Raw genomic sequence first — 230,686 nt, forward strand, 5'->3', positions numbered from 1 at the left:
CGCAGCGAAGAGGCCGCGTCAATCCAGTAGCCCTGCCAGCCGCTTTCACGCAGCTTTGGATAGATTTCGTTGGTATAATCGCCGCCCTGGCAGGTCACAATAATATCAAGTGCCTTCAACGCTTCCAGATCGTAAGCATCCTGCAACGTGCCTGTGGTACCACCAAAGGACGGTGCAGCCTGGCCGAGCTGGGAAGTGGAGAAGAAGACCGGGCGGATAGCGTCGAAATCGCGCTCTTCAACCATGCGTTGCATGAGTACAGAGCCGACCATACCGCGCCAGCCGATGAAACCAACGTTTTTCATAGCATTTTTTTCCTGCTGAGGGTGTGTGCTGATTGTGCAAGCCAGTATTGAACTGGGATATGCTTCACATTACAAAATGCTGCCAAAGTCGCAAGCGAAATTAATCGATGATTGCCCGGCAATCAGAAATACAGCTAATTATCATAATAACCATAGAGATGTTCAGGGATAATTTACATGAGTGAAATCATTTCCGCAGCGGTTTTATTGATCCTGATAATGGATCCACTGGGCAACCTGCCTATCTTCATGTCGGTGCTGAAGCACACTGAGCCGAAGCGCCGCCGGGCGATCATGATCCGCGAGTTGCTCATCGCCCTGCTGGTGATGTTTATCTTCCTGTTTGCGGGAGAAAAGATCCTCGCCTTCCTGAACCTGCGCGCAGAAACGGTCTCCATTTCCGGCGGGATTATTCTGTTCCTGATTGCCATTAAGATGATTTTCCCGAGCGCCGAAGGGAGCAGCAGCGGCCTGCCCGCGGGCGAAGAGCCGTTTATCGTACCGCTGGCGATTCCCCTCGTCGCCGGGCCGACCATTCTGGCCACCCTGATGCTGCTGTCACATCAGTATCCGAATCAAATGAGCCACCTGGTGATTGCCCTGCTTATCGCCTGGGGCGGGACATTTATCATCCTGCTGCAATCGTCGCTGTTCTTGCGCCTGCTGGGGGAGAAAGGGGTTAACGCGCTGGAGCGCCTGATGGGGCTGATTCTGGTGATGATGGCGACGCAGATGTTCCTGGACGGGATCCGCGCGTGGATGAAAGGCTAGGTAAAAGCAAAATGGCCACGCAGTGGCCATTTTTAGTGTTTGCCCCCTCTCCCCGTGGGAGAGGGCCGGGGTGAGGGCATCAGACCGCAGCGGCGGACCACCTACCCCTTACGAATCAAATACCGGTACGGCAGCGCTTCTGTCTGCTGCGCCACAAGCTCATGCTCCATAAAGGTACAAAACCCGGGAATATCGCGGGTCGTGGCCGGGTCGTCTGCAATAATCAGCAGCGTTTCACCGGGCTGCATGTTACGCACGGTCTTGCGTACCATCATTACCGGCTCCGGGCAGCGAAGGCCCTGAGCATCAAGGGTATGGTCTGGGCTGGAAAACAGGTCGGTCATGGTCTTCTCGGTCTGGTAAAAACGGCTGTAGTTTACGCCCGGTGGCGGACAATGCAAACCAGGTTAACGATTGCGCAAAAATCAACCATTGCAATGTCCAGCCAAAGCAGTATCATGCTGCGGTTTTTATTGGGTTCCCTCACCCCAACGTATAAAAAGGTCACAATATGACGCAGTTCTCTGAATCACAGCGCGTTAAAGCGTTGTTCTGGCTTTCGCTTTTTCATTTACTGGTGATCACGTCCAGTAACTATCTGGTGCAGCTCCCCATCTCCATCTTTGGTTTTCATACCACCTGGGGCGCGTTCAGTTTTCCGTTTATTTTCCTCGCCACGGATTTGACCGTGCGTATTTTTGGCGCACCGCTGGCCCGCCGCATTATTTTTGCGGTCATGCTTCCGGCGCTGTTCATCTCATACGTGGTGTCGTCCCTGTTTTATATGGGAAGCTGGCAGGGCGTTGAGGCGCTGACGCACTTCAACCTGTTTGTCGCCCGTATCGCCGCGGCAAGCTTTATGGCCTACGCGCTGGGGCAGATCCTTGACGTGCACGTGTTTAACCGTCTGCGCCAGAACCATCGCTGGTGGATGGCGCCTACCGCCTCCACGCTATTCGGTAACGTGAGCGATACGCTGGCCTTCTTCTTCATCGCTTTCTGGCGCAGCCCGGATGCCTTTATGGCCGAGCACTGGATGGAAATTGCGCTGGTGGACTACTGCTTCAAGGTCCTCATCAGCATTGTCTTCTTCCTGCCAATGTACGGCGTGCTGCTGAATATGCTGCTGAAAAGGCTGGCAGATAAATCTGAAATCACGGCATTGCAGGCTGGTTAAGGGTTCGCTTTATCAGTTGTGATAAGATGGACGAATGAGCCGTTATGGCCGTTTATCGAAAGGAAGAAGTCAATGCGCAATCTGGTTAAATATGTCGGGATTGGCCTGCTGGTTGTGGGTCTTGCAGCCTGTGATAACAGCGACACGAAAACGCCTGCTCAGGGCGCATCCGCAGAGAGCAACGCGACCGGCCAGCCGGTGAATCTGATGGATGGCAAACTCAGTTTCTCTCTGCCAGCCGATATGACTGACCAGAGCGGCAAGCTGGGTACCCAGGCGAACAACATGCACGTTTACTCCGACGCAACCGGTCAGAAAGCGGTCATTGTGATTGTGGGCGACGACACCAGCGAAGACCTGGCCGTCCTGTCTAAACGTCTGGAAGATCAGCAGCGCGGCCGCGATCCGCAGCTGCAGGTGGTGACCAATAAATCCATCGAGCTGAAAGGCCACACGCTGCAACAGCTGGACAGCATCATCTCTGCCAAAGGCCAGACCGCTTACTCTTCTGTGGTGCTGGGCAAGGTGGATAACAAACTGCTGACCCTGCAGATCACCCTGCCAGCGGAAGATCAGCAGAAAGCGCAGACGGCGGCTGAAAACATCATTAACACCATCGTGATCCAGTAACCTTCACGATGATGACGTGGCCTCCGGTGCTTGCACCGGGGGCCATTTTTTTAGCCGCCACGTCAGTAACAAGGCAATTATCACCAGACCCGCTGCGGCAAGATAAATCACCGGTACCCCTGCCCAGGCCATCACCAGCCCCGCCAGCGGCCCGGTAATGCCTAACGACATATCCATAAATACCGTATAGGTCGCCAGCGCCGCTCCCTGGTTCTGCTGCGGCACCGCTTTCACCGCCACCACGCCCAGCGCCGGGAAGACCAGCGAGAAACCGGCCCCCGCAAGGAAGACGCCCATTTTCGCCATCCAGGGTGCACTGGCGATGCCGGTCAACAGCAGCCCGACGATCTCGACCGCAAAGCAGATCATCGCCACATTCAGCCCACCCAGACGGTTGATGCCGTTCGGGAAAAGCAGGCGCGCGCCAACAAACGCCACGCTAAAGAGGGTTAACGCAAAGGCCGCGCCCTCCCAGCCTTTGGCGTCATAGAACAGGGTAATGAAGGTCGCAATGACGCCGAAGCCGGTCGTCGCCAGGGCCAGTGCCATACCGTACGGCCATACGCGGCCCAGCACGGCCCGAAACGGCAGTGGCTTGCCCTTGCTGGCCTTTACTTTCGGGCGCGGCAGGGCAAACAGAATCGCCAGAAGCGCGACCACCATAATGGTGATGGCGAGCCCATAGAGCCCGCCAAAGGCATAACAGGCCACGCCGAGCGGTGCACCGAGCGCCATCGCGCCGTAGGTAACAATTCCGTTCCAGGAGATCACCCGGCCAATGTGTGATGCGCCGACAACGCCCACGCCCCACAGCGTGGAGCCGGTTCCCGCCAGACTTTGCCCAATACCGAGGATGACGCGGCCCAGGCAGAGGAGCGTCAGACTGACCAGCGGCCAGGCGCTGGTTGTGGCCGCCAGCAGGTAGCTCAGGCCACTGAGGAAACAGCCGCACAACCCCACCACGACGATGCTTTTTGGTCCGAACATGTCCGCGTAGCGCCCGGCATGCGGCCGGCTTAACAGCGTGGCGAAATACTGCAGGCTAATCACCAGCCCCGCCCAGAATGCGCTAAACCCCATTACGTCATGGACATAGCCCGGCAAGACCGCCAGCGGCAGACCAATGGTCAGATAACTGGCAAAGTTGAAAATGACGACGGAAACAATACGCAGATTGAGGCGCAATCCGCTCAGCGCCGGTTCAGCGGCAGGTTCGGGCATGGAGTTAGACCTGAATTTTTTGCAACAGTGTTTCACTATTACCACGACGCCATCAGAAAATCAGCCCCGACTTTCAGATTATCGGTGCCAGACGAAGCGGAAGCCAGGCACTACACTTAATGCGTCATCTTACTAAGGAACGCGCATGATCTCCCCCCAGCCCGATAAAGCAGGACTCCACATTTTATTAAAACTCGCCTGTCTGGTGGTTATCCTTGCGGGTATTCATGCTGCCGCTGACATTATCGTCCAGCTTCTGCTGGCACTCTTTTTTGCCATTGTTCTCAATCCGCTGGTGACCTGGTTTTTACGCCGGGGCGTTAGCCGCCCGGTGGCCATCACTATTGTGGTGATTGTAATGCTGATTGGCCTGACGGCACTCTTCGGCGTACTGGCCGCATCGCTGAGCGAATTCTCCACCATGCTGCCGCAGTACAATAAAGAGCTGACGCGCAAAATCATCGCCCTGCAGGAGATGATGCCCTTTCTTAATCTGCATATCTCGCCAGAACGGATGCTGCGCAGGATGGATTCAGAGAAAGTTATGACCTACGCCACCACGCTGATGACCGGTCTTTCCGGCGCGATGGCCAGCATTTTGCTGCTGGTCATGACGGTGGTGTTCATGCTGTTCGAAGTCCGTCATGTGCCCTACAAGCTGCGTTTTGCATTAAATAACCCGCAAATCCATATTGCCGGTTTACACCGCGCGCTGAAGGGCGTGTCCAAATATCTGGCGCTGAAAACGCTGTTGAGCGTATGGACCGGGATCATTGTCTGGCTGGGGCTGATGCTGATGGGCGTCCAGTTCGCCCTGATGTGGGGGGTGCTGGCATTTCTGCTGAACTACGTTCCCAACATTGGCGCCGTGCTCTCCGCCGTGCCGCCGATGATTCAGGCGTTTCTGTTTAATGGATTTTATGAATGTATGCTGGTCGGCGCGCTGTTCCTCGTCGTGCATATGGTGCTGGGGAATATTCTCGAGCCGCGCATGATGGGGCACCGGCTGGGCATGTCGACGCTGGTGGTATTTTTATCCTTACTGATTTGGGGATGGCTGCTGGGCCCGGTTGGGATGCTGCTGTCGGTTCCGCTGACCAGCGTATGTAAAATCTGGATGGAGACCACCAAAGGGGGCAGCAAGCTGGCGATCCTGCTGGGGCCGGGACGACCCAAAAGCCGGTTGCCGGGCTAAGCCGCTGGTCGGGTTAGCCATTATCGGGGACAATAGATTATAGTAATGGTTTCGCCGCGCAACTTTGCGACTCTCTGTTTGACTGAAGGCCAGACGTTATATGTACCAGGTTTTTCTGGGAAAAATCTCCTCGCTGAGCACCAACCGCTGGGCTGAAGCGCTCTCCCGACACGCGCCCGAAGGCGCCCATCGCGCGCGCTGGCTCGCTGGACGCGGGTTGCTTTCGCGTCTGTTGGCGCCGAAGCCACTCCCGGAGATTATCCACAACGAACAGGGGAAACCCCTTTTTGCCGGCGACTATCCGCTGTGGTTCAGCCTTAGCCACTCGGGAGATGAGATTGCGTTAATTATCAGTGACGAAGGTAACGTGGGCTGCTCCCTGGAACGTATTCGCCCGCAGGATAACTGGCGCACGCTCGCTAATGCCGTCTTCAGCGGCGCCGAGCATGAAGAGCTGGAAAAGGAAACGCCAGAGCGCCAGCTTACGGCATTCTGGCGTATCTGGACGCGAAAGGAAGCGATCGTTAAACAGTGCGGCGGTCACGCCTGGCAAATGGTTAGCATTGACAGTACCGCCAGCGCGTTTCATTCAGTCAGCCACTGCCGCATAGACTCGCTGAGCCTTGCGGTCTGTACCGCAACGCCCTTCGAACTCAGCGCCGGCCTGATCCATTCTGCTGACGACGTGCTGGCCTAAAAATCGTTAATACACCCAGCATAATAAACCCGACGCCCACCAGCCCGTGCCAGGAGAAGTGTTCCCCCCAGCCGGGCAGGACGATTGCCGCGGCCCACACCAGAATATAACTGAGGCTCAGCAAGGCATATGCTTTGCTGAGCGCCATGCGATGCAGCGCCAGATACCAGCAGCCCATAGAGGCCACATACCCCATCAACCCCAGCAGCAGCGCGCCCGTGCCGGATGAGAAGTGCCACAGCGCGGAAATAAGCGCCAGAACATCGCTGACCGGCGGCAGTGCCTGCATGGCATCGCGCAGCAACAGCTGTGCGGCGCTGACTAACAGCACGCTGCATAACGCCCAGAACGCGCCTTTCACAGGCTTCCTCCCAGCACGATAATCCCAATGATGATAAACCCGACCCCCAGCCAGTGGTGCGCAGCAACGTGTTCGCGCCAGAATACTTTTGCCGCCAGCGTTACCCAGACAAAGTTGAGGCTCAGCATAGGATAGGCGACGCCAACGGGCAGGCGTTGCAGCACCACCAGCCAGACCAGCATTCCGCTACCCAGCGCCAGCCCTGCCAGACCAAGCCACAACATAATGTGCGCGCCGCGCCGCCCGGCTTTCGCCGGACGGGTGGCCTGTTTCTGGCATAACTGCCCCGCGCAGCTGAGCAAGCTTGCCAGTACCAGCCAGGTCCAGGTCATCACTTCGGCAGATACTCCAGCAAGGCAAACCGTCCCTGGATATAGAGATTGTCCGGCTGCGGTAAATTCGCCCGTGAGATATCGTCACGCTTTGACAGCAGAACCACCAGCGACACACGCCCCTGCTGACGATGCGTCGCCAGCCACTGCGCGAAGTCATCTTTGTCGACGTAACGATCTTTCACATCGGGATAATCCAGCCCGTAACGCAGTTCGCCGCTCTGACCAAACAGCGTAATGTCATTACGCTTCAGCTCCCACGCCAGACCCGCGGCCACGCCAACGTTATTGGCCAGCACAAATCGGCTTTCCTGAAGCGGCTCGCGCACGGTATCGACCAGCGACTGCGGCTGTTTGGAATCCACCACCAGGTTAGGAATGGCAAAACCAATCAGCAATGCCAGGCCTGCAGGACACAAGGCTGCCAGCCACCACCGCTGCTGACTCTGTCTGAACGTAAACCAGCCCACCGCGGCCCAGAGGAGGAACGCCACCACTGCACAGAACACTTTGTACAGTTCGACCGGCGTCCAGACCGGATGCTTAGCCAGCCCCCATGGCGAGACCACCAGCGCCGCAATCACGCCGAACACCCCAAACGCCAGGTTAATCCCACCGTTAATGCGCAACGCTCTCGCACCTTTTTCCGCCGCGAGGCAGGCATAGCGCGCCATCAGGATAGCCAGCGGGGCAAAACAGGGCAGGATGTAGGTCGGCAGTTTGCCTTTGGCGATGCTGAAGAACAGCAGCGGCATCACCACCCAGCCCAGCAGATAGAATCCTCCCCCCGCGCTTTGTCTGTCATTCCAGCCGAGACGAAACGCGCCCGGCAGCAGTGCCAGCCACGGCAGACTGCCCGCGAGCAGGAACGGCAGGTAATACCAGAACGGGGCTTTATGCTGGGCGTCGCTCTGGGCAAAACGCTGAATATGTTCAACCCAGAAGAAGTAACGCCAGAAATCAGGCTCCCGATGCGCAATCGCCAGCGCCCACGGCAGGACAATCAGCACGCAGCTCAGGATCGCGAGCCAGCCAAAAATCAGCACCTCTTTCCAGCGCTTCTGGACGATCACCCACGGCAGCACGCCAATCACCGGAACGGCCAGCGCCAGGAAGCCTTTGGTCATCACCCCCATCCCACAGGCCAGCCCAAGCAGCACATAGCCACCCGCTTTTCCGGCCACGGTTTGGGCCTGCGAGGCCAGCCAGAAGCTGCACATCGCCGCCACCAGCCACAGGGTGATAATAGGATCCAGCACCGCATACGTGCCGATACCGTACACCAGGAACAGGGTCAGGAAGATAAGGCCGGAGAAAATGGCTACTCGCTTATCCCGCCAGAGACGCCAGGCCATCCAGATCACCAGCAGCGCCGTTAACCCGGTGGAGAATATCGCCCCGGCGCGTACGGCAAAGTTGGTGTGCCCGAACAGCAACTGCCCGAGACTGTTGATCCAGTAGCCAGCAATCGGTTTTTCAAAGTAACGCAGCCCCAGAAAATGCGGGACGACCCAATCACCCGATGCCAGCATTTCGCGGCTGATTTCCGCATAGCGCGTTTCGTCAGGCTGCCACAGCAGGCGGACATCGACAGGAATGAGGTAGTAAACGATAAACAGTGCGAGAAGCGCTAAGCCATAACGGGCTGTTTTCATGGGACCGGACTCACGGTGTGTTGATGGCCAAGCCAGCCTTCCCGGCCAGCCAGTTCATTACGGACAATTTTTCCCACAGGCAGGGTGCTGAGGTCGTCGGGCAGCAGCTCGCTCAACGGGCAGAATTCAATGCCCTCCTGAGCGGCCAGGGTCAGCAACGCATCGAAATCATGCTGATACGCAATCCCCTCTACTTCTGCATGGATGGTATACACCGGCGTACCCGTATCGCGATGCATACGGTCCAGAATATAACGATTAAATTCTTCCGCCTTCACCTCGCGTCCGACCACTTCATCCCAGGTGGGAAGCGTGACCGGAATTTGCACCGTACCGTAGTGATTTTCGCCTAACAGCGGCAAAAACGGACCGGTTCCGCGGCAATCGCTGTTGTAGCGAAACGCAAAGGCTTCTTTGGCCTTTACGACCCGTTGATCCGCACGCCATCCTGCCACGGCGGAACAGCGCACGGGCTGACCGGTGATGGCCTCCAGCTCCAGCATTCCACGCTCAATTTCACGGGAGAGACGCGGGATATCCCAGACGCCTGCCCACGCCTGCCAGGCGTGGTGATCCCAGGCATGCAGGCCGACCTCATGCTGCTGCGCCGCCTCACGGATAACCGCTTCGTTACCCGCGCCGATGCGTCTACCGGGCCAGGCGGTGCCGGCCAGCAGAATATCCCAGCCGTAGAGAGATGCTGCGCGTGAGCGCAGCATTTTGAACAGAAATGCCGGTTTAATCAGACGCCATAAATGGCGTCCCATGTTGTCAGGCCCCACGCTGAAGAAGATGCTGGCACGCACACCGTGCTTGCTCAGCAGTTCCAGCAGCCTGGGGACGCCGTCACGCGTTCCCCTGAAGGTGTCGACATCAATGCGTAAACCGACTTTTTTCATGAGACCTGTTCCGACAGCTCCACGGTGCGCAGGAAGAAATCGAGCGTCTCGTCAATGGTTTGCTCCATCTTCACCGTCGGTGTCCAGTTCAGGCAGCGCTTCGCATTGCGAATACTCGGCTTACGGTGCTCAACGTCCTGGTAGCCTTTACCGTAGTAGCTGCTGCTTTCCACTTCGCGGAAACCGGCAAACGGTGGGAATTTATCGCGCAGCGGATGGCGCTCAAAGCTGGCCAGCAGCATCTCAGCCAGTTCGCGAATGCTCGCTTCGTTGTCAGGGTTCCCGATGTTGATGATTTGACCGTTGCAGCGGTTATCTTTGTTTTCGATGATGCGGAACAGCGCTTCGATACCGTCGCTGATATCCGTGAAGCAGCGTTTCTGTTTGCCGCCTTCGATAAGCTTAATCGGTGAGCCTTCTACCAGGTTCAGGATCAGCTGGGTGATCGCACGGGAGCTACCGATACGCGCCGCGTTCAGGTTATCCAGACGCGGGCCCATCCAGTTGAACGGACGGAACAGGGTAAAGCGCAGCCCCTCTTTCTCACCGTAGGCCCAAATCACGCGGTCCAGCAGCTGTTTGGAGACAGAGTAGATCCAGCGCTGTTTGTTGATCGGCCCGACCACCAGGTTAGAGGTGTCTTCGTCGAAGTTTTTGTCGGTACACATGCCGTACACTTCAGAGGTGGACGGGAAGATGATGCGCTTGTCGTATTTCACGCAGTCGCGAATGATCTTCAGGTTCTCCTCGAAGTCCAGCTCGAACACGCGCAGCGGGTTACGGGTGTACTCGATAGGCGTGGCGATGGCGACCAGCGGCAGTACCACGTCACATTTTTTAATGTGGTATTCAATCCACTCGGAATGGATGCTGATATCCCCTTCCACGAAGTGGAAGCGTGGGTTGTCGAGGAAACGACTGATCGCATCCGCGCCAATATCCAGGCCATAGATTTCGTAGTTATCGTCTTTGAGCAGGCGTTCAGTCAGGTGGTTACCGATAAAGCCGTTCACGCCGAGGATCAGCACGCGGGTGCGGCGTTTAACGGCAACCACCGGGGCGCTTGTGATCAGCGCCCCGGCGACCAGGCCCAGAGACTGGGCCAGCTGCGTGCCCTGCACGTAAAGACCGCTGTCGGTTTGCCCGGTAATAATCTCCAGCGCCTGCTCGCCGCAGCTCACAATCAGCGGGGAGACGGAGACAACGGTGCCCGGTTTTGCCGCCGGGATGTCGTCGCGCACGCGGGATTTCCAGACGATAAATTTGCTTACGCCCGCAAAGCTGTATGCCCCCGGCCACGGGTCGGTCACGGCACGCACCAGGTTGTGAAGCTGGCGAGCAGGTTGGTTCCAGTCCAGACGACCATCCTCCGGCGTGCGGCGACCGAAGGTACTTGCTTTGCTCTCATCCTGCGCGGTCTCGCTGAAGGTGCCGTTCAGGATAGCTGGCAGCGCGTCGCGCAGCAGGCTTTGTGCCACGGTGCAAAGTTTCTGGTGCAGCTGCAGCGCCGTTTCATCCGCATCGATTGCCACGCGGTGCTGGGCAATGATGGCCCCCGCATCCGCACGGTGGACCATCCGGTGCAGGGTCACGCCCGTTTCCGTTTCGCCGTTCACCAGCACCCAGTTCAGCGGCGCGCGCCCACGGTAGGCTGGCAGCAGTGAGCCGTGAAGGTTAAATGCTCCTTTTGCGGCCAGGCCGAGGATCTCGTCGCAGATCAGGTTGCGATAGTAAAACGAGAAGATGACATCAGGGGCAAGCGCGCGGATGCGCTCCACCCACAGCGGATGGTTCACGTCGTCCGGGGCATAAACCGGAATCCCCCGCTCGGCGGCGATGCGCGCCACTGAGCTGAAAAAGTGATTTTCGCCCGCCGTGTCCGGATGGGTAAAGATTGCCGCAATGTCATAGCCCGCTTCCAGCAGGGCCAGCGTGCCCGTGCAACCCATATCGTGATAGGCAAATACAACAGCTTTCATGGGTGGATTTCCTCTTGAGATGCTTTGTGTTCCTGACGGACAACACGTTGAATAAAGTAGCGCGGACGTGCGCGGACATCGTTATAAATTCGGCCAATGTATTCACCGAGCAGGCCCATGCCGACAAACTGGGCACCGATGAACATAAACAGCACGGCAAAAAGCATGAAGACCCCTTCAGCCGCCCACTGCGGGCCAAAGACCAGCCGCAGCACCACCAGCAGGACGGAGAGCGCGAACCCCGCCAGCGCGATGATGCTGCCGAAAACGCTCAGCAGACGCAGCGGCGTGGTGGTCAGGCAGGTGATAAGGTCGTACATCAGGTTGATGAGACGCATGAAGCTGTACTTCGATTCCCCGTGCTCACGCTCGGCATGCAGGACCGGGATTTCCGTTGCCTTACGGGCGAACGTGTTAGCGAGGATCGGAATAAACGTGCTGCGCTCGTGGCAATGCAGCATGGCGTCGACAATATGACGGCGGTAGGCGCGCAGCATGCAGCCGTAATCGCCCATCGCTTTACCGGTCGTACGTTGGATAAGACGGTTGATAGTGCGTGAGGCCAGCTTGCGGAACAGGCTGTCCTGACGGTTCTGACGCACCGTGCCGACCACGTCATAGCCTTCATCGGCTTTCGCCACCAGGCGTGGGATCTCCTCCGGCGGGTTTTGCAGATCCGCGTCCAGGGTGATGATCAGATCGCCCGTAACGTGGCTAAATCCGGCCATGATCGCCGAGTGCTGGCCGTAGTTACGGTTCAGCAGCACGGCAACAATATGGCTGCCTTCAGCCTGGGCAGCATCGGTCAGCATCATTGCGGAGTCATCGCTACTGCCATCGTCCACCAGCAGAATTTCATACGCTTTGCCCAGCGTCTCGCAGGCGGCCGTCGTGCGGCGAATCAGTTCAGGCAGGCTCTCCTGTTCGTTATAAACAGGAATGACGACGGAAACTTTTTGTACGGGTGGTGCACTGAACATATCAATGTCCTGCAAGCTGATGGAGCGCGGTAATGACGCGGGTTGTGTCGTCATGAGTCATGTCCGGGAAAAGAGGGAGAGAGCAAATACGTGCGCTATTCCATTCCGAATTCGGGAGCGATACATCAGGAAAACGCTCGCGGTAGTATTTTTGAGTGTGCGCCGCACGGAAGTGCAGGCCGGTACCGATGCCCTTCTCCTTCAGCGCCGCCATCAGGTTGTCGCGTGAAATACCGCAGCGGGCTTCATCAACGCGAATAATAAACAGGTGCCAGGCGTGAACGTGCGGCCATGCCGGGATGGTCAGCGGCTGGAACGGCGTATCGGCCAGCTCCCGCAGGTAGCGTTGCGCGATTTCCTCACGGCGTTTGTTGGCCTCTTTTAATTTGCCCAACTGCACCAGCGCCAGCGCGGCGTTAATATCCGCCAGGTTGTATTTATAGCCCGGCGAGATCACTTCAGCCTGCGGTGCACGACCGTGCGTCTGGCGGTCATAGGCATCCCCCCCAGGCCGTGGAATTTCAGACTGCGGATCCGCGCAGCAAGCTGAGCGTTATCCGTGACAACTAAACCGCCTTCTGCACAGGTCATATTTTTAATGGCGTGGAAGGAAAAAATCGCCGTCCCTTTCCAGCCCACATGGCGGTTCTTGTAATAGGTTCCGGCGGCATGGGCAGCATCTTCAATAACGGGAATACCGTGACGTTCGCCAATGGCATGAATCGCGTCGATGTCACACGGTGCGCCAGCATAATGGACGGGGATAATGGCTTTAGTACGCGAGGTTATCGCCGCTTCAACGGCGTCAGGCGTCACCATCAACGTGTCGTTGTCCACATCAATCATCACCGGTGTGGCACCCAGCAACACGATCATATTTAGCGTGGAAACCCAGGTCTGGGAGGGGTGATCACTTCATCGCCGGGGCCAATATTCAGCGCCATCAGCGTGACATGCATGCCCGCGGTGGCAGAACAGACGGCAATCGCATGCTGATTGCCCGTCAGGTGACAAAATGCCTCTTCAAGCTCCTGATTTTTAGGCCCCGTGGTGATCCAGCCCGACATCAAAACGTCCTGAACCGCCGCCATTTCTTCGGCACCCATTGAGGGTCGCGAAAAGGGCAGAAAATCACTCATTATTAATTTCCTTGCAATAAAAATGGCACGTTTTTGATATTAACCAAATGCCGGTCCGTTTATTTCAACGAACCATAAACTCATATCAAAATAGCTTTCATTTCTTAGGGAAAAATTAAGACAACGTTTATAACGTTATAGAACTACTAGCAGACACTTTAAAAACAACAAGTTAAATTAATATTAAATATTTTTTATTGTGATCTTCACAACGTTTTGCCAGGAAATGATTTAAACCAAACATCAACAAACAAAAAAAATCCCGGCCATTTCAAAATAATATGAAATAGCCGGGAACTTTTCTTTTTAGTTAATTGTCGCGCTTATTTTAAGTTTTCTGGAAAGTTTTCAGGTAACTCGCTGGCCGCACAGGCAATCACGCTGTCATCATTTGGACCACAGTCGCGCACAAAGGTGATTGTCGCGAATTCATCAATCACTTCTGTGGGATATGCCGGACCGGCATCGCGATAGCTATTCATCAGCGGAATATGATCGTTCTGGAAACAGACGGTTTTTTCCGGATTGTTCATTACCCAGCGCGGGAAGAAGATGGTGCCGTGGAACAGGTTGTCGCCCAGGTTAACAATCAGGCTCACGTCAGTACCGGTTGGCTCTGTCCAGGAGATTTTATAGATGCTCTCCCCGACGCGAACGATATACGCCTGCTGATCTTTTACCCAACGGTTTCCGACCAGGCCGCTGTGAATACGGTAGTCGAGGGTGTTTTCATTTTTGACGTAAATCTCGTAGTTCCAGCCGTTATCGTAGGTATAAACCAGATGTTTGCCGACGAAGCCGCTTAAGTCATGTTTGTCGAAGTTGCTCATGATGTGTCTCCTTTGTTTTGATGAACGTATCGTACCCCTTCAAAAAATGAATGAATAACGCTATGTTTGAATCAAATTAATTCAAAAATTAGATATGTCATGCATAAAACAACTCTTGAACAGTGGTCACTCCTGGAAAAAGTGGTCGAGGCCGGGAGTTTTGCCAAAGCGGCAGAACAGACACACCGCAGCCAGTCTTCCGTCAGTTACAACCTCTCTTTACTCCAGGAGCGCCTGGGCATTGCGCTGCTGGTGGTGGAAGGGAGACGGGCAGTCCTCACGCCCGCAGGAGAATTATTGCTGAATCAGGTAAAACCGCTGCTGAAAGCGTTCTCTTATGTTGAGACGCGCGCCGCGACGCTGCATAGCGGCATGCGCACCCGAGTCGATCTGATCGTAGACAGTATTTTTCCCCGCCGCAGGCTGTTCGCGATTTTAAGACAATTCCAGCAACGGTATCCGCAAACCCAGGTGCGCCTTACCGAGGTGCTGGAAAATAGCCGCGCGGACACGATAAACGACGAAGCGGACGTAATGGTCCTGACCCGCCGCCAGGACATTACCGGGCTTGGCGAGTGGCTGATGAATATCGACTTTGTCGCCGTGGCGCATTACCAGCATCCGCTCTTTTGTCTTGATGCACCGCTTAATGATGAGATGCTGCGCCCGTGGCCGCTTATCCAGATTGCGGACAGCCAGAACGCCGCGCGGGCTGCCGGCGAGTCGTGGACGTTCTCCACCATTGATGCTGCCATAGAGGCGGTTGTCTCTCAGGTCGGCTACGGCTGGCTGCCAGAGGAACGCATCCAGCCCCTGCTGGAGCAAGGCTTACTGAAAATCCTTCCGCTGAACCACGGTGTCCGCCGGGCCACGCCGCTGCATTTGATCGTGAAACGTACCCTCGCCCCGCTGGATGAGCAGGTTGAAACCCTGCTGCGCCTTTTTAGCCAGGAGCCGTCATCACCACCTGCTACGCTTTAAGGTCCGAACGCTAAAACGATAAGGAGCAGAAGATGAAAATCGACTTTGCGGGGAAAGTGGCGCTGGTGACTGCCTCAACCGGCGGTATCGGGTTCGCCATTGCCAGAGGCCTGGCGGAAAGCGGCGCGGAAGTGATCGTGAATGGCCGCAGCATCGACTCGGTGAACAAGGGTATTCAGCAGTTACAGCAGGTTGTACCCGGCGTACAGGTGCGTGCCGCCATTGCCGATCTCAGTACGGCAGAAGGGGTTGAGTCGCTGCTGAAGGTCGCAAGTGATGTCGATATTCTGGTGAACAACGCCGGAATTTACGGCCCGCAGGACTTCTATAGCACCGACGATGAAACCTGGGAGCGTTACTGGCAGACCAACGTGATGTCCGGCGTGCGTCTTTCCCGCGCCCTGCTGCCAGGCATGGTGAAAAAAGGCTGGGGACGGGTGGTGTTTATCTCTTCCGAATCGGCCTGCAATATTCCGGCGGATATGATCCACTACGGGGTGACTAAAACGGCACAGCTCTCGCTCGCTCGCGGGCTGTCGAAGTTCGTAGCAGGAAGCGGCGTGACGGTGAACAGCGTACTGCCGGGGCCAACACTGTCGGACGGTTTCGCAGAAATGATGAAAGATGAAATCGAGAAAACCGGGAAATCGCTGGAGCAGCTGGCGAAAGAATTTGTCATGGCCAACCGCCCCAGCTCGGTTATCCAGCGTGCGGCCACGGTAGAAGAGGTGGCCAATATGGTGATTTATGTCTGTTCGCCTCAGGCCTCCGCCACCTCGGGCGCAGCGTTGCGCGTCGACGGTGGCGTGGTGGATGACATCATCTGATCCCGTTACGCCGCACTACCCGTCACGCGGCGGGCCGTGATGTAATGTGCTTGCCAGTAGTCATCGGTCAGGGTTGACACCGTCACCCCCTGGCTGCTGGAGGCGTGAATAAACCGGTTGTCACCGATGTAGACACCGACATGCTTGCGGTTTGGCCCCGTCTGGAAGAAGACCAGGTCGCCGGCCTTAAGACGGTACTGCGCCACCTGTACGCCGCGATGGATTTGCTCGCTGGTCGTGCGCGGCAAATTAAGATTCGCCGCATCGCTGAACAGGTGCTGCATCAGTGCAGAGCAATCCACGCCGCGGTGGCTCGTGCCGCCCCACTGATACTGGGTTCCCTTCCACTTCTGGTATTGATCGAGAATGCGCGAGCGCAGCGGGCCCGTTTCCTGATGAAACAGCGCCGATTTCGCGGGTGATTCCGCAAACGCAGAATTCATCGAGATCATCGATGCAGGCAGTTGAAAACTCATTGCAGAAAACGAAGCAAAACTGAGTGTGAGGATTGAAATAAGCGATCTTAACGTCATATCAAAAATCGTGGCTTAGAGTGAATTTTTCCTTACGCGTGGGGGCCAATGTTCCCCCGAAATATCTTTCGATGTGGCGATAATATAGACAGTTCATTTTTTCACCAACGACTATCGAGGCCAAAAATGGACTCACTTTTAGATCGCAAGATCGTGAAAAAAAGGGTGGAGATGTAAGGACTGTTTAGATAAAGCAGGTAAACTGATCCGCAGAATGTGTATTTCAGCTAAGACGTATTTATGACCAATATGATTGCCGACGAGACGGTGGCTAAATCCAGCGTGCTCTCTGTCTTTGATTTTGATGGGACACTAACGCACCACGATAGCTTTATCCCTTTCCTGCGTTTTGCCTTTGGGAAACGCTACTTCGCAGGCCGCCTGGTGCGCATGGCGTTACCTACGCTGCACTGCGTTCGCCGCAAGCTGACCCGGGATGAGCTCAAGGAAGTGCTGATCAAAACATTCCTGACGGGAGTGGATGAGCACTGGCTGCGCCAGCAGGCGGAAGCATTTTGCGAAAAATACTGGAACAAGCTGATGCGCCCCGAAGGGGTTCTGGCCGTGGCGGCGGAGGTGAATTCCGGTGCGGAGGTGACGATCTGTTCTGCCTCTCCGGCGCTGGTGCTTCAGCCCTGGGCGGATAAGCTCGGTATTAAGCTGATTGGCACCCAGCTGGAAGTGAAAGACGGCAAGCTGACAGGACGCATCACCGGCAATAACTGCCGCTGTGCCCAGAAAGTCGCAAGACTGGAAAAAGTGTATGGCGATCTGAAGGCCTATCACCTGCGCGCCTGGGGAGATACCCGCGGCGACCACGAGCTGCTGGCCGCGGCGCAGGATCCTCACTGGCGGCATTTCCACCACCCGCGCAAGCGCCGGAATTCGCCGATTAAGGGTTAGGTGCGGTCTGGTGCCCTCACCCCAGCCCTCTCCCACGGGGAGAGGGAGAAAGGCAAAGCATCAGGCCTCACGTTTCCCAGGGAACATCACGCTCGCAATAATCCCCAGCGCCAGCACGCCTAAGACCACAAACAGGCTCGCCGTCGCGCCAATGCTGTACCCGTGATGCCAGAAGTGATCGGTGGCATTTAACCCCAGCTTGAACGCCACGAAGAACAGCAGCAACACCACGGCTTTCTCAAGGTGGACCAGATACTGCTTCAGCGCTTCCAGCACAAAGTAGAGGGTACGCAGGCCGAGAATGGCGAACATCATGGCGCTATAGATAATCAGCGGCTCGCGGCTCACGGCAATAATGGCCGGTACGGAGTCAAATGCGAACATCACGTCAGAAAGTTCCACCACTGCCACGCAAAGCAGCAGCGGCGTCGCGTAGCGTTTCGCCTTCTTCACGCGCCCGACCATGACGTCCTGGTTTTCCGGCTTTTCAAGCTCCGCATCCACCTCTTTCTGGGTCAGGATAAAGGCATTGCTGCTGATTTTCGGCCAGACGGGATAGAAGCGCTTCACCAGGCGGTACGCGAGATGGCCGGAGTAATCTTCCACTTCGTCACTCTCTTCATTGCGTTTGAGCATCATCACCGCCGTCCAGCCGACAACCAGCGCAAAAATGACCTCCACGTACGGCCCCAGGCTCAGCAGGCTGGTTCCGATCGCCACGAAAATACCGCGGAAAACAATCGCCCCCAGCACACCCCAGTAGAGCACGCGGTGACGGTACTTATCCGGCACGCCGAACCAGGCGAAAATCGCCATCATCACAAACAGGTTATCGACGGAAAGCACCTCTTCCAGCGCATAGCCGGTGAGGAACAGGCTCGCCATCTCTGCACCGTGGTGGACATACAGGAACCCGGCGAACGCCATCGCCATCATGACCCAGAAGATGGACCACATCGCCGCGCTTTTCAGCGAGACAGGTTTATCGTGACGGTGCATAAAGAGGTCGATAAACATCGCCCCAACGGCCATCACTACAAAGACAACAACGGTTTCCGTCGGGAAACCGAGATGAGCAGCTGACATACACAACCCTTTTTTGGATACAAAACACCATGCAGACAATAAAAAGCGCGAGCCCGTTAAGGGCACAGCACGCAAAAAAATAAATATTAACTGTTCTTTTCGGCTGTGTAGAGACATTAAAGTTGTATCCTTTAACCTGAAAAAGACTTTAAAGTTGTAAAGTTTTAAAAAAAACACATACAAAACATGATGCTAAGTGTGTATCACACGCTGTTCCAACATTATGCCTTGATGTTCTTGCAGGAACTGCAATTTACAGGAGGAAAAAGGTGTTTTTGTAGTTATCTGGCGTTACGTGACAGTGTTGGTCAGATACTTCCACCTCTTCAGAGTTAAAGTTTGATATATGGGAAAAAAAACGCTCCCGGACGGGAGCGTAAGCCAGTGACTTCGGCGTCAAATGAGGGTCTAACAAGTGGAGCTGCGGGTTAATTCTGGGTGATCTGACTGCGATGCTTATCAGCCTGCTGCTGGTGAACAACGGAAGACTGACCATTATTCGCCTTCTCATGTACAGCTGCGGCCTTCTCATGCTCGCTCATTTCAGAAAATGACTTTGCTGTTTCGTTGGTAGCTCCGGGTTTAGCTTTCATCATTTTTTTATGCATTTCAGCCATGTCCTGGTGGGCAGCAGAATTGCTGTTTTGCATCATGTCATGGGACATTGCGGCCTGATCGTGACTGCTCATATCCATCATTGTCATGCTGTCTCCCTGAATTGCACTTTTTTCAGCAGATGACTGCATCTGGTGGGCAGGTGCCTGTGCATTATTTACCTGGTCATGCATGTTCATTGTCTCTGCAGCCATGGCAGATGAAGCGGCAGCCATAATGGCAACAAATGATACGAGAATCTTTTTCATGGTTGGGTCTCCGGTGTTTACATACCCAAACAATCAATGGCTTATAACAGAGAAAGCAGTTGATCTCAGGGCGGGTTAATCATCACTCCAGGAACCAGGTGATTGTGTTATCACGCTGCTCCTGATTTATGAATAATTATAAAAAACCGCCTCTGTTTATCGCGTGACTGAATGATGACAATTTTGTCACCTTCCAGGTTTCTCCTGAACAACGGGATTAATCCATTAACAGGCGCACTTTGAACACAATTTCACGCCCCTGCTGTTCTGCTGACAGCTCGCCGCCGTGAGCATGAATGATCGACCTTGTAATTGATAATCCCAGCCCCGCGCCTTCCGTGTTGTAGAACCTTGATGAGTCTGCGCGATAGAACCGGTCAAACAAACGTTCCAGATTAGCGGGAACCTGGCCGGACATCGTATTCGTAATCATCACGTTCACACAGTCACTGTCACGCTCAAGGTGTATCGCTGTACAGGTGTTATCGGGAGAATACTTGATTGCATTGGAAAGCAGGTTACTGAAAGCACGTCGGAGCATATCGCTGTCTCCGGCAACAACGCCCTCTCCTTCAACCGTGATTGTCTTTCCTGTTTCGTCTGCCAGGGGCTCGAACAACTCACGTAATTCATTCAGTTCGGCTGCCAGATCCACATCATGTTTATCCAGCCGCAGCAGACCATGCTCTGAACGTGCCAGAAAAAGCATGTCACTGGTCATTCGTGACAACCTTTTCAGTTCTTCCAGGTTAGCGAATAAAATTTCGCGGTAATGCGAAACATCCCTTTCCTTAGCCAGTGCAAACTGCGTCTGCATCATCAGATTACTGACTGGTGTGCGCAGCTCATGCGCGATGTCAGACGAGAAATCTGACAGTTTCCGGAATGCCCCCTCCAGGCGATCAAACATATTATTGAACTCCTGCATGGTCTCAGAGATTTCCGGCGGAGCCAGATCGGGATTTAGACGCTGATCCAGGCTGTGTACGGTCATGGAGGAAGCCAGACTGGTCATTTCCCGTAGCGGTTTCAGACCAATACGTGTGGTCAGCCAGCCCAGAAAAACAGAAATAAAGACCAGACCGATATTGAACCAGAACAGCCAGGTACTGAGTTTGTCCATAAACAGGGTGTGATACCCAGTATCCGTGGCAACCGTAATGATGACATGTTTGCTTTTACCCTGTTCCGGCGTCACGGCAACCCGCCGCGAGATACTGCGGTACACGGTGTTATTTTCTTCCGTCTGGATCATATAGTCGAGAATATCACCCGACTTATTAAGCAGGACCGCTGGAACAACAGAATTTTTGGCATAGAGTTCAACAATTTTTTCATTTTCCATGTTTTTTATAGAAATGAATAAGCCATTGTGCCCCACCATCGCATCGTTTATTTTTTCTGATAATGACTTAATATCCGTTTTGTTCCTGAACGTCTCTGTTTTAAGAAACTCTTCGGTGAGCTGAAGTTTACCTGTCAGAAAATCGCGGTCCTGATTATCGAAATAGCCATTAAGGGTGCTAATCAGGATAAAACTTGATAACCACCATACCGTAAGCATCACCGCAGAAAAAATCAGGCTCAGGCGTGTGGTCAGGGAAATTTTGAACCTCACTCTTCTCTGATCTCCAGGACATATCCGGCACCGCGAACGGTATGGATCAGTTTTGGCTCAAAGTCATCATCAATTTTACTTCTCAGACGTCTCACGGCGACATCAATCACATTCGTATCACTGTCAAAATTCATGTTCCAGACCAGGGACGAGATAAGACTCCTGGGTAACACTTCTCCGGTGCGTTGCAGCAGCAACTCAAGCAGAACGTATTCTTTACCGGTGAGATGGATCTTCTTCCCCGAACGGATCACGGTCCGGCGCACCATATCAACGGTCATATCGGCGATGGTGCAGACTGTTGCGGCCTGCGAGCGTGCCCGGCGCAGTAGGGTTCTTACACGTGCAACCAGCTCCGTAAAATCAAAGGGCTTAATCAGGTAGTCATCTGCGCCAAGCTCCAGTCCTTTCACTTTGTCCCGCACGTTGTCCTTTGCGGTTAAAAACAGGACCGGTTCTTCGTGCCCGGACTCCCTCAGTGCGCTGATGATTTGCCACCCGTCGAGGAAAGGCAGCATCACGTCCAGTATTATCAAATCATACTGTCCCTTCGACGCGGCCCCGAGACCATCGCGGCCATTATTAAAGAGATCGGCCTGATAGCCTTCCTCAACCAGTCCCTGCTGCAGGTAACGACCTGTTTTTTGTTCGTCTTCAACGATTAAAATACGCTGCATGGTCAACTCGCTGATATGAAAGTAAAAATCTCACGCATGAGCTTTGGCTGTCCCCTAGCTGACCTGAGACGGAGCAAGCATTCCGAGCCACGCTACGGCGCCCAGAATGATAATCGCAACAACGAATTCTGTCAGGATGCTGTTTCGCATCAGGGCAACGCTGCGATCATAATTCCCTTCCCTGACCATAACTTCAAGCCGGGGACCCAGGTGAAACCGGTTTGCTGCAGCCAGAAGAAGCATCAGAACAAACAGAGCCGTCTTGGCAAGCAATATCCTCCCCCAGGAACTGTTGAATAAGGGAGTTAAGTTACCCTCAGCAATATACAGATAGTTGACCAGCGCACTCAGGATCAGGGCTACAACAATCACCGTTCCTGCCGTGGCAAATTTTGCCAGGGAGTCAGATATCACAATGACGCTCTGTGCATTATGCTCGTTTCTGCGCATCAGCAGGATAGCAAATGCAACCAGAGCACCTGTCCAGGCACCTGCAGCGCCGAGATGGGTCAGATCGCTCAGTAAATGGAGATAGTAATGCAGACCGTCATGCATAACGGCGTGTCCTCCCCAGGCAAGTGTAGCCAGCGCCACGCCCCCACTCATCGTCATCAGCAGGCAGGACAATACTCTCTTATTAGTGTAAAGGAACAAAGCACCGAGTGTGGTAAACAGGGCACAGAGCCTGACAATCCAGCTAATACCCACATCAGTTTCTTCTATCACCATCTCGATAACATGGATGGATAATTCTCTGAGGTCAGTTACTCCACTCATGGCATTAGATACCAGGAGCATATTAATGCCAGTAAGAATGATGCCTGTAACAACAGCAAAGGTTATAAACGACCTGAAATTAGTCAGGTTATAGGTTTCATGTCTGACACCGCTTATTCCATATATCTGAAAAAATGGCAATCCAAATATTACCATCAAATCCAGATAAAGAAGAAAACGAATAACAATCATAATCAGGTCGTTCATAATATTACTTCACTGTAAAGGTGTAATTACCGGTAATAGGGTGCGTATCTGAAGAAACCGCGCGCCAGTCAACACGATAAGTGCCAGCGGGTAAAGGCTCTCGCGGAATAATGACCATCGATTTAGGGTCAGCGCCTGGCGCCACTTTTGCCGCGACCGGCATCGGAGAATGTGATGACATGCCTTTCATACCCGTCATCGTTAATTTTGCACCTGAGAATTTCACGGTCAGATTTTCCGAGAAATTAAGCTGAATCTTTTCCGGGGCCGCTACGGCTGAATCAGCCTGTGGCACAGAGCTTTTTAATTCCGGATGGGCCATAGCAGAGAAAGCAACGCCCATAACGAGGCCACCTGTAAGAATGGCTTTATTTAAAATCGACATTTTATTTACCTGTTTAGTTGAGTGTTTTATATCAGTGCGTTAAAACCAGATTCTGGCTCCCGCCAGGAATACTACCTGATGGTCTTTCTCACCTTCTCTTTTCGCCATATCGGATGTTTTCCCGTAAAGTTGATTCCAGGAAACGCCTATATAGGGTGCAAACTCACGGCGTATTTCATAGCGCAGCCGGAGCCCCAGCTCTGTGTCAGTCAGTCCCCTGCCGCGACCCCGCGATTCATCATCCTGACTGTAGAAATTCACCTCATAGGATGGCTGGAGTATGAGCCGGTTAGTCAGTAAAACGTCGTATTCTCCTCCCAGACGAAGGGCTGCTTTTCCGCCATTACTGACAAAACCCGTAATTTCAGACTCAAAATTATAGAGTGCCAGCCCCTGAAAACCGACAGCAGCCCAGGTCCGGGCAGAAGCAGGTCTGAAATCCTGCCTGACACCCGCAACCAAATCCCACCATGGGCCAACCGCATGTCCCCAGAGTAACTGCGCTTCAGCCGCCTCCGTTTCCCCATTGCTTCGTTCACCTTCACTCTTTAGCCAAATCCGATCTGTGTCGCCTCCAATCCAGCTGTTAACACTCCAGCTGAAATTGTTGGTGTTATCCGACCGTTGCCATTCCAGTTGATCCAGCAGAACCAGATAATTAATCGCACTGTCGTGAATCGCATGCCCCTGTAAATTGCCGAATGCAGCCTTCCGGTCGGCATCGGTAACAGGCGGAATTGGCGTTCTGCTCTCAGTTACAATGGGCTCCATTGACGTCATCTCAGTGAAATTCTCATCTGCTGGCATCTGCATGGCAGACATGTCGTGCCCGGCGTGGGGATCTGCAGAGACGGAGCCCGCCGCAATAGAAAGCTGTGAGGTAAACAAACCGGCGACCAGAACAGGTATGGCCTTCAAATTTCTCTTCATTCGCATCATTCCTCCACCCGGACTTCACGAAACATTCCCATTTCCATGTGATAGAGCAAATGGCAGTGATACGCCCAGCGGCCAAGCGCATCTGCTGTCACTCTGTAACTGCGTTTTGTACCAGGGGGAACATCTATTGTGTGTTTACGAACCATGAAATTACCGTTTTCATCTTCCAGATCGCTCCACATACCATGCAGGTGAATGGGGTGAGTCATCATGGTATCGTTGATCAGCGTGATCCTGAGCCGCTCACCGTATTTCAGCAGCACCGGTGCGGCATCTGAAAACTTGATTCCGTTAAATGACCAGGCAAACTTTTCCATGTGGCCGGTTAAATGCAGTTCTATGGTACGGCCAGGTTCACGTCCGTCAGGATCCTCAAAGCGGCTTTTCAAATCCGCGTACGTGAGAACCTTTCTTCCGTTATTTCGAAGACCAATACCCGGATCATTTAATTTCGGAGAGACGCTCATCGCCTGCATATCAACCAGTGGGTTATCCGTTTCTGACGCAGGATGACTTTGCATACCCGGCATTCCGGCCATCCGGGAATGATCCATACCGGCCATGCTGCTGTGATCCATGGGCGCGGAGGATGTCCCGCTATCCGGAAGGTCAGCACCGTCCATAGACATCATCTCTCCGCTGTTATCCATGCCTCCCATCTGGCTGTGGTCCATTCTTGCCATATCATGTCCCATTCCCCCCATACCCATATCTTCCATGGTCAACAGAGGACGGGGATCGAGGGGGGGAACGGCAGCACTTAACCCCTCTCTCGTGGCCAGTGTCCCTCGAGCGTAACCGGTCCTGTCCATGGATTGTGCGAAGATGGTATAGGCCTCACCCTGAGGCTCCACAATGACATCATAGGTTTCGGCAACGGCAATCCTGAATTCGTCAACGGTAACCGGGTTTACATACTGGCCATCTGCAGCCACGACCGTCATTTTCAGCCCGGGGATACGGATATCGAAATAGGTCATTGCCGAGCCGTTGATAAACCGTAAGCGTATCTTTTCACCGGGACGGAACAGTCCGGTCCAGTTTTTCAGCGGGGCCTGCCCGTTCATGAGATAGGTGTAGGTGTAGCCACTGACATCCGCGAGGTCAGTCGGATTCATTTTCATTTCAGCCCACATTTTCCGATCGGCAATGGTGGCTGACAGCCCCCTGGTATTCACGTCGCGGAAAAAAGAGCCAACGGTTGGTTTATTGAAATTGTAGTAATCCGACTGTTTTTTTAATTTTTTCAGCAGGCTGTGAGGATTTTCATCGGTCCAGTCAGACAACATGACCACATGCTCACGATCGTAAGCAAACGGTTCTGGCTCCCTGGCATCGATGATAATGGCACCGTATACCCCCTCCTGTTCCTGCAGACCGGAATGGCTGTGGTACCAGTAAGTCCCGTTCTGCTTAACCTTAAAGGTGTAAACGTAGGTATCATCAGGCTCTATGCCCATAAAACTCAGCCCCGGAACACCATCCATATTGGCCGGAAGAATAATGCCGTGCCAGTGAATGGACGTCTGTTCATTAAGACGGTTTTTGACCTTCAGGGTAATGGTGTCACCTTCTTTCCAGCGAAGAACGGGCCCCGGCAGGCCTCCATTGATTGTTTTGGCCTGACGCTCACTGCCCGTGATATTGACGGCCGTTTCACCAATGGTCAGGTCAAACTGAGTACCCTGCAGGGATGCGGCAACTGGCAGGCTCAGACTGGAACGCGCATTGAAACTCCATACGCCAAGACTTCCGGCTACGCCAGAGAGGGTTAACCCCTTCAGGAAAGTTCGTCGAGACGTTTTCAACAGCATGCGCATTCCCTTATTTAAAGTATGGTTACTGACAGAATTCGAGAACCGATTTAAATTAAATTACTGGTTCATCCACTTACAATGAAATGAATCTAGCACACCTTAAGAAACAAATTCATTACAATCGTGTAATGTACATAGCTGTATTACATTTACGTCATCTTCCCCACAGGTTGATTATTTTTATATATGATCATAAGGACATCTTTTATGTACCTCAGAAGGTAATTACACATGAATATATTAATCACGGCCACTGCGTTTACAGCTTTATTTTGTGGGGCAGCTTTTGCTCAGTCCAGTGATATTGCCCATGAAGCACATCGATTTGTTAATAATGCCTCAGCCGTCAGTCATGTGAACTCCTCGACGCATGAAAACTTACCGGACAGGGTTAATAAAAACAACACGCCCTCATTCTCTGAAATGAATGAACATGAAAGGGCCATTGTTGCTCATTCATTTATGAACAACAGCGCGTCCTATGCGCATCAGAAAATGATTGAGGAACATAAAAAAATGCTGTCCGGCAGTGATGCAAATTCAAAGACCTCGTCTTCTTCTTTTAACGAACTGAATGCCGGAGAAAAAGCCGCTCTCGTGCATGAGCAGGTCAATAATGCCGGTGCGGAAGCACATCAGACGCAGGCAAGAAAGCTTCGCGGGCTGTATTCGACCAGGTAACTGCAGGCGGGTTAGTGCTTAGCGTCAGGTGCGCAGCAGGGCTTTACTGACGGGTTACGTAGCAGGACATGAGCCCCATATTGCTCTGCCGTAACCTGTTTCAGTCCCGTTAATCATCACCGTCGGGCTGGTCATACAGTTCCCAGAGCTTCAGGAGCAAACGGGAAACAAGATATGTTACAAAAATGACGACCATCAACGGTGCTCCCGATTAACTGACAGATGACACGCCTCCTGAAAACCCCTAGCATACGCCGCAGTGTTCATGCTAACGGCGAATTCCAGTAAATGTATTCTACCGATGTCGTAAAAGAAAATGCCTACCTTTCAGCCACCCGCTCGGGGCTGGAATCGAACGAGATCGCTACTCTTCAGCGCTCCTTGCCTTCCCGGTTTAATCTGCGGCATTTGAAAAAAAATGAATCATTAAAACTCGTACTGCAAAAGAAAGCGGGAAAATCACGTGTCGTGGCCTATAAATTTACGTCCGGTTCATTTAATTACACGGCGTATCGTATATCAGATAAAAAGTTCTATAACCTTTCCGATACTTCCGGGAAAGGCAGTCTCGATTATCCGTTACCGGCCACAGCAAGACTCAGTTCGCCTTTCAATCCTGCAAGACTTAACCCGGTATCGGGAAAAGTGAGTCCCCATAATGGCATTGATTATTCCATGCCCATGAACACGAAAATAGTCAGCGTCATCGACGGAAAAATCACCCGGGCCGAATACAACAGCACCATGGGATATTTTGTTGAAGTAACAGGAAAAGCCGGTGTTAAAACTCGCTATCTCCACCTCAATAAAATACTCGTTACTAAAGGGGCCAGGGTTACCCGGGGAGGCGCTATTGCGTTATCCGGTAACAGCGGACGTTCATCCGGTCCTCATCTGCATTACGAGCTGGTCATCAATAACAATCCTGTTAACTCACTGGCGTTCCGGGCAGCGGCACCCGCTGATAACAAACTTGAACAGCATGCCTTTGCGCATGCCAGAGACTACGAACGATACCTGGACTGATAACGGGGCCGCGACGCGGCCCCGTCTGCCGGATTAATTTTTTTTATCGTTTTCACTTCCTTGATGTTGATGATCTCCATGCCCTCCGTGGCCGTGGAAAAGATGCATTAGCGGGCAGACCAGCAATAACAGATATGGCCAGTAACCTGCCACATGTGACCAGTGTTCGCGCAGGAGGGCAAATGCCGCGATCGCGGCGACAGCAATAAGCGCATAGGTGGTACTTTTCATACTGGACTCCTTCTGTTCGTAACAGCCCCTTCACTCAGTGTTATTTCCCGAGCCTGACACTTTTCAGACGCAACGCATTCACAATGACGCTGACGGAGGAAAGAGCCATGGCCGCCGCCGCAATAACTGGCGACAGCAGTATTCCATACACAGGATAAAGCAGGCCTGCAGCCACAGGCACGCCAAGTGCGTTGTAGATAAATGCAAAAAACAGATTCTGTCGGATATTTTTCATGGTGATTTCTGACAGATGACGGGCCCTGTTCAGTATCATCAAGTCGCCTTTGAGAAGGGTGACTCCGGCACTTTCAATTGCCACATCTGTACCCGTTCCCATGGCTATGCCCACGTCAGCCGCTGCCAGCGCCGGGGCATCATTTACACCGTCCCCCGCCATCGCAACCACATGACCAGACGCTTTCAGTCGGGTTATCACTGCTTTTTTGCCGTCAGGCAGAACCCCGGCTTCAACCTCATCTATTCCCAGTTTCCGTGCGACTGCTTCAGCAGTAAGCTGGTTATCCCCGGTGAGCATAACAATGCGGATCCCCGCCTGTCGCAAAGCTTTAAGCGCATCCGGCGTGGTTGCTTTCACGGGATCCGAGATAGCTATCAGGCCTGCAAGGTACCCATCTGTGGCCACATAGATAACGGTAGCGCCTTCCATCCGCAACGTATCCGCAACGGCCTTTTGATTATCAATAACGATACTGTTTTCCTGCATAGCCAGTTCATTACCAATAACAACCCGTTGACCTTCAACATCGCCTGAAACACCTTTCCCCGACGGAGCATTGAAATCACTGACTGCGGGTATCATGATCCCCCTGTGCTGGGCTGCCCGGACTACAGCCATACCCAGCGGATGCTGCGAGCCTTTTTCCACTGCGGCCGCTACACGTAAAAGAGATGCTTCCCCACCCGGATTGAGACTGATAATCCCTGTCACCGTAGGCGAACCTTCCGTGAGCGTGCCTGTTTTGTCGACAACCAGCGTGTCCACTTTTTCAAGACGTTCAAGGGCTTCGGCATTCCTGATTAACACCCCGGCCTGGGCTCCTTTGCCTACCCCCACCATTATCGACATCGGTGTGGCCAGCCCCAGTGCGCAGGGGCAGGCAATAATCAGGACCGACACAGCCGCAATCAGACCGTGCGCCATCCTGGGCTCGGGCCCCCAGACAGACCAGATCACGAAAGCAACAACCGCGATAAGTATCACCAGAGGAACAAACCAGCCTGAAACGCTGTCAGCCATTCTCTGGATGGGGGCACGCGAACGCTGTGCATCAGCGACCATCTGAACAATTCGTGAGAGCATCGTTTCATCACCGACTTTCTCTGCACGGATGATAAGACTACCTGTCTGATTAATCGTCCCCCCAATGACAGGGTCACCCTTCGTTTTGGTAACCGGCATAGACTCCCCGGTCACCATCGATTCATCAACGGTTGTTTTGCCTTCGATCACGATACCGTCGACCGGAATACTCTCTCCAGGTCTGATGCGGAGCTTATCGCCAGGCAGGACATCTTCCGCATTAATATCCGTTTCATGACCGTCATGATCCAGCCGTCTGGCGGTTTTGGGGGCAAGGTTCAGAAGCGCAGTAATGGCGCCTGAGGTTTGTTCCCGTGCCCGCAGCTCAAGAACCTGTCCCAGCAGAACAAGCACCGTAATAACTGCTGCGGCTTCAAAATAAACGGCCACCAGGCCATCCATGTTTCTGAACGATGCAGGAAACCAGGAGGGGAAGACGGTTGCAATGACGCTGTAAACCCAGGCTACGCCGGTCCCCATTGCAACAAGGGTAAACATATTCAGGGAGCGGTTACGTAACGACATTCCGGCCCGGGCGAAGAATGGCCAGCCACACCACAACACGACAGGGGAGGCCAGAAGCAACTGCAGCCATGTGTTGTACTGTGGCGGTACTGTATTCCTCAAGTCGGGAAACAGATGAGATCCCATTTCGAGTACCAGAACCGGAAACGCCAGCAACAACCCCAGCCAGAAGCGTCTTGTCATGTCGTGAAGTTCATCACTCGGCCCCGTGGATGCCGTAGCTACGAGCGGCTCCAGTGCCATTCCACAGACAGGACAGCTTCCGGGACCACTGCGGCGTATCTCCGGGTGCATCGGACATGTCCACACACCTTCAGAATTCTCTTTTTCCGCCTGGTGGTGAGGCTGTTTTATCTGATCAGGGCTGACTTCGTGATGATCGTGGTGATGGTGATGGGAATGTTCACTGGCATCTTCGGTAAGATAACGATCGGGATGGGCTTTAAATTTACTCTCACAGCTGGCGGAGCAGAAATAAAGTTGATGGTCCTGGTATCGAATGCTGCTGTGCGCCCTGTCGGGCAGGATGGCCATCCCGCACACGGGATCTCTCACCTTATGCAATACGTGGCCCTCGTCCGGGGATAATGTCTGCTCAGAAGCAGTCTGGTTGTTGTGTTGCACTGCATTGTCATTTTTCACAGTAACTCTCCTTATGCATACCGAAGCATCTTCTGTCTTCAGGGTATGTCATGGATGCGATTACCACGAATATCGCCGGCACAGGAGTGCCTGCTACCGGCGTCCCGTTATCAGCCGTTCCGCTGACTATTCGATTCGCTGGAAGACTTTTTTACTTCCATCCGGTGAGAATGCGATAACATCGTAAGCCTCTTTTCGGGCTCCCATCTCCATTCCAGGACTTCCTGCTGGCATACCGGGGGTGGCGAGACCGTATATACCCGAACCAGACTGCATTGCCTTATGTATCGTTGTCGCAGGCACATGGCCTTCAATGATCAAATTACCGGCAACCGCGGTATGACAACTTCGTAGTCCTGCAGGAATAGCATGCTTTTCTTTCAGGGCTGACAGCGCCTGATCATTCATGACGTGAGTTCGTACTTCAAACCCGTCTTTTTCCATCGCTTTGCCCCACAGGGAACAACAGCCACAGTTTTCAGATTTGTACATATCAATGACTTTTTCACTCGCCATTGCAGGCAGTGACAGGCCGAGAGCCAGGGCCATTAGAATCACTTTTTTCATACTCACCTCTGTATATTATCGATATAAACCCTGACGTCAGGGTGAATCAGTGCAGAAGGACGCCCACTGGGGGCGCCCTTTCAGGGTTATGACACGCTTTTTTTATGTCTGCGCAGCCAGATTAATTTGTAGGCGGCAGGAATAATGAACAGGGACAGCAGCGGAGCCGTGATCATCCCACCAATCATTGGCGCAGCAATACGGCTCATGACTTCTGAACCTGCGCCGGTTCCCCAGAGTATTGGCAGCAGACCCGCAATGATCACCGCCACGGTCATGGCTTTCGGCCGGACACGCAGTACGGCACCATGATAGAGGGCTTCATCAAGACCTTCCGGTGTGAACGTCTCTTTACGGGACAATTCCGGGTGCGCTTCAATGGCATGACGCAGATACATCAGCATGACCACGCCAAACTCTGCTGCCACCCCGGCCAGGGCGATAAACCCGGTTCCGGTCGCCACTGACATATGGAAGCCCTGCCAGTACAGGAACCATATTCCGCCAACCAGGGCGAACGGCAGGCTCATCAGGATCAGCAGGGCTTCGTCAACCCGGCGGAATGCCAGATACAACAGGATGAAAATGATCATCACCGTCATCGGCACCATCAGCTTCAGTTTCTTGTTGGCATGCTCAAGCAGTTCAAACTGTCCGGAGAATGCCACACTGGTTCCCGGTCTCAGTTTCACTTTCTCGCTGATGGCCGTCTTAATGTCGTTAACCACCGACACCATGTCCCTGCCGCGGGCATCAACATAAATCCAGCTGGCTGGCCGGGCATTTTCGGTTTTCAGCATGGTTGGTCCAGAAACGACGTTAATATCCGCGACATCGCCCAGCGTGATCTGCTGCTTCATCGGGGTCAGGATCGGCATCTGTTTCAGCGCCTGCGGACTGTTCCGGTAATCCTGCGGGTAGCGAATGTTAATAGGGTACCGGGCCACCCCTTCAACCGTCTCACCCACCATAGCACCTCCGATTGCTGAAGAGACGAACAGCTGGACATCACCTACCGTCATCCCGTAGCGGGAGGCTTTCTCCCGGTTGATATCGATATCGATGTAGCGCCCGCCCTCAAGTCGCTCAGCCAGGACAGACACCACGCCAGGCACGGTTTTGGCTACCGCCTCGATACTCTGCGCCGTCGCGTCGATATCGGACAGAACAGTCCCGGACACTTTGATACCTATCGGGCTTTTGATCCCGGTTGAGAGCATATCAATACGGTTACGGATAGGCGGCACCCAGAGGTTTGCCAGACCAGGTAAACGGACTGTCCTGTCGAGTTCATCAATAATCTTGTCAATTGTCATGCCGGGACGCCACTGATCCTCAGGTTTGAGCTGGATCGTGGTTTCCACCATTTCGAGCGGCGCGGAATCCGTTGCGGTCTCTGCTTTACCGGTCTTGCCAAATACAGAAGCCACTTCAGGAACGCTTTTGATTAACTTGTCTGTTGTCTGCAGGAGCGCTGCAGCTTCTGCCGGAGAGACGCCAGGCAAGGTCGACGGCATATACAGCAGATCGCCCTCGTTAATCTTCGGCAGAAATTCACCGCCCACCTGACTCAGTGGCCAGATAACCGTGAAAATGGACAAGGCCGCAACCAGCAGGGTTGTTTTTGGCCAGTGGAGGACCCGCAGCAGCAAAGGATGATACGCTTTGATCAGCACCCGGTTCAGGGGGTTACTTGTCTCGGCAGGAATTTTCCCCCGGATCCAGAATCCCATCAGAATAGGAATGACGATGATGGCCAGTGCGGCCGCTCCCGCCATGGAGTACGTTTTCGTGAATGCCAGCGGGCCAAACAGACGACCTTCCTGCCCTTCCAGGGTAAAGATAGGAATAAAGGACAGGGTGATGATCAGCAGGCTAATGAACAACGCGGGTCCCACTTCCACGGAGGCGTCGGTAATCACCTTCCAGCGGGTGGCGTTGTCAATCTGCTCACCCGGATGCTGATGATCCCACTCCTCAAGCCGTTTGTGCGCATTTTCAATCATCACAATGGCGGCATCCACCATCGCACCGACGGCAATCGCTATCCCTCCCAGCGACATGATATTGGCGTTCAGTCCCTGGAAGTGCATGACGATAAAGGCGATACACAGGCCAAGCGGCAGAGAGATAATCGCCACCAGGGCAGAACGTACGTGCCACAGGAACAGAGCACAGACGATGGCCACCACGATAAACTCTTCCAGAAGTTTGGAGCTGAGGTTATCAATCGCCCGGTCGATTAACTGGCTGCGATCGTAGGTGGTCACGATTTCAACGCCTTCCGGCAGGCTGGCCTTCAGCGTCTCCAGTTTATCCCTCACTGCCGTGATAACGTCGCGCGCATTTTTACCCGACCGCAGGATCACCACGCCGCCGGCGACTTCTCCCTGGCCGTTCAGCTCGGCAATACCACGCCTCATTTCGGGCCCGGTCTGCACGCGGGCAACATCCCGCAGATAAACCGGCACGCCGTTCTCACCTGTTTTCAGGACGATGTTATTAAAATCATCAATGCTCTGAAGATAACCGCTGGCACGGACCATATACTCCGCTTCGGCCATTTCAACGGATGAGCCACCGGCCTCCTGGTTAGACGATTCAAGTGCCTGTTTCACTTCGGGCAGGCTGATACCGTACTGGGACAGTTTTACCGGATTGACCTGAATCTGGTACTGTTTCACCACGCCGCCAACCGAAGCGACCTCAGCCACGTTCGGGATGGTTTTCAGCTCAAATTTCAGGAACCAGTCCTGCAGAGAGCGCAGTTCTGAAAGGTCGTGTTTTCCGTTGCGATCGACAAGGGCATATTCAAATATCCAGCCCACTCCCGTGGCGTCCGGGCCGATTTCAGAGCTCACACCCGCAGGCAGTTTGCCCTGAACCTGATTCAGGTATTCCAGCACGCGCGAACGGGCCCAGTACAGATCGGTGCCGTCTTCAAAAATGACATACACATACGAATCACCGAACTGTGAAAAGCCACGCACGGTTTTTGCGCCAGGTACGGACAGCATGGTGGTGGTAAGCGGATAGGTGACCTGGTTTTCTACAATCTGCGGGGCCTGTCCGGGATAGCTGGTTTTAATAATGACCTGCACATCTGACAGGTCAGGCAGCGCATCGACCGGCGTGTTAATTATCGTCCATGTGCCCCAGATGCTGAGAAACAGTGCGCCCATCATGACCAGGAAACGGTTGGCGACAGAGCGCCGGATAATCCATTCAATCATCGTCGTCTCCTCAGTGCCCTGAATGCATATTTACAGGCTGCTCAGACATTGCTGGCATACTGTTTTCTGTTTTTTCAGGGTGGCGCATACGTTCCAGCGCGCCCGTAATATTGGCTTCGGAGTCAATGAGGAACAGGCCACTGACCACCACGGTATCGCCTTCATTCAGGCCGGAGCCAATGCCGGACTGTTGCTGTGATTCATGCAGAACGTGGATCTGTTTCGGCACAAACTTGCCTTCATCATCAACAGTAATCACGCGCTGTTCTTTGCCGGTATCGATAACGGCCTGGCTTGGTATCAGCAGCATCTCCTGGCTCTTGGTATTCAGTTTCAGATAGGCATTCATGCCCGGCTTGAGAAACTCATCCTTATTAGAAACCTGAAGACGGACCTGAAGCGTACGGGTTGTCTGATCCACGCTGGGAAGAATGTTCCATTTTTCGACATGGAATGTTTTATCCGGATAAGCCGGTACCGAAATTTCAAACTGCGACGTATCTTTCAGCAGATATGCGATAGATTCTGGCACTGCAGCGCTGATCCAGACCGGGTCCATCCCCTGAATCTGAGCCACTACTTTATCTTTCGAAATATTCATTCCGGTGCGCAGGTCAAACGCAGTAATGACACCATCAATAGGTGCTTTAATGGTAAAACGGGTCTGGATTGTGCGGGTTGAACGCAGCCTTTGAATATCCTCTTCCGGCATACCAGCCAGACGAAGTCGCTCCAGAACCCCTTTTATCTGGGTTGACGTACCGCCTGTACCGGATAACAGCAGGAACTCACTTTGTGCCTCAACCCATTCAGGAATGGTGATATCGATAAGCGGAGTGCCTTTCTTCACATGATCGCCAATCGTCAGGGGATACACTTTTTCGACGAAACCGTCAGAGCGCGCCTGCACAATGACAAACTGATACTCGTTGTAACTGACATTAGCCGGGATTGTCTGAGAATAATTCAGCATTCCTCGCGTGACTTTTTGCGTTTTTAATCCCAGATTCTGAACCTGCGTTGGATCGATACGGATCCCGCCACTGCTTTTATCGCCGCTTTCATCAGCATATTTTGGCACCAGGTCCATATCCATAAAGGGAGATTTTCCGGGTTTATCAAATTTGGTATCCGGTTTCATCGGGTCATACCAGAAAAGTACCTTTCGCTCCGGTGCCTTTTGTTCGGTTTGTACTGTTTTTTGTGATGAGTTTACATACTGCCAGGCAGTAACCGATATCAGCCCCCCTGCTATGAGGCTGCTGATAATTATTGCAGCATATTTTATCTTTAAAGAAGCCATACAATTTCTCGCTGAAAAATCAAAACACCTGGCATATGCGCCCGATCATTCATTCACAGTAATCCCTTAATGAATGTTCAGGCGCACTGGATGTATTCGCTCCGGACTGATAATCAGGATTGCGTAACGTTAATGCTTTTGAGTAAGGAGATATTGCCCTGCTGAATAAACGAGAAATCGACATGGTTGCCGGTTTTCAGGGCATTGATAGCGTCGTCTGCATTAACAAAAGTGAAGCGCATGGTCATTGCAGGCCAGCCCACAGCAGGGATTGCTTCGTGCGAAATGGTAATCTTTTTACTATTCATATCAATGTCTTTAACGACACCGGTGCCCTTGATAACCTGCTGTACCGAAGCATCACTGGCAGCATTCATATCGCCATGCTGATGTGTTTCAGCATGAAGACCGGCAGAAAACATGACAGAGAAGGCACCAAATAAAACGGCTTTAAGTGAATTACGCATTTTTAATTTCCTGATTAATTAAATAAATTTACTCTACCCAACCGCCACCGAGCGCGGTAAACAGATTAATTTCGTTAACCTGTCGGGAATAGGTAAGATCGAGAATGGTTTGCTGCGTAGCGAAGAGGGAACGTTCTGCATCCAGCACTTCGATGTAACTGACAGCACCACTTGCATATAATCCTCTGGCACGCTGGAGAGTTATCTGAAGTGAATCAAGATAACGCTGCTGTGACTCAAGTTGCTGGCTAAGGCTGTCGCGCAGCGCAAGCGTGTCGGAAACATCCTTAAAGGCTGACTGAATTTTTTGTTCGTAATTAACCACCGATTGTTGCTGGCGAATTTCAGCCAGCTTCAGATTGGCTTTATTCCTGCCAGCATTAAAAATAGGAATTTCAATTTTAGGGATAAAATTCCACATTCCACTTCCTGACGTAAACAGGCTTGACAGCTCCGTACTGCTTGCGGAAAGACCACTGGTCAGGGTAATGGAGGGGAAAAAGGCCGCTCGCGCTGCGCCAATATTGGCATCAGCCGCTTTCAGCTGATATTCCGCTTCCATAATATCCGGTCGCTGCAGCAAAATTTGTGAAGATAGATTTGGTGGCAATTTTACTGGTGCGATCTCCCCGCCTTTCATCCCTTTTTCTGACGGAAGTGCGCGGTACGTTCCCAGCACCAGTTGCAGGGCATTGTTTGCCTGAGCCAGATCGCCTTCTCGTTTGGCTATTTCGGCGCGGGTACTTTCGATTTGTCCTCTCGCCTGTTCAAGTGCCAGAACGTTCGTACTCCCGGTCACGAGCTGTTGCTCAACGAAAGCATAGGACTGTTCATAATTTTTCAGCGTTTCCCGCGCAATACGGAGTTGTTCGTACGCCAGTTGCTGGCTGAAATAGCTCTGTGAAACGTTGGAGACCAGCAGGATGTGTACGGCCCGACGGGCTTCTTCGCTGGCAAAGTAGTTCTGGCGGTCAGCATCACTCATGTTCTTAAGTTTGCCGAAAAAATCGAGCTCATAGCTGAGCTCCAGTCTCGCGTCGTACTCCTGTGTGGTCGGCTTGTCACCTTTCAGACCACCGCTGTATGTTATCCCGGATGAGGCATTCAGCTGGGGATAACGATCTGCATCCGTGACGTTGAACTGGGCTCGGGCCTCTTCAACCTTCAGGGCAGCCATTCTCAAATCACGGTTATTAGTCAGAGCTTCACCGATCAACCGGGTAACCTGGGGATCGACAAAAAAGTTACGCCAGCCCGTATCCTGATAGCCATTTACCGCTGGCGTCAGGCTGTTATGGGACAGTGAAAACTGCTGGGGTACCGGTGCTGCGGGCCGCTGATATTCAGGCGCAAGCGACACGCAGCCTGCCAGGATGAATATCGTGCTAATGCTGAGTAATTTTAATTTGAACATAACGCTTCTCGTCCAGGCAGACCTGGTAAATGGTTCAAATGAAGTCCAGAGTATTGATAGGGGTACTTTACCTAACGCTCTCTGTTTGCCGGGTGACAGGATAATGACAATGTTGTCATTTTTGCTGTAATCCGTTGATAACGATCGTGGGCGCAATAGAATGACATTAGCAGCCAGCCGGGGAGCAAGATGAAAATATTGATCGTCGAAGACGAAATTAAAACAGGTGAATATCTCAGCAAAGGGCTTACAGAGGCAGGGTTCGTAGTGGATCACGCTGATAATGGTCTTACCGGATATCATCTCGCCATGACAGCCGAGTATGATTTAGTCATTCTGGATATCATGCTACCTGATGTGAACGGCTGGGATATCATCCGCATGCTGCGCACTGCCGGAAAGGGTATGCCGGTCTTACTGCTGACAGCCCTCGGCACGATCGAACATAGGGTCAAAGGACTGGAACTGGGTGCGGACGATTATCTGGTTAAACCCTTTGCGTTTGCCGAACTGCTCGCCCGGGTGAGAACCCTTCTGAGGCGGGGAAACACGATGATCACGGAAAGCCAGTTTAAGGTGGCTGACCTCTCGATTGATCTCGTATCCAGAAAAGTCAGTCGCGCCGGAAACCGCATTGTGCTCACCAGTAAAGAGTTCAGCCTGCTGGAATTCTTCATTCGCCATCAGGGAGAGGTTCTTCCCCGCTCCCTGATTGCCTCTCAGGTCTGGGACATGAATTTTGACAGCGACACTAATGCGATCGATGTCGCAGTAAAGCGACTCCGCGCTAAAATAGACAACGATTACGGGACAAAGCTGATCCAGACAGTCCGGGGCGTGGGCTACATGCTGGAGGTCCCGGATGCATAGCAAACCTTCCAGACGCCCTTTCTCACTCGCTCTGCGGCTGACCTTTTTTATCAGCCTGTCCACGATACTGGCTTTTATCGCCTTCACCTGGTTTATGCTGCATTCTGTTGAAAATCATTTTGCCGAGCAGGATGTCAGCGATCTTCAACAAATCAGCACCACACTGAACCGTATACTGCAGTCCCCGGTGGATCCGGATGATAAAAAAATAAGCAAAATAAAGGAATCAATTGCCAGCTACCGCAACGTTGCCCTTTTGCTCCTCAATCCCAGGGGTGAAGTGCTCTTTAGCTCAGCTCAGGGGGCGGCACTACGCCCGGCAGTGAATTCAGCAGATTTTAGCGAGCACAGCCGCGCACGGGATGTCTTTCTCTGGACGGTGGAGGATCCTGCGGGACCGATGGATACCGGGTCCGAAATGAAGATGGAAACATACAGGATTATCGCCTCCTCTGGCCAGGCGACATTTCAGGGCAAACAGCAGAACTATGTCATGCTGACTGGCCTCTCCATTAATTTCCATCTCCATTACCTCGATGCGCTGAAAAAAAATCTGATTGCGATTGCCGTCGTGATAAGCCTGCTGATTGTTCTGATCATTCGCATTGCTGTCCGTCAGGGGCACCTGCCCCTTCGTAATGTCAGCAATGCCATTAAAAACATCACCTCCGAGAATCTTGATGCGCGGCTGGAACCGACACGCGTTCCCATTGAGCTGGAGCAGCTGGTTATCTCGTTCAATCATATGATTGGAAAGATTGAGGATGTTTTTACCCGCCAGGCCAATTTCTCTGCCGATATCGCGCACGAGATCAGAACACCCATCACCAATCTGGTGACGCAGACTGAAATCGCTCTGAGTCAGGATCGAACGCAGAAGGAACTTGAGGATGTCCTCTATTCCAGCCTTGAAGAGTATAACCGGATGACCAAAATGGTCAGCGACATGCTGTTCCTGGCACAGGCGGACAATAATCAGCTGATACCTGACAGGGTTCGGTTTGACCTCAGAGCAGAAGTCATGAAAGTCTTCGAGTTTTTCGAAGCCTGGGCCGAAGAACGCAATATTATGCTCAAATTTAACGGGATGCCCTGCCTGGTTGAGGGAGATCCACAAATGTTCAGAAGAGCGATCAATAATCTGTTATCCAACGCCCTGCGTTATACCCCAGAGGGACAGGCAATCACCGTCTCAATAAGAGAGCAGGAGAGCTTTTTTGACCTTGTGATTGAAAATCCGGGGAAACCAATCCCTGAAGAGCATTTATCAAGGTTGTTTGACCGTTTTTATCGGGTGGATCCGTCCAGACAACGAAAAGGAGAAGGCAGCGGCATCGGCCTTGCGATTGTGAAGTCAATCGTGGAAGCACATCACGGAAGAGTGCAGGTGGAATCGGACGTACACTCAACGCGTTTTATCTTATCCGTGCCCAGACTGGAGAAAATGATTCCGGACACCCAGTGCTGGGAATAAAGATTTAAATGACAAAGATGTCATTAGCCTGTCATGCAGCAAACAGAAGCCATTCGATATAATTAGTGCAACTTATCAGGAAGGCTGGATTGCTTTATCAATATCCGGCGTCAGTGGACGCCAGGAAATGAATATCCAGTCCCCTCCCGGAGAAATAAACACTTCCGAACCTGTTTCAGTTATGGAACTGAAAACACCGGTTGTACTCCCCCGGACATCACTAATTAAGAAATGGAGAGTTATCATGAAAAATATCGTATTAGCATCCTTGCTGGGCTTTGGCTTAATTTCTTCGGCCTGGGCCACTGAAACCGTGAATATCCATGAGCGGGTCAACAATGCACAGGCACCTGCTCACCAGATGCAGTCTGCTGCGGCTCCTGTCGGGATCCAGGGGACTGCACCTCGTATGGCCGGTATGGACCAGCATGAACAGGCCATTATTGCTCATGAAACCATGACGAACGGGTCGGCGGATGCGCACCAGAAAATGGTGGAAAGTCATCAGAGGATGATGGGAAGTCAGACCGTTTCCCCTACCGGGCCGTCGAAGTCATTAGCGGCAATGAATGAGCATGAAAGAGCTGCAGTTGCCCATGAATTTATGAATAACGGTCAGTCTGGCCCACATCAGGCCATGGCCGAAGCGCATCGTCGCATGCTCAGTGCAGGCTGACGGCGAGGGAAGTATCTGTGCTGTCCTTATTTCCTTGATAGATTTTTCCGTAACCGGATATATGGCAACATCTTTGCCCCCTACAGGGGGCATTTTTATCAGATTCTGCTACAGTTAACGGGCATCAACGCTAAAAGGATATTTTTTATGAAAGCCAGAAACACTTTATTTGCAGTATTAATGTTATCCCTGCCAGCGATTTCAGCAGAACATTCAGAAATGAAAATGACTGATATGTCTACCTCGGCTTCGTCACAGGAATATATGGCTGGCATGAAAGACATGCATGACAAAATGATGGCTGCCGTAAATGAGTCCGATCCCGACAAGGCTTTTGCGAAAGGCATGGTAGCGCACCATGAAGGGGCAATAGCAATGGCTGAGACCGAGCTCAAATACGGAAAAGATCCGAAAATGAGAAAGCTCGCGCAGGACATCATTAAAGCTCAAAAAGGTGAAATTGAGCAGATGAATAAATGGCTTGATAGTCAAAAGTAAACATTGTAGAAATGTCACGACAAGCGTGATTTTACATCGTTCCTGGGCGCGGGAGTCGGTTAATCTTTATATAATTCAAACCCGATTAATTTCGGGTTTTTACTACTCTGTACTCCGGTCCTTTGTTGAGGACCGGAATATATGCACCTGAGATGCTTATTTAATACATTATCTCGTCATGGATACAATGTCGCTCAGGATCTCAACCAGCTCGCTTCTCTCCTGCGTTCCGTCATGATAGGTTGATCTTGAGATGATTCTTTCTGATGTCATCTGAGGCCAGAATTTATCTAGTACATTATCGGGTTTCATTCCCACAGCCCGGCCGATTATTTTTTTAGCGTCACAGGTGTCCGTAAACGTGACGGCTACACCAGTAATTTCCTCGATAAGATCCGGGCACAGATAGTTTTCTATCTCACGTTTGCGCGTAGCGAAAAATACCTTACCGGCCTCCTCTACTTCTTTTTTACGCTTCTGGATGGACAGAACCTGTGCAGGGTCTCCCCCAATATCGGAGTCCAGAAATACGCACCAGGGAAGCCCCAGATCTTTGGCCAGATTCAATGTAACCCAGTGTTTGACGCTACCACACCCTCCTATGAGGACTGGCACTATTTTCACGTCCTCCAGAGAGGCTGGCAGCGCACCTGACTGTTTTAATGAACTGGCCGCATGCCTCAGGAAAGTAACATCCGACTTTCCCTCTACCAGAACAATCCCCTGCGCCCTTTCCATACCGGTCTCTGGCAGCACCCCCAGGCTTTCAGTGGCTTCCTTCAGCACTGCGTCATCCGGCATTTTTACTACGGGTTCACCCGCCTCATTTCGGGTAACATAACGTACGCCTTCGACAGGGATTAATCCGGCCAGCGCCGGGACATGGGTGGTGACGATAATCTGACGGTGCGGCTGGCCTGCCAGTGCCAGTAACGCTTTCATCAGCATCATCTGATAGTTCGGATGCTGTGACGTTTCAGGCTCCTCTATGGCATAAATCACATTTCTGGGCGTCCCCGCGACATTCTTTTCAGCCTCAGCCCGAAAAAAATTCAACAGGATAAGCCTCCTTATCCCGCTGCCGCGCTTATTGATGGGGATGCCATTTTCCCCGTCCAGGGTGAAATTGAAGGTCCACTTGGGTTTCTCCTTAAATCGTGGAGTCAGTTCACTGGCGAGTTCGGGGGCCATTTCACGTAATTTATCCAGCGTTCTCTGTGCGACATCCAGGACGCTGTCCTGAATCTCATTTTCCAGCGCTGTAATTTTGTCCTGCAGCGCAGCCTGAGCGTCTTTTACGGCCTGCTGTAAGGGGTTTTTAGCTTCGGAATCCCCGTCGCTGCTTTCCCTGTCGGCTTTGAAAATCGCATACGTGGGCAGCAAATCGAGGATCTTACCCCATAATGATTTTGTGTCGGTTCCGAACTCTTTATCGACATCCAGCATAATTTCCGAACAGGTATAGGGGGCTGCGGCTTCCCTGATGGCCTGACGCCATAACGATGCAGTGCGTTTATCCGCCACATTTTTTTCAACTTCTTTTCCCACCGCCTTGAGCTCAGAAATTTTCATGCCCAGTAAATTTCTCAGGGGCTCCTCATCCGGGTGGATGCAGCGGATGCAGGTCTGCTCCGGTTTTCCTGAGGTCGTTGCTTTAAACGTTTTGACGATTTCAAAATTGCCGTCCTCATTCAGCAGATGTTCTGAGGCGAGCGTGGTCTGCACCCTGTCGTCGATCATGATAAAATCGGGCAGGTCATCAAATTCACAGGCTATTTCAAAACGGCCGTCCCCTTCTCTTAGGCTGAAACAGTTCATGTCATTCTTGTCAGCCTTCATTCCTTCTGTTTCAAAAAAAATAGCCAGCGCTTCCAGAAGCGTTGATTTCCCAAAGTCATTACGACCGACAATACCCGTCATGCTTTCATCAATAATGATTTCAGTAGAGTTTCTGTAGCCTCTGAAGTTTTTCAGTTTTAATTTTCTGAGCCGCATATGAAGTCCTGTGTGTAAGAAAGCGTTTTGCTGCAACCTGAATACAAAATATATTTTCAAATGCCTGCCAACAAGCAGGGATAACCGTTATTCAGAATATCTTAACGACATTTCGGGATTATGATCTGGTCGCGCTTTCAGAACTTTACTGCCCCTCAAAACACCGGAAACTAACTTGTGGTTGGTTACATGGCAAAGTTAAAACTCCAGAATCACGGTAATGATTTCAATGCTTATTATATTTTTTGGAATTGACTCATGAGCTTTATAATTTAAATGATAATAATAACCATTCTTTTATGCGTAATATTTGCTACTGACACTGATGAATTTAAAAGAAGATAGATTTTCATTTACGGATTATTTCCTAAATTCATCGATAATGTGATCGACATAAAATTTTCACTGAAGAATGAAGAGATAATTTAAGGCCGAGCGAAATAGCTCAAAATGGTGTATTTAACATAACAGAAGAAATGAAAGGCTCTATCGCAACCTGATACTTCAGGCCGCTAAGGGGTTAATCTTGTTGAAGAAAAATTAGACCGGGAAGCGCCAGGCGTCACCATTTCTCCCGCCTGGCTGGAAGTGAAGAATAATTGTGCATAGCTCCGTATTCGGGCTTTGCATCTGACAATGGTTCCCTGGATGAAAGTACGATCTCCACTCCAAGGACGCTGAACACCCTAAACAAACGCTCAAAACCCGCACTTGCAGGGTTGGCCTCTAGTCGGGCATAAGTTTGCTGTGTTATACCCAAACGTTCAGAAACATCTTTTTGCGTCAGTCCATTGGCTTTGCGAAAGCCGATTAAAACAGGACGTAACTGATTCAAAGTCTTCAAAGCGTATTGAGTGTTCATAAGTGACCTTCCGTATCGACGGGTTAACAAGCATAACGCAGGGATTTACAGCATATAGGCTGTAATGCTCATTAACAGACTATAGGCTGTAATACGAATCCTGCCAAGATGCGGCATCTTTCAAATACAAGGCCGTATTGGGTAAGCAGTACACCGTTATATAGCACCCCTTGCCCCTTTGCTGGAGAGGGACCCACGTGATCGCAGGTCTTTTAGACGTTGTTGCTAACCGGCATCATACACAGGTGGTAACCCCCAGGGAAACTCTATGAGTGATAATTTATTCCTGCCCCAGTCAAAATATAAAACCTTATCTAACTAGCTTTCTTAGTATTTTATAAATGAAGTGAAATTAGCGAAGAAGTTTTACATTGTAAAGTGAGCAAAAATATTTACCATTCAACTGGCAAAATTTACAATCTGCAGCCCTTAGCCTGAGAAAATGCACATTAACAGAATAATCATCAAGTCCGATAGAGGCATAACTTACGTCCTCAAAAATATCAGAAATAAATGAGTTGAAATTACAAAAATTAACTTCACTTAACATCTTGAACACCGCAGAAATATATCTATCATGCATTATCTTGACTTCGATAACCTTAGATAAACTTGAATGCGACTTACATTTGAAGAGATCAAAGAGAAAGTAAATCAGCATATTTTTATTGTCCGAAATCCATTTTAAAATTTTATTACGTGCACATGGTAATATATACACTGGATTTTTGAAAGGGTTTGAAACGTCAACCACAAGGGAACAATAACCATGAGGATTTATTCCACTTATAATTAAGTCACTAAGTCCTTTCACTGCATTCAAATAGTTATCAAAACAAACCTCATATAAACTGGTACTATGAACTGCACATTTAGATTCAAACAACCATCTATGACGCAGATAACCAATGCCTTTAGAGTGTATATCTTCAACAATACATTTGTGACAGTAACGAATGTTTGAGATGTTTACCAATGGATATGAATTAGTTATGTGAAAATTTTTCCGACAGGCATCTTCAACAGCGTTAAAATACCCGTAAACACCAGAAGATAACGACACTATATTGGAAGTTAGTATATAACCATTTCTAGTGGCAAGAATGTCATATATATCCTGCAAGCTATGCAATTTGTACATATCAATCAGTTCGAAACGAGGAAAGGCATCGTACCTTAGTGCGCCATGCTTTGATATTATGTTCCTGCAATTGGATAAGTTATACATTATCTGTGAACGCAGAAGAAAACTGTGCCACAATTCATTTTCGTAAACCATATAACTCCCTCTTATTTAATTAGTTCCATTTTTCTGAGAAGTATCATTGTCATTGGTAGTTTATCTCTGTATTTCAAAAGCCAGCCATGCCCTCCCAGTAAAGCATCTAGACTTGTAAGTGACATCGAGTACTGCCCCTGAGATAAAACATCATTTATTAATGATGATGAGATAATATCTCTCTCGCTCCAGTCTACTCTTTTATTTTTATAGCATCGTATTGTTTTAGGAAGACAGGAATTAAGCCAGTCACATTCATGTTTATTTAGCCAATAGAAACTTGCATAACAACTTTCTTTGACTAACTTTCGTGTTATAGAAACGGATTGATTATGTATAAATCTTAATATTTTCTGCTTATGACGCCGTCTTAAAGAATCTTTTTTACATTTTTTACGCCATGAGCATAAACCGTAACAAGATGAAATTACAGAGGATACAGCTCCTTCCGATAATGAGTTTTTCTCAGCTATGGATGCCAGACTAAACCCCCTTACAGCCATAGACTTGATAAGCAATTCAGTGAATATATTAATTTTTGTGTTTCGCTTAAACGCCCTCAGGTATTTTTTATAAATAAGTGTTTTAATGTAACATCTGCTGCGACTAAATTCCTTCCCAAGTTTGCTAACACTAGTATTATTTTCAACTATATGAAAACTGTATTTCTTATGACTTTTAAAGATTTCTTTCTTTTTATTAGTACGACTTCCTGCATACGTTGGCCAGCAAGTATTTAACAAACAATAACAAAGCAAAAGATGCTTTGTGGGATGCTGACAACATTTGTCTTTGAGTATAGGCTCCCAGTAATGATAATCAGTTAGGGATGTTGGTATAAGTCCCGATGAACCCTCCCCAAATAACTGGCACTTAGCATAAACATGTGCGTAGAATACATTTTTCTTTAAATTTCCATCCAATGATAATAAATTCAACTTTTTAAGTACATCCATGTAATTGGGGTGTGTAATATCTTTTCTTCTGATTATATTTAGGGACTCATAACAAAACTTAGCAAAATCGAAGTCTATCTCATTGCTAAGTTGTTCTGTATACGAAACAGGAGGCATCAGTCCAATACGTATGTGCGGTGAAGAAGGGACATGGATGCTTTCAAGCGCTACCGGATGCCGATGGCAGGTTGTAACCCCATGAAGCTGATGCGCCAGATGCCAATAAGTAACACCATAATGAAAAGTATCTTCACGAGCGCAAACCGGGCAAAACTTCAATAGTGTGCGCTGCCCTAGTGAAAAATTACTAAGGCGGCACAATCGATTAAGCCTGGCAGGGGTCGTGTTGAAATCCATAATTTCATTACGACTGATTGGTAGTGCCCAGGCAAAAAGAGGGAGTAAAGTCTGTTCATGCCAGAGCTGATCTGCACTTTCGGATGTATGAAGAGAAATAGCCTTTAATCCTGAATTGAGAATTGGATGGACGTTCATATCAGGTTTGTTGAAAATGATCGTTAACAGAGAAGATGGGGACATACCGTACACGGTAGTTGTCCGACAAAACCGGCTGAACAAGGATTCATCAGGCAAAACAGGCAACATTCTCATTTCCCACACCTCTCTTTGACCGTTACGAACTGTTACCTCATTACAATTTATTAAGTGGATCTATATTTATAAGCCCGCAACGCTGAAGAGCATCGTAGGTATTTTTCTTTTCAGCTGTTCTGTTGATAACAAGATCGTGGTCAAGAGACAGTATTTTCTCGTCGAAATTGCGCAAAACCTCGTCTATTTTTCCTACGAATTCCTTGTGCTGTGGCCTGTCTATATCCCCAGGGATCAAAGACTTTAGGGACTTCTCTGCCATGATTTTAGCCGAAGCATCACCCTCATTAGATGCAGAGAGCCATTTAGCTTCCTCATCTTCAGTCGCGGCCCCCGGGAGTGGAGTATCCTTATATTCCTCCGTATGACTCACGAGTACCGGTACAGAGGCCGACAAGACTGCGCCAGTGATGATTTCATTGCCGCTACCGATAACCTTTAATTGTGCCCCCCGATAAATCATCTGAGCCAATCCAATATTGCCTTTAGATAAAATGAATAATTTTTCGTTTAACTCATCATTTAATGGAGTTTCAACATTTGTCCATTGTAATGGCCATAAATAATGAATAAACGATTGCCAGTCTTGTGAATCGTATCTAACATTCTTAATTTTCATGTAACCACCAGACTCTGCCCGCCTGGCAATTCTCATTTTCTTTGTCAGCGTCTCGTCAAAAGGATGATTTCCACAAAAAACCATAGATACCCCCATGGAATCTACAATTTCATGTAAAAAATCAATCAACTTACTCTCACCCCCGGTTCTTGAAAATTTAAGCCTCTGCATTTCATCAATAACAAGGATACCCAAAAATGATGATTTAATTCTTTGTGCAATCTGGCGAGCCAGAGCACCATTTCTAATCTCAGGTGTAGTTCGTTCAATACCAATTGCATCATCTAATTTTGTAAAATCTCTTCACAAAGGTCTCTCACACTTGAATTGTATGGACAATTAATCTTTACCCATACAATTTGCTTACTGAAGCCGGGAAAAACTCCTTTATAGCTGCTGTGTTCTATAATCTGAGGGAAATGATCCATGACTTGCTCAATCATGGTAGTTTTTCCAGAACCACTCATTCCAACTATCGTAATAGTTTCAGCCTGGGATTTAAAATATCCACTTTCTGGCTCAATATCAGGACGCTCATTTCCATAGTAATGAAGATATTGAATTGTTCCGCTTTTTAAAGGATTACGAGCTGCATAGCTTTCCCTAAGTGCCCGTAAGATCATCTTATAAGCCTGGATAAGATTGGTTTGAGGGCAACGGAATTTCTTTATACGTTCGACATACTGCTCTCTAACATTCGCCGGGGCAGTCCAGCGGATTTTTTCGTCAATTTCGGGGAAATAACTCATTTCCAGAAGTACTTCATCTTCCGTAAGCGCTTCAGGAAGTGCTTCAATTAAGGGATTGCCACGATACTCAGGTAACTCCTGTTCTTTATATATCGCTGAAACGCGCCGTATAAGGTTCATTATTCTGCGTCCTCAGTCTTCTTCTTACCTTTTAACCATCTTTGTTTCTCCTCCCGGCCAGGCAAAAGCAGAACATTACTGGATGAAGGAAGTAGGGGTTCAGATCTTCCATTAGCAACATGAGTTCGCCCTAATGAATCAAGTTCATTTTTCCTGTTCTTTTTAATATCTTTACCATGTACCCGGCGAGATTCGTATATTTCATTTAATCTTTCGTTACCTTTCCTGTTAAATTCATCTTTATTATTGATATTGCTGAGCGAATCCAGAGTAAATAAATTAATTTCTTTTTGAGTATCTACCCAATCAGCCATTACATCTGTATCAAGATGAGCTTTCCCTTTAAATACATCTCTTTTCTTAAGTAGGTAATGTTTTTTGAAAATGCTATTTTTGTCAAATCTTACATATATATAATCTACGCAATTGTCATCTATTCTTGCTTCACAAGTGGTTCTTCCAAATACTCTGACACCTGATGCAATTTCAGGATCACATTCATAAAAAAGATTATTGTACTGAATCCCACCGGCGGTAATGTTAGCGTTCACAGGGATTAACAATCGTGCGATCACTTCGTCGGCCCCAACGGCTCTTGCGCTGAATCTCCCGTGCTTTAAGCTTATCATCCAACTATTTTTTGGTGATATTACGAGATCATTTTCAATCAGTAAGGGATTGATATAAGCCAGTTCCTCATACGTTCTCTGATTATGTGCAAGTATCTCCCGAATCAGTAAAGACGTGACCTCCTGAATCGTTAAACAAGCCCTGGATTGCGGTGTTGGCTCTCCTTTAACAATCTTTCCCCTTCGTGTTGTTCCAATAAGCCTATGAATAACCTCATCATTCAGAATGCCGAAACAGCGTTCAACAATGCTTTTTCTGTCGCCTCTACCGACTGGCGCAAACTCAAGTTTTGTCAGGGGGGTCATCTCTTCCTGAGGTTTAAGACCAATCATCTCCCCGTTGTCACACATCAATGTTAATGGAATGTGAGAACAAGGCCAATCATCATCAGTAATAGAGATTCCAAATAATCTACAATATTCTTTTTTTGGCATAAAGCAATTTGCTAACGCTTGTCGGGCGGCTCGCCATGAAGCATGGTATAAAGAAACATGAAGGCCAACAATCATTCTTGTTGCACGATCCACCACTGTATAAATAGTAGGACGCCCAATGACTTTTCGTCTGTTTAAACTCGAAATAAGATGTACATCAGCGACAGTTGAGTCTATTTCGAAAACATCACCCGGCAAAACAGTTGTATTAGCCACACTACCTAAAAGCGCCCGCATTTTGAGGTCTATTTCTTTTTTCGTGTTCTTCTTATTTATCGAGAAATCTTTAGTGAAGAGTTTTTTATTCCAGTATGAAAATTGTTTTAAAGAAGGAACATATGGAGCTCTATTTTCTAGGTTTGCTGTTTTAATTTCATCCCTAAAATACAAATCAATATGTCTCTCTAATGTTTTCTTTATCGTATCTCCGTTAACTTTATAATGATACGTAATGAGAGATTTTCTAATATTATTTATATCTCTTTCATTAAGAATGAAAACACGTGATCGTTCATTAGGTAATGCTCTGTTTTTTTTGGAATTCCCAAGTTTAATTTCATGTTTGATTCTACTTTTCCCAGCGGCGCCACAGTTCGAGAATGCGGGTAGCAATGCATAAATATCCTGCCCATGTCGCCAATACAACGCCAGAAGCGTTCTGATAGTATATTGTGATATTTTTTTATTTCTTGAGTAATCCATTAAAAGGTGCGACTTTTTATGTAATGCATAGTCGAACAGAAACATTCTGTCATCTACAAGATCTTTAATGATATTGTAATTTTCATCTCGCCTTCCTCTGTCTTTATCTGTTAATTCTTTCTCATCTACTAACATATATGAAGGATATATATAATCTTTACAAGTTATGCTATTTGATTCAATATAATATTTAAACATTGAAAATGAGAAAGGGATTGGCTTACCCGTTCTTTCTGATTTTATTTTAAACAAAATTAACAAATCGACCTTTCTGTCAAAATCCAAAACACGGTAAAGTCCCTCTGCAAGCAAATCAGTGCCTTGAGAGAGCCAGACTGAATTCCTAATAATATCCATTTGAGTTCAGTCCTATATAGTGGTCATTGGAAATTATCTTTATCAGACCGGTTTCGAGTATTGGATATGATAAATCAACATTTATCATTTTTAATCCAATCATTGCCTGCAATAACATCATCGCTTCTTGTGCATCTACCCCAAAGATTGATGAAATCATTGCACGTAGTCCTACTATGGGATAAACATCTGGTTTAAGCTTCCATAGGATTTTATCAAGAGGATATTTATCATAAAATTCAGAACCATCTCTTAATACAGAAGTAGCCCAGCAAATGTTTTTACCGACGACGTTATTGAGTTCCGAGCCAACATAAATTTGAAACTCAACATCAATCAACTGCCAAAACATCCTCTCTATTTCAAGTTTTTGGGCTTCGCGTTCAGGTATGCTCTCGTTATGTTTTACTGCTATAGCTTTGTATCGAAGTCCGCCTTCAGGAGTTCTCAAGGTCAGTAAAAAATCGGTTGTCATAACATTCAGAACTTCGACAGGTACTCCTCTTACTCCCCTCACCATAGGATGTTGAAAATGTAGATGATTTGCTATTTGTTGGGTAAGCCGGAGAGGAAAGAGTGGGAATTGTTCCCGGATATCAATCACCGAGTCATTAAACTCAGCCAGATAGAAAAAGTTACTTTCGACAGAAGAAAGGAGATGATGGTTTCGAAACGTCTTAAGGCCAAAGACTATCGAACGGTTTCCACGGGATTTAACGTCCTGAGCTCTAAGCCAGGGCTGATAACTTTGGCCATAGCCCACTCCTATGCCGTCACCTAGCGCATTTTCATAATCCAAATAGGATTTGAGACGCCTACCCCTAGCCATGATCGTACCCTAAAAACGACATTGATACGTACCTATATGTGCATTTTATAGTCTCCAACCCTATAACCACACATTCAGTAAGTATACAACATTAGCGTCGTTTTTTGAGAATGGTTACAACTTTAGTGCTTTGTGTACAACTTTATTGTCCTCGGACATCGGCCAGCGCCTGCGCACACGCCCAGGCACTTGCCCACGCCCACTGGAAGTTATACCCGCCGAGCCAGCCGGTGACGTCCATCACTTCGCCGATAAAGTAGAGCCCCGGCACGTTGCGGGCTTCCATGGTGCGCGAGGAGAGTTCATTTGTATCAACGCCGCCCAGCGTCACTTCCGCCGTGCGGTACCCCTCGGTGCCGTTTGGCTGAACGCGCCAGTTTGTCAGCGTCTCCACTAGCGTCTCTTGCTCGCGGCTGTTCAATTGCTTAAGCGATACGTCCGGGATCTGCCCCAGCACCTGAAGGCACTCCACCAGACGTTTTGGCAGCTGCATCGCCAGCGTGTTTTTCAGGCTCTGATTCGGGTGCGCCTCGCGCTGCTCGTTGAGGAACGCGTCCAGGTCGCAGTCCGGCACCAGATTCACCGTGACAAATTCACCTGGCTGCCAGTAGCTGGAGATTTGCAGTACCGCCGGGCCAGAGAGCCCCCGATGGGTAAAGAGCAGGTTTTCACGGAATACCGTCCCGTCTTCGGCAGTCATGACGGAAGGAACGGAGACGCCAGAAAGCGTCTGAAGCTGTTCAAGAAGGGGTTTGTGCAGCGTGAAGGGCACCAGACCCGCGCGCGTGGGCAGTACCTTAAGACCAAACTGCTCGGCAATCTTATAGCCGAACGGGGACGCGCCCAGACCCGGCATAGAGAGGCCACCGCTGGCGATGACCAGATTATCAGCACTGACGGTTTCACCGTTCAGCTGCAGCGTGTACCCCTGTTCGTCGCGGGCGACCTCCAGCACTTCCGTGCGTAGACGCATCACCACGCCGCCCTTCTCGCACTCGGCGACCAGCATATCGACAATCTGCTGCGCGGAGTCGTCGCAGAACAGCTGTCCCAGCGTCTTTTCATGCCACGCGATGCCGTGCTTGCCCACCAGGTCGATAAAGTCCCACTGGGTGTAACGCGCCAGTGCAGATTTGCAAAAATGACGGTTTTGGCTCAAATACGCCGCGGGTTCGACATAAAGATTGGTGAAGTTACAACGCCCGCCGCCCGACATCAGGATCTTGCGGCCAGGCTTTTTTCCGTTGTCCAGTAACAGCACACGACGACCCGCCTGTCCGGCCATCGCCGCACAAAACATACCCGCCGCACCGGCGCCAATTACCACGGCATCAAACCTTTCCACGTCAAAATCCTCTTCGTTAACTGCCGCGGATTGTAAAGTTTCCTCTGTGGTCACACCAGCGTAAAAAGTTCTTACAAAGCCATTCCATTGAAATTTAACGATTATCCCTTCAAGCACTTTTCTCAAATCAGGTGGTATGTCAAAAAAAGTCTATATTTCACTTTGCCCGTTGCGCATTTGTCCTGGATAATGCGCCGCGTTCATGTCCTCAAAATGGCGTAACGTCCTATGCTACATTTGTTTGCCGGCCTGGATTTACATACCGGGCTTTTATTATTGCTTGCTCTGGTTTTTGTACTGTTTTACGAAGCGATCAACGGCTTCCACGACACTGCAAACGCAGTAGCAACGGTTATCTACACTCGCGCAATGCGATCGCAACTTGCGGTTGTTATGGCGGCGGTATTTAACTTTTTTGGTGTCCTTCTGGGCGGACTGAGCGTGGCGTATGCGATCGTGCATATGTTGCCAACGGATCTGCTGCTTAACGTGAGTTCCGGTCATGGCCTTGCCATGGTGTTCTCAATGCTGCTTGCTGCCATTATCTGGAACCTCGGTACCTGGTATTTTGGCCTGCCTGCATCCAGCTCTCACACTCTCATCGGCGCGATTATCGGTATCGGGTTAACTAACGCCCTGATGACCGGGACATCCGTCGTTGATGCGCTGAACCTGCCTAAAGTACTGGGCATTTTCGGTTCTCTGATCATCTCTCCAATTGTGGGTCTGGTGGTTGCGGGTGGATTGATTTTCATCCTGCGTCGCTACTGGAGCAACACCAAGAAACGTGCGCGCATCCACCTGACGCCAGCAGAGCGTGAGAAGAAAGACGGTAAGAAAAAACCGCCATTCTGGACGCGTATCGCGCTGATCATTTCCGCTATCGGCGTGGCCTTCTCTCATGGCGCGAACGATGGGCAGAAAGGCATTGGTCTGGTGATGCTGGTACTGATCGGTGTCGCACCGGCAGGTTTCGTGGTTAACATGAACGCCTCTGGTTACGAAATCACCCGTACCCGTGATGCCGTCAACAACGTTGAGACCTATTTCCAGCAGCATCCCGATCTGCTGAAAAAAGCGACCGGCGTTGATCAGCTGATCCCATCTCCGGAAGCCGGTGCAACTACCGCGCCGGGCGAATTCCACTGCCATCCGGCAAACGCGATTAACGCGCTGGAACGCGCCAAAGGCATGCTGGGCGATATCGAAAGCTACGACAAACTGGCCGTTGAACAGCGTGGTCAGCTGCGTCGTATCATGCTCTGCATCTCTGACGTGACCGATAAAGTCGCGAAACTGCCAGAGGTGAATGCCGACGACAAACGTCTTCTGAAGAAACTGAAAAGCGATATGCTCAACACCATTGAGTACGCGCCAATCTGGATCATCATGGCCGTCGCGCTGGCACTGGGTATCGGTACAATGATTGGCTGGCGTCGTGTGGCAACCACCATCGGCGAGAAGATCGGTAAGAAAGGCATGACCTATGCGCAGGGGATGTCCGCGCAGATGACGGCGGCGGTTTCTATCGGCCTGGCGAGCTACACCGGGATGCCGGTATCCACCACCCACGTACTCTCCTCGTCCGTGGCAGGTACCATGATTGTTGACGGTGGCGGTCTGCAGCGCAAAACCGTGACCAACATCCTGATGGCCTGGGTGTTCACCCTTCCGGCGTCCATCCTGCTGTCTGGTGGTCTGTACTGGATTTCGCTGAAGCTGATCTAATCAGCTGAAGGCGACAAAAAGCGGGTCAGGAAACTGACCCGCTTTTTTTATGCTCAGTGCCAAATCATCAATGCAATCATACTGACCACAACCAGCCCGCACAGGGCGCTGGTCAGAATGAACTGCCGACGCAGACGCTCGCAGCGACGGATAAACTCTTCATCGTGATGATCGCGGTAACGCTGGTAGTAGATGTATCCCACCAGTCGCATCTGTTTGCTGGGCTGTCCATGCGAGGTGAAGAACCCCCCACCGTCCACATACTGATAAAGCAACGGATCGCAACCACGAAGTACCACTAACAGCGCACGTAACGATGAGAAGTAGCGCGCCATATTCACTATGCAAACTACGCATAACGCCCAAAACAATGCGACGGTGCTAATCATACATCCTCCCCGGCGTCCGCCCACGGAGCAAGGCTCCTGAGCTCCCGCACCCCAATGCCCTGACAGACAGTTCAGTGAAAGAATGACCAAAAGTCGATCCGGTTCGCGTTTTAATATCCGAACGGCTCATTAAATAGTGTAGGAGATCCGTTAATTTTTTTGCCACAAGGTTAATCGTTATCAACACCAAAGCTTGAAAAATATGTTTAACTGGGCCGTAATGAAAGTATCAGACGACGGCATTCTCATTTAGTCATCGATAACTTAAGGAAGGAGTAACACTATGGCTTACAAACACATTCTCATCGCGGTAGACCTCTCTCCGGAGAGCAAAGTGCTGGTTGATAAAGCGGTATCCATGGCACGCCCCTACAACGCGAAAGTTTCCCTGATTCACGTTGATGTGAATTACTCCGACCTCTATACCGGTCTGATCGACGTGAATCTCGGCGATATGCAGAAGCGCATCTCCGAAGAGACGCATCACGCCCTGAGCGAACTGTCCACCAACGCGGGCTACCCGATTACCGAGACCCTGAGCGGCAGCGGCGACCTGGGTCAGGTATTGGTTGATGCGATTAAGAAATATGACATGGACCTGGTCGTATGCGGTCACCACCAGGACTTCTGGAGCAAGCTGATGTCGTCCGCGCGCCAGCTGATCAACACCGTTCACGTGGATATGCTGATTGTTCCACTGCGTGACGAAGAAGACGAGTAAGTGCGTTAAATTCCCCTCACCCTAACCCTCTCCCAAAGGGAGAAGGAATAGATCGAGGATGTAGGCCGGGTAAGGCGAAGCCGCCACCCGGCTTTTTTTATTCCGGTGTACCTGAATAGATATCAAACCGGTGCCCTTTCGTGGTCACCGCGTTAGTCGTGGCCACGTCCGCCAGGGGCGGCGCGTAGTCAGGGCGCTTCACCACCACCCGCTTCGTCGCGAGCTGTCTGGCAGGCTCCAGCAGACCATCTGCATCTAAATCCGGCCCCACCAGCGACTGAAACACCCGCATCTCTTTCTTCACCAGCGCGCTTTTCTGCTTATGCGGGAACATCGGGTCGAGATAGACCACCTGCGGGCGCGGGGTGATATCGGTGAGCGCCGTCAGGCTGGAGGCGTGGATCAACTGCAACCGCTCCTGCAGCCACGGGCCGATTTCCGGGTCCGCGTAGCCACGCGTCAGCCCGTCGTCGAGCAATGCGGCGACCACCGGGTTACGCTCCAGCATTCGCACACGACAGCCAACAGACGCCAGCACAAACGCATCGCGACCCAGCCCCGCCGTGGCATCGACCACGTCCGGAAGATAGTTCCCTTTAACCCCCACCGCTTTGGCCACCGCCTCGCCGCGACCGCCGCCGAACTTGCGCCGGTGCGCCATCGCACCGCCGACAAAATCGACAAAAATCCCGCCGAGTTTCGGTTCGTCGCGCTTACGTAATTCAAGATGCTCCGGTGTCATCACCAGCGCCATCAGGTTATCTTCATCGTGCTCCAGCCCCCAGCGGGCCGCCAGAACAGATAAGGCGCCGTCTCCGGCGCCTGTTTCATCCACTAAGCAGATTTTCACGAACTATCAGCCTTTGATCCCGTAATGCTCAAGCATCGCATCCAGCTGCGGCTCACGGCCACGGAAGCGTTTGAACAGTACCATTGGCTCCTCAGAACCGCCGCGGGTCAGGATGTTATCGAGGAACGACTGGCCGGTTTCACGGTTGAAGATCCCCTCTTCTTCGAAGCGGGAGAAAGCATCCGCTGCCAGCACGTCGGCCCACAGGTAGCTGTAGTAACCTGCCGCATAGCCGCCTGCGAAGATGTGACTGAACGCATGCGGGAAGCGGCCCCAGGTTGGCCCAGGGATCACAGCAACCTGCTTTTTAATCTCGGCCAGCGTTTCGAGGATTTTCGCCCCTTGTTCCGGGCTAAACTCGGCGTGCAGACGGAAATCAAACAGGCCGAACTCCAGCTGACGCAGGATGAACATCGCTGCCTGGTAGTTCTTGGCCGCCAGCATTTTATCCAGCAGCTCTTTCGGCAACGGTTCGCCGGTCTCATAGTGACCAGAGATAAACGCCAGCGCGTCCGGCTCCCAGCACCAGTTTTCCATAAACTGGCTTGGCAGCTCGACCGCATCCCACGGTACCCCGCTGATGCCAGCCACGCCTGCGGTTTCGATGCGGGTCAGCATGTGATGCAGACCGTGACCGAACTCGTGGAACAGGGTGATCACTTCGTCGTGAGTAAACAGCGCAGGTTTGCCATTCACCGGGCGGTTAAAGTTACAGGTCAGGTAAGCGACCGGCTTTTGCAGGGAACCGTCGGCTTTACGCATCTGGCCGACGCAGTCATCCATCCACGCTCCGCCGCGCTTATTCTCACGCGCGTAGAGATCAAGGTAGAAGCTACCGCGCAGCTCATTCTTGTCGTCATACAATTCGAAGAAGCGCACGTCCGGATGCCAGACGTCGATATCGGTTCGCTCTTTGGCTGTGATGCCGTAGATGCGCTTCACCACTTCGAACAGGCCGTTAACGGCTTTGTTTTCAGGGAAGTACGGGCGCAGCTGCTCATCGCTGATGCTGTAAAGATGCTGCTTCTGTTTTTCGCTGTAGTACGCAATATCCCACGGCTGCAGCTCGTCCACGCCGAACTCCGCTTTCGCAAAAGCACGCAGCTGAGCCAGCTCTTTCTCACCCTGAGGACGGGCGCGTTTTGCCAGATCGGTCAGGAAGTCGAGCACCTGCTGTGGGTTCTCCGCCATTTTGGTGGCGAGGGATTTGTCGGCGTAGTTTTCGAAGCCCAGCAGCTGTGCCAGCTCGTGACGCAGGGCGAGGATTTCCGCCATCACCGGGCTGTTGTCCCACTTACCGGCATTCGGCCCCTGATCGGAGGCGCGCGTGCTGTAGGCGCGGTACATCTCTTCACGCAGTGCCTGGTTGTCGCAGTAGGTCATTACCGGCAGGTAGCTTGGGATATCCAGCGTTAACAGATAGCCTTCCTGCTCTTTCGCTTCGGCCTGCGCTTTCGCTGCTGCCAGCGCGCTTTCCGGCATCCCGGCCAGCTCGGATTCATCGGTAATCAGCTTCGTCCAGCCCATGGTGGCGTCGAGGACGTTGTTGCTGTACTGGTTGCCCAGCTCGGACAGGCGCGCGGCGATTTCACCGTAGCGAACCTGCTTCTCTTTTGGCAGACCAATCCCGGACAGCTCGAAATCACGCAGGGCGTTATCGACCGATTTTTTCTGCGCCGTGTTCAGCTCGGCGTAATGGTCGCCGTCACGCAGATCGCGATACGCTTTGTACAGCCCTTCGTGTTGGCCGACCCAGGTGCTGTACTCCGAGAGCAGCGGCAGGGTCTGTTCATAGGCCTCGCGCAGTTCCGGGCTGTTTTTCACCGAGTTCAGGTGGCTTACCGGGGAGAAGATACGCCCCAGCACATCGTCCACTTCGGCCAGCGGCTGACACAGATTTTCCCAGGTGTACGGTGCGCCCTGCGCCACCACGCTTTCTACCGCCGCGCGGCAGTTGTCCAGCGATTGCGTAACGGCTGGAACCACATGCTCAGGGAGGATTTTAGAAAACGGCGGCAACGAAAAAGGCGTCAGTAATGGATTGGTCATAAGCGCTGTCCTGTTGAAATAGGTGAATGAAGCGCGCATCCGGCGCTGTGCATATCATTAATTAATGGGGTTAAGTGTAGAGGATTTCAATGCCGGACGTCGTGGAAAAGCGCCCGGTGGCGCTGCGCTTACCGGGCCTGCGGGTAATCTGTGCCGTTCTGCTGTAAACTGTGGCAAATCGTCAATTCAGCGGAAAATCATTACCCATGCTCAGTTATCGCCACAGCTTCCACGCTGGCAACCATGCCGACGTCCTCAAACACACCGTTCAGAGCCTGATCATTGAATCGCTCAAAGAGAAAGAGAAGCCGTTTCTCTATCTGGACACCCACGCGGGCGCGGGCCGTTATCAGCTGAGCGGCGAGCATGCCGAGCGTACCGGTGAATATCTGGAAGGGATCGCCCGCATCTGGCAGCAGGACGACCTGCCAGCCGAACTGGAACCGTACATCGGCGTGGTGAACCACTTCAACCGCAACGGCCAGTTGCGCTACTACCCAGGCTCACCGCTGATTGCCCGCCAGCTGCTGCGCGAGCAGGACAGCATTCAGCTGACCGAACTGCATCCCAGCGATTTCCCGCTGTTGCGCTCTGAGTTTCAGAAAGATAACCGCGCCCGCGTGGAGAAAGCCGACGGCTACCAGCAGCTGAAAGCCAAACTGCCGCCCGTTTCCCGCCGCGGCCTGGTGCTGATCGATCCGCCGTACGAAATCAAAACCGACTATCAGGCGGTGGTGACCGGCATCCACGAAGGCTACAAACGTTTTGCCACCGGCACTTACGCCCTGTGGTACCCGGTGGTGCTGCGCGCGCAAATCAAACGCATGATCAAAGATCTGGAAGCGACCGGGATCCGCAAAATCCTCCAGATTGAGCTGGCCGTGCGCCCGGACAGCGACCAGCGCGGCATGACCGCCTCCGGCATGATTGTGATTAACCCGCCGTGGAAGCTCGAAGCGCAGATGCACAACGTACTGCCGTGGCTGCACAAAACGCTGGTGCCAGCGGGTACAGGCCACGCCACCGTCAGTTGGATCGTGCCGGAGTAATCGCAGCCATCGGTGGAAACTATTGATTTCAGGTATACAATCGCGGCAATTCACGATTAAGGATAAAAGCTATGACTAAGCATTATGACTACATCGCAATCGGTGGCGGCAGCGGTGGCATCGCCTCCATCAACCGCGCGGCCATGTATGGCCAGAAATGTGCGCTGATCGAAGCTAAAGCGCTGGGCGGCACCTGCGTGAACGTGGGTTGTGTACCGAAGAAAGTGATGTGGCACGCGGCGCAAATCCGTGAAGCTATCCATATGTACGGCCCGGATTACGGCTTTGACACCACCCTCAATCACTTTGACTGGGACAAGCTGATCTCCAGCCGTACCGCCTACATCGACCGTATTCACACCTCCTACGACAACGTGCTGGGTAAGAATAACGTCGACGTCATCCACGGCTTTGCCCGCTTTGTGGATGCGAAAACGATCGAAGTGAACGGTGAGACGATCACCGCCGATCATATCCTGATCGCCACCGGCGGTCGTCCGAGCCACCCGGACATTCCGGGCGTGGAATACGGCATCGACTCAGACGGTTTCTTTGAACTGCCTGCCCTGCCTAAGCGCGTTGCCGTGGTTGGCGCGGGTTACATTGCGGTAGAGCTGGCGGGCGTGATCAACGGCCTGGGCGCGGAAGCGCATCTGTTTGTGCGTAAACACGCGCCGCTGCGCAGCTTTGACCCGCTGATTGTCGAGACGCTGGTTGAAGTCATGAACGCTGAAGGCCCAACACTCCACACCCACGCGGTGCCGAAAGCGGTGGTGAAAAATGCGGACGGCAGCCTGACGCTGGAGCTGGAAGATGGCCGCAGCCAGACCGTCGACTGCCTGATCTGGGCGATTGGTCGTGAACCGGCGAATGACAACTTTAACCTGGCCGTGACCGGCGTGAAAACCGACGAAAAAGGTTATATCGTCGTCGATAAGTTCCAGAACACCAACGTACCGGGCATTTACGCAGTCGGCGATAACACCGGTGCCGTAGAGCTGACCCCGGTGGCCGTTGCGGCGGGACGTCGTCTCTCCGAACGTCTGTTTAACAACAAGCCTGACGAGCATCTCGATTACACCAACATCCCGACCGTGGTCTTCAGCCATCCGCCCATCGGCACCGTTGGCTTAACCGAGCCGCAGGCGCGCGAGCAGTATGGCGACGACCAGGTGAAAGTGTATAAATCCGCGTTCACCGCGATGTATACCGCCGTCACCTCTCACCGTCAGCCATGCCGCATGAAGCTGGTCTGCGTGGGCCCGGACGAGAAGATTGTGGGTATCCACGGCATTGGCTTCGGCATGGATGAGATCCTGCAGGGCTTCGCCGTGGCGCTGAAAATGGGCGCGACCAAGAAAGACTTCGACAACACCGTGGCAATCCATCCGACCGCCGCGGAAGAGTTTGTTACCATGCGTTAAGGCAGAAGCCCCTCCCCGGAGGGGCTTTTTTTATTCACATTCATAAATCGTTGCAAAACGAATGCTCCGAAAATAGTGATCTACCGCACATTTCCCTCCCCATCTACCGAAGCGAATGTCTACGCTTATAAGACGCCCGGAAAAAAACTGTCTTTAAGTACACACAACCGGAGGTCCCTATCACCATGTTCAACCAGAAACTACAGGCTACCGAGAATATCGAATTCGAGATCGCAGAAGAGCTGCGCTACGAGACCGATCCCTGCGAGTTGAAACTGGATGAAATGATTGAGGCGGAGCCGGAACCCGAAATGATCGAGGGGCTACCCGCCTCCGATGCCCTGACGCCCGCCGATCGCTATCTGGAACTGTTCGAGCATGTTCAGTCAACACGCCTGTTCGCGGACAGCAAAACCTTCCCTGACTGCGCGCCGAAGATGGACCCGCTGGATATCCTGATCCGCTATCGTAAAGTGAAACGTCACCGGGATTTCGACCTGCGCCAGTTTGTAGAGAACCACTTCTGGCTACCGGCCACCTACGGCACGGAATATGTTTCTGACCCCGGTCTGTCGCTAAAAGAGCACATTGACAGCCTGTGGCCGGTGCTGACGCGCGAACCGCAGGACCATATCCCCTGGTCCTCTCTGCTGGTGTTACCGCAGGCCTATATTGTGCCCGGCGGGCGATTCAGTGAGACCTATTACTGGGACTCCTATTTCTCCATGCTGGGGCTGGCGGAGAGCGGACGTAACGACCTGCTGAAGTGTATGGCGGATAACTTCGCGTGGCTGATCGAACGCTACGGGCATATCCCAAACGGTAACCGTACCTATTACCTCAGCCGCTCTCAGCCGCCGGTCTTTGCCCTGATGGTCGAGTTGTTTGAAGAGGACGGGGTACGCGGCGCGAAGCGTTACCTTGAGCACCTCAAGATGGAGCACGCCTTCTGGATGGACGGTGCCGAGTCGTTGCTGCTTAATCAGGCCTATCGCAGCGCGGTACGTATGCCGGATGGATCATTGCTCAACCGCTACTGGGACGACCGCGACACGCCCCGGGACGAATCGTGGATTGAGGACGTAGAAACGGCCCGTCACTCCGGACGTCCGCCAAACGAAGTGTATCGTGACTTGCGCGCGGGTGCAGCCTCAGGCTGGGATTACTCCTCCCGCTGGCTGCGTGAGCCTGGCCGACTGGCCAGCATTCGCACCACGCAGTTTATCCCGATCGATTTGAATGCTTTCCTGTTCAAGCTGGAGAGTACTATCGCCAATATCTCGGCGTCGAAAGGGGATAAAGAGACCGCTGAACTGTTCCATCAGAAGGCCAGCGATCGCCGCGCCGCGATTAACCGCTACCTCTGGGATGAAGAAAGCGGCTGCTATCGCGACTATGACTGGCGCCGCGAAGTGATGGCGCTGTTCTCTGCGGCGAGCATTGTGCCGCTGTACGTCGGTATGGCCACGCATGAACAGGCCGATCGACTGTCGGATGCGGTGAAAACGCGACTGCTGACGCCGGGCGGGATTCTGGCAACCGAGTATGAAACCGGCGAACAGTGGGATAAACCCAACGGCTGGGCCCCGCTGCAGTGGATGGCCATTCAGGGGTTCAAGCAGTATGGCAATGACTCACTGGGCGATGAGATCGCCTGGAGCTGGCTGCAGACGGTGAATCATTTTTATAAGACCCACCACAAGCTGATTGAGAAGTATCATATCGCCAGCAGTACGCCACGCGAGGGTGGCGGGGGTGAGTATCCCCTTCAGGACGGCTTCGGCTGGACCAACGGCGTAGTGCGACGGCTGATAGGGTTGTATGGGGAGCCTTGAGTGGGGTGCGGTCTGGTGCCCTCACCCCGGCCCTCTCCCATAGGGTAAAGGGTTCAGCGAATCACCTCATAAATGGCAGTCTGAATGGACTGCCATTTTTTCGTGGTGGCATCCGGTTGCGACTGCGCACGCCGCGTAGCCATATCCAGATCGTGCTGCTGGCGCTTCACCACGGCGGGCACGGTGCAGAACGCTTTGAGATACGCTTTACGCACTGAGGTCAGGGATTCACCGTTCGACATCGCGTGGCTGAGCGTGTTGATAAAGCGACGGCATGGCTTCTCTTCCGTCATGTTCCGTCGGTAGCGCAGCATGAGTTCCAGCACGTCGTCATGGCCTGCCGACATCGCCTCTTCGGTCCATGACAGCTTCCAGTCCATCCCGCCCTGCAAAAAGAGCTGCGCGACACGGGTATCGTTGCGATTAATCGCTGAACGGAAATTATTGTCGTCCCAGGTCACCCCCATGCGGGTCAGCGTCTCGCGCGCAGAAGGGGTTTCGCGCATATCTTTCGGCGGAGCCGCTTGCGCAGTGTGTTCGGCCGATGACTGCGGTTTGCTGCTGGTCACCAGCCAGAAGCCGCCCACCAGGATGGCGATTACCATCACGCCAACCGCGCCCCATAACGCACCGGAGATAAGCTGCTCACGCTGTTCGGGCGTGCGCGGCGCGCGCTGGGTCGGCTTTTCAATCGTGTCACGAACCTCAAACAGATCGCCACCGGTAACACGATCCATTTTCTGCGCCTTTTCCCAGAAAGTGTGCAGTTCACTGGCGTCCACCGCCATCAATCCGGCCGGGTTGACGCGCGTTCTCCCCTCTTCGAATGCACGTTGAACCGGTCGGGATATCTGCATGTAGTAGTTATCCAGCAGCTGAATTTGCGCCGAACTTAACGTTTTCTGAACCGTGATGTTGTTGCGAATTTGCCGAATATCATCAAGGAAGGTTTGCAGCGTTTTACGCGGTTCTACCAGGAGCGTCAGCATGGCAGGATCGTTAAACAGCGAGGCGTAATACCGGCTGAACTCTTTTTTATCCACCAGCATCTGCGCCAGTTCACTGAACATCATCCCACTCAGGATATCGTTGATCTCCCCGAGCTTCAGCCAGCGTCTTACCCGGTCGGCATTAAATAAGGTCTTGAGATGATTATTGAGCCGCACCTGATCGGGCCAGGCCTGCTGAATAAGTCCTTTAATCATCAGCTCAATGGCGCGAACCTGCTTGTGCGCCTGCTGTTGCTGCAGTTCGCTACCCGTTGCCAGCTCCGTGCTGTAAGTCAGCAACGGCTGCTGCAAACGAAGATGTTCCAGCGTGGTCACAAAGCGCATCGCCGCAATCAGCTGGTTTTCGCTGACATCCTGCCCGCTTTCATACTGTGGAACGCGCTGCTGCAGCAGGCGCAGCTGCAGCGTAAATTCCGACATCTCGGCATCATTCAGATTGAGCGTCTTCGCAACGGCTGCCCATCCCCCGAGCGCTAAACGTGCGCTATCCAGTTGTTCCAGGAGCCAGCGTGGATCTTTTCCCTCAGAAACATGTACATTCAGGAGAAGCAAAATTTCAACCGACGCCTGGCGAATGACCGCCAGACAGTGTTCAAACTGTTCGCGAATATGATGTGATGTGCTGAGAGTCATTGTTTTCCTTAAGCGACAACGAAGACATCAGGAATGGGCACTTATGGCCATTTTTCTTTTATTTATACATGCTTAACCATACCTGACTTTCTGTTGAAATAAAGTGACAACCCTAAAATCATTAAAAATGTTTCAGGAGAATCTTAATGCCGGTTTTAATGACTTCACGCCTGAACTGCTCGCCTCTGCAGGAGCATGACTGGCCCTTTTTTCTGGCGTTGCAGCAACATCCTGACGTGATGCGCTTTGTGGCGGAAAACCGTCCCGTTGCCGCGATTCGTGAGGCGTTTGATTCTCGTCTGCCCCTCTGGACGCCGGGCAGCACGCACTGGCTGTGTCTCGTCGTCCGTGATGCCACCTCTCAGGCACCGCTGGGCGTGACCGGGTATATTCATCGTGAGGACGATTGCGCTGAAGTGGGCTTTCTTTTTGCACCCGAGGCGCAGGGGAAAGGTTACGGTTTCGAATCCCTGCAGGCGCTTTGCGATTACGCCTTTCGTGAGGGCGGACTACGTCGGCTCACCGCCACCGTCACGGCGGGAAATGTCGCCTCCAGACGTCTGCTGGAAAAAGCCCACTTTCGTCTGGAGGGGGAGCTTCGCGAGAGCTATTACCTTTCCGGACGCTGGCAAAATGACTGGTTATTGGGTTTATTGCGGCATGAATATCTGAACCATAACGCCTGATCAACAGCCATTTGGCGGATATTTTTCATTGTTCAATTACTCTACAGTATCGCCATTACGAGGAAATGAATATGAAAGGTCATGCGCTGAATATCTCTTATGCCGCCATTGATTTAATAAAGAAGCAAAAGGGGCTTTCACTGGAGAAATATCGTGATGAAAATGGTTTATGGGTGATCGGCTATGGACATGCGATCCATGAGGAGGACAATTTTCACGGAGGCATTACTCCGCTTCAGGCAGAATGTTTGCTTCAGGAAGATATTCAGTTATGTGAGAGGCTGCTGCGGGAAAATATAACACGCCCATTAACCCAACAGCAGCATGATGCATTGGTAGTATTGATATTCAGTTTCGCCGAGACGCCTTCACGTCTGAACGCGCTGTATCAGGCTATCGCCCGGGTATAGTACATGGCCGCCTGGGTCCGGTTTTTCACCTCCAGCCGCCGAAAAAGTGCTTCCAGATGCGCTTTTACCGTGGCCGCGCTGATGTTGAGATTGCGGCCAATCTCTTTATTTGACTCTCCCGCTGCCAGCAGTTTGAGTACCTCGCGCTGACGCTCGCTTAAACAGAGTAACGGCTGTGCTGATGATTGCTGGCTAACCCACTCCCCGGGAAAGCAGACCATCCCTCTCGACACGGAATCCAGCACGGCGGCAAACCGTTCGGGGTTAGCGTTACGGGGGATAATGGCCATCACGTTTCGCTGCATGAGCTGCTCAACCCATCTGGCCTCTTTTCTTGCCAGAACCATAATCACCCGTATCGCCGGGAAGGAATCCATAAGCTCTTCCAGGAAAGCACTCTCCTCTTCCTGGATCAAATTGCCGTCAATCATCACGATAGCAGACGGTGAAGCAGATATTTGCCCCCATAAATCGTCCGCCTGACAAGCGCCCGTTATATTTATTTCAGGAATTAACTCCTGCAGACCGTGTATCGCTCCATGAATAAATATCGACTGCCTGTCAAACATGATTACTCGCATCGTTTTTCTCCCTCTGAGAATAGCGAAGGGGGATTCTACAGAGGCAGTATTTAAGAAAAAACTCAATGAATGGAGAGGTTACAAATCCGCGAGTGGTTTTTATATTTGCCCGTACTTTGACACATCAGTTTTAAGGATTTCCTTAAGGGGTTCCCTCCCCTTAACAGCAGGCCTCACAGGAACATACCGCCTGACACCTCAATACGTTGCGCATTCATCCAGCCCAGCTTATCGCTGAGCAGTGCCGCGATGGCATCGCCGATATCGTCCGGCAACCCCACCCGCCCCAGCGCCGTCTGTGATGCCAGCATCTGATTAAGCTGCGCGTTGTCGCGAACGCGTCCACCGCCAAAGTCGGTTTCTATCGCGCCCGGCGCGATAATATTGACGGAGATACCACGCGCACCCAGCTCCTTCGCCTGATAGCGGGTCAACACTTCCATCGCCCCTTTCATCGCTGCATAGGTACCGGAGCCTGGCTGGGTAAAACGGGCCAGCCCGCTGGAGACGTTGAGGATCCGGCCTCCGTCATTCAGCAGAGGCAGCAGGCGCTGTGTCAGGAAGAAAGGCCCTTTGAAATGAATATTCATCGCCTCATCAAACTGGGCTTCCGTTGTGTCGGTATAGGGTGCATATAAACCCGTCCCGGCATTGTTCAATAAATAATCAAAGGTGTCGCGTTGCCAGACGGCCTTAAGGATTTCCTGAAGCTGCTGAGCAAACTTATCGAAGCTGGCAATATCACCGACGTTGAGCTGTAATGCTGCAGCATTCACGCCTTTTTCCTGAATTTCGCGAACAACCTCCAGCGCGTCCTGCTGATTGCTGTGGTACGTCAGAACAATTCCCGTTCCGTCTGCTGCCAGCTTCAACGCCGCGTTTTTACCCAAACCACGGCTACCACCCGTCACTAATGCGATACGTTCAGTCATCATAAACCTCGTTTTGGCTGTTATGGAGATTGAGAAAGAGCTTATTAGGTGATAGAAGATCAATAAAGAGGGTTTAAAACGCTTCACTGTTTCAACAGCAACAACAATGAGCTTCATCTATGGATAAAATTCACGCAATGCAGCTGTTTGTTCGCGTCGCGGAACTGGAAAGTTTTTCCCGTGCTGCAGAAACCTTAACGCTGCCGAAAGGCAGCGTTTCGCGGCAAATTCAGGCTCTTGAAAACCGCCTTGGCACCCAACTGTTGCACCGGACCACGCGTCGCGTCAGCCTGACGCAGGACGGCATGGTCTATTACGAACGGGCAAAAGATCTGCTGGCAAACCTTGATGAACTGGACGGACTGTTTCAGCACGATCCCTCCACCATAAGCGGAAGGCTGCGCGTGGATATGCCCGTCGGCGTTGCTCGAAATTTAGTCATCCCCAGACTGCCGACTTTTTTGCAGCAGTACCCGGGTATTGAACTGGAACTCAGCAGCAGCGATCGTCTGGTGGATGTGATTCGCGAAGGGTTTGATTGCGTGGTCCGCGTGGGCTCCCTGAAAGATTCAGGGTTAATTGCCCGGCCGCTGGGGAAACTGACGGTAATTAACTGTGCCAGTCCGGATTATCTGGCGCGTTTTGGCTACCCTGAAACGCTGGATGATTTGGGCTCACACGCGGTGATTCACTACGCCGCCATGCTGGGTACCCGTCCGCAGGGCTTTGAATTTTATAACGGCAGTGCAACGCAGTGGATAAAGACGGGCGGTGTATTAACCGTCAACAGCACGGAAACCTATCAGGCGGCCTGCCTTGCCGGGCTGGGCATCATTCAGGTTCCACGTGTTGGGGTACGTGATTTACTGCGGACGAAAAAACTGATTGAGATCCTCCCGCAATATCGCGCGGAACCGATGCCCGTGTCCCTGATTTATCCCCATCGCCGCAACCTCTCCCGTCGGGTACATCTGTTCATGGAGTGGCTGACCGAACTCACAAAAGCTTACGTGGATTAGTCGCAAGCTATAATTCAGTAACATCCAGCCTAACGAAAAGGAAAAGACGCGTGACGCCGGAAAATAACCCGCAACGACCCACCCAACATTTAGATTATGATCCCATCAAGAAGATGGAAACCGGGCCAGAAAAGGCTAAAACCCCAGGGGCGGCCAGCAAGACGCTGGGCACCGTCACCAGCCTGGCAGAAAGAATTCAGCAGTTTCCCATGGTTGCGCATTTGATACGTGCGACCGAGCGCTTTAATGACCGCATGGGGAACCAGTTTGGTGCTGCCATCACCTATTTCTCCTTCCTGTCGATGATCCCCATTCTGATGGTGTCGTTTGCAGCTGCCGGTTTTGTACTCGCGTCGCACCCGACGCTGCTGCAGGATATTTTCAATAAAATCCTGAATAACGTCAGTGACCCGACCCTCGCCACCACGCTAAAAAGCACGATTAATACCGCTGTTCAGCAACGTACGACCGTTGGGATCGTTGGTTTGCTTATCGCCCTTTACTCCGGGGTAAACTGGATGGGCAACCTCCGCGAGGCCATTCGCGCCCAGTCGCGAGAGGTGTGGGAGCGTAAGCCGCAGGATCAGGAGAAAATATGGGTTAAGTATCTCCGCGACTTTGTTTCGCTGATTGGCCTGCTCATTGCGCTCATCGTTACGCTTTCAATTACCTCCGTGGCGGGCTCCGCACAGCAGATGATTATCTCTGCACTCTATCTGGATTACATCGAATGGCTGAAACCGGCCTGGCGCGGCATTGGGCTGGCGATTTCCATTTTCGCCAACTACCTGCTGTTCTTCTGGATTTTCTGGCGTTTGCCCCGTCATCGTCCGCGCAAGAAGGCCCTGCTCCGCGGAACGCTGATTGCGGCGATAGGCTTTGAAGTGATTAAAATCGTGATGACCTACACCCTGCCGTCGCTGGTGAAATCCCCGTCGGGCGCGGCGTTCGGCTCCGTGCTGGGGTTGATGGCCTTTTTCTACTTCTTCGCCCGCCTGACCCTGTTCTGCGCCGCGTGGATTGCCACCGCCGAGTACAAAGGCGACACACGCATGCCGGGAAAAACACACCGCTAACCCCTCTCTCGGGCTGAAATTTCAGCCCGACTCATCATTTCAGCATATAAATCCAGCCCGTAACTTTTATTTAACCAAAAAACAGTTTTATTCACCAATATTTAAAAACTGTGAAGCATTTCATGGAAGCATTTTCGCTGGCCTGAAAATTATCCGCTTTTTGTTGCTTTTATCACCAGAACGCGACTTTGTTACAGATTGAAATGTCGCTTTTGCTGTGCGTAATATGGCCTTTCGTTCGATAAAAAATAAGAAAATATTATGCAAGCAACAGCCACAACACTCGACTCTGGCGCGGAAAACGTCCCGTTCAACTCGCGCAATAAAGTTGTCGTCGCATCGCTGATTGGCACCGCCATTGAGTTCTTCGACTTTTACATTTACGCCACCGCTGCGGTCATCGTCTTCCCGCATATTTTCTTCCCGCAGGGAGACCCGACGGCGGCGACGCTGCAGTCTCTGGCAACCTTTGCTATCGCGTTTGTTGCACGTCCGATTGGCTCTGCGCTGTTTGGACACTTTGGCGACCGTATTGGTCGTAAGGTCACCCTGGTGGCCTCGCTGCTGACGATGGGGATCTCCACCGTGGCGATCGGCCTGCTGCCGACCTACGAAACCATTGGCATTCTGGCGCCGGTCCTGCTGGCGCTGGCGCGTTTTGGTCAGGGTCTGGGGTTGGGCGGTGAATGGGGTGGCGCGGCGCTGCTGGCGACCGAAAATGCCCCGCCGCGTAAACGCGCGCTGTACGGTTCATTCCCGCAGCTTGGCGCGCCGATTGGCTTCTTCTTTGCCAACGGGACCTTCCTGCTGCTTTCCTGGCTGCTGACGGATGAACAGTTCATGAACTGGGGCTGGCGTATTCCGTTTGTCTTCTCTGCCGTGCTGGTGCTGATTGGCCTGTATGTCCGCGTGTCCCTGCATGAGACGCCAGTGTTCGCGAAAGTGGCCGCGGCGAAAAAACAGGTGAAAGTCCCGCTGGGCACGCTGCTGACCAAACACGTCCGCGTCACCGTGCTGGGCACGTTCATCATGTTGGCAACCTATACGCTGTTCTACATCATGACGGTTTACTCCATGACCTACAGTACTGCCGCCGCGCCGGTTGGGCTGGGTCTGCCGCGTAACGAAGTACTGTGGATGTTGATGATGGCGGTCATCGGGTTTGGTGTGATGGTGCCGATTGCCGGCCTGCTGGCGGATAAATTCGGTCGTCGTGCGAGCATGATTACGATCACCACGCTGATCATTCTGTTTGCCCTGTTCGTCTTCCCGCCGCTGCTGGGTTCGGGTAGCCCGGCACTGGTGATGGCCTACCTGCTGATTGGCCTTAGCCTGATGGGGCTCACCTTCGGCCCAATGGGCGCGCTGCTGCCAGAGCTGTTCCCGACGGAAGTGCGTTATACCGGTGCGTCGTTCTCCTACAACGTCTCTTCCATTCTGGGGGCGTCCGTTGCGCCATACATCGCCACCTGGCTGCAGGCAAATTATGGTCTGTTCTACGTGGGCGTTTACCTGGCGGCCATGGCGGCGCTGACGCTGATTGCGCTGCTGCTGACGCATGAGACTAAGCATCAGGCACTGTAAGCTCATGCCGGGTGGCGGCTACGCCTTACCCGGCCTACGATTCAACATGTAGGCCGGGTAAGCGCAGCGCCACCCGGCAAAAACATCCCGCATCTTACTTCTTCATCTGCGACAAAATTGTCCGACACTGGTTCGCCTCACCTTCTGACGGCGAGATCAATGCCAGCAGCGCGGCGGCTGGGGTGACCAGCGTCGCGAGGGCTGCGGCCACCGCACCACGCGCGATCAGCGGCCCGGGCTTCACGCCTGCCTGCGGATTTTTAAAGGTGCCGCGGACATAAAGCGGCGAGCGCAGGGTAATAATACGGATCCCTTTACTTTCCGGGTCGATCGTCAAATCCAGCTGCTCTGAGGCCATGCTGGCGGTACCGGTCACGTTAATCACCGCGTTTTCCGTGTCGAAGGCAAAAATCTGCGGACGCGCCACGCCGTTAACCAGATCCAGATTGGCCGCGGCGCAGTTCACCCGCACCTCGTCATCCCCGAAAATTTGCCCGATGATAAAGTTGCCCACGTTCAGCCCCAGGATCTCCATCAGGTTGCGGCTGACCAGGCCGTCGTTCATCAGCAGTTTCAGGTTACCATTGCCGCTGCCCAGCAGCGCCGCCACGGAATTCCCTACCCCGCGAATGTCCGCGTCACCGTTCATTTCACCGAGGGTTTTCTGCATCAACTCCACGTTTGGCATCAACTCTTTCAGCTTCAGCCTGCGGGCCTGAATTTCGGCGCGCCCCTGCATCGGCTTTTTATCGCCCTCGAGGTGAATGTTCGAGGAAATCGTTCCGCCCGCCATACCAAACTTCAGCGGCTGCAGGCGCAGATCGGCGTTTTTAAGAATGACATGCGTCGAGAGATCGCTCAGCGGCAACGTGCTGCCATGCTCAATTTTACGCCCTTTGAAGCGTACATCGGCATCCATCACGTCCCATTTGTCAGTTTCGAAGCGATCGTAAGGCAGCACTTTCCCCGCAGGCTGAACGTCCTTTTTGACCTCTTTCGACTTCGTGCCTTTGCCCGAATCCACGCCAATCAACGGGCCCAGATCGGCCAGACGTAGCTGGCGGGACTCCACATCCCCTTCCAGTTTCGGGCGCGGTTTTCCGGTGGTGTAGGTTAGCGAGCCGTGGATATCACTGTCACCGATGCGGCCGTTAAAATCCCGGTAGTCAAAGACAGACGATTTTTCGGTGTCGATTTTGGCAACCAGATGCCCGTCCGTTTCGAACGGCGGCGTATCGGGCAGCAACACACCGGTCAGCTCATACAGTTCACCCAGCGAATCACCGGCAAATTTCAGCCGCAGATCCACGCCCCCCATGTTCATCGGGTCGTTGACCGTGCCCACGAATGCCACGCGCGTATTCCCTGAACGGAAATCTGCCTGCACCGGGAACGGCGTACCTTCGCTCCTGAGCGCCAGCATGCCGCCCATTTTTCCTTTCCCACTCAGCGGCTGGCCGTTGTAGCGCCCTTTGGCCGTCAGTCCGAAAACATAATCTCCCGCCTTGGCGTTATCGCCTTTCGCCTGGTTGCCCGTCACTTCGCTAAACGGTAGCGGTTTACCCAACGGATCGACCAGGAGCTCCACATCCGCCTTGCTGACCTTATCGTCGATGGCGATCCGCCCGCGATCGAAAAGAATATTGTCCAGACGGAATGACCATGAAGAGGGCCGGGCATTAGGATCTTTTTCGCCGTCGCTGGCAAGGTTAAACGTCCAGTTGTTGTTCTTTTCAGAAAGGCGGATCAGACGCGCATCGGGCTGCTGGAGTTTAATCCACGGCAGATAGACGGTTTTGGTCAGGAGCGCTAACGGCGCCAGCGTGGCTTCAACGCGTGGCAGATGGACCATGGTGACGTCCGGAATATCCGGCGGGTTGCCGAGAATAATGTCGTCGGCGTGGACGTGCGGCCAGGGGATCCAACTTCGCCAGCCGGTCTCCTGTTTCTGACGTTCCCATACCACGCCCAAATCGCCGCGGATGGCGAAGGGACGGTTCAGCTCAGCTGAGACTTTCTGGTTGATGGTCGGCTTAAGGCGATTCCAGTCAAACGTCGCAATAATGACGACGATAACCACGATCAACAACAAGAAAATCCCTGTAGTCCAGGAGATAACCCTGGTTGTCTTTGTCATTTTTATCCCCTTTCCTGATGGCCTGTCCTGTAAAACTATAGTCCAGACAAGGGGAAACGGGCGGATCAGAGGTTAGTTATGACGGTATCGAGGGTATCCATAGGAACCGGACGAGAGAGGAAATAACCTTGTGCGGCAGCAGCGGGTGAGTTTTGCACATCGCGCCACTCTTCCAGCGTTTCCACACCTTCGACAATCACCCCTTTGCAATAGCGGTTCATCAGCTGCAATAACAGCGTAAACAGGTTTCGCCCTTCCGGGGTCTGACGCAGCATAATAAACAGATCGCGGGCCACTTTGATGTAGTCATAACGCACTTCGCTCAGCGCAGAGAAGTTCGCCATGCCCGTACCAAAGTCATCCAGCCACAGCGGGCCAAATTCACACATCGAGGCAAACGAGGAGTCCTGCGGCAGCCGGACGTGCTCCACCAGTTCAAAACGCATCCACGGCAGAGTGGCGATCAGTTCCTGCAACTTTGCATTCTGACGCAGCGCCAGCAGTGTCGGGCCATCCACGTTAACCGAGGCGAGGATATTGTGCCGATCGAAAAAGGCCTGTTTGGTCGCCAGCATACGAAGCTGCTCTTCCAGCACGTCAAGGCGCTGGCGAACGGCAACTTCGGCAAAATAGCGATCTGGCGCGATACGCTGTAAAGGGTTTGACGGGTGCGTAACGACGGTCAAAATTTCAATGGCCATCAGTCGACCGTCCGTTCGGTAGATCGGCTGATAGGTATACGCACGCTCACATTGCAGCCAGTAGCGATGCTCCTGCAAGTTCTCAATACTTGCCTCAGGCGTAGTGCTCAGCCGCTGGATAACCTGCTCTGACTTCATTTCAGATGTCCTGTTGTTGGATGGCCTTTCTGGACTCGTCACTGGGTTATCGGCGCGACAATTGAGAACTTTATGTTCAATTCACCGGGAAAATGAAATTAAGATGACAGAAATTTGCCGGAACACGTGCTGGCTCAAATTAAATAATGGAACGTTGTTTTAATATAGTTGACCATCTAATTCACTCAGCGCACACTGCTGATAAATTCTTCTGTTCAGGTTCACGACTATGTCCAAAAAAATTGCCGTGATTGGCGAATGCATGATTGAGCTGTCCCAAAAAGGCGCGGAAGTCAGCCGCGGATTTGGTGGCGACACGTTAAACACTTCCGTCTATATCGCCCGTCAGGTTGCGCCAGAAGCACTCTCCGTGGACTATGTTACCGCCCTCGGCACGGACAGCTTCAGCCAGCAGATGCTGGAAGCCTGGCAGAATGAACATGTGGGCACCGCGCTGATCCAGCGTATGGAAAACCGCCTTCCCGGGCTTTACTACATCGAAACCGACAGCACCGGCGAACGCACGTTTTATTACTGGCGTAACGAAGCCGCGGCGAAGTTCTGGCTGGAGAGCGATGCAGCCCCGGCCATTTGTGAAGCACTGGCAAGCTTTGACTATCTCTATCTGAGTGGGATCAGCCTGGCGATCCTCAGTCCAGTCAGCCGCGAAAAGCTGCTGTCGCTGCTGCATAAATGCCGCGCCAACGGCGGTAAGGTGATTTTTGATAACAATTACCGTCCACGCCTGTGGGCCAGCCGTGAAGAGACGCAGCAGGTTTATCAGCAGATGCTGCAGTGCACGGACATTGCGTTCCTGACGCTCGACGATGAAGACGCCCTGTGGGGTGAGAAGCCCGTAGATGACGTGATTGCACGCACGCAGGCGGCGGGCGTAAGCGAAGTCGTCATTAAGCGCGGGGCGGAATCATGTCTGGTCGCGATGGCGGGTGAAGCGGTGGTTGAAGTCCCGGCGGTGAAGCTGGCCAAAGAGAACGTGATTGATACGACAGCGGCAGGGGACTCCTTCAGCGCGGGTTACCTGGCGGTACGTCTGACCGGGGGAACGCCGGAAGCCGCGGCACAGCGCGGACACCTGACGGCCAGCACCGTGATTCAGTATCGCGGGGCGATTATTCCGCGTGAGGCGATGCCTGTTTAACCAAAGTACGGGCTGATGCCCTCACCCTGGCCCTCTCCCACAGGGAGAGGGCATGTCTACGCATTACTGTCCTTGCGGAATATCCGTCGCGTCCGGGTGTAAATCATCCGCTGCGGTCGCCGGCTGCGGCGCGGTAACCATAATAGAATCCCAGGTCTTCTGAAGTTCCTTCATGTCATATTCCGGCTCGCCTTTCGGCTGCATAAGGATCAATGCCATATCCTGCGACAGCTGCTGACGTAAATCCTGATTTAACATATCCACGGTCAAACCGTTCAGGAAATCCTGACGAAGCTTCTGGTACTGTTCAGGCGCAATGTCGACAACCTGATTCTGCAGGGAGCGGATGCGCTGGCTGATCAGAATATCGGTATCGGCACGCGCGTAGGTCGCAAACAGCTTCTGCAGCTCCAGTTTTTTCTGGGCCACCAGCGCATTGAACTCCTCTTCAGAGAGGCCCTCATTACGCACTTTTGCCAGCTCTTTGGCGACCACAGCCAGATTCGCATTCAGCTTATCGCCCGGCGATTCAACGTTAATGGCACATTGCGCACGCTGGAAAAGCACGCGACAGTCAAAGCCAAGACCAATATTCTTCACGTTATTCTTACTGAGCGTCTGCTGAACGTGCCAGAACAACGCTTCACGCGCCAGGTCGGCACGCCAGTAGCGCAGCAGCGCGGCGGACTCGCGGATAGGCTGCCAGGCGTTATCCCACATCACGGAGAGTCGGTCCTGACGCACGGTGTCCGTCATAATGCTGACAGGCTCGGCGCGCAGCGGAGAGAGTGTCGGAACCGGGGCAGGCGTTTCACGCTTGCCTTTCAAATCGCCAAACGCTTTGTTGATCTGTTCAACCACCGCGCGGCTATCGACATTACCAACCACAATCAGCGTCATGGCGTCCGGGGTGTACCATTTCTGGTAGAACGATTTCACCTGTTCGGCATCGACCGGCTGCTTCAGCGGCTCCGCCGGATCGTGACCCAGCAACGTTGAACCTTTCAGACGGTAGCGCCACCAGCCCTCTTTGGTATCCGCAGGCCAGGTCGCCACCATGTCGCTGTTGCTCAGCGCATAGTTAACGGTATCCGGCGTAATCGCCAGGTTGCCTGAGGCATCAGCGAGATAGGTCAGCGCTTCTTTGAGCAGATCGTTACGGTTATTTGGCAGGCTCAGGTTAAACATGGTGTAGTCATAGGAGACCACAGCCGGAGGCAGCGGGCGTTTTGGATCGATGGCCTGTTGCCACAGCGAACGCACCTGAACCGCTTGCAGGCTGCCGCTCTGAGTGAGCGCCAGACGGGGAATAAAATGGCTAAAACCGGTTTGCTGAGTACTTTCCGTAAGGGAGCCGGTATTAACGGACAGACGGATTTCAACACGATCGCTCGGACGTTGCGGGGTGGATAAAACCTGCCACTGGAAACCGTTCGCTAACGTGCCTTGTTGCCAGGCCGGGTCTGGCTGGAGCGCATCTGCCTGCACATAACTGGCTGCTGCCATCATCAGCAAACCGCCGGTTAAGAGTCGAATTTTTGTGCCCTGCATGTGAACCCCTGATCAACATTCCTGGTTAAAAAGAGTGTCTCGCGACGCGCTGCACTCTAAAAGATGACGATGAAAACACGTCGATTAGACCGCGCGTTCGGCAAAACGTCACGGTCCGAAGTGAAATATACCCAAAAAAAATCTTGTCGAATTATGACAGGTATGAAGGGTTATTATGCGCAGGAGCCCGCATCCCGACAAGGGAATGCGGGCATTTGTAACAAGATTAGGAGGTTAAACCAGGAGTTTTGCTATCAGACACGCGATTATTCAGCGTATCGTCGAGTTTTTTGTGATCCAGCTCTTTCACCCATTTCGCGACAACGACCGTCGCCACACCGTTACCTACCAGGTTGGTTAATGCGCGCGCCTCGGACATAAATCGGTCAATACCGAGAATCAGCGCCAGGCCCGCCACCGGCAGATGCCCCACCGCAGAAATGGTGGCCGCCAGCACGATAAAGCCACTGCCCGTTACGCCTGCCGCGCCTTTCGAGGAGAGCAGGAGCACCACCAGCAGGGTGATCTGATGGAAAATATCCATATGGCTGTTGGTCGCCTGAGCGATGAACACCGCCGCCATCGTCAGGTATATCGACGTACCATCAAGGTTGAAGGAGTAGCCCGTCGGGATCACCAGCCCGACCACCGACTTACGGCACCCAAGCTTTTCCATCTTGTCGAGCATACGCGGCAGCGCCGATTCTGAAGAAGAGGTCCCCAGCACAATCAGCAACTCTTCACGAATGTAACGGATAAATTTGAAGATGTTGAAACCTGTCGCACGGGCAATGGAGCCCAGCACCACCACCACGAAAAGAATACAGGTGATATAGAAGCAGATAATCAGCTGGCCCAGCTGCACCAGCGTACCGACGCCATACTTACCGATGGTGAAGGCCATCGCACCGAAGGCACCGATTGGCGCCAGGCGCATGATCATATTGATGATGCCAAAGATGACCTGTGAGAAGCTCTCAATCACGTTAAAGATAAGCTGGCCTTTGCTGCCCAGACGGTGCAGGGCAAAGCCAAACATGACGGCAAACAGCAGTACCTGCAGAATGTTTCCGCTGGCAAACGCGCCAATGACGCTGCCGGGTATCACGTCCAGCAGGAAGGCTACCACGCCCTGATCCTTCGCCTGCTCGGCATAGACCGCGACCGCTTTGGCATCGAGCGTTGAGGGGTCAACGTTCATGCCCGCACCAGGCTGGACCACGTTAACGATAATCAGACCAATAATCAGCGCAAGGGTACTGACCACTTCGAAATAGAGCAGCGCCACAGCACCGGTACGGCCTACCGCTTTCATGCTTTCCATGCCAGCGATGCCCGTGACAACCGTACAGAAGATTACCGGGGCGATGACCATTTTGATGAGCTTCACGAACGCGTCGCCAAGCGGTTTCATTTGCGCGCCCAGCTCAGGGTAGTAATGCCCCAGCAAAATACCGATGGCGATGGCTGTCAGGACCTGGAAATAGAGACTTTTGAAGAGTGAGGTTTTCATAAGGTGTCCTTGGGAAGAAAAACCACAGGTTTTGTAAGGTTATGGTTAACCTGCGGCTCTAAAATAACACCCGTATAACAGGACAGAAATAAACTCAGTTCAAATTTGAAACACAAATGTTAAGAACTTTGAGCTGGCTCGCACAAGCCAGCAACAAAATTACACTTTTGCGTGATTGTCAGCACCGGGAAGGTAGCGTTGTTCAAAGACATCTGCAGGAACAGCAGCGGCAAAAAGGAAGCCCTGACCGCTCTCTACGCCCGCCTCTGCCAGCCAGATGCGCTGCGCGTCGGTTTCAATCCCCTCGGCAATCAGATGCAGATTGAGACTGCGCGCCATCTGAATAATGGCCTGCACCATGCTGCTGTCCTCTGGCAGCCCTTCGACAAACGCTTTGTCGATTTTCAGCACATCCACCGGCAGGGTTTTCATATGCTGAAGCTGACGCAGCCCGGCGTAGCCCATACCAAAATCGTCCAGAGCGATGCGAATGCCGGCATTGCGCAGCGGCTTCAGAATGGCAACGGCTTCGTTAGGATCGTCAATGCGTCGGCTCTCCGTCACTTCCAGCGTCAGCGTATCAGGCTTGATCCGGTAGCGATTGATCAGCTCCAGCATTTCGGAAACCATCGTCGGATGCATGAGCTGCAACGCAGACAAATTAACCGACAGCGGCAGCGTCACGCCGCGCTCCTGCCAGGCGGCAAGCTGGCGGCAGGACTCCTCCAGCACCCAATAACCGACGGTGACCATCAGGCCACAGGATTCAATGCGTTCAATCAGCCCCTCCGGCAGCTCCCATGAGCCGTCCGGCTGCTGTACACGGAGCAGCGCCTCGGCGCTTTTTACTTCACCCGTCTGTAGATTCACCTGCGGCTGTAGCCAGAGAGCAAACTGACGGTTATCCAGCGCGGTCAGGATGTCGCTCTCTTCCGTCAGGCGCTGCTGCGCCTTTTCCATCTGTTCCGGGTCGAAGAATTGGATCTGATTTTTGCCTTTGCGCCGGGCGGTAAACGCCGCCGAGAACGCGCGGCGATACAGCTGCTCCGCCGTTAAATCACCGTAGTACATGGCGATACCGATACTGGCGCTTGGACGCAGCTGGATCCCCTGAACAGGCAGTCGCTCATTAATGACAGTGAGCACTTGCTGACCTAATGTGATGGCATGCCACGGCTCTTTCACGCCGTTGGCTATCACCACCAGGTCGTAACCGCTGACCTGCGTCAGCACCATGCGCGGGGCCAGGACAGATTTCACCTTTTCCACCAGCGTCAGCAGCAGCATTTCACGCTGGCTCTCCTTGAGCACGCCCGCCGTATCCTGCAGGGTTTCACAGGCGATCACCATCAGCGCCGTGGTTTGCTGGCGCGCAACCGTCTGCTCCAGCATCGCCATCAGAAACGCCTTATTAGGAAGTTCTGACACCGGGAATCGCGTGGCGCTGTTATTTAACTCATCCTGCTGACGCTGGATGCGCTGCTGGTTGAGGTTATAGCTGCGTACCAGCATCCCGATCTCATCGTCATGATGAAGGCGCGGCAGTTCAAGCTGGTGACCCATCTGATCCTGCGGCGCAAGCGCATTCAGCTCGCGGGCGATACGGCGCAACGGATGCACAATCAACCGGTTAATACACCAGGTTAACGCCACGCTGAGAATCAGGGTCATAAGTAAGCAAGTGGTCACTAACGTAACCACCCAACTCATGACGAACTTATACATGCGATACGAGTCTGCCTGCAGGACCAGGTAGGCCAGCGGCTGCGGATTGGCAGGACGTTCCAGCGAATAGAGAGGCAGAGAAATTTGCACCGGCAGTTCAAACAGGCGCATGACCATCATCGGGACGGGGCGTTCCGGGATAAAGCTCATCCGCAGCGCCTGGAACTGGTTGGGCAAGACGACATCCGCGCGGCTCACGATGCCAGCAGGCTGAATGCGTTTTAAAATGGTTTCCGCTTCGGGAATATCCCCTTTCAGGATCGAGGCGGAGAGTGGGCCGCGCACCGAGCGGGCGATACTTTCTAACTGCGAAGCCGTGTTATAGCGATTCTGCTGCACGGAATGAAACAGCAAAATGACGCAGAAAAGCAGGACAAACAGCATCGTGACGGCAGACACCATCGCCATCTGTTTGATCGTTAAGGAACGGCTGACACGCAAAATGACTCTCCACAAAACTCGAAGCGCAGGGCGCGCCAGGGTGTAAACCTGGCGCGCCTGAGTATACCCGATTGCTGTGCTATTAAGAGAGACTTACAAATGGATTAAGGAAAATCCGATTACCAGTCCGCGTAAGGAATGAGCGGCTGCGGCGGTAAGTCCATATCGCCCTGCCAGCCTGCGGCAGAGTAACGCACATAAATCAGCGCATGGCTTGGGGTATAGTCTTTCGCTTCCTGAATATCCACGCCCATGCCTACAAACCAGTTGGACGTGACCCGGCGTTCGATAATCGCCCGTGCGGTATAACCCGTGCCGGAGCTGCTGCTGCCGGTTTCCATCGCCCCCCGGTCAGTATAGCGGCCGGGTTCATCGGTCGGGATCAGACTCTGAATCGGGTAGCGCAGTTCATCTTTGGTTTTGGAGTGTGACCAGGAGACAGAGCCGCCCAGCTCCCAGGACCAGTTTTCCGTGCGTTTACGCCAGGTCACCGGCAGTGCGAAGGAGACATACTCCTGCGGGCTGTAATAGCCGCCCTGACCCAGGGTATATCCGCTCAGGTCTTTGTCGTAATGCCAGAGCATATTGGAGACGCCGACCGTCAGGCGCTCGTTGTTTTTATTAATGAGCTTGTAGTAGTAACCCGTCATCCAGCGGACGCGCCAGTTATCTTCCACATTTTTACCCGTCAGCGTTTCTGCGTTCAGGCTTGACCAGACGCCGTTCGCCTCACCTTTGTCATAGCTGATGCTTACGCCCCCCCCGGTCGCACGTACGCCGCCCCAGGTGGTGCCGGTATTGGTATCTTTCTGCCCGGCGAAGGCCAGCAGTGAACTGGAGATTGGCCGACGATGGGCATTGACGGTATAACCGATGGGACCCAGATCGCTGCTGTAGCTCAGGCCGCCCACCACGTCGACGACGTCAAAGCCCATCGGGGTGGTACCAATATCCATCGACCAGGTTTTATTCTGCCAGCCGACGGCGACGCTGGCGCCACTGTCACTCTGATGGGTGCTGCCGCTACACGGTGTTTCGTAGCAGGTCCCCCATTTAGGGTCGTACGTACCGTTATTGTTATCAAATGAACCGGCGTCCATATTGACCAAATCGCTTCTGAAGAACATGCGGCCATCAGAGAGCGGGGCATCGACCTGGAGCATGGTGGTATGGGCTTTCAGATCGGAATAGCCCCCCGTGCCGCTGGAGCCCCAGTAATCGTGCTGCAGCGTGACGTTAACATCCTGCTGACGGTACAAATCACCGGCGTCACTCCGTACGCCGCGCTTCAGCCAGTCATCTTTTTCATCGTTACGCGTCAGACGGGTGAAACTGTCGTTGTCCACCGGACGGGTCGTCGTGATGCCTGATGACACCATCGCGTCTTTATACGTCTCCAGCGCTTGCTGAGGCTGACCGTTCTGCGCCTGGAAGCGCGCGGCATCACGTAACACCAGCGCATTTTCCATTGAGGCAGGCTGCGATTTGGCCTGCGGAATGATGTTGTTGAAGGTTTGCTCTGCGGCGGCGGAATCGCCCAGCCCCGCCTGCGCCATCGCGATCCGACGCTGCATATTGAGGGATAACGGTTCGCCATTCTGCGCGGCAGGCAGTTTCGCCAGCTCGGCACGCGCAGCGTCCTTGTTACCTTGCGCGCTATAAATCTCGGTCAGACCGAGGATCGCGTCCTCGTTCTGCGGCTCACGCTGCAGGACGGCGTTGTACGTCGTTTTCGCCGATTCCAGATCGCCACGCTGCTGCGCCCAGTCGGCCAGCGTTAAGTCGATACGGGTAGAGGTCGGCTGCTGACGCAGAAGGTTTTCCGCCTCCTGCTCTTTACCGCTGTCGCGCAGGCGGTTGGCGGTTTCCAGCACCTGGTTACTTTGCAGACGGTCGGCCAGTTCCTGAATGTTGCCATTCCACTGGCTACGCGGCAGCGTATCCAGATGCGCCAGCGCGGCCCGGTCCTGATTGTTCCCGGAGAGATAGAGCCCGTTGGCATACACCTGATCCGGGTCAGACGGTTTCTGGCTGGCAAGCTGGCGCATCAGGGTGTCCGCCTGGCTGCGCTGGCCCGCGCTGTAGAGATCGCGCGAGAGACGATACGTTATCCAGACGTCGCCTGGCGAGAGCGCCAGACGGCGGCGCTGTATTTCTGCTGCCTGGGCGTATTTCCCCTGATTCTCCAGCTGTTCGGCCTGGGCAGACAGTTGCTCGTTAGTCAGGCTACGTTCAATATCATCAATGCTCCGGCGCTGGCTGGCAGAAAGCGACTGGATAAACTGCGAGGCTTTCTCCGGTGACTGTGCGCGGTAAATATTGGCCAGACCGCGAACCGCATTGCTGTTACCGCTGTCCATACGCAACGCCTGACGATAATAACGCTCCGCCGCATCGTTATCTTTACGTGCCGCCGCGGCATCACCCAGGCCCAGCACCGCGTAACTGTCGGTATTGTCGATGTTACGTGCCTGCTGATAGTAACGTTCCGCCTGTGACGGGTTATACGCCTTGAGCGCCGCATCGCCCTGCTGGATCAGCAGCCAGTAGCGGTTGACCTTCAGCAAACTGTCCCATTTACCCCGGTTATCGCTCTGCGGGTCGAGGGCTATGGCCTTTTCGAACTGCGCCACCGCGCGGGCACGATCGCCTTTCTGGGAATAAGCCTGTCCCAGGGCACCCACCGCTTCACTGTCAGCATGGTTGGCGCTGACGGCTTTTTGCAGCTCCGCAACCGCCTTACTCCCCTGCCCGGCATCCACTGCCGCCAGACCTTCCGCTTTCGCCCGGAAGGCCGGGTCTGCGAGCTGTTTTTGCTGCGCTTCAAGCTGGGCACGCGCCGCCGCGACGCTATCGCCGTCGCTGAAAACGCTCAGGTATTTTTGCAACGCGCTGACGCTGGCGCTGCTGGCAGGCTGGTCTTTGATCTGCTCATACCACATGTCAGACGCCTGGCTGCGGCCGCCGGTCGATTTAGCCATCTCCCGCAGGACCGCAAAGCCCTCATCACGGCGCCCGCTCTGGAACAGGAGCTGGGAAAGCGTCGTCTGCAGCTGCGTATTACCGGGGCTGCTGCTGTTAATTTTTTTCAGCTGGTTAATGGCCGCATTGCGGCGGGCAGGATCTTTCGCCACCACATTCCAGTATTCCGTCGCCACGTCGCCACCCGGCGGGTTGCCGTCAAAGAGCTTGTCATAGGCGGCAATCGCCTCCTGAGTGTGCCCTGTCGTGGCGAGCAAGCGCGCCTGCTGTAACTGCTGTCGGCCATCCGGGGTGGAAAGCAGCATCGTATTGCGTGAGGACTGATACGCGCTGGAGCCCGGAGCGATCCCTTTCAGGCGATCCAGCTCTTTTTGCGCACCGCCGGTATCGCCCTGGCGCAGCAGGTAACGAAAACGGGCGGCGATAACATCAGGGTTGTTCGGATCAATCAGTTCAAGACGATAGAGCGACTGACGAACCAAATCCTCACGCTGTGTCGACTCGCCCAGCCGAACCTGCTCCAGCAGCTGTTTCTGCTGCGGAGAGTTAACGGCCTGCGCCAGCGGCATCAGTGCCAGCCCAAGCGATAAAGTGAGTAAATTTACTGTGAACTTGCGCATTCCTGGCCCCAATCCGGTATTAAGTCACCTTTAGCGGTGAAGCGAAAACGATGCTGATCCCATCCCTGACCAAAGAGAGTCAGTACATAGCTGTAATAGGCGTTGTTATCGGGAAAATGGTCTGCAACGCGCTGGCGCTGAACCGCCTGAGCATCGCGCTGTTGTAAAAACGGCAGCATGGCGGCAGAGAACCCGACCGGACCATTGCCGGTGCGTTTACCCGTCGCCACGTCCACTTTTTCCGGCGGCACGCCCTGTTTCATTGTTTTTGCCGCCATCGGCTGGAAGCGCGTCAGCAACCGGGCTTTCTGAGGGTCTTTATCACTCATCATGCCCACCCAAAGATAGACACGAATAGCGTCGTAGCCCCCTACCAGCGCTTTATCCTGCTTTAACTGCCAGCCTCTGTTTTTCTGATACTGCACCCAGTCCGGCGAGAACCCCTTTGGCGCGCTTTCCAGCAGCAGTCGCAGATTCGTTTCACGAAGCGTGGTCCACGGGGCACCAAAGCGGGTGAAATAGCTTGCTAACTGCGGAGGAAGATAGCTGGGGTTAAAGCGCCAGGCGTTTTCATCAGCAAAACCGACTTTACCCGGAAGCAGCATGGCGCCGAGCCCTGGTACTTTCACCACTTCCTCACCGGCAATGCGTTTCAACAGCGCCTTACCCGTGCGGGTGTAGTCCGGATGTTTCCATAACCGGCCCGCTTCAAGCAGTGACCAGGCGATCCAGACATCGGCATCTGAGGCGGAGTTGGTATCAATCACCGCCCAGTTTTCTTTGTCTTTCTGCCCCCAGAGCCAGGCAGGGAGATGGTCGTTGAGATTGCCGCCGGCAAGGTTATCGCGCGTCCATGTCAGTATTTGCTCAAACGCGCGGCGATCGTTGGCGGCCAGGGCAAAGAACAACGCATAGCTTTGCCCTTCCGACGTCGTAATTTTGCGCGTGTCACTGGGATCAATGACGCGCCCGCCCTCGCTGATGTAATCCTTTTTGAACTGCTCCCAGGCAGGCCAGGTACAGGCGGCGCGAAGAGGAAGCGCCGCCAGCATCAACGCTGCTACTGCACACCAGCGAAAGGCTTTCATCACATCTTACTCATCCGGGTTGAGGCGACGACGGCTGATGATACGCAGCAGACGCCACAGCACCCATGCCAGCAAGACCACGCTGACCGCGGCCAGGATGGCGAGCAGAACCGGATGGTTAGACAGCGCATACCACAGGCGTTCGAACCACGGCAGATGGCCGACGTAGTACACATCACCCACGCGCAGGCTGTTGACGCCAGACTCACGGATCACCGACACAGAGCCAAACATCGCGGCACGTTTACCACTGTCGTTCATCGCCGTATTCAGCAGTTCATAGCCACGCGGGCTGTCCGCCAGAAGCGCCACCACGCTACGCTGATCGTTATAAGGTGACTGGAAGCCCACTACCGCAGCCATCGCCCCCTGAGAGGTGACGGCCGTCTGCGCGCTGGCCTGGCGATCGTTCGCATCCGGCATGATGCTCGGGAAATCGGTCTGGCGCAGCGGGGTGTTAACCCAGGACTCCGTGGCTTTCACCAGCAGATCGATACGCTTATCATCCTTCAGCTTATCCGGAATCGTACCGATGACCATGATGTCAGCGTCTTTGTTCTGGATCTGGCTGCCATCGTCCGTCAACGTGACGTTAATTGCCGGCAATCCCGTCTGGGCCCCAACGGTTGCTATGGTATCAAGCAGGGTTGTCACCTGACCTTCGTTTGGCGCTTTTGGCATCACAACGATGGACTCAGAGAGATCGGCCATGCGGCTGAACGGGAAGCCTGCATTAGCAAAGGCGCGCAGATCCGGCATCGCCAGGAAGTGATAGTACTTCGAGAAGTCGATGGTCGACTCATCGCCGATGACAACGTGGTTCTGAACCTGCTGGAAGGTGATGCAGTTATCCACCGAACCGCCAGGCATCGGGTTCATGTACTGGAAGTCAAAACGCAGCTGGTTGATTGCCCCAAGCTTCAGTGCCGGAATGGAGACATCCGTTTTACCGTCCAGCAGCCCCTGCAGCACCGGCAGGCGAAGCATCAGTCGGTTAGTGTCCTGGGTACTTTGCAGGCTGAACGATTGCAGGAACTGGTTGTTCAGGCTGATATCCATGCGCGAGCTGTCTTTCGTCGCTGGGGCGGTATAGCGGTAGTTAAGATTGATATCAATGCCGTTGGTACGCAGCAGGTACAGATCCGGCGGCAGGTTCAATGACAGGCTAATAGGCGAGGGTTCAAGCCCGGACGCCTGCAGCTGCTCTTCATAGGTTTTCAGCTCACCAAACGTCACGACACGGTCGGTACGCACCCAGTTTGGCGCATCATAAGGTTTACGCGCCAGCAGCGGCTTGACCTCGTCCACCACGACGCTGTTGCCGCGGAAAAGAACGTTGCCCTGGGCAATCGCTTTTGCCGCCTGGACCAGATCTTTATCGTCACGACCAAAGACCACTAGCAGCTTCACGTACGGGTTATCCGGGTGGCTGACCATCTCAATGGTTGGCGCTTTGACTTCAGGATGATCGCGCAGGAAGGCAGGACGTTTCGCGTTAGTGGCAAATACAATCGCGTTTCTGTCCGGCATTTTGTCATACATCACCGGGAAGTTCTGACCACGCCAGCCGGAACGCGAACCAAACCAGGAAGCCACAATGGTGGCCGCCAGCTGCTCGGTTACGTCCGGGGACGACGCAAACACCATCGGCAGCGTGAGCGGACGGTTATCACGAGGATCGAAGAACGGCACCGGGAAGGCGGAGAGATCGTTCTTCAGCGCCAGGGACTGATAGGTCATCTGCAGCGAGGAGTTACGCCCGATGTCCATCCACAGCGTGTTGCTGGCCGGGTTTTCACAGACATCGCGGTAGTGACCCACAAACTCCAGACGAATGCGGTTAAAGTCGGTAATGAACAGCGGGTTAATCGGCACCTGCGCCTGCGTTTTCTTACCCAGTTGTTCTTTGGTAACCGGCAGTACGTCCATCAGCTCATCGTTCAGGTAAACCTTCAACTGAGACTGGGTCGGCAGCAGGGACGGCGACGGGGTATATTCAAGGTTCAGCACGGCATTCGAGACGACTTCATCGCTGCGCATGCCAAATTCAATGCCGCCATTAGGATTGATGCCGCGCAACACCATGCTGCCCGGCGGCGGCGCGATTTGCGCGAAGGTCAGCTTGACGTCGCGTGACGGGGCATTTTCCGCGACAACGGGCGCATTCGCCCCCCGAACACCCGGCATCACCTGTCCGATAACCGGGTTCTCGGCGGGTAGAGTGTTCCCCTCCGTTGGCTGGTTCGGAATGACATTTTCTGTTTGACCGGGCGCGGCAGTAATAACCGGATCGGTTGCCTGCGCGACCACAGGCACTGTTGGCGCAGGCGTTGCCGCTGCGTTATCAGGCTCTGCGTTAGCCATTGTTGCGGGGAGCGCACTCATCCCCATTGCCACTGCACATAACCAGGAAAGTTTTGTTTTCATCGCGTTATCATCATTGTTGAGCCATAACCGGGTCCGCCTGCTTCGCCTCATCCCGCTCAGGACGACGAGGAATGAACGATACGACCCAGGAAACCAGCGAAGTAAGTGACCGGAAAATTAATTTCACCGACGACGGGGCAAATTCTGCAAGGTGACGATAGCCACGGAACCCCAGCTTCAGAATATCCAGCAGGCTTTCCAGAGGTTTATCTTCCGGGAAGCTGTCCTGCCAGAGAGCCCATGTATCCGCACGGGCAAACGTACACTGCACAAAATCAATGTGTTGCTTTTTGGTCAACGGCATCAGTTGCAGACCGACTTCATTGCCCGCCACACGCGCTACCTGCGTCGGGAAGACATACTCCTGCTGGCCACGCTTAAGCAGCAGGTTAACTTTTTGCCCTTCCAGCACTTTCGCCTGGCCGTTGATTTTGATCCCCAGACCACCGTCAGAGAAGTCGTGCACGGTACAGGAGAAGAGGTGACCATCTTCACGGGCAATCGCCGCGGGCATGCAGATTTCAACGCGATGCGCGCGACGAACCTGTTTACTCTCCACCGACACCGCCACCGCGCCGCCAAGAATAATCAGGTTGTAGAAGACCCAGGCCATACTCACAAAGACGGTCAGGATTTCATTTTCAGGGCCGTAGAAGTAACGCCAGATACCGGCGATGACGCCAACGATGTTCAGCAACACCAGGAAGATATACGGACGGGAGATCACCCAGTCGACGTACTCCTCTTCCACCAGCCCCCCCTTCGCGGTGACGTTGAATTTCCCTTTATGCGGGTTGATCAGCGCCACCATCGTTGGCGGCGCAATGTACCAGGCCAGCACCGTTTCGTAGATTTCACTCCAGAAGGAATGGCGATATTTACCCTGAATCTTCGAGTTCGTCAGGCTCGCGTGGATCATGTGCGGCAGAACAAACAGCGCAATCATCAGCGCCGGGGCGTAGATGATATAGGCGTGAAGGAGCAGAAACGCCAGCGGCGCGGTCAGGAAGATCAGCCGCGGGATGCCGGATAAGAAGTGGAACATCGCGTTGACGTAGCAGAGACGCTGCGCCAGCTTGAGCCCTTTCCCTATCAGTGGATTATCGAGACGGAAAATCTGCACCATGCCGCGCGCCCAGCGAATACGCTGACCAATGTGCGCCGAGAGCGATTCCGTCGCCAGACCGGCGGCCTGAGGAATACGCATATAGGCCGAGGTATAACCCCGACGGTGCAGACGCAACGAGGTGTGCGCATCTTCAGTCACCGTTTCGACGGCAATACCGCCAATTTCATCCAGCGGTTTACGGCGGATAACCGCACAGGAGCCGCAGAAGAACGTGGCGTCCCACATGTCGTTACCATCCTGCACCAGACCATAGAACAGCGTGCCTTCGTTCGGGGTCTTACGGAAACGGCCAAGGTTGCGTTCAAACGGGTCCGGCGAGAAGAAGTGGTGCGGCGTCTGCATCATCGCCAGCTCTTTCTCTTTCAGGAACCAGCCCATGGTCATCTGCAGGAACGATCGCGTAGGTACGTGGTCGCAGTCAAAGATCGAGACAAACTCCCCGGTGGCATACTTCAGCGCGTTATTGATGTTACCGGCTTTAGCATGTTCGTGCGTCGGACGGGCGATGTATTCGACGCCGACCTCTTCCGCGAACTGGCGGAACGCTGGGCGGTTGCCGTCATCCAGGATCCAGACCTTGAGTTTATCTTTCGGCCAGTCGATGCCGAGCGCAGCATAAATGGTGTTTTTCACCACGCTCAGGTCTTCATTGTAGGTTGGGACGAAGAGATCGACAGTCGGCCACGTCGTGGTGTCCTTCGGCAGCGGCACGGGCTGGCGATTGAGCGGCCAGATGACCTGGAAATACCCCAACACCAGCACAATCCAGGCATAGGTTTCGGCAAACAGCAGAATCAGACCGCAGACCAGACTCACCGGGTCGTCCCAGTTCAGCGTTGAGGTATAACGCCACCAGATATAGCGGCAGGAAACGGTCAGCGACAGCACAATCAGCATCAGCGCCGAGAAGCGGCCCGGAATACGACGCACCAGCAACGCCACGCCCCACAGCAGGATCAGGAAGGTGAACTGCGCCAGGGGATTGAAGGGTTGCGTAATACAGACCAGCGCCAGAATCAGTGAGAACACGACAATCACGCCGAGGATAAAACGCCGCAGGCCCGGGTGGAGGTGCCCGAGCTCTTTTTGGTTATCCAGATGGCTGGTTTTGTCGGTCACGCTGTCAGGCAATTTATCCAGCCACTGGTGATAGCGCTCGCGCAGCTGTTGAACGCGGGAGAAACTGCGCCAGTGCGGCGTCTGGCGTTCTCGCTGCGACGAGGTGACGACCAGCCAGACGGCCTGAATGAGATAACGCGCCGGATCCAAAGGCCGCGGCCGGTCAGGGTTAATGTGTGGATATAATTCATTATGGTGCGCACGTATGCGCTGCCAGCGCGGATGTTCAAGCGGAATGAACATCCAGGCCATAATCATCCAGAAACATCCAAGCGCGGCACTGAATGCCGAGGCACCATGCCGGCGAAAATGTCGGTAGCGTTCGCTCAGACGCGCATTAACCGGCGGGATAAGGAACCAACTGGCGAGTCGACTCATACCGAACTCCCTGCCGGCTCCGCCGCGTTGGCGAAGTTCAGCAGACACCAGTTAGCCAGCGTGAGGATCTCTTCTGCCGCCAGGGAATCGCTGCGGTACTCGCCGAGCGGCTGCTTGGAGGCCAGGGATTCTGCCATTCCTTCATCCCGGTGAATCACAATGGGTAGCAGGCGACGCTGACTCTGTAGCCAGACCTGGTAGAGATCGTCCTGGATCTGGCTCCCGATGCGTAAGTCGTTAATCAGGAGGTGCGCATTCTGCGGCAGCCCCTGTTGATGCAGACGAATATGGCAATTTGCATCCACGTTGACGATGGAGAGAACATGATCGCACTGCGCGATAAGCTGCCGGGTTAACGTCCCGGCGCCGTGCGGCAGATCCACCAGGATCCACTGGTAGTGGCCTTTTTCTTTCAGACTTTGCAATGCAAGCGTGAACTGCGAAAACAACCGCTGATAAGCGGCTTCATTCTCACGTTCGGTGGTGGTGAGCTGACCAAAAGGCAGTAAATCAAGCTGAGAGGTATAGCGCAGCCCTGCATCCCGCCAGTCTTTATCATCAAGCAACGCGCGTGCCCAACCCGCTTCACGAGTGAAGTCGACGTTGAACGACATACGCAGCAAATTATCGGCGCAGGCGTCAATCACCAACACCGATTCACCTAAAAGCTGTAATGACCACGCCAGCGCCGCGGTAACGGATGTGGTACCCACACCGCCACGGACACCCTGTAATCCGAGTATGGCCATCAATGGCTCCCTTATTGTTGATGGGCGAATTCAGCTAATAATGGCCAGCGTTTAATAGCCGCGGCCAACTGTTCCCGCTGGGAAATATCGGTGTAATCTATTTCAGGTAAAGAAAAGGCCTGCGTCAGCGCCAGAAAATCGTTTTGGAATGTATAGCCCAGGGTCGAGTCGACTGGGGTTCCGGGTTCGTTATTATCCATTTTTCTGCCATCCCTTTGAGGAAAATCGCACGCTCAGAAGTTGCGGGGCGTCCTGCCCTGACAAATTTCATTTACATGCTAAATCTGATGTTCTTTAATTTCAATGTTAGGTTTATTTCTACGCTTTCGCTAGTAAACTGAGATACAGATAAATTAGACGAAAAGAGGGACACCGTGGACTCCATATTTTCTATTGGCATCCAGTCATTATGGGACGAATTGAGCCACATGCCAGTCGGTGGAGTCTGGTGGATTAATACCGACCGTAATGAAGATGCCATCAGTCTGGTAAACCAGACAATTGCCGCCCAGGATAAGGATTCCCGCGTGGCTGTCATTAGCATGGGCGAAGAGCCGAAGAAAATTATCACGCTGGAAAGTGACGGCGGACCGCAAACCGTGCGCTTATTTTCCATGTCAGCAGAAGTGGATAGTCTATACTTTTTGTCCCGCGACGTTCAGTGCTCCATTGATCCGGATCACTATTTAGTGATTCTTAAATGCGCAAATAACGTCCTGCAAAATATCCCTGCTGAAAAACTGCTGCCGTGGCTGGAAAAAATCAATAAATGGGCAAAATTTCAAAATTGCACGCTATTGGTCGTCAATCCCGGCAGTAATAATGACAAGTTGTTTTCACTTTTAATGGGTGAATATCGCTCCCTGTTCGGTCTGGCCAGTCTGCGTGACCAGGTAGGCAGCTATCTCTACGATATTGCTTTCTGGTGTAATGAAAAAGGCGTGAGCGCCAGGCAACAGCTGACCCTGAAACAGAGTGAGGGGAAATGGCACCTGGCACAGCAGGAAGAAACGGTTGTGCAGCCGCGCAGTGATGAAAAACGCATCCTGAGCCATATTGCGGTTTTAGAGGGCGCGCCCGCGCTGTCGGAAAACTGGTCGCTGTTTGAGTCTAACGAAGCGCTTTTTCATGAAGCTCGTACAACCCAGGCGGCAACCCTTGTTTTCTCGTTGATGCAAAATAACCAGATTGAGACGCTGGCGAGACAAATTCATACCTTACGTCGCCAGCGCGGCAGCGCATTAAAAATTGTGGTGCGGGAAAACAATACCAGCCTGCGCGCCACCGATGAGCGTCTGCTGCTTGGCTGCGGCGCAAATATGGTTGTTCCATGGAATGCGCCGCTGTCACGCTGCCTGACGCTAATCGAAAGCGTTCAGGGCCAGCAGTTCAGCCGCCATGTACCGGAAGACATTTCCACCTTGCTCACCATGACGCAGCCGATGAAGCTGCGCGGATACCAGAAATGGGATAACTTCTGCGACGCCGTCGGCAATATGATGAGCAACACGCTACTTCCTGCGGACGGGAAAGGGGTGATGGTTGCGCTGCGTCCTGTACCGGGTATCCGCGTTGAACAGGCTCTCACCTTATGTCGTCCGAATCGTACAGGGGACATCATGACCATTGGCGACAATCGCCTGGTGCTATTTTTGTCCTTCTGCCGGGTGAACGATCTTGATACCGCGCTTAACCACATCTTTCCCCTACCTACCGGGGATATTTTCTCAAACCGTATGATCTGGTTCGAAGATAATGCTATCAGCGCGGAGCTGGTGCAGATGCGCGCACTTCAGCCTGAACAATGGGTTAAACCGCTGGCGATCACCAGCGATGCAAAACCGATTCTCAATGCCAGACATGACGGTCATGTCTGGCGTCGGGTTCCGGAACCCCATCGCTTATTAACCGAGAATGGGGAGAACGTACCATCATGAATATCAGCGATATTATTCAACTGGTCGTATTCTGTGCGCTGATCTTTTTCCCGCTTGGCTACTATGCGCGCCATTCCATACGTCGTATCCGTGATACGGCCAGAGTGATGTTTATAAAACCTCGCTATGTAAAACCAGCCGGAACACTGACACGGGCATCACACGTCAAGGCAGACCGAAAACATGACTAATTCTACCTATACCGCTTCGTCACCCTCGCCGCTCTGGCAATACTGGCGCGGCCTTTCCGGCTGGAACTTTTACTTTCTGGTGAAGTTTGGTTTGCTCTGGGCAGGCTATCTGAATTTCCATCCCCTGCTTAACCTGGTCTTTATGGCCTTCCTGCTGATGCCGTTGCCGAATATCAGGCTGCATCGTTTACGTCACTGGGTAGCCATCCCCGTCGGCTTTGCGCTGTTCTGGCACGATACCTGGCTACCGGGTCCGGACAGCATAATGAGCCAGGGGTCACAGGTTGCGGGCTTCAGTGCAGACTACATGCTTGATCTGGTTGAGCGCTTTATTAACTGGCAGATGATTGGCGCTATCTTTGTCCTGCTGGTGGCCTGGCTGTTCCTGTCGCAGTGGATCCGCGTCACGGTGTTTGTTGTCGCCATTATGATCTGGCTTAACGTGCTGACGCTGGCAGGACCGAACTTCTCCCTGTGGCCTGCCGGTCAACCAACCACCACGGTGACCACCACGGGTGGAAGCGCAGCGGCTACTGTTACCACGGCAGGCGATACGCCTGTGGTAGGTGATATTCCAACCCAGACCGCACCGCCGACCTCCACCAACCTCAATGCGTGGCTTTCCAGCTTCTATACCGCAGAAGATAAGCGACAGACGAAATTCCCGGATGCACTGCCGGCAGATGCTCAACCGTTTGAGCTGCTGGTGATTAACATCTGTTCCCTCTCCTGGGCCGATGTGGATGCAGCCGGATTAATGTCTCACCCACTGTGGTCTCATTTCGATATCCAGTTTAAAGATTTCAACTCTGCCACCTCATACAGCGGCCCGGCAGCGATTCGCCTGCTGCGTGCAAGCTGCGGTCAGACATCGCATAAAAACCTGTACCAGCCGGCAGGGAATCAGTGTTATCTGTTCGATAACCTCGCGAAGCTGGGCTTTACGCAGCATCTGATGCTGGGACATAACGGCCAGTTCGGTAACTTCCTGAAAGAGGTGCGTGAACAAGGTGGCATGCAGGCGCCGCTGATGGATCAAACCGGGCTTCCCGTTACTCTGCTCGGCTTCGACGGTTCACCTGTTTACGACGATACAGCCGTACTGCAGCGCTGGCTGCAAACCATCGAAAAAGACAGCAACCCGCGCAGTGCGACGTTCTTTAACACCCTGCCGCTTCACGACGGTAACCACTTCCCGGGCGTGAGCAAAACGGCAGATTATAAAGTGCGTGCGCAGAAATTCTTCGACGAGCTGGATGCGTTCTTCACTGAGCTGGAAAAATCAGGCCGTAAAGTGATGGTGGTTGTCGTGCCTGAACACGGTGGCGCGCTGAAAGGCGACAGAATGCAGGTGTCAGGTCTGCGTGATATTCCAAGCCCGTCTATTACCAACGTGCCTGCGGGCATTAAATTCTTTGGTATGAAGGCTCCGCACCAGGGCGCGCCGATTGAGATTACACAGCCAACCAGCTATCTGGCAATTTCAGAACTGGTTGCCCGTGCCGTGGACGGGAAGCTGTTTGTGGAAGATAGCGTGAACTGGAATCAGCTCACCAGCAACCTGCCGCAAACGGCAGAGGTCTCCGAAAACGCGAATGCTGTGGTGATTCAGTACCAGAACAAACCGTACGTTCGTCTGAACGGCGGAGATTGGGTACCGTATCCGCAATAAAGGATTTACCCCTCTCCCCTGTAGGGAGAGGGGATTGTCAGTGCGTTATTATTGCGCTGAAATCCATACCAGCATTTTCAGACTTGCCGAATAGTAGTCGTCTTTAGAGGTGATTTCCGGTTCGCCGGATGGCTGACCCATCGTTAAATCCCTGACCGCCAGCAGACCGCCTTCCATCATATAGGGCGCGTATTCGTTGGTCGTGACGTTAACCCAGGCGGGTGTATGTTCCCGTGGGAACTGACCAAACCAGGCTTTCCAGGGCGTCAGCAGCGGGCTTTGTTTATCAGACCAGGCTATGTACAGCGGAATACGAATCGCATCGTAGCTCATTCGCGGTGGCCAGCCTTTGGCCGGCGTCAGCTTGCCCGCGGATGCCAGCGAAACCCAGTCTGTCGGTAGATTCGCTTTACCCGATCCCATTTTTCCCAGCAGACGTTTCCCGTCCTTTATCAATTCACGCCAGACCGGCAAATGACTGCGTCCGGCAAATGCCTGCCAGGCCGGAAACACAAAATAGGAAGGATTAAGGACCACTTCATCCTCAAGCTTAAATCCCTGTACGCCGGGCAGCATCACGCGGTAACCCGCATAGCGGATTACGGTGTGGTCAATCAATGCTTTCGTAATCGCATCCGATGCGGCGCTGTAGCGTTTGTCATGCCAGCGCGCATCGGCTTTTAACAACGCCCATGCAATCAGGACATCGCCATCTGTGGCGTTGTTTTTATCAGCGACCGGATTGGACTCCGCGGGGTTATAACGCCAGTAAAACAGACCATTTTCGTTGTTCTTTAGCGTCCTGTTGGTCCATTGCCAGAGCTTATCGAACGTTGCCTTATCGTCGTTAGCCACCGCCATTAACATGGCGAAACCTTGACCTTCCGTATGCGAAACGCCGCCGTTGCCGGTATCAACAATGCGGCCTTCCGGTTTGAAAAAGCGCGCCTTGTAACTCTCCCAGGCCTGACCCGCCTGCGAGAGAGGAGAGAACAGCAAGCTCATCATCACAGCCAGGGTCGCGCAGACGGGTTTTCGCATCATTCACCCCATTCGGTTATTCGGCACTTCGCAGTGAAATCTCACCGCCCATCCAGGGCTTGATCACGCCATCCTGTTCCAGGAGCAACGCGCCCTGAGCGTCAATCCCGCGGGAAATGCCGTAGATCTCTTTATCACCAATCAGTAATTTCACCGGGCGATTGATAAAGTTGTCCAGTTTTTCCCAACGAGACAGGAACGTTGCGAGCCCTTCCTGTTCAAAAAGCGTCAGTGAACTGCGCAACTCTTTAATCATACGCACGGCAAGGATGTTACGATCGATGACGATCCCCGCCTCCTGGAGATTCGTCCAGGCCTGGTTGACCACATCGTTTTGTACGTTACGCATCACCATATTGAGGCCCGCGCCAATCACGATTTGCGCCGCATCGCCCGTTTTTCCCGTCAGTTCGACCAGAATACCGGCAAGTTTACGATCGTTCAGGTAAAGATCGTTAGGCCATTTAACACGCACCCGATCGGCGCCCAGATCGTGTAGCACCTCTGCCATGACAATCCCGATGACCAGACTCAGGCCAATCGCTGCGGCAGGGCCCTGATCGAGTCGCCAGTACATGGACAGGTAGAGGTTGGCACCAAAGGGCGAGAACCATTTTCGCCCTCGGCGACCACGCCCGGCCTGCTGATACTCTGCAACGCAGGCATCGCCGGATTTCAGTTCAGGCAGACGATCCAGAAGATACTGGTTCGTTGAGTCAATCACCGGCAGCACCGCAACATTGCCGTGCCCAATCTGGCTACGAATCACGTCTTCATTCAGCAATTGAATGGGTTCCGGCAGGCTGTACCCTTTTCCAGGAACGGTAAAGACATCGACACCCCAGTCGCGGAGGGTCTGGATATGTTTATTAATGCCTGCACGGCTCATGCCCAGCTGCTCACCCAACTGCTCGCCAGAGTGAAACTCCCCATCCGCGAGGATGCTAATCAGGGTTAACGGGATGGTGTTGTCTTTCACGCGATGGTCTCCACGGCATTCACTTCACCTGTGCGGCCAATGAAGCGGACTTCTGGCTCCAGCCAGACGTTAAACTTTTCACCCACACGTTCACGAACATAATGAGCCAGTTTGACCACGTCATCACTGCTCGCATCATGTTGATTGATCAGTACCAGAGCCTGCTGCTGATGAACGGCAGCGCCTCCGACTGAAGTGCCTTTAAGCTGGCATTGATCGATAAGCCATCCCGCAGCCAGCTTCACGCTGCCATCTGCCTGAGGGTAATGTGGTGCTGCGGGCCATCCTTCAAGGAAGACCTTTGCCTTTTCGCTGTCGATCACCGGGTTTTTGAAGAAACTTCCGGCATTTCCATTTACTTTCGGGTCGGGAAGCTTGGTCATGCGCATATGACAAACCGAGTCAAACACATCGCGGGGGGTGGCGGTAGCCGGATCGAGACGCGTTAAATCACCGTAGGTCAGTACGGGCTGCCAGTTCTTCGACAGGCGCAGGCCCACGGCGACAATCACGTAGCGATCCTGATATTCATGTTTGAAGATACTGTCACGGTAGCCAAAACGGCACTGTTCTGCGGTTAAACGCTTAGCCGTTCCAGTCGCCAGTTCGATGCAGTCGACGTATTCACAGACATGTTTCAGCTCGATGCCATAGGCACCGATGTTTTGAATCGGTGATGATCCAGCGCAGCCCGGAATAAGCGCAAGGTTTTCCAGGCCTGGCATCCCTTTTTCAAGGGTAAATTGCACCAGGTGATGCCAGTTTTCTCCGGCCCCCACGTGCAAGTGCCAGCTATCGGCGCGCTCTTCCACATCAATTCCCATGATGCGGTTAACGATCACTGTTCCCGCAAAATCGTCGAGAAACAGGACATTACTTCCTTCGCCCAGAATCAGTACGGGTTCGTTTTTTTCGGTTGCGCTTTGCCATGCATTCAGCAACTGCTGTGCAGTATCGGCACGGACAATGTGATTAGCATTGCGTTGAATACCAAAGGTATTCCAGGGCTTAAGGGAGTGGTTCATAAACGCTATCCTGATGCAAAAACGCAGGTAGTTTACCGTATAAGCAGGGCGTTGGGGGATTAGTTTGTATAGCGCAGAAACGCAAAAAGGCCATCCTTACGGATGGCCTTTTCACTTATTTGATGCCTGGCAGTTCCCTACTCTCACATGGGGAGACCCCACACTACCATCGGCGCTACGGCGTTTCACTTCTGAGTTCGGCATGGGGTCAGGTGGGACCACCGCGCTAAAGCCGCCAGGCAAATTCTGTAATCTGTATCAGCTGAAAATCGTCTCTCACCGCCAAAACAGCTTCGGCGTTGTAAGGTTAAGCCTCACGGTTCATTAGTATCGGTTAGCTCAACGCATCGCTGCGCTTACACACCTGACCTATCAACGTCGTCGTCTTCAACGTTCCTTCAGGAGACTTATAGTCTCAGGGAGAACTCATCTCGGGGCAAGTTTCGTGCTTAGATGCTTTCAGCACTTATCTCTTCCGCATTTAGCTACCGGGCAGTGCCATTGGCATGACAACCCGAACACCAGTGATGCGTCCACTCCGGTCCTCTCGTACTAGGAGCAGCCCCCTCAATTCTCCAGCGCCCACGGCAGATAGGGACCGAACTGTCTCACGACGTTCTAAACCCAGCTCGCGTACCACTTTAAATGGCGAACAGCCATACCCTTGGGACCTACTTCAGCCCCAGGATGTGATGAGCCGACATCGAGGTGCCAAACACCGCCGTCGATATGAACTCTTGGGCGGTATCAGCCTGTTATCCCCGGAGTACCTTTTATCCGTTGAGCGATGGCCCTTCCATTCAGAACCACCGGATCACTATGACCTGCTTTCGCACCTGCTCGAGCCGTCACTCTCGCAGTCAAGCTAGCTTATGCCATTGCACTAACCTCCTGATGTCCGACCAGGATTAGCTAACCTTCGTGCTCCTCCGTTACTCTTTGGGAGGAGACCGCCCCAGTCAAACTACCCACCAGACACTGTCCGCAACCCGGATCACGGGTCTACGTTAGAACACCAGCCATTAAAGGGTGGTATTTCAAGGTTGGCTCCACGCAGACTGGCGTCCACGCTTCAAAGCCTCCCACCTATCCTACACATCAAGGACCAGTGTTCAGTGTCAAGCTATAGTAAAGGTTCACGGGGTCTTTCCGTCTTGCCGCGGGTACACTGCATCTTCACAGCGAGTTCAATTTCACTGAGTCTCGGGTGGAGACAGCCTGGCCATCATTACGCCATTCGTGCAGGTCGGAACTTACCCGACAAGGAATTTCGCTACCTTAGGACCGTTATAGTTACGGCCGCCGTTTACCGGGGCTTCGATCAAGAGCTTCGCGTTACCGCTAACCCCATCAATTAACCTTCCGGCACCGGGCAGGCGTCACACCGTATACGTCCACTTTCGTGTTTGCACAGTGCTGTGTTTTTAATAAACAGTTGCAGCCAGCTGGTATCTTCGACTGATTTCAGCTCCACCCGCAGGGGCTTCACCTACATATCAGCGTGCCTTCTCCCGAAGTTACGGCACCATTTTGCCTAGTTCCTTCACCCGAGTTCTCTCAAGCGCCTTGGTATTCTCTACCTGACCACCTGTGTCGGTTTGGGGTACGATTTCGTGTTACCTGATGCTTAGAGGCTTTTCCTGGAAGCAGGGCATTTGTTACTTCAGCACCGTAGTGCCTCGTCATCACACCTCAGCGTTAAAAAGGTACCGGATTTACCTGGAACCTCCGCCTACATGCTTAAACCGGGACAACCGTCGCCCGGCTAACATAGCCTTCTCCGTCCCCCCTTCGCAGTAACACCAAGTACAGGAATATTAACCTGTTTCCCATCGACTACGCCTTTCGGCCTCGCCTTAGGGGTCGACTCACCCTGCCCCGATTAACGTTGGACAGGAACCCTTGGTCTTCCGGCGAGCGGGCTTTTCACCCGCTTTATCGTTACTTATGTCAGCATTCGCACTTCTGATACCTCCAGCAACCCTCACAGGCCACCTTCAACGGCTTACAGAACGCTCCCCTACCCAACAACGCATAAGCGTCGCTGCCGCAGCTTCGGTGCATGGTTTAGCCCCGTTACATCTTCCGCGCAGGCCGACTCGACCAGTGAGCTATTACGCTTTCTTTAAATGATGGCTGCTTCTAAGCCAACATCCTGGCTGTCTGTGCCTTCCCACATCGTTTCCCACTTAACCATGACTTTGGGACCTTAGCTGGCGGTCTGGGTTGTTTCCCTCTTCACGACGGACGTTAGCACCCGCCGTGTGTCTCCCGTGATAACATTCTTCGGTATTCGTAGTTTGCATCGGGTTGGTAAGCCGGGATGGCCCCCTAGCCGAAACAGTGCTCTACCCCCGAAGATGAATTCACGAGGCGCTACCTAAATAGCTTTCGGGGAGAACCAGCTATCTCCCGGTTTGATTGGCCTTTCACCCCCAGCCACAGGTCATCCGCTAATTTTTCAACATTAGTCGGTTCGGTCCTCCAGTTAGTGTTACCCAACCTTCAACCTGCCCATGGCTAGATCACCGGGTTTCGGGTCTATACCCTGCAACTTAACGCCCAGTTAAGACTCGGTTTCCCTTCGGCTCCCCTATACGGTTAACCTTGCTACAGAATATAAGTCGCTGACCCATTATACAAAAGGTACGCAGTCACCTAACAAGTAGGCTCCCACTGCTTGTACGTACACGGTTTCAGGTTCTTTTTCACTCCCCTCGCCGGGGTTCTTTTCGCCTTTCCCTCACGGTACTGGTTCACTATCGGTCAGTCAGGAGTATTTAGCCTTGGAGGATGGTCCCCCCATATTCAGACAGGATACCACGTGTCCCGCCCTACTCTTCGAGTTCACAACCTGTGCATTTTCGTGTACGGGACTATCACCCTGTACCGTCGGACTTTCCAGACCGTTCCACTAACACACAAGCTGATTCAGACTCCGGGCTGCTCCCCGTTCGCTCGCCGCTACTGGGGGAATCTCGGTTGATTTCTTTTCCTCGGGGTACTTAGATGTTTCAGTTCCCCCGGTTCGCCTCGTTAACCTATGTATTCAGTTAACGATAGTGTGACGAATCACACTGGGTTTCCCCATTCGGACATCGCCGGGTCAAAGGTTCATATCACCTCGCCGGCGCTTTTCGCAGATTAGCACGTCCTTCATCGCCTCTGACTGCCAGGGCATCCACCGTGTACGCTTAGTCGCTTAACCTCACAACCCGAAGATGTTTCTTTCGATTCATCATCGGTTTGCGAAAATTTGAGAGACTCGAACACACATTAACTGTGTGTCGTTTCAATTTTCAGCTTGATCCAGATTTTTAAAGAGCAAAACTTCGCAGTGCACCTTTTCAGGTTCACTCTGAAGTTTTCTTGTGTTCGCAGTAAAAGATGGTGGAGCTATGCGGGATCGAACCGCAGACCTCCTGCGTGCAAAGCAGGCGCTCTCCCAGCTGAGCTATAGCCCCATCGTTTTGCCAACCTCTGTACCGGTAATTTTTGTTGAGGCAAGGCGTGGTGACACGAAGCATACTTAAGTATGTGAGTGTCGCCGCAACGCAGCATCAGCAAAAATTTGGTAGGCCTGAGTGGACTTGAACCACCGACCTCACCCTTATCAGGGGTGCGCTCTAACCACCTGAGCTACAAGCCTGCAGAGATTTTTACTGCTGTTTTTTCATCAGACAATCTGTGTGAGCACTACAAAGGCAGGTTCTTTAAGGTAAGGAGGTGATCCAACCGCAGGTTCCCCTACGGTTACCTTGTTACGACTTCACCCCAGTCATGAATCACAAAGTGGTAAGCGCCCTCCCGAAGGTTAAGCTACCTACTTCTTTTGCAACCCACTCCCATGGTGTGACGGGCGGTGTGTACAAGGCCCGGGAACGTATTCACCGTAGCATTCTGATCTACGATTACTAGCGATTCCGACTTCATGGAGTCGAGTTGCAGACTCCAATCCGGACTACGACGCACTTTATGAGGTCCGCTTGCTCTCGCGAGGTCGCTTCTCTTTGTATGCGCCATTGTAGCACGTGTGTAGCCCTACTCGTAAGGGCCATGATGACTTGACGTCATCCCCACCTTCCTCCAGTTTATCACTGGCAGTCTCCTTTGAGTTCCCGGCCTAACCGCTGGCAACAAAGGATAAGGGTTGCGCTCGTTGCGGGACTTAACCCAACATTTCACAACACGAGCTGACGACAGCCATGCAGCACCTGTCTCAGAGTTCCCGAAGGCACCAATCCATCTCTGGAAAGTTCTCTGGATGTCAAGAGTAGGTAAGGTTCTTCGCGTTGCATCGAATTAAACCACATGCTCCACCGCTTGTGCGGGCCCCCGTCAATTCATTTGAGTTTTAACCTTGCGGCCGTACTCCCCAGGCGGTCGACTTAACGCGTTAGCTCCGGAAGCCACGCCTCAAGGGCACAACCTCCAAGTCGACATCGTTTACGGCGTGGACTACCAGGGTATCTAATCCTGTTTGCTCCCCACGCTTTCGCACCTGAGCGTCAGTCTTTGTCCAGGGGGCCGCCTTCGCCACCGGTATTCCTCCAGATCTCTACGCATTTCACCGCTACACCTGGAATTCTACCCCCCTCTACAAGACTCTAGCCTGCCAGTTTCGAATGCAGTTCCCAGGTTGAGCCCGGGGATTTCACATCCGACTTGACAGACCGCCTGCGTGCGCTTTACGCCCAGTAATTCCGATTAACGCTTGCACCCTCCGTATTACCGCGGCTGCTGGCACGGAGTTAGCCGGTGCTTCTTCTGCGGGTAACGTCAATTGCTGCGGTTATTAACCACAACACCTTCCTCCCCGCTGAAAGTACTTTACAACCCGAAGGCCTTCTTCATACACGCGGCATGGCTGCATCAGGCTTGCGCCCATTGTGCAATATTCCCCACTGCTGCCTCCCGTAGGAGTCTGGACCGTGTCTCAGTTCCAGTGTGGCTGGTCATCCTCTCAGACCAGCTAGGGATCGTCGCCTAGGTGAGCCGTTACCCCACCTACTAGCTAATCCCATCTGGGCACATCTGATGGCAAGAGGCCCGAAGGTCCCCCTCTTTGGTCTTGCGACGTTATGCGGTATTAGCTACCGTTTCCAGTAGTTATCCCCCTCCATCAGGCAGTTTCCCAGACATTACTCACCCGTCCGCCACTCGTCACCCGAGAGCAAGCTCTCTGTGCTACCGTTCGACTTGCATGTGTTAGGCCTGCCGCCAGCGTTCAATCTGAGCCATGATCAAACTCTTCAATTTAAGTTTGATGCTCGTGAATTAAACTTCGTAATGAATTACGTATGTTCACTCAGAGACTTGGTATTCATTTTTCGTCTTGCGACGTTAAGAATCCATGTCACTTTGAGTGCCCACACAGATTGTCTGATAAATTGTTAAAGAGCAGTGCCGCTTCGTTTTCGCTGCGGCGCGGGGTGTGCATATTACGCTCTCCCGCTTCAGAGTCAAGCGTTTATTTTGCTTTTCTCTGCTGACCCGGCGGCGTGTGTGCCGTTGTTCCGTGTCAGTGGAGGCGCATTATAGGGAGTTATTTCACAGTGACAAGCACAAAATACAAAAAACTTTTCGTTCGCTCACTTTTCAAACTTAACGCTTATTTAAGTCGCGAATCGTCCGTTAAATGTGCGATTTCCCGCGCAAAACTGGCCACCTGCGACCAGTCGGTATAAACCACTTCTTTACGGGTATCGGTTTCACCACCGGTCATTTTCATAATCAGGCGGATCATGAAACGGTCATACCAACGGTATCGAGGGTAACGCAGCGCACCAGCAAAAACCGCGCACAGGTCTGGCTGCCACGGTGAGCTGAGTAAAAACTTGCGCGTATAGCTGTTGGTCTGCGGCGTACGCTTCTCGGCTTTACGCGCAACCAGATTGACCGAGTAAAACGCGCCGGGCAATTTGTTGAGCACCGCCGTGTGCTTTTTCACAAAGCGATCCAGCGCTGGATGGAAATGCCCGTAACGAATAGAGGCGCCAATCACCACGCGATCGTACTCCTGCCATGTGATCTGCTCCGCGCGATTCAGGTTCACCACATCCGAGTAAATACCCAGTTCTTTTAATTCCGACGCCAGATACGCGGCAATCTCACGTGTTTGTCCGTCTCGCGTAGAGAAAAGAATCAGTGTTTTCATCAACGGCTCCTTATTCGCGCCAGAATGTTGGGGTGAAGAGCACCAGCAGAGTAAAGACCTCAAGACGACCAAACAGCATATTGGCAATGAGGATCCATTTCGCGACCGGGTTCATACTGGCAAAGTTATCCGCCACGACCCCCAGGCCTGGCCCGAGGTTATTCAATGTTGCGACGACGGACGCAAAGGCGGAGAAATCATCCACCCCCGTCGCGATGATCGCCAGCATACTGACGATAAAGACCAGCGCATACGCCGAGAAAAAGCCCCATACGGCTTCGAGAATACGTTCCGGCAGCGCGCGGTTCCCCAGTTTAATGCTGTAGACCGCGTTCGGGTGGACCAGTCGTTTCAGCTCACGGTTGCCCTGCTTGAACAGCAGCAGAATACGAATCACCTTCAGGCCACCGCCCGTCGACCCGGCGCAGCCGCCAATAAACGCAGAGCACAGCAGGAGTACCGGCAGGAACAGCGGCCAGCGCGCAATACTGTCCGTGGTAAATCCGGCGGTCGTCGCCATTGATACCACCTGGAAGAACGCCTGGTTTAGGGTTGTCAGCGCGGAGTTGTAAACATCATGGAACCACAGCACCAGGGTACAGATGACGACCAGCGTAAGCTGGACACCAATAAACATGCGGAACTCAGGGTCGCGCCAGTACACCTTCAGGCTTCGCCCGCTCAGTAAAGAGAAGTGCAGGCCATAGTTACAGCCAGAAATCAGCAGGAAAATCGCAATGATGGTGTTGATCGTTGGGCTATCGAAGTAGCCTACGCTGGCATCGTGGGTGGAGAACCCGCCGATAGCGATTGTCGCAAAGCTGTGTCCGATGGCATCGAAAGCAGGCATCCCGGCAAACCAGAGCGCCAGCGCACAGGCCACCGTCAGCAGGACATAAATCAGCCACAGGGTTTTCGCCGTCTCGGCAATACGCGGGCGCATCTTGTTATCTTTCAGCGGCCCGGGCATTTCAGCCCTGTACAACTGCATCCCACCGACGCCCAGAATGGGCAGAATAGCTACCGCCAGGACGATGATCCCCATACCGCCGAACCACTGCAGCATCTGGCGATAAAAGAGGATGGCGTGGGGTAATGAATCCAGACCCACCAGCGTCGTCGCCCCGGTGGTCGTTAACCCCGAGAACGATTCAAAAAAGGCATCCGTGATGCTCAGGTTAGGTTGCTCGGAGAAGATAAAGGGCAGCGAACCCACGCTCCCCAGCACCGTCCAGAACAGCACCACGATCAGAAAGCCTTCGCGGGATTTCAGCTCACCTTTCTGACGACGATTCGGCCACCACAGCAGCGAGCCAATCGCCAGTGCGACAAAAAAGGTCTGGGTAAATGCCCGCCCCGCGCCGTCCCGGTAGATAAGCGCCACCAGTCCTGGGAGAATCATCGTCCCGGAAAAAAGTATGACCAGCAGTCCAACGATTCGGGTTATGGCACGAAAATGCATCTCTGCCGCTTCCTTTGGTATTCAAAAAAGTGAGGTGGGGATTATTCTTCAATCGGCAGTAATTGCAACGAACCGCGACTAAAATCTGCCAGTTTTGCTGAAAAAGCAGCCAGCTCCGCCTGAGGAAGCGCCACGCGTAATTGCACCATCGCCTGAAAGTCACTGTGCGCGATAACACCATTAAACTGTTTCAGCAACGCTTCGATGCCGGATAATTGGGCGTAATCGCACAATAGAGTATATTCGGTGAGCGGCGTTTTGCGGGTGGTCGTCAATATATTCAGTGCCTGCTGAACGCCACCGCCATAGGCTTTCACCAGCCCGCCCGTGCCTAACAAGATGCCGCCGTAGTAACGCACCACCACGGCGGTAATTTCACCCACGCCGCTGCCCATCAGCTGCGAGAGCATGGGTTTACCGGCGGTTCCCGCGGGTTCACCGTCATCGGAAAAGCCAAGCTGTTGCGAATCGTCCGGGGGCCCTGCCACCCACGCCACACAGTGGTGACGTGCGTCAGGATGCACAGCCCGGACAGACTCGACAAATGCCTTTGCCGCTTCAACGCCGTCGGTGTGTGCCAGCAGCGTAATAAAGCGGCTTTTCTTGATTTCCTCAACAAAGGTGACCGGTTCAGCCGGTATCAGCCAGCTTTCCATCAGGCCAGCTTCAGGTCTCGCGTCATATTCTCGATACCGTTCTCGTGAATCACCACGTTATCTTCGATACGAATACCGCCAAACGGTTTCAGTGCGTCAATTTTTTCCCAGTTGAAGTGTTTGCTGAACTGACCATCACGCCATGGCGCCAGCAGGGATTCAATAAAGTAGATCCCCGGTTCAATCGTCAACACCATACGCGGCTCAAGAATACGGGTGCAGCGCAGGTAAGGATATTTAGACGGTGCCGCAAGATGCGTACCGGTATCATCCTGCATAAAGCCAGCGACGTCGTGAACCTGCAGGCCCAGCGGGTGACCAATACCGTGCGGCATGAATGGCCCGGTGAGATCGTTCTCGACCATTGCCTCTTCGCTCATGTCTTTCACAATCTGATGCTTACGCAGAAGCTTCGCGATGCGCTGATGGAACTGAACGTGATAATCCACGTAGCTGGTACCGGCTTTCATGGTACCAATAAGCGCCAGTTGCTCATCGTTCACGTCTTTAATCAGCTGCGCGAAATCGGTGTCAGCATTAGCCGCCCAGGTACGGGTCAGGTCAGCCGCATAACCGTTGTACTCAGCGCCGGCATCAAGCAGGAAGCTGCGCATTTCCGACGGAACCTGATGGTCCAGTTTGGTGTAGTGAAGAACAGAAGCATGCTCATTCAGCGCGACAATATTGCTGTATGGCACGTCGGTATCACGGTGGCCGGTCGCGGTCAGGTACGCCTGGTTGATATCGAATTCGCTCATGCCGGACTGGAACGCCTCGTGCGCGGCACGATGGCCATTCACCGCCGTTTTTTGCGCTTCACGCATGCAGTAAAGTTCGTAATCGGTTTTGTACGCGCGGTAGTAATGCAGGAAGTCGAGCACCCCTTTCGGGTTGAGTTTGTCCGCGGGAATATCCAGACCCAATGCACGCTCCGGAACCGGGCCAATATAGGCGATATTGCCGCGTGCAGCAGGTAGCTGGCTGCCAATGCCGTCCGCTTTTGGCAGCGCAATCACATCAATTTCTTCCGTCCAGAAAGAGGTCGGCAGCGGTTCCACGTTGTGCCAGTAATCGACCGGCAGGTAGAACCACAGTTTCGGCTTGTTCACGCCATCCACCAGCAACCAGCAGTTAGGAACCTGAGTAACAGGCACCCAGGCTTTAAACTGCGGGTTAACCTTGAACGGATAGGCATGGTCATCAAGAAATGTGTTTATCAGCTCGCCGGAATGGATAAGCAGGGCATCCAGTTTGAAGCGGGCCAGTACATCGCGGGTACGTTCCTGTAGGGTAACGATATGATTTTTATAAAGCGAAGCCAGTGAGTCCATCATTCTTCCTTTCGTTTTTTTGACCTCAAGTCATCGCATCTTAGCACACCTCACTCCGGCTGCGTGATTTCCACCGACCGTGATCAATGCAGCAATTTCTTAATGAGTAATTTGCATTTTATTAACATAAATCCCACACTCCGTTTCATCTGGTATGACCAGATCCAATTGCTGGATTCAGGAGACTGACATGCTCTACAAAGGCGACACCCTGTACCTCAACTGGCTGGAAGATGGCATTGCCGAACTGGTATTCGATGCTCCCGGCTCAGTGAACAAGCTTGATACCGCGACCGTGGCCAGTCTTGGCCAGGCGTTGGAAGTACTTGAAAAGCAAACTGAATTAAAAGGGCTGCTGCTGCGCTCAAACAAAGCAGCCTTTATTGTCGGTGCCGATATCACCGAATTCCTTTCCCTGTTCCAGGTGCCTGAAGAACAGTTGAGCCAGTGGCTGCACTTTGCTAACAGCGTCTTTAACCGTCTGGAAGACCTGCCTGTTCCGACTATTTCCGCCGTTAATGGTTACGCATTAGGCGGTGGCTGCGAATGCGTGCTGGCAACCGACTACCGTCTGGCCACGCCGGATCTGCGTATCGGCCTGCCGGAAACCAAACTGGGGATCATGCCGGGCTTTGGCGGATCCGTCCGTATGCCGCGCATGCTGGGTGCTGACAGCGCGCTGGAGATCATCGCCGCCGGTAAAGATGTCGGCGCGGAACAGGCGCAGAAAATCGGCCTGGTGGACGGCGTGGTTAAGCCAGAAAAACTGGTTGAAGGCGCTCTGGCTATTCTGCGTCAGGCCATTAATGGCGATCTCGACTGGAAAGCCAAACGCCAGCCGAAGCTTGAGCCGTTAAAACTCAGCAAGATAGAAGCCACCATGAGCTTCACCATCGCCAAAGGCATGGTGATGCAGACGGCGGGTAAACACTACCCGGCGCCGATCACGGCAGTGAAAACCATTGAAGCGGCCGCCCGTCTGGGCCGTGACGAAGCCCTGAAACTGGAAAATCAGAGCTTCGTCCCGCTGGCGCACACCAACGAAGCCCGCGCGCTGGTTGGCATCTTCCTGAACGATCAGTTCGTGAAAGGCAAAGCTAAACAGCTGACCAAAAACGTTGAGACCCCAAAACACGCGGCGGTACTCGGGGCGGGCATTATGGGTGGCGGCATCGCCTACCAGTCAGCCTGGAAAGGCGTGCCGGTAGTGATGAAAGACATTAACGAGAAATCCCTGACGCTGGGCATGACCGAAGCGGCCAAGCTGCTGAATAAACAGCTGGAGCGCGGCAAAATTGACGGGCTGAAGCTCGCTGGCGTGATCTCCACCATTCAGCCTGTGCTGGAATACAGCGGTTTTGATCGTGTGGACGTGGTCGTTGAGGCGGTCGTAGAGAACCCGAAAGTCAAAAAAGCGGTGCTGGCGGAAACGGAAGACAAAGTTCGTCCGGATACCGTACTGGCCTCTAATACCTCGACTATTCCGATTAGCGAACTGGCGAGCGTACTGAAGCGTCCGGAAAACTTCTGCGGAATGCACTTCTTCAACCCGGTACACCGTATGCCGCTGGTCGAAGTGATCCGAGGGGAAAAAACCTCTGACGAAACCATCGCCAAAGTGGTGGCGTGGGCAAGCAAGATGGGCAAAACGCCGATCGTTGTTAACGACTGCCCGGGCTTCTTCGTCAACCGCGTACTGTTCCCTTACTTCGCCGGTTTCAGCCAGCTGCTGCGCGACGGGGCAGACTTCCGCAAAATCGACAAAGTGATGGAAAAACAGTTCGGCTGGCCGATGGGCCCGGCGTATCTGCTGGACGTGGTCGGTATTGATACCGCCCATCACGCCCAGGCGGTGATGGCGGCGGGCTTCCCGCAGCGCATGCAGAAAGATTATCGCGACGCGATTGACGCCCTGTTCGACGCTAACCGCTTCGGTCAGAAAAACGGCCTGGGCTTCTGGCGCTATAAAGAAGACAGCAAAGGCAAACCGAAGAAAGAAGAGGATGCGGCGGTGGATGGCCTGCTGGCCGACGTATGCCAGTCAAAACGTGACTTCACCGACGATGAGATCATCGCCCGCATGATGATCCCGATGATCAACGAAGTGGTGCGTTGTCTGGAAGAAGGCATTATCGCCAGCCCGGCCGAAGCGGATATGGCGCTGGTATACGGCCTGGGCTTCCCTCCGTTCCACGGTGGCGCATTCCGCTGGCTGGACACCATCGGCAGCGCCCGCTATCTCGATATGGCTCAGCAGTATCAGCACCTCGGCCCGCTCTATGAAGTGCCTGAAGGGCTGCGCAACAAAGCGCGCCATAACGAACCCTATTACCCAGCAGTTGAGCCAGCCCGTCCGGTTGGCGAGCTGAAAACGGCTTAAGGAGTCACAATGGAAAAGGTTGTCATTGTTGATGCGATTCGCACCCCGATGGGCCGTTCAAAAGGCGGCGCATTCCGTAACGTGCGCGCGGAAGACCTCTCCGCACACCTGATGCGTAGCCTGCTGGCGCGTAATCCGGCGTTGGACCCCGCCGCGCTCGACGATATCTACTGGGGCTGCGTGCAGCAGACCCTGGAGCAGGGCTTCAATATCGCGCGTAATGCGTCACTGCTGGCGGAGATCCCGCATTCGGTTCCGGCCGTCACCGTTAACCGTCTGTGCGGTTCGTCTATGCAGGCGCTGCACGATGCGGCACGTATGATCATGACCGGCGATGCTCAGGCCTGCCTGGTCGGCGGTGTGGAGCATATGGGGCACGTCCCGATGAGCCACGGCGTCGATTTCCATCCGGGGATGAGCCGTAACGTGGCAAAAGCTGCGGGAATGATGGGTCTCACCGCGGAGATGCTCTCCCGCCTGCACGGCATCAGCCGTGAAATGCAGGATGCGTTTGCCGCACGTTCCCATGCCCGCGCCTGGGCTGCCACGCAGTCCGGCGCATTTAAAAACGAGATCATCCCTACCGGCGGTCACGATGCGGACGGCGTTCTGAAGCAGTTCAGCTACGACGAAGTGATCCGCCCGGAAACAACGGTGGAAGCACTTTCTACGTTGCGTCCGGCATTTGATCCGGTCACCGGTACGGTCACGGCAGGTACCTCGTCGGCGCTGTCCGACGGAGCAGCGGCGATGCTGGTGATGAGCGAAAGCCGCGCCCGTGAGCTGGGGTTAACCCCACGCGCTCGGGTACGTTCGATGGCTGTCGTGGGCTGCGATCCTTCAATCATGGGTTACGGCCCGGTTCCGGCCTCGAAGCTGGCGCTGAAAAAAGCGGGACTAACCGCCAGCGACATCGATCTGTTCGAGATGAACGAAGCCTTCGCCGCGCAGATCCTGCCGTGCATTAAAGATCTGGGGCTGATGGAACAGATCGACGAGAAAATTAACCTCAACGGCGGCGCGATCGCCCTCGGCCACCCACTCGGTTGCTCCGGGGCGCGTATCAGCACGACGCTGATTAATCTGATGGAGCGCAAAGATGCCCAGTTCGGACTGGCAACAATGTGCATCGGGTTGGGTCAGGGTATCGCGACGGTGTTTGAGAGAGTGTAAATCAGGAAAAGTATTTCAAAGCCAATGACGTCAGAACAAGGCGGCAAGCGAGCGAATCCCGATGAGCTTACTCAAGTAAGTGATTCGGGTGAACGAGCGCAGCCAACGCAGTTATGGCGTCATTGGCGAAGAGAGAGAGTTTAGTTGCCGTTCTTCCCGCCTGTCAGGGGCGGGTTTTTTATTTAAATGAAGGCAAACGCATCGCCAAACAGGCGATCTTCACGCGCGTCACGTTCGTTACAGAACAGGTCCCGGGCGATTTTCGCCATCTCGAAACGACCTGCGATATAGATATCGTGTCCTGCCAGCGTGCCGTGATCCTGCAATACCGCCGTCAGCACGGTACCGCTACGCCCACGCCAGCCCTCTTCCGGCTGCTCAACCACCGGCTCAATGCGCAGGTTAGGATGGGTTACGCTCAGCGCTTCCAGCTCAGACAGGTCATATAGATGCTTCTCTTCGCGGCCACCCCAGTAAATGGTGATGTCACGGTCCGGGTTACGTGCCAGAGCGGTCAACAGAATAGAGCGCACATAAGAGAATCCCGTACCGCCAGCGATGAGGATCAGCGGACGATCTTCGTCATCGCGCAGCCACGCTTCGCCGTGAGGGATGTCGACCACAATCTCACGTTCTTTCAGGATGCGGTCCATAACGGCCATCGCGTACAGGTTAAGCTCAGACGCACCAATATGCAGCTCAATAAATTCTTTCTCTGCTGGCGTAGAGGCCATAGAGAAAGGACGCTTATCACGCTCATCCATCACTACCATTAAGTACTGACCAGCGCGGAAAGAGAATGCCGCTTCTGGCACTAAACGGACGCGATATACGGTGTCGGTGATGGCATCTACCGAGGTCACTTTACAGCTTAAGGTTGTCATTCGCTCTCTCTGTCGTGAAGTCTATAGGGCTTAACGGCCTGTTTCAGGTTTACCGTTATTCATTATGGCCAGTTCATCCCAGATCGCGTCAATACGCGCGGTCACGGCAGGATCTTTTTTGATCGGGCGACCCCATTCACGGTCGGTTTCGCCAGGCCATTTATTTGTGGCATCCAGTCCCATTTTTGAGCCAAGACCGGAAACCGGCGAGGCAAAGTCCAGGTAATCTATCGGCGTGTTCTCGACTAACACCGTATCGCGCGCCGGGTCCATTCGCGTGGTAATCGCCCAAATGACGTCATTCCAGTCGCGAGCGTTAACGTCATCATCGCAGACAATAACAAATTTGGTATACATAAACTGGCGCAGGAAAGACCAGACGCCCATCATCACGCGTTTCGCATGACCGGGATACTGCTTCTTCATCGTCACTACCGCCAGGCGATACGAGCACCCTTCAGGGGGCAGGTAAAAATCAACGATTTCCGGGAACTGCTTTTGCAGGATCGGCACAAACACTTCATTCAGCGCCACCCCCAGTACTGCGGGTTCATCCGGTGGACGCCCGGTGTAGGTAGAGTGATAAATCGCATCTTCACGCTGCGTAATGTGCGTAACGGTAAACACCGGGAAGTTATCCACTTCGTTGTAATAACCGGTGTGGTCGCCGTAAGGGCCTTCCGGTGCCAGTTCGCCCTGCTCAAGGTAACCTTCCAGCACAATTTCCGCACTGGCCGGAACTTCGAGATCGTTCGAAATACACTTCACGACTTCGGTTTTTGTCCCGCGCAGCAGGCCGGCAAACGCATATTCAGAGAGCGTATCCGGCACGGGTGTAACGGCTCCCAGAATAGTGGCCGGGTCAGCGCCTAAGGCGACAGAGACCGGGAAACGTTCACCCGGATGCGCAGCGCACCACTCCTGGAAATCCAGCGCGCCGCCGCGATGCGACAGCCAGCGCATGATGAGCTTATTCTTACCAATCAACTGCTGGCGGTAAATACCCAGATTTTGCCGTTCTTTATGCGGACCGCGCGTGACGGTCAAACCCCAGGTGATCAGCGGCGCAGCATCTTCAGGCCAGCACTGCATAATGGGAATTTTGGTCAAATCAACCGCATCGCCTTCCAGCACTTTTTGCTGGCACGGCGCACCGCGCAGGCGTTTGGTTGGCATGTTCAGCACCTGCTTAAACTGCGGCAGCTTGTCGAACAGATCGCGGAAGCCTTTCGGTGGCTCTGGCTCTTTCAGAAATGCCAGCAGCTTACCCACTTCACGCAACGCGGTAACGTCTTCCTGCCCCATCCCCAATGCGACACGACGCGGTGTACCAAACAGGTTGCACAGCACCGGCATGGAGTAACCTTTCGGATTTTCAAAGAGTAACGCGGGGCCACCGGCACGCAGGGTGCGGTCAGCAATTTCTGTCATTTCCAGATAAGGATCAACAGGAAGTGTAATGCGTTTGAGTTCGCCCTGCTTTTCCAGCAGCGTCAGGAAGTCGCGGAGATCGTGGTATTTCATGCAGTTAGTCATGGCCTCTCTGTAAGCGCTTCATTATACGGCGTAAGCCTGCTTGATGCTGTAATTTTGTTAAATTAGCGTGAACTTATGCGTTCTGTTCCAGGTTCACCCATTATAATCAACTTAGCGATCCCTCCAGGGTTTTGATATGCTTGCGCCCCGAACTAAGGGAAAGAGTGATTATGCAGGCCTGGTATTTACTGTATTGCAAACGCGGGCAACTTCAGCGCGCGCAGGAACATCTTGAACGTCAGTCTGTAAATTGTCTGACACCCGTGATCACGCTTGAAAAAATGCAGCGCGGGAAGCGCACAACCGTCAGTGAGCCGTTATTCCCGAACTACCTGTTCGTGGAGTTCGACCCTGAGGTGATCCACACCACCACCATCAGCGCAACGCGCGGCGTCAGCCACTTCGTTCGTTTTGGCGCCCACCCGGCCACCGTTCCGTCGACGGTCATTCATCAGCTTTCGGTGTATCAACAGCCCGAAGGGATCACCGACCCGGAAACCCCTTACGCGGGTGATAACGTCGTCATTACGGAAGGTGCATTCGAAGGCCTGCAGGCGATTTTCGCCGAGCCGGACGGTGAAGCACGCTCCATGTTGTTGCTCAACCTGCTGAACAAGCAGGTGTTGCAGAGCGTCAAAAATACCGACTTCCGTAAAGTTTAAAAACTGATCCTGAAGAGATGGCGCACGTTGTCATCCGTCTGCGCAGAAAGCCAGTGCGGATCGTCTCCACGCCATCGCGCCACGCGCTCAACAATGTGCCCCAGGTATGCAGGCTCATTTCGCCGCGATGACGGTTTGGGCGTCATATCTCTCGGCAGCAGATAAGGCGCATCGGTCTCAATAAGCAAACGGTCGGCCGGAATCAACGGTAACAGCTCGCGTAGCTCAAGCCCGCGGCGCTCATCACAAACCCAGCCGGTAATGCCGAGAAACAGCCCGCGCGCCAGGCACTCCTGCGCCTCCTGCCTTGAACCGGTGAAGCAGTGCAGCACCGCGCCGGGGAGTTTATCCAGCCAGGGATCCAGAAGCGCGAGAAAACGTTCGTGCGCGTCGCGGCAATGCATAAAGACGGGCATTTCAAGCTCTGCCGCCAGAGCAAGCTGGGCAGTGAATGCCTTTTCCTGTTCGTCAGGCGTGGAGAAGTTGCGGTTAAAATCGAGCCCACACTCGCCAATGGCCACCACCTCAGCGGTTTTCGCCAGCCTGTAAAGGATTTGTGCGCTCTCCTCGGTCCACTGGCTACTGTCATGAGGGTGGATGCCTGCGGTTGACCAGCAGTGTTCATAACGTTGCGCCAGAAGCTGCGCCTGCTCGCTCTCATGAAGGTTAGTTCCGGTCAGCAGGAGTCCTTTAACGCCGGCGTCAAAAGCACGCGCAACAACGTCATCGCGATCTTTTGCAAACTGCGAGCTGGTCAGGTTGAGTCCGATATCAAACATGCGAATCCCCATATAACAACCGCCCTGACGGGCGGCTGGTTTTACTCTTCAGTGGTCTTTTCAGACGCATCGTCTACATCGTCCGATCGGCGTCCTTTACCCACGTAGAAACGCGAGAAGAATACGCCAACCTCAAAGAGGCAATACATCGGTATGGCCAGTAACGTCTGCGAGAAAACATCCGGCGGCGTGAGCAGCATGCCGACCACAAATGCACCTACCAGGATATACGGACGCTTTTTACGCAGGTCTTCAGGGGTCGTTACCCCAACCCAGCAAAGCAGCACAATGGCGACCGGCACTTCAAATGCCACGCCAAACGCCATAAACAGCGCCATGACGAAGCTGAGATAGCTGGCGATATCTGTCGACACCTGCACCCCTTCCGGCGCGGTGTGCGTCAGGAAGCCAAAGGCCAGCGGGAAGACAACGAAGTAGGCAAACGCCATACCGATATAGAACAGCAACGAGCTGGAGACCAGCAGCGGGATCACCAGTTTACGTTCATGTTTATACAGCGCTGGTGCCACAAACGCCCATACCTGATAAAGGATGACGGGTGCGGACGCAATCAACGACACCCAAAAGGTGAGCTTAATAGGGGTAAAGAACGGTGAGGCAACATCTGTTGCAATCATCGTTGCCCCCAGCGGCATCTGCTTAATCAGCGGTGCAGAGACCACCTGATAGATATCGTTGGCGAAATAGACCAGGCACAGGAATATCACCAGAACCGCAATAATGCAGTTTAACAGGCGCTTACGCAGCTCAATAAGGTGCGTAATAAGCGGTTGAGTATCATCTACTGCCATGGTTACGCTTTATCACTCGACGAGGGGGATGATTCGGAAACAGGCGCGACGGGTTTCGCTTCCGCCACTTTTATCGTGGGGTCTTCCGGCTGCGCCTGTTTTTTCACTTCGGTTTCCTGCGGCGTCTGTTCTGGCGCGGCGGCCTGGTGCTCAGCACTCGCTGGCGTCACGCCCTCACGTTGCGCTTCGCTGTCCTTCACCACCGGGTTATGAATGGTGTTCGCTTCATCGCTCGCTTTTTCAGGATCGTTAACGCTGTAAGAGCGCTTCATGGATTCCGCCGCTTCGCGCAGTTCATCCATTGAGGCTTTCAGTTCCGGCGTCAGGTTATCCATGCTCGCCTTCTCGACCTTTTTCAGGCTTTCCTGAAACTCCTGGAGCTTAAGTTCCTGTGCCAGTTCATTCTGAACGGTCGATGCCAGCGATCTCAGCGCACGCACCCAGCCCACAACGGTTTTCACCGCCACGGGCAGACGCTGCGGACCCAGCACGATCAGGCCAATCACAAAGACTAGCAGCAGCTCACTAAAACCAATGTCGAACACGACTTACACCTGCTCTTTATCGTGGCTTTTGGCGTCTTCTTTTTTGGCTTCTTCTTGCTTATCGGAGATGGATTTTGCAGTAAAATCAGCATCCTGGCTGGCTTTATCCTGCTTGTTCTCATCATCGCTCATTGCTTTCTTGAAGCCTTTGATAGACGCGCCCAGATCGGAACCGATAGAACCGAGCTTTTTAGTGCCAAACAGCAGCACGACGATGACGGCAATAATGACTAATTGCCAGATACTGATACCACCCATACAAATTCCTCAGGAATAGATGATTAATTGGTCAAGTCGCATTATACGTATGCGACCCGTCGATGGCGACGCAAACTCAGCGCGTTTTTCTCCATCCGGCTAGCCAGACAACAACCCCGCCAGCCATCAGCCAGGCGGGCATCATCTGCCAGTCCGGACGATTGATTAGCAGCAACGTACCGCTCAACAGCAGCGTTGCGCCAATCCCAAAGAGATAGCGTGATTGTCCCTGGCGCACGCGACTGGACTGAAGCTCGCGGGCGATTTTATCCATGCTGTGCTGAAGGTTCTTGCTCTGACGCAAACTGTCGTAAACCAGTTCAGGAATTTCGGGCATTTTTTCAATCCAGAACGGGCCTTTCTCTTTCAATGAGCGCACCAGCGCTGGAAAACCTACCTGATCCTTAATCCAGGATTCCAGGAACGGTTTAGCCGTCTTCCACAAGTCTAACTGAGGATAGAGTTGGCGACCTACACCCTCAACGTAAAGTAATGTTTTCTGAAGTAAAACTAATTGCGGCTGAACTTCCATATTAAAGCGGCGAGCCGTATTAAACAGGTTTAACAGCACGTGCCCGAAGGAGATTTCTGCCAGCGGCTTTTCAAAAATCGGCTCGCAGACGGTACGAATAGCAAACTCAAACTCTTCGACGTTGGTGTCCGGCGGAACCCAGCCGGAGTCAACGTGCAGCTCAGCCACCTTACGGTAGTCACGGTTGAAGAACGCGATAAAGTTCTCGGCCAGATAACGCTTATCTTCTTTATTCAGCGACCCCACAATCCCGCAGTCGATACCGATATACTTCGGATCCTCAGGATGCTCGTAGCTCACAAAAATATTGCCCGGGTGCATATCCGCATGGAAAAAGCTGTCGCGGAACACCTGAGTAAAGAAGACCTGAACGCCACGTTCGGCCAGCAGCTTCATGTTCGTTCCCTGCTTCTCCAGCGCCGCCACATCCGAAACCGGAATACCGTAGATGCGCTCCATGACCATCATGTTCTGACTGCAGTAGTCTGAATAGACCTCAGGCACATAAAGCATCGGGCTGTTTTCAAAGTTACGACGCAGCTGAATGGCGTTTGCTGACTCGCGCAGCAGGTTAAGCTCATCAATCAGCGTTTTTTCGTATTCCCGCACCACTTCCATCGGACGCAGACGACGGCCATCAGGTAACAAACGTGGTACCCAGCGCGCCAGACGATAAATCAGCTTCATGTCAGCTTTGATGACCGGCAGGATATCCGGGCGGATCACCTTGATCACCACCTCTTTGCCGTTCTCTTTCAGACGCGCGGTATGCACCTGAGCAATAGACGCCGACGCCAGCGGGGCTATTTCGAAATCGTCAAACCAGGTTTCAACGGGAAGATTACCCATTGCCTCTTCGATCTGTTTCTTTGCCCTCACTCCGTCAAACGGGGCAACACGGTCCTGCAGCATTGCCAGTTCATCGGCAATATGAGGCGGGAAGAGATCGCGGCGGGTTGAGAGCATCTGTCCGAACTTAATCCATACCGGGCCAAGCTCCTGCAGCGCCAGACGCAGACGTTCACCCAGCGGCTGACCTTTATGACGATTAGGCATCCAGAACAACATCCGCCGCCAGATTCTAAGCGGCAGCGTGATACGCATTTTGGGGATAAGCTCATCGAGCCCGTAACTCAAAAAGGTGTGGACGATAAAATAGAGGCGCCGAATTTCACCAGGCGTCATTTGCCCTCCAGTTTTTCCAGCCGTTTGGTTAATGCATCAACCGCACGTTCAACAGCAGCGGTTTCTTCCGCAAACCATGCCACTTCCAGCGGACCGGGGGCCATGCGCCACTCTTCAGTCAGGACTTCTGCGGCATAGCGCTGCTGCCGTTCCAGATTTTTGCGCAAGAACGCCGTGCCGCCATGAATAGCTTTCCCGATCCCTTCAGCGGCGATGTCACCAATAAAAGGCGCGAGCAGTTCTGCCGGGTCAAACTCCGCCAGATCGCTGAGCGCAACGAAGTTTTGTACGACCTGGATGTCGCCCTCCACTTCCAGCTCACCGCTGCGGATAAGCGCCGTCAATTGCTGGCGATCGCGCAGTTTTGGCAGCACGCTCATATGGGTAATGACCGAGCAATCCGCCTCGCCTTCCCACTCACCCAGAACATCGAGCTGGCGTTCGCTGAAGACCAGCACGAGCGGCGTTGAGAACTCTTTTAATACAATGCGCAGGACCTTCCCGTTAAGTCGCTGACGTGCAGCTTTTAGCGCCGGCGCGCGATACAGGAAGGCATTGAGCACATTCTCGATGCCTGCGGTGACTAAGGGTTTAAAGGGCACGGGACACCTCCACTCAGAATTTGTAACCGCGATGCAGCGCAACGACACCCGCCGTCATGTTGAAGTATTCAACGTTCTCAAATTCCGCATCCTGCATCATGGCTTTTAGGGTGTCCTGATCCGGGTGCATGCGAATGGACTCCGCCAGATAGCGGTAGCTCTCCGCGTCGTTCGCCACCAGTTCACCGATACGCGGCAGCACGTGGAAGGAATAGGCGTCGTAGGCTTTGCTCAGCGGCTCAATGATCGGTTTAGAGAACTCGAGCACCAGCAGACGTCCACCCGGCTTCAGTACACGGTACATGGAGCGCAGCGCTTTTTCTTTGTCGGTGACGTTACGCAGGCCGAAGGAGATCGTGATGCAGTCAAAGGTATTATCCGGGAATGGCAGCGCTTCGGCGTTAGCCTGCACGTATTCCACATTGCCCACCACGCCGATGTTACGCAACTTTTCGCGTCCCATTTTCAGCATGGAGTCATTGATATCGGCCAGAACAACGCGGCCAGTTTCACCCACCAGACGGGAAAACTTCGCCGTCAGATCGCCTGTTCCACCAGCTAAATCCAGCACGGTTTGTCCACGGCGCACACCGCTGCAGTCAATGGTGAAGCGTTTCCACAAGCGATGAATGCCGAACGACATTAAGTCATTCATCACATCGTACTTCGCCGCCACGGAATGAAATACGTGGGCCACCATGTCAGCTTTCTGCGCTTTGGCGACAGTCTGAAAGCCAAAGTGCGTCGTGTCTTGTGAATCGTCAACCATCTCAGAGCCTGCTAATCAGTCAAATGTTCGTGAAGTGTAACAGATTGGGCGCGTTTGCCCTACGATTCAACCGCCTTGATAGAAACGTGTCGGCGGCTCGTCAGACGATAAATCCGTCGTTAACTCGTTGTCTTCGCTGGGTGTCTTTTGTTCATCTGCGCCTTCACGCAGACGGAACTCTTCGTCTTGCGCCGTGGCCTGCTCCACCAGTTCCGGATTAATCTCGCGTTTGACCTCCACCCCCAGGCCGCGGAATGCTTCAGCCTGAGCAAGTAGGTTGCCCCGCCCGGAGGCGAGTTTTTTCATCGCCTGACGGTAGTTATCCTGCGCACGGTCCAGGCTTTGCCCGACCGAGGACATATCGTCCACGAAGAGGCGCATTTTGTCGTACAGCTTGCTGGCACGCTCGGCAATCTTCTGTGCATTGCGGCTCTGGTGCTCATAGCGCCACAGGTTAGCAATGGTACGTAATGCCACCAGCAGGGTGGTGGGGCTCACCAGCATAATATTATTTTTGAGCGCTTCGGTGATCAGTTCGGGCTGTCTGTCGAGGGCCAGCAGGAACGCCGGTTCGACCGGAATAAACATCAGCACATAGTCCAGCGAGCGCAGCCCCGGAAGCTGCTGATAATCTTTTCTGCCCAGCAGTCGGATATGGTTACGCACGGAGGCAATATGCTCCTGCAGCGCCGACTCGCGCGTGTAGTCGTCTTCCGCATTAAAGTAACGCTCATACGCCACCAGCGTCATTTTGGCGTCGATCACCACATCTTTCCCCTGCGGCAGACGCACAATGACGTCTGGCTGCATCCGCGAGCGGGCATCGCTCTCGATACTCACCTGCGTTTCGTATTCATACCCCTCGCGCAGGCCAGAGGCCTCCAGCACGCGGGTGAGCACCACTTCTCCCCAGTTACCCTGGGTTTTGTTATCCCCTTTTAGCGCCCGAGTGAGGTTGACCGCCTCCTGCGCCATTTGCGCATTCAACTGCTGAAGATTACGAATCTCGTGCGCCAGCGTGTGCCGCTCGCGGGCTTCCTGTCCAAAGCTGTCCTGCACCTGACGGCGAAAACCGTCCAGCTGTTCACGCAGCGGCGTCAGCAGACTGTTCAGACTCTGGCGATTCTGTTCGTCAACGCGGCGGTTGCTGTGTTCGAAAATGCGGTTGGCGAGATTCTCAAACTGCTCGCTGAGGCGCTGCTCGCTGTTAATCATCTGACGGATTTTGTCTTCCGCATGCAGCTGCGTGGATTCGAGGCGGGTAGTCACTTCGCGGAGATCGGCCTCCAGCGACGTGTTGATATCACGCAGGTTGCGCAGTTCGTTATTGAGCAGCTCGCACTCGTCGCGCCAGTGGTCACTTAGCGCAAGCTGTTGCTTTACCGCGCTGAGCTCGGCGACGATCTCTTCGCGCTCCGCCAGCTGATCGGCCTTCTGCTGCGCATGCTGGTAGCTGGAAATCAGCCAGCCTATCGCAACGCCCGCCAGCGCAATCACCGCATAAATCAGGATTGAGATATCCACAATGCCCCCTGCATCAACGTATTACCCGCACAAAATAGAATTGTGCTGTATAAACGTCCAGTTTGAAAGGGTTTTCCTGCGAGGTGCTACGCAAAAAATAAAGGCCGAACGCGTCGGCCTTTGATTTGAGAAGAGAGGGCTAGATCAGGCGACGAGCCGCTTCCACCACAATTTTCACCGCATGACTTTCGGTCTGCTTCATGGTTTCGGCGTTCGGGATCTCCTGCTGAGTACGGTTGACGATAACGCCCGCCACCATACCGGCACGCAGACCCTGGCTTGCACACATGGTCAGCAGCGTCGCGGATTCCATTTCGTAGTTCATTACGCCCATGGACTGCCACTCTTCCATTGAGCCTTTGAAACGGCTCACAACGCGGCCAGAGAAGGTGTCGTAGCGCTCCTGGCCCGGGTAGAAGGTGTCGGAAGAGGCGGTTACGCCAACGTGGGTGGTCGCGCCCACGGACTTCGCGGCTTCAACCAGCGCGGTGGTGCATTCGAAGTCAGCCACTGCCGGGAATTCCATAGGCGCAAAGTGCAGGCTTGCCCCGTCCAGACGAACGGATGCCGTCGTCACCAGTACGTCGCCCACGTTGATGTGCGGCTGAATCGCGCCGGTCGTGCCGATACGCAGGAAAGTACGAATGCCCAGCTGCGCCAGCTCTTCAACTGCAATAGAGGTAGACGGACCGCCGATACCGGTGGAGCACACAATCACCGCTTTGCCATCCAGCTCTGCACGCCAGGTGGTGAATTCACGATGGGCAGCCAGTTTGACCGGCTTATCCATCAGCGCGGCGATCTTTTCCACACGCTCAGGGTCGCCAGGGACGATAGCGAGCGTAGCCCCTTGTAAATCATTTTTAGTGAGGCCGAGATGAAAAACATCAGACTTAGACATAGGTGACTCCTCTGTGGGTCGGTTAGTCAGAAGAAGTAAAACGGTACTTTACAGAAGCAGTAAGCATAATTTCGTGATGCATCTCACCATGAATGAAAATGATTGCAGTGAATTTCCATCAAAAAGTGATTTACATCACATTAACAAGTTATATCGTCAGGTGCTGCACAAAAGATAGACCGTTTAAGGCACTGTGAGTTGTTAACCTGGTGTCTATATTTACCTTTGCGCTAACTCATTGGTACGGAGAATGCCATGACTGAAAAAACCGGTTTTGCACCTGCTGCAGCCCCGCTTGCTTCAACCATCGTTTCAACCTCAGAAGAGGCCATTACGGCGGGAGAGACCTCCATTCCCTCTCAGGGGGAGAATATGCCTGCCTGGCACGCACGACCAAAATCGGCAGACGGTCCGCTGCCCATCGTGATTGTGGTTCAGGAGATTTTTGGGGTTCACGAACATATTCGCGACCTCTGCCGTCGCCTGGCACTTGAAGGATATCTGGCCGTTGCGCCAGAACTCTACTTCCGTCAGGGCGATCCAAACGACTATAGCGATATTCCAACGCTGTTCAGCAATCTGGTCAGCAAAGTCCCGGACGCGCAGGTGCTGGCCGATCTCGACCACGTTGCCAGCTGGGCGGCGCGTAACGGCGGCGACCCGCACCGTCTGATGGTCACCGGCTTCTGCTGGGGCGGACGCATTAGCTGGCTGTATGCCGCACACAATCCGCAGCTCAAAGCGGCTGTCGCCTGGTATGGCAAACTGGTGGGCGAGAAAACGCTGAATTCGCCAAAACATCCGGTGGACATCGCCACTGAGCTCAATGCCCCGGTGCTGGGTCTGTATGGCGGCCAGGACACCGGTATTTCGCTTGATTCGGTAGAAACCATGCGCCATGCGCTACGGGCAGCCAATGCCAATGCTGAGATTGTGGTGTATCCGGATGCCGGACATGCGTTTAACGCAGATTACCGTCCGAGTTATCACGCGGAATCGGCGAAAGATGGCTGGCAGAGAATGCTGGCGTGGTTTAGCCAGTACGGCGGGAAGAAATAAACACTTCGCAGCCCCGGCGAAAGCCGGGGCTGCGTCAGGGCTTACTCCAGGCCCAGATGTTTCCACAGCTCGTCCATCGGCAGCGTGGCCAGGGCGATACGCTCATCCGCCGCACCATACCAGATATGCAACGTGTCATTACGCACCAGCGCCCCGCAGGTAAAGACGACGTTACCGAAAAAGCCTTCACGCTCATAGGGCGCGCTCGGCTCCAGCAGCGGTACGGAAGATTTGGCGATGAGGGTGAGCGGATCCTCAAGATCCAGAAGCAGAGCGCCCAGGCAATAACGCTGGCTAGCGTCAACGCCGTGATAAATCTCCAGCCAGCCGCGCGCGGTCTTGATCAGCGGCGCGCCGCCACCCGACTTCAGCGCATCCCATTCGTCTCCCGAGCGTCCCAGCAGATGCCGGTGGTTTCCCCAGTGCAGCATATCGGGCGATTCGCAGATCCAGATTTCCGGGTGGCCGAAATGGCAGGGCGCGGGCCGGGTAAGCGCCCGGAAGGATCCGCCAACCTTCTCCGGGAAGAAACAGACGTCGCGGTTATCAGGGCAGAAAATCAGCCCTTTCTTGTCGACGGAGATAAAATCAACGGTGGTCGCCAGCGCGGTGGAGATACCCAGCGATGACACGGCGGAGTAATTGATGTACCAGACATCGTCAATCAGGGTGATACGCGCATCTTCACAGCCAAATTCCTCATAGCGGCTGTCGGCGGTAATAAACGGCTGTTGATCGATGGTGAAATTTACACCGTCCTGGCTTCGCGCCAGGCGCAGGTGGGACATTGACGTCAGCCAGACCTGAGCCGGGTCGCTTTTCAGCACAATGGTACGCGGGTCGCTAAAATCATAGCGCGGGTCGTTGCGGTCGAACGTTTTTGTTGCCGCCTGCCAGCCGCCGGACTGCTGCACCAGAAGCGGAACGACGATCTTCTGTGGGTCATCATTTATCACGCTCTCGGCAACCCGAAGCAGCAGGATAATCTCCCCATGATACTCCGTTACCCCGGCGTTAAAGACGCACTCCACTTTCCGTCCTGGCAGAGAAGGCACCACGTCGCTCGGGGTGATCAACGGATTCTTACCGTGTCTGTTCATATACACTCCTTTTTATCAGAATTTGATTTTTATCCAGCTGCTGCGCGTTTTGGCCGTACAGGACATCCGCTTCAATGGCCCACAATGGGTTTTGTACCGGCTGGCCAAAATTCACGGCCACCCAGACCTGTTCCTGCGCCGTTGTTCGGGTAAACCAGACGCACGCCTTATGGCGCTTCAGTAGGCTGCACTCCCCATGCTGTAGCGCCCCGATGGCGGCCCGAAGCGCAATGAAGGTCTGGTACTGACGCCACAACGAGCCGGGCGTCGATATCTGATGTTCGGCATTGAGCAAGGGATAGTCCTGGCTGACGGGCATCCACGGCGTGGATGTGGAAAAGCCCGCAAACGGTGCGTCGCACCAGAGGAAGGGGGCGCGGGACCCATCCCGTGAATGTTCAATGGCCTGCGCCAGCGCGTCGGCGGCACTGCACCCCTGCCGCATGGCCGTGTCGTAGAAGGTTTTTCCCTGAATATCAAAAATCTGCCCGACCGTCTGAGGCACATAGTCGGGCATCCCCAACTCGTCACCCTGAAAAATAAACGGTACGCCGCGCACGGTCAGCTGTAGCGCCAGAACGGCCAACGCCCGGGCGGCGTCATGCGGGCCTTCACCAAAGCGGCTAATCATGCGCGGCATATCGTGGCTGGAAAAGAATAGCGTCGGCAGGCCAGACTGCAGCGCCAGCGTGGCGTTAATCTCGTCGCACAGGCGTGCCGCATCGAAGGTTTTCTGGCTGCCAATATTGAAGTTAAAGACCACGTCCATCAGCGACGGGGCCTGATAACGGGCCAGGGTCTCCCTCTCCTCGCTGCCGATTTCGCCGATCAGGAAAACATCCCCTTGCTGCCTGGCATGTTGGCATACGCGCTGCAGCGTGCCGATGAGTCCCGGCTGATTCACGTCATGCTCATGCTGCTGTACTCCCGCTTTCTCCGGATTGTCAGGCCCGATGCCGCGCGTACTGAGGAAATTAATCACGTCGAAGCGGAAGCCATCCACGCCCTGTGCCTGCCAGAAATCAATGACCTGAAGCATTTCCTGCTCAACCGCGGGGTTCGCCCAGTTAAGATCGACCTGCTCAGGCGCGAATTTATGGTAGTAAAACTCGCCGGTGTCCGGCTCCGGGCTCCAGGCGCTGCCGGAAAAAAATGACTCCCAGTTGTTAGGGTGCGCGCTGAAAAGAAAATAGTCCCGATAGCGGCTTGCGGGATTATTCCAGGCATCCTGAAACCACGGATGCTGCGAAGAGACATGATTAAGCACCAGATCGATAATGACCCGGATCCCCTTTTCATGGCAGCGATGAACGACGTCGCGAAAATCGGTCAGCGTGCCGAATCGTGGGTCGACGGCGCAGTAATCACTAATGTCATACCCGTTATCCACCAGAGGAGAGGGGTAAAACGGCGTGATCCAGATGGCACCGATGCCTAACGCGCTCAGGTAATCCACTTTTGAGAGCAGGCCTGGGAAATCACCCAGCCCGTCACCGTTACCATCGCAAAACGACGGCAGATAAATTTGGTAACAGGTACAGGCCTGCCACCAGGGTTGTTTGTTCACCGTACATTCCTTATTTCAGTGATAACGACATGCCCTGCAGGAAATATTTCCGGAACAGGATAAACAACACGATGACCGGCAGCATTTGCACCACGGCTCCCGCCATCACTGGCCCCAGATAAACGCCGTAGGATTTACTGAAGGTGGCCAGCAGCACCGAAAACGGCATTTTGTCGGCATCGCGCATGACAATCAGCGGCCAGAGGAAGTTGTCCCACGAGCTTGAGAAGGTAAATAGCGCCACGATCGCCAGAATGGACTTGTTCAGCGGCATCATGACGTGCCGCAGAATGGCCCACAGGCTGGCATGATCCAGACGCGCGGCGTACAGGTAATCGTTGGGCGTACCCTTGAAGCTCTGAGACACCATAAAGATCCCCCAGGCACTCATTGCATAAGGCAGGATCATGGCGCTGTAACGGTTGATCAGACCGAGCTCACGCATCAGCACAAACTGTGGAATGATGAACATGAAAACCGGGAAAACCATCTGCACAATCAAGAGATTACGGAAAGCGTTTTTGCCCCAGAATTCCGTTTTTGCCAGCGCATAGCCCACCAGCATGGAGGTGACGGTCACGCTCGCGGTCACGGTGACAGAGACGAAAAGCGAGTTAAGCAGCGTGCGCAGAAACGGCTTATCGGCCCGGTTGCTGTTATCGAAAAGGAAAGTGTAATTTTCGAGCGTCAGCGTGCCCGAAAAGAGATCCGTGGTATAAATCTGTGCCGTAGGCTTCAGGGATGACACGACCATCCAGACAAACGGATAGAGCCAGCTTAACGCCAGAATAAACATCAGCGCATGAATTAGCAGGCTCAGGGGCGTGAGTTTTTTCATTCATACAATCTCAATGTGTTTTTCGAATAACCGACGAAATAGCCAGATCATCAGGAAACTGCAGGCAGCGACGATAATCGACATGGCAGCAGCCCAGGTAGGTTTCATATTTTGAAACGCGGCTTCGTACATGACCACCATGGGACTGGTGGTACTGTTTAGTGGCCCACCACCGGTAATTAAATAGGGCTCTGTAAAAATACTGAACGCCACCGTAATAGCCAGCACCATCACCATCACAATTTGCGGATTCATCATCGGCAGCGTTATTGCCCAGCCTTTCTGAAAACGCCCGGTTTTATCGAGAATAGCCGCACTATAAATATCCGATGGAATAGCCTGCATGCCGGAATAGAGAATTAATCCGTAATAACCGACAAATTTCCAGGTCACGATAAGCGCAATGGATAGCATGGCGCAGTCAGGGTTGGTAAACCACGGCACGGAAATCCCAAACCACGCAGACAATAAGCGGTTAACCGGGCCGTACTCATTAAAGAGACGGGAAAAGACAATTGAGTACGCCACCCCTGACGAGATATTTGCCAGTAAAAAACTCAGGGCGATAACCCCCCGGCCGTAGTTAATTCTGCGTAATCCGGCAGCAAAAAGCAGCGCGGTAATAAACACGATCGGGACATACCACATTAAAAAGCGGCAAATGTTCCACATGGATGTCCAGAATAACGCATCGTGCAGTACGCCAATAATGTTCTGCAAACCGGTAAATTGCGGTGCGCCGATAAACTGCCAGCGGGTCACGCTCAGCACCACCAGCCAGGCAAGCGGGTAGAACCAAAATAGCAGCGAATAGCCAATCCAGGTGGAGGCCAGCAGGCCTCCGGTTCGGGATTCATATCCAGCCATCATGCCCCCTACTGGCCCGTGAGGGCGCTGATTTCCTGCTGAGATTGTTTCAGCGCGTCGGCAGGCGTACTGGTTTTGAATATCACGCGCTCAAGCATCTGCGTCATGCTGCGCTGTACTTCTGTCGTCTGGTTTGTTGCTGCAGGAGGAAGCGCGACGTCCACCCACGAGGCGATTTGTTTCTCTAGCGGATTTTGTTTGAAGTAACTGACAAAGATCGGATTACTCATTAAATCCGCGCGGGCGGGCGGCATCCCTGTCAACTCAAGCCACAGCCGGTCATGTTCAGGGTTACTGAAGACCCACTGCATAAACTGCCAGGCCTGCGCCTTTCGCTTACTGGAACTGAAGATCACCAGACCTTTGCTGTCGCCGAACGTATAGGGGTGTTCAATGCCCGTCTCGGTCAGCATCGGACCGATCTGAATCGTTTTTAATATGTCCGGATACTGCTTGCGATAGCGGGCTAAATCCCACGGTCCGCGCGCTGAGGCGATAACCTGCCCCGTTGCGAGCGGATCCTCGGCAGAGGTGAAGTCGTAGCTGCTCCACTTATTATTAAAAACGTTGCCCATGAAGGTCAGCACGGCCTCGCCAGCAGGCGTGGTCAGCGCAGGTTTTTTGTCGACCAGATACGGCTTGCCGTGGCTCTGGGCGTAGAACAGCGGAATGAAGTCGAACCAGCGTTCCCACCAGTTTTTACCCGCCGTAAGCTGTATCACATAGCCGTGATTATCCGCCGCCCGACGCTTCGCCAGCGCGTAAAGTTCATCGTAGCTAACCGGTACCCGATCAAAACCGTATTGCTTCAGTAAATCGCCACGCCACCACCAGACAATCGGGTTGATATATACCGGCAGTACCGTTTGTTTGCCGTTTAATTCCCAGGCTGACAGCAGAGAAGCCATTTGCCGTTTCTGAATCGTTTCCTGAAAACCCGGCATTCTGGAGAGATCTTCTATCTGCCCGACATCAACAAGCTGGCTGGCAAAACCAATAAATATATTGGTTGAAATATCCGGTTCAGTCCCTGATGCCAGCGCATTCATTATCGCTTCTTCTGAACTGTTTGCGGCAGGAATAGCGGTAAATTCGACGGGCATATGGGCAGGGTCTTTATTCCATTCCGCCACTATTTTACTCCAGAAGGCTTCTTCATTGACGGTGGGTGTGACCCACATTTTGATTGTTTCACGCGCCCCGGATTGTGTCTCTTTTTTATCATCAGGCCCGCAACCGGTAAGAAAAAAGAGGAATATTACCGATGCTATTAATTTTGCTGCTTCTGCAACTCTCACGTTATATCTCCCTGATGTCGATAAGTGTTAATCGCTCACTGCTGCACTCTGTGAATGGTGCGTAAGCTAACACCCCTTTTTTATGTTTAACGTTAAACAAATCACAAAACTATTTATATTTAACGATAAACTCAGCCGCTATTATTTATTTAATTACGCCTCATAAATAATTTACGCGAATATAAAATGCCTAATTCATTTAGCAAAAGAAAGAATAAAAACGTGACGATTAAATCGCTGGCAGCGGAGATGGGTATTTCACATACCACGGTATCTAACGCGTGGAATAATCCCGAAAAGCTGTCTGCTGAATTACGTGAAAAGATACTTGGGTACGCCCGTCAGGTTGGATTTCAGGGGCCGGATAAACTCGCCCGGGCTTTACGCACCGGAAAATCCGGGGCCATAGGCGTCATTTTTAACGATGCCATGAGCTATGTTTTTATCGATCCGCATGACGTCAGCCTGATGCGCGGCGTCGCGACCCGCTGCGAAGACCGTAATATTAATCTGGTGCTGATACCGCTTCAAAAAGGGCCTTCATCGCTCACTACCCTGGTGGACGGGTATATTCTCAACGCCACGCATAACAGCGCCGCCATTATTCAACAAACCCTGGCCCGCAATCTGCCTGTGGTGACGCTCGATTTTCAGCTTCCGCAGTTCAGCAGCGTGTCGGTGGATAACACACGCGCCATGCGTGATATCACCCACTACCTGATACAAAAGGGTCATCGCCATTTCGGCATTATTGCCTTCCCGTCTCACCCGAACGCGCGCGGGATGCGGCCTCTGACGCACCGCGTGACGGGGGATAACCAACTCATGCTGACCCGCGTGAATGCCTGCCGCGACGCGTTTCAAGAGCACGGTATTAGGCTCAGTGACTGCTGGCTGTGTGAAACCCATCACGATGAGCCACACGGCGAACGGGCAGCGGAAGCATTGCTGACGGCACACCCTGAGATCACGGCGCTGATCTGCTTATCCGATCGTTTTGCCATCGGCGCGGTGAATTATTGCCAGCGACAGCGTCTTGCTATACCTGGCCGGGTCGCCATTACCGGATTCGACAATACCGCCCGGCAGTATAACGGGCCTGGACTTACCACCATCGCGCAGGATGCCGAACGTAAAGGTGAAATCGCGGTTGATCTGCTTCTGAACAATGGCCCCGTCACCCACGTTGCGCTGGAACACCGGCTTATCGAGCGTGATACGGCATGAGATTACCCTGCTTAAGATAAGAGTGAACTATGGATGAACTAACGTGCTTTAAAACCTATGACATTCGTGGCGAAGTTGACGTCAATCTCACCCCTGACATTGCGCGTCGCATCGGAAGGGCGTACGCCGTCTGGCTGCATCCCCGGCGCGTGGTAGTAGGCGCTGATGTCCGCCTCAGCTCGGAGGCGCTAAAAACGGCCCTGATCGACGGGCTTACCGCAGGCGGCGTCGATGTTATCGACCTGGGCATGACCGGTACGGAAGAGGTCTATTTCGCCACCCGGGAATTGCGGGCAGACGGAGGGATCCAGGTGACGGCGAGCCACAATCCCGCCCATTACAACGGCTTTAAGCTTGTTGGCCTTGAGGCGCGCCCGATCAGTAATGACAACGGTCTGCTGGAGATCAAAGCGCTGGCAGAACAGAACCGCTTTCCACCCTGCGTGCGTCGTGGGGGCATTTTTCCCTTCGACAATCGCCCGGCCTGGGTGAACGCTCTGCTGCGATTTATCACTACGTCCCCAACGCGAATGTTACGCCTGGTGGTCAACGCCGGGCACGGCACCGCAGGTCCGGCGCTAGATGCGCTTGATGAGGGCTTAAAGCGTGCCGGTGTACCGGTCGAGTTTATCCGTATTCATCACCAGCCAGATGGCCGCTTTCCCGCTGGCGTACCTAACCCGATGCTGCCTGAAAACCGGCAAAGCACCCGACTGGCCGTCATCGAACATCACGCCGATGCTGGCATCGCCTGGGATGGCGATTTCGATCGTTGCTTTTTCTTCGACGAGCGCGGGGATTACGTTGAGAACTATTATCTCGTGGGGCTGTTTGCCGAACATTTTCTGCGACGCTATCCCGGCAGCCGTATCATTCTTGATCCCCGCTTAATCTGGAACACGCTCGACACGGTCGCCCGTTGCGGCGGTAGCGCAATCGTGAGTAAAACCGGGCATGCCTTCCTGAAAGCCCGGATGCGAAGGGAAAATGCCATTTACGGCGGCGAGATGAGTGGCCATCACTATTTTCGCGATTTTGGCTACTGCGATAGCGGCATGATCCCGCTGATCCTGATGCTCCAGATCCTGGGCGCAGACGCGCAGCCGCTCTCTCATCTTATGCGTCACGCACAGGCCCGCTATCCGGTGTCTGGCGAAATCAACCTGACGGTCAACGAGCCCGCTGCACTCCTCAATGACGTCGCCGCGCACTATGCCCCGGTCGCATGCGAACGCGACACCTGCGACGGCCTGAGCCTGTCCTTCGCAGACTGGCGTTTTAACCTCCGCGCCTCCAATACCGAGCCGCTGGTCCGCCTTAATGTTGAAGCGCGGGGAGATACCGCTCTGCTTGTCCATAAAACTCATGAAGTGCTGATGCTGATTTCTGCCCTGCAAGGGGCTCAGGAGACATTATGACCGCCCTTTCATTACGACATATTCATAAAAAGTACGATAAAAACGTCATCGTGGCGGATCTGTCACTGGAGATAGCATCAGGAGAATTTATCGTTCTTGTGGGCCCCTCCGGGTGCGGGAAATCGACGCTGCTGCGCATGATCGCGGGATTAGAGGCGCCAGACAGTGGCATGCTGATGATGGGCAATGAGGATGTCACCCACCTGGCGGCGGGCAAGCGGAGCTTGTCGATGGTTTTCCAGTCCTATGCACTTTATCCGCATATGACCGTACGGGAGAACCTCGCCTTTGGCTTACGCAATATCCGCACCCCGGAGGCCGACATTGCGCAGCGCATCACCCACGCCGCCAACATGCTCAGGCTGGACGAGCTGCTCGACAGGCTTCCGCAACACCTCTCCGGCGGCCAGCGCCAGCGCGTGGCGATAGGTCGTTCTATTGTCCAGCAGCCCGCGCTGTTCCTGTTTGACGAACCCCTTTCCAACCTTGACGCCGCTCTGCGGGTTGAAATGCGCCAGGAGATCCAGCAACTCCATAATACCCTGAAAAACACCATGATTTACGTCACGCACGATCAGGTCGAGGCGATGACGCTGGCCGACCGTATCGTGGTGATGTGTAAAGGCAATATTGAGCAAACGGGTACGCCGCTTGAACTGTACAACACCCCGGCGAACCGCTTCGTGGCCGAATTCATCGGTACGCCAAAAATCAATATGTTACCCGCCATCTGGCAGCAGGGGGCATTGCATATCGACCCTGATACCGTCTTCCCGCTTTCGCGTCAGCCCGCAGACATTCAGGAGGGGGAATCGGTATTTGTCGCGATCCGCCCTGAACACCTGGGTTATCAGCAGCCGGGGGATTTTAGCCTGAGCGGGAAAACGCAGTTATGCGAACTGCAGGGAGATTCAACCCTGGTGTGGCTGGACGTGGCAGGGCATGCCGTGTGCCTGAAATCCTTCCAGCAACTGAGTCTGCCTGCGCAGCAACGTATCACGCTGACCGTGCAGGAGGCTCATCTGCATCTCTTTGACGCGGCAGGCAAGCGGATTGCAATGACGGAAAATGCCGCCTGAATAGAGTATCAGGCGGCGGGAAATGCGCAGACTTACCCCTGACGCAAATTCTGCGCTGCCTTCACCATGTTGGCGAGCGCTGCGCGGGTTTCCGGCCAGCCGCGGGTTTTCAGGCCGCAGTCCGGGTTCACCCACAGGCGCTCTGCCGGAATACGCTGAGCGGCTTTTTTCAGCAGAGCTTCAATCCACTCCACGCTCGGCACGTTCGGGGAGTGAATGTCGTACACCCCCGGTCCGATTTCGTTTGGATAGTCGAACTCTTCAAACGACTCGAGCAGCTCCATATCTGAACGCGAGGTCTCGATGGTGATCACGTCGGCATCCAGCGCGGCAATGGAATCCATAATGTCGTTAAATTCGCAGTAACACATATGGGTGTGGATCTGCGTGTCGTCCTTCGCCACCGCCGCATTGATGCGGAAGGCTTCCACGCCCCACTTCAGATAGTCATCCCAGTCGCTGCGGCGCAGCGGCAAACCTTCTCGTAACGCCGGTTCGTCAATCTGGATAATGCCAATGCCAGCGGCTTCCAGATCCGCCACCTCATCACGCAGCGCCAGCGCGATTTGCTTCGCAATGGTTTCACGGGTCACGTCTTCACGCGGGAACGACCAGCACAGAATGGTCACCGGCCCGGTCAGCATGCCTTTTACCGGCTTGTCGGTCAGAGACTGAGCATACTTCGCCCACGCCACCGTAATCGCTTCCGGGCGGCTGACGTCACCGATCACCACCGGTGGCTTCACGCAGCGGGAACCGTAGCTCTGCACCCAGCCATTCTGGGTAAACACGAAGCCGTCCAGGTGTTCACCGAAGTATTCCACCATGTCGTTACGCTCAGCTTCACCGTGCACCAGCACGTCCAGACCTAAACGCTCCTGCTCGATGATCGCCTGCCTGATGTGCTCAGCAATGCCGGTACGGTAGTGATTCGCATCCAGATTGCCCTTTTTGAAGTCGAGACGCAGGCCGCGGATCTCGGTCGTTTGTGGGAATGAACCGATCGTCGTAGTTGGCCATGCGGGCAGGTTGAAGCGGGCGCGCTGGGCTTCGGCACGGACTTCATACGGACTCTGGCGCTGGCTGTCCTGAGCGGTGATGGCCGCCAGACGTTTTTCCACTGCCGGATTATGCACGCGTGCCGAATGACGGCGCGCCTGAATCGGGGCGCTCCATTCGGTAATCGCCGCCGTGTCACCGCTGTTCAGCGCGTCGCGCAGCAGCGCCAGTTCTTCACATTTTTGCAGGGCGAAGGCAAACCAGCTTTTCACTTCCGGGTCGAGACGGGTCTCCACGCTCAGATCGATCGGGCTGTGCAGCAGTGAACATGATGAGGCCACCCACAGCTCACGTTTACCGACAATGTCTTTAATTTGAGCATACTTTTCGGTGAGATCGGCACGCCAGACGTTACGACCGTTTACCAGCCCCGCTGAGAGCAGCCAGTCTGCGGGCAGACGTTTGTGCAGTTCCTTCACGTCATCTTTGCCGTGAACCAGGTCAACATGCAGGCCCTGAACCGGCAGCGCGGCAATCGTGCTCAGGTTAGGCGTCACGCCCTCGAAATAGGTGGTCAGCAACAGCTTCACCTGCCCGGTAAGCGCGTCATACGCCGGTTTGAAGGCATCGAGCCAAACCTGGGGCAGCTCAAGCACCAAAGCAGGTTCGTCGATTTGCACCCACTGAATGCCGCGTTTACCCAGCTCAATCAGTACCTGTTTGTAGACGGGCAGAATGTCCTTCAGCAGGCTGAGGCGGTCAAACGGCTCGCCTTTGACTTTGCCCAGCCACAGGTAGGTTACCGGTCCGAGCAGCACCGGTTTCACCTGGTGGCCCAGCGCCAGCGCTTCGTCGACTTCGTCCAGAAGCTGTGTCCAGGTCAGTTTGAACTGCTGACCTTTTACGAACTCCGGCACCATATAGTGATAGTTGGTGTTAAACCACTTGGTCATTTCTGCCGCTGCCGCGGGTTCACCCGTTGGCGCACGACCACGGCCGATGCGGAACAGGGTATCGATATCAACCGATCCATCTTTGTTCTGATGACGAGCCGGCACGTTGCCCAGCAGCAGGCTGGTCGTCAGAACATGGTCGTACCAGGCGAAATCGCCCACCGGCAGCAGGTCAATGCCCGCCTGCTTTTGCTGATCCCAGTGACGGGCGCGCAGCTCGCGCCCCACGGTCAGTAGTTCTTCACGGGTAGCGTTACCCGCCCAGTAGCTTTCTTGCGCTTTTTTCAGCTCGCGACGCAGGCCAACGCGAGGGAAACCGAGAGTGTGATTGCGGATTGTCATGTTATGCCCCTTGTGAATTTCGCTATTTAGACGTCCAGATGTTTACACATCTATAATTGGCAGGTACTGTATATTCCTCAAGCGCAAAATGTTCATGGCGAAGTGAAGGACTTTCATGATCGAGATAAAACACCTGAAAACGCTGCAAGCGTTGCGGAACTGCGGATCGCTCGCGGCGGCTGCGGCCACGCTGCACCAGACCCAGTCTGCCCTTTCTCACCAGTTCAGCGATCTGGAACAACGCCTCGGATTTCGTCTTTTTGTGCGTAAGAGCCAACCTCTGCGCTTTACGCCGCAGGGTGAAATTCTTCTTCAACTGGCGAATCAGGTCCTGCCGCAGATCGCCAGCGCGCTACAGTCCTGTAACGAGCCGCAGCAGACAAAACTGCGCATCGCCATTGAGTGCCACAGCTGTATTCAATGGCTGACCCCTGCGCTTGAGAACTTCCGCCAGAAGTGGCCGCAGGTGGAGATGGATTTTAAATCCGGTGTGACGTTCGACCCGCAACCCTCGCTGCAGCAGGGTGAGTTGGATCTGGTGATGACCTCCGACATTCTGCCGCGCAGCGGCCTGCACTATTCGCCGATGTTTGATTTTGAAGTGCGCCTGGTGCTGGCACCGGATCATCCGCTGGCGGCTAAAACGCGCATCACGCCGGAAGACCTGGCAACAGAAACGCTGCTGATTTATCCGGTTCAGCGCAGTCGCCTGGATATCTGGCGTCATTTCCTGCAGCCGGCAGGCATTAGCCCGCAGCTGAAAAGCGTGGATAACACCCTGCTGTTGATTCAGATGGTTGCCGCCAACATGGGCATCGCGGCGCTGCCGCACTGGGTGGTGGAGAGTTTTGAACGCCAGGGCCTGGTGGTGACCAAAACCCTGGGTGAAGGACTGTGGAGCCGTCTGTACGCTGCCGTGCGCGATGGCGAGCAGCGTCAGCCGGTGACAGAAGCGTTTATTCGCTCAGCGCGGAACCACGCGTGCGACCATCTTCCGTTTGTGCGGAGCGCGGAGCGACCCAGCGGCGATGGACCCACAGTGAAGCCAGGATCACCGCTCCCCCAATAAGGAAGCTCGGCCAGTGCGGTTGCTGCTGCCAGATGGCGAGGTTGACCAGCAGCCCCGCCGGGACGTGCACGTTGTTCATTATCCCGAGCGTTCCGGCGTCGACCTGCGTCGCGCCGTAGTTCCACATGAAGTAACCCAGCCCTGACGCCACCACGCCCAGCCAGACCAGAACGCCCCACTGCACCGACGTGGTCGGCAGCTTTTGCGGGTTACCGAGCAGAAACCACGCCGATACCGCGACAATCGCCGCGCCCATATAGAACCACGCAAATGCATTGTGCTGAGGCATCGGGCGGGTTTCCATCAGGCGTTTGTAGCCCACCATGCCGATGGCGAAACTGATGTTGGCGAGCTGGACGAACATCAACCCGGTCCAGAAGTGATCGCTGACTTTGTCATAGCGAATAATTGCCGCGCCAATCACCGCCAGCGCCGCGCTCAGCAGGTATCCCCAGCGCAGACGACGCCTGCTGAGCAGGTCGTAAATCAACGTAATATAGAGCGGCGTCAACACGGTAAAGAGCAGGAATTCAGAGACGGACAAATAGACGTAAGCCCGGAAGCTGAACAGATACATGATACCCAACTGCATCGCGCCCACCAGCATGTACAGCACAATCGCTTTCAGCGATTGACCACGCGAGCGCAGAAACGGCAGGAATACCAGCGCCGCCAGCCCCACGCGCATCAGCACCGAGAAGTAGCTGTCGACCGAACCGGCAAGGTACTCGCCAATCAGGCTAAAGGAGAAGGCCCACAGGATAGTGGTGATAATGAGTAGCGCCACAATGCTTGTCTCTCAGAAAGAAGGACAGGCATTGTAGCGGACTCTTCAGTTGACATCTGGTCAACAAACAACCAAATGAAGATTATTCAAGGAACAGCTTGCGCAGGTATTTCGGTACCGCGTTGTCAGCGTTGGAACCAATCACTTCCAGCTCCGGATGCAAATCTTTCAGACGCTGATGCGCGTTCTGCATGATGCAGCCCTTGCCTGCCATGGAGAGCATTTCAGCGTCGTTCATGCCGTCACCAAAAGCGATGCAGTCTTTCAGCGCGAAACCCAGACGTTTCGCGACCGCTTCCAGCGCGTGACCTTTGGAGACGCCCCCCGCCATCACTTCCAGACAGGTCAGGGTTGAGAAGCTCACGTTGACGCGATCGCCCCAGCGGGCGTTGATCGCCTGTTCCAGTGGGAGCAGTTCTTCATGGCTATCGCAGGTGAAGAACACCTTACTGATACCTTCCGGCTCAAGAAGGCCCGGCTCGTACAGGGAGTAGTTAAATACCGCTTCCTTGAAGAAACGCATTTCATCCGGGCGGTGGCGGTTCATGAACCAGTCGTCGTTGCGGTACACGTTGGTGATGATAGCCGGGTTGTTATGCACCACGCCGAAGAGATCGGCGGCAATATCGCGATCCAGGTTATGGGTAAAGATCAGGTTACCGTCAGTATCATGCACGCGCGCACCGTTGGAGGTGATCATGTACGATTTGATCTCAAGATTATCGCGGATCTGCCCCACGTCTACGTGGTGGCGGCCGGTGGCAAACACAAAGTTCACGCCACGGGCAGTCAGAAGCTTTAAGGTCTCTTTCGCGTAAGGCGACAGGGTGTGGTCAGGGGAAAGCAGCGTGCCATCTAAATCAGATGCAACAACCTGGTACATAGGGATTTCAACCTCTGGTGGAAAACAATAATCAGTTATGCCTGTTGAAAAATTCAACAATGGCGTTGAGCGCGACTGAGCGCATAACGTCCTTTTCGAAAAGGATCTCATGGTAAGCGCCGTTGATGACCAGCGGTTTTCCCCCTTCACAAGGGTGACCGGCGGCGGCGCGTAATTCACAATAACGGTCATGCATGCGGTTATCGACCACACGCTCTTCTTCAGCCTGAATCAGGAGTGTTGGCGTGTCATCATCACCTACCCCCGCCAGCACCTGTTCACCGGCCAGAATCCCCTCCCGCACCCAGTGCCAGGTCGGGCCACCGACGCGTAAGCGCGGTTCATCGGCATAAAAGCGCAGGTTGCGGCGATAACGCTGCCGACTGTGGGTTAAGACGTTGATGGCGAACGGCAGCGCACGCCAGCGTCCGGTCCCGATGGCATAGCCTTCACGAATGCGCTGATGGCCCTCAGCCCAGTCGAGAAGATGACGCACCATCCAGTCGGGGAAACGTATGACGATACCGTACATCGGCGCGGTTAGCGCAATGGCATCACACTGGTGTTGATACCGCTGCAAAAACAGCGTCGAAATAGCGCCACCCATGGAGTGCGCAAGGATATAGCGCTTACGCCAGGGGCCGGGCTGCACTTCCTGCTGCCAGAACGCGGCAAAATCGTCGACGTAATCGCTGAAGCGATCGACATGTCCACGGTGCGTGTCCTGTAGCATGCGTCCGGACAGCCCCTGTCCACGGTGGTCGATGATGAGCACATCGAACCCCATATGGACCAGATCGTAGGCCAGTTCGGCGTATTTAACGTAGCTTTCAATGCGCCCCGGGCAAACCACGATTACCCGGTCATTTTTCTCATCACGGAAACGAACGAAGCGTACCGGGATGCCCCCGACGCCCGTAAACTCATCTTCCTCACGCTGCCGCCAGAAATCGGTCAGCGGCCCCATAGAGAAAGCAGCAAATGCGTTTTCTCGTGTTTCCCAGTCCTTTTTCTGCTGAAACATTGGGTTTCCACTCACGTAATCCAGGGAATATCGTTTTTTTTCGTAACCGGTCACAAAATGACTCATCAATAGCGTATTGTGGCATAAAAACAGACGATTCGGGAGTTTCAAATGACCTTCGAGTGGTGGTTCGCCTACCTGCTGACATCCATCATCCTGAGCCTTTCACCGGGTTCGGGTGCGATTAACACCATGACTACCTCCATCAACCACGGCTATCGCGGGGCGGCGGCGTCGATTGCCGGTTTGCAAACCGGGCTGGGCATTCACATCGTCCTGGTCGGGATTGGGCTGGGAACGCTATTCTCCCGCTCGGTGCTGGCGTTTGAAGTGCTGAAATGGGCCGGTGCGGCATATCTTATCTGGCTGGGTATTCAGCAGTGGCGCGCGGCTGGCGCCATTAACCTGAATACGCTCGCGCAGACGCAAAACCGTGGTCATCTGTTTAAGCGGGCAGTATTCGTCAACCTGACCAACCCGAAAAGCATTGTGTTCCTCGCCGCGCTGTTCCCACAGTTTATCGTGCCGCACCAGCCTCAGGTGATGCAGTACGTGGTGCTGGGTGCGACCACAATTATTGTCGATATTATCGTGATGATTGGTTACGCGACGCTGGCACAGCGGATTGCCGGATGGATAAAAGGGCCTAAGCAGATGAAGGCCCTGAACAAAGTGTTTGGCTCGCTGTTTATGCTGGTTGGCGCGCTGCTTGCGTCAGCGCGTCATGCTTAGCGAGAAATGATGAGATGAATGCCGAAGCCGGCAAACAGCGCGCCGGCGAAGCCATCGATCCACTTCGCGATACGCTGGTAGCCACGGCGCATCGCCGGTAAGGCAAACAGGCTTGCCACGATAGTGAACCACGCGAAGGTCTCCACGACGATAAGCAGGAAAATGCCCCAACGTGCGCCCGCGCCAACGCTGTCGCCCACAAACAGCGAGAACACCGAGCCGAAATAGATAATCGCTTTCGGATTCGCCAGGTTGGTCAGCAGCCCTTTTACAAAGCTCCGTCCACCCGTTGCCAGCTCCACCTTAGGCTCTTGCGGTTTTTTCTCTTCTTTTTTCAGCGCCCCGCGCAGCATCTGGTAGCCCATCCAGCACAGGTACAGGCCACCGCCAACCATAATAATGTTATGCAGCCAGGCCATCTTCGCCAGGATCAGGTTCAAACCGAGCAGCGCAACGGCCGCCCAGACCATGACGCCCATGGTAATACCGAGCACGCCCATCATCGCCTCTTTACGGGAACGACTGACTGCTGTTTGCGATACGAAGAAAAAGTCAGGGCCCGGGCTCATCAGCGCAACGATGTGCACTAACGCCACGGTGAGAAATAGCATTAACATAATTGGCTCGCAGGGAAATAATTCAGTGAGTCATCATACTGGCACTTTTTTGGCCGGCTGACTACTCCTCATCATCTCCGTCAACGTGAGAACGGATAAGCGCCATAAACTCTTTACCGAAGCGCTCCAGCTTGCGCGTGCCTACGCCGTTGACGCTGAGCATTTCGCTGGCGCTGAGCGGCATCTGTTCCGCCATCTCAATCAGCGTCGCGTCGTTGAACACCACGTAAGGCGGGATGTTCTCTTCATCAGCTATGGCTTTACGCAGCTTACGCAGTTTGGCAAACAGCTTGCGGTCATAGTTACCGCCGTAGGATTTCTGCATCACGCGTGGTTTGAGGGCGACCACGCGCGGTACGGCGAGCTTCAGTTCAACGTCACCGCGCAACACCGGACGCGCGGCTTCGGTCAGCTGTAGCGCCGAGTGCTGAGCGATGTTCTGCGTGGCAAATCCGAGGTGAATGAGCTGACGAATAATGCTAACCCAGTGCTCGTGGCTCTGGTCTTTACCGATCCCATAGACCGGCAGCTTGTCGTGGCCCATGTCGCGGATACGCTGGTTATTGGCGCCGCGCAACACTTCCACCACGTAACCCATCCCGAAGCGTTGATTCACACGGTAAATGGTCGAAAGCGCCTTACGCGCGTCCATCAGGCCATCGTACTGCTTCGGCGGATCGAGACAGATATCGCAGTTGCCGCACGGCTCCTGTCGCCCTTCACCAAAATAGTTGAGCAGCACCAGACGGCGGCAGGTTTGCGCTTCGGCAAACGCCCCCATCGCGTTGAGCTTATGGCGTTCGATATCCTGCAGCTGTCCCTGCGGTTTCTCTTCCAGACAGCGGCGCAGCCACGCCATATCGGCTGGATCGTAAAACAGCATCGCTTCCGCAGGCAGACCATCACGCCCGGCGCGGCCGGTTTCCTGATAGTAGGATTCGATATTACGCGGGATATCGAAATGCACCACAAAACGCACGTTGGGCTTGTTAATCCCCATTCCGAACGCCACCGTCGCGACCACAATCTGCAGGTCGTCACGCTGGAATTTCTCCTGCACATCCGCGCGGATGTGGTTCTCCAGCCCGGCATGATACGCCGCGGCGCTAAAGCCACGGTTTTGCAGACGCGCGGCGGTGTCTTCCACCTTCGCCCGACTGTTGCAGTAGATAATGCCCGACTTGCCGCGCTGTTCCTGGACATAGCGCAGGAGCTGATCCAGCGGCTTGAATTTTTCCATCAGCATGTAGCGGATGTTAGGGCGGTCAAAGCTGCTGACCTGAATATAGGGATCATTCAGCCCCAGCAGGCGAACGATATCCAGACGCGTCGTATCATCTGCCGTGGCGGTAAGCGCCATAAACGGCAGTTCCGGGAAGCGCTGACGGAGCTGGCCGAGGGCGGCATATTCCGGGCGGAAATCGTGCCCCCACTGCGAGATACAGTGCGCTTCATCCACCGCCAGCAGGACCGGGTTCCAGTGTGCGAGATGGTCGAGGAAGTTATCCAGCATCAGGCGTTCCGGTGCGATATACAGCAGACGAACCTGCCCGGTGCGACACCCGGCCATCACCTCTTGCTGCTGCTCCCGGGTTTGCGTGGAATTAAGACAGGCCGCCGCCACGCCGTTGGCGAGCAGTTGATCAACCTGGTCTTTCATCAGAGAAATAAGGGGCGATACCACGACCGTCAGGCCGTTAAGCACCAGCGCGGGCACCTGATAACAGAGTGATTTCCCGCCGCCGGTCGGCATAACGACCAGACAATCACGGCCTTCCAGCACGGTTTCAATGATGGTTTCCTGGCCAGGGCGGAACTGCTGGTAGCCAAAGGTTTCATGCAAAACCTGTTTAGCCAGCGACTCCTGATTCAATACTTCCGCCTGCGCCACGTTAACCCCATATGCCAGAAATGAAACAGGCGCTATTTTCAGCGCCTGAGAGAGAAACTTCAACGTTTAACGCAAAAACATTCGAGCAGCTTAGAGAATATCGTTCAGCATTACGCCCACACCCACGCGGGTCTGGTTGAAGTTATAGTCGATTAGCGACTCGCCGTAACCGCTGTACACCTGCGTATAGAGGCGCACATGCTTCGTTACCGGGTAGCTCAGGCCCACTTCCGCACCACCGTAGCCGGTATTCCAGTTGTACTGGCCTTTCGCGCTCAGCACGGCATCGCCTAACTGGTAGCCGACCTTGAGCTGGTAGTAACCCATATATTTGGTGATATCCGGGTTATCGTCGGTGCTCCCCACCACATACCACGGCTTCACTTCCACCATCCAGTTGCCGTTCTGCGCCATCAGGCGCGTATAGGCACGGTTCCAGCTACGAGACGTGGGGTCGGAACGGCCGTTAGAATCGTGATTAAAGCCGACTTCGACGTCACGCAACGTCCATCCGGCGAATTCATAATCCGTTGCAAAGCCAAGGAACAGCTGCGGCTCATAGTTGGTTTCACGGAACGGCGAAGATTCGCCGCTGTTGGAAAGCTGCCACCAGGATTTCTGCGTGTAAGAGGCACCGAGTACCGAGTTCGGCCCCAGAATACCGCGCCAGAACGGGAAGGCGAGGCTCAACTGGAACTTCACCTCATCTTTACGCGCATTATCAGACCAGTTATAGGAGCTTATCGCTTCTTTGTTCAGATCGCTGGTCTGGGTGTAAATCACGTAGTTGGTGTCATACGGGTAAAGCGTGAACGGATTGTCATGCTCCTGAAGCATGTTAGCAATGATGCTACCGTGTACGGATGGCGCATCGTGCACTTCTTTAACTGTCGCTTCCTGCGCATATGCTGTGAGGGGCAGCGCAACCGCCGCCAGTAACCAACCCAGATACGTCCGCATCGGTGGTGTTCTCCTGAAATAGTGACGTGTAATGAATAATTTTATCCGGGCATTCTACAGACTTCTGCGCCAACTTCCGCCTCCTCGTTTCTGAAAGTGGAAATCCGTATTGTTGAGGCATAAAATCAACATTTCATTAACAATAGGGATGTGAAACCTCATGTCAGCCATGCTTACCTCTGAAGAAGTGTTAAAGCTCGTGGGCGAGATTTTTGTTTACCATATGCCATTTAACCGTGCGCTGGGTCTGGAGCTGGAGCGTTACGAGAAAGAATTTGCCCAGTTGAGCTTCAACAACCAGCCGATGATGGTGGGCAACTGGGCGCAAAGTATTTTGCACGGCGGGGTGATTGCTTCCGCGCTGGACGTGGCGGCTGGTCTGGTCTGCGTGGGCAGTACGCTGACGCGTCATGACACCATCAATGAAGACGAACTCCGTCAGCGTCTGGCACGCATGGGCACCATTGATTTACGCGTCGATTATCTTCGCCCCGGACGCGGCAATCGCTTTACCTGCACCAGCAGCCTGCTGCGTGCGGGGAATAAAGTGGCGGTGGCGCGCGTAGAATTACACAACGAAGAACAGGTTTATATCGCCAGCGCAACCGCCACTTATATGGTGGGTTGAAGCGGCAAAATCGGGTAAAATTAATTCACTTTTTTGTAACGGATTTTCCCGATGGATGCTAAACAGACGCGGCAGGGCGTTTTACTCGCCCTTGCCGCTTATTTTATTTGGGGTATTGCACCGGCGTACTTCAAGTTTATCGCTTATGTACCGGCCGACGAGATCCTCACTCACCGCGTCATCTGGTCCTTTTTCTTTATGATCGCGCTAATGAGCCTCAGCCGTCAGTGGTCCGGCGTCAAGACGCTGCTCAAAACGCCTAAGAAAGTTTTCCTGCTGGCACTCTCGGCGGTGCTCATTGGCGGAAACTGGCTGCTGTTTATCTGGGCGGTGAACAACCACCACATGCTCGAAGCCAGTCTTGGCTACTTTATTAACCCGCTGGTGAACATCGTACTGGGGATGCTTTTCCTCGGCGAACGTTTCCGCCGTATGCAGTGGCTGGCGGTGTTTCTGGCCTTCTGCGGCGTGCTGGTACAGCTCTGGACGTTCGGCTCGCTGCCGATTATTGCCCTCGGCCTGGCGTTCAGCTTTGCGTTCTACGGTCTGGTACGTAAGAAGATTGCGGTGGAAGCACAAACGGGGATGCTGTTTGAAACCCTGTGGCTGCTGCCGGTGGCGGCGATCTACCTCTTCGGTATCGCCGACAGCGCCACCAGTCATATGGGCAGCAACCCGTGGTCGCTGAATCTGATGCTGATGGCGGCAGGCGTGGTGACCACTATTCCTCTGCTGTGCTTCACCGGTGCGGCAACGCGTCTGCGTCTCTCCACGCTGGGCTTCTTCCAGTACATCGGCCCGACGCTGATGTTTCTGCTGGCGGTGGTGTTTTACGGCGAAGTGCCGGGCGCAGATAAGATGGTGACGTTCGCCTTTATCTGGGTAGCGCTGGCGATTTTTGTCGCCGATGCGATTTACACCCAGCGCAGAGTGCGCAAAGGGCTGTAGTGCCTTTTTGCCGGATGGCGGCTGCGCCTTATCCGGCCTACATGTTCAGTAGGCCCGGTAAGCGCAGCGCCACCGGGCGGATTCTCAAAGCCAGTTACGACGCTTAAAGTACAGATACGGCGCCAGCCCGGCGAGGATCATAAAGATAATCGCCCCCGGGTAACCAAAGCTCCACTTCAGCTCCGGCATAAACTCGAAGTTCATCCCATAGCTGGAGGCCACCAGCGTCGGCGGCAGGAACACCACGGATACCACCGAGAAGATCTTGATGATGCGGTTCTGCTCGATGTTGATAAAGCCCATCGCCGCCTGCATCAGGAAGTTCACCTTCTGGAACAGGGATTCGTTGTGCGGCAGCAGGGATTCGATATCGCGCAGGATCTCACGCGCCTGCTCCAGCTGACCACCCGGCAGACGCGCCTTGCGCACGAGGAAGTTCAGCGCGCGCTGGGTATCCATCAGACACAAACGCACCTTCCAGCCGATATCTTCCAGCTCGGCCAGCGTGGAGAGCGCTTCGTCGTATTCATCGCCCTGATGGCCTTCCATGATCACGCGGCTCAGCTTTTCCAGGTCGCTGTAGATGTTTTCAATCTCATCCGCCAGCTGTTCGATTTTGGTCTCAAACAGGTCGAGCAGCAGTTCGTAAGCGTTGCCGTCCACCATTGCCTGGCTGCGGGCGCGCATGCGGTAGAGACGAAACGCGGGCAGTTCACGCTCGCGCAGGGTAAACAGGCGACCGTCGCGAATGGTAAAGGCCACGGTGGAGTTGCCCGCATGGTCTTCCGCATCTTCAAAGAAGAAGAAGGAGTGAATGTGCAGGCCATCTTCATCTTCAAAAAAACGCGCAGAAGCTTCGATGTCTTCCAGTTCAGGACGGGTTGCCAGGCTTTGCCCCAGCTCAGATTGTACGCGAAGGCGCTCATCGTCGTCCGGCTCGACCAGATCCACCCATACGGCATCAATGAGGGGCTGTGACTCTTCGGCTTCAAGCCGAGTCAGTCGGTTATTTTCGAGTTGAAATGCGCTCAACATGACCGGGACTCCCAATGCAAAAAATATCGGACAGTTCGGTGGGCACACAGAAACAAATTGGGTTTCAGACCATTAAACAGCCTGACTCAGCGCGACGGGAATAATGCAGTCGCTGACAACCACTAAGGCCATCAGCAAGGGGAGATAGCCTTAGGAGTTGTTCCTGGATGACAGGGAATTGAGCCAGTATCTACTGGGTGTGTCCAAGGCGAATGTCCTCTTAGCGTAATCGTGCGCGCATGTTACGCCAGCAGTAACTGTGGCGTCAACACGCAACGGAACGCTGAAGGGCATTAATTGACCTTCAACGTATAAGGCTAGCAGATTATTACAAAATAATGATATTTTTCTGAAAGTTACACTGTTTCTAGCTTAGCGTAAGCGGCCACCAGCCATTTGATCCCCTGCCCCTGGAACGCCACCTGCAGGCGGCTGTGCTCGCCGCTGCCTTCCAGATTTACAATGGTGCCTTCGCCAAACTTCGAATGGCGCACGCGCTGACCCAGCTTGTAGCCGGTGTCCGTTTCAGAGATCGGTGATCCCATACGCGGATGGCTGACAGGGCGGCTGATGCTGGCACGCAGGCGCACTTCCTCCACGCACTCCTCCGGCAGTTCGCCAATAAAGCGAGACGGACGGTGGTAGACCTCTTTCCCGTACAGGCGGCGGGTTTCCGCATAGGTTAGCGTCAGCTTTTGCATCGCGCGCGTCACGCCCACATAGGCCAGTCGACGCTCCTCTTCCAGCCGTCCGCCTTCATCGAGCGACATCTGGCTCGGGAACATCCCCTCTTCCATCCCGACGATAAAGACCTGCGGGAACTCCAGACCTTTGGCGGAGTGCAGTGTCATCAGTTGCACCGCATCCTGCCAGGTGTCCGCCTGCCCTTCACCCGCCTCCAGCGCGGCGTGGGAAAGGAACGCCTGCAGCGGCATCAGGTCTTCGTCTTCTTCGTTGTAGCTGAACTGGCGCGTTGCCGTGACCAGTTCCTCTAAGTTCTCAATACGGGTCTGACCCTTCTCGCCTTTTTCCTGCTCGTACATGGTGCGCAGGCCGGAGTCTTTGATTACCCGGTCAGTCTGCACGTGCAGCGGCATATCGGCGGTTTCCTGCGCCAGGGCGTCAATCAGCTCAAGGAAGCGCTGCAATGCGCTGGCCGCACGACCGGCAAGGGCTTTCTCCTGCAGCAGCTCGCGGCACGCCTGCCACAGCGTCAGCTGGCGGTCGCGCGAGGCCTGACGCACCACGTCCAGCGTGCGGTCGCCAATGCCACGGGTTGGGGTGTTGACCACGCGCTCAAACGCCGCGTCATCATTACGGTTCGCAATCAGACGCAGATACGAGAGCGCATCTTTGATTTCCTGACGTTCGAAGAAGCGCATACCGCCATAAATGCGGTACGGCATACCTACCTGCAGCAGCGCCTCTTCCAGCACGCGTGACTGGGCGTTACTCCGGTAGAGAATGGCGCACTGCTCTAACGCGCCGCCGTTATCCTGCCAGGTTTTAATACGGTTCACCACGAAGCGGGCTTCGTCGAGCTCGTTGAAGGCGCAGTAAATTGAAATCGGCTCGCCGTCGACGCCGTCGGTCCACAGCTTTTTACCCAGACGCCCGTTGTTGTTTTCAATCAGGGCGTTGGCTGCGCTCAGAATGTTGCTGGTGGAGCGATAGTTCTGCTCCAGACGGATGGTTTGTGCGCCGGGGAAATCGTTGAGGAAGCGCTGGATGTTTCCCACCTGCGCCCCGCGCCAGCCGTAGATCGACTGGTCATCATCCCCCACGATCATCACCTTACCGGTATCGCCCGCCAGCAGGCGGATCCATGCGTACTGGATGTTGTTGGTATCCTGGAATTCGTCCACCAGGATATTGGTAAAGCGTTCACGGTAGTGCTGAAGGATATGTGGTTTGTTGAGCCACAGTTCGTGGGCGCGCAGCAGCAGCTCGGCGAAATCCACCAGACCGGCGCGATCGCACGCTTCCTGGTAGGCTTTGTAGACGTTTTGCCAGGTCTGCTCCACCGGGTTGCCGAAGCTCTGAATATGGTGCGGGCGCAACCCTTCATCTTTCTGACCGTTGATGTACCACATCGCCTGACGCGGCGGCCACTGTTTCTCGTCAAGGTTCATCGCCTTGATCAGACGCTTCAGCAGACGGAGCTGGTCTTCGCTGTCGAGGATCTGAAAATCCTGCGGCAGGTTGGCGTCCATATGGTGCGCGCGCAGCAGGCGGTGCGCCAGGCCGTGGAAGGTGCCGACCCACATGCCGCCCTGGCTGGTACCCATTAACTGGGCGATACGGTGGCGCATCTCCGCCGCCGCCTTATTGGTAAACGTGACGGCCATGATTGAGTACGGCGAGCAGTTTTCCACGCTCTGCAGCCACGCGATACGGTGAACCAGCACGCGCGTCTTACCACTGCCCGCCCCAGCCAGCACCAGCATGTTGGTGCGCGAGGCCGCTACGGCTTCACGCTGTTTGTCATTAAGGCTGTCGAGCAGGTAAGAAACGTCCATTGGCACCGTCACATAGTATTCAGGAACAGAGCAAAACGCCCGGTGGCGCTTCGCTTACCGGGCCTACAACTGCAAAACCCTGGTAATTTATACAATATTACTGGTGATTATATCAGCGTCGTGAGGGATGCCAACCGTGAAATTTCCACGTGCGGCAGAAGACGGCTATCCAGCGTGGTCATCAGGTCGGCGTTCTCTGGCTTGATCCAGCAGGCCTGCATGCCGCAGCGGATAGCGCCAGCCACGTCGGTGGTGAGGTCATCACCCACATGCAGAATGTTACCCAGCGGCAGATTCAGTTTTTCCGCCGCCAGATGGTACATATCGCTGAACGGCTTGGCGCGCCCATGCGGGCCCGCGCGCAGCACAAACTCAAAGTAATGATCGAGACCAAACAGCTCCGGCTGCGCATTGCCGTTGGTGATGGCCACCAGCGGCCACTTTTCGGCGAGCTTCGCCAGCGTGTCGTGGGTCTCCTGCGGCACGTCGATGCGACTGCGCCATTTGGCAAAGTTTTCCATCGCTGCCTCAGCACCGATGGCCGCATCCCGTGCGTTGAGCCCTGCGTTGAGCATCGCCTGCTCCACCGCGCGGCGACGCCATTCGGTCACGTCATGGTAAATGTCCGGCTCGGTCTCACGCAGAGACTGACGCAGCGTCTGAAAGTCCTTGTTCTGCATCGTCTTCAGCGCCGGGTGGTAGTTCTGCACAAACGCCAGCGACGCCTGCTCGGTACGCAGAATCACCTCGCGGTTGTCATAAAGGGTGTCATCAAGGTCAAACGTCAGGGCTGAGATCTGGCCGAGTGGGCGGTAAAAACGCATTATTTCCCCCGTTTGGCGCGTGGATGCGCCGCGTCATACACCGAGGCAAGGTGTTGGAAGTCTAAGTGGGTGTAGATTTGAGTGGTCGACAGATTCGCATGGCCGAGGAGTTCCTGCACGCCGCGCAGATCGCCGCTCGACTCAAGCATGTGTGTCGCAAAGGAGTGGCGCAGCTTATGCGGGTGAACATGACTGTTCAGCCCCTGCTTAATACCCCACTCCGCAAAGCGCTTCTGTACGTTACGCGCCGAGATCCGCTTGCCGAGTTTCGACAGGAACAGCGCATCTTCTTCCGCGCCAAACAGCCCGCGCAGGTCAAGCCAGTGTTCGATCCAGGCGACGGCATTGCGGCCAATGGGCAGGCGGCGCTCTTTGCTGCCTTTGCCCATTACCCACACTTCACCGGTGTCCAGGTCGAGGTGTTTTAAATCGAGGTTCACCAGTTCAGACAGACGCAGGCCTGCGCCGTACATTACTTCCAGCATCGCGCGGTCACGCACCGCCAACGGATCGTTCAGATCGATATCCAGCAGACGGTTTACGTCGTCGACGTCGATATTTTTCGGCAGATGGCGCGGGGCTTTCGGCGTGGCGATCCCTTTTGCCGGGTTGGCTTTTATGCCGCCCTGGCTGACCAGCCAGTCAAAGAAACTGCGTAGCGCGGAGAGTCTGAGCGCCAGGCTCGCCGGGCTGAGGTTTTTTTTTCGGCTACGCACAACGAACCCGCGTACCGTGGCAGCGTCACATTGTTGCCAGCTTTTCAGGCCGATCTCGTCGGCAATCTGCATGATGGCATCAAGCTGACGCTGGTAGTTAAGCAGCGTAATGGGGCTGAGCTGACGTTCCACCCCCAGATAGCGCAGAAAGCGCGCGACGTCAGTGGAAAGCGGTCCGTCCGTCATACGCGTTCAATCCAGCGCTCCAGCAGTTCGGGCAGCATCAGGGCGATCTCCTGCAGCAGGTGCGTGGCCTGGCCTTGCTCGTAGTGGTGCGCGTCGCGGCTGGTAAATAACATGACGCCCAGATCGCCATCGCGTCCCATCAGCGACATCGCCACCGAGCCAATCGCCTTCGCTTCCGGTAATACCACCAGCAGTTCAGGCCCGTTCAGCGGCCCCAGATAGTGATGCGCATGGCCCAGACGCTGAATGCGCAGCGGTTCAAACGCCTGACGACTGAGCGCCAGATGGGTAAACCCGGACGGTGCGCCAATGCGCCAGCGGTCAGGGAAAAGACGAATCGTTGCACCCGCCAGCCCAAGCTCACGCGCCCAGCGGTGGAAGCGGCTAAGGAACTCATCAAGGCTGTGCGCCGAGGCCAGACGCGCCTGCAAATGCAGCAAACGATAGAACAGACTTTCGTTGGTACTGGCCTGTTCCATCAGCAGCGTCATGTTCTCTTCTAGCTGATTGATGTGGTTGCGCGAGCGCGCCATGTGCCATTCGACCAGCGACACGGTCCCGCGCACCGGATGCGGCACGCGCATCTCTTCGACGACGCGTGCATTGCGAATAAAAAACTCAGGATTGCGCAGCAGATAATCCACAACAGCTCTGTCGTCCAGTTCCGTCACTGTTTCCTGCAGTTCTTCCCCTGGTTGTTTCATAGATGGATAAACCCGTCATAGACATGTGCCGCCGGGCCAGTCATATACAGTGGATGACCCGGTCCTTTCCAGGCGATATCAAGCCGACCGCCCGGTAACTCGACGCGAACCTCTTCGGCGAGTAGCCCCTGTGAGATGCCGACCGCCACGGCCGCACACGCACCGCTACCGCAGGCCTGGGTTTCGCCCGCGCCGCGCTCGTAAACCCGCAGGCGGATGTGCTCACGCTTCACCACCTGCATGAAACCGATGTTCGCCCGCTCCGGAAAACGCTCGTGGCCTTCCAGCACCGGACCGAGCGTTTCAACCGCGGCGGTTTCCACATCATCTACCTGAATCACGCAGTGCGGATTACCCATCGAGACGACGCCGCACAATACTGTCTGCTCGGCCGCACGCATAATATAGGTCTTTTCCGCTTTGTTTGCGCGAAACGGCACGGCAGAGGGTTCGAAGTTAGGCTCGCCCATGTTCACGCGCACCAGTTCGTCATCGGTGACGCTGAGCACCATGCGGCCGTTGGCCGTACTGACGCGAATATCGCGCTTGTTGGTCAGCCCTTTCAGGCGGACAAAGCGGGCAAAACAGCGCGCACCGTTGCCGCACTGGTTAACCTCGCTGCCGTCCGCGTTAAAAATACGGTAGTGGAAATCGAGGTCGGGATCGTATGGCGGCTCAACCACCAGCAGTTGATCAAACCCCACGCCCAGATGCCGATCCGCCAGGCGACGGATCAGTTCCGGGGAGAAAAACACATTCTGCGTTACCGCGTCGACGACCATAAAATCGTTGCCAAGGCCATGCATTTTAGAGAACTGCATCATTTGCTCCATTGCGCGGGTACAGAACGTTGTCGTCAGAGATTAACCTGAGTAGGGCCACCGTTGTCGCCACGATCGTTAGTATTTGGCGTGGTAGACTCAATGCCGCTTTGGACGGGTTTCGTCGGCGGCGGCGCGGTTTTATCCGCAGGTGGGAAGTAGAGTGGTCCCTTCAGTCCGCAGCCCGTCAGGCTAAACAGGGTGATGAGAACGGCAAGCGTTCGGAAAGCGTTTTTCATTATAAAGTTGCCCGTAAGTTCAAATCTGTTTCTATCATCGCAGGAGAAGACACAAAAGCAAGAGTTTGCCGCTTTCCTGCAACGTGAATTATTTAGCGTTATACTGCCGGCATCACGAAAAACAGGAACAAAACCATGAACGACAGTGAATTCCATCGCCTTGCAGACACCCTGTGGATGACCATCGAAGAACGTCTCGACGACTGGGACGGCGACAGCGATATCGATTGTGAAATCAACGGCGGCATTCTGACCCTGAGCTTCGAAAACGGCAGCAAAATTATTATTAACCGCCAGGAACCGCTTCACCAGGTCTGGCTGGCCGCAAAACAGGGCGGATATCATTTCGATCTGAAAGACGGGGAATGGATTTGCGACCGCAGCGGCGAAACGTTCTGGGATTTGCTGGAGCAGGCAGCGACGGCGCAGGCGGGTGAGACCGTCAGTTTCAGGTAGTTTTGTTGCCGGGTGGCGCTTACGCTTACCCGGCCTACGGGTTCGGGCTGTTGTAGGCCCGGTAAGGCGTAGCCGCCACCGGGATCACGAAATCAGGAGAAATACTGCTGCAACAGCGGTGCGGTATCCTGGTTTGCTGGCACCGCAGGGGTAATTGCCTGCGTACGGAACGGGATCACCTGCGCTCGCCCATCAACGTTCACAATCTGATAGAACTGCGGCAGGTTGAAGTTGATAAAGCTGGAGCCATAGGTGAAGCGATCATGTGAAGAAGAGTAGAAACGGCTGACGTCGCGCACCAGCTCCTCTTTGCTACCTTCACAATGATGATACACCTCGGCGCGGTTGGTCTCATCCAGAATGTAAATGTTAAACCCGGCATCGTCGCCCGACTCTTCGAAGAAGAACTGAATAATCCCTTCACTCGCAAAGCCGTCCACCACCTGTGGCAGTTTGACGTGGTTGGTTTCCACCTGGACCGACAGTCCATGCAGCTTGTTATGTGAAATCGCCCCGTAAAACTCAATGGCGTTTTCCAGCTTCTGTACCGATACATTCAGACGTTCGAAGAACAGCCCCCAGGTCTGGCCGGAGACGCGCAGCGCTTTAAAACGCCCGGTTTCCTGACGGGTACTGGAGAGACGCAGCTCGATGCACTCGGAGACCAGTTGCTGCACGCGGGTACGAATTAAGCCGCGCAGGTGCTGGCTGTAGCAGAACACTTCGACGCTGTCCGGCGGCGCGGCGTCCTGGTGCATTTTGCCCAGAATAGTTTTCAGCGCTTCGATCATCGCCTGCTCGCCGTTGAAATGCAGAGTACGCACTTCATTCCACGAGTTGCGGTACAGCAGATCCACGCTGCCCACCAGACAGTTTTGCTGTTCGCCAAAGCTGAAGACGTCCAGTTTGCGGAAGTCAAAATGGACTACCTGATTACGGAAAGCTGCCGTCGGGTCGTATTCCAGGTTGACGATAATCGCCAGATGGCGAATTTCACAGGGGCTGTAGAGCGCTTTCGGCGTTGGCGCAGGCAGACGCAGTGGGAAGTGGTGCGAAACATCCGCCACCATCTCCTGCAGCTTGGCTAAATCGACGACCTCGTTGCCCTTGATAAACAGGCGGGTACGTGAAGTCAGCAGACCGTTAAACCACGCCCAGGCCACCAGTTTGTTCAGGTAGCGGTTATATTCCAACGGCTGATGGCTGACGATCGAGTCCATGCTAGGCGCACGGTTGTACAGATACCACCCGGTGCGGTTTGCGCGGCCCGGCGGTACATAGATAAAGGTCAGGTTCGGTTCTGACAGGTCAGGCGAAATCTGCGGGTTCACCAGGGTGACTTTGCCCGGCAGCGCTTCAAACGCGGCATAGAGCTTACGGGTCAGTACGCCAATGTCCTGCGGGCTGGCGGAGACGCTAAGGTTGTTGCGGCGCGCAAAGCGGATCAGGTTACGGTAGCTTTGCATCATCGCATCGAGCAGTTCGTTATGCGCTTCACGCACCTGATCGATTTTCCAGTTAGCACGGTTGTCGAGCATGGACAGACGCGCTTCGTCCCATCCCCACTCTTTCACTAACTGGCTGACCACTTCACGACGCCAGCCCACACAGGCGCGCTCGCGGCTCAGTTTTTCACAAACTTTGAGATAAAAACATCGACGCACCAGGTCAAGACGCGTGGAGTCATCAATGGCTTTCAGGTATTCGGTAACGCGTTCCAGCATCATGCAGTAGGCATCAAGCCCGTAGGAGACAATCTCACCATCGTGCAGGCGCTGCTTGATATCTTTCGCCAGCAGACGCGGCGTGGGGTATTCCCAGGAGTAGGCTTCAAGCAACAGCGTTTTCAACACCGCTTTGTACGGTGAATCAATGCTCTTATAGAGCTGCCAGAGGCTAGCGCCGAAGTACTCTTCTGCGGACAGGGAGCTAAGGCCGCCCAGATCCAGCCACTCGTTTGGCGTCAGAACGCCCTGCGAATAAAGCGACATGACGTAGTCGTCATAATTCTCTTCTTCATCGCACGGCACCATATTCCACAGAATACGCTTCCCGGCCAGACGCACAGCAGTACGATAAAATTCATCCAGCAATAAGATGTGCTGAGTCGAGCCGCAGTCTTCACCACCCAGACTGCCGCTTTCGTTATGGCGGAAACGGTTTTCATCAATCAGGAAGAAGCTCACTTCCACGCCAAGCGACGCGGCCCAGCTCTCCAGCAGGCTGCATTTACGCTGCAGCAGCTGCCGCTCTTCGTTATCGAGCCAGGATTGATGGCAGACCCAGATATCCAGGTCTGAAGAACAGCTTTGCCCTACCGATGAGGTACTCCCCATCGTGTAAACGCCGGTAATCGGCAATTCACCTGTCGGTGATTCCTGCGGCGGCATGCCGCGGTAGAGTTCCAGCTCGTTCAGATAATGCTGTTGGGTTTCATCAGGCGTGAAAAGACATATGCCTCTGGGAACGTTACCGTCAAGGTACCCAGGCATCAGCGGATGGTGATAGTGCAATAATGTCGGCAGCAGACTGTATACCTGCTGGAAAGCAGGGCCCATGGCAGCAAGCGCGCGATCCACGCGCAATTGATTTATGGCATCCAGTCTCTGTTTCAGAGTCTCAATATAGAGGTACAAGACGTATCGCCTGATGTTTCCGGGTGTCGTAAGCCATTCAAAACACGAATAACCGCGAGCCCGCAGTATTTCAAAAAGATAACCGTTACCCTTTTTTCGCCCTTATCATTATGGTGGTACCGACGAAAAAATGGTCTAAAACGTGATCAATTTAACACCTTGCCGGTTGACCGTAAAGAAAGATGCGCTACATACAAGTGTAGCACCGTTCTGTACGTGTAAATTCCTGAATACGGCTATGGCTGGCCAATACGCCACCGTGTCCCTCTCGCGCTTCATCAACCGTAAAACTGCCATCCCAGAGTCAACAATGTTAGGATGGTTAGCGATTGATAATGACGGTAACAAGCATGTTAGACAATGTTTTGAGAATTGCCACACGCCAAAGCCCTCTCGCGCTCTGGCAGGCACATTATGTTAAGCAGCGCCTTGAAGCCTGCCACAATGGATTGCGCGTCGAGCTGGTGCCGATGGTCACGCGCGGTGACGTGATCCTGGATACGCCACTGGCGAAGGTGGGCGGCAAGGGCCTGTTTGTCAAAGAACTGGAACTGGCATTGCTTGAGAACCGCGCCGATATCGCCGTGCACTCCATGAAAGATGTGCCCGTCGAGTTCCCGGAAGGGCTGGGGCTGGTGACCATCTGCGAGCGCGAAGATCCGCGTGATGCGTTTGTCTCTAACCGCTATGACTCGCTCGATGCGTTGCCCGAAGGTAGCGTAGTTGGCACCTCCAGTTTACGCCGTCAGTGTCAGTTGGCGGAGCGTCGCCCTGACCTGATCATCCGCTCGCTGCGCGGCAACGTCGGCACACGCCTGGGCAAACTGGATAACGGTGAATACGATGCCATTATTCTTGCCGTCGCTGGACTGAAGCGTCTGGGGCTGGAGGAACGCATTCGCGTGGCGCTACCACCAGAACTGTCGCTGCCGGCCGTGGGCCAGGGTGCCGTCGGCATTGAGTGCCGTCTGGACGATGTGCGTACCCGCGAACTGCTCGCGCCGCTGAACCATGACGAGACCGCTATCCGCGTAAAAGCCGAGCGGGCGATGAATACCCGCCTCGAAGGCGGATGCCAGGTGCCGATTGGCAGCTATGCTGAATTAACCGAAGGGAAACTCTGGCTGCGCGCGCTGGTGGGTGCCCCGGACGGTTCACAGATGGTACGCGGCGAACGTCGTGGCAATCCGCAAGATGCCGAACAGCTTGGCGTGTCGCTGGCGGAAGAGCTGCTGAATAACGGCGCGCGTGAAATCCTGGCTGAGGTCTATAACGGAGAACCCCCTGCATGAGTATTCTTGTCACCCGCCCTTCTCCCGCAGGAGAGCAGTTAGTGAGCCGTCTGCGCACACTGGGGCAGGTGGCCTGGAGTTTTCCGCTGATTGAATTCTCCCCCGGTCGCGAGCTCTCTGCGCTCGCCGATCGGATAAATACCCTGCAGGAAGGCGATCTGTTGTTTGCGTTGTCGCAACATGCCGTGGAATTCGCCAACGCCCAGCTGCAACAGCAAAGTCTGTCCTGGACAACTGCCCCACGCTATTTCGCCATTGGTCGCTCAACGGCGCTGGCGCTGCATACCGTAAGCGGTGCTGATGTTCGCTACCCGTTAGATCGGGAAATTAGCGAAGTCTTGCTACAATTACCTGAATTACAAACTATTGCCGGAAAGCGCGCGCTCATTTTGCGCGGCAATGGTGGCCGCGAGCTGCTGGGCGAAACGCTGCGTGAACGGGGTGCCGACGTGACGTTCGTTGAGTGCTATCAGCGTTGCGCAAAGCACTACGATGGCGCGGAAGAAGCGATGCGCTGGCACGCGCGCGGCATTAATACGCTGGTGGTCACCAGCGGTGAAATGTTACAACAGCTTTGGTTGCTGATACCGCATTGGTATCGCGAAAACTGGTTACTCCGCTGTCGGCTTCTGGTCGTCAGTGAGCGTCTGGCGAACCTCGCCCGGGAACTGGGCTGGCAGGATATTCGGATCGCTGATAACGCCGACAACGATGCGCTGCTGCGCGCATTACAATAACTCTCAAATGGGAAGCCATAATGACGGAACACGAAAAATCCTCCGCCGTGGTTGAAGAGACCAGGGAGACTGTGGACACCACACCACAGCCAGAGACGACTGAGAAAACCGCTGAGAAGAAAAACGGCAGCAACAAAACCAGCCTCGCGCTGAGCGCAATTGCCATCGCCATTGCACTGGCGGCAGGTGTTGGCCTGTACGGCCTTGTGAAGCAACAGGGCGCTAACCAGACGGCCACCAGCGATACGCTGGTCAATCAGCTTACCTCCCTGCAAAAAGCGCAGGAAACGCAGAAAACCGAGCTGGAAGCGGTGATTAAGCAGCAGGCTGCCGCGCTGGCCGAGGCAAACAGCAAACAGGAAGAGCTGACCAAACAACTGGACGAAGTACAGCAAAAAGTCGCCACGATTTCCGGTACCGATGCCAAAACCTGGCTGCTCTCTCAGGCCGATTTCCTCGTAAAACTCGCCGGGCGTAAGCTCTGGAGCGACCAGGACGTTACCACCGCTGCCGCACTGCTGAAAAGCGCCGATGCAAGCCTGGCAGACATGAACGATCCCAGCCTCATTACCGCACGTCGCGCGATCACCGAAGATATCGCGAGTCTTTCCGCCGTTTCGCAGGTGGATTACGACGGCATTATCCTCAAGGTGAACCAGCTTTCGAATCAGATTGATAACCTGCAGCTGGCGGATAACAACGACGACGACTCCCCCATGGATTCCGACGGTACCGAGCTTTCCAGCTCTCTGAGCGAATGGCGCATTAACCTGCAGAAAAGCTGGCAGAACTTTATGGACAGCTTTATCACCATCCGTCGTCGCGATGAAACCGCTGTACCGCTGTTAGCGCCGAATCAGGATATCTATCTGCGCGAAAACATCCGTTCCCGCCTGCTGGTGGCGGCTCAGGCTGTGCCGCGTCATCAGGAAGAGACCTACAAACAGGCGCTGGATAACGTCTCGACGTGGGTGCGTGCGTATTACAATACCGATGACGCGACGACCACCGCTTTCCTCGAAGACATCGACAAGCTGAGCCAGCAGAACATCACGATGAACGTACCGGATAAGCTGGCCAGCCAGCCGATACTGGAGAAACTGATGCAGACGCGCGTGCGTAACCTGCTGGCACAGCCGGGCGTTCCGGCAGAGCAAACAGGCGGAGCGGCACCAGCGCCAGCGCCTGAAAGCGCGCCACAAGGAGAGTAATGATGCTAAAAGTTCTCTTACTCTTCATCTTGTTGATCGCCGGGATCGTCCTGGGACCGATGCTTGCCGGTCATCAGGGATACGTTCTGATCCAGACCGATAATTACAACATCGAAACCAGCGTAACGGGTCTGGTGATTATTCTGATCCTCGGCGTCGTAGTACTGCTGGCAGTCGAATGGATCCTGCGCCGTATTTTCCGTACCGGCGCGCATACGCGCGGCTGGTTCGTTGGCCGCAAGCGTCGTCGTGCGCGTAAGCAAACCGAGCAGGCGCTGCTTAAGCTCGCCGAAGGCGATTATCAGCAGGTTGAAAAGCTGATGTCGAAAAATGCCGACCATGCAGAACAGCCGGTGGTGAACTATCTTCTGGCTGCCGAAGCAGCGCAGCAGCGCGGTGATGAAGCCCGTGCGAATCAGCATCTGGAACGTGCGTCAGAACTGGCTTCCGGTGACCCGATTCCGGTTGAGATCACCCGCGTTCGTCTGCAGCTGGCACGCAATGAGAACCATGCGGCGCGCCATGGCATTGACCGCCTGCTGGAAATAGCTCCCCGCCATCCTGAAGTCCTGCGTCTTGCCGAACAGGCTTATATTCGTACCGGTGCGTGGGGCTCGCTGCTGGACATCATTCCGTCAATGGCGAAGGCCGAAGTGGGTGATGACGAGCATCGTGACGAGCTTCAGCGTCTGGCATGGATTGGCCTGATGGATCAGGCACGCGCCGACCTGGGTAGCGACGGCCTGAAGACCTGGTGGAAAAATCAGAGCCGGAAAACGCGTCAGCAGGTTCCTCTGCAGGTGGCGATGGCGGAACATCTTATTGAATGTGACGATCATGACACCGCCCAGGAGATCCTCCTCGACGGTCTCAAGCGCCAGTACGACGATCGTCTGGTCATGGTGATCCCGCGCCTGAAAACCAATAACCCAGAGCAAGTCGAGAAAGTGCTGCGTCAGCAGATCAAAACCGTCGGCGACCGCCCGCTGCTGTGGAGCACGCTGGGCCAGTCACTGATGAAGCACGGCGAATGGCAGGAGGCGAGCCTCGCCTTCCGTGCGGCACTGAAACAGCGTCCGGACGCCTATGACTACGCGTGGCTTGCCGATACGCTCGACAAACAGCATAAGCCAGAAGAGGCTGCTGCCATGCGGCGAGATGGGTTGCTGTTAACGTTGCAGAACAACGGCACGCAGCAGTAATTAACAGGGAGGCCAGACGGCCTCCTTTTTTTATCGCTTTTCTCCTGCTACATTCTTTACACCTCAAGCCACAAACGAACCCGCCAATGTAACGATGCCTTTTCATTAACTTTTTTTCGCACATGCGCGAATTGCGCGTGGACTAAATCGTTTCTGAAAGGAAATCGTCATGAACTCGCTTTTGTATGCGCTTATTGAAGCGCTGCGCTGCCATCGCTGGCTGCGCCTGCTTGCCTGTGCTTTTATCTTCTCTTCACTGGGAAATGGGTTAACCCAGGTTGTAGTCTTCGGGCTGCTGTTAGCGTGGTCAGCCCCGCCAGCCCTGCTTACCCTCGCCTTTCTTTTCGCCACGGTACCAGGGTTTTTCGGCAGCATGCTCGGTGAAAGGCTATGCTCGCGCTATTCTCCGATATCCCTGCTGATATTGACCGAAGGACTCGGCTTACTTGCCCTGCTCTTTCCCCTGCTTGGCGTGGGTTATCATAGCGTTGTCGCGTTACTCGCCGTGCAATCCACCGAAGCGCTACTCAGCGGGATGAGCTGGCCCGCCCTGACGTTGCTCTTCAAGCGCGGCCTCAGCGAAACGGAACTGCCTGCCGCCACCTGTCTGGAAAATGTTATTTTTGCGTCTCAGGTGCTATTAGGTACCGGGCTGGGCGTGGTGCTTTTTCAGAAGATGCCCGTGCTCGCCTTGCTGACCATTGATGCCATCAGTTTCCTCGGGTCGCTGGTCATGTTATGGCTGGCGGAACGCCTGTTTTCACCAGCTCCACACGACGCCCCTGAAGAAAAGGGGGTTTCTACGAAATTGCGCTGGCAGACATTGACCGTTCGGCAGAAACGCAGCTTGCTCATTTTGCCTGCGCTGGCCGCTGTCGGATCACCCGCTATGGCACTTCTTCCGGCACTGGCCCAGCAGCTACGCCCTCAGGATGCGGCTGGCCTTGCTCTGCCCCTGCTTTTTGCGAGGAGCATGGGGCAGCTTTGCGGCCCTTTGCTGCTTAAAAGAGACAGTCTGGCGCGTTTTGCGGCTCGTACGCCGCGATTATTACTTTGCCTTGGCATCTTTCTGGCCGCTTATGGAATGCTGCCGTTTATGGCCAACTGGGCAGGTTATGCGCCTGGGATGATCTTTGTCGCACATCTGGCCTCAAACGTGCTTTTTGCAGCGGGTACGTTTGGCATGCTCAGCCATTTTCAGGCCAGGCAAATCGCTGTTGCCAGCGGTAAAGCCTGGCGCTGGCAAACGCTCAGCGCCTCACTTTTCACTGGCATTGCAGCTGTGGTGGCTTCCGGGGTTGGCTCAGTACAGGCGCTATATATGGTTTCGTCAGCGGCTCTGCTGAGTGTTGCTCTCATCATGCGCTTTTATCAGGAATAAGGCATAAAAAAACGCCTGCTATAAAAGCAGGCGTTAAAACAGGTCTGTAAGACAACATATTTGGTGCTTCACTCAACGTTATGTCCATGGTGTCTGATGAGGCCGAAGCGACATCTGTCAGTGGACGATAAGCACCGTAAATGGCTCTGCGTCATTCCTGAGTTTATGAGGCACTAAGGCGAACATAAGAGATGGAATGAGCATCTACACGTATATTATTGCACGTAACGTGCCAGAGTTACACGCAAAACGTATACATGACGCAACATTTTAAGATAAAAGGAAATTATGCTGTTAAGCACTGTCTGAAGCTTCATAACGTATCGCTAAATGCAGAAATATGTCGTCAAAAAGAGACAGTAAAGCCCCTAAATAAATATTTCTATTACTTTCAACGGATTACATGTCGCTGAATCGCGACACTGAAAAAGGGCGCTGTCGGGGAATCACTACAGGAAAGAAACATCACAGAAAACAAAAAACCCCGCCGAAGCGGGGTTCAAAATTGGTCGGCGAGAGAGGATTCGAACCTCCGACCCACTGGTCCCAAACCAGTTGCGCTACCAAGCTGCGCTACTCGCCGATGTACTGCTTTTTGAATTTTTAGTTCAATTCATTTAAAAAGTCGTGGTGCGAGGGGGGGACTCGAACCCCCACATCCTAAGGACACTAACACCTGAAGCTAGCGCGTCTACCAATTCCGCCACCTTCGCAATTCACAACTCTTTCAATAATGGGGTGGCTAATGGGATTCGAACCCACGACAACTGGAATCACAATCCAGGGCTCTACCAACTGAGCTATAGCCACCACTGTATTCTTTCACGCGGTACTGACTACTTCTCAGACCACCGCAGCTCTAGCGCCGGGACTAAAATGGCGCGCCCGACAGGATTCGAACCTGAGACCTCTGCCTCCGGAGGGCAGCGCTCTATCCAGCTGAGCTACGGGCGCTTAGCGCCGTTGCGGGGCTGGATATTACGTACCTCCGTCCCCGCTGTCTAGTGATTTTTTGAAAAAAATGCGCGTTTGGTTATGGTTTGCACATTTTGCCGCTTATTCCTCCACTTTGTGCGTGGTGCCGCGGCGACCCAGGCCAAAAAGCTTATACGCGGCCGTCACTGCCGCCAGGAAGATTAGCCCGACAAACAGCGACATGCGGGTATCTTCATTAAAGTACATTCCAATTAATACGCAAATCAGGAACGCCATCGTTAAATAGTTCGCATACGGGAACAGGATCGAGCGGAACGGATGGCTGGCGATCGCTTTTTTATGTGCATGACGGAAACGCAGCTGGCTGATGAGAATGACAAACCACGGCACCATACCCGGCAGCACGCTGGCACTGTAGACGTAAACAAACACACGCTGCGGATTAGGAATGATGTAATTCAGGCATGAGCCAATCAGCAGAATCACAATGGATACCGCGACCCCCGCAACTGGCACACCCGCACGTGATACTTTACTCATCGCCGCAGGTAGCTGGTTATTTTTCGAGAGTGCGTAGAGCATACGGCCACAGCTGTACATCCCGCTGTTACAGCCAGAGAGTGCCGCTGTCAAAACCACAAAGTTGATGATGCCTGCTGCTGCGGTAATACCAATCTTCGCAAAGGTTAAAACGAACGGGCTTCCGGTCGTGCCAATTTCATTCCACGGGAAGATAGTCACGATAACGAAGATCGCGCCCACATAGAAAATCAGGATGCGCCACAGCACTTTGCCCACCGCGCTGCGCAGCGTGACCTGCGGGTTTTTCGCTTCACCGGCAGTAATACCGATCAGCTCCACACCCTGATATGAAGCCACCACGATACACAGCGCTGTCAGGAAGCCCTTCCAGCCGCCAGCGAAGAAGCCGCCGTGTTCAGTCAGGTTGCCAAAGCCGATGGCGTGCCCACCGTTGCCAAAGCCAAAGAAAATCACGCCCAGACCAATCACAATCATCACGATGATGGTGGTCACTTTGATCATCGCAAACCAGAACTCGATTTCACCGTACAGGCGCACCGCGGCCAGGTTTGCCAGCGCCACCAGCCCCACGGCAATCAGCGCCGGTATCCACTGGACCATGTCCGGGAACCAGAACTGGACATAGACCCCTATCGCGGTGATTTCAGAGATGCCCACCGCCATCCACATAAACCAGTAGGACCAGGCTGTCAGGTAGCCGAAGAACGGGCTCATATAACGGTGCGCGTAAACGGCAAAAGATCCGGTTACGGGTTCCAGAAAGAGCATTTCGCCCATTGAGCGCATGATGAAGAAAACAAACAGCCCGGCGATGATATACGCCAGTAATACGGAAGGGCCTGCCCATTTAAGGGTGCTTGCGGAGCCCATAAACAGGCCCACGCCGATAGTGCCGCCCAGCGCGATCAGTTCGATATGACGAGCTTCCAGCCCACGCTGTAGCTCCGGTTGTTTCTCTGCCATAGATCCTCGATTGTGTTTGCTGTTTCCCGGCTTAATACCGGGTATTGTTTTTTAGGGGGACTAAAATACGGAGCGAATGGTTTCTTAAAATCGACCAAATGGCAAACGATGCATAAAAAAAATGAATGCATTGCACAAATTATCAGCAGTTTTGCAGGCGAGTTGCAGCGCGAACAGCATATCGCGCTACATTTTGATTACATTTTCCCGGTGTAGTGCCAGGCGAGGTAGCGAAGCAGACGAATCTGTCGTTTAATGCGGGTGGGTTGTGAAAGCAGGCGGTAGAGCCATTCCAGCCCCATATTTTGCCAGACCGTCGGTGCACGCTTAACGTGGCCGGTAAAGACGTCGTAGGTGCCTCCTACGCCCATATACAGGGCATCCGGGCTGACCAGCCGACAGTCGCGCATCAGGATTTCCTGGCGCGGGGAACCCATCGCCACGGTGACAATTTTTGCCCCGCAGTCGCGAACGCGTGCAAACAAGGCCTGCCGTTCTTCAGGCTTAAAGTAACCATCCTGACTGCCGACAATATTAACATTCCACTGACGACGCAGCTTCTCTTCGGTCTGTGCCAGCACTTCGGGCTTACCGCCAATCAGGAAGACTGGCGTCCCCTCCGCGCCCGCGCGGGCCATAAGATGCTCCCAGAGATCGGCCCCCGCCACGCGGGAAACATTAGCGCCAGGAAACTTTTTACGGATAGATCGGACCACGCTAATCCCGTCCGCGTATTTAAATTCAGCCGCTTCAATCAGGCTTTTGACTTCGGCGTTATCTTCCACCGCCAGCATCTTTTCTGCATTGATGGCAACCAGCGTACCGGATTTCATCTGACCATCGGCAAAAAGAAAATCCAGCGCGTGCTGCATATCGCGCCAGCCAATAAGCTGCAAACCACGAAGCGCATAACGCGGTGCAGAAGTTTTATCCGTCATGACTATCCTTTCTTAAACTTGCGACAGCGTTGTGCTGCCCTGTTGCCCGCGCTTGTGCACAAGCCCTGCACTGTCAAACAGCCAGTACAGCAATTTGGCCAGTAACAGGCTGATGCCGAAAACGACCATGAAGAACACCACGCGCGAAACGAATGAATCCAGGCCTTCGCGCGCCAGAACGATCATATTGAAAATGGCACCAAAGCAGAAACTGTGCAAAATGGCCGCTTTGTAGCGGTTCGTCTCTTCAATACCGCGCAGGTAAAGCCAGTCGAACCATTTAATAATCAGCCCTACGACAACCGCACCAGGCAGGATAAACCAGCCGCCGCCCATCACCACCAGGGAGCCGATCAGCGTTGGCGAGATCGCCAGACCCGAATGATTGTTCAACACTTCCCAGGTAAAATAGTTCGCGGTATTGAGCACCACGCCAGGGCGGTCCGGCCATAGCCAGCTCGGGATAAAGACATAGAAGTCGCGAACAATCGGCGCAAGCCCCTGGAAATCAATCTTGTCGTAGTTTTGTAGCAGCAAGGCCAGGTTTTCCCACGGCGAGAAGGTATCGCGCGTCAGGTAGAGGAACGTGTAAAACGCCTCATCGCCCGCCACGTTCATCCCGTAGCGCTTCAGCGCCAGCCAGAACATCCCCACAATGCCAAACACCCCTGCCGCCACCAGCATCCACAGCGAGATCCAGCCGCGGATAATGCCGATAAACAAGAAGATAGCGAAAGCAATGATGATATTGGCACGCGTACCGCCCACAATCATGTAGGTCAGGATACCGAACGCGACGGTACTGACCAGGAAGAATAGCCACGCTTTGCTGTCCTGTCGCAGGAAGAAAATCACCAGCATCGCCGGGATAAAGAAGTAGAAGAATCGCTTTAACGCCACGCCCGAAACTTCAGCCGAAAAAATCTGGCTGTAGGAGTTGAGCTTAAACAGCAGGAAGCCGTTATGCATAAAGAAGATCCCGACACTGACCAGGGCGATAGCCATCAATATCACCCATGTCAGGTGGGTCTCCACCCGATTCATAGTAAAGAGCGCCCGGCGTGATGCAGTGGCCCTGGCTGAACGCAGCCGCGTTTTGTAGGTGACGTAGTAAACCGCATAGAAACAGGTCGCCGCCAGAAGCGCCTGGAGCAAGATTTCCGGCGGCGCGACGCTCACGTCAAACCGGAAAACCAGAATGCTGGTCAGCGGGAAGCCGAAAAAGAAGGTCAGCAGAAACAGTAACGAGAAGAATACGTTAAAGTTGAAGCGCACCCGGCGGAATTCAAACCAGGTGAGGGTGGCGATAAACAGCGTGCTCAGAAGCCAGACAACCAGTAAGCCGCTGAATTGCAACTGACTCATGCTTTGTCTCCTGACGCGATACGCAGCGCACGATGCCACGGTGTGAGATAGTTCGGGCTGAAAAAGTCGATACTGTTTTTATCCACCAGCGTGAGCTGGCGTTGTGCTTCCCGTACCACCTCGACATTCAGCGTATCGGAGGTAAACAGCACCGGAATATGCTGTTCAACCATATCCTGCCAGAATGGGTTGTCACGGTTGAGCACGCACGGCACCCCCGCCTGGATCAGCAGACACAACGTACCTATCCCCTGCTGACGCGCAAAGATAAAATAGCCGAGATCGCATTTTCTTAGCAGCGTAAGGTATTCATCAAACGCCAGCTTTTCACTGAGGATTTGAAGATTCTCAGGGCTAAAAAGCGTAAGACCCTGCTGGCGAACCTCGTTGATGTAGGCGTCGTTATTGGCCGGATAACCCATCGGCACGACCACGTTCACCGTGTCGCCAAACTGCTGGTGTACCGCCCGCAGCGCGGCAACATGCTCGTTACTGCGGTCGCCTGAATTTCCCACCAGAATCGTCAGCTTGCCTTCACGAACCGTGTCATTCGCCAGGGTATTTAGCGCCGGATCCATGCGGGTTGGGAAATAGATTAGCTCACCGCGCACGTTCGGATGCTGTTTCGCAAAATAGTTGAGATCGCCACGGGTGGCAAAAACGCAGCCCACCCTGCCCTGTGCCATCCGGCGAAGGGGATAGAAAAGGCGGAATTTCCAGCCGCGTGAGACTTCGTAGAGATCCGCCCCCCAGATATGCCAGCTGCACTGGGAAGGTTTGATTCCCCCGCTGAGCAGGGCCAGCCACAGGCCGGTATTGAACTGCCCGTGGAAAAAGAAACGTTGCTGGCGATTCGCTTTGGCTTTGGCAATGACCGCCTTCGCCAGCGCGGCCTTGTCTGGCCAGAAGCGAAGAGTCAGCGCCGGAAATGCCTCGCTCAGGCCCTTATCCTGACCTGCAACCATAAACTCACGTGCATCAGGGTTACCCGGTGCCAGTTCATCGTTAAAGAACCGCAAAACGGTCTGGTTATGGTGTGGGATATCCGATCCCAGGATGTGAATCAGTGCAGTCATGCGCGTTTACGCCACAATAAAAATACGCCGCAACAGGCAGCGAAATAAACGATATAGGTTGCCATATAGGCCTGAGCCGCCCCCAGCGCACCATGCGAAGGTATCAGCCAGTGTGAAAATGCCGTCAGTAACCCAAACTGGCTTATCTCCGCCAGGATATACAGCCGCAGCGAGGCTTTCGCAATCACCAGGTAGCCGAAAACGTAAGCCCCCACTTTCAGCACATCGCCCACCAGTTGCCAGGCAAACAGATCGCGCATGGCGGTAAACTTCGCTGAGAAAAGCAGCCAGATGGCGACATCGCGCAATAGCCAGACGGTAAAACTGGCCGCCGCCACGGCGGGAAGCACAAAGCGCAGCGAGCGGAAAATCTCACGGGTAATATCCTGCCTGGACGTCAGACGCGATAAGGTTGGCAGCAAATAAACGCTAAAGGAAGCCGTAATAAACTGTAGGTAGGCGTCGGAAATACTGCTTACGCCCTGCCAGATCCCTACCTCATCCCAGCTATAATGCGCCGCCAGCAGGTTTCGCATCATCACGTAAGCCACCGGCAGCGTGACGGAGGTGATGAGCGCCATCAGGGTAAATTTACCCAACTGGCTGGCAAGCACTTTGTCCCATCGCGGTTTGAGGTAGCTCAGAGGGATAACGCCCCGACGCATCAGCATAAACGCGGCAGGAACGACAACCAGCGCCGGAACCAGCGCCAGTCCAAGCAGTGCCCCTTCATAGCCACCCAGGCGGTAGCAGAAGTAATAGGCAATCACGCCGATGACGCTCCCCAGGATTAACGCAAGCGCGTTCCCGGCAGCATCACGAAAGCCTTTCATCAATGCCAGGAGCAGGTTTGCCCAGGCAATACCCATCTGAACCAATGCGACCAGACGCACCAGCCCCTCATACCGGGTGTGCCCAAATAATCCCTGACTGATGGGGGCCGCCGCCAGCAGAAAGACAATCGCCATCAGGGTCGAAAAACCCGTGACCATCGCCGACGAGGTGCCCACCACCCTGCGAAGCTGAGCCGCATCATCATGATACTGAGCAACGTATTTGGTCACACCGTTGAAGATACCGGCCCCGGCCAGCACGCCAAGGACGGTCACCAGCTGGCGGAAGTTCCCCGCCAGCCCGACGCCTGAAGGACCGAATGAGACGGCCAGCAGCTTGACGACCAGCAGTCCGGCGCCAATCTTTACAAGCGTGGACGCGGCGGTCCACACCGATGCTTTTGCCAGAGACATATCAGCCGAAATAACTCAGAAGGGTATTAATCACCGTACGCTGGTTAACTGGCGCGAGGTTGTAGAACAGTGGCAAGCGAAGCAAACGCTCACTTTCTTTTGTAGTGTAACGGTCTTCACCGGCGAACACCCCGAACGCCTCGCCTGCCGGGCTCGAATGTAGCGGAATGTAGTGGAACACAGCCATAATTTCGGCTTCTTTCAGCCAGGCGATGAGCTGGCTGCGATCGTCGTTATCGCGAAGCTTGATGTAGAACATGTGGGCATTGTGAACGCAATCAGCCGGAATAGTTGGCAGCTCGATACGCCCGGCTTTTGCCAGCGGTTCAAGTGCATCGTAATAGGTTTGCCACAGGGACAGGCGCTGAAGGTTAATCCGCTCCGCCGCTTCCAGCTGTGCCCACAGATATGCCGCCTGCAGATCCGCCATCAGATAGCTTGAGCCGATATCGCGCCAGGTGTATTTATCCACCTGCCCGCGGAAGAACTGGCTGCGGTTGGTGCCTTTTTCACGGATCACTTCCGCACGCTCCACGAGCGCCGGGTCGTTGATCAGCGTCGCGCCACCTTCTCCACCCGCCGTATAGTTTTTCGTTTCGTGGAAGCTAAAGCAGCCAATGTGGCCGATAGTGCCCAGCGCGCGTCCCTTGTAGGTGGACATCACACCCTGAGCGGCATCTTCCACCACAAACAGGTTGTGTTTTTTGGCGATCGCCATGATGGTGTCCATTTCACAGGCTACGCCCGCGTAGTGAACCGGCACGATCGCCCGCGTTTTGTCGGTGATCGCCGCGTCAATCAGCGTCTCATCAATGTTCATGGTATCCGGGCGGATATCCACAAAGACGATTTTTGCTCCGCGCAGGACAAACGCATTTGCTGTGGAGACAAAGGTATAGCTCGGCATGATCACTTCATCGCCGGGCTGGATATCCAGCAGCAGTGCCGCCATTTCCAGCGATGCCGTACAGGACGGGGTCAGCAGCACTTTAGCGCTGCGAAAACGCTGCTCCATCCACTGCTGACAGCGACGGGTGAAACCGCCATCACCGCAAAGTTTGCCGCTGCCCATGGCAGACTGCATATAGTCGAGTTCCGTACCGACGACGGGGGGGGCGTTAAATGGAATCATCTTGTCACCTGTATAACCAGTAGGCGGTGGCGTCGATGTTGGCACCACTCGCAATATAACGTTTAAGCGCGGCAGTGTTGCCCATTTGGGTAGCCACCCGCAGCGTCACACTCTGCTGCTGCTGCGCCCAGTGCAGCGCCGCCTGCATGAGTTTTGCCCCCATACCGCGTCCGGCTAATAAGCCAATACGCGCCTCGCGCTCGTTGAGCTTACGCAGCGAAACGAATCCCTGTATCTGACCGTCCGCGGCACGACACACCAGACAGACGTGGTCAAAGGTGCCTTTGACCGCATTCTCAATCCACTGGGCATAGAAGCGTCCGCTGTCATCAGGTGCATACCAGGGCGCACGAAAGCGGCTCTGAGCAAATGCCTTAGCCGCCATCTGGCGTAATACAGGGATATCCTGTTCCGTTGCAAGTTCCGCCCCGCACGCATCGTGTCGGGTAAGGGCAATAGACAGGTCTGCCTCACCTTCAACCAGCTGAAAACCGTGTTGCTGGAGCACATCAAGCCAATCGGCGCGGTCCGCCGGGATCTTAGCCTGCACGCGCTGCCAGGCGCTGAAGTCAGCTTCCTGCAGTGCAGGCGCATCCTCACGCAAGCGCACTATCGCCGAGGGGCGTGCAAAAAAAGTGCTTTCCCATTCAAGGGATTCAAGCACGCCGTGGAGTTCACTCAACGCCAGACGCCTTTGGTATCAACGACATACTGTTGATGCACGGTATCACCAGACGTCGCTTTAAACTCTTTATGATCCACCAGCAGCACCAGCACATCCGCCGTTGCCAGCGCGTCATCAAGGGTCGTCAACGTGCAGTGCCCCGCCAGTTTAGCCGGCAGTTCATGGATATTCGGCTCAACCACCACCGTGTCGCCCTTGTGCCACCCGGCGATCATCTCGGCAATTTCCATTGCCGGGCTTTCGCGCAAATCGTCAATATTGGGTTTAAACGCCAGGCCAAAGCAGGCGATTTTCAGCTCGCTGGCTCGCTTGCCGCTCTCTGCAAGACAATCGGCTACCGTGGCTTTGACCTGGTTGAGCACCCAGTGAGGTTTGCTGTCGTTCACTTCGCGCGCGGTACGGATCAGACGCGCCTGCGCCGGATTCTGCGCCACGATAAACCACGGATCGACGGCGATACAGTGTCCACCCACACCCGGGCCCGGCTGAAGAATGTTCACGCGCGGATGGCGATTCGCCAGGCGAATCAATTCCCAGACGTTAATTCCCTGATCGGCGCAGATCAGCGACAGCTCATTCGCAAAGGCGATATTCACGTCACGGAAGCTGTTTTCCGTCAGCTTGCACATTTCAGCGGTGCGGGAGTTGGTCACTACGCATTCGCCTTCGAGGAAAATTTTGTACAGGGCGCTGGCACGTTCCGAGCAGACGGGAGTCATACCGCCAATAACGCGATCGTTTTTAATCAGCTCAACCATGACCTGGCCCGGCAGCACTCGCTCCGGACAGTAGGCGATGTTGATATCCGCCTGCTCTCCCGCCTGTTGCGGGAAGCTTAAATCGGGACGCGCGTCGGCCAGCCACTGCGCCATCTGCTCGGTGGCGCCCACTGGCGAGGTCGATTCCAGGATCACCAGCGCCCCTTTCTTCAGCACAGGGGCAATGGATTTCGCTGCCGCCTCGACGTAGATCATATCGGGCTCGTGCTCGCCTTTAAAAGGCGTCGGGACGGCGATCAGGTACGCATCCGCTTCCACTGGCGTCGTGCTGGCACGCAGGAAGCCGCCGTCAACAGCCTCTTTCACCACGCGGTCCAGATCGGGCTCAACAATATGAATTTCGCCGCGGTTAATGGTTTCCACCGCCCGGGCATTGATATCCACACCGACAACCTGTTTCTGACGAGAGGCAAACGCCGCCGCGGTGGGCAGGCCAATGTAGCCAAGACCAATGACAGAGATGGTAGTAAAACTCATAGCGATACCCGATTGTGTTTAAGTGCATGCAAAATACGACCACAAGCCTGGCCATCTCCGTACGGATTATGGGCCCGGCTCATTGTCTGATATGCGTCATCATCATGCAGAAGTCGCGTCACCTCTTCGACGATGAGCTGCGCGTCAGTACCGACCAGACGCACGGTACCCGCTTTAACCGCTTCCGGGCGTTCAGTCGTTTCACGCATCACCAGCACCGGCTTGCCGAGGGACGGTGCTTCCTCCTGAATGCCGCCGGAATCGGTGAGGATCAGCCAGGCATGGTTCATCAGCCAGACAAACGGCAGGTAGTCCTGCGGTTCAATCAGCAGGACATTTTCAACATGGCCAAGGATGCGGTTGACCGGCTCGCTGACGTTAGGATTGAGGTGGACCGGATAGACAATCTGTACATCGACGTTCTGCGCCGCAATTTCAGCCAGCGCGTGACAGATTTGCTCAAAACCCCGGCCAAAGCTTTCGCGACGATGGCCTGTGACCAGAATGGTTTTTTTGCCGTTATTCAGGAATGGATAGCGGGCTGCGAGCGCTTTCTGCAGATCGCTGTTTGCCAGGACGCGATCGCGTACCCAAATCAACGCATCAATGACCGTATTGCCGGTCACAAAAATTTTGTTGTCGGCGATATTTTCGCGCAGCAGGTTCTGACGCGAATTCTCGGTAGGGGCAAAATGGTACATCGCCAGATGGCCGGTAAGCGTACGGTTGGCCTCTTCTGGCCACGGCGAATAAAGGTTGCCGGTACGCAGGCCCGCCTCAACATGGCCGACGGGAATACGCTGGTAAAAAGCGGCCAGGCTTGTTGCCATCGTCGTCGTGGTATCGCCATGTACCAGAACAACGTCGGGCTGGAATGACTCCAGGATCGGCTTGAGACCTTGCAGTATGCGGCAGGTTATTTCCGTCAATCCTTGTCCCGGCTTCATAATATTGAGATCGTAATCCGGGACGATGGAAAAGAGCGTTAAGACCTGGTCGAGCATCTCACGGTGCTGGGCCGTAACGCAGACTTTCGCTTCAATATCAGGGTCGCTGGCCAGCGCATGTACCAGAGGCGCCATCTTAATGGCCTCCGGCCTGGTGCCAAATACGGTAAGTACTTTCACATCGATTCTCTTCGATTAGACGATGAAGGCCCTGGCCTTCATCGTAAACGGCGTTCTTAGTTTGCGCGACGACGCGTTAACGCAACACCAGCACCAGCGAGTGCACCCACAATCCCCCACATGATCATCAGGAATGCACGGCGCGGACTATCGCGTTTTACAGGTTCTTCAGGTGTTCTCAAATAACGATAGGTCTGAAAACGCGGGTCCATCGTGGGACCGACATTAAGCGTGTTCAACATCGCGCGATTTTGATCGTAGTCGAGGTCAAAATCAGGGCCAACGGCCTGCAGATTTTCCAGACGCGCCTGCAACATTGGGCGACCAAGCAGGAACATTTCAGAGTCAGGCAATTCATCTGCCGGGACATCCGTCTCAGAGCGGGAAATATTGTGCTGCTCCGCAATTTTCAACGCCTGTTCAATGTTATGTATGCGTCGGGCGAAAATGGCATTTGCCACTTCCTCCTGGCGTTTGACCTGCGCCTTCATCTGGATTGTGCGGGCCGCCCATGCGCCTTTCAGCTCTTCATTAAGATGGCTTGCGGCACGCTGGCTGGCAAACGCGACGTACTGACGCAACAGATTGTTGGCGTCCGGCGCGGTTTCTGCAATCAGCTTGACGCTGTCGTTGACGTTACGCAGCGCATCACCCGGCATAAATTGAACATTGTTAATCAGATCGTCCAGCAGCGCGGCATCGGCTTTGGTGTTATCAACCCGACGCTGCTTGTAGTAATCCGTCTGGGACCAGAAATCGCGGCGTGTATCCCACGAGGCCAGTTGCATCACAAACTCTTTATAGGCTTCATCCATAACGGAAGCCTGGTCCGGCGTCGCGAGATTGGCTTTAATATCCAGGTTTCGCAGGAATTGCTGCTGGGAATAGTACCCCCCGAGCATGTTAACCGTTGGTCTGTCTGTGATTGCCGTGGCGCTCCACTCCTGTTTTGCAAAGAATGTGTAGGCCAGCGCCAACAGTGCAAACCCCAGCGCGATCCCCGCAATCCAAAGTTTGCCTGCCCATAACACGCGAAACAAACCCCGAATATCCAGTTCATTCTCAGTTACCACTGATTTCGCTCCCGCCAACGGTTGAGTCATCATAGTCCCGGTTTTACTTAGTTAATGTTGTGTTTTTGCCACTGTTACGACGCATCCTGCGCTTAAGACGTTTAATGAATCGCGCGACTTTCCATGCGCGCTTAATGCAGTAGCCATAGAGAGAAAAAGCAAGCAAGAACAATACCAACATAGCCCACTCAGGCACAAAATGTGTATATTCCGCCGTCACACCAATCCCCGCTAGAATAGCAGCCGCCAGTGTAATTAGCACAAATGCCTGCCGGGAAGTGAATCCGGCTCGCATGATCAAATGATGAATGTGCTGACGGTCAGCAGAGAAAGGGCTCATCCCTTTACGAAGCCGGCGATACATAATGGCGACCATATCCATTAACGGGATGGCAATAATCCACAATGCCGTTACAGGACTAATGGGATGCACGTCACCCTGAGTGGTTTCCAGCAAGATCCAAATGATAGTAAAGCCGATGAACGTGCTACCCGCATCGCCCATGAATACTTTGTAGCGTCGACCCAGTGCGCCAAGATTTAACATGATATATGGCAGGATCGCCGCAATCATGGCAAAACACCACATAGCCAGGCTGTATTGCCCGTCGAACCATAAAATGAAACCTATTGCGGCAAATGAGACGCAGGACAGTCCTCCCAGCAATCCATCAATACCGTCAACCATGTTAAATGCGTTAATCGCAACCCACACAGCAAAAAGCGTCAGGAAATAACCGAATGGGCCGAGCTCCATCTCCCAGAGGCCAAAAATATAGCCCAGGCTACTCAGGTGCAACTTTGCGAATGTCATCATGGTGATGGCTACAGCAGCCTGAACGAAGGCACGGATCTTGACGCTAATGTCATAACGATCGTCAAGAGCGCCGACCACGACGAGAACGGTTGCACATGCCAGGTACAACCGGGCGTGGGGAATGTAATAATCAGCTATTGCAAAAGTGAAGCAGATACCTGCAAAAACAGAAATCCCCCAACCAGAGGGATCATGCCTTGATGCCGCTTACGGAAGTTAGGTTTATCCACTAATCCCAGGTATTTTGCCACCTTACGAGCCAGAAACAAAAAGCAGGTGGTAAATAAGAAAATACTGGTTAGTTCAGTAAACGTATCAAGTAGGTTCACAATGGATGTTCTCAACAAATGTTAGTCAAGGAAGTATAACCATCAAGGCGCTGAGCCTGAAGTTATAAAGCAAACCTCTTACAATTCCATTTGCTTATTATTCAAGCTATTAATGTTTTTACTGTGCGAATTATCTTATTGTCGCACTGACCGGTCAAAATTGGGAGTAGATGGTACTAGCGTATAATCCATAAAAGAAAAACGCCACGTAAAAACGTGGCGTTTACAGGCTTTATTTACGTTACGAGCGCTTCATCATATCGAAGAAATCGTCGTTCGTTTTGGTCATCGCCAGTTTGTTAATGAGGAATTCCATTGCGTCGATTTCACCCATTGGATGGATGATTTTGCGCAGGATCCACATTTTCTGCAGCTCTTCCTGGGTAGTGAGCAGCTCTTCTTTACGGGTACCGGAACGGTTGTAGTCGATTGCCGGGAAGACGCGTTTTTCAGCGATCTTACGAGAAAGGTGCAGTTCCATGTTACCTGTACCTTTAAATTCTTCGTAAATCACTTCGTCCATTTTGGAGCCGGTATCGATCAGCGCCGTTGCGATGATGGTCAGGCTGCCGCCCTCTTCGACGTTACGTGCCGCACCGAAGAAGCGTTTCGGACGGTGCAGGGCGTTGGCGTCCACACCACCGGTCAGTACTTTACCGGAAGCCGGAACCACGGTGTTGTAAGCACGTGCCAGACGGGTAATGGAGTCGAGCAGGATGATCACGTCTTTCTTGTGCTCAACCAGGCGTTTCGCCTTCTCGATAACCATTTCCGCGACCTGAACGTGACGAGAGGCGGGTTCGTCAAAGGTAGAAGCAACCACTTCACCTTTAACCAGACGCTGCATCTCGGTCACTTCTTCCGGACGTTCGTCAATCAGCAGTACCATTAGTACGCAGTCCGGGTGGTTATAGGCGATGCTCTGCGCGATATTCTGCAGCAGCATCGTTTTACCCGCTTTTGGCGGTGCCACAATCAGACCACGTTGGCCGCGACCAATTGGCGATGCCAGATCCAGAACACGCGCGGTTAAATCTTCCGTTGAACCATTACCACGCTCCATGCGCAGGCGAGAGTTCGCGTGCAGAGGCGTTAAGTTCTCAAAGAGGATCTTGTTACGTGAGTTTTCTGGCTTGTCAAAGTTAACTTCATTGACTTTCAACAGCGCAAAGTAGCGTTCACCCTCTTTAGGAGGACGAATCTTACCTGAAATGGTGTCACCAGTGCGGAGGTTGAAACGGCGGATTTGGCTGGGGGATACGTAGATGTCGTCAGGGCCGGCGAGGTAGGAGCTGTCTGCAGAGCGGAGGAAACCAAATCCGTCTTGCAATATCTCCAACACACCGTCGCCAAAGATATCTTCGCCACTCTTAGCATGCTGCTTCAGGATGGCGAAAATGATGTCCTGCTTGCGCATACGAGCCTGGTTTTCCAGCCCCATATTTTCGCCGAGAGTGATCAGCTCAGAAACCGGCGTATTCTTTAATTCGGTAAGATTCATAATGGTGTGGGTTCTTAAACTCGGGGTGATTCTCGAACTTAATGTTGTGAATGGTATGGCAGGGTCATCCATGCCTGTTTAGCGGCCATCATCTCATGTCTGTTCGCTGTCTGGTCACAGGGAAAGAACGCAGAACTGAAACGACAAGACGGATTGAGTGACAAGCCCGGAATTTAGCCACTTCACGCACTGTTGATGTCAACAAGGGGAAGTATCGGGTAAAACAAGATTCAAACAACAGATATGTTTAAAACGAAGTCATAGCTAACTTAGCACGACTTAAGCCGGGCGTCCAGAGTTCCACATCATTTAGCCGGGTGCTCTGGACGCGCAGCGGAGAAACCTTACGCCAGGTTAGCGTCCAGGAACTCTTTCAGTTGACCTTTGGACAGCGCGCCCACTTTGGTCGCCGCCACTTCGCCGTTTTTGAACAGCAGCAGGGTCGGGATGCCACGGATACCGTATTTTGGTGCGGTGCCCGGGTTCTGGTCGATGTTCAGTTTGGCAACGGTCAGTTTGCCCTGATATTCGTCAGCGATTTCATCCAGAATCGGAGCGATCATTTTGCAAGGACCACACCATTCAGCCCAGAAATCGACGAGGATCAGCCCGTCAGCCTTAAGTACGTCCGTGTCAAAACTATCGTCAGTCAGGTGAATAATTTTATCGCTCATATATAACTCCACAGGAATAAGCCTGGTACGTTGGTTTTGTCTACACCAACGACGTGTTGATGTCGCATTAACCAACTAAAGGTTGACTTTATTTCACCGGATACGCTTTCGTAAAGCAATAGTAAGCTGATATTCTACCACACTATGAGCAAAACACATTTAACAGAACAGAAGTTTTCCGACTTCGCCCTGCACCCAAAAGTGATTGAAGCCCTTGAAACTAAAGGGTTTCATAACTGCACGCCCATTCAGGCTCTCGCACTGCCGCTGACGCTGGCCGGTCGCGATGTTGCAGGGCAGGCGCAAACCGGTACCGGCAAAACGATGGCGTTTTTAACGTCAACGTTTCATTATTTACTTTCTCACCCAGCGATTGCAGACCGCAAAGTTAACCAGCCGCGCGCGCTCATTATGGCCCCGACGCGAGAACTGGCGGTACAGATCCACGCAGACGCTGAACCCCTGGCACAGGCTACCGGTCTGAAGCTTGGCCTGGCCTATGGCGGTGACGGCTACGATAAGCAGCTGAAAGTGCTGGAAAGCGGCGTGGATATCCTGATTGGTACCACTGGCCGTCTTATCGACTACGCCAAACAGAACCACATCAACCTCGGCGCAATCCAGGTTGTGGTGCTTGATGAAGCCGACCGTATGTACGATCTGGGCTTCATTAAAGATATCCGCTGGCTGTTCCGCCGCATGCCGCCGGCCAATCAGCGTCTGAACATGCTGTTCTCTGCCACCCTCTCTTACCGTGTGCGTGAACTGGCGTTTGAACAGATGAACAACGCCGAATACGTGGAAGTCGAGCCTGAGCAGAAAACAGGTCATCGCATTAAAGAAGAGCTCTTCTATCCTTCTAATGAAGAGAAAATGCGTCTGCTGCAAACGCTGATCGAAGAAGAGTGGCCGGACCGCGCCATTATCTTCGCAAACACCAAACACCGCTGTGAAGACATCTGGGGCCATCTGGCTGCAGACGGTCACCGTGTGGGCCTGCTCACTGGCGACGTTGCACAGAAAAAACGCCTGCGTATCCTCGACGAATTTACCCGTGGCGATCTCGATATTCTGGTCGCAACCGACGTGGCTGCGCGTGGCTTGCACATTCCTGCCGTTACGCACGTCTTTAACTATGATCTGCCGGATGACTGCGAAGACTATGTACACCGTATCGGTCGTACCGGTCGCGCGGGTGCGAGCGGCCACTCAATCAGCCTTGCGTGTGAAGAGTATGCGCTGAATCTTCCAGCCATTGAGACGTACATCGGTCACTCGATTCCGCAGAGCAAATACAATCCGGAAGCGCTGTTAAGCGAACTGCCGCCGCCTAAGCGTCTTACACGCCCACGCTCCGGCAATGGCCCGCGTCGTTCAGGCGCGCCGCGTAATCGTCGTCGTTCAGGTTAAGAAAATATGCTCAGCTCCACCTCGCTTTATGCAGCAATCGATCTCGGTTCGAATAGTTTTCATATGCTGGTTGTGCGCGAGGTGGCAGGGAGCATACAAACGCTGACGCGCATTAAGCGCAAGGTCCGCCTCGCGGCGGGCCTGAGCAGCGATAATGTTCTCTCTCCCGAAGCCATGGAACGTGGCTGGCAGTGTCTGCGGCTCTTTGCAGAGCGTCTGCAGGATATCCCGCATGCCCAAATCACCGTGGTCGCCACCGCGACGCTCCGCCTGGCGGTTAACGCCGTGGATTTTATTGCCAAAGCGCAGGAAATCCTGGGGTGCCCGGTTCAGGTAATCAGCGGCGAAGAAGAAGCTCGCCTGATCTATCAGGGAGTTGCGCATACGACAGGCGGGGACGATCGCCGTCTGGTGGTAGATATCGGCGGTGCCAGTACCGAGCTTGTGACCGGTACCGGCGCGCAGGCGACCTCGCTGTTCAGCCTGTCGATGGGCTGCGTAACCTGGCTTGAGCGTTACTTCGCTGACCGCAATCTGGGTAAAGAGAATTTCGACGAGGCAGAAAATGCCGCGCGCGAAGTGTTACGTCCGGTGATGGACGAACTGCGCTACCACGGCTGGAAAGTGTGTGTCGGTGCGTCAGGTACCGTTCAGGCCCTGCAGGAAATCATGATGGCGCAGGGAATGGACGAGCGCATTACGCTTGCCAAGCTTCAGCAGCTTAAACAGCGCGCTATTCAGTGCGGACGCCTGGAAGAGCTGGAAATTGAAGGCCTGACGCTGGAACGTGCCCTGGTCTTCCCGAGCGGGCTCGCCATTCTGATCGCCATTTTCACCGAGCTGAACATCCAGTGTATGACCCTTGCCGGCGGCGCGCTGCGCGAAGGTCTGGTCTACGGGATGCTGCATCTTTCAGTGGATCAGGACATCCGCAACCGTACTTTGCGCAACGTGCAGCGTCGTTTTCTGGTTGATATCGATCAGGCTGGCCGCGTATCGCAGCTGGCCTCTCGCTTTGCCGATCAGGTCGCTAACGTCTGGGATCTTGACCCTCTGAGCCGCGATTTATTGCTGAGCGCTTGTGCTCTGCATGAAGTGGGGCTGAGCATCGACTTTAAGCAGGCCCCGGCTCATGCAGCCTACCTTGTGCGTAACCTTGACTTACCGGGCTACACGCCCGCACAGAAAAAGCTGCTGGCAACGCTGCTGCTGAACCAGACCAACGCCGTTGATCTCTCCTCTCTTCATCAGCAAAACGCTGTACCGCCGCGCGTGGCCGAGCATCTGTGCCGCCTGCTGCGTCTGGCAATTCTGTTTGCCAGCCGTCGTCGTGATGATTTGCTGCCTGCGATTAATCTGGTGGCCGATGATGAGAAGCTGACGCTGACGCTGCCGGAAAACTGGATTGATCATCACCCGCTCGGCGCAGAGATGATCGAGCTGGAGTGCCAGTGGCAAAGCTATGTGCACTGGGCACTGGAAGTAAAATAAGAGAGTAAAATATGCCGGGTGGCGCTGCGCTTACCCGGCCTGCAAGCCCTTCAAACTCATCCCTTCTCTTTGGCTTTTGCCAGCATGGCGCGAATGTTTGCCACGTTCGCCTGGCCTTTGTGCATCCGCTCTTCAGCGGTAATCACCTTGCGCTCTTGTTCCCAAATCAGGTCGTCCTGCGGCAGTTCCAGCAGAAAACGGCTTGGCTCCGGGCGGACAAGCTCACCATACTGGCGGCGCTCTTTACACAGCGTGAACGTCAGCTCTTTCTGCGCACGGGTGATCCCCACATAGGCCAGACGCCGCTCCTCGTCGACGTTGTCTTCATCAATACTGCTCTGATGGGGCAGCAACCCCTCTTCCATGCCGACCAGATACACATACGGAAACTCCAGCCCTTTTGACGCATGCAGCGTCATCAGCTGAACCTGATCAGCCTCTTCTTCGCTCTCGCCGCGCTCCATCATGTCGCGCAGGGTAAAGCGAGTGACCACCTGGGTCAGGGTCATCGGCTCATCGATTTCCGAGCCTTCCAGCATTTCGGTCATCCAGCTGAACAGCTGGTTAACGTTTTTCATGCGCATCTCAGCCGCTTTCGGGCTGGCGGAGGTTTCGTACAGCCAGGATTCGTAATCAATACCGTGAATCAGATCGCGCACCGCCGCCACCGGCTCGCGCTCTGCAAGACGCTGCACTTCGCCAAGCCAGTGGGTGAATCGCGTTAACGAGTCGTAACCGCGCCCGGTCAGCGTCTGGCTTAGTCCCATATCGAAGCTGGCCGTAAACAGGCTTTTATTGCGGGTCATCGCCCATTCACCCAGCTTTTGCAGCGTCGCCGGACCGATTTCGCGCTTCGGCGTATTCACGATGCGCAGAAACGCGCTGTCGTCATCCGGGTTAGTGAGCACACGCAGATAGGCCAGCAGATCTTTAATTTCAGGCCGTGAGAAGAACGAGGTGCCGCCCGAGATTTTGTACGGTATGCGGTTCTGCATCAGCATCTTTTCAAAGACGCGCGACTGGTGATTACCGCGATAAAGGATCGCGTAATCTTTATATTCGGTTTTGTTGACGAAGTGGTGGGCAATCAGTTCGCCCGTCACGCGCTCCGCTTCATGTTCTTCATTGTTGGCGCTGAGCACTTTCAGCTCCGTGCCGTAGCCCAGCTCGGAGAACAGGCGCTTTTCAAATACGTGCGGGTTATTGGCAATCAGGATGTTTGCCGCCTTCAGGATCCGTCCGGAGGAGCGGTAGTTTTGCTCCAGCTTAATCACCTGCAGCGCGGGGAAGTCTTTACTCAGCAGCACCAGGTTTTGCGGACGCGCGCCGCGCCAGGAGTAGATCGACTGGTCGTCGTCGCCTACCACGGTGAAACGGGCACGCTGGCCCACCAGAAGCTTTACCAGCTCGTACTGGCTGGTGTTGGTGTCCTGATATTCATCCACCAGCAGGTAGCGGATTTTATTCTGCCAGCGCTCGCGCACCTCTTCATTTCGCTGTAAAAGCAGCGTCGGCAGCAGGATCAGGTCGTCGAAGTCCAGCACATTACACGCTTTCATGTGCGCATCGTACAGACCATAACAGTGGGCGAAGATCCGATCCCGTTCCCCTTTGGCGATCGCCGCAGCCTGGGCCGGGGTCATCAGATCGTTTTTCCAGTTAGAGATCGTCGAGATCAGCTGCTGCAACAGCACCTTGTCATCTTCTATCAGCCCTTCAGTGAGCTCTTTGAGTAATGCCACCTGGTCGGTGTCATCGAAAAGCGAAAAGTTGGATTTCATCCCCAGCGCGGCATACTCACGTTTGATGATATCCAGCCCCAGCGTGTGGAACGTGGAGATCATCAGCCCGCGCGCCTCTTTGCGCCCCAGCGTCTGGCCGACACGTTCTTTCATTTCGCGTGCCGCTTTGTTGGTAAAGGTGACCGCCGCAATGTGACGGGCCTGATAACCACAGCCACGGATCAGGTGCGCAATCTTATTGGTGATGACGCGCGTTTTACCGGATCCTGCTCCCGCCAGCACCAGACAGGGTCCGGTGACAAATTCGACGGCTTGTTGTTGTCCGGGGTTTAGACGCATAAATGATCACTCAATGAAAGTCAGGAGGGGAGAATAACAGCGTGGTAGTATAGCGAGCCTAATCCATACCACTCAAGGCACGATCATGGCAAAAACAGCAGCAGCACTGCATATTCTTGTTAAAGAAGAGAAACTGGCTCTGGATCTTCTGGAGCAGATAAAAAACGGCGCCGACTTCGGCAAGCTGGCTAAGAAGCACTCAATTTGTCCGTCAGGCAAACGTGGCGGCGATTTAGGTGAATTCCGTCAGGGTCAGATGGTGCCGGCGTTCGATAAAGTGGTCTTCTCCTGCCCGGTGCTGGAGCCGACGGGTCCGCTGCACACGCAGTTTGGCTACCACGTCATTAAAGTATTATATCGCAAATAAAAAGCCGGGTGTCGGCTGCGCCTTACCCGGCCTACATTTTACGTGTTTGTAGGTCGGGTAAGCGAAGCGCCACCCGACGAGGTTGTTAACCCGCTACCGCGATACGCTTCATATCGGTCATGTAGCCACGCAGTTTGTGACCCACTTTCTCGATCTGGTGGCTGCGAATCGCTTCATTCACATCGCGCAGCTGCGCGTTGTCTACCGCACCTTCCGCAATCGCTTTGCCCAGATCGCCCGGTTGCAGGGTGGTCATGAACTCTTTCAGCAGCGGTACGCAGGCGTAAGAGAACAGGTAGTTACCGTATTCAGCGGTATCAGAGATAACCACGTTCATTTCGTACAGACGCTTACGGGCGATGGTGTTCGCGATCAGCGGCAGTTCGTGCAGAGATTCGTAGTAGGCAGACTCTTCGATGATGCCTGAATCCACCATGGTTTCGAACGCCAGCTCAACACCCGCCTTCACCATGGCGATCATCAGTACGCCTTTATCGAAGTACTCCTGCTCGCCAATTTTGCCTTCAAACTGTGGTGCCGTTTCGAACGCGGTTTTGCCGGTCTCTTCACGCCAGGTCAGCAGTTTCTTATCGTCGTTCGCCCAGTCCGCCATCATGCCGGAAGAGAATTCGCCGGAGATGATGTCGTCCATATGTTTCTGGAACAGCGGTGCCATGATGGTTTTCAGCTGTTCAGACAGAGCGTAAGCACGCAGTTTTGCCGGGTTGGACAGACGGTCCATCATCAGCGTAATACCGCCCTGCTTCAGCGCTTCGGTGATGGTTTCCCAGCCGAACTGGATCAGTTTTTCCGCGTAGGCCGGGTCGGTGCCTTCTTCCACCAGCTTGTCGAAGCACAGCAGAGAACCGGCCTGCAGCATACCGCACAGAATGGTCTGCTCGCCCATCAGGTCAGATTTCACTTCGGCAACGAAGGACGATTCCAGCACACCCGCACGGTGGCCGCCGGTCGCCGCTGCCCATGCTTTGGCAATCGCCATGCCTTCGCCTTTCGGATCGTTTTCCGGGTGAACCGCGATCAGGGTCGGTACGCCGAAGCCACGTTTGTACTCTTCGCGTACTTCCGTACCCGGGCACTTCGGTGCCACCATCACTACGGTGATGTCTTTGCGGATCTGCTCGCCCACTTCAACGATGTTGAAGCCGTGGGAGTAACCCAGCGCAGCGCCGTCTTTCATCAGCGGCTGTACGGAACGCACCACGTCAGAGTGCTGTTTGTCCGGGGTCAGGTTAACCACCAGATCCGCCTGCGGGATCAGCTCTTCGTAGGTGCCCACTTTGAAGCCGTTTTCGGTCGCTTTACGCCAGGAAGCACGCTTTTCAGCAATCGCTTCTTTACGCAGGGCATAAGAGATATCCAGACCGGAGTCACGCATGTTCAGGCCCTGGTTCAGACCCTGTGCGCCACAGCCGACGATGACCACTTTTTTACCCTGAAGGTAGCTCGCGCCATCGGCAAATTCATCGCGCGCCATGAAGCGGCATTTGCCCAGCTGCGCCAGCTGCTGGCGCAAGTTCAGTGTATTAAAGTAGTTAGCCATGGGTGATACCTCGTGATGTTGTGTGTCTTATTGTTCGGTTCGCGTTTCAGCGAGAATAGAACCACATTACAACAGGAAATTTATTGCGGAAATTGATATATTCACAACGTCATATTGCAATTTTTGCAATATAAAAAGAGGGAGTGGAATCGGTGGATTTACGCGATCTGAAAATGTTTCTGCATCTGGCGGAAAGCCGTCACTTTGGCCGCAGCGCACGGGCGATGCACGTCAGCCCCTCCACGCTCTCGCGCCAGATACAGCGCCTTGAGGAAGACCTCGGCCAGCCGCTGTTTGTGCGCGATAACCGCACCGTCACGCTCACGGAAGCGGGTGAAGAACTGCGCCTTTTTGCCCAGCAGACGTTGCTGCAGTATCAGCAGCTACGGCACGCCATTGACCAGCAGGGGCCGTCGCTGTCCGGCGAGCTGCATATTTTCTGCTCCGTCACCGCCGCCTACAGCCATCTGCCGCCCATTCTTGATCGCTTCCGCGCGGCACATCCATCGGTTGAAATTAAGCTGACCACGGGCGACGCCGCCGACGCGATGGAAAAAGTGGTGACGGGCGAAGCGGATCTCGCCATTGCAGGGAAACCCGAAACGCTCCCGGGTGCGGTAGCGTTTTCAATGCTCGAAAATCTGGCGGTGGTACTGATTGCCCCGGCGCTGCCCTGCCCGGTGCGAAACCAGGTATCGGTAGAAAAACCGGACTGGTCCACGGTGCCGTTTATCATGGCCGACCAGGGGCCAGTGCGCCGTCGCATTGAGCTGTGGTTCCGCCGACAAAAAATCAGTAACCCGTTGATTTACGCCACGGTCAGCGGTCATGAGGCGATGGTGTCGATGGTGGCGCTCGGCTGCGGCGTGGCGCTATTGCCGGAAGTGGTGCTGGAAAATAGCCCGGAACCGGTGCGCAATCGCGTGATGATTCTGGATCGCAGCGATGAGAAAACGCCGTTTGAGCTTGGCGTGTGCGCACAAAAAAAGCGGCTGCATGAGCCGCTTATTGATGCGTTCTGGAAGATATTGCCCAACCATTGAAGTCGGGTTGCGCTCCGCTTATCCTGCCAGGAAGAAACGGAAGGCGGGGTTGTGGGTTTCGTCGTGACACTCATAGCCCAGTTCGTTCAGCCGTGTTTCAAAATCCGGCTCGTGCTCACCCAGTTCAAACGCCGCCAGCACGCGGCCGTAGTCGGTGCCGTGGCTACGGTAATGGAACAGGGAGATGTTCCAGTGCGTGCCCAGCGTGTGCAGGAATTTGAGCAACGCGCCCGGTGATTCCGGGAATTCGAAGCTGAACAGGCGTTCCCTGAGCGGCTTCGAGGGACGCCCGCCGACCATATAGCGCACGTGCAGCTTCGCCATTTCGTCGTCTGAAAGGTCCACCACGCTGTAACCACCGTCATGCAGGAGGTTAAGGATCTCTTTACGCTCCTCGACGCCACGGCTCAGACGCACGCCGACGAAAATGCAGGCATCTTTGGCATCGGCGAAACGGTAGTTGAACTCCGTCACCGAACGACCGCCCAGCAGCTGGCAGAACTTCAGGAAGCTCCCCTTCTCTTCCGGAATAGTCACCGCCAGCAATGCTTCACGCTGTTCACCCAGCTCGCAGCGCTCGGACACGTAGCGCAGGCCGTGGAAGTTCACGTTGGCGCCGGAAAGCACATGCGCCAGGCGCTCGCCGCGGATGTTGTGCTGCGCGATGTATTTTTTCATCCCCGCCAGGGCCAGCGCGCCGGACGGCTCCGCGACCGCACGCACATCCTCAAACAGATCTTTCATTGCCGCGCAGATAGCATCGCTATCAACCGTGACGATATCGTCGAGGTATTCCTGGCAGAGACGGAAGGTTTCATCGCCAATGCGTTTTACCGCCACGCCCTCGGCAAACAGACCAACGCGCGGCAGATCCACCGGATGCCCGGCATCCAGCGCCGCTTTCAGGCAGGCAGAGTCCTCAGCTTCAACAGCGATGACTTTAATCTGCGGCATCAGCTGTTTAATCAGCACGGCCACACCCGCCGCTAACCCGCCGCCGCCCACCGGAACGAAGACGCGGTCGAGATGGGCATCCTGCTGTAGCAGTTCAAGCGCCAGCGTGCCTTGTCCGGCAATGACCATCGGGTGATCGAACGGCGGCACCCAGGTGAAGCCCTGCTGCTGCGCCAGCTCAATGGCTTTGGCTTTAGCTTCGTCAAAATTGGCGCCGTGGAGCAGCACTTCCCCGCCGAAACCGCGTACCGCGTCGACTTTGATGTCAGCGGTAGCAACCGGCATCACGATTAGCGCTTTCAACCCCAGACGAGCAGACGAGAACGCCACGCCCTGCGCATGGTTGCCCGCCGAGGCGGTAATGACGCCGCGCGCTTTTTGCTCATCGGTCAGTCCGGCCATCATCGCGTAGGCGCCGCGCAGCTTGAAGCTGTGCACCGGCTGGCGGTCTTCGCGCTTCACCAGGATCACGTTATCGAGGCGCGAAGAGAGTTTTTCCATTTTCTGAAGCGGCGTGACCTGCACGGCTTCATAGACCGGTGCACGTAGCACCGCTCTCAGATATTCCGCCCCCTCGGGGGCGGCGGATAAGGGTTGTGACTCGGCCATCATTAGCCCCCAAGTTTCGATTTATCGCGCACCGCGCCTTTATCTGCACTGGTGGCAAGGCTCGCGTATGCGCGCAGGGCGAAGGAGACTTCACGCTGACGATCTTTCGGCGTCCAGGCTTTATCGCCGCGCGCTTCTTGTGCCTCACGACGGGCCGCAATTTCCTGGTCGCTCAGCTTCAGTTGAATGCCGCGATTCGGGATATCGATTTCGATCAGGTCACCGTCTTCAATGATGGCGATGTTGCCGCCGCTTGCCGCTTCCGGTGAAACGTGGCCGATGGAGAGCCCGGACGTACCGCCGGAGAAACGACCGTCGGTGATCAGCGCACAGGCTTTGCCGAGACCCATGGATTTCAGGAAGGTGGTTGGGTAGAGCATTTCCTGCATGCCCGGCCCGCCTTTCGGCCCTTCATAGCGAATAACAACCACGTCGCCTTCTACCACTTTGCCACCGAGGATGGCGTCCACCGCTTCATCCTGGCTTTCGTACACTTTCGCCGGGCCGGTGAATTTAAGGATGCTGTCGTCCACGCCTGCCGTTTTCACGATGCAGCCGTTTTCCGCGAAGTTACCGTACAGCACGGCCAGACCGCCGTCCTTGCTGTAGGCGTGCTCCAGCGAACGGATGCAGCCTTCGGCGCGATCGTCATCCAGGGAATCCCAGCGGCAATCCTGCGAGAACGCCTGCGTGGTACGGATCCCGGCGGGACCGGCGCGGAACATCGTTTTCACCGCGTCGTCTCTGGTCAGCATCACGTCGTATTGGTCCAGCGACTCTGGCAGCGTCAGGCCGAGCACGTTTTTCACGTCGCGGTTCAGCAGCCCGGCGCGATCCAGCTCGCCCAGGATACCGATTACGCCACCGGCACGGTGAACATCTTCCATATGGTATTTCTGGGTGCTTGGCGCAACTTTACACAGCTGCGGCACTTTACGGGACAGCTTGTCGATATCACTCATGGTGAAGTCGATTTCGGCTTCCTGCGCGGCGGCCAGCAGGTGCAGAACGGTATTGGTGGAACCGCCCATGGCGATATCCAGCGTCATCGCATTTTCAAACGCCGCTTTGCTGGCGATGTTACGCGGCAGTGCACTGGCATCATCCTGTTCGTAGTAGCGTTTGGTGAGCTCAACGATGCGTTTACCGGCGTTGAGGAACAGCTGTTTACGATCGGCGTGTGTCGCCAGCAGCGAGCCGTTACCCGGCTGCGACAGGCCCAGCGCTTCGGTCAGACAGTTCATGGAGTTGGCGGTGAACATCCCGGAACAGGAGCCGCAGGTCGGACACGCGGAGCGTTCAACCTGGTCGCTCTGCTCGTCAGACACTTTCGGATCCGCGCCCTGGATCATCGCATCGACCAGGTCGAGCTTGATGATTTTGTCGGACAGCTTGGTTTTACCGGCTTCCATTGGGCCGCCGGAGACGAAGATCACCGGAATGTTCAGGCGCAGGGAGGCCATCAGCATCCCCGGGGTGATTTTATCGCAGTTGGAGATACAGACCATTGCATCGGCGCAGTGGGCGTTGACCATGTACTCAACCGAGTCGGCGATCAGCTCACGCGACGGCAGTGAATAGAGCATGCCCCCGTGGCCCATTGCGATACCGTCATCCACCGCGATGGTGTTGAACTCTTTCGCCACACCGCCGGAAGCTTCGATTTGCTCGGCAACCAGTTTACCGAGGTCGCGCAGATGCACATGGCCTGGCACAAACTGGGTGAAGGAGTTCACCACGGCGATAATTGGCTTGCCGAAATCGGCGTCGGTCATCCCGGTGGCGCGCCACAGTGCGCGGGCACCCGCCATGTTACGGCCGTGGGTGGTGGTGGCTGAACGATACTTAGGCATGCTTTATTTACTCCCGTCTGACTATTCAATGGGACGGTGCGTGCCGTCCCAAATTTATATTTAGTGATTAACCTGATCCAACCAGCCGTATTTATCTTCTGTTTCGCCAGTAAAGAGGCCAAAGAAGGCTTGCTGGATGCGTTTGGTGACCGGGCCACAGCGGCCTTCGCCGACCTGAATACCGTCTACGCTACGAACCGGCGTGATTTCAGCCGCCGTACCGGACATGAACACTTCATCAGCCAGATACAGGGATTCGCGAGACAGCACCTGCTCGCGCACTTCGATACCCAGGTCTTTCGCCAGCTTGATGATGGCGTCACGGGTAATACCCGGCAGCGCGGAAGATGTGAATGGCGGCGTGAACAGGATGCCATCTTTCACTTCAAACAGGTTTTCACCTGCGCCTTCCGAGATGTAGCCATTCACGTCCAGCGCGATACCTTCCTGATAGCCGTGACGGCGCGCTTCGCTACCGACCAGCAGAGAGGAAAGGTAGTTACCGCCCGCTTTAGCAGCGGTCGGGATGGTGTTTGGCGCCACGCGGTTCCAGGAAGAAACCATTGCGTCGATCCCCTGCTCCAGGGCTTCTGCTCCGAGGTAAGCCCCCCACGGGAACGCGGCAATGATCACATCGGTGTTGTAACCGGCTGGCGGGTTCACGCCCATACCGACATCACCCACGAAGACCAGTGGACGAATGTAGGCGCTGGTAAGGTTATTCTTTCGAATGACTTCGCGGCAGGCTTCCATCAGCTCATCAACGCTCTGTGAAACCGGGAAACGATAAATTTTGGCTGAATCATGCAGACGCTGCATGTGTTCGCGATGGCGGAACACCACTGGCCCTTTGTGAGAATCGTAGCAACGGATACCTTCAAAGACGGAGGTGCCGTAGTGCAGCGCGTGGGACATGACGTGGACCTTCGCGTCCTCCCAGCGAACCATCTCACCATTGAACCAAATGTAATCAGCTTTTTTTGTCGTCATTTTTTCGTCCTGTCACGCTTAAGCGCGGATTTGTTGTGATGTGGTTGTGCTCTGGCAGATGGCAACATGGGCAACGTCTACCAGTTTTGATAACTGACTAAACAGTAAGTCGACCGGCCGCGGGCTGGCAACGGTTAATTCGATACTGATGTTCTGCGCGTCGGTGGCCGTCTCCATATTCATAGAGCAAATCTGAAAACCACGATGACGGACCACACGCAAAACGCGTTCCAAGGTTTCCGGGTTGAAGCGAGCCTGCACGGCGACCTGATGTTGCATCATGATAATTTCTCCAGCATTTGTGAGTTACTGGCACCGGGCGGTACCAATGGCCAGACGTTCTCAAGCTCGTCGATTGAGACATGAAGCAGGTACGGCCCTTCGCTTGACAGCATGGTGTCGAGTGCCGCTTCAACCTGGTCTTTACGGGTGATGTGCTGGCCAGGAATGCCGAAGGCGCTGGCCAGGGTGAGGAAATCGGGGTTATCGGTCAGGGTGGTTTCGCTGTAACGCTCCTGGAAGAACAGCTGTTGCCACTGGCGAACCATCCCTAAACGCTGATTATCCAGCAACACGATTTTCAGCGGCAACTGCTTGCGCTTAACGGTTCCCAGCTCCTGAACGTTCATCATGAAGGAGCCGTCACCGGAGATACAGATAACCGTATCGTTCGGGCGAGCCACCTGCGCACCCACGGCGGCAGGCAGGCCAAAGCCCATGGTGCCTAAGCCGCTGGAGGTGATGAAGTTTTCCGGACGGGTGTAGGTCATGTGCTGGGCTGACCACATCTGGTGCTGGCCTACGTCGGTGGTGACGACGCTATCAGCCGGTTTACGGTCAGACAACTGTTTCAGCAGCAGCGGCGCGTAGATGGCATCGCCAGGATGGTCGTAACGCCAGGCGTGTTCGGCGCGCATCTCTGCGGCGTGCTGGCGCCACGCGCTGATATCCAGTGGCTGCGCCAGTGCAGGTAACAGCGTATTGAGATCGCCCTGCAGCGCGACGTGCGCCTGACGCAGTTTGTTCATCTCCGCCGGGTCGATATCCATATGGATAACTTTGGCATTTGGCGCGAAGGTATTCAGTTTGCCGGTAACGCGGTCGTCAAAACGCGCACCCACGGCGATGAGCAGATCGCACTCTTGCACCGCCAGGTTTGCGGCTTTAGTGCCGTGCATCCCCAGCATGCCGAGATAGTATGGGTCGTCTGCATCAACCGCACCAAGACCTTTCAACGTGCAGGTGGCAGGCATTTGCGTTACCGCGATAAATTCACGCAGGGCAGGCACGGCCTGCGCCATGCCGACACCCCCGCCGACGTACAGCATCGGCTGTTTCGCCTGCGCCAACATCTGGCGCGCCTCTTCAACCTCTGCATGCGGGAACGCATCGTCGCTTTCCACGGTGGAGAAGTGCGGTTCCAGTTCGCCGAGTGCAACCTGGATATCTTTCGGGATATCCACCAGAACGGGGCCAGGGCGGCCCGAGCTCGCTACTTCGAACGCTTCGGCCATTACGCGCGGCAGCTCATCCAGAGACTGGACAAGGAAGCTGTGCTTGGTGCAGGCCAGCGATAAACCAAGTACGTCCACTTCCTGGAAAGCATCGGTACCGATAAACGGGGAAGCCACCTGACCGGTGATCGCCACGACGGGCACGGAATCGAGCAGTGCATCAGCCAGGCCGGTAATCAGGTTCGTTGCGCCCGGACCTGACGTTGCCATGCACACGCCAGTTTTACCCGTCGCGCGGGCATAGCCGATAGCGGCCATTGCTGCCCCCTGCTCGTGTCGGCACAAGAGATGTTCCACGCCGCCGTCATACAGTGCATCGTAAATCGGCATGATCGCGCCACCCGGATAACCGAATACGGTCTCGACTCCCTGCGCGCGCAACGCATGTACAACCCATTGTGCCCCATTCATAGTTAGTTCCCCGTCATAAATCTGGAGAAACAGAATTTTATGCTAGTCGTCATGTCCTGCTCCTCGTTTACGTTTTTTAGTCATAAAAAAACCCCCGGACCTTTCGGTGCGGGGGTCTTAGTTCGTTAAGGCTTGATTTCTAAGCCTTTCCTCGTCCAAGTGCAGCCCCGCACGGTGGGATAATAATCACCACCACGCTAATCACGACCAGGCTAATCACTCGTAGAAGGGCTGTCATTTTCAGTTCTTTTTGCATCTTGTTCGAAGGAATACCTAAAGAGGTATCACAGTTTTTAAATCAAACACAAGATTTATTTATGACGCATTTGGTTAGGCCGCGAATCATATTTCTTAAAATCGTTGTTTTATATGGGGAAATTGAAGAATGAATATTTTTCATATTTTTACGACGGCGCTAACCATCAAAACGGCGCTTTTTACCTTCTGCGAGAAGTCTTCCACGGGTATGTAATGATTTCAGTGTGCGCTTAAAATCTCTGAATAAGAGCCGTAAATACACAAAATGACGCTAAACAGACAAAAGAGGCACTGGCATAGTCGTACCAGGAGGTAGTGCAAATGTCACTGTCAGTTGTTTATACGCGTGCGGCTCTCGGGGTGAAGGCACCGCTTATTTCTGTAGAGGTTCATCTGAGTAATGGGCTACCCGGGCTCACGCTCGTCGGGCTACCTGAAACGACGGTTAAAGAAGCCCGGGATCGCGTTCGCAGCGCAATAATAAATAGCGGTTATACCTTCCCCGCGAAGAAGATCACCATCAACCTGGCTCCCGCCGATCTGCCCAAAGAGGGAGGACGATATGATTTACCTATCGCGATTGCGCTTCTCGCAGCCTCTGAGCAGCTTAATACGACCAGGCTAGGCTCGTACGAGTTTGTGGGAGAACTCGCGCTCACAGGCGCGTTAAGGGGCGTTCCCGGTGCGATATCGGGCGCGCTGGAAGCTATACGTGCAGGACGGCAAATCATTGTCGCGAATGAAAATGCATCAGAAGTGAGTCTTATCGCCGAGAAGGGGTGTCTTGTCGCAGGGCATTTACAGGAAGTTTGCGCCTGGCTGGAAGGGCGCCATGAACTGTCCGAGCCGGAAGAGTGTGACAATGTTATAGCCGATACCCCAGAGGATCTCAGCGAGATTATGGGACAGGAGCAAGGGAAACGGGCGCTGGAGATTACGGCCGCAGGTGGACACAATCTTCTTTTGATCGGCCCGCCTGGTACGGGTAAAACGATGCTGGCGAGCAGGCTGAGTGGCTTGCTGCCACCGCTCAATAATCATGAAGCGCTGGAGAGTGCCGCCATTTAGAGCCTTATCAGTTCTACCTCCTTGCAAAAACAGTGGCGCCGTCGCCCTTTTCGTTCACCTCATCATAGCGCTTCACTGACGGCGATGGTCGGCGGTGGGTCTATTCCCGGGCCGGGTGAAATCTCACTGGCGCACAATGGCATTCTGTTTCTCGACGAGCTGCCTGAGTTTGAGCGCCGCGTCCTGGATGCCCTGAGAGAACCCATTGAATCTGGAGAGATACACATCTCACGCACGCGAGCCAAAATAAGCTATCCCGCGCAGTTTCAGCTGGTCGCTGCGATGAATCCCAGCCCTACGGGTCATTATCAGGGTAATCATAACCGCTGTACGCCAGAGCAGACGTTGCGCTATCTGGGAAAGTTATCCGGCCCGTTTCTCGACCGTTTCGATTTATCCCTCGAAATCCCCCTTCCCCCGCCGGGCCTGCTCAGGCAAAAAGGCATCACGGGTGAAAGCTCAGCAGATGTACGCGAGCGGGTCATTGCTGCCCAGACGCGACAATATGCCCGTCAGAACAGGCTGAATGCGCGGCTGGATAATGCCGGGATCCGGCAGTTTTGTTCTCTTAACATGGAGGATGCGGTTTGGCTGGAGGAAACCTTGACGCGTTTTGGTCTTTCTATACGCGCGTGGCAGCGTTTGCTGAAAGTGGCCAGAACCATTGCTGACGTGGAGGGTTGTAGTGACATTCAGAGGAAACACTTGCAGGAGGCGCTGAGCTACCGCGCTATCGATCGTTTGCTGCTCCATCTGCAGAAGTTGCTGGCGTAAAAAAGGGGCCGTAGCCCCTTCTAATCATCTTAGTCATCAGACTCAGTGTAGTCTTCTGCGCCTTCCATCTGCGGCTTACCGCCGGAGAGCGTATGGAAGCGTTTTGGACGCTTAATGCGCGCCATGTACTTGATCCATACACGTTCTGCTTCAGACTGTGGCTCACGCTCGCCACGGCACACTAAGACAAACTGCTTTTCATCTTCAGTTGCGGGCTCACGCTTACCCAGATCCAGCTCGTTGAAGGCATAACCATGACGCTCAAGCAGCTGCGCCTCTTTGATGGTGAAATCGCCGTGACGAGAGAACCCGCGCGGATAATGTTTATTGTCGAAAAAACGATTAGTCGTCGTAAAGCTTTCCGCCATCCTACACGCTCCTAATTCTTTGGCCGAGCTATTTATGGCGCGGAGTATTAGTTACGCTTGACAGAGTGTAAAACAAAACATTTAAATCATAACGACAAATTATTTTGCGGAGAAAGATGTGGATACGGAATTGCTAAAAACTTTCCTCGAAGTGAGCAGAACACGCCACTTTGGGCGAGCAGCTGAAGCCCTTTACCTGACGCAGTCAGCGGTCAGTTTTCGTATTCGACAGCTGGAAAATCAACTGGGTGTGAATCTTTTTACCCGCCACCGCAACAACATACGTTTAACGCCTGCAGGTGAGAAACTGCTCCCCTATGCGGAAACGTTGATGAATACCTGGCAGGCAGCACGTAAAGAGGTTGCCCATACGTCGAGGCACAATGAGTTCTCGATAGGGGCCAGCGCGTCCCTGTGGGAATGTATGCTAAGTCAGTGGCTTACCCGGCTATATCGTTCTCATGAACATTTGCAATTTGAAGCCAGAATTGCGCAACGCCAGTCCCTGGTTAAGCAACTTCATGAGCGCCAGCTTGATCTTCTTATCACGACCGAAGCCCCCAAGATGGACGAATTTAGCAGCCAGATCGTAGGGCAGTTTGGTCTGGCACTTTATGCTTCTGAACCTTCAATGATGAAAGCCGATCTGACCTATTTGCGCCTGGAGTGGGGTCCTGATTTTCAGCAGCATGAGGCGGGATTGATAGCCCCAGATGATGTTCCACAGTTAACCACCAGTTCTGCCGAGATTGCCTGTCAGCAACTTCCCTTGTTGAAGGGTTGCACCTGGTTACCAGCCCGTTGGGCAGATACTAAAGCGGGGCTACATACCGTGATAGATTCCACCACCATTTCGCGCCCGCTGTATGCGATTTGGCTGCAAAACAGCGATAAGCAGTCGCAGATAAAAGATCTCTTAAAAATCAATATTATGGAATGATGCATCAGCCAGCAGGGAAGCTGGCTGAAAATTCAGGTGTGCCGTTGTATTTCAGGCAAAAAAAATCCTTTGCCGAAGCAAAGGATTCGATATGGCAGGGGCGGAGAGACTCGAACTCGCGACACCCGGTTTTGGAGACCGGTGCTCTACCAACTGAGCTACGCCCCTAAAGTTTTTTGCCATTAAGCCTGCCAGTGAGGCAGGCTTAATGTCTTAATAAGTGGCGGAACGGACGGGACTCGAACCCGCGACCCCCTGCGTGACAGGCAGGTATTCTAACCGACTGAACTACCGCTCCACCGAAGACTGCTTGTAACCACCGGATTTATGCACCGGCTTACTACTTAATTTGATGCCTGGCAGTTCCCTACTCTCACATGGGGAGACCCCACACTACCATCGGCGCTACGGCGTTTCACTTCTGAGTTCGGCATGGGGTCAGGTGGGACCACCGCGCTAAAGCCGCCAGGCAAATTCTGTTATCTGTATCAGGCTGAAAATCGTCTCTCACCGCCAAAACAGCTTCGGCGTTGTAAGGTTAAGCCTCACGGTTCATTAGTATCGGTTAGCTCAACGCATCGCTGCGCTTACACACCCGACCTATCAACGTCGTAGTCTTCAACGTTCCTTCAGGAGACTTATAGTCTCAGGGAGAACTCATCTCGGGGCAAGTTTCGTGCTTAGATGCTTTCAGCACTTATCTCTTCCGCATTTAGCTACCGGGCAGTGCCATTGGCATGACAACCCGAACACCAGTGATGCGTCCACTCCGGTCCTCTCGTACTAGGAGCAGCCCCCCTCAATTCTCCAGCGCCCACGGCAGATAGGGACCGAACTGTCTCACGACGTTCTAAACCCAGCTCGCGTACCACTTTAAATGGCGAACAGCCATACCCTTGGGACCTACTTCAGCCCCAGGATGTGATGAGCCGACATCGAGGTGCCAAACACCGCCGTCGATATGAACTCTTGGGCGGTATCAGCCTGTTATCCCCGGAGTACCTTTTATCCGTTGAGCGATGGCCCTTCCATTCAGAACCACCGGATCACTATGACCTGCTTTCGCACCTGCTCGAGCCGTCACTCTCGCAGTCAAGCTAGCTTATGCCATTGCACTAACCTCCTGATGTCCGACCAGGATTAGCTAACCTTCGTGCTCCTCCGTTACTCTTTGGGAGGAGACCGCCCCAGTCAAACTACCCACCAGACACTGTCCGCAACCCGGATCACGGGTCTACGTTAGAACACCAGCCATTAAAGGGTGGTATTTCAAGGTCGGCTCCACGCAGACTGGCGTCCACGCTTCAAAGCCTCCCACCTATCCTACACATCAAGGACCAGTGTTCAGTGTCAAGCTATAGTAAAGGTTCACGGGGTCTTTCCGTCTTGCCGCGGGTACACTGCATCTTCACAGCGAGTTCAATTTCACTGAGTCTCGGGTGGAGACAGCCTGGCCATCATTACGCCATTCGTGCAGGTCGGAACTTACCCGACAAGGAATTTCGCTACCTTAGGACCGTTATAGTTACGGCCGCCGTTTACCGGGGCTTCGATCAAGAGCTTCGCGTTACCGCTAACCCCATCAATTAACCTTCCGGCACCGGGCAGGCGTCACACCGTATACGTCCACTTTCGTGTTTGCACAGTGCTGTGTTTTTAATAAACAGTTGCAGCCAGCTGGTATCTTCGACTGATTTCAGCTCCACCCGCAGGGGCTTCACCTACATATCAGCGTGCCTTCTCCCGAAGTTACGGCACCATTTTGCCTAGTTCCTTCACCCGAGTTCTCTCAAGCGCCTTGGTATTCTCTACCTGACCACCTGTGTCGGTTTGGGGTACGATTTCGTGTTACCTGATGCTTAGAGGCTTTTCCTGGAAGCAGGGCATTTGTTACTTCAGCACCGTAGTGCCTCGTCATCACACCTCAGCGTTAAAAGGTACCGGATTTACCTGGAACCTCCGCCTACATGCTTAAACCGGGACAACCGTCGCCCGGCTAACATAGCCTTCTCCGTCCCCCCTTCGCAGTAACACCAAGTACAGGAATATTAACCTGTTTCCCATCGACTACGCCTTTCGGCCTCGCCTTAGGGGTCGACTCACCCTGCCCCGATTAACGTTGGACAGGAACCCTTGGTCTTCCGGCGAGCGGGCTTTTCACCCGCTTTATCGTTACTTATGTCAGCATTCGCACTTCTGATACCTCCAGCAACCCTCACAGGCCACCTTCAACGGCTTACAGAACGCTCCCCTACCCAACAACGCATAAGCGTCGCTGCCGCAGCTTCGGTGCATGGTTTAGCCCCGTTACATCTTCCGCGCAGGCCGACTCGACCAGTGAGCTATTACGCTTTCTTTAAATGATGGCTGCTTCTAAGCCAACATCCTGGCTGTCTGTGCCTTCCCACATCGTTTCCCACTTAACCATGACTTTGGGACCTTAGCTGGCGGTCTGGGTTGTTTCCCTCTTCACGACGGACGTTAGCACCCGCCGTGTGTCTCCCGTGATAACATTCTTCGGTATTCGTAGTTTGCATCGGGTTGGTAAGCCGGGATGGCCCCCTAGCCGAAACAGTGCTCTACCCCCGAAGATGAATTCACGAGGCGCTACCTAAATAGCTTTCGGGGAGAACCAGCTATCTCCCGGTTTGATTGGCCTTTCACCCCCAGCCACAGGTCATCCGCTAATTTTTCAACATTAGTCGGTTCGGTCCTCCAGTTAGTGTTACCCAACCTTCAACCTGCCCATGGCTAGATCACCGGGTTTCGGGTCTATACCCTGCAACTTAACGCCCAGTTAAGACTCGGTTTCCCTTCGGCTCCCCTATACGGTTAACCTTGCTACAGAATATAAGTCGCTGACCCATTATACAAAAGGTACGCAGTCACCTAACAAGTAGGCTCCCACTGCTTGTACGTACACGGTTTCAGGTTCTTTTTCACTCCCCTCGCCGGGGTTCTTTTCGCCTTTCCCTCACGGTACTGGTTCACTATCGGTCAGTCAGGAGTATTTAGCCTTGGAGGATGGTCCCCCCATATTCAGACAGGATACCACGTGTCCCGCCCTACTCTTCGAGTTCACAACCTGTGCATTTTCGTGTACGGGACTATCACCCTGTACCGTCGGACTTTCCAGACCGTTCCACTAACACACAAGCTGATTCAGACTCCGGGCTGCTCCCCGTTCGCTCGCCGCTACTGGGGGAATCTCGGTTGATTTCTTTTCCTCGGGGTACTTAGATGTTTCAGTTCCCCCGGTTCGCCTCGTTAACCTATGTATTCAGTTAACGATAGTGTGACGAATCACACTGGGTTTCCCCATTCGGACATCGCCGGGTCAAAGGTTCATATCACCTCGCCGGCGCTTTTCGCAGATTAGCACGTCCTTCATCGCCTCTGACTGCCAGGGCATCCACCGTGTACGCTTAGTCGCTTAACCTCACAACCCGAAGATGTTTCTTTCGATTCATCATCGGTTTGCGAAAATTTGAGAGACTCGAACACACATTAACTGTGTGTCGTTTCAATTTTCAGCTTGATCCAGATTTTTAAAGAGCAAAACTTCGCAGTGCACCTTTTCAGGTTCACTCTGAAGTTTTCTTGTGTTCGCAGTAAAAGATGGTGGAGCTATGCGGGATCGAACCGCAGACCTCCTGCGTGCAAAGCAGGCGCTCTCCCAGCTGAGCTATAGCCCCATCGTTTGTAATCTCTGTACCGCTCATCCTTTAAAAGGAGTTTGGTAGGCCTGAGTGGACTTGAACCACCGACCTCACCCTTATCAGGGGTGCGCTCTAACCACCTGAGCTACAAGCCTGCAGAGATTTTTACTGCTGTTTTTTCATCAGACAATCTGTGTGAGCACTACAAAGGCAGGTTCTTTAAGGTAAGGAGGTGATCCAACCGCAGGTTCCCCTACGGTTACCTTGTTACGACTTCACCCCAGTCATGAATCACAAAGTGGTAAGCGCCCTCCCGAAGGTTAAGCTACCTACTTCTTTTGCAACCCACTCCCATGGTGTGACGGGCGGTGTGTACAAGGCCCGGGAACGTATTCACCGTAGCATTCTGATCTACGATTACTAGCGATTCCGACTTCATGGAGTCGAGTTGCAGACTCCAATCCGGACTACGACGCACTTTATGAGGTCCGCTTGCTCTCGCGAGGTCGCTTCTCTTTGTATGCGCCATTGTAGCACGTGTGTAGCCCTACTCGTAAGGGCCATGATGACTTGACGTCATCCCCACCTTCCTCCAGTTTATCACTGGCAGTCTCCTTTGAGTTCCCGGCCTAACCGCTGGCAACAAAGGATAAGGGTTGCGCTCGTTGCGGGACTTAACCCAACATTTCACAACACGAGCTGACGACAGCCATGCAGCACCTGTCTCAGAGTTCCCGAAGGCACCAATCCATCTCTGGAAAGTTCTCTGGATGTCAAGAGTAGGTAAGGTTCTTCGCGTTGCATCGAATTAAACCACATGCTCCACCGCTTGTGCGGGCCCCCGTCAATTCATTTGAGTTTTAACCTTGCGGCCGTACTCCCCAGGCGGTCGACTTAACGCGTTAGCTCCGGAAGCCACGCCTCAAGGGCACAACCTCCAAGTCGACATCGTTTACGGCGTGGACTACCAGGGTATCTAATCCTGTTTGCTCCCCACGCTTTCGCACCTGAGCGTCAGTCTTTGTCCAGGGGGCCGCCTTCGCCACCGGTATTCCTCCAGATCTCTACGCATTTCACCGCTACACCTGGAATTCTACCCCCCTCTACAAGACTCTAGCCTGCCAGTTTCGAATGCAGTTCCCAGGTTGAGCCCGGGGATTTCACATCCGACTTGACAGACCGCCTGCGTGCGCTTTACGCCCAGTAATTCCGATTAACGCTTGCACCCTCCGTATTACCGCGGCTGCTGGCACGGAGTTAGCCGGTGCTTCTTCTGCGGGTAACGTCAATTGCTGCGGTTATTAACCACAACACCTTCCTCCCCGCTGAAAGTACTTTACAACCCGAAGGCCTTCTTCATACACGCGGCATGGCTGCATCAGGCTTGCGCCCATTGTGCAATATTCCCCACTGCTGCCTCCCGTAGGAGTCTGGACCGTGTCTCAGTTCCAGTGTGGCTGGTCATCCTCTCAGACCAGCTAGGGATCGTCGCCTAGGTGAGCCGTTACCCCACCTACTAGCTAATCCCATCTGGGCACATCTGATGGCAAGAGGCCCGAAGGTCCCCCTCTTTGGTCTTGCGACGTTATGCGGTATTAGCTACCGTTTCCAGTAGTTATCCCTCTCCATCAGGCAGTTTCCCAGACATTACTCACCCGTCCGCCACTCGTCACCCGAGAGCAAGCTCTCTGTGCTACCGTTCGACTTGCATGTGTTAGGCCTGCCGCCAGCGTTCAATCTGAGCCATGATCAAACTCTTCAATTTAAGTTTGATGCTCGTGAATTAAACTTCGTAATGAATTACGTATGTTCACTCAGAGACTTGGTATTCATTTATTGTCCGAAGACATTAAGAATCCATGTCACTTTGAGTGCCCACACAGATTGTCTGATAAATTGTTAAAGAGCAGTTGCAACGCGGCTTTCGCTCACCGTTGCGAGGTCCCGTATATTACGTTTTCCTCATTCAGAGTCAAGCGATTATTTTTGCTTTTCTCTGTTGGCGTTCATCTCTGAACCCCGCTAACCCGGCGGCCTGTAAGCCGTTGTTCCGTGTCAGTGGAGGCGCATTATAGGGAGTTCTCAGACGTTGACAACCCCTCTTTTAAAAAAAACTTTCAACCGTCTCTTTTTTGCTCAAAACCGTGCTATAGCGCCAGTTTTTCGAGCGTTTGAAAGCCATAACGGCGTAAAACGGGTAAAAGTTGCTCAGTCTCTTTCGTAATTGCCATACAAAAAGCAATATTCGCATCGGCTGATTTCGCATCAGGCGCTTCATGTTCCAGCAGCCAGGCCGTACGACGCGCGATAGCCGCACCGGAATCCAACAGCCGTGTTCCCTCCGGTAGTACCTCTAACAGCTCTTCCTGTAGTAACGGGAAGTGGGTGCAGCCGAGCACAACCGTATCCGGGGGTTCGGGCATCCGCAACCATGGACGAAGAATACGACGCAGCTCGTCGAGTGATACCGCCTGTCCATGCAATTTCGCTTCGGCCATCTCCACCAGCTCTGCCGAACCGAGCATCGCAATCTGGCATTCGTTAGCAAAACGCTCGATCAGCTCGCGGGTATAAGGACGCTTTACCGTACCTCGCGTGGCCAGCAATCCCACAATGCCATTCGCCGTCAAACGTGCCGCAGGCTTGATTGCAGGCACGACGCCCACAACCGGGAACGGGAATTTTTCACGCAGGGCGGGAAGGGAAACGGTGCTCGCCGTATTACAGGCGATGACGGCCAGTGCAAGGGGATAGCGCTTTTGCACTGCGGTGACGATTTCAACCACGCGCTCGACGATAAAGTCCTCACTCTTTTCCCCGTACGGGAACGCGACGTTATCGAAAGCGTAAATGTAATGGAGATCCGGCAGGAGATGCCGAATCTCATCATAGACCGAAAGCCCACCGACGCCGGAATCAAATACCAGCACGGTGGGACGCGGATTAGAAGGTGTAGCTGCCAGACAAGGTGTATTCCCGTCCTGCAGTTTGGTAGCCATAAACTGTCTCGTAATCTTTATCGAACAGGTTGGCTATTTTACCACGAACTGTGAGGTGTGAGGTGACAGGATACGAAACTGCGACATCCCACAGGCTGACACCACCCATTTTTACACGTTCTGTAGAATAGGTATTCGGATCGACCGCAACGTCATAGCGTGTACCCAAATAACGATAGGAAACATTCCAGTCGAGATCCCATACCTGCCAGTCAAGCTGGTACTTAACCTGCTGCTTAGAACGGCGCGCCAGAACTTCATTGGTTTTAGTATTACGTGGGTCAACATAGTCATAGGAAATTTGGTGCCCTACCGGACCGGTATCAAACTGCGCGGTGGCTTCAATCCCTTTGATACGGGCTTCGTCCACATTGTAGTACCGGTAGTTTGCGTCGTAGCCAATTAGGTTATCAATGTCGTTACGATAACCCGTTACGCGCCAGTTAACCGGCCCCGTCAGACCTTCAAAGCCTCCTTCCCACTGTTTACTCTCTTCAGGCTTAAGGTCAGGATTGCCATATTTCTCACTGTGAATCTGGCTCATCGTCGGTGCTTTATAAGCCGTGCCATATGAACCAATAATCCGGTAACCATCGATAAACTCCCACGCAGCACTGGTTTGCCACGTAGCATGATTGCCAAAATTCGAGTTATCATCGTTACGTGCCGCAGCTTCTAGCGTGATGCTGTCAAATTGCTGCATCGCCGAGAGGAAGACGCCCGTATTGCGCTGCTCATAGCCGTTATCCATAGTGCTAGAACCAGCCTGAGTTTTTTGTTTCTGCCAGTCCAGGCCCGCACCAATATTACCATGACCTACTTCAAGGGAATTTAACCACTGTGTGGTGTACTGCTTCACATCGTCCGTCGTTGCGGAATCTGAATAACGCCCTTTCTTCGGGTCATAGTTCTGATCTTTGCTGCGACCATAACCTATGGCCAACTGCGATTTAAATATCCCCTGACTGTAGCGCAGGCCAGTATCCCAATTTTGACTGTAGAGTTGGCGCGTATCCGGTCGTCCATCAACAACAAAATTAGCATCGTAATGGTCATAGCCGTCATACGCAGTGCGATTGTCGTAACCAAAGCCGCGGAAAAAACCACTGATGCTATCGGTAATTTGCTGTTCCACAGAACCGTAAAGTGACTTACTCATAAAACCGTCACGATCCGGCTGACGCGGAGCATCTTTCGCACCGATATCGAAACCACGGGTATAAGTGTAATTACCCGCCATGGTGATTTTGGTTTTATCCAGAACCTGCTGGAAAGAACCGTCATAAGTTTGATAACCCTTAGAACCCACTCCGGCAGAAATTTCCGCGCCCGGTTTATCGCGCCCGGTGATAATGTTGATCACACCGCCAATCGCGTCGGAGCCATACAGCGCAGAACGCGGGCCGCGGATGTACTCAATGCGCTGAATCAGCGAGGTGGGGATTTGGCTAAGATCGGGAACGTTGCTGATCCCGGCATTGTTCAGCGGTACACCGTCAATCAGAACCAGAACGTGACGGGACTCAGTACCACGAATAAAAGTAGAAGAGGTCGCACCCAGGCCACCACTTTGCGCGATGTCCACTCCCGGCAAACGCGACATGATTTCCACAACGCTCTTTGCCTGCCAGCGTTCAATATCTTCTCGCGTCACAACGGACGTCGGCGCCAGAACGGTTTTTGCCGGTTGTTCAAAACGATTTGCCGTCACCACCAACGAGTCGGCGCTATCCTGCGCCCAGCCCGAAAATGCCGTGACGGACAGCGCCGTCAACAGCGATACTTTTTTAATCATTGTTAAAGCATCCACAATATAAGAAGGATGCCGCAGGCCCCATCGATAGCACGCGATGATGAAACCAAATGCGACGTGATCCCGGCAGGTCTTCGGGCTAGGTGGCGTTATACGGATGAAGACTTCCCATTGTCACAGTGTCTACAACGTTCATCCCGCCAGTCTTTACCGCTGCGCGTCAGCTCCAGAATTACACTGGATTCCCTTTTCACTCTCAGGAGACCGGAAACAGAATGCTACAATTAGACACGTATAGATGTCCAGACAGCTATGAGCCATTAAATCTGGACATCCCCTGCACAATGCCTACAATCCCCGCGTAATTCTTTATCACTCAGGACGCATCATGACCCCAGAACACCTCCCGACAGAACAGTACGACGCGCAGCTGGCAGAGAAAGTCGTCCGCCTGCAAAGTATGATGACGCCGTTCAACGCGCCCGTTCCCGAGGTGTTCCGCTCTCCCGTCAGCCACTACCGCATGCGCGCCGAGTTCCGCATCTGGCACGACGGAGATGACCTGTACCACATCATTTTCGATCAGCAGACGAAATCCCGCATTCGCGTGGACAGTTTCCCGGCGGCGAGTGAGCTCATCAACCAACTGATGACCCTGATCATTGACGGTGTGCGCGATAATCCGGTGCTGCGTCATAAGCTGTTCCAGATTGACTATCTGACCACGCAAAGCAATCAGGCGATTGTCTCTCTGCTCTACCACAAAGCGCTGACCGACGAATGGCGCGAACAGGCAGAAGCCCTGCGCGATGCGCTGCGTGCGCAGAACATCAATGTCCACCTGATTGGCCGCGCGACCAAAACCAAAATCATGCTGGATCAGGATTACGTCGATGAGCGTTTGCCGGTGGCGGGTAAAGAGATGATTTATCGTCAGGTCGAGAACAGCTTCACTCAGCCGAACGCCGCGATGAACGTGCAGATGCTGGAGTGGGCGCTCAAGGCGACGGAAGGATCTAAAGGCGACCTGCTTGAGCTGTACTGCGGTAACGGCAACTTCTCCCTGGCCCTGGCACGTAACTTTGATCGCGTTCTGGCAACCGAAATTGCCAAGCCGTCAGTTGCCGCCGCGCAGTACAACATTGCCGCTAACCATATCGACAACGTGCAGATCATTCGTATGGCCGCAGAAGAGTTCACGCAGGCCATGAACGGCGTGCGGGCGTTTAACCGCCTGGAAGGGATCGACCTGAAGAGCTACCAGTGTGAGACGATTTTTGTCGACCCGCCGCGCAGTGGCCTGGACAGCGAAACCGAAAAGATGGTGCAGGCGTACCCGCGCATTTTGTACATCTCCTGTAACCCGGAGACGCTGTGCAAGAACCTCGAAACATTAAGCCAGACGCACAACGTTGAACGTCTGGCGCTGTTCGATCAGTTCCCGTATACGCACCATATGGAGTGCGGCGTTTTACTTACCGCACGGTAATCTGTAGGCCGGTTTTGGCAGGTGGCGCTTCGCTTACCTGCCCTACAAATAATTCATTACTCTGGTAACTGGCTCTTACGGCTACGCATGCGCGAGCCAATCCAGAATACCAGCGCCACAGACAGTACCGCAGGGAAGAAGTTAGATCCGATATCCGGATACTCCGCACGCACCACGGTGCTATACAGCAATACGCCCAGAATAAAGCAGGCAGCGGCCAGCCCCGGTAACCCCACCGGCATGGTGCGGTTCAGGTAACGTTGATGCAGGCAGTACACCGTCAGCACCAGCGCAATAAGCGGGAAAATCGAAAACGGAACAATTGAGCTAAAAATAGCGGCAAACGTCCCATTAATGGATAAGCCAGCGATCAATGCCAGCAACAGCGTCCCTTTATCCTGACCTGACTGTTTCATTACTCACCTTCACTCTTCGGTTTGATGTGCCAGTTTCTCTTGTTCACGGCGATACCAGTAGTACGCGCCTTTGGAGATCATCCTGAGCTGCAATACCAGTCGCTCTTCGAGCTGTTTGCGTTGTTCAATGCTGACATCCAGCGCTTCGGCACCCGCGCTGAAAACAATCGTCACCATCGCCTCAGCCTGTGCTTCAGTAAACGCACGCGGCATATGGTTTTCGAGTTCAAGATAGTCGGCAAGTTCCGCGATGAAGTGCTGAATTTCACGCGCGACGGCGGCACGAAACGCCGCCGATGTGCCCGAACGCTCGCGCAAAAGCAGACGAAACGCGTTGGGGTTATTGCCAATAAATTCCATAAAGGTCGACACGGAGGTGCGTATCACGCTACCCCCTTTGGCGATACGTTGACGTGCCTGGCGCATCAGCTGGCGCAGCATCAGACCGCTTTCATCGACCATGGTCAGGCCCAGTTCATCCACATCACGGAAATGACGATAGAAGGACGTTGGCGCAATCCCGGCCTCGCGTGCGACTTCGCGCAGGCTCAAACTGGCAAAACTCCGCTCGGCACTCAGTTGACTGAATGCGGCTTCCACCAGCGAACGCCGGGTTTTCTCTTTTTGTTGTGCTCTTACGCCCATCACGATAGTTGAATCCTTCCAAAGGCCTGCTGGCACTATACCAGAGAATAAAATTAATCTGTTTGCCTGGCTTTGTGAATGATTGTTTACGTGCGGTTTGTGCTCCACTGCCGGAAAAAAGCACAACGATAATTGGGTTACCCTGGCAATGATGTTATGATTCTGTTGCTTTTATGTATAAGAACAGGTAAGCCTTACCATGCCACATTCCTACGATTACGACGCAATAGTTATTGGTTCCGGCCCCGGCGGCGAAGGCGCTGCTATGGGTCTGGTGAAACAGGGAGCCAGAGTAGCGGTCATTGAGCGCTACCATAATGTCGGCGGCGGTTGCACCCACTGGGGTACCATCCCTTCAAAAGCCCTCCGCCACGCCGTTAGCCGCATTATCGAATTTAACCAGAACCCTCTTTACAGCGACCACTCCCGACTTCTTCGTTCCTCCTTTGCCGACATCCTGAATCATGCGGATACCGTCATTAACCAGCAGACGCGCATGCGCCAGGGGTTTTATGAGCGTAACCACTGTGAGATTTTGCAGGGCAACGCGCATTTTGTGGATGAACACACCCTGGCACTTGAATGCCACGACGGTTCGGTTGAGACACTCACCGCCGAAAAATTTGTGATTGCCTGCGGATCGCGCCCTTACCACCCGGCCGACGTCGACTTCTCGCACCCGCGCGTTTACGACAGCGACTCGATTCTGAGCCTGCACCATGAACCCCGCCACGTCATTATCTATGGCGCAGGGGTCATTGGCTGCGAATATGCGTCGATCTTCCGCGGAATGGATGTCAAAGTTGATCTCATCAACACGCGCGACCGCCTGCTGGCATTCCTCGATCAGGAGATGTCAGACTCTCTCTCCTACCACTTCTGGAACAGCGGCGTGGTGATTCGCCACAACGAAGAATACGAGAAGATTGAAGGTTGCGACGACGGTGTGATCATGCACCTCAAGTCCGGTAAGAAGCTGAAAGCGGACTGCCTGCTGTACGCCAACGGTCGTACCGGCAACACCGATTCCCTGCAGCTGGAGAATATCGGACTTGAGACCGACAGCCGCGGTCAGCTGAAGGTCAACAGTATGTACCAGACTGCCCTGCCGCACGTTTACGCGGTCGGCGACGTGATTGGTTACCCAAGCCTGGCCTCTGCCGCTTATGACCAGGGCCGTATTGCCGCACAGGCGTTGGTGAAAGGTGAAGCGACGGCGCATCTGATCGAAGATATCCCGACCGGCATCTATACCATCCCGGAAATCAGTTCCGTAGGGAAAACCGAGCAGCAGCTGACGTCAATGAAAGTGCCATATGAGGTGGGTCGCGCGCAGTTTAAACATCTGGCGCGGGCGCAAATTGTCGGAATGAGCGTGGGGACGCTGAAAATCCTGTTCCATCGCGAGACGAAAGAGATCCTCGGCATTCACTGCTTTGGTGAGCGCGCGGCGGAAATCATTCACATCGGCCAGGCGATTATGGAGCAAAAAGGCGGCGGTAACACCATTGAGTACTTCGTTAACACCACCTTTAACTACCCGACTATGGCGGAAGCCTATCGGGTCGCCGCGCTGAACGGCTTAAACCGCCTGTTTTAACGCGTTATCGAAATGGCCATCCATCGCACCGCGGATGGCCTCTGCCAGCTGCTCATAGCGGCTGCGCAGCGGTGACCCCGGACGATAAACAAGGCCGATCGTGCGACGCGGTTCCGGCTTAATGCACGGCAGATAAACCACGCCGTCACGCTTACGCTCGCGCGGCACGGCCAGCGCAGGCAGCAGCGTAATCCCGCTTCCCGCCGCCACCATATTACGCAGCGTTTCCAGGCTGGTTGCGCGGAAATGGGTATCTTCGTCGGCACCCGCTTCAAAGCAAAAGCCCATTGCCTGATCGCGCAGACAGTGGCCATCTTCCAGCATCAGCAGCTTTTCACCGGCCAGATCGGCCATCGGCACGCGATCGCGGTTCGCCCACGGGTGATCTTCATAGATCGCCAGCATCATTGGCTCATCGAACAGCGGCACTTCAATAAACGCTTCGCTCTCTTTCACCAGCGCCAGAATAGCGCAGTCAAGCTTGCCGCTATCTAACTGCGCCAGCAGTTGATGGGTTTGCGCTTCATGCAGGTACATTTCGAGTTTTGGGAAAGTCTGGTGCAACATTGGAATGATGTGCGGCAAAAGATACGGGCCAACGGTTGGGATCAGGCCAATATGCAGTGGGCCGGACATCGCTTCCCCCTGCTGGCTTGCCATTTCCTTGAGCACTTTGACCTCGCGCAGCACGGTGCGCGCCTGATCCACCAGCAACAAACCGGCCTGGGTGAACAGTACCTTACGACTGGTGCGCTCCAGCAGCATCACGCCCAGCTCATCTTCCAGCTTGCGGATCTGACCGCTCAGCGTCGGCTGGCTGACGTGGCAGGAATCTGCAGCACGGCGAAAATGGCGGTGCTCGGCTAGCGCTACCAGGTATTCAAGATCACGAATATTCATTATTCATCCTCCGTCGCCACGATAGTTCATGGCGATAGATAGCATAGCAACGAACGATTATCCCTATCAAGCTTTCTGTTGAATAATACACCACATAGACGAGGCGGCACGTGTTTGACCCTTGACGTCCCCGCACCGTCATCGAGTTTCTCTCAAAACTCGAACAACTAAAGCCAACGTGAACTTTTGCGGACCCCGTGGTCCGCTTTTTTTTTGCGCAAAAAAGCCCGAGGTAAACGCAAAATGGCAACCGAAGTTGCCATTTTTAGTGTTTGCTCCCTCTCCCTGTGGGAGAGGGCCGGGGTGAGGGCACCCACCCGCACCGATCAAACCAACCGGTTTTTCGCATCCGTAATCGCCTGCGCGACCTGCTTCGGCGACACGCCGCCTTTCGCGGCACGCTTATCCAGGCAGGATTGCAGCGCCAGAATCGGATAGACATCCTCCCCGATAACCGCACTGAACTTCTGCAGGTCAGCAAGCGCCAGGTCTTCCAGCGGTTTACCCTGACGAATCGCCTCCACCACCGCTTCGCCCACAATATGGTGCGCTTCACGGAACGGTACACCCTTCGCGACCAGGTAATCCGCCAGCTCGGTGGAGTTGGCATACCCCTGCTGCGCCGCTTCCTGGCAGCGCGGACGTTTCACCTGAATGCCATCCAGCACCAGCGCACCCATATGCAGACAATCCAGCCAGGTGTCGAGCGCGTCGAACAGCCCTTCTTTGTCTTCCTGCATGTCTTTGTTATACGCCAGCGGCAGCCCTTTCAGGGTCATCATCATGCCGGTCAGCGCGCCCTGCACGCGGCCACATTTGCCGCGGATCAGCTCCAGCGCGTCCGGGTTTTTCTTCTGCGGCATCAGGGAAGAGCCTGAGGTCACGCGGTCGGACAGCTCCACAAAACCGGCTTCACCGGAGTTAAAGAAGATCAGGTCTTCGGCAAAGCGCGACAGATGCACCATCCCGATAGACGCATTGGAGAGCAGCTCCAGTACATGGTCACGGTCAGAGACGCTGTCCAGGCTGTTACGGGTGGCGGACGCAAAGCCCAGCCAGCCTGCGAGCTGTTCACGGTCGATTTCATACGCGGTACCGGCCAGCGCGCCGCTGCCCAGTGGGCTGACATCCAGACGTTTCAGGGTGTCCTGCAGACGGCTTTCGTCACGCGCCAGCATCTCAACATAGGCCAGACACCAGTGGGCAAAGGTCACCGGCTGCGCGCGCTGCAGGTGGGTATAGCCCGGCATCACGGCGTCCTGGTTGTTCTGCGCGGTCTCTACCAGCGCGCTCTGCAGCTGACGGTTAGCTGCCAGCAGCTCGCCAACGGTCTCTTTACACCACAGCTTCAGGTCGGTAGCAACCTGGTCGTTACGGCTACGGCCGGTGTGTAGCTTTTTACCCAACTGACCGACTTTGTCGATAAGTTTGCCTTCCACCCAGCTGTGAATATCTTCGGCATCGCTCTGCAGGATTTGCTGCGGATCCAGACGCACCTCTTCCAGAAGGTTATTCAGCGCCTCTTCCAGTTGCAGCTGCTCCTCTGCGGTCAGCACGCCAACGGTTACTAGCGCTTTGGACCAGGCCACAGAGCCGACAATATCCTGTTCGGCCAGGCGGTAGTCGAAGCGCAAAGAGTCATTGAACTGTTTGAACCGCTGATCCGCTGCCTGTGTAAAACGCCCACCCCAAAGTGCCATAACATGCTTCCTTAATATCTTTGAATTTCACTGCCCGGTGACGCTGCGCTTACCGGGCCTACAAAACATTAAATCGATTACGCTAAAATACGCGTGCCAATCGGCGTGCCGTTAAACAGCGCCGGCAGTTGTTCCGCGTGACGCCAGGAGGCGATATCCACCGGGCGACCCAGCGTGCGCGCGGCATCCAGCGCGGCGTTCACTTTGACGATCATGCCGTCAGTAATGATGCCCTGCGCGATCAGCTGTTCGGCTTTGGCCGCGGTCATTTCCGCGATGCGCTGGCCTTTGCCGTCCAGAATGCCGCTCACGTCGGAAAGCAGGATCAGGTCTGCGCCCAGCGTAGCCGCCAGAGCCGTTGCCGCCTGATCCGCGTTAACGTTCATCAGCTCGCCCTCTTCGGTCACGCCGATAGAGCTCACCACTGGCAGGAAACCACCTTCCAGCAGCGTGTTAATCAGCTTAGGCGAACCCGGCTGCGCCAGTCCAACGTGGCCCAGTTCTTCATCGAGCTGGGTCACTTTTACGCTGTCGCCATCCCCCAGACAGAGGCCAACGGAGGCGATATGATGTTTCTTCGCCCATGCCAGTAGCGTTTTGTTCGCCGTTCCCGCCAGCGCGCCGGTAATGATGTCAATCTGGTCAGCGGGCGTGACGCGCAGGCCGTTTTTCTTTTTCACCGGCAGGTTGAGCCCTTTCATCAGCTCATCTACCACGCAGCCGCCGCCGTGCACAATCACCAGCGGACGTTGGTGTGATTCACGATAGTTCACCAGCGCGGTAAACAGACGCTCCAGCGCTTCTTCGCTGTCCAGCAGTACACCACCGAGTTTGATAATTAATGGGTTCATCATCACACCTTAAATAAGAGCCTGCGTTTCAGGGAAGCCGAAACGAATATTTGCACACTGCATTGCCTGTGCGGCAGCGCCTTTGAGTAAGTTATCTTCTGCAGCGACCACAATCAGGTGCTCGCCCTGTACGGCAAAGCCGATGTCGCAGAATGGCAGCCCGACCACATTTTTCAGCGCCGGCACGCCTTTGTCATACAGACGCACCAGCGGTTTATCCGCATACGCCTGCGTGAAGACCTCGCTCACCTGCTCTTTGGTCACGCCCGGTTTCAGGCGGCAGGTGATGGTTTCAAGGATCCCGCGCGGGAAGCTGCCCAGATGCGGCGTGAAAATGACGTCCGTACCCAGATGCGTCGTGATTTCAGGGTGATGGCGGTGATTAAACACGCCATACGGCTGAAGGCTCACTTCGCAGAAGCTATTAGAGATCGCCGCTTTGCGCCCTGCTCCGCTCACGCCGCTGGTGGCGTTGATCACCGGCCACTGATTCAGATCCAGCAGACCTGCGTCGATCAGCGGTTTCAGGGAAAGTTGCGCCGCCGTCGGGTAGCAGCCCGGCACGGCAATCAGATCCGCTTCTTTGAGTTTGTCTGTGCTCCACTCCGCCAGGCCGTAAACCGCTTTTTCAAGCAGATCGGGGTGCTGATGGGTGAAACCGTAATATTTTTCGTAGAACGCGCCGTCGTTAACGCGGAACGCGCCGGAGAGATCGAACACCACGCAGCCGGCTGCCAGGAACTGCGGTGCCAGGTCATGACTGACTTCGTGCGCAGTGGCTAAAAACACCACGTCAACGCCGTCGGTGAACTCACTGATGTCAGACATCGGCTGCAGCGGCAGATCGACAATGCCCAAAAGCCACGGATGCAAATCGGAAATTAACTTTCCTGCATCATTGCTTTGCGCTGACACGGTCAAAGCGGTTATGGTCATATGTGGATGGCGATTCACGTAGCTTACAAGCTCTGCGCCCGCATAACCGCTAGCGCCTACAATCAGCGTATTCAACATCGGGTTCCTTTATGCTCAACGTTAATGTATTTTTATTCACATTTATTGCATGAATATTGATACTATCACGACCTAAGGTGTGTCAACAATGAAAATGAACTTACCGCCATTTATCGAGATCTACCGCGCCCTGATTGCCACACCGTCCATCAGTGCAACGGAAGAAGCGCTGGATCAAAGCAATGAGTCTTTAATCAATCTGCTGGCGGGTTGGTTTAGCGATCTTGGGTTTAACGTTGAGGTACAGCCCGTCCCCGGAACCCGTCATAAATTTAACCTGCTGGCCAGCACCGGAACCGGTGCGGGCGGCCTGCTGCTTGCCGGTCATACCGACACCGTGCCGTTTGACGATGGCCGCTGGACCCGCGATCCGTTCACCCTGACCGAGCACGACAACAAACTCTATGGTCTCGGCACCGCCGACATGAAAGGCTTCTTCGCCTTTATCCTCGACGCGCTGCGTGACGTGGACGTGACAAAACTGAAAAAGCCGCTCTACATTCTGGCGACCGCCGACGAAGAGACCAGCATGGCGGGCGCGCGCTACTTCTCTGAAAACACGTCGATTCGCCCGGATTGCGCCATTATCGGCGAACCGACTTCACTGCAACCGATTCGCGCGCATAAAGGCCATATCTCGACGGCCGTGCGCGTGCTGGGCCAGTCCGGCCACTCCAGCGATCCGGCGCGCGGCGTAAATGCGATTGAGCTGATGCATGACGCCATCGGCCGCATCATGACCCTGCGCGACTCGCTGAAAGAACGTTATCACTATGACGCGTTCACCGTGCCGTATCCGACCCTAAACCTCGGCAGCCTGCACGGCGGCGATGCCTCCAACCGTATCTGCGCCTGCTGCGAACTGCATATGGATATCCGCCCGCTGCCGGGTATGACGCTGAGCGATCTCGACGGCTTGCTGAATGAAGCGCTGGCCCCGGTGAGCGAGCGCTGGCCGGGCCGCCTGACGGTCTCCGAACTGCATCCGCCGATCCCGGGTTATGAGTGCCCTCCGGATCACCAACTGGTTGAAGTGGTGGAAAAACTGCTTGGTGAAAAAACCGACGTGGTGAACTACTGCACCGAAGCGCCGTTCATTCAGACGCTGTGTCCGACGCTGGTCCTTGGCCCTGGCTCCATTAACCAGGCGCACCAGCCGGATGAGTATCTGGAAACCCGCTTCATCAAGCCCACTCGCGAGTTGATTACCCAGGTTGTGCACCACTTCTGCTGGCATTAAAACCGCACCGACTCTAACCCTCTCCCGGTGGGAGAGGGTTAGAGTGAGGGCAACAAATCGCATGATCTCCGTCACATTCCCATAAGCATCTCTTATCTGACGCAATGCGAATTAAATTTCGTAAATTGCCCGCATTTATTCGTTTGCTGAACCGTTTTCGCAGCAATTGACGACGGGGGTTTTACGTGGCTTTATAAAGGGAGATGACAAAATATTGTCCAGCAGATTTTCGCATGGGCATAAACAAAAATGATGGGGTGACTGGGTTTTTATGAACGAACAATATTCCGCGTTGCGTAGTAATGTCAGTATGCTCGGCAAAGTGCTTGGAGATACCATCAAAGATGCGTTGGGGGAAAACATCCTCGAACGCGTTGAAACCATCCGCAAGCTGTCTAAATCTTCCCGTGCCGGTAACGAGGCCAGCCGTCAGGAACTGCTCACCACCTTGCAGAACCTCTCCAACGATGAGCTGCTGCCCGTTGCCCGTGCCTTCAGCCAGTTCCTGAACCTGGCCAACACCGCTGAGCAATACCACAGCATTTCGCCTAATGGCGAAGCTGCCAGCAACCCGGAAGTGATTGCCCGTACGCTGCGTAAACTGAAAGACCAGCCCGATCTCACCGAAGCCACCATCAAAAAGGCGGTGGAGTCTCTCTCGCTGGAGCTGGTTCTGACCGCTCACCCAACCGAGATCACCCGTCGTACCCTGATCCACAAAATGGTGGAAGTGAACAACTGCCTCAAGCAGCTGGATAACAAAGACATCGCCGACTATGAACGCAACCAGCTGATGCGCCGTCTGCGCCAGCTGATTGCTCAGTCCTGGCATACCGACGAAATTCGTAAGCAACGCCCCAGCCCGGTCGACGAAGCCAAATGGGGCTTTGCGGTGGTGGAAAACAGCCTGTGGGAAGGGGTGCCGAACTACCTGCGCGAGCTGAACGAACAGCTGGAAGAGAACCTCGGCTACCGCCTGCCGGTCGACTTTGTGCCGGTACGCTTCACCTCCTGGATGGGCGGCGACCGCGACGGCAACCCGAACGTCACTGCGGAAATCACCCGTCACGTTCTGTTGCTGAGCCGCTGGAAAGCGACCGATTTGTTCCTGAAAGATATTCAGGTGCTGATTTCCGAACTGTCGATGGTCGAAGCGACGCCGGAACTGCGCGCGCTGGCCGGTGAAGAAGGCGCCAGCGAGCCGTACCGTTTCCTGATGAAAAAACTGCGCGGTCAGCTGATGGCGACTCAGGCCTGGCTGGAAGCGCGCCTGAAAGGCCAGCGTCTGCCGAAGCCGGAAGGCCTGCTCAGCCAGAACGAACAGCTCTGGGAACCGCTCTACGCCTGTTATAAATCACTCCAGGCCTGCGGGATGGGCATCATCGCTAACGGCGAACTGCTCGACACTCTGCGCCGCGTGAAATGTTTCGGCGTGCCGCTGGTGCGTATCGACGTTCGTCAGGAAAGTACCCGCCATACCGAAGCGCTGGGTGAACTGACCCGCTATCTCGGCATCGGCGACTATGAAAGCTGGTCCGAAGCCGACAAACAGGCATTCCTGATCCGCGAACTGAACTCCAAGCGCCCTCTGTTGCCGCGCAACTGGGAGCCAAGCAACGAAACCCGCGAGGTGCTCAACACCTGTAAAGCGATCGTGGACGCACCGAAAGGATCGGTGGCCGCCTATGTGATCTCCATGGCGAAGACCCCGTCCGACGTGCTGGCCGTTCATCTGCTTCTGAAAGAAGCGGGCATCGACTATGCCCTGCCGGTGGCGCCGCTGTTTGAAACCCTCGATGACCTGAACAACGCCAACGACGTGATGACCCAGTTGCTGAACATCGACTGGTATCGCGGCTTTATTCAGGGCAAGCAGATGGTGATGATTGGTTATTCCGACTCCGCCAAAGATGCGGGCGTGATGGCGGCATCCTGGGCGCAGTATCAGGCGCAGGATGCACTGATCAAAACTTGCGAGAAAGCCGGTATTGAGCTGACGCTGTTCCACGGACGCGGTGGCTCAATCGGCCGCGGCGGCGCGCCTGCACACGCGGCACTGCTGTCGCAGCCGCCAGGCAGCCTGAAAGGCGGCCTGCGCGTGACCGAGCAAGGTGAGATGATCCGCTTCAAATACGGCCTGCCGGAAGTGACCATCAGCAGTCTGTCGCTTTATACCAGCGCCATTCTGGAAGCAAACCTGCTGCCACCGCCGGAGCCGAAAGCGTCCTGGTGCCATATCATGGACGAACTGTCGGCGATCTCCTGCGATCTGTACCGTGGCTACGTGCGTGAAAACAAAGATTTTGTGCCTTACTTCCGCTCGGCAACACCTGAGCAGGAACTGGGTAAACTGCCGCTGGGCTCGCGTCCGGCGAAGCGTCGCCCGACCGGCGGCGTAGAGTCACTGCGCGCGATTCCATGGATTTTCGCCTGGACGCAGAACCGTTTGATGCTGCCTGCCTGGCTGGGTGCCGGTGCCGCGCTGCAGAAAGTGGTGGAAGACGGTAAACAGAACGAACTGGAAACCATGTGCCGCGACTGGCCATTCTTCTCTACCCGTCTGGGTATGCTGGAGATGGTCTTCTCGAAAGCTGACCTGTGGCTGGCGGAATACTACGATCAGCGTCTGGTTAAGCCTGAGCTGTGGGCGCTGGGTAAAGAGCTGCGCGAACTGCTGGAAGGCGACATCAAAGTGGTGCTGGATATCGCCAACGACTCACACCTGATGGCGGACCTGCCGTGGATCGCCGAGTCTATCCAGCTGCGTAACATCTACACCGACCCGCTGAACGTCCTGCAGGCAGAGCTGCTGCACCGTTCTCGTCTGGCGGAAGAAGAAGGCAAAGAGCCGGATCCTCGCGTTGAGCAGGCGCTGATGGTGACGATTGCGGGCGTTGCGGCGGGTATGCGTAACACGGGCTAATCGGCTATGCCGGGGTGGGCTTGCGCCCACCCGGCAATACCCCGGTATCCATAACATGTTCCACGATATTACGCACATCCTCACGGCTCTGATTAAAGGCGCATTCCCCCTGGATCAAGTGCATTTTGTCACGCCTGCCGAGAATAACCGCACATCACCTTGTCTCTCAGTTATCCTGGAAACCCGCTGCGAAGCATTCTTTTCCGCAACCGGGAACGTCCCGCAGTATTCTTCAAACTCGCTCAGAATAAGCTTCGGCAAACAGCAGCTGACGCTTCAGCTCTACCGGGGCAACGCTCTTATACAACAGCAGCAGATTGCCAGAAGAGGGCCCCGGACGGGCGCGTTTCTCCTGCAAACGCTCAATGAGCTGCAGATGCAGCCAACTGAGCAGGACACGGCCAGGCTGGTGATATTAAGTCTGCTCAGCCACTGCCGCGATCTGCTTGGCAGTGATATCCACACTGATAGCCGCAGCCGCGCATTATTCGAAGCCGTTCGTCGCTTTATTGATGAAAACCATGCCTCGGCGCTGACCCGGGATTCCGTTGCCGGGGCATTTTATATTTCCCCTAACTATCTCTCTCACCTTTTTCAGAAGACCGGGAACGTCGGGTTCAATGAATACCTGACGCAGACCCGTCTGGAACACGCCCGCCAGCTGCTGAAAGGCTATGACCTCAAAATTAAAGATATCGCCGCACGCTGCGGATTTACCGACAGCAACTACTTTTGCCGTCTCTTTCGTAAGCACACCGAGCGCTCCCCTTCCGAATATCGTCGTCAGTATCACAGCCAGCTGATCGCCAAAAAATAGCATTGTGATCGTTCTCTCACTTCACTAAGGACATTACATTTGTCCAGTATTTGGCAAAATTGACCTGTATCCGCCGTACTCTGCCGCGCCTTATCCTTTATTCAACCTTTCTGACTTAAGGAAAAATAATGGAACTGTACCTGGACACCGCCAACGTGGCGGAAGTTGAGCGTCTGGCGCGGGTATTCCCGATCGCGGGTGTGACCACTAACCCGAGCATTATTGCCGCCAGCCGAGAGTCCATCTGGAGCGTGCTGCCGCGCCTGCAAAAAGCCATCGCTCCCCGGGGCACTCTGTTTGCCCAGACCATGAGCCGTGACGCCGGGGGAATGGTGGCAGAAGCCAAACGTCTCAGTAATGCCCTGCCGGATATCGTGGTGAAAATTCCGGTAACGGCAGAAGGACTTGTAGCGATTAAGGCATTGAAAAACGAGGGGATCACTACACTCGGGACGGCCGTATACAGCGCCGCACAGGGTCTGCTGGCTGCGCTGGCGGGCGCGTCGTATGTCGCACCGTATGTGAACCGCGTCGATGCCCAGGGCGGTGATGGTATCCGCATGGTCCAGGAGCTGCAGTCTCTTCTGGAAATGCATGCCCCTGAGAGCAAGGTGCTGGCCGCCAGCTTCAAAACGCCACGTCAGGCGCTGGACTGCCTGCTGGCCGGATGCGACGCAATCACGCTTCCTTTAGATGTAGCGCAACAAATGCTCGGCACGCCGGCGGTAGAGTCAGCCATAGAGAAGTTCGAGCAGGACTGGAAAAACGCGTTTGGTAACCTCAACCTCTAAGGGAGAAATGTTATGGACCGTATCATTCAATCGCCCGGAAAATATATCCAGGGCGCTGATGTGCTTACCCGTCTCGGCGACTACCTGAAACCGCTGGTAACGCGTTGGCTGGTTGTCGGCGATAAATTTGTGCTGGGTTTTGCTGAAGAAACCTTGCGCCAGAGCTTTAAAAACGCAGAGCTGCATGCAGAAATCGCACCGTTTGGTGGCGAATGTTCACAAAATGAAATCGATCGTCTGAAAAAACTGGCCGATAGCGCCGACTGTCTGGCCGTGCTGGGTATCGGCGGCGGGAAGACGCTGGACACCGCCAAAGCGCTGGCACACTTTATGGACGTGCCGGTTGCGATTGCCCCGACCATTGCCTCCACCGATGCACCGTGCAGCGCACTTTCCGTAATCTATACCGACAGCGGCGAGTTCGATCGCTACCTGATGCTGCCACACAACCCGAACATGGTGATTGTGGATACCAAAGTCGTCGCGGGTGCGCCGGCTCGTCTGCTTGCCGCGGGTATTGGCGATGCGCTGGCGACCTGGTTTGAAGCGCGCGCCTGCTCGCGTAGCGGTGCCACGACGATGGCGGGCGGTAAATGCACGCAGGCGGCACTCGCGCTGGCGGAGCTGTGCTACAACACGCTGCTTGAAGAGGGTGAGAAAGCCATGCTGGCGGCGGAACAGCATGTCGTAACGCCTGCGCTGGAACGCATTATTGAAGCCAACACCTATCTCAGCGGCGTAGGTTTTGAAAGCGGTGGACTGGCTGCGGCACATGCGATTCACAACGGTATGACGGCGGTGCCGGATGCGCATCACTTCTATCACGGTGAAAAAGTAGCGTTTGGTACGCTGACGCAGCTGGTGCTCGAAAATGCGCCGGTAGAAGAAATAGAGACCGTCGCGGCGCTTTGCCACAGCGTGGGACTGCCGATCACGCTGGCGCAGCTGAATATTAAAGAGGCTATTCCGGCCAAAATGCGTCTGATCGCAGAAGCGTCCTGCGCAGAAGGGGAAACTATTCACAACATGCCGGGCGGAGTAACGCCAGATCAGGTGTATGCGGCGCTGCTGGTGGCTGACCTGTATGGACAGCGGTTCCTGCAGGAGTGGGAATAATAAAAAAAGCCGGGTGGCGCTACGCTTACCCGGCCTACGAATGACATGCTTTTGCAAGCCGGGTAAGGCGTAGCCGCCACCCGGCATACTGGTTACTTCACGTCAAACCGATCCAAATCCATCACTCTCGCCCAGGCGGCAACAAAATCACGCACAAACTTCTCGTGTGCATCGCTGCTGGCGTAGACTTCAGCCAGCGCGCGCAGGACGGCGTTTGAACCGAACACCAGGTCCGCGCGGGTCGCGGTATATTTCACTTCGCCACTGGCGCGATCGCTACCGGCAAACAGCTCGTTTGAGTCGTCGGTCGCCTTCCACTGGGTATTCATATCCAGCAGGTTCACGAAAAAGTCATTGCTCAGCACGCCCTCACGGTCGGTGAACACGCCATTCTTGCTGCCATCGAAGTTTGCCCCGAGTACGCGCAGACCGCCGACCAAAACCGTCAGTTCGGGTGCGGTCAGCGTCAGCTGCTGCGCTTTGTCGATCAGCAGTGATTCGGTGGTTGACGTATCCACCTGCGCACGGTAGTTGCGGAAGCCATCGGCAATCGGCTCGAGCAGGTTAAACATCTCGATATCCGTCTGGTCCTGGCGCGCATCCACGCGGCCCGGCGTGAACGGTACGGTAACGTAAACGCCCGCCGCTTTTGCCGCCTGCTCAACGCCTACCACGCCCGCCAGCACGATGATATCGGCCAGGGAAGCTTTATTGGTGGTGCGCTGGATGGCTTCCAGAGCCGGTAATGCACGTACGGCAGCGGCGTTCACATCCCAGTCGCGCTGAGGCGCCAGCGCCAGACGCGCACCGTTGGCGCCGCCACGCTTGTCGCCACCGCGGAAGGTCGACGCAGACGCCCAGGCAACGGAAACCAGCTCACTCACGGAGAGACCCGAGGCAATGATTTCCGCTTTCAGGCTTTCAATGTCTTCTTTCGAAGGATTGAACACCGGCTGAGGCAGCGGATCCTGCCAGATCAGATCTTCTTTCGGCACTTCCGGACCAATGTACCGCGCTTTTGGGCCCATATCGCGGTGAGTCAGTTTGAACCACGCGCGCGCAAAGGCTTCGTTGAAAGCCTGCGGATCGTTCAGGAAGCGGCGAGAAATTTTCTCGAATTCCGGATCAAAACGCAGCGTCAGGTCGGTGACCAGCATCGTTGGTTTGCGTTTTTTCGACGGGTCGAACGGGTCCGGCATAATTTCTGGCGCATCCACGGCTTCAAACTGAATGGCACCTGCCGGGCTGCGGGTCTGGACCCACTCATATTTGAACAGGTTCTCGAAGAAGTAGTTGCTCCACTGGGTCGGAGTTTGTGACCAGATAACTTCCAGACCGGACGTAATGGCATCTGCACCAACGCCTGTACCGTGCGTACTCGCCCAGCCCAGGCCCTGCGCTTCAATCGGTGAGGCTTCAGGGTCGGTGCCCACATGTGTGGCTTCACCTGCGCCATGGGTTTTACCGAGCGTATGACCACCGGCGATCAGCGCCACGGTCTCTTCGTCGTTCATGCCCATATTGCCAAAGGTCGCGCGGATGGCTGCCGCCGCGGACAGTGGTTCACCGCTGGCGTTTGGCCCTTCCGGGTTAACGTAGATCAGGCCCATTTCGGTTGCGGCCAGAGGACGCTTCGCCAGCGCTTCCGGGTCACGGTGGGTCAGCCAGGCTTTTTCATCGCCCCAGTTCACGTCCAGATCCGGTTCCCAGACGTCTTCACGACCGGCACCGAAACCAAAGGTGCGGAAACCGGAGTTTTCCAGCGCCACGTTCCCCGCCAGGATGAACAGGTCAGCCCAGGAAATTTTTTGCCCATATTTTTGCTTGATGGGCCACAGCAGACGACGCGCTTTATCCAGACTGACGTTATCGGGCCAGGAGTTCAGCGGTGCAAAACGCTGTTGACCGCGTCCTGCCCCGCCGCGTCCATCAACGGAGCGATAAGTACCCGCGCCGTGCCACGCCATGCGAATAAACAGGCCAGCATAGCTGCCCCAGTCAGCAGGCCACCACGGCTGAGAGTCGGTTAAAAGCGCTTTGAGATCGCCTTTGAGGGCAGAGTAGTCGAGTTTGCTAAATTCTTTGCGGTAGTCGAAGTCTTCACCCAGCGGGTTAGAACGGTTGGAATGTTGGTTAAGAAGGTCAATGCGGAGTTGCTTTGGCCACCAGTCACGGCTGCTTGTACCTGCTCCCGCGCTGTGATCGGCGCCGCCGTGATGGAACGGGCATTTGCCGGCTGATGCTGCGTTATTGGTCTCGTCTGACGTGCTCATCGCTATGCTCCCTTGTACAGTGTTACCGTTACGATATACACCACTAGCAATAAGATATAGTTGAAATAATCCACAGATTCGATAGTTAATACCTTTTAACTATCTGTTTGATTAAAAAGCCCTCATTTTATAAGGGCTTTCTATTTTTTTATGCCGGACGAACGCCCAGGGTGTGACAGATGGCATAGCTCATTTCCGCGCGGTTGAGCGTGTAGAAGTGGAAATCCTTCACCCCTTCGCGGCTTAAGATCTTCACCATGTCCATCGCGATGTTAGCGCCCACCAGCTTGCGGGTCTCCGGGTCATCGTCCAGCCCTTCATACATTTTGGACATCCACAGCGGAATGCGCACGTTGGTCATATCAGCAAATTTCTTCGCCTGTTTGAAGTTAGAGACCGGCAAAATTCCCGGGATAATTTCGACGTCGATGCCCGCGGAAACGCAGCGGTCACGGAAACGCAGGTAGCTCTCCACATCAAAGAAGAACTGGGTAATCGCGCGATTGGCACCCGCATCCACTTTACGCTTCAGGTTGAGCAGGTCCGCCTGGGCGCTTTTCGCTTCCGGATGAACTTCAGGATACGCGGCGACGGAGATATCAAAGTCGGCCACGTCTTTCAGCAACGCGACCAGGTCGGCGGCATACATTTCCGGCTTACCGCTTCCCGGCGGCAGATCGCCGCGCAGGGCGACAATATGACGGATACCGTTGTTCCAGTAGTCCTGGGCAATGGCACGTAACTCGTCACGGGTGGCGTCGATACAGGTGAGGTGCGGCGCAGCTTCCAGACCGGTACGGTCTTTAATGCCTTTGATGATGCTGTGCGTGCGGTCGCGCTCGCCGGAGTTCGCACCGTAGGTCACGGAGACAAACTTTGGCTTCAGGCTGCTCAGGCGATCGATAGAGCTCCACAGGGTTTGCTCCATTTCACTGGTGCGCGGCGGGAAAAATTCAAAAGAGACGTTAATCTGGCCGTTTACTTCGGCCAGGCTCTGATTCAGTGCTTCCCGCTGGTTGGCGTGAAAAAAGCTCATACCTTACCTCTATCTGTCGCGTGTCATTGTTTGTTGTATTGTGAACTTCTATACGTTTAGACGTCCAGATGTAAAAATGACGGAAAAGCGGAGGGACGTCAACATAAATAATCAACAATAACGGTGAGGTTTGCTCAGGGAAGATGAAGGAAATTCATGATGGGGTGAGCGCGGTCCGATGCCCTCACCCCGGCCCTCTCCCACAGGGAGAGGGAAATGTAGACGTTACAGCAGCTTAGCCAGACGGTTGATGTCGGACTGGATCGCTCCGGCGGTGACATCGCGCCCCGCGCCCGGGCCACGGATCACCAGCGGGTTATCGCGGTACCAGCGGCTTTCGATCGCGAAGACATTATCGCACGGCAGCAGCGCCGCCAGCGGATGGTCAGGTCGCACCGCCTCGACGCCGACACGGGCTTTACCGTTGGCCTCAAAACGCGCCACATAGCGCAGCACCAGTCCCATCTCGTTCGCCGCTTCCAGACGCTGCACCATCTGCTCGTTAAGCTCTTCACCATTTTCAAAGAAATGGTCCACAGACCCTTCTTCACAGCCAGCAGGCACCAGGGACTCGACGCGGACGGCATCCGGTTCGATGTCGTAACCCGCTTCGCGCGCCAGAATCACCAGCTTACGCATCACGTCTTTACCGGAGAGGTCAACACGCGGGTCAGGCTCGGTTAAGCCCTGCTGCCACGCCTGATCCACCAGGTCGGTAAACGGTACGGTGCCGTCAAACTGCAGGAACAGCCAGGAGAGCGTGCCGGAGAAGATCCCGCTCAGCGCCAGAATGCTGTCGCCGCTTTCAATCAGGTCACGCACGGTGTGGTTAACCGGCAGGCCCGCCCCAACGGTGGCGTTATACAGCCAGTGGCGGCCTGTTTTTTCAAACGCGTCGTGGATCTGACGGTATTTATCCGTGCTGCTCGCCCCCGCCAGCTTGTTGGCACTGATAACGTGGAAACCGTGGCTGGCGAAATCCAGATACTGATCGGCAAGCTGTTCGCTGGCGGTGACGTCCAGCACCACCAGATCGTCATACGGGTGCGCGCGCATCCACAGGAACAGCGACTCTTCATCCTGCTCGACGGCCTCATCGTTAAAGAAGGCCAGCGCCCGGCTGGCGTCCAGCCCTTCGTAATTCAGCAGGCTGCGGCGGCTGTCCACCACGCCTGCGAGAATGAATTCAAACCCGGTACGTGCCGAAAGCGTCACCTGCTCACGGGCGAACAGCTCCAGCCAGCGGGAACCGATGTTGCCTTTACCAAACAGCACCAGGCCGATGCGTTTTTCCGCGCGGAACAGGGAGGTGTGCAGACCCTGAATCAGGCTTTCGGTTGGCCCTTTACGCAGCACGGCGACCAGGCTGATGCCCTCTTCTGACTGCCAGGTAAATTCAACCGGCTGGCCTTTCAGCTGCTGCCAGAAGCGGTGGCAATGCAGCGGGTTACGGGTGACGCCCGCCCCCACCATCGCCACCAGCGCCAGCCCCTGACGCAGGCGAAGCTCGCCCGGCAGGCCCGCTTCATCCAGAATCTTCAGGGCGCTGTCCGCCACTTCAGCGGTATAGCAGAACTGCAGCAGCTGGCGGTCGTTATGCACGCCAACGGCCAGCGGACGCACCTGGGCACGCTTTAACACCAGGTCGATATCTTTATGCGCCAGCTTGAAATCCTGGCCCGCGGGCACCTGGAACTCAATCAGACAGATGTCGTCGTGGCTGGTGACAATACGCGCCCCGGTACCGGACGCCAGCACGCGCTCGATACGCGTAGAGCCTTGATCCGGGGTATAGCTGCAACGCAGCTGGAGGTCTATATCGCTGCCGGACACCGGCTGCAGCGTGCGCGCGTGCAGTACCGGCGCGGCCAGACGCGCCAGCTCGCTGGCTTCGTCGAGACGCAGCAGCGGCAGCAAACAGGCATCTTTCACTTTACGCGGGTCCGCGCTGTAAACGCCGGCCACGTCGCTCCAGATGGTCACGCGGGATACGCCCGCCAGCGCACCGATTTGCGTTGCTGAATAGTCAGAACCGTTACGGCCCAGCAGCACGGTTTCGCCCGCGTTGCTGCGGCTGATAAAGCCGGTGACAACAATACGTTTGCCGGGATGCTGCACCAGGAGCTGTTGCAGCAGCGGATAGGATAACCCTTCATCCACCTGCGGCTGTGCGGCGCGTTCGGCGCGGAGGAAATCACGGGCGTCGAGCCAGGCGGCATCCACACCCAGATGTTGCAGCACGGCAGCCATCAGACGTGCAGACCACACTTCACCGTGGCCCACCACTTCGGCATACACCGCGTCGGTGATCCCGCTGTCCAGCAGGGCCGCCAGACGTTCAAGATCGTGCGTAAAAGCGCTGATCAGCCCGTCGGCAACGTCCGCTGGCAGCAGGCCAGCAATCAGTTCGCTCTGATAGCGGCGTAAGGACTGTTGCACCTGATGCGCAGAAAGGCGATCGGTCTGGCTCAGTTTCAGCCAGCTAATCAACTGGTTGGTGGTGCTGCCCGCCGCGGAGACAACCATCATGTCACCCGGCTGTGAATACTCCGTCATGATCCCTGCAACGCGCAGATAACATTTCACATCAGCAAGACTACTACCACCAAACTTGTGCAGCTGACGACCCTTCGCCCCTGCCTGCGCTATCACACTCATGATTACCCCTTGGCTGCGACCCGGAAGCCATTTTCCAGATCGGCAATTAAATCTTCAGAATCTTCAATACCGGTCGAGATACGCAGCAGCGTCTCGGAAATCCCGGCGGCGGCACGTGCTTCCGGTGCCATACCGGCGTGCGTCATGGTTGCGGCGTGGGAGATCAAGCTTTCAACCCCACCTAATGATTCCGCCAGCGTAAACAATGACAGCCCGCTCAGGAAGCGACGCAGCGTTTGCTCGTCGCCGTCCAGTTCAAAACTTAACATCGCGCCAAACCCTTTCTGCTGGCGCGCGGCAATCTCGTGCCCCTGGTTTTTCGGCAGCGACGGGTGATAAAGCTTCTTCACCAGCGGCTGGGTTTTCAGGAAATCGACAATGGCCTGGGCATTGCGCTGCGCCACTTCCATACGCGGAGAAAGCGTACGGATGCCGCGCAACAGCAGGTAGCTGTCGAACGCCCCGGCGGTGACGCCAATGTTATTGGCCCACCATGCCAGTTCCGTGACAACGTCGGGATCTTTTGCAATCACCACGCCCGCTACCACGTCAGAGTGGCCGTTCAGATATTTAGTGCATGAATGCAATACCAGATCAGCACCCAGTGCGAGTGGGTTCTGAAGGGCCGGACTGAGGAACGTATTATCCACTACACTTATCGCTCCCGCATCCCTTGCGAGCTGACAAATTTTCGCAATATCGACAACGCGCAACAATGGGTTGCTTGGACTTTCCACCAGAACGAGCTTTGGTTTCTCTGCCAGCGCCTGTTTCAGCGCCTGTTCGTCGTTTTGATCGACAAACAGCACGCGATAGCAGCCGCGTTTTGCGAGGCTGTCAAACAGGCGATAGCTGCCGCCATAGCAGTCGTGCGGGGCGACCAGCAGGTCTCCCGGCTTCAGGAACACGGTCGTCACCAGGTGAATCGCAGACATCCCGGTGTTGGTCAATACGGCCCCTGCGCCCCCTTCCAGCTCGGCCAGCGCACGCTGGGTCACATCACGCGTAGGGTTGCCACGACGCGAGTAGTCGTGCGCGCGGGGTTCATTAAATCCGGTGAAATTGTAGGTACTGGAAAGATGAATCGGCGGGACAACGCAGCCGTACTGCTCGTCATCATTTAATCCGCTACGCACTGCAATAGTGGCCTGTTTACGCGTCATGGTGAGGGCTTCCTGGCGAATGAGGTGAAAAGTCAGGCACCAGAGTAAACATTCAAATTATGGACGTCAATACATCTGGACATCTAAACTTCTTTGCGTATAGATTGAGCAATGCGCAAATAGCCGTTAAAATTATATGCTTTAGTGCACGCTGCAGCGGCAATATCCGTGCCACGGTATCGTCTCTACGGTAAACTACGCAAGATTACGGTTCAAAACGGGCAGTGACCGGTTTGCACCTTTAGATTAATGACTGAGAGGATTAAAGGTATCTCATGGCTGAATGGAGCGGCGAATATATCAGCCCATACGCTGAGCACGGTAAGAAGAGTGAGCAAGTAAAGAAAATTACGGTTTCCATTCCTCTGAAGGTGTTAAAGATCCTCACCGATGAACGTACGCGTCGTCAGGTGAACAACCTGCGTCACGCGACCAATAGCGAACTGCTGTGCGAAGCGTTCCTGCATGCGTTTACCGGTCAACCGTTGCCGAACGATGACGATCTGCGCAAAGAGCGTAGCGACGAAATCCCGGAAGAGGCGAAGGTGATCATGCGTGAACTGGGTATTGACCCGGATACGTGGGAATACTGAGAAGCGGATACAAAAAAGGCACCTTGCGGTGCCTTTTTTTCGGGAAACTTATTTAGCGCCCGGGATGCTGAAACGCTTGTTGAAGCGGTCAACACGGCCACCGGTTGCAACATCACGCTGCTTACCAGTGTAGAACGGGTGGCATTTGCCGCACACGTCCAGGTTCAGATCGTGACCCACGGTGGAGCGGATCTGGATAGAGTTACCGCAAGAACAGTTTGCAGTAATCATTTCGTATTTCGGGTGAATATCTTTTTTCATGGGAGAACCTCAGTTAAGGCCGCGTCGCTCTTCCAGCCCTAACGCCAGACACCACGCGATGTTGAATGTAAGTTCTTTGGCGTAAAGTACACCAAAGGCGGCGAATCATACAGAATTTGACCAACGTATGCAAACTGATCCGCACGCCGCTTTCACTAATGTGTATACTAACGCGCCACTTTTCAAGTCAGGAAGATTCGATGCCCGTCGCTCACGTTGCCCTGCCCGTTCCGCTTCCCCGCACCTTTGACTACCTGCTGCCCGACAGCATGAGCGCCAAAGCGGGCTGTCGCGTGACCGTGCCGTTTGGCAAACAACAGCGTGTGGGGATCGTTGTTTCCGTCAGCGATAAAAGCGAACTCCCCCTTAATGAGCTGAAATCGGTCATTGAGGTACTGGACAGCGAACCGGTTTACTCCACCAACACCTGGCGACTGCTACTGTGGGCGGCTGATTACTACCATCATCCGATTGGGGATGTCCTGTTCCACGCCCTGCCTATCCTGCTGCGCCAGGGTAAGAGCGCCAGCCATGCGCCGATGTGGTACTGGTTTGCCACCGAGCAAGGGCAGGCCGTAGACATTAATAGCCTCAAACGATCGCAGAAACAGCAGCAGGCGCTGGCCGCTCTGCGCCAGGGTAACATCTGGCGGCATCAGGTCGACGAACTTGAGGTGAGCGAAGCCGCTTTACAGGCCCTGAGAAAGAAAGGTCTGAGCGAGCTGGCAAGCCAGGCCCCAGCCCTTCACGACTGGCGCGACGGCTTCTCCGTTTCAGGGGATCGTCTGCGCCTGAATACCGAGCAGGCCACCGCGGTCGGCGCCATTCACAGCGCCTCGGACCATTTTTCTGCCTGGCTGCTGGCGGGCGTCACCGGTTCCGGTAAGACCGAAGTGTATCTGAGCGTGCTGGAAAACGTGCTCGCGCAGGGCAAACAGGCGCTGGTCATGGTGCCGGAAATTGGCTTAACCCCTCAAACCATCGCTCGATTCCGCGAGCGCTTTAACGCGCCGGTTGAGGTCCTGCACTCCGGTCTGAACGACAGCGAACGCCTCAGCGCCTGGCTGAAAGCGAAAAATGGCGAAGCGGCGATTGTGATCGGCACCCGCTCGTCGCTGTTTACGCCGTTTAAAAATCTTGGCGTGATCGTGATCGACGAAGAGCACGACAGCTCCTATAAGCAACAGGAAGGCTGGCGCTACCATGCCCGCGATCTGGCAGTTTATCGCGCCCACAGCGAGCAAATTCCGATTATTCTTGGCTCCGCCACCCCTGCGCTCGAAACCCTGCACAACGTGCGCCAGCGCAAATATCATATGCTGCGTCTGACGCGTCGTGCCGGGAATGCCCGTCCGGCCATTCAGCACGTGCTCGATCTAAAAGGTCAGCAGGTTCAGGCCGGGCTAGCACCCGCATTGATTACCCGCATGCGTCAGCATTTGCAGGCGGGCAACCAGGTGATTCTGTTCCTCAACCGCCGCGGATTTGCACCCGCCCTGCTGTGCCACGACTGCGGCTGGATTGCGGAATGCCCACGCTGTGACCACTACTACACCTTCCATCAGGCACAGCGCCACCTGCGTTGTCACCACTGCGACAGCCAGCGTCCGGTGCCGCGCCAGTGTCCATCGTGCGGGTCAACGCATATCGTGCCGGTCGGACTAGGAACGGAACAGCTTGAGCAGGCGCTGGCGCCCTTCTTCCCTGACGTTCCAATCTCTCGTATCGACAGAGACACCACCAGCCGCAAGGGCGCGCTGGAACAGCAGCTCGCGGAAGTACATCGCGGCGGGGCGCGCATTCTGATTGGTACCCAAATGCTGGCAAAAGGACACCACTTCCCGGACGTCACGCTGGTCGCCCTGCTGGACGTGGACGGCGCGCTGTTCTCTGCGGATTTCCGCGCGGCCGAGCGTTTTGCCCAGCTCTATACCCAGGTGGCCGGACGGGCAGGGCGCGCAGGCAAACAGGGCGAAGTGGTTCTGCAGACGCACCACCCTGAGCACCCGCTGCTGCAAACCCTGCTGCACAAAGGCTATGACGCCTTTGCCGAGCAGGCGCTGGCCGAACGACAGACCATGCAGCTGCCGCCGTGGACCAGCCACGTCATCATCCGCGCGGAAGATCATAACAACCAGCAGGCACCGCTTTTCCTGCAGCAGCTGAGAAATCTCCTGCAGGCCAGCCCCCTGGTGGATAATCAGCTGTGGATCCTGGGTCCGGTACCGGCGCTGGCGCCGAAACGCGGCGGACGTTTCCGCTGGCAAATTTTGCTCCAGCATCCTTCGCGGATCCGTTTACAGCACATTGTTAGCGGCACGCTGGCGCTGATCAACACCCTGCCTGAAGCACGTAAAGTGAAGTGGGTGCTGGACGTCGATCCCATCGAAGGCTGAAGACGGATCGAAAAATTTAACGCTCCTCACACTTTTTATGAAAATTCTGTAACCGATTCCATTAACTATCTGTAAAAATGGTGATGTCAGAAGTTCGGTGTTCAGGCGAGGAGAAGACGTTGAAGTCCAGGAAAGAGGTTGCCACGGCGACCATGAAAGACGTTGCCGAGAAAGCACAAGTCTCAACGGCAACCGTGTCCCGCGCATTAATGAACCCGGATAAAGTCTCCCAGGCGACCCGCAACCGGGTAGAGCAGGCTGCGCTTGAAGTGGGTTATTTCCCACAGGCGATGGGGCGCAACGTCAAACGCAATGAATCACGCACAATCCTTGTGATTGTGCCGGACATCTGCGATCCCTTCTTCAGTGAGATTATCCGCGGTATCGAAGTGACGGCGGCGGAACAAGGCTACCTCGTTCTGATTGGCGACTGCGCCCATCAGAACCAGCAGGAAAAAACCTTTATCGACCTCATTATTACCAAGCAGATCGACGGCATGCTGCTGCTTGGCTCGCGCCTGCCGTTTGACGCCAGCATCGAAGAACAACGCAATTTACCGCCGATGGTCATGGCCAATGAGTTTGCCCCTGAACTGGAGCTACCGACGGTCCATATCGATAACCTCACCGCCGCATTCAACGCAGTGAACTATCTTCAGGAGCTGGGGCATAAGCGCATTGGCTGTATTGCCGGGCCAGAAGAAATGCCGCTGTGCCACTACCGCCTGCAGGGCTACGTTCAGGCACTGCGCCGTACTGGCGTTACCGTCGATCCGCACTACATTGCCCGCGGTGATTTTACCTTCGCAGCCGGTGGCCAGGCGCTGGAGAAGCTTCTGGACCTGCCTGAACCGCCAACCGCCGTATTTTGTCACAGCGACGTGATGGCGCTGGGCGCGTTATCGTACGCCAAACGCCGCGGCCTGCGCATACCGAAAGATTTATCCATCATCGGATTCGATAATATTTCGCTTTCAGAATTTTGCGATCCGCCGCTCTCAACGGTCGCGCAACCGCGCTATCAAATCGGTCGCGAAGCGATGCTGCTTCTGCTGGATCAGCTTCACGGTCAAACAGTTAGCAGCGGCTCGCGGTTGCTGGACTGCGAACTGATAGTCCGGGGCTCTACCCAGGCATTGACTTAACGTAAACGTCTTTAGGACACCCTTATCTGGTCAAAGCCCCGCCGCTTAAGTAACATGGCGGGCTGACGAACGAATAAATACAGCGAAACGATAGTGGCACAACGAGATTATGTACGTCGCGGCCAGCCGGCACCTTCGCGACGCAAAAAGAGTAGCTCAAGGAAAAAGCAACGTAGCCTGCCTGCTGTCTCGCCAGCAATGGTCGCTATTGCTGCGGCTGTTGTCGTCGCCTTTATTGGTGGTCTGTACTTCATCACGCACCATAAAAAGGAAGAGTCCGAGGCGCTTCAGGCCAGTAAAGTGGCCGGTAATGGCCTTCCTCCGAAACCTGAAGAGCGCTGGCGCTATATCAAAGAGCTGGAAAGCCGCCAGCCTGGCGTGCGTGCGCCTACCGAGCCCTCTGCCGGTGGTGAAGTGAAGAATGCCGATCAACTGACGGACGAGCAGCGCCAGTTGCTGGCACAAATGCAGGCCGATATGCGCCAGCAGCCGACGCAGTTGAACGAAGTGCCATGGAATGAACAAACGCCAGCGCAGCGTCAGCAAACGTTGCAGTTGCAGCGTCAGCGCCAGGCTCAAATTCAGCAGCAACAGCAGCAGCAGTGGACGCAAACTCAGCCGGTACAGCAGCCGAAGGCACAGCCTTACCAGCAACCGCAGCAGCAGACGCGTACGGTACAATCTCAGCCTGTTCAGCAGCAGCCAAAAGCACAGCCGCAAAAACAGGCGGCTCAGCCGTATCAGGATCTGCTCCAGACGCCAGCGCATACCACTGCACAGCAGCCGAAAACGCAGCAGGCTGCGCCGGTCACCAAAGAGACCGAAGCGCCGAAGCAGACGGCTGAGAAAAAAGACGAACGCCGCTGGATGGTACAGTGCGGTTCGTTTAAAGGTGCGGAGCAGGCCGAAACCGTGCGTGCTCAGCTGGCATTTGAAGGGTTTGATTCACGCATTACCACCAATAACGGCTGGAACCGCGTGGTGATTGGCCCGGTCAAAGGCAAAGAAAACGCCGATGGCACCCTTTCTCGTTTGAAAGTGGCCGGCCACACAAACTGCATTCGACTCGCCTCTGGGGGTTGAAACCCCCAAAATCTCCCCCATCTATCATTTAATTCAGCCCTGAGCACAGGCTCAGGGCTTCTGTTTCCCGAATTTGTAACCAGGGGGTCTGCTCGTGACAACAATAGTAAGTGTACGCCGTAACGGCCATGTGGTAATCGCCGGTGATGGCCAGGCCACGCTGGGTAATACCGTCATGAAAGGCAACGTGAAGAAAGTCCGTCGTCTCTATAACGACAAAGTGATCGCCGGTTTTGCAGGCGGTACAGCTGATGCCTTCACGCTGTTTGAACTGTTTGAACGCAAGCTTGAAATGCACCAGGGTCATCTGGTGAAAGCGGCCGTTGAGCTGGCAAAAGACTGGCGTACCGACCGTATGCTGCGCAAGCTCGAAGCGCTGCTGGCGGTAGCCGATGAAACCGCTTCGCTGATCATCACCGGTAACGGTGACGTTATTCAGCCGGAGAATGACCTGATTGCCATCGGCTCTGGCGGCCCTTATGCCCAGGCTGCAGCCCGCGCGCTGTTGGAAAATACCGACATGAACGCACGTGATATCGCGGTGAAGGCGTTGGATATTGCAGGTGATATCTGCATCTATACCAACCATAACCACACCATCGAAGAATTGACCTCCAAAGCGTAAGGATCTCCCATGTCTGAAATGACCCCACGCGAAATTGTCAGCGAACTGAACAAACACATTATCGGCCAGGATAACGCCAAGCGCTCCGTGGCTATCGCTCTGCGTAACCGCTGGCGTCGTATGCAGCTTGACGAAGAGCTGCGCCATGAAGTGACGCCGAAAAACATTCTGATGATCGGCCCAACCGGTGTCGGTAAAACCGAAATTGCCCGTCGTCTGGCGAAGCTGGCGAACGCGCCTTTCATCAAAGTCGAAGCTACCAAGTTCACCGAAGTGGGCTATGTGGGTAAAGAAGTGGACTCCATCATCCGCGATCTGACCGACTCGGCAATCAAAATGGTGCGCGTCCAGGCGATTGAGAAAAACCGCTATCGCGCGGAAGAGATGGCCGAAGAGCGCATTCTCGACGTGCTGATCCCACCGGCGAAAAACAACTGGGGCCAGGCTGAGCAGCAGGCTGAACCGTCTGCCGCGCGTCAGGCATTCCGCAAAAAACTGCGTGAAGGCCAGCTGGATGATAAAGAGATTGAGATCGATCTTGCTGCCGCGCCAATGGGTGTAGAAATCATGGCACCTCCTGGCATGGAAGAGATGACCAGCCAGCTGCAGTCCATGTTCCAGAACCTGGGCGGCCAGAAGCAGAAAGCACGTAAGCTGAAAATCAAAGACGCGATGAAGCTGCTGATTGAAGAAGAAGCGGCGAAGCTGGTGAACCCGGAAGAGCTGAAGCAGGATGCTATCGACGCGGTTGAGCAGCACGGCATCGTGTTCATCGACGAAATCGACAAAATTTGTAAGCGCGGCGGCAACAGCTCCGGCCCGGACGTGTCCCGTGAAGGCGTTCAGCGCGACCTGCTGCCGCTGGTTGAAGGCTGCACCGTCTCCACCAAGCACGGTATGGTGAAAACGGACCA

Annotated in this window: 187 protein-coding genes, 10 tRNA genes, 6 rRNA genes, 4 pseudogenes and 1 riboswitch (2 of these 208 only partly in view); of the genes and pseudogenes, 64 read left to right on the top strand and 143 right to left on the bottom strand. The window is 54.3% G+C overall.

Going from position 1 to position 230,686, the window contains the following annotated elements; translation table 11 throughout:
* A protein-coding gene (asd, locus tag A4308_RS05560; protein WP_023331502.1) for an aspartate-semialdehyde dehydrogenase crosses the window boundary here: on the bottom strand, positions 1-305 show its 5' end (the start). The gene continues 799 nt to the left of window position 1, outside the view; 305 of the gene's 1,104 nt are visible here — the first part of the coding sequence; the start codon lies at positions 303-305; its stop codon lies off the left edge, out of view.
* A 177-nt stretch (positions 306-482) separates the two neighbouring features.
* Here asd and yhgN point away from each other — a divergent pair, with 177 nt between their 5' ends.
* Positions 483-1,076 carry an NAAT family transporter YhgN gene (gene yhgN / locus A4308_RS05570; protein ID WP_003861574.1) on the top strand — a complete coding sequence of 198 codons (594 nt, stop codon included), beginning with the start codon at positions 483-485 and terminating at the stop codon, positions 1,074-1,076.
* 101 nt (positions 1,077-1,177) lie between these two features.
* Here the strand turns inward: yhgN and tusA are convergent, their stop codons facing one another.
* Positions 1,178-1,420: a sulfurtransferase TusA gene (gene tusA, locus A4308_RS05575; protein ID WP_014885560.1), complete on the bottom strand. Its 243-nt coding sequence runs from the start codon at positions 1,418-1,420 to the stop codon at positions 1,178-1,180.
* A gap of 167 nt (positions 1,421-1,587) precedes the next feature.
* Here tusA and A4308_RS05580 point away from each other — a divergent pair, with 167 nt between their 5' ends.
* The gene (locus A4308_RS05580; RefSeq protein WP_014885561.1) at positions 1,588-2,253 is read left to right on the top strand and encodes a 7-cyano-7-deazaguanine/7-aminomethyl-7-deazaguanine transporter; all 666 of its coding nucleotides are present in this window, start codon (positions 1,588-1,590) and stop codon (positions 2,251-2,253) included.
* Positions 2,254-2,325: 72 nt separating this feature from the next.
* The gene (locus A4308_RS05585) at positions 2,326-2,883 is read left to right on the top strand and encodes a DcrB family lipoprotein (protein WP_023309515.1); all 558 of its coding nucleotides are present in this window, start codon (positions 2,326-2,328) and stop codon (positions 2,881-2,883) included.
* A gap of 3 nt (positions 2,884-2,886) precedes the next feature.
* On the opposite strand, the gene A4308_RS05590 is transcribed toward A4308_RS05585, so the two are convergent.
* Positions 2,887-4,104: an MFS transporter gene (locus A4308_RS05590; protein WP_045135451.1), complete on the bottom strand. Its 1,218-nt coding sequence runs from the start codon at positions 4,102-4,104 to the stop codon at positions 2,887-2,889.
* A gap of 145 nt (positions 4,105-4,249) precedes the next feature.
* Here A4308_RS05590 and A4308_RS05595 point away from each other — a divergent pair, with 145 nt between their 5' ends.
* Positions 4,250-5,299 (top strand): AI-2E family transporter, encoded by a 1,050-nt coding sequence (locus A4308_RS05595; RefSeq protein ID WP_014885564.1) that lies wholly within the window; start codon positions 4,250-4,252, stop codon positions 5,297-5,299.
* Between the two features lie 100 nt (positions 5,300-5,399).
* Entirely contained in the window at positions 5,400-5,996 is a 597-nt protein-coding gene (gene acpT, locus A4308_RS05600) for a 4'-phosphopantetheinyl transferase AcpT (RefSeq protein WP_045281309.1), read from the top strand.
* Here acpT and arnF read toward each other — a convergent pair.
* From arnF to A4308_RS05640, 8 genes and pseudogenes are all read right to left on the bottom strand, one after another.
* Positions 5,953-6,357, bottom strand: a complete 405-nt coding sequence (gene arnF, locus A4308_RS05605; RefSeq protein ID WP_014885566.1) for a 4-amino-4-deoxy-L-arabinose-phosphoundecaprenol flippase subunit ArnF — start codon at positions 6,355-6,357, stop codon at positions 5,953-5,955. The genes acpT and arnF overlap by 44 nt on opposite strands.
* Positions 6,354-6,689 carry a 4-amino-4-deoxy-L-arabinose-phosphoundecaprenol flippase subunit ArnE gene (gene arnE, locus A4308_RS05610; protein WP_014885567.1) on the bottom strand — a complete coding sequence of 112 codons (336 nt, stop codon included), beginning with the start codon at positions 6,687-6,689 and terminating at the stop codon, positions 6,354-6,356. The genes arnF and arnE overlap by 4 nt, the downstream gene beginning before the upstream one ends.
* Positions 6,689-8,344 (bottom strand): lipid IV(A) 4-amino-4-deoxy-L-arabinosyltransferase, encoded by a 1,656-nt coding sequence (gene arnT / locus A4308_RS05615; protein ID WP_045281308.1) that lies wholly within the window; start codon positions 8,342-8,344, stop codon positions 6,689-6,691. The genes arnE and arnT overlap by 1 nt, the downstream gene beginning before the upstream one ends.
* Positions 8,341-9,243: a 4-deoxy-4-formamido-L-arabinose-phosphoundecaprenol deformylase gene (gene arnD, locus A4308_RS05620; protein WP_045135447.1), complete on the bottom strand. Its 903-nt coding sequence runs from the start codon at positions 9,241-9,243 to the stop codon at positions 8,341-8,343. The genes arnT and arnD overlap by 4 nt, the downstream gene beginning before the upstream one ends.
* Positions 9,240-11,222 carry a bifunctional UDP-4-amino-4-deoxy-L-arabinose formyltransferase/UDP-glucuronic acid oxidase ArnA gene (gene arnA, locus A4308_RS05625; RefSeq protein ID WP_014885570.1) on the bottom strand — a complete coding sequence of 661 codons (1,983 nt, stop codon included), beginning with the start codon at positions 11,220-11,222 and terminating at the stop codon, positions 9,240-9,242. Before arnA ends, arnD begins: the two co-directional genes overlap by 4 nt.
* Positions 11,219-12,202, bottom strand: coding sequence for an undecaprenyl-phosphate 4-deoxy-4-formamido-L-arabinose transferase (gene arnC / locus A4308_RS05630; RefSeq protein WP_045135446.1), 984 nt, complete (start codon positions 12,200-12,202; stop codon positions 11,219-11,221). Before arnC ends, arnA begins: the two co-directional genes overlap by 4 nt.
* A 1-nt stretch (position 12,203) precedes the next feature.
* Positions 12,204-13,341, bottom strand: a pseudogene (gene arnB / locus A4308_RS05635) (UDP-4-amino-4-deoxy-L-arabinose aminotransferase).
* A gap of 323 nt (positions 13,342-13,664) precedes the next feature.
* The gene (locus A4308_RS05640; protein ID WP_014885573.1) at positions 13,665-14,171 is read right to left on the bottom strand and encodes a phenolic acid decarboxylase; all 507 of its coding nucleotides are present in this window, start codon (positions 14,169-14,171) and stop codon (positions 13,665-13,667) included.
* A 99-nt stretch (positions 14,172-14,270) separates the two neighbouring features.
* Between A4308_RS05640 and A4308_RS05645 the strand changes: the two genes are divergently transcribed.
* Positions 14,271-15,152 (top strand): LysR family transcriptional regulator, encoded by an 882-nt coding sequence (locus tag A4308_RS05645; protein WP_014885574.1) that lies wholly within the window; start codon positions 14,271-14,273, stop codon positions 15,150-15,152.
* Positions 15,153-15,184: 32 nt separating this feature from the next.
* Entirely contained in the window at positions 15,185-15,979 is a 795-nt protein-coding gene (locus tag A4308_RS05650) for an SDR family NAD(P)-dependent oxidoreductase (RefSeq protein WP_045281305.1), read from the top strand.
* A gap of 5 nt (positions 15,980-15,984) precedes the next feature.
* Here the strand turns inward: A4308_RS05650 and A4308_RS05655 are convergent, their stop codons facing one another.
* Complete coding sequence (locus tag A4308_RS05655) at positions 15,985-16,431, bottom strand: NlpC/P60 family protein (RefSeq protein ID WP_014885576.1); 447 nt, start codon at positions 16,429-16,431, stop codon at positions 15,985-15,987.
* Positions 16,432-16,752: 321 nt separating this feature from the next.
* Here A4308_RS05655 and A4308_RS05660 point away from each other — a divergent pair, with 321 nt between their 5' ends.
* A complete protein-coding gene (locus tag A4308_RS05660) occupies positions 16,753-17,415 on the top strand; it encodes an HAD family hydrolase (RefSeq protein ID WP_072093626.1) in 663 nt (220 codons plus the stop codon).
* Positions 17,416-17,475: 60 nt separating this feature from the next.
* Here the strand turns inward: A4308_RS05660 and A4308_RS05665 are convergent, their stop codons facing one another.
* The 8 genes from A4308_RS05665 to pcoA form a co-directional block, all read right to left on the bottom strand.
* Positions 17,476-18,501 carry a TerC/Alx family metal homeostasis membrane protein gene (locus A4308_RS05665; protein WP_014885578.1) on the bottom strand — a complete coding sequence of 342 codons (1,026 nt, stop codon included), beginning with the start codon at positions 18,499-18,501 and terminating at the stop codon, positions 17,476-17,478.
* A 428-nt stretch (positions 18,502-18,929) separates the two neighbouring features.
* Complete coding sequence (pcoE, locus tag A4308_RS05675) at positions 18,930-19,364, bottom strand: copper resistance system metallochaperone PcoE (RefSeq protein WP_000723069.1); 435 nt, start codon at positions 19,362-19,364, stop codon at positions 18,930-18,932.
* A gap of 217 nt (positions 19,365-19,581) precedes the next feature.
* Entirely contained in the window at positions 19,582-20,982 is a 1,401-nt protein-coding gene (gene pcoS, locus A4308_RS05680) for a copper resistance membrane spanning protein PcoS (RefSeq protein ID WP_001211180.1), read from the bottom strand.
* On the bottom strand, positions 20,979-21,659 hold the full coding sequence (gene pcoR / locus A4308_RS05685; protein ID WP_001188930.1) for a copper response regulator transcription factor PcoR: 681 nt from the start codon (positions 21,657-21,659) through the stop codon (positions 20,979-20,981). The genes pcoS and pcoR overlap by 4 nt, the downstream gene beginning before the upstream one ends.
* A gap of 54 nt (positions 21,660-21,713) precedes the next feature.
* Positions 21,714-22,592: a copper resistance inner membrane protein PcoD gene (gene pcoD / locus A4308_RS05690; RefSeq protein ID WP_229692861.1), complete on the bottom strand. Its 879-nt coding sequence runs from the start codon at positions 22,590-22,592 to the stop codon at positions 21,714-21,716.
* A gap of 55 nt (positions 22,593-22,647) precedes the next feature.
* On the bottom strand, positions 22,648-23,028 hold the full coding sequence (pcoC, locus tag A4308_RS05695) for a copper resistance system metallochaperone PcoC (protein ID WP_000025662.1): 381 nt from the start codon (positions 23,026-23,028) through the stop codon (positions 22,648-22,650).
* A 39-nt stretch (positions 23,029-23,067) separates the two neighbouring features.
* The gene (gene pcoB, locus A4308_RS05700; RefSeq protein WP_001378118.1) at positions 23,068-23,958 is read right to left on the bottom strand and encodes a copper resistance outer membrane transporter PcoB; all 891 of its coding nucleotides are present in this window, start codon (positions 23,956-23,958) and stop codon (positions 23,068-23,070) included.
* A gap of 5 nt (positions 23,959-23,963) precedes the next feature.
* On the bottom strand, positions 23,964-25,781 hold the full coding sequence (pcoA, locus tag A4308_RS05705) for a multicopper oxidase PcoA (protein WP_000925243.1): 1,818 nt from the start codon (positions 25,779-25,781) through the stop codon (positions 23,964-23,966).
* Between the two features lie 234 nt (positions 25,782-26,015).
* Here pcoA and A4308_RS05710 point away from each other — a divergent pair, with 234 nt between their 5' ends.
* On the top strand, positions 26,016-26,465 hold the full coding sequence (locus A4308_RS05710) for a copper resistance protein (RefSeq protein WP_001023232.1): 450 nt from the start codon (positions 26,016-26,018) through the stop codon (positions 26,463-26,465).
* A 288-nt stretch (positions 26,466-26,753) separates the two neighbouring features.
* The gene (locus A4308_RS05715; RefSeq protein WP_000287501.1) at positions 26,754-27,491 is read left to right on the top strand and encodes a peptidoglycan DD-metalloendopeptidase family protein; all 738 of its coding nucleotides are present in this window, start codon (positions 26,754-26,756) and stop codon (positions 27,489-27,491) included.
* A 33-nt stretch (positions 27,492-27,524) separates the two neighbouring features.
* Here A4308_RS05715 and A4308_RS05720 read toward each other — a convergent pair whose 3' ends face one another.
* The 7 genes from A4308_RS05720 to silC all read right to left on the bottom strand — a co-directional run bounded on the left by A4308_RS05720 (position 27,525) and on the right by silC (position 37,194).
* Positions 27,525-27,722: a DUF2933 domain-containing protein gene (locus A4308_RS05720; RefSeq protein ID WP_000843497.1), complete on the bottom strand. Its 198-nt coding sequence runs from the start codon at positions 27,720-27,722 to the stop codon at positions 27,525-27,527.
* Positions 27,723-27,762: 40 nt separating this feature from the next.
* Positions 27,763-30,210 (bottom strand): Ag(+)-translocating P-type ATPase SilP, encoded by a 2,448-nt coding sequence (silP, locus tag A4308_RS05725; RefSeq protein WP_001514621.1) that lies wholly within the window; start codon positions 30,208-30,210, stop codon positions 27,763-27,765.
* A gap of 126 nt (positions 30,211-30,336) precedes the next feature.
* Complete coding sequence (locus tag A4308_RS05730; protein WP_001618931.1) at positions 30,337-30,777, bottom strand: DUF411 domain-containing protein; 441 nt, start codon at positions 30,775-30,777, stop codon at positions 30,337-30,339.
* Between the two features lie 86 nt (positions 30,778-30,863).
* Entirely contained in the window at positions 30,864-34,010 is a 3,147-nt protein-coding gene (gene silA / locus A4308_RS05735) for a Cu(+)/Ag(+) efflux RND transporter permease subunit SilA (protein WP_000574021.1), read from the bottom strand.
* A gap of 10 nt (positions 34,011-34,020) precedes the next feature.
* Positions 34,021-35,313 (bottom strand): Cu(+)/Ag(+) efflux RND transporter periplasmic adaptor subunit SilB, encoded by a 1,293-nt coding sequence (silB, locus tag A4308_RS05740; protein WP_001485328.1) that lies wholly within the window; start codon positions 35,311-35,313, stop codon positions 34,021-34,023.
* Between the two features lie 113 nt (positions 35,314-35,426).
* On the bottom strand, positions 35,427-35,780 hold the full coding sequence (gene cusF, locus A4308_RS05745) for a cation efflux system protein CusF (RefSeq protein WP_001246153.1): 354 nt from the start codon (positions 35,778-35,780) through the stop codon (positions 35,427-35,429).
* A gap of 28 nt (positions 35,781-35,808) precedes the next feature.
* Positions 35,809-37,194: a Cu(+)/Ag(+) efflux RND transporter outer membrane channel SilC gene (gene silC, locus A4308_RS05750; protein ID WP_000475503.1), complete on the bottom strand. Its 1,386-nt coding sequence runs from the start codon at positions 37,192-37,194 to the stop codon at positions 35,809-35,811.
* Between the two features lie 189 nt (positions 37,195-37,383).
* Here silC and silR point away from each other — a divergent pair, with 189 nt between their 5' ends.
* The 4 genes from silR (at position 37,384) to copM (ending at position 40,712) form a co-directional block, all read left to right on the top strand.
* Positions 37,384-38,064 (top strand): copper/silver response regulator transcription factor SilR, encoded by a 681-nt coding sequence (silR, locus tag A4308_RS05760; protein WP_000697969.1) that lies wholly within the window; start codon positions 37,384-37,386, stop codon positions 38,062-38,064.
* On the top strand, positions 38,057-39,538 hold the full coding sequence (gene silS, locus A4308_RS05765; protein ID WP_001618933.1) for a copper/silver sensor histidine kinase SilS: 1,482 nt from the start codon (positions 38,057-38,059) through the stop codon (positions 39,536-39,538). Before silR ends, silS begins: the two co-directional genes overlap by 8 nt.
* Positions 39,539-39,782: 244 nt before the next feature.
* A complete protein-coding gene (gene silE, locus A4308_RS05770; protein ID WP_000790485.1) occupies positions 39,783-40,214 on the top strand; it encodes a silver-binding protein SilE in 432 nt (143 codons plus the stop codon).
* A 147-nt stretch (positions 40,215-40,361) separates the two neighbouring features.
* Entirely contained in the window at positions 40,362-40,712 is a 351-nt protein-coding gene (gene copM, locus A4308_RS05775; protein ID WP_000647571.1) for a CopM family metallochaperone, read from the top strand.
* 168 nt (positions 40,713-40,880) lie between these two features.
* Here the strand turns inward: copM and A4308_RS05780 are convergent, their stop codons facing one another.
* The 8 genes and pseudogenes from A4308_RS05780 to A4308_RS05820 all read right to left on the bottom strand — a co-directional run bounded on the left by A4308_RS05780 (position 40,881) and on the right by A4308_RS05820 (position 52,201).
* Entirely contained in the window at positions 40,881-42,707 is a 1,827-nt protein-coding gene (locus A4308_RS05780; RefSeq protein ID WP_001239419.1) for an AAA family ATPase, read from the bottom strand.
* Between the two features lie 562 nt (positions 42,708-43,269).
* A complete protein-coding gene (locus tag A4308_RS05790) occupies positions 43,270-43,569 on the bottom strand; it encodes a helix-turn-helix domain-containing protein (RefSeq protein WP_001097216.1) in 300 nt (99 codons plus the stop codon).
* Positions 43,570-43,921: 352 nt separating this feature from the next.
* Positions 43,922-44,848: a hypothetical protein gene (locus tag A4308_RS05795; protein ID WP_000262423.1), complete on the bottom strand. Its 927-nt coding sequence runs from the start codon at positions 44,846-44,848 to the stop codon at positions 43,922-43,924.
* Positions 44,849-44,859: 11 nt separating this feature from the next.
* Complete coding sequence (locus tag A4308_RS05800) at positions 44,860-46,416, bottom strand: TnsD family Tn7-like transposition protein (protein ID WP_001618934.1); 1,557 nt, start codon at positions 46,414-46,416, stop codon at positions 44,860-44,862.
* Positions 46,417-46,456: 40 nt separating this feature from the next.
* Positions 46,457-47,904: pseudogene (locus tag A4308_RS05805) on the bottom strand (ATP-binding protein).
* Positions 47,904-50,027, bottom strand: coding sequence for a transposase (locus tag A4308_RS05810; RefSeq protein ID WP_000351437.1), 2,124 nt, complete (start codon positions 50,025-50,027; stop codon positions 47,904-47,906). The pseudogene A4308_RS05805 and the gene A4308_RS05810 overlap by 1 nt, the downstream one beginning before the upstream one ends.
* Positions 50,014-50,856: a TnsA endonuclease N-terminal domain-containing protein gene (locus A4308_RS05815; protein ID WP_000090708.1), complete on the bottom strand. Its 843-nt coding sequence runs from the start codon at positions 50,854-50,856 to the stop codon at positions 50,014-50,016. Before A4308_RS05815 ends, A4308_RS05810 begins: the two co-directional genes overlap by 14 nt.
* Positions 50,857-50,998: 142 nt before the next feature.
* The gene (locus tag A4308_RS05820) at positions 50,999-52,201 is read right to left on the bottom strand and encodes an NAD(P)/FAD-dependent oxidoreductase (RefSeq protein ID WP_058690723.1); all 1,203 of its coding nucleotides are present in this window, start codon (positions 52,199-52,201) and stop codon (positions 50,999-51,001) included.
* Positions 52,202-52,429: 228 nt separating this feature from the next.
* Here A4308_RS05820 and pitA point away from each other — a divergent pair, with 228 nt between their 5' ends.
* Positions 52,430-53,929 (top strand): inorganic phosphate transporter PitA, encoded by a 1,500-nt coding sequence (gene pitA / locus A4308_RS05825; protein WP_023337922.1) that lies wholly within the window; start codon positions 52,430-52,432, stop codon positions 53,927-53,929.
* 53 nt (positions 53,930-53,982) lie between these two features.
* On the opposite strand, the gene uspB is transcribed toward pitA, so the two are convergent.
* Positions 53,983-54,318 carry a universal stress protein UspB gene (gene uspB, locus A4308_RS05830; protein ID WP_003861224.1) on the bottom strand — a complete coding sequence of 112 codons (336 nt, stop codon included), beginning with the start codon at positions 54,316-54,318 and terminating at the stop codon, positions 53,983-53,985.
* Between the two features lie 283 nt (positions 54,319-54,601).
* On the opposite strand from uspB, the gene uspA reads away from it, so the two are divergent.
* A complete protein-coding gene (gene uspA / locus A4308_RS05835) occupies positions 54,602-55,039 on the top strand; it encodes a universal stress protein UspA (protein WP_003861223.1) in 438 nt (145 codons plus the stop codon).
* Positions 55,040-55,136: 97 nt separating this feature from the next.
* On the opposite strand, the gene rsmJ is transcribed toward uspA, so the two are convergent.
* The gene (gene rsmJ / locus A4308_RS05840) at positions 55,137-55,889 is read right to left on the bottom strand and encodes a 16S rRNA (guanine(1516)-N(2))-methyltransferase RsmJ (protein WP_014885581.1); all 753 of its coding nucleotides are present in this window, start codon (positions 55,887-55,889) and stop codon (positions 55,137-55,139) included.
* Between the two features lie 6 nt (positions 55,890-55,895).
* Entirely contained in the window at positions 55,896-57,938 is a 2,043-nt protein-coding gene (gene prlC, locus A4308_RS05845; RefSeq protein ID WP_023331525.1) for an oligopeptidase A, read from the bottom strand.
* Positions 57,939-58,144: 206 nt separating this feature from the next.
* Between prlC and A4308_RS05850 the strand changes: the two genes are divergently transcribed.
* The 3 genes from A4308_RS05850 to A4308_RS05860 all read left to right on the top strand — a co-directional run bounded on the left by A4308_RS05850 (position 58,145) and on the right by A4308_RS05860 (position 62,246).
* Positions 58,145-58,987 (top strand): 23S rRNA (adenine(2030)-N(6))-methyltransferase RlmJ, encoded by an 843-nt coding sequence (locus A4308_RS05850; RefSeq protein ID WP_045281301.1) that lies wholly within the window; start codon positions 58,145-58,147, stop codon positions 58,985-58,987.
* Positions 58,988-59,058: 71 nt separating this feature from the next.
* Complete coding sequence (gorA, locus tag A4308_RS05855) at positions 59,059-60,411, top strand: glutathione-disulfide reductase (RefSeq protein WP_045281300.1); 1,353 nt, start codon at positions 59,059-59,061, stop codon at positions 60,409-60,411.
* 185 nt (positions 60,412-60,596) lie between these two features.
* The gene (locus A4308_RS05860) at positions 60,597-62,246 is read left to right on the top strand and encodes an alpha,alpha-trehalase (RefSeq protein WP_014885585.1); all 1,650 of its coding nucleotides are present in this window, start codon (positions 60,597-60,599) and stop codon (positions 62,244-62,246) included.
* A gap of 53 nt (positions 62,247-62,299) precedes the next feature.
* Here the strand turns inward: A4308_RS05860 and A4308_RS05865 are convergent, their stop codons facing one another.
* Positions 62,300-63,889: an STY4199 family HEPN domain-containing protein gene (locus A4308_RS05865; RefSeq protein ID WP_014885586.1), complete on the bottom strand. Its 1,590-nt coding sequence runs from the start codon at positions 63,887-63,889 to the stop codon at positions 62,300-62,302.
* Between the two features lie 146 nt (positions 63,890-64,035).
* On the opposite strand from A4308_RS05865, the gene A4308_RS05870 reads away from it, so the two are divergent.
* Complete coding sequence (locus tag A4308_RS05870; RefSeq protein WP_023337926.1) at positions 64,036-64,575, top strand: GNAT family N-acetyltransferase; 540 nt, start codon at positions 64,036-64,038, stop codon at positions 64,573-64,575.
* Between the two features lie 71 nt (positions 64,576-64,646).
* A complete protein-coding gene (locus A4308_RS05875) occupies positions 64,647-64,985 on the top strand; it encodes a lysozyme (protein ID WP_063308481.1) in 339 nt (112 codons plus the stop codon).
* Here the strand turns inward: A4308_RS05875 and A4308_RS05880 are convergent.
* A complete protein-coding gene (locus tag A4308_RS05880) occupies positions 64,964-65,566 on the bottom strand; it encodes a response regulator transcription factor (protein ID WP_014885589.1) in 603 nt (200 codons plus the stop codon). The two genes, A4308_RS05875 and A4308_RS05880, sit on opposite strands and share 22 nt — an antisense overlap.
* Positions 65,567-65,739: 173 nt before the next feature.
* A complete protein-coding gene (locus tag A4308_RS05885) occupies positions 65,740-66,498 on the bottom strand; it encodes an SDR family NAD(P)-dependent oxidoreductase (RefSeq protein WP_045281299.1) in 759 nt (252 codons plus the stop codon).
* 119 nt (positions 66,499-66,617) lie between these two features.
* On the opposite strand from A4308_RS05885, the gene A4308_RS05890 reads away from it, so the two are divergent.
* The 3 genes from A4308_RS05890 to A4308_RS05900 all read left to right on the top strand — a co-directional run bounded on the left by A4308_RS05890 (position 66,618) and on the right by A4308_RS05900 (position 70,177).
* Positions 66,618-67,517, top strand: coding sequence for a LysR family transcriptional regulator (locus A4308_RS05890; RefSeq protein ID WP_023337927.1), 900 nt, complete (start codon positions 66,618-66,620; stop codon positions 67,515-67,517).
* A gap of 50 nt (positions 67,518-67,567) precedes the next feature.
* Positions 67,568-68,593, top strand: coding sequence for an inner membrane protein YhjD (yhjD, locus tag A4308_RS05895; protein WP_014885592.1), 1,026 nt, complete (start codon positions 67,568-67,570; stop codon positions 68,591-68,593).
* 261 nt (positions 68,594-68,854) lie between these two features.
* On the top strand, positions 68,855-70,177 hold the full coding sequence (locus A4308_RS05900) for an MFS transporter (RefSeq protein WP_045281298.1): 1,323 nt from the start codon (positions 68,855-68,857) through the stop codon (positions 70,175-70,177).
* A gap of 94 nt (positions 70,178-70,271) precedes the next feature.
* Here A4308_RS05900 and A4308_RS05905 read toward each other — a convergent pair whose 3' ends face one another.
* Both A4308_RS05905 and pdeH read right to left on the bottom strand, forming a co-directional pair.
* Positions 70,272-72,314: an AsmA family protein gene (locus A4308_RS05905; protein WP_045281297.1), complete on the bottom strand. Its 2,043-nt coding sequence runs from the start codon at positions 72,312-72,314 to the stop codon at positions 70,272-70,274.
* A gap of 65 nt (positions 72,315-72,379) precedes the next feature.
* The gene (pdeH, locus tag A4308_RS05910) at positions 72,380-73,153 is read right to left on the bottom strand and encodes a cyclic-guanylate-specific phosphodiesterase (protein ID WP_014885595.1); all 774 of its coding nucleotides are present in this window, start codon (positions 73,151-73,153) and stop codon (positions 72,380-72,382) included.
* 229 nt (positions 73,154-73,382) lie between these two features.
* Here pdeH and A4308_RS05915 point away from each other — a divergent pair, with 229 nt between their 5' ends.
* Positions 73,383-74,312, top strand: coding sequence for a sugar kinase (locus A4308_RS05915; protein ID WP_014885596.1), 930 nt, complete (start codon positions 73,383-73,385; stop codon positions 74,310-74,312).
* A gap of 63 nt (positions 74,313-74,375) precedes the next feature.
* Here the strand turns inward: A4308_RS05915 and A4308_RS05920 are convergent, their stop codons facing one another.
* The 9 genes from A4308_RS05920 to bcsR form a co-directional block, all read right to left on the bottom strand.
* A complete protein-coding gene (locus tag A4308_RS05920) occupies positions 74,376-75,863 on the bottom strand; it encodes a M16 family metallopeptidase (RefSeq protein WP_045281296.1) in 1,488 nt (495 codons plus the stop codon).
* Positions 75,864-76,089: 226 nt separating this feature from the next.
* The gene (locus A4308_RS05925) at positions 76,090-77,376 is read right to left on the bottom strand and encodes a dicarboxylate/amino acid:cation symporter (RefSeq protein WP_014885598.1); all 1,287 of its coding nucleotides are present in this window, start codon (positions 77,374-77,376) and stop codon (positions 76,090-76,092) included.
* A 159-nt stretch (positions 77,377-77,535) separates the two neighbouring features.
* The gene (gene hmsP, locus A4308_RS05930) at positions 77,536-79,542 is read right to left on the bottom strand and encodes a biofilm formation regulator HmsP (RefSeq protein ID WP_014885599.1); all 2,007 of its coding nucleotides are present in this window, start codon (positions 79,540-79,542) and stop codon (positions 77,536-77,538) included.
* A gap of 119 nt (positions 79,543-79,661) precedes the next feature.
* Entirely contained in the window at positions 79,662-83,144 is a 3,483-nt protein-coding gene (gene bcsC, locus A4308_RS05935) for a cellulose synthase complex outer membrane protein BcsC (RefSeq protein WP_045281295.1), read from the bottom strand.
* Complete coding sequence (bcsZ, locus tag A4308_RS05940) at positions 83,126-84,232, bottom strand: cellulose synthase complex periplasmic endoglucanase BcsZ (RefSeq protein WP_045135438.1); 1,107 nt, start codon at positions 84,230-84,232, stop codon at positions 83,126-83,128. Before bcsZ ends, bcsC begins: the two co-directional genes overlap by 19 nt.
* Positions 84,233-84,238: 6 nt before the next feature.
* Positions 84,239-86,659 carry a cellulose biosynthesis cyclic di-GMP-binding regulatory protein BcsB gene (bcsB, locus tag A4308_RS05945; RefSeq protein ID WP_045135437.1) on the bottom strand — a complete coding sequence of 807 codons (2,421 nt, stop codon included), beginning with the start codon at positions 86,657-86,659 and terminating at the stop codon, positions 84,239-84,241.
* Between the two features lie 10 nt (positions 86,660-86,669).
* On the bottom strand, positions 86,670-89,285 hold the full coding sequence (bcsA, locus tag A4308_RS05950) for a UDP-forming cellulose synthase catalytic subunit (RefSeq protein ID WP_014885602.1): 2,616 nt from the start codon (positions 89,283-89,285) through the stop codon (positions 86,670-86,672).
* Positions 89,282-90,034: a cellulose biosynthesis protein BcsQ gene (bcsQ, locus tag A4308_RS05955; RefSeq protein WP_014885603.1), complete on the bottom strand. Its 753-nt coding sequence runs from the start codon at positions 90,032-90,034 to the stop codon at positions 89,282-89,284. The genes bcsA and bcsQ overlap by 4 nt, the downstream gene beginning before the upstream one ends.
* 11 nt (positions 90,035-90,045) lie before the next feature.
* Positions 90,046-90,234, bottom strand: coding sequence for a cellulose biosynthesis protein BcsR (bcsR, locus tag A4308_RS05960; RefSeq protein ID WP_008503237.1), 189 nt, complete (start codon positions 90,232-90,234; stop codon positions 90,046-90,048).
* Positions 90,235-90,408: 174 nt separating this feature from the next.
* Here bcsR and bcsE point away from each other — a divergent pair, with 174 nt between their 5' ends.
* Genes bcsE through bcsG form a run of 3 tightly spaced genes read left to right on the top strand, consistent with a single transcriptional unit; the run spans position 90,409 to position 93,834 of the window.
* Positions 90,409-91,971, top strand: a complete 1,563-nt coding sequence (gene bcsE, locus A4308_RS05965; protein ID WP_045281293.1) for a cellulose biosynthesis c-di-GMP-binding protein BcsE — start codon at positions 90,409-90,411, stop codon at positions 91,969-91,971.
* Positions 91,968-92,162 carry a cellulose biosynthesis protein BcsF gene (gene bcsF, locus A4308_RS05970; RefSeq protein ID WP_014885605.1) on the top strand — a complete coding sequence of 65 codons (195 nt, stop codon included), beginning with the start codon at positions 91,968-91,970 and terminating at the stop codon, positions 92,160-92,162. Before bcsE ends, bcsF begins: the two co-directional genes overlap by 4 nt.
* Entirely contained in the window at positions 92,155-93,834 is a 1,680-nt protein-coding gene (bcsG, locus tag A4308_RS05975; RefSeq protein ID WP_023337936.1) for a cellulose biosynthesis protein BcsG, read from the top strand. The genes bcsF and bcsG overlap by 8 nt, the downstream gene beginning before the upstream one ends.
* A 48-nt stretch (positions 93,835-93,882) precedes the next feature.
* On the opposite strand, the gene A4308_RS05980 is transcribed toward bcsG, so the two are convergent.
* The 12 genes from A4308_RS05980 to pepQ all read right to left on the bottom strand — a co-directional run bounded on the left by A4308_RS05980 (position 93,883) and on the right by pepQ (position 106,485).
* Positions 93,883-94,875 (bottom strand): glycosyl hydrolase family 8, encoded by a 993-nt coding sequence (locus A4308_RS05980; protein WP_063308482.1) that lies wholly within the window; start codon positions 94,873-94,875, stop codon positions 93,883-93,885.
* Between the two features lie 16 nt (positions 94,876-94,891).
* On the bottom strand, positions 94,892-95,854 hold the full coding sequence (gene birA / locus A4308_RS05985; protein ID WP_023331541.1) for a bifunctional biotin--[acetyl-CoA-carboxylase] ligase/biotin operon repressor BirA: 963 nt from the start codon (positions 95,852-95,854) through the stop codon (positions 94,892-94,894).
* The gene (gene murB / locus A4308_RS05990; protein WP_023331542.1) at positions 95,851-96,879 is read right to left on the bottom strand and encodes a UDP-N-acetylmuramate dehydrogenase; all 1,029 of its coding nucleotides are present in this window, start codon (positions 96,877-96,879) and stop codon (positions 95,851-95,853) included. Before murB ends, birA begins: the two co-directional genes overlap by 4 nt.
* Before the next feature lie 124 nt (positions 96,880-97,003).
* Positions 97,004-97,119 (bottom strand): 5S ribosomal RNA (gene rrf, locus A4308_RS05995).
* A 63-nt stretch (positions 97,120-97,182) separates the two neighbouring features.
* Positions 97,183-100,087: ribosomal RNA gene (locus A4308_RS06000) — 23S ribosomal RNA — on the bottom strand.
* 180 nt (positions 100,088-100,267) lie between these two features.
* Positions 100,268-100,343, bottom strand: a tRNA-Ala gene (locus A4308_RS06005).
* Positions 100,344-100,451: 108 nt separating this feature from the next.
* Positions 100,452-100,528: transfer RNA gene (locus A4308_RS06010), tRNA-Ile, on the bottom strand.
* Between the two features lie 70 nt (positions 100,529-100,598).
* Positions 100,599-102,138: ribosomal RNA gene (locus tag A4308_RS06015) — 16S ribosomal RNA — on the bottom strand.
* The 16S, 23S and 5S rRNA genes sit together here with 2 tRNA genes alongside, the layout of an rRNA operon.
* 352 nt (positions 102,139-102,490) lie before the next feature.
* Positions 102,491-103,036, bottom strand: coding sequence for a menaquinone-dependent protoporphyrinogen IX dehydrogenase (hemG, locus tag A4308_RS06025; RefSeq protein WP_014885610.1), 546 nt, complete (start codon positions 103,034-103,036; stop codon positions 102,491-102,493).
* Positions 103,037-103,046: 10 nt separating this feature from the next.
* Positions 103,047-104,498, bottom strand: a complete 1,452-nt coding sequence (gene trkH / locus A4308_RS06030; protein ID WP_013099227.1) for a Trk system potassium transporter TrkH — start codon at positions 104,496-104,498, stop codon at positions 103,047-103,049.
* A gap of 41 nt (positions 104,499-104,539) precedes the next feature.
* The gene (locus A4308_RS06035) at positions 104,540-105,154 is read right to left on the bottom strand and encodes an IMPACT family protein (protein ID WP_045281880.1); all 615 of its coding nucleotides are present in this window, start codon (positions 105,152-105,154) and stop codon (positions 104,540-104,542) included.
* Positions 105,154-106,485, bottom strand: a complete 1,332-nt coding sequence (pepQ, locus tag A4308_RS06040) for a Xaa-Pro dipeptidase (protein WP_045281881.1) — start codon at positions 106,483-106,485, stop codon at positions 105,154-105,156. The genes A4308_RS06035 and pepQ overlap by 1 nt, the downstream gene beginning before the upstream one ends.
* A 190-nt stretch (positions 106,486-106,675) precedes the next feature.
* On the opposite strand from pepQ, the gene fadB reads away from it, so the two are divergent.
* Positions 106,676-108,865, top strand: a complete 2,190-nt coding sequence (fadB, locus tag A4308_RS06045; protein WP_045281882.1) for a fatty acid oxidation complex subunit alpha FadB — start codon at positions 106,676-106,678, stop codon at positions 108,863-108,865.
* A 9-nt stretch (positions 108,866-108,874) separates the two neighbouring features.
* Positions 108,875-110,038, top strand: a complete 1,164-nt coding sequence (fadA, locus tag A4308_RS06050; protein ID WP_008501515.1) for an acetyl-CoA C-acyltransferase FadA — start codon at positions 108,875-108,877, stop codon at positions 110,036-110,038.
* Between the two features lie 182 nt (positions 110,039-110,220).
* Here fadA and fre read toward each other — a convergent pair whose 3' ends face one another.
* Together fre and ubiD are read right to left on the bottom strand one after the other, a co-directional pair.
* Positions 110,221-110,922, bottom strand: coding sequence for an NAD(P)H-flavin reductase (gene fre / locus A4308_RS06055; RefSeq protein ID WP_014885614.1), 702 nt, complete (start codon positions 110,920-110,922; stop codon positions 110,221-110,223).
* Positions 110,923-110,952: 30 nt separating this feature from the next.
* Positions 110,953-112,458, bottom strand: a complete 1,506-nt coding sequence (ubiD, locus tag A4308_RS06060) for a 4-hydroxy-3-polyprenylbenzoate decarboxylase (RefSeq protein WP_023331547.1) — start codon at positions 112,456-112,458, stop codon at positions 110,953-110,955.
* A gap of 170 nt (positions 112,459-112,628) precedes the next feature.
* Between ubiD and rfaH the strand changes: the two genes are divergently transcribed.
* The gene (gene rfaH, locus A4308_RS06065) at positions 112,629-113,120 is read left to right on the top strand and encodes a transcription/translation regulatory transformer protein RfaH (RefSeq protein ID WP_014885616.1); all 492 of its coding nucleotides are present in this window, start codon (positions 112,629-112,631) and stop codon (positions 113,118-113,120) included.
* Here the strand turns inward: rfaH and tatD are convergent.
* From tatD to udp, 9 genes are all read right to left on the bottom strand, one after another.
* Positions 113,117-113,899 carry a 3'-5' ssDNA/RNA exonuclease TatD gene (gene tatD, locus A4308_RS06070; protein ID WP_032635121.1) on the bottom strand — a complete coding sequence of 261 codons (783 nt, stop codon included), beginning with the start codon at positions 113,897-113,899 and terminating at the stop codon, positions 113,117-113,119. The two genes, rfaH and tatD, sit on opposite strands and share 4 nt — an antisense overlap.
* Before the next feature lie 41 nt (positions 113,900-113,940).
* Positions 113,941-114,711: a Sec-independent protein translocase subunit TatC gene (gene tatC / locus A4308_RS06075; protein ID WP_023331550.1), complete on the bottom strand. Its 771-nt coding sequence runs from the start codon at positions 114,709-114,711 to the stop codon at positions 113,941-113,943.
* 2 nt (positions 114,712-114,713) lie between these two features.
* Positions 114,714-115,256: a Sec-independent protein translocase protein TatB gene (tatB, locus tag A4308_RS06080; RefSeq protein WP_023331551.1), complete on the bottom strand. Its 543-nt coding sequence runs from the start codon at positions 115,254-115,256 to the stop codon at positions 114,714-114,716.
* 3 nt (positions 115,257-115,259) lie between these two features.
* Positions 115,260-115,514: a Sec-independent protein translocase subunit TatA gene (tatA, locus tag A4308_RS06085; protein WP_014885620.1), complete on the bottom strand. Its 255-nt coding sequence runs from the start codon at positions 115,512-115,514 to the stop codon at positions 115,260-115,262.
* Positions 115,515-115,590: 76 nt separating this feature from the next.
* On the bottom strand, positions 115,591-117,231 hold the full coding sequence (gene ubiB, locus A4308_RS06090; RefSeq protein ID WP_014885621.1) for a ubiquinone biosynthesis regulatory protein kinase UbiB: 1,641 nt from the start codon (positions 117,229-117,231) through the stop codon (positions 115,591-115,593).
* Entirely contained in the window at positions 117,228-117,833 is a 606-nt protein-coding gene (gene ubiJ, locus A4308_RS06095; protein WP_045135431.1) for a ubiquinone biosynthesis protein UbiJ, read from the bottom strand. The genes ubiB and ubiJ overlap by 4 nt, the downstream gene beginning before the upstream one ends.
* Positions 117,834-117,846: 13 nt before the next feature.
* A complete protein-coding gene (gene ubiE, locus A4308_RS06100; protein WP_014885623.1) occupies positions 117,847-118,602 on the bottom strand; it encodes a bifunctional demethylmenaquinone methyltransferase/2-methoxy-6-polyprenyl-1,4-benzoquinol methylase UbiE in 756 nt (251 codons plus the stop codon).
* 66 nt (positions 118,603-118,668) lie between these two features.
* Positions 118,669-120,126: a DNA recombination protein RmuC gene (rmuC, locus tag A4308_RS06105; RefSeq protein WP_045281883.1), complete on the bottom strand. Its 1,458-nt coding sequence runs from the start codon at positions 120,124-120,126 to the stop codon at positions 118,669-118,671.
* A gap of 139 nt (positions 120,127-120,265) precedes the next feature.
* Entirely contained in the window at positions 120,266-121,027 is a 762-nt protein-coding gene (udp, locus tag A4308_RS06110; protein WP_003860792.1) for a uridine phosphorylase, read from the bottom strand.
* A gap of 255 nt (positions 121,028-121,282) precedes the next feature.
* Between udp and A4308_RS06115 the strand changes: the two genes are divergently transcribed.
* Positions 121,283-122,086: a dienelactone hydrolase family protein gene (locus A4308_RS06115; protein WP_014885625.1), complete on the top strand. Its 804-nt coding sequence runs from the start codon at positions 121,283-121,285 to the stop codon at positions 122,084-122,086.
* A gap of 41 nt (positions 122,087-122,127) precedes the next feature.
* Here A4308_RS06115 and A4308_RS06120 read toward each other — a convergent pair whose 3' ends face one another.
* From A4308_RS06120 to A4308_RS06140, 5 genes are read right to left on the bottom strand one after another with little or no spacing between them, the layout of a single operon-like run.
* Positions 122,128-123,186: a glycoside hydrolase family 130 protein gene (locus tag A4308_RS06120; RefSeq protein ID WP_023331554.1), complete on the bottom strand. Its 1,059-nt coding sequence runs from the start codon at positions 123,184-123,186 to the stop codon at positions 122,128-122,130.
* The gene (locus tag A4308_RS06125) at positions 123,170-124,753 is read right to left on the bottom strand and encodes an alpha-amylase family glycosyl hydrolase (protein WP_045281884.1); all 1,584 of its coding nucleotides are present in this window, start codon (positions 124,751-124,753) and stop codon (positions 123,170-123,172) included. The genes A4308_RS06120 and A4308_RS06125 overlap by 17 nt, the downstream gene beginning before the upstream one ends.
* A 10-nt stretch (positions 124,754-124,763) precedes the next feature.
* Positions 124,764-125,591 (bottom strand): carbohydrate ABC transporter permease, encoded by an 828-nt coding sequence (locus A4308_RS06130; RefSeq protein ID WP_045269172.1) that lies wholly within the window; start codon positions 125,589-125,591, stop codon positions 124,764-124,766.
* Positions 125,592-126,458 (bottom strand): carbohydrate ABC transporter permease, encoded by an 867-nt coding sequence (locus A4308_RS06135; RefSeq protein WP_080352177.1) that lies wholly within the window; start codon positions 126,456-126,458, stop codon positions 125,592-125,594. It lies immediately after the preceding gene.
* Between the two features lie 8 nt (positions 126,459-126,466).
* Positions 126,467-127,756, bottom strand: a complete 1,290-nt coding sequence (locus A4308_RS06140) for an ABC transporter substrate-binding protein (protein WP_048996612.1) — start codon at positions 127,754-127,756, stop codon at positions 126,467-126,469.
* A gap of 186 nt (positions 127,757-127,942) precedes the next feature.
* On the opposite strand from A4308_RS06140, the gene A4308_RS06145 reads away from it, so the two are divergent.
* The 3 genes from A4308_RS06145 to A4308_RS06155 are packed head-to-tail and all read left to right on the top strand — an operon-like array spanning position 127,943 to position 131,480.
* Positions 127,943-128,983: a LacI family DNA-binding transcriptional regulator gene (locus tag A4308_RS06145; protein ID WP_045281886.1), complete on the top strand. Its 1,041-nt coding sequence runs from the start codon at positions 127,943-127,945 to the stop codon at positions 128,981-128,983.
* Positions 128,984-129,012: 29 nt separating this feature from the next.
* Complete coding sequence (locus A4308_RS06150; RefSeq protein ID WP_045281887.1) at positions 129,013-130,401, top strand: phosphomannomutase/phosphoglucomutase; 1,389 nt, start codon at positions 129,013-129,015, stop codon at positions 130,399-130,401.
* Positions 130,398-131,480: an ABC transporter ATP-binding protein gene (locus A4308_RS06155; protein WP_045135427.1), complete on the top strand. Its 1,083-nt coding sequence runs from the start codon at positions 130,398-130,400 to the stop codon at positions 131,478-131,480. The genes A4308_RS06150 and A4308_RS06155 overlap by 4 nt, the downstream gene beginning before the upstream one ends.
* Before the next feature lie 32 nt (positions 131,481-131,512).
* Here A4308_RS06155 and metE read toward each other — a convergent pair whose 3' ends face one another.
* The gene (metE, locus tag A4308_RS06160) at positions 131,513-133,774 is read right to left on the bottom strand and encodes a 5-methyltetrahydropteroyltriglutamate--homocysteine S-methyltransferase (protein ID WP_045281888.1); all 2,262 of its coding nucleotides are present in this window, start codon (positions 133,772-133,774) and stop codon (positions 131,513-131,515) included.
* A 115-nt stretch (positions 133,775-133,889) separates the two neighbouring features.
* Between metE and metR the strand changes: the two genes are divergently transcribed.
* Positions 133,890-134,843, top strand: a complete 954-nt coding sequence (metR, locus tag A4308_RS06165) for an HTH-type transcriptional regulator MetR (protein ID WP_023331563.1) — start codon at positions 133,890-133,892, stop codon at positions 134,841-134,843.
* Here metR and A4308_RS06170 read toward each other — a convergent pair.
* From A4308_RS06170 to pldB, 3 genes are all read right to left on the bottom strand, one after another.
* Positions 134,731-135,630, bottom strand: coding sequence for a carboxylate/amino acid/amine transporter (locus A4308_RS06170; protein WP_045135425.1), 900 nt, complete (start codon positions 135,628-135,630; stop codon positions 134,731-134,733). The two genes, metR and A4308_RS06170, sit on opposite strands and share 113 nt — an antisense overlap.
* Positions 135,631-135,712: 82 nt before the next feature.
* Complete coding sequence (yigL, locus tag A4308_RS06175) at positions 135,713-136,513, bottom strand: sugar/pyridoxal phosphate phosphatase YigL (protein WP_023331564.1); 801 nt, start codon at positions 136,511-136,513, stop codon at positions 135,713-135,715.
* A 31-nt stretch (positions 136,514-136,544) separates the two neighbouring features.
* On the bottom strand, positions 136,545-137,537 hold the full coding sequence (pldB, locus tag A4308_RS06180; protein ID WP_045135424.1) for a lysophospholipase L2: 993 nt from the start codon (positions 137,535-137,537) through the stop codon (positions 136,545-136,547).
* 111 nt (positions 137,538-137,648) lie between these two features.
* Here pldB and rhtB point away from each other — a divergent pair, with 111 nt between their 5' ends.
* The gene (rhtB, locus tag A4308_RS06185) at positions 137,649-138,269 is read left to right on the top strand and encodes a homoserine/homoserine lactone efflux protein (RefSeq protein ID WP_014885639.1); all 621 of its coding nucleotides are present in this window, start codon (positions 137,649-137,651) and stop codon (positions 138,267-138,269) included.
* On the opposite strand, the gene rhtC is transcribed toward rhtB, so the two are convergent.
* From rhtC to pldA, 3 genes are all read right to left on the bottom strand, one after another.
* A complete protein-coding gene (gene rhtC, locus A4308_RS06190; RefSeq protein WP_025757538.1) occupies positions 138,266-138,886 on the bottom strand; it encodes a threonine export protein RhtC in 621 nt (206 codons plus the stop codon). The two genes, rhtB and rhtC, sit on opposite strands and share 4 nt — an antisense overlap.
* Before the next feature lie 61 nt (positions 138,887-138,947).
* The gene (recQ, locus tag A4308_RS06195) at positions 138,948-140,777 is read right to left on the bottom strand and encodes an ATP-dependent DNA helicase RecQ (RefSeq protein WP_014885641.1); all 1,830 of its coding nucleotides are present in this window, start codon (positions 140,775-140,777) and stop codon (positions 138,948-138,950) included.
* Positions 140,778-140,867: 90 nt separating this feature from the next.
* A complete protein-coding gene (pldA, locus tag A4308_RS06200; protein WP_014885642.1) occupies positions 140,868-141,737 on the bottom strand; it encodes a phospholipase A in 870 nt (289 codons plus the stop codon).
* Between the two features lie 160 nt (positions 141,738-141,897).
* On the opposite strand from pldA, the gene yigI reads away from it, so the two are divergent.
* Positions 141,898-142,365 carry an acyl-CoA thioesterase YigI gene (gene yigI / locus A4308_RS06205; protein ID WP_023331568.1) on the top strand — a complete coding sequence of 156 codons (468 nt, stop codon included), beginning with the start codon at positions 141,898-141,900 and terminating at the stop codon, positions 142,363-142,365.
* Positions 142,366-142,416: 51 nt separating this feature from the next.
* Entirely contained in the window at positions 142,417-143,313 is an 897-nt protein-coding gene (gene rarD, locus A4308_RS06210) for an EamA family transporter RarD (protein ID WP_014885644.1), read from the top strand.
* A gap of 84 nt (positions 143,314-143,397) precedes the next feature.
* Here the strand turns inward: rarD and corA are convergent, their stop codons facing one another.
* The 8 genes from corA to lptM form a co-directional block, all read right to left on the bottom strand.
* Positions 143,398-144,348 (bottom strand): magnesium/cobalt transporter CorA, encoded by a 951-nt coding sequence (gene corA, locus A4308_RS06215; protein WP_008501540.1) that lies wholly within the window; start codon positions 144,346-144,348, stop codon positions 143,398-143,400.
* Between the two features lie 150 nt (positions 144,349-144,498).
* A complete protein-coding gene (gene ysgD, locus A4308_RS22725; protein ID WP_212743980.1) occupies positions 144,499-144,555 on the bottom strand; it encodes a YsgD/CorL family protein in 57 nt (18 codons plus the stop codon).
* Positions 144,556-144,704: 149 nt separating this feature from the next.
* A complete protein-coding gene (gene uvrD, locus A4308_RS06220) occupies positions 144,705-146,867 on the bottom strand; it encodes a DNA helicase II (RefSeq protein WP_045281890.1) in 2,163 nt (720 codons plus the stop codon).
* A 107-nt stretch (positions 146,868-146,974) separates the two neighbouring features.
* Positions 146,975-147,691: a 5-amino-6-(5-phospho-D-ribitylamino)uracil phosphatase YigB gene (yigB, locus tag A4308_RS06225; RefSeq protein WP_045281891.1), complete on the bottom strand. Its 717-nt coding sequence runs from the start codon at positions 147,689-147,691 to the stop codon at positions 146,975-146,977.
* On the bottom strand, positions 147,691-148,593 hold the full coding sequence (gene xerC, locus A4308_RS06230; protein ID WP_014885647.1) for a tyrosine recombinase XerC: 903 nt from the start codon (positions 148,591-148,593) through the stop codon (positions 147,691-147,693). The genes yigB and xerC overlap by 1 nt, the downstream gene beginning before the upstream one ends.
* Complete coding sequence (locus tag A4308_RS06235; protein ID WP_023331571.1) at positions 148,590-149,297, bottom strand: DUF484 domain-containing protein; 708 nt, start codon at positions 149,295-149,297, stop codon at positions 148,590-148,592. The genes xerC and A4308_RS06235 overlap by 4 nt, the downstream gene beginning before the upstream one ends.
* Entirely contained in the window at positions 149,294-150,118 is an 825-nt protein-coding gene (gene dapF, locus A4308_RS06240) for a diaminopimelate epimerase (RefSeq protein WP_014885649.1), read from the bottom strand. The genes A4308_RS06235 and dapF overlap by 4 nt, the downstream gene beginning before the upstream one ends.
* 35 nt (positions 150,119-150,153) lie before the next feature.
* A complete protein-coding gene (gene lptM, locus A4308_RS06245) occupies positions 150,154-150,357 on the bottom strand; it encodes an LPS translocon maturation chaperone LptM (RefSeq protein ID WP_014885650.1) in 204 nt (67 codons plus the stop codon).
* A gap of 135 nt (positions 150,358-150,492) precedes the next feature.
* Between lptM and cyaY the strand changes: the two genes are divergently transcribed.
* A complete protein-coding gene (cyaY, locus tag A4308_RS06250) occupies positions 150,493-150,813 on the top strand; it encodes an iron donor protein CyaY (protein WP_014885651.1) in 321 nt (106 codons plus the stop codon).
* Between the two features lie 92 nt (positions 150,814-150,905).
* On the opposite strand, the gene cyaA is transcribed toward cyaY, so the two are convergent.
* A complete protein-coding gene (cyaA, locus tag A4308_RS06255) occupies positions 150,906-153,449 on the bottom strand; it encodes a class I adenylate cyclase (RefSeq protein ID WP_023331572.1) in 2,544 nt (847 codons plus the stop codon).
* 350 nt (positions 153,450-153,799) lie between these two features.
* On the opposite strand from cyaA, the gene hemC reads away from it, so the two are divergent.
* From hemC to A4308_RS06280, 5 genes are all read left to right on the top strand, one after another.
* On the top strand, positions 153,800-154,741 hold the full coding sequence (gene hemC, locus A4308_RS06260) for a hydroxymethylbilane synthase (protein ID WP_032629599.1): 942 nt from the start codon (positions 153,800-153,802) through the stop codon (positions 154,739-154,741).
* The gene (hemD, locus tag A4308_RS06265; protein WP_045135421.1) at positions 154,738-155,478 is read left to right on the top strand and encodes a uroporphyrinogen-III synthase; all 741 of its coding nucleotides are present in this window, start codon (positions 154,738-154,740) and stop codon (positions 155,476-155,478) included. Before hemC ends, hemD begins: the two co-directional genes overlap by 4 nt.
* 20 nt (positions 155,479-155,498) lie before the next feature.
* Positions 155,499-156,689: a uroporphyrinogen-III C-methyltransferase gene (gene hemX / locus A4308_RS06270; protein ID WP_045135420.1), complete on the top strand. Its 1,191-nt coding sequence runs from the start codon at positions 155,499-155,501 to the stop codon at positions 156,687-156,689.
* A gap of 2 nt (positions 156,690-156,691) precedes the next feature.
* Positions 156,692-157,891, top strand: a complete 1,200-nt coding sequence (hemY, locus tag A4308_RS06275) for a protoheme IX biogenesis protein HemY (protein WP_014885656.1) — start codon at positions 156,692-156,694, stop codon at positions 157,889-157,891.
* Positions 157,892-158,060: 169 nt separating this feature from the next.
* Positions 158,061-159,272, top strand: a complete 1,212-nt coding sequence (locus A4308_RS06280) for an MFS transporter (RefSeq protein ID WP_045135419.1) — start codon at positions 158,061-158,063, stop codon at positions 159,270-159,272.
* 506 nt (positions 159,273-159,778) lie between these two features.
* Here the strand turns inward: A4308_RS06280 and A4308_RS06285 are convergent.
* From A4308_RS06285 to trxA, 17 genes and pseudogenes are all read right to left on the bottom strand, one after another.
* Positions 159,779-159,855 (bottom strand) — tRNA-Pro (locus A4308_RS06285).
* A 45-nt stretch (positions 159,856-159,900) separates the two neighbouring features.
* Positions 159,901-159,985 (bottom strand) — tRNA-Leu (locus A4308_RS06290).
* Positions 159,986-160,006: 21 nt separating this feature from the next.
* A tRNA-His gene (locus A4308_RS06295) sits at positions 160,007-160,082 on the bottom strand.
* Between the two features lie 67 nt (positions 160,083-160,149).
* Positions 160,150-160,226: transfer RNA gene (locus A4308_RS06300), tRNA-Arg, on the bottom strand.
* Positions 160,227-160,328: 102 nt separating this feature from the next.
* The gene (gene thrP, locus A4308_RS06305; protein ID WP_023331578.1) at positions 160,329-161,714 is read right to left on the bottom strand and encodes a bifunctional threonine/serine APC transporter ThrP; all 1,386 of its coding nucleotides are present in this window, start codon (positions 161,712-161,714) and stop codon (positions 160,329-160,331) included.
* A gap of 197 nt (positions 161,715-161,911) precedes the next feature.
* The gene (gene wecG / locus A4308_RS06310; protein WP_045135418.1) at positions 161,912-162,652 is read right to left on the bottom strand and encodes a lipopolysaccharide N-acetylmannosaminouronosyltransferase; all 741 of its coding nucleotides are present in this window, start codon (positions 162,650-162,652) and stop codon (positions 161,912-161,914) included.
* A gap of 12 nt (positions 162,653-162,664) precedes the next feature.
* Positions 162,665-164,017 (bottom strand): ECA oligosaccharide polymerase, encoded by a 1,353-nt coding sequence (gene wzyE, locus A4308_RS06315; RefSeq protein ID WP_045135417.1) that lies wholly within the window; start codon positions 164,015-164,017, stop codon positions 162,665-162,667.
* Positions 164,014-165,093, bottom strand: a complete 1,080-nt coding sequence (locus tag A4308_RS06320) for a TDP-N-acetylfucosamine:lipid II N-acetylfucosaminyltransferase (RefSeq protein ID WP_032635142.1) — start codon at positions 165,091-165,093, stop codon at positions 164,014-164,016. The genes wzyE and A4308_RS06320 overlap by 4 nt, the downstream gene beginning before the upstream one ends.
* A complete protein-coding gene (gene wzxE / locus A4308_RS06325; RefSeq protein WP_045135416.1) occupies positions 165,090-166,340 on the bottom strand; it encodes a lipid III flippase WzxE in 1,251 nt (416 codons plus the stop codon). Before wzxE ends, A4308_RS06320 begins: the two co-directional genes overlap by 4 nt.
* Before the next feature lies 1 nt (position 166,341).
* On the bottom strand, positions 166,342-167,472 hold the full coding sequence (rffA, locus tag A4308_RS06330; RefSeq protein WP_014885664.1) for a dTDP-4-amino-4,6-dideoxygalactose transaminase: 1,131 nt from the start codon (positions 167,470-167,472) through the stop codon (positions 166,342-166,344).
* Between the two features lie 4 nt (positions 167,473-167,476).
* On the bottom strand, positions 167,477-168,154 hold the full coding sequence (gene rffC, locus A4308_RS06335; protein WP_045135415.1) for a dTDP-4-amino-4,6-dideoxy-D-galactose acyltransferase: 678 nt from the start codon (positions 168,152-168,154) through the stop codon (positions 167,477-167,479).
* Positions 168,151-169,413 carry a UDP-N-acetyl-D-mannosamine dehydrogenase gene (gene wecC, locus A4308_RS06340; protein WP_045135414.1) on the bottom strand — a complete coding sequence of 421 codons (1,263 nt, stop codon included), beginning with the start codon at positions 169,411-169,413 and terminating at the stop codon, positions 168,151-168,153. The genes rffC and wecC overlap by 4 nt, the downstream gene beginning before the upstream one ends.
* Positions 169,410-170,540 carry a non-hydrolyzing UDP-N-acetylglucosamine 2-epimerase gene (wecB, locus tag A4308_RS06345; RefSeq protein WP_014885667.1) on the bottom strand — a complete coding sequence of 377 codons (1,131 nt, stop codon included), beginning with the start codon at positions 170,538-170,540 and terminating at the stop codon, positions 169,410-169,412. Before wecB ends, wecC begins: the two co-directional genes overlap by 4 nt.
* A gap of 56 nt (positions 170,541-170,596) precedes the next feature.
* On the bottom strand, positions 170,597-171,643 hold the full coding sequence (wzzE, locus tag A4308_RS06350; protein ID WP_014885668.1) for an ECA polysaccharide chain length modulation protein: 1,047 nt from the start codon (positions 171,641-171,643) through the stop codon (positions 170,597-170,599).
* A gap of 13 nt (positions 171,644-171,656) precedes the next feature.
* Positions 171,657-172,759, bottom strand: a pseudogene (gene wecA / locus A4308_RS06355) (UDP-N-acetylglucosamine--undecaprenyl-phosphate N-acetylglucosaminephosphotransferase).
* A gap of 241 nt (positions 172,760-173,000) precedes the next feature.
* Positions 173,001-174,260 (bottom strand): transcription termination factor Rho, encoded by a 1,260-nt coding sequence (gene rho / locus A4308_RS06360; RefSeq protein WP_008501566.1) that lies wholly within the window; start codon positions 174,258-174,260, stop codon positions 173,001-173,003.
* Positions 174,261-174,604: 344 nt separating this feature from the next.
* Positions 174,605-174,934, bottom strand: coding sequence for a thioredoxin TrxA (gene trxA / locus A4308_RS06365; protein ID WP_006179218.1), 330 nt, complete (start codon positions 174,932-174,934; stop codon positions 174,605-174,607).
* Between the two features lie 144 nt (positions 174,935-175,078).
* Between trxA and rhlB the strand changes: the two genes are divergently transcribed.
* Together rhlB and gppA are read left to right on the top strand one after the other, a co-directional pair.
* Positions 175,079-176,344: an ATP-dependent RNA helicase RhlB gene (rhlB, locus tag A4308_RS06370; RefSeq protein ID WP_014885670.1), complete on the top strand. Its 1,266-nt coding sequence runs from the start codon at positions 175,079-175,081 to the stop codon at positions 176,342-176,344.
* A gap of 6 nt (positions 176,345-176,350) precedes the next feature.
* Entirely contained in the window at positions 176,351-177,835 is a 1,485-nt protein-coding gene (gene gppA / locus A4308_RS06375; protein WP_045281893.1) for a guanosine-5'-triphosphate,3'-diphosphate diphosphatase, read from the top strand.
* 56 nt (positions 177,836-177,891) lie between these two features.
* Here the strand turns inward: gppA and rep are convergent, their stop codons facing one another.
* The gene (rep, locus tag A4308_RS06380) at positions 177,892-179,916 is read right to left on the bottom strand and encodes a DNA helicase Rep (RefSeq protein WP_008501569.1); all 2,025 of its coding nucleotides are present in this window, start codon (positions 179,914-179,916) and stop codon (positions 177,892-177,894) included.
* Positions 179,917-180,001: 85 nt separating this feature from the next.
* Here rep and ppiC point away from each other — a divergent pair, with 85 nt between their 5' ends.
* A complete protein-coding gene (ppiC, locus tag A4308_RS06385; protein ID WP_008501570.1) occupies positions 180,002-180,283 on the top strand; it encodes a peptidylprolyl isomerase PpiC in 282 nt (93 codons plus the stop codon).
* Between the two features lie 85 nt (positions 180,284-180,368).
* Here ppiC and ilvC read toward each other — a convergent pair whose 3' ends face one another.
* Positions 180,369-181,844, bottom strand: a complete 1,476-nt coding sequence (gene ilvC, locus A4308_RS06390; protein WP_045135412.1) for a ketol-acid reductoisomerase — start codon at positions 181,842-181,844, stop codon at positions 180,369-180,371.
* Positions 181,845-181,996: 152 nt separating this feature from the next.
* Between ilvC and ilvY the strand changes: the two genes are divergently transcribed.
* Entirely contained in the window at positions 181,997-182,887 is an 891-nt protein-coding gene (gene ilvY, locus A4308_RS06395; RefSeq protein WP_014885674.1) for an HTH-type transcriptional activator IlvY, read from the top strand.
* Between the two features lie 18 nt (positions 182,888-182,905).
* On the opposite strand, the gene ilvA is transcribed toward ilvY, so the two are convergent.
* From ilvA to ilvL, 7 genes are all read right to left on the bottom strand, one after another.
* On the bottom strand, positions 182,906-184,450 hold the full coding sequence (gene ilvA / locus A4308_RS06400; protein WP_014885675.1) for a threonine ammonia-lyase, biosynthetic: 1,545 nt from the start codon (positions 184,448-184,450) through the stop codon (positions 182,906-182,908).
* 2 nt (positions 184,451-184,452) lie between these two features.
* Positions 184,453-186,303 (bottom strand): dihydroxy-acid dehydratase, encoded by a 1,851-nt coding sequence (gene ilvD, locus A4308_RS06405; RefSeq protein ID WP_045281894.1) that lies wholly within the window; start codon positions 186,301-186,303, stop codon positions 184,453-184,455.
* Positions 186,304-186,363: 60 nt separating this feature from the next.
* Positions 186,364-187,293, bottom strand: coding sequence for a branched-chain-amino-acid transaminase (ilvE, locus tag A4308_RS06410; protein ID WP_014885677.1), 930 nt, complete (start codon positions 187,291-187,293; stop codon positions 186,364-186,366).
* Positions 187,294-187,311: 18 nt separating this feature from the next.
* Positions 187,312-187,575 (bottom strand): acetolactate synthase 2 small subunit, encoded by a 264-nt coding sequence (ilvM, locus tag A4308_RS06415; protein ID WP_003860184.1) that lies wholly within the window; start codon positions 187,573-187,575, stop codon positions 187,312-187,314.
* Positions 187,572-189,218 carry an acetolactate synthase 2 catalytic subunit gene (gene ilvG / locus A4308_RS06420; protein WP_045135411.1) on the bottom strand — a complete coding sequence of 549 codons (1,647 nt, stop codon included), beginning with the start codon at positions 189,216-189,218 and terminating at the stop codon, positions 187,572-187,574. The genes ilvM and ilvG overlap by 4 nt, the downstream gene beginning before the upstream one ends.
* 2 nt (positions 189,219-189,220) lie before the next feature.
* Positions 189,221-189,271: a peptide IlvX gene (gene ilvX / locus A4308_RS22945; protein ID WP_201405605.1), complete on the bottom strand. Its 51-nt coding sequence runs from the start codon at positions 189,269-189,271 to the stop codon at positions 189,221-189,223.
* A gap of 86 nt (positions 189,272-189,357) precedes the next feature.
* Complete coding sequence (ilvL, locus tag A4308_RS21655) at positions 189,358-189,456, bottom strand: ilv operon leader peptide (RefSeq protein ID WP_001311244.1); 99 nt, start codon at positions 189,454-189,456, stop codon at positions 189,358-189,360.
* 341 nt (positions 189,457-189,797) lie between these two features.
* Between ilvL and A4308_RS06425 the strand changes: the two are divergent.
* Positions 189,798-191,318, top strand: a pseudogene (locus tag A4308_RS06425) (YifB family Mg chelatase-like AAA ATPase).
* A gap of 29 nt (positions 191,319-191,347) precedes the next feature.
* Here the strand turns inward: A4308_RS06425 and A4308_RS06430 are convergent.
* Positions 191,348-191,686 carry a DUF413 domain-containing protein gene (locus tag A4308_RS06430; RefSeq protein WP_014885680.1) on the bottom strand — a complete coding sequence of 113 codons (339 nt, stop codon included), beginning with the start codon at positions 191,684-191,686 and terminating at the stop codon, positions 191,348-191,350.
* A gap of 118 nt (positions 191,687-191,804) precedes the next feature.
* Between A4308_RS06430 and hdfR the strand changes: the two genes are divergently transcribed.
* Positions 191,805-192,626 (top strand): HTH-type transcriptional regulator HdfR, encoded by an 822-nt coding sequence (gene hdfR, locus A4308_RS06435; protein ID WP_014885681.1) that lies wholly within the window; start codon positions 191,805-191,807, stop codon positions 192,624-192,626.
* 92 nt (positions 192,627-192,718) lie between these two features.
* Here the strand turns inward: hdfR and A4308_RS06440 are convergent.
* The 9 genes from A4308_RS06440 to btuB all read right to left on the bottom strand — a co-directional run bounded on the left by A4308_RS06440 (position 192,719) and on the right by btuB (position 201,079).
* A tRNA-Trp gene (locus A4308_RS06440) sits at positions 192,719-192,794 on the bottom strand.
* 53 nt (positions 192,795-192,847) lie between these two features.
* A tRNA-Asp gene (locus A4308_RS06445) sits at positions 192,848-192,924 on the bottom strand.
* Between the two features lie 56 nt (positions 192,925-192,980).
* Positions 192,981-193,096: ribosomal RNA gene (gene rrf / locus A4308_RS06450) — 5S ribosomal RNA — on the bottom strand.
* Between the two features lie 64 nt (positions 193,097-193,160).
* Positions 193,161-196,065: ribosomal RNA gene (locus A4308_RS06455) — 23S ribosomal RNA — on the bottom strand.
* A gap of 180 nt (positions 196,066-196,245) precedes the next feature.
* Positions 196,246-196,321, bottom strand: a tRNA-Ala gene (locus A4308_RS06460).
* Between the two features lie 42 nt (positions 196,322-196,363).
* Positions 196,364-196,440, bottom strand: a tRNA-Ile gene (locus A4308_RS06465).
* 70 nt (positions 196,441-196,510) lie between these two features.
* Positions 196,511-198,050: ribosomal RNA gene (locus A4308_RS06470) — 16S ribosomal RNA — on the bottom strand.
* Between the two features lie 382 nt (positions 198,051-198,432).
* Positions 198,433-199,284 (bottom strand): glutamate racemase, encoded by an 852-nt coding sequence (gene murI / locus A4308_RS06475; protein WP_063308483.1) that lies wholly within the window; start codon positions 199,282-199,284, stop codon positions 198,433-198,435.
* Entirely contained in the window at positions 199,229-201,079 is a 1,851-nt protein-coding gene (gene btuB, locus A4308_RS06480; RefSeq protein ID WP_014885683.1) for a TonB-dependent vitamin B12 receptor BtuB, read from the bottom strand. The genes murI and btuB overlap by 56 nt, the downstream gene beginning before the upstream one ends.
* Before the next feature lie 66 nt (positions 201,080-201,145).
* Positions 201,146-201,321, bottom strand: a riboswitch (cobalamin riboswitch).
* A gap of 104 nt (positions 201,322-201,425) precedes the next feature.
* Here btuB and trmA point away from each other — a divergent pair.
* Positions 201,426-202,526 (top strand): tRNA (uridine(54)-C5)-methyltransferase TrmA, encoded by a 1,101-nt coding sequence (trmA, locus tag A4308_RS06485; protein ID WP_023331591.1) that lies wholly within the window; start codon positions 201,426-201,428, stop codon positions 202,524-202,526.
* A 56-nt stretch (positions 202,527-202,582) separates the two neighbouring features.
* On the opposite strand, the gene A4308_RS06490 is transcribed toward trmA, so the two are convergent.
* On the bottom strand, positions 202,583-202,942 hold the full coding sequence (locus tag A4308_RS06490) for a YijD family membrane protein (protein ID WP_008501783.1): 360 nt from the start codon (positions 202,940-202,942) through the stop codon (positions 202,583-202,585).
* A 9-nt stretch (positions 202,943-202,951) separates the two neighbouring features.
* A complete protein-coding gene (gene fabR / locus A4308_RS06495; protein WP_008501784.1) occupies positions 202,952-203,590 on the bottom strand; it encodes an HTH-type transcriptional repressor FabR in 639 nt (212 codons plus the stop codon).
* Between the two features lie 196 nt (positions 203,591-203,786).
* On the opposite strand from fabR, the gene sthA reads away from it, so the two are divergent.
* On the top strand, positions 203,787-205,187 hold the full coding sequence (sthA, locus tag A4308_RS06500) for a Si-specific NAD(P)(+) transhydrogenase (protein WP_014885685.1): 1,401 nt from the start codon (positions 203,787-203,789) through the stop codon (positions 205,185-205,187).
* Here the strand turns inward: sthA and oxyR are convergent.
* From oxyR to argC, 4 genes are all read right to left on the bottom strand, one after another.
* Positions 205,170-206,087, bottom strand: coding sequence for a DNA-binding transcriptional regulator OxyR (oxyR, locus tag A4308_RS06505; protein ID WP_014885686.1), 918 nt, complete (start codon positions 206,085-206,087; stop codon positions 205,170-205,172). The two genes, sthA and oxyR, sit on opposite strands and share 18 nt — an antisense overlap.
* A gap of 326 nt (positions 206,088-206,413) precedes the next feature.
* Entirely contained in the window at positions 206,414-207,787 is a 1,374-nt protein-coding gene (gene argH, locus A4308_RS06510) for an argininosuccinate lyase (RefSeq protein ID WP_032635165.1), read from the bottom strand.
* A gap of 77 nt (positions 207,788-207,864) precedes the next feature.
* A complete protein-coding gene (gene argB, locus A4308_RS06515) occupies positions 207,865-208,641 on the bottom strand; it encodes an acetylglutamate kinase (RefSeq protein WP_086527814.1) in 777 nt (258 codons plus the stop codon).
* Positions 208,642-208,647: 6 nt separating this feature from the next.
* Positions 208,648-209,652, bottom strand: a complete 1,005-nt coding sequence (gene argC / locus A4308_RS06520; protein WP_023331592.1) for an N-acetyl-gamma-glutamyl-phosphate reductase — start codon at positions 209,650-209,652, stop codon at positions 208,648-208,650.
* 88 nt (positions 209,653-209,740) lie between these two features.
* Between argC and argE the strand changes: the two genes are divergently transcribed.
* From argE to gldA, 5 genes are all read left to right on the top strand, one after another.
* Positions 209,741-210,892, top strand: coding sequence for an acetylornithine deacetylase (argE, locus tag A4308_RS06525; RefSeq protein ID WP_014885690.1), 1,152 nt, complete (start codon positions 209,741-209,743; stop codon positions 210,890-210,892).
* 271 nt (positions 210,893-211,163) lie between these two features.
* Positions 211,164-213,815 carry a phosphoenolpyruvate carboxylase gene (gene ppc / locus A4308_RS06530; protein ID WP_014885691.1) on the top strand — a complete coding sequence of 884 codons (2,652 nt, stop codon included), beginning with the start codon at positions 211,164-211,166 and terminating at the stop codon, positions 213,813-213,815.
* A gap of 55 nt (positions 213,816-213,870) precedes the next feature.
* Positions 213,871-214,632, top strand: coding sequence for an AraC family transcriptional regulator (locus A4308_RS06535; protein ID WP_045134877.1), 762 nt, complete (start codon positions 213,871-213,873; stop codon positions 214,630-214,632).
* Positions 214,633-214,760: 128 nt separating this feature from the next.
* Positions 214,761-215,423 carry a fructose-6-phosphate aldolase gene (gene fsa / locus A4308_RS06540; protein WP_032635167.1) on the top strand — a complete coding sequence of 221 codons (663 nt, stop codon included), beginning with the start codon at positions 214,761-214,763 and terminating at the stop codon, positions 215,421-215,423.
* A gap of 12 nt (positions 215,424-215,435) precedes the next feature.
* Positions 215,436-216,539, top strand: coding sequence for a bifunctional L-1,2-propanediol dehydrogenase/glycerol dehydrogenase (gene gldA, locus A4308_RS06545; protein ID WP_045281589.1), 1,104 nt, complete (start codon positions 215,436-215,438; stop codon positions 216,537-216,539).
* Between the two features lie 92 nt (positions 216,540-216,631).
* Here gldA and katG read toward each other — a convergent pair whose 3' ends face one another.
* The 4 genes from katG to metB form a co-directional block, all read right to left on the bottom strand.
* Entirely contained in the window at positions 216,632-218,812 is a 2,181-nt protein-coding gene (gene katG, locus A4308_RS06550) for a catalase/peroxidase HPI (protein WP_023331595.1), read from the bottom strand.
* Positions 218,813-218,960: 148 nt separating this feature from the next.
* A complete protein-coding gene (metF, locus tag A4308_RS06555) occupies positions 218,961-219,848 on the bottom strand; it encodes a methylenetetrahydrofolate reductase (RefSeq protein WP_023331596.1) in 888 nt (295 codons plus the stop codon).
* A 225-nt stretch (positions 219,849-220,073) separates the two neighbouring features.
* A complete protein-coding gene (locus A4308_RS06560; protein WP_023338878.1) occupies positions 220,074-222,506 on the bottom strand; it encodes a bifunctional aspartate kinase/homoserine dehydrogenase II in 2,433 nt (810 codons plus the stop codon).
* Positions 222,507-222,508: 2 nt separating this feature from the next.
* The gene (gene metB / locus A4308_RS06565) at positions 222,509-223,669 is read right to left on the bottom strand and encodes a cystathionine gamma-synthase (RefSeq protein WP_045134875.1); all 1,161 of its coding nucleotides are present in this window, start codon (positions 223,667-223,669) and stop codon (positions 222,509-222,511) included.
* A 275-nt stretch (positions 223,670-223,944) separates the two neighbouring features.
* Here metB and metJ point away from each other — a divergent pair, with 275 nt between their 5' ends.
* The gene (metJ, locus tag A4308_RS06570) at positions 223,945-224,262 is read left to right on the top strand and encodes a met regulon transcriptional regulator MetJ (RefSeq protein ID WP_006179183.1); all 318 of its coding nucleotides are present in this window, start codon (positions 223,945-223,947) and stop codon (positions 224,260-224,262) included.
* A gap of 48 nt (positions 224,263-224,310) precedes the next feature.
* On the opposite strand, the gene rpmE is transcribed toward metJ, so the two are convergent.
* On the bottom strand, positions 224,311-224,523 hold the full coding sequence (rpmE, locus tag A4308_RS06575) for a 50S ribosomal protein L31 (RefSeq protein ID WP_003862040.1): 213 nt from the start codon (positions 224,521-224,523) through the stop codon (positions 224,311-224,313).
* A 200-nt stretch (positions 224,524-224,723) separates the two neighbouring features.
* On the opposite strand from rpmE, the gene priA reads away from it, so the two are divergent.
* The 5 genes from priA to hslU form a co-directional block, all read left to right on the top strand.
* A complete protein-coding gene (gene priA / locus A4308_RS06580) occupies positions 224,724-226,919 on the top strand; it encodes a primosomal protein N' (RefSeq protein ID WP_045134874.1) in 2,196 nt (731 codons plus the stop codon).
* 119 nt (positions 226,920-227,038) lie between these two features.
* Positions 227,039-228,064: a DNA-binding transcriptional regulator CytR gene (cytR, locus tag A4308_RS06585; protein WP_014885699.1), complete on the top strand. Its 1,026-nt coding sequence runs from the start codon at positions 227,039-227,041 to the stop codon at positions 228,062-228,064.
* 93 nt (positions 228,065-228,157) lie between these two features.
* Positions 228,158-229,147: a cell division protein FtsN gene (ftsN, locus tag A4308_RS06590; RefSeq protein WP_014885700.1), complete on the top strand. Its 990-nt coding sequence runs from the start codon at positions 228,158-228,160 to the stop codon at positions 229,145-229,147.
* Between the two features lie 94 nt (positions 229,148-229,241).
* Positions 229,242-229,772: an ATP-dependent protease subunit HslV gene (gene hslV, locus A4308_RS06595; RefSeq protein ID WP_008501802.1), complete on the top strand. Its 531-nt coding sequence runs from the start codon at positions 229,242-229,244 to the stop codon at positions 229,770-229,772.
* Between the two features lie 9 nt (positions 229,773-229,781).
* Positions 229,782-230,686, top strand: partial view of an HslU--HslV peptidase ATPase subunit gene (hslU, locus tag A4308_RS06600; protein ID WP_010436948.1) — the 5' portion only. The gene runs 430 nt beyond the window's last position; the window shows 905 of its 1,335 coding nt (coding positions 1-905); it begins with the start codon at positions 229,782-229,784; its stop codon lies beyond the right edge, outside the window.

The organism is Enterobacter sp. ODB01 (genome assembly GCF_001623605.1).
Taxonomy (GTDB): Bacteria; Pseudomonadota; Gammaproteobacteria; order Enterobacterales; family Enterobacteriaceae; genus Enterobacter; species Enterobacter kobei.

What these genes read in the sequence shown, in the direction of transcription:
- ubiE (WP_014885623.1), bottom strand. Translation starts at nt 118,602, where the DNA reads ATGGTTGACGATTCACAAGACACGACGCACTTTGGCTTTCAGACTGTC.
- pdeH (WP_014885595.1), bottom strand. Translation starts at nt 73,153, where the DNA reads ATGAAGTCAGAGCAGGTTATCCAGCGGCTGAGCACTACGCCTGAGGCA.
- A4308_RS06280 (WP_045135419.1), top strand. Translation starts at nt 158,061, where the DNA reads ATGAACTCGCTTTTGTATGCGCTTATTGAAGCGCTGCGCTGCCATCGC.
- A4308_RS06320 (WP_032635142.1), bottom strand. Translation starts at nt 165,093, where the DNA reads ATGACTGCACTGATTCACATCCTGGGATCGGATATCCCACACCATAAC.
- pldA (WP_014885642.1), bottom strand. Translation starts at nt 141,737, where the DNA reads ATGCGGACGTATCTGGGTTGGTTACTGGCGGCGGTTGCGCTGCCCCTC.
- arnC (WP_045135446.1), bottom strand. Translation starts at nt 12,202, where the DNA reads ATGTTCAGTGCACCACCCGTACAAAAAGTTTCCGTCGTCATTCCTGTT.
- udp (WP_003860792.1), bottom strand. Translation starts at nt 121,027, where the DNA reads ATGTCTAAGTCTGATGTTTTTCATCTCGGCCTCACTAAAAATGATTTA.
- oxyR (WP_014885686.1), bottom strand. Translation starts at nt 206,087, where the DNA reads ATGAATATTCGTGATCTTGAATACCTGGTAGCGCTAGCCGAGCACCGC.
- A4308_RS05810 (WP_000351437.1), bottom strand. Translation starts at nt 50,027, where the DNA reads ATGGATATTATTAGGAATTCAGTCTGGCTCTCTCAAGGCACTGATTTG.
- argH (WP_032635165.1), bottom strand. Translation starts at nt 207,787, where the DNA reads ATGGCACTTTGGGGTGGGCGTTTTACACAGGCAGCGGATCAGCGGTTC.
- A4308_RS05780 (WP_001239419.1), bottom strand. Translation starts at nt 42,707, where the DNA reads ATGCGGCTCAGAAAATTAAAACTGAAAAACTTCAGAGGCTACAGAAAC.
- priA (WP_045134874.1), top strand. Translation starts at nt 224,724, where the DNA reads ATGCCCGTCGCTCACGTTGCCCTGCCCGTTCCGCTTCCCCGCACCTTT.
- A4308_RS05640 (WP_014885573.1), bottom strand. Translation starts at nt 14,171, where the DNA reads ATGAGCAACTTCGACAAACATGACTTAAGCGGCTTCGTCGGCAAACAT.
- argC (WP_023331592.1), bottom strand. Translation starts at nt 209,652, where the DNA reads ATGTTGAATACGCTGATTGTAGGCGCTAGCGGTTATGCGGGCGCAGAG.
- ilvD (WP_045281894.1), bottom strand. Translation starts at nt 186,303, where the DNA reads ATGCCTAAGTATCGTTCAGCCACCACCACCCACGGCCGTAACATGGCG.
- A4308_RS06430 (WP_014885680.1), bottom strand. Translation starts at nt 191,686, where the DNA reads ATGGCGGAAAGCTTTACGACGACTAATCGTTTTTTCGACAATAAACAT.
- hemC (WP_032629599.1), top strand. Translation starts at nt 153,800, where the DNA reads ATGTTAGACAATGTTTTGAGAATTGCCACACGCCAAAGCCCTCTCGCG.
- A4308_RS05590 (WP_045135451.1), bottom strand. Translation starts at nt 4,104, where the DNA reads ATGCCCGAACCTGCCGCTGAACCGGCGCTGAGCGGATTGCGCCTCAAT.
- murI (WP_063308483.1), bottom strand. Translation starts at nt 199,284, where the DNA reads ATGGCTACCAAACTGCAGGACGGGAATACACCTTGTCTGGCAGCTACA.
- A4308_RS06035 (WP_045281880.1), bottom strand. Translation starts at nt 105,154, where the DNA reads ATGGAAAGCTGGCTGATACCGGCTGAACCGGTCACCTTTGTTGAGGAA.
- trxA (WP_006179218.1), bottom strand. Translation starts at nt 174,934, where the DNA reads ATGAGCGATAAAATTATTCACCTGACTGACGATAGTTTTGACACGGAC.
- A4308_RS05645 (WP_014885574.1), top strand. Translation starts at nt 14,271, where the DNA reads ATGCATAAAACAACTCTTGAACAGTGGTCACTCCTGGAAAAAGTGGTC.
- A4308_RS05880 (WP_014885589.1), bottom strand. Translation starts at nt 65,566, where the DNA reads ATGCGAGTAATCATGTTTGACAGGCAGTCGATATTTATTCATGGAGCG.
- tatA (WP_014885620.1), bottom strand. Translation starts at nt 115,514, where the DNA reads ATGGGTGGTATCAGTATCTGGCAATTAGTCATTATTGCCGTCATCGTC.
- A4308_RS06120 (WP_023331554.1), bottom strand. Translation starts at nt 123,186, where the DNA reads ATGAACAGACACGGTAAGAATCCGTTGATCACCCCGAGCGACGTGGTG.
- tatC (WP_023331550.1), bottom strand. Translation starts at nt 114,711, where the DNA reads ATGGCAGTAGATGATACTCAACCGCTTATTACGCACCTTATTGAGCTG.
- A4308_RS05730 (WP_001618931.1), bottom strand. Translation starts at nt 30,777, where the DNA reads ATGAAAAAAGTGATTCTAATGGCCCTGGCTCTCGGCCTGTCACTGCCT.
- A4308_RS05865 (WP_014885586.1), bottom strand. Translation starts at nt 63,889, where the DNA reads ATGACTCTCAGCACATCACATCATATTCGCGAACAGTTTGAACACTGT.
- A4308_RS05890 (WP_023337927.1), top strand. Translation starts at nt 66,618, where the DNA reads ATGGATAAAATTCACGCAATGCAGCTGTTTGTTCGCGTCGCGGAACTG.
- bcsB (WP_045135437.1), bottom strand. Translation starts at nt 86,659, where the DNA reads ATGAAAACAAAACTTTCCTGGTTATGTGCAGTGGCAATGGGGATGAGT.
- yhgN (WP_003861574.1), top strand. Translation starts at nt 483, where the DNA reads ATGAGTGAAATCATTTCCGCAGCGGTTTTATTGATCCTGATAATGGAT.
- A4308_RS05655 (WP_014885576.1), bottom strand. Translation starts at nt 16,431, where the DNA reads ATGATCTCGATGAATTCTGCGTTTGCGGAATCACCCGCGAAATCGGCG.
- metF (WP_023331596.1), bottom strand. Translation starts at nt 219,848, where the DNA reads ATGAGCTTTTTTCACGCCAACCAGCGGGAAGCACTGAATCAGAGCCTG.
- A4308_RS05885 (WP_045281299.1), bottom strand. Translation starts at nt 66,498, where the DNA reads ATGACTGAACGTATCGCATTAGTGACGGGTGGTAGCCGTGGTTTGGGT.
- gorA (WP_045281300.1), top strand. Translation starts at nt 59,059, where the DNA reads ATGACTAAGCATTATGACTACATCGCAATCGGTGGCGGCAGCGGTGGC.
- silE (WP_000790485.1), top strand. Translation starts at nt 39,783, where the DNA reads ATGAAAAATATCGTATTAGCATCCTTGCTGGGCTTTGGCTTAATTTCT.
- rpmE (WP_003862040.1), bottom strand. Translation starts at nt 224,523, where the DNA reads ATGAAAAAAGATATTCACCCGAAATACGAAATGATTACTGCAAACTGT.
- metJ (WP_006179183.1), top strand. Translation starts at nt 223,945, where the DNA reads ATGGCTGAATGGAGCGGCGAATATATCAGCCCATACGCTGAGCACGGT.
- pitA (WP_023337922.1), top strand. Translation starts at nt 52,430, where the DNA reads ATGCTACATTTGTTTGCCGGCCTGGATTTACATACCGGGCTTTTATTA.
- uspB (WP_003861224.1), bottom strand. Translation starts at nt 54,318, where the DNA reads ATGATTAGCACCGTCGCATTGTTTTGGGCGTTATGCGTAGTTTGCATA.
- hemY (WP_014885656.1), top strand. Translation starts at nt 156,692, where the DNA reads ATGCTAAAAGTTCTCTTACTCTTCATCTTGTTGATCGCCGGGATCGTC.
- A4308_RS05665 (WP_014885578.1), bottom strand. Translation starts at nt 18,501, where the DNA reads ATGTCAGCTGCTCATCTCGGTTTCCCGACGGAAACCGTTGTTGTCTTT.
- hemD (WP_045135421.1), top strand. Translation starts at nt 154,738, where the DNA reads ATGAGTATTCTTGTCACCCGCCCTTCTCCCGCAGGAGAGCAGTTAGTG.
- fre (WP_014885614.1), bottom strand. Translation starts at nt 110,922, where the DNA reads ATGACAACCTTAAGCTGTAAAGTGACCTCGGTAGATGCCATCACCGAC.
- arnE (WP_014885567.1), bottom strand. Translation starts at nt 6,689, where the DNA reads ATGACCTGGACCTGGCTGGTACTGGCAAGCTTGCTCAGCTGCGCGGGG.
- A4308_RS05915 (WP_014885596.1), top strand. Translation starts at nt 73,383, where the DNA reads ATGTCCAAAAAAATTGCCGTGATTGGCGAATGCATGATTGAGCTGTCC.
- pcoC (WP_000025662.1), bottom strand. Translation starts at nt 23,028, where the DNA reads ATGTCGATTTTAAATAAAGCCATTCTTACAGGTGGCCTCGTTATGGGC.
- rep (WP_008501569.1), bottom strand. Translation starts at nt 179,916, where the DNA reads ATGCGTCTAAACCCCGGACAACAACAAGCCGTCGAATTTGTCACCGGA.
- metR (WP_023331563.1), top strand. Translation starts at nt 133,890, where the DNA reads ATGATCGAGATAAAACACCTGAAAACGCTGCAAGCGTTGCGGAACTGC.
- A4308_RS06135 (WP_080352177.1), bottom strand. Translation starts at nt 126,458, where the DNA reads ATGGCTGGATATGAATCCCGAACCGGAGGCCTGCTGGCCTCCACCTGG.
- bcsZ (WP_045135438.1), bottom strand. Translation starts at nt 84,232, where the DNA reads ATGAAAGCCTTTCGCTGGTGTGCAGTAGCAGCGTTGATGCTGGCGGCG.
- bcsC (WP_045281295.1), bottom strand. Translation starts at nt 83,144, where the DNA reads ATGCGCAAGTTCACAGTAAATTTACTCACTTTATCGCTTGGGCTGGCA.
- A4308_RS06145 (WP_045281886.1), top strand. Translation starts at nt 127,943, where the DNA reads ATGCCTAATTCATTTAGCAAAAGAAAGAATAAAAACGTGACGATTAAA.
- murB (WP_023331542.1), bottom strand. Translation starts at nt 96,879, where the DNA reads ATGAACCACTCCCTTAAGCCCTGGAATACCTTTGGTATTCAACGCAAT.
- A4308_RS05710 (WP_001023232.1), top strand. Translation starts at nt 26,016, where the DNA reads ATGAATATATTAATCACGGCCACTGCGTTTACAGCTTTATTTTGTGGG.
- hemG (WP_014885610.1), bottom strand. Translation starts at nt 103,036, where the DNA reads ATGAAAACACTGATTCTTTTCTCTACGCGAGACGGACAAACACGTGAG.
- A4308_RS05720 (WP_000843497.1), bottom strand. Translation starts at nt 27,722, where the DNA reads ATGAAAAGTACCACCTATGCGCTTATTGCTGTCGCCGCGATCGCGGCA.
- ilvG (WP_045135411.1), bottom strand. Translation starts at nt 189,218, where the DNA reads ATGAATGGGGCACAATGGGTTGTACATGCGTTGCGCGCGCAGGGAGTC.
- bcsR (WP_008503237.1), bottom strand. Translation starts at nt 90,234, where the DNA reads ATGGATAATAACGAACCCGGAACCCCAGTCGACTCGACCCTGGGCTAT.
- ilvL (WP_001311244.1), bottom strand. Translation starts at nt 189,456, where the DNA reads ATGACAGCCCTTCTACGAGTGATTAGCCTGGTCGTGATTAGCGTGGTG.
- ilvM (WP_003860184.1), bottom strand. Translation starts at nt 187,575, where the DNA reads ATGATGCAACATCAGGTCGCCGTGCAGGCTCGCTTCAACCCGGAAACC.
- silR (WP_000697969.1), top strand. Translation starts at nt 37,384, where the DNA reads ATGAAAATATTGATCGTCGAAGACGAAATTAAAACAGGTGAATATCTC.
- hemX (WP_045135420.1), top strand. Translation starts at nt 155,499, where the DNA reads ATGACGGAACACGAAAAATCCTCCGCCGTGGTTGAAGAGACCAGGGAG.
- argB (WP_086527814.1), bottom strand. Translation starts at nt 208,641, where the DNA reads ATGATGAACCCATTAATTATCAAACTCGGTGGTGTACTGCTGGACAGC.
- pepQ (WP_045281881.1), bottom strand. Translation starts at nt 106,485, where the DNA reads ATGGACTCACTGGCTTCGCTTTATAAAAATCATATCGTTACCCTACAG.
- arnA (WP_014885570.1), bottom strand. Translation starts at nt 11,222, where the DNA reads ATGAAAGCTGTTGTATTTGCCTATCACGATATGGGTTGCACGGGCACG.
- bcsF (WP_014885605.1), top strand. Translation starts at nt 91,968, where the DNA reads ATGAATATCAGCGATATTATTCAACTGGTCGTATTCTGTGCGCTGATC.
- A4308_RS05850 (WP_045281301.1), top strand. Translation starts at nt 58,145, where the DNA reads ATGCTCAGTTATCGCCACAGCTTCCACGCTGGCAACCATGCCGACGTC.
- trmA (WP_023331591.1), top strand. Translation starts at nt 201,426, where the DNA reads ATGACCCCAGAACACCTCCCGACAGAACAGTACGACGCGCAGCTGGCA.
- silS (WP_001618933.1), top strand. Translation starts at nt 38,057, where the DNA reads ATGCATAGCAAACCTTCCAGACGCCCTTTCTCACTCGCTCTGCGGCTG.
- A4308_RS06535 (WP_045134877.1), top strand. Translation starts at nt 213,871, where the DNA reads ATGTTCCACGATATTACGCACATCCTCACGGCTCTGATTAAAGGCGCA.
- pcoA (WP_000925243.1), bottom strand. Translation starts at nt 25,781, where the DNA reads ATGCTGTTGAAAACGTCTCGACGAACTTTCCTGAAGGGGTTAACCCTC.
- fadA (WP_008501515.1), top strand. Translation starts at nt 108,875, where the DNA reads ATGGAAAAGGTTGTCATTGTTGATGCGATTCGCACCCCGATGGGCCGT.
- pcoE (WP_000723069.1), bottom strand. Translation starts at nt 19,364, where the DNA reads ATGAAAAAGATTCTCGTATCATTTGTTGCCATTATGGCTGCCGCTTCA.
- cusF (WP_001246153.1), bottom strand. Translation starts at nt 35,780, where the DNA reads ATGCGTAATTCACTTAAAGCCGTTTTATTTGGTGCCTTCTCTGTCATG.
- copM (WP_000647571.1), top strand. Translation starts at nt 40,362, where the DNA reads ATGAAAGCCAGAAACACTTTATTTGCAGTATTAATGTTATCCCTGCCA.
- trkH (WP_013099227.1), bottom strand. Translation starts at nt 104,498, where the DNA reads ATGCATTTTCGTGCCATAACCCGAATCGTTGGACTGCTGGTCATACTT.
- rhlB (WP_014885670.1), top strand. Translation starts at nt 175,079, where the DNA reads ATGAGCAAAACACATTTAACAGAACAGAAGTTTTCCGACTTCGCCCTG.
- A4308_RS05650 (WP_045281305.1), top strand. Translation starts at nt 15,185, where the DNA reads ATGAAAATCGACTTTGCGGGGAAAGTGGCGCTGGTGACTGCCTCAACC.
- A4308_RS05905 (WP_045281297.1), bottom strand. Translation starts at nt 72,314, where the DNA reads ATGACAAAGACAACCAGGGTTATCTCCTGGACTACAGGGATTTTCTTG.
- A4308_RS05790 (WP_001097216.1), bottom strand. Translation starts at nt 43,569, where the DNA reads ATGAACACTCAATACGCTTTGAAGACTTTGAATCAGTTACGTCCTGTT.
- A4308_RS05900 (WP_045281298.1), top strand. Translation starts at nt 68,855, where the DNA reads ATGCAAGCAACAGCCACAACACTCGACTCTGGCGCGGAAAACGTCCCG.
- A4308_RS05595 (WP_014885564.1), top strand. Translation starts at nt 4,250, where the DNA reads ATGATCTCCCCCCAGCCCGATAAAGCAGGACTCCACATTTTATTAAAA.
- A4308_RS06115 (WP_014885625.1), top strand. Translation starts at nt 121,283, where the DNA reads ATGACTGAAAAAACCGGTTTTGCACCTGCTGCAGCCCCGCTTGCTTCA.
- A4308_RS05875 (WP_063308481.1), top strand. Translation starts at nt 64,647, where the DNA reads ATGAAAGGTCATGCGCTGAATATCTCTTATGCCGCCATTGATTTAATA.
- A4308_RS06155 (WP_045135427.1), top strand. Translation starts at nt 130,398, where the DNA reads ATGACCGCCCTTTCATTACGACATATTCATAAAAAGTACGATAAAAAC.
- arnD (WP_045135447.1), bottom strand. Translation starts at nt 9,243, where the DNA reads ATGAAAAAAGTCGGTTTACGCATTGATGTCGACACCTTCAGGGGAACG.
- btuB (WP_014885683.1), bottom strand. Translation starts at nt 201,079, where the DNA reads ATGATTAAAAAAGTATCGCTGTTGACGGCGCTGTCCGTCACGGCATTT.
- yigI (WP_023331568.1), top strand. Translation starts at nt 141,898, where the DNA reads ATGTCAGCCATGCTTACCTCTGAAGAAGTGTTAAAGCTCGTGGGCGAG.
- A4308_RS05800 (WP_001618934.1), bottom strand. Translation starts at nt 46,416, where the DNA reads ATGAGAATGTTGCCTGTTTTGCCTGATGAATCCTTGTTCAGCCGGTTT.
- ppc (WP_014885691.1), top strand. Translation starts at nt 211,164, where the DNA reads ATGAACGAACAATATTCCGCGTTGCGTAGTAATGTCAGTATGCTCGGC.
- ubiD (WP_023331547.1), bottom strand. Translation starts at nt 112,458, where the DNA reads ATGACTAACTGCATGAAATACCACGATCTCCGCGACTTCCTGACGCTG.
- A4308_RS05980 (WP_063308482.1), bottom strand. Translation starts at nt 94,875, where the DNA reads ATGCGAAAACCCGTCTGCGCGACCCTGGCTGTGATGATGAGCTTGCTG.
- prlC (WP_023331525.1), bottom strand. Translation starts at nt 57,938, where the DNA reads ATGACCAATCCATTACTGACGCCTTTTTCGTTGCCGCCGTTTTCTAAA.
- wecG (WP_045135418.1), bottom strand. Translation starts at nt 162,652, where the DNA reads ATGACGGATAAAACTTCTGCACCGCGTTATGCGCTTCGTGGTTTGCAG.
- wecC (WP_045135414.1), bottom strand. Translation starts at nt 169,413, where the DNA reads ATGAGTTTTACTACCATCTCTGTCATTGGTCTTGGCTACATTGGCCTG.
- pcoR (WP_001188930.1), bottom strand. Translation starts at nt 21,659, where the DNA reads ATGCAGCGTATTTTAATCGTTGAAGACGAACAAAAAACAGGTCGTTAC.
- fadB (WP_045281882.1), top strand. Translation starts at nt 106,676, where the DNA reads ATGCTCTACAAAGGCGACACCCTGTACCTCAACTGGCTGGAAGATGGC.
- A4308_RS05815 (WP_000090708.1), bottom strand. Translation starts at nt 50,856, where the DNA reads ATGGCTAGGGGTAGGCGTCTCAAATCCTATTTGGATTATGAAAATGCG.
- bcsG (WP_023337936.1), top strand. Translation starts at nt 92,155, where the DNA reads ATGACTAATTCTACCTATACCGCTTCGTCACCCTCGCCGCTCTGGCAA.
- xerC (WP_014885647.1), bottom strand. Translation starts at nt 148,593, where the DNA reads ATGACGGACGGACCGCTTTCCACTGACGTCGCGCGCTTTCTGCGCTAT.
- rarD (WP_014885644.1), top strand. Translation starts at nt 142,417, where the DNA reads ATGGATGCTAAACAGACGCGGCAGGGCGTTTTACTCGCCCTTGCCGCT.
- A4308_RS05795 (WP_000262423.1), bottom strand. Translation starts at nt 44,848, where the DNA reads ATGGTTTACGAAAATGAATTGTGGCACAGTTTTCTTCTGCGTTCACAG.
- sthA (WP_014885685.1), top strand. Translation starts at nt 203,787, where the DNA reads ATGCCACATTCCTACGATTACGACGCAATAGTTATTGGTTCCGGCCCC.
- A4308_RS05585 (WP_023309515.1), top strand. Translation starts at nt 2,326, where the DNA reads ATGCGCAATCTGGTTAAATATGTCGGGATTGGCCTGCTGGTTGTGGGT.
- A4308_RS05580 (WP_014885561.1), top strand. Translation starts at nt 1,588, where the DNA reads ATGACGCAGTTCTCTGAATCACAGCGCGTTAAAGCGTTGTTCTGGCTT.
- A4308_RS05660 (WP_072093626.1), top strand. Translation starts at nt 16,753, where the DNA reads ATGACCAATATGATTGCCGACGAGACGGTGGCTAAATCCAGCGTGCTC.
- arnT (WP_045281308.1), bottom strand. Translation starts at nt 8,344, where the DNA reads ATGAAAACAGCCCGTTATGGCTTAGCGCTTCTCGCACTGTTTATCGTT.
- uspA (WP_003861223.1), top strand. Translation starts at nt 54,602, where the DNA reads ATGGCTTACAAACACATTCTCATCGCGGTAGACCTCTCTCCGGAGAGC.
- uvrD (WP_045281890.1), bottom strand. Translation starts at nt 146,867, where the DNA reads ATGGACGTTTCTTACCTGCTCGACAGCCTTAATGACAAACAGCGTGAA.
- A4308_RS06150 (WP_045281887.1), top strand. Translation starts at nt 129,013, where the DNA reads ATGGATGAACTAACGTGCTTTAAAACCTATGACATTCGTGGCGAAGTT.
- corA (WP_008501540.1), bottom strand. Translation starts at nt 144,348, where the DNA reads ATGTTGAGCGCATTTCAACTCGAAAATAACCGACTGACTCGGCTTGAA.
- silA (WP_000574021.1), bottom strand. Translation starts at nt 34,010, where the DNA reads ATGATTGAATGGATTATCCGGCGCTCTGTCGCCAACCGTTTCCTGGTC.
- A4308_RS06560 (WP_023338878.1), bottom strand. Translation starts at nt 222,506, where the DNA reads ATGAGTGTGATAGCGCAGGCAGGGGCGAAGGGTCGTCAGCTGCACAAG.
- thrP (WP_023331578.1), bottom strand. Translation starts at nt 161,714, where the DNA reads ATGGCAGAGAAACAACCGGAGCTACAGCGTGGGCTGGAAGCTCGTCAT.
- ubiB (WP_014885621.1), bottom strand. Translation starts at nt 117,231, where the DNA reads ATGACGCCTGGTGAAATTCGGCGCCTCTATTTTATCGTCCACACCTTT.
- acpT (WP_045281309.1), top strand. Translation starts at nt 5,400, where the DNA reads ATGTACCAGGTTTTTCTGGGAAAAATCTCCTCGCTGAGCACCAACCGC.
- katG (WP_023331595.1), bottom strand. Translation starts at nt 218,812, where the DNA reads ATGAGCACGTCAGACGAGACCAATAACGCAGCATCAGCCGGCAAATGC.
- bcsA (WP_014885602.1), bottom strand. Translation starts at nt 89,285, where the DNA reads ATGAGTCGACTCGCCAGTTGGTTCCTTATCCCGCCGGTTAATGCGCGT.
- wzyE (WP_045135417.1), bottom strand. Translation starts at nt 164,017, where the DNA reads ATGAGTCAGTTGCAATTCAGCGGCTTACTGGTTGTCTGGCTTCTGAGC.
- yigB (WP_045281891.1), bottom strand. Translation starts at nt 147,691, where the DNA reads ATGCGTTTTTACCGCCCACTCGGCCAGATCTCAGCCCTGACGTTTGAC.
- silC (WP_000475503.1), bottom strand. Translation starts at nt 37,194, where the DNA reads ATGTTCAAATTAAAATTACTCAGCATTAGCACGATATTCATCCTGGCA.
- fsa (WP_032635167.1), top strand. Translation starts at nt 214,761, where the DNA reads ATGGAACTGTACCTGGACACCGCCAACGTGGCGGAAGTTGAGCGTCTG.
- A4308_RS05870 (WP_023337926.1), top strand. Translation starts at nt 64,036, where the DNA reads ATGCCGGTTTTAATGACTTCACGCCTGAACTGCTCGCCTCTGCAGGAG.
- ilvC (WP_045135412.1), bottom strand. Translation starts at nt 181,844, where the DNA reads ATGGCTAACTACTTTAATACACTGAACTTGCGCCAGCAGCTGGCGCAG.
- pcoD (WP_229692861.1), bottom strand. Translation starts at nt 22,592, where the DNA reads ATGGTAATATTTGGATTGCCATTTTTTCAGATATATGGAATAAGCGGT.
- A4308_RS05920 (WP_045281296.1), bottom strand. Translation starts at nt 75,863, where the DNA reads ATGCAGGGCACAAAAATTCGACTCTTAACCGGCGGTTTGCTGATGATG.
- gppA (WP_045281893.1), top strand. Translation starts at nt 176,351, where the DNA reads ATGCTCAGCTCCACCTCGCTTTATGCAGCAATCGATCTCGGTTCGAAT.
- tusA (WP_014885560.1), bottom strand. Translation starts at nt 1,420, where the DNA reads ATGACCGACCTGTTTTCCAGCCCAGACCATACCCTTGATGCTCAGGGC.
- gldA (WP_045281589.1), top strand. Translation starts at nt 215,436, where the DNA reads ATGGACCGTATCATTCAATCGCCCGGAAAATATATCCAGGGCGCTGAT.
- ilvA (WP_014885675.1), bottom strand. Translation starts at nt 184,450, where the DNA reads ATGGCCGAGTCACAACCCTTATCCGCCGCCCCCGAGGGGGCGGAATAT.
- A4308_RS05715 (WP_000287501.1), top strand. Translation starts at nt 26,754, where the DNA reads ATGTATTCTACCGATGTCGTAAAAGAAAATGCCTACCTTTCAGCCACC.
- rfaH (WP_014885616.1), top strand. Translation starts at nt 112,629, where the DNA reads ATGCAGGCCTGGTATTTACTGTATTGCAAACGCGGGCAACTTCAGCGC.
- metE (WP_045281888.1), bottom strand. Translation starts at nt 133,774, where the DNA reads ATGACAATCCGCAATCACACTCTCGGTTTCCCTCGCGTTGGCCTGCGT.
- silB (WP_001485328.1), bottom strand. Translation starts at nt 35,313, where the DNA reads ATGGCTTCTTTAAAGATAAAATATGCTGCAATAATTATCAGCAGCCTC.
- rffA (WP_014885664.1), bottom strand. Translation starts at nt 167,472, where the DNA reads ATGATTCCATTTAACGCCCCCCCCGTCGTCGGTACGGAACTCGACTAT.
- A4308_RS05925 (WP_014885598.1), bottom strand. Translation starts at nt 77,376, where the DNA reads ATGAAAACCTCACTCTTCAAAAGTCTCTATTTCCAGGTCCTGACAGCC.
- rhtB (WP_014885639.1), top strand. Translation starts at nt 137,649, where the DNA reads ATGACCTTCGAGTGGTGGTTCGCCTACCTGCTGACATCCATCATCCTG.
- A4308_RS06490 (WP_008501783.1), bottom strand. Translation starts at nt 202,942, where the DNA reads ATGAAACAGTCAGGTCAGGATAAAGGGACGCTGTTGCTGGCATTGATC.
- wzzE (WP_014885668.1), bottom strand. Translation starts at nt 171,643, where the DNA reads ATGACTCAACCGTTGGCGGGAGCGAAATCAGTGGTAACTGAGAATGAA.
- rhtC (WP_025757538.1), bottom strand. Translation starts at nt 138,886, where the DNA reads ATGTTAATGCTATTTCTCACCGTGGCGTTAGTGCACATCGTTGCGCTG.
- ilvE (WP_014885677.1), bottom strand. Translation starts at nt 187,293, where the DNA reads ATGACGACAAAAAAAGCTGATTACATTTGGTTCAATGGTGAGATGGTT.
- cyaY (WP_014885651.1), top strand. Translation starts at nt 150,493, where the DNA reads ATGAACGACAGTGAATTCCATCGCCTTGCAGACACCCTGTGGATGACC.
- yigL (WP_023331564.1), bottom strand. Translation starts at nt 136,513, where the DNA reads ATGTACCAGGTTGTTGCATCTGATTTAGATGGCACGCTGCTTTCCCCT.
- pldB (WP_045135424.1), bottom strand. Translation starts at nt 137,537, where the DNA reads ATGTTTCAGCAGAAAAAGGACTGGGAAACACGAGAAAACGCATTTGCT.
- metB (WP_045134875.1), bottom strand. Translation starts at nt 223,669, where the DNA reads ATGACGCGTAAACAGGCCACTATTGCAGTGCGTAGCGGATTAAATGAT.
- A4308_RS05860 (WP_014885585.1), top strand. Translation starts at nt 60,597, where the DNA reads ATGTTCAACCAGAAACTACAGGCTACCGAGAATATCGAATTCGAGATC.
- bcsQ (WP_014885603.1), bottom strand. Translation starts at nt 90,034, where the DNA reads ATGGCCATACTCGGATTACAGGGTGTCCGTGGCGGTGTGGGTACCACA.
- dapF (WP_014885649.1), bottom strand. Translation starts at nt 150,118, where the DNA reads ATGCAGTTCTCTAAAATGCATGGCCTTGGCAACGATTTTATGGTCGTC.
- lptM (WP_014885650.1), bottom strand. Translation starts at nt 150,357, where the DNA reads ATGAAAAACGCTTTCCGAACGCTTGCCGTTCTCATCACCCTGTTTAGC.
- A4308_RS06130 (WP_045269172.1), bottom strand. Translation starts at nt 125,591, where the DNA reads ATGAAAAAACTCACGCCCCTGAGCCTGCTAATTCATGCGCTGATGTTT.
- tatD (WP_032635121.1), bottom strand. Translation starts at nt 113,899, where the DNA reads ATGTTTGATATCGGACTCAACCTGACCAGCTCGCAGTTTGCAAAAGAT.
- rho (WP_008501566.1), bottom strand. Translation starts at nt 174,260, where the DNA reads ATGAATCTTACCGAATTAAAGAATACGCCGGTTTCTGAGCTGATCACT.
- wzxE (WP_045135416.1), bottom strand. Translation starts at nt 166,340, where the DNA reads ATGTCTCTGGCAAAAGCATCGGTGTGGACCGCCGCGTCCACGCTTGTA.
- pcoB (WP_001378118.1), bottom strand. Translation starts at nt 23,958, where the DNA reads ATGAAGAGAAATTTGAAGGCCATACCTGTTCTGGTCGCCGGTTTGTTT.
- A4308_RS06235 (WP_023331571.1), bottom strand. Translation starts at nt 149,297, where the DNA reads ATGAAACAACCAGGGGAAGAACTGCAGGAAACAGTGACGGAACTGGAC.
- ppiC (WP_008501570.1), top strand. Translation starts at nt 180,002, where the DNA reads ATGGCAAAAACAGCAGCAGCACTGCATATTCTTGTTAAAGAAGAGAAA.
- argE (WP_014885690.1), top strand. Translation starts at nt 209,741, where the DNA reads ATGAAAATGAACTTACCGCCATTTATCGAGATCTACCGCGCCCTGATT.